205 protein-coding genes and 3 pseudogenes (1 of these 208 only partly in view) are annotated in these 220355 nt (G+C 72.7%); 109 read left to right on the forward strand and 99 right to left on the reverse strand.

The genetic code is table 11. From position 1 onward, the window contains the following. A protein-coding gene (locus ACZ4D5_RS23135; protein WP_467774277.1) for a fatty acyl-AMP ligase crosses the window boundary here: on the reverse strand, positions 1-1825 show its 5' portion. Its footprint begins 89 nt before the window's first position; only the first 1825 of its 1914 coding nucleotides appear in the window; the start codon lies at positions 1823-1825; its stop codon lies beyond the left edge, outside the window. A 446-nt stretch (positions 1826-2271) separates the two neighbouring features. Between ACZ4D5_RS23135 and ACZ4D5_RS23140 the strand changes: the two genes are divergently transcribed. The 4 genes and pseudogenes from ACZ4D5_RS23140 to ACZ4D5_RS23155 all read left to right on the forward strand — a co-directional run. Beyond that, positions 2272-3567, forward strand: coding sequence for a lipase family protein (locus ACZ4D5_RS23140; RefSeq protein WP_467774476.1), 1296 nt, complete (start codon positions 2272-2274; stop codon positions 3565-3567). Positions 3568-3658: 91 nt separating this feature from the next. Continuing rightward, positions 3659-3832, forward strand: coding sequence for a hypothetical protein (locus ACZ4D5_RS23145; RefSeq protein ID WP_467774278.1), 174 nt, complete (start codon positions 3659-3661; stop codon positions 3830-3832). A gap of 149 nt (positions 3833-3981) precedes the next feature. Then, entirely contained in the window at positions 3982-5229 is a 1248-nt protein-coding gene (locus tag ACZ4D5_RS23150; RefSeq protein WP_467774279.1) for a PucR-like N-terminal domain-containing protein, read from the forward strand. 265 nt (positions 5230-5494) lie between these two features. After that, a pseudogene (locus ACZ4D5_RS23155) lies at positions 5495-5665 on the forward strand (DUF5999 family protein); the annotation flags it as partial. Between the two features lie 2 nt (positions 5666-5667). On the opposite strand, the gene ACZ4D5_RS23160 reads toward ACZ4D5_RS23155, so the two are convergent. After that, positions 5668-6867, reverse strand: a complete 1200-nt coding sequence (locus ACZ4D5_RS23160; protein WP_467774280.1) for an MFS transporter — start codon at positions 6865-6867, stop codon at positions 5668-5670. Positions 6868-6940: 73 nt separating this feature from the next. On the opposite strand from ACZ4D5_RS23160, the gene ACZ4D5_RS23165 reads away from it, so the two are divergent. Both ACZ4D5_RS23165 and ACZ4D5_RS23170 read left to right on the forward strand, forming a co-directional pair. Further along, the gene (locus tag ACZ4D5_RS23165) at positions 6941-7696 is read left to right on the forward strand and encodes a DeoR/GlpR family DNA-binding transcription regulator (RefSeq protein ID WP_467774281.1); all 756 of its coding nucleotides are present in this window, start codon (positions 6941-6943) and stop codon (positions 7694-7696) included. Positions 7697-7701: 5 nt separating this feature from the next. Beyond that, positions 7702-8352: an HAD family hydrolase gene (locus ACZ4D5_RS23170; RefSeq protein ID WP_467774282.1), complete on the forward strand. Its 651-nt coding sequence runs from the start codon at positions 7702-7704 to the stop codon at positions 8350-8352. Here ACZ4D5_RS23170 and ACZ4D5_RS23175 read toward each other — a convergent pair. Next, a complete protein-coding gene (locus tag ACZ4D5_RS23175; protein WP_467774283.1) occupies positions 8342-8950 on the reverse strand; it encodes a TetR/AcrR family transcriptional regulator in 609 nt (202 codons plus the stop codon). The two genes, ACZ4D5_RS23170 and ACZ4D5_RS23175, sit on opposite strands and share 11 nt — an antisense overlap. 108 nt (positions 8951-9058) lie before the next feature. Between ACZ4D5_RS23175 and ACZ4D5_RS23180 the strand changes: the two genes are divergently transcribed. Genes ACZ4D5_RS23180 through ACZ4D5_RS23190 form a run of 3 tightly spaced genes read left to right on the forward strand, consistent with a single transcriptional unit; the run spans position 9059 to position 12009 of the window. Further along, positions 9059-10576, forward strand: coding sequence for a cytochrome P450 (locus ACZ4D5_RS23180; protein ID WP_467774284.1), 1518 nt, complete (start codon positions 9059-9061; stop codon positions 10574-10576). 57 nt (positions 10577-10633) lie between these two features. Next, complete coding sequence (locus tag ACZ4D5_RS23185) at positions 10634-10966, forward strand: hypothetical protein (protein ID WP_467774285.1); 333 nt, start codon at positions 10634-10636, stop codon at positions 10964-10966. Beyond that, the gene (locus ACZ4D5_RS23190; protein ID WP_467774286.1) at positions 10963-12009 is read left to right on the forward strand and encodes a glutathione S-transferase family protein; all 1047 of its coding nucleotides are present in this window, start codon (positions 10963-10965) and stop codon (positions 12007-12009) included. Before ACZ4D5_RS23185 ends, ACZ4D5_RS23190 begins: the two co-directional genes overlap by 4 nt. A 15-nt stretch (positions 12010-12024) precedes the next feature. On the opposite strand, the gene ACZ4D5_RS23195 is transcribed toward ACZ4D5_RS23190, so the two are convergent. Continuing rightward, positions 12025-12288, reverse strand: coding sequence for a hypothetical protein (locus ACZ4D5_RS23195; protein WP_467774287.1), 264 nt, complete (start codon positions 12286-12288; stop codon positions 12025-12027). 425 nt (positions 12289-12713) lie between these two features. On the opposite strand from ACZ4D5_RS23195, the pseudogene ACZ4D5_RS23200 reads away from it, so the two are divergent. After that, a pseudogene (locus ACZ4D5_RS23200) lies at positions 12714-13962 on the forward strand (MFS transporter). Between the two features lie 94 nt (positions 13963-14056). On the opposite strand, the gene ACZ4D5_RS23205 reads toward ACZ4D5_RS23200, so the two are convergent. The 3 genes from ACZ4D5_RS23205 to ACZ4D5_RS23215 all read right to left on the reverse strand — a co-directional run bounded on the left by ACZ4D5_RS23205 (position 14057) and on the right by ACZ4D5_RS23215 (position 17002). Continuing rightward, positions 14057-15268 (reverse strand): glycosyltransferase, encoded by a 1212-nt coding sequence (locus ACZ4D5_RS23205; protein ID WP_467774288.1) that lies wholly within the window; start codon positions 15266-15268, stop codon positions 14057-14059. Next, complete coding sequence (locus tag ACZ4D5_RS23210) at positions 15265-16143, reverse strand: MerR family transcriptional regulator (RefSeq protein WP_467774289.1); 879 nt, start codon at positions 16141-16143, stop codon at positions 15265-15267. The genes ACZ4D5_RS23205 and ACZ4D5_RS23210 overlap by 4 nt, the downstream gene beginning before the upstream one ends. A gap of 115 nt (positions 16144-16258) precedes the next feature. After that, complete coding sequence (locus tag ACZ4D5_RS23215; protein ID WP_467774290.1) at positions 16259-17002, reverse strand: helix-turn-helix domain-containing protein; 744 nt, start codon at positions 17000-17002, stop codon at positions 16259-16261. 117 nt (positions 17003-17119) lie between these two features. Here ACZ4D5_RS23215 and ACZ4D5_RS23220 point away from each other — a divergent pair, with 117 nt between their 5' ends. Both ACZ4D5_RS23220 and rpmF read left to right on the forward strand, forming a co-directional pair. Beyond that, a complete protein-coding gene (locus ACZ4D5_RS23220; RefSeq protein WP_467774291.1) occupies positions 17120-17488 on the forward strand; it encodes a hypothetical protein in 369 nt (122 codons plus the stop codon). 85 nt (positions 17489-17573) lie between these two features. After that, entirely contained in the window at positions 17574-17744 is a 171-nt protein-coding gene (gene rpmF / locus ACZ4D5_RS23225) for a 50S ribosomal protein L32 (protein ID WP_467774292.1), read from the forward strand. Positions 17745-17791: 47 nt separating this feature from the next. On the opposite strand, the gene ACZ4D5_RS23230 is transcribed toward rpmF, so the two are convergent. Both ACZ4D5_RS23230 and ACZ4D5_RS23235 read right to left on the reverse strand, forming a co-directional pair. Next, complete coding sequence (locus ACZ4D5_RS23230) at positions 17792-18466, reverse strand: TNT domain-containing protein (RefSeq protein ID WP_467774477.1); 675 nt, start codon at positions 18464-18466, stop codon at positions 17792-17794. A gap of 179 nt (positions 18467-18645) precedes the next feature. Continuing rightward, positions 18646-18933, reverse strand: a complete 288-nt coding sequence (locus ACZ4D5_RS23235; protein WP_467774293.1) for a hypothetical protein — start codon at positions 18931-18933, stop codon at positions 18646-18648. Positions 18934-18992: 59 nt separating this feature from the next. Here ACZ4D5_RS23235 and ACZ4D5_RS23240 point away from each other — a divergent pair, with 59 nt between their 5' ends. Next, complete coding sequence (locus ACZ4D5_RS23240) at positions 18993-20234, forward strand: lactonase family protein (RefSeq protein WP_467774294.1); 1242 nt, start codon at positions 18993-18995, stop codon at positions 20232-20234. Between the two features lie 51 nt (positions 20235-20285). On the opposite strand, the gene ACZ4D5_RS23245 is transcribed toward ACZ4D5_RS23240, so the two are convergent. Beyond that, positions 20286-21533, reverse strand: coding sequence for a serine hydrolase domain-containing protein (locus tag ACZ4D5_RS23245; RefSeq protein ID WP_467774295.1), 1248 nt, complete (start codon positions 21531-21533; stop codon positions 20286-20288). Between the two features lie 203 nt (positions 21534-21736). Beyond that, a complete protein-coding gene (locus ACZ4D5_RS23250; RefSeq protein ID WP_467774478.1) occupies positions 21737-22303 on the reverse strand; it encodes a cysteine hydrolase family protein in 567 nt (188 codons plus the stop codon). Between the two features lie 102 nt (positions 22304-22405). Between ACZ4D5_RS23250 and ACZ4D5_RS23255 the strand changes: the two genes are divergently transcribed. After that, positions 22406-22693 (forward strand): YkvA family protein, encoded by a 288-nt coding sequence (locus tag ACZ4D5_RS23255; RefSeq protein WP_467774296.1) that lies wholly within the window; start codon positions 22406-22408, stop codon positions 22691-22693. Here the strand turns inward: ACZ4D5_RS23255 and ACZ4D5_RS23260 are convergent. The 4 genes from ACZ4D5_RS23260 to ACZ4D5_RS23275 form a co-directional block, all read right to left on the reverse strand. Then, positions 22658-23371: a DUF2470 domain-containing protein gene (locus ACZ4D5_RS23260; RefSeq protein WP_467774297.1), complete on the reverse strand. Its 714-nt coding sequence runs from the start codon at positions 23369-23371 to the stop codon at positions 22658-22660. The genes ACZ4D5_RS23255 and ACZ4D5_RS23260 overlap by 36 nt on opposite strands. Before the next feature lie 162 nt (positions 23372-23533). Beyond that, entirely contained in the window at positions 23534-24181 is a 648-nt protein-coding gene (locus ACZ4D5_RS23265) for an MBL fold metallo-hydrolase (protein WP_467774298.1), read from the reverse strand. Next, the gene (locus ACZ4D5_RS23270; protein ID WP_467774299.1) at positions 24181-25266 is read right to left on the reverse strand and encodes an S-(hydroxymethyl)mycothiol dehydrogenase; all 1086 of its coding nucleotides are present in this window, start codon (positions 25264-25266) and stop codon (positions 24181-24183) included. The genes ACZ4D5_RS23265 and ACZ4D5_RS23270 overlap by 1 nt, the downstream gene beginning before the upstream one ends. 43 nt (positions 25267-25309) lie before the next feature. Continuing rightward, the gene (locus ACZ4D5_RS23275; protein WP_467774300.1) at positions 25310-27373 is read right to left on the reverse strand and encodes a PE-PGRS family protein; all 2064 of its coding nucleotides are present in this window, start codon (positions 27371-27373) and stop codon (positions 25310-25312) included. A 208-nt stretch (positions 27374-27581) separates the two neighbouring features. Here ACZ4D5_RS23275 and ACZ4D5_RS23280 point away from each other — a divergent pair, with 208 nt between their 5' ends. The 6 genes from ACZ4D5_RS23280 to ACZ4D5_RS23305 all read left to right on the forward strand — a co-directional run bounded on the left by ACZ4D5_RS23280 (position 27582) and on the right by ACZ4D5_RS23305 (position 32850). Further along, the gene (locus tag ACZ4D5_RS23280; RefSeq protein WP_467774479.1) at positions 27582-28058 is read left to right on the forward strand and encodes a MarR family winged helix-turn-helix transcriptional regulator; all 477 of its coding nucleotides are present in this window, start codon (positions 27582-27584) and stop codon (positions 28056-28058) included. 9 nt (positions 28059-28067) lie between these two features. Further along, complete coding sequence (locus ACZ4D5_RS23285) at positions 28068-28904, forward strand: ABC transporter permease (protein ID WP_467774301.1); 837 nt, start codon at positions 28068-28070, stop codon at positions 28902-28904. Between the two features lie 43 nt (positions 28905-28947). Beyond that, on the forward strand, positions 28948-29436 hold the full coding sequence (locus tag ACZ4D5_RS23290) for a glutathione peroxidase (protein ID WP_467774302.1): 489 nt from the start codon (positions 28948-28950) through the stop codon (positions 29434-29436). Between the two features lie 79 nt (positions 29437-29515). After that, the gene (locus ACZ4D5_RS23295; protein ID WP_467774303.1) at positions 29516-30577 is read left to right on the forward strand and encodes a DUF998 domain-containing protein; all 1062 of its coding nucleotides are present in this window, start codon (positions 29516-29518) and stop codon (positions 30575-30577) included. Continuing rightward, positions 30578-31789: a D-alanyl-D-alanine carboxypeptidase family protein gene (locus tag ACZ4D5_RS23300; protein ID WP_467774304.1), complete on the forward strand. Its 1212-nt coding sequence runs from the start codon at positions 30578-30580 to the stop codon at positions 31787-31789. A gap of 47 nt (positions 31790-31836) precedes the next feature. Further along, complete coding sequence (locus tag ACZ4D5_RS23305; protein ID WP_467774305.1) at positions 31837-32850, forward strand: Gfo/Idh/MocA family protein; 1014 nt, start codon at positions 31837-31839, stop codon at positions 32848-32850. Between the two features lie 49 nt (positions 32851-32899). Here the strand turns inward: ACZ4D5_RS23305 and ACZ4D5_RS23310 are convergent, their stop codons facing one another. Together ACZ4D5_RS23310 and ACZ4D5_RS23315 are read right to left on the reverse strand one after the other, a co-directional pair. Further along, on the reverse strand, positions 32900-33625 hold the full coding sequence (locus tag ACZ4D5_RS23310; protein ID WP_467774306.1) for a siderophore-interacting protein: 726 nt from the start codon (positions 33623-33625) through the stop codon (positions 32900-32902). Between the two features lie 63 nt (positions 33626-33688). Continuing rightward, positions 33689-34102 carry an SsgA family sporulation/cell division regulator gene (locus ACZ4D5_RS23315; protein ID WP_467774307.1) on the reverse strand — a complete coding sequence of 138 codons (414 nt, stop codon included), beginning with the start codon at positions 34100-34102 and terminating at the stop codon, positions 33689-33691. A gap of 294 nt (positions 34103-34396) precedes the next feature. Here ACZ4D5_RS23315 and ACZ4D5_RS23320 point away from each other — a divergent pair, with 294 nt between their 5' ends. The 11 genes from ACZ4D5_RS23320 (at position 34397) to ACZ4D5_RS23370 (ending at position 46226) form a co-directional block, all read left to right on the forward strand. Beyond that, on the forward strand, positions 34397-36070 hold the full coding sequence (locus ACZ4D5_RS23320; protein WP_467774308.1) for a sigma factor: 1674 nt from the start codon (positions 34397-34399) through the stop codon (positions 36068-36070). A 35-nt stretch (positions 36071-36105) separates the two neighbouring features. Beyond that, the gene (locus ACZ4D5_RS23325) at positions 36106-36642 is read left to right on the forward strand and encodes a MepB family protein (RefSeq protein WP_467774309.1); all 537 of its coding nucleotides are present in this window, start codon (positions 36106-36108) and stop codon (positions 36640-36642) included. A 218-nt stretch (positions 36643-36860) separates the two neighbouring features. Beyond that, a complete protein-coding gene (locus ACZ4D5_RS23330) occupies positions 36861-37199 on the forward strand; it encodes a hypothetical protein (RefSeq protein WP_467774310.1) in 339 nt (112 codons plus the stop codon). 175 nt (positions 37200-37374) lie between these two features. Next, positions 37375-38913, forward strand: a complete 1539-nt coding sequence (locus tag ACZ4D5_RS23335) for an ATP-dependent DNA ligase (RefSeq protein ID WP_467774311.1) — start codon at positions 37375-37377, stop codon at positions 38911-38913. Between the two features lie 89 nt (positions 38914-39002). Continuing rightward, positions 39003-39389, forward strand: coding sequence for a hypothetical protein (locus ACZ4D5_RS23340; protein WP_467774312.1), 387 nt, complete (start codon positions 39003-39005; stop codon positions 39387-39389). Between the two features lie 149 nt (positions 39390-39538). Then, complete coding sequence (locus ACZ4D5_RS23345; protein ID WP_362324138.1) at positions 39539-40024, forward strand: cation:proton antiporter regulatory subunit; 486 nt, start codon at positions 39539-39541, stop codon at positions 40022-40024. A 4-nt stretch (positions 40025-40028) separates the two neighbouring features. Continuing rightward, the gene (locus ACZ4D5_RS23350; RefSeq protein WP_467774313.1) at positions 40029-41321 is read left to right on the forward strand and encodes a cation:proton antiporter; all 1293 of its coding nucleotides are present in this window, start codon (positions 40029-40031) and stop codon (positions 41319-41321) included. Positions 41322-41553: 232 nt separating this feature from the next. Next, positions 41554-42306, forward strand: a complete 753-nt coding sequence (locus tag ACZ4D5_RS23355) for a hypothetical protein (protein WP_467774314.1) — start codon at positions 41554-41556, stop codon at positions 42304-42306. A gap of 87 nt (positions 42307-42393) precedes the next feature. Continuing rightward, positions 42394-42987, forward strand: coding sequence for a sigma-70 family RNA polymerase sigma factor (locus tag ACZ4D5_RS23360; protein WP_467774315.1), 594 nt, complete (start codon positions 42394-42396; stop codon positions 42985-42987). A 115-nt stretch (positions 42988-43102) separates the two neighbouring features. After that, the gene (locus tag ACZ4D5_RS23365; protein ID WP_467774316.1) at positions 43103-44641 is read left to right on the forward strand and encodes an MFS transporter; all 1539 of its coding nucleotides are present in this window, start codon (positions 43103-43105) and stop codon (positions 44639-44641) included. 58 nt (positions 44642-44699) lie between these two features. Then, entirely contained in the window at positions 44700-46226 is a 1527-nt protein-coding gene (locus ACZ4D5_RS23370; RefSeq protein WP_467774317.1) for an MFS transporter, read from the forward strand. Positions 46227-46311: 85 nt separating this feature from the next. Here ACZ4D5_RS23370 and ACZ4D5_RS23375 read toward each other — a convergent pair whose 3' ends face one another. Further along, positions 46312-46752, reverse strand: a complete 441-nt coding sequence (locus ACZ4D5_RS23375) for a peptidoglycan-binding domain-containing protein (RefSeq protein ID WP_467774318.1) — start codon at positions 46750-46752, stop codon at positions 46312-46314. A 569-nt stretch (positions 46753-47321) separates the two neighbouring features. On the opposite strand from ACZ4D5_RS23375, the gene hemC reads away from it, so the two are divergent. Further along, positions 47322-48257 carry a hydroxymethylbilane synthase gene (gene hemC / locus ACZ4D5_RS23380; RefSeq protein ID WP_467774319.1) on the forward strand — a complete coding sequence of 312 codons (936 nt, stop codon included), beginning with the start codon at positions 47322-47324 and terminating at the stop codon, positions 48255-48257. Positions 48258-48338: 81 nt separating this feature from the next. Here hemC and ACZ4D5_RS23385 read toward each other — a convergent pair whose 3' ends face one another. The 3 genes from ACZ4D5_RS23385 to lysA all read right to left on the reverse strand — a co-directional run bounded on the left by ACZ4D5_RS23385 (position 48339) and on the right by lysA (position 51215). Next, on the reverse strand, positions 48339-48833 hold the full coding sequence (locus tag ACZ4D5_RS23385) for a hypothetical protein (RefSeq protein ID WP_467774320.1): 495 nt from the start codon (positions 48831-48833) through the stop codon (positions 48339-48341). A gap of 160 nt (positions 48834-48993) precedes the next feature. Beyond that, positions 48994-49644: a DUF1707 SHOCT-like domain-containing protein gene (locus tag ACZ4D5_RS23390; RefSeq protein ID WP_467774321.1), complete on the reverse strand. Its 651-nt coding sequence runs from the start codon at positions 49642-49644 to the stop codon at positions 48994-48996. Positions 49645-49814: 170 nt separating this feature from the next. Beyond that, positions 49815-51215: a diaminopimelate decarboxylase gene (gene lysA, locus ACZ4D5_RS23395; protein WP_467774322.1), complete on the reverse strand. Its 1401-nt coding sequence runs from the start codon at positions 51213-51215 to the stop codon at positions 49815-49817. Positions 51216-51591: 376 nt separating this feature from the next. Here lysA and ACZ4D5_RS23400 point away from each other — a divergent pair, with 376 nt between their 5' ends. The 6 genes from ACZ4D5_RS23400 (at position 51592) to ACZ4D5_RS23425 (ending at position 57199) form a co-directional block, all read left to right on the forward strand. Continuing rightward, positions 51592-52158 (forward strand): universal stress protein, encoded by a 567-nt coding sequence (locus tag ACZ4D5_RS23400; protein WP_467774323.1) that lies wholly within the window; start codon positions 51592-51594, stop codon positions 52156-52158. A 618-nt stretch (positions 52159-52776) separates the two neighbouring features. After that, a complete protein-coding gene (locus tag ACZ4D5_RS23405; RefSeq protein WP_467774324.1) occupies positions 52777-54144 on the forward strand; it encodes a DEAD/DEAH box helicase in 1368 nt (455 codons plus the stop codon). Between the two features lie 131 nt (positions 54145-54275). Then, the gene (locus ACZ4D5_RS23410; protein ID WP_467774480.1) at positions 54276-54974 is read left to right on the forward strand and encodes a response regulator; all 699 of its coding nucleotides are present in this window, start codon (positions 54276-54278) and stop codon (positions 54972-54974) included. Continuing rightward, positions 54971-56071: a sensor histidine kinase gene (locus tag ACZ4D5_RS23415; RefSeq protein ID WP_467774325.1), complete on the forward strand. Its 1101-nt coding sequence runs from the start codon at positions 54971-54973 to the stop codon at positions 56069-56071. The genes ACZ4D5_RS23410 and ACZ4D5_RS23415 overlap by 4 nt, the downstream gene beginning before the upstream one ends. A 198-nt stretch (positions 56072-56269) precedes the next feature. Further along, positions 56270-56794: a hypothetical protein gene (locus tag ACZ4D5_RS23420; protein WP_467774326.1), complete on the forward strand. Its 525-nt coding sequence runs from the start codon at positions 56270-56272 to the stop codon at positions 56792-56794. A 51-nt stretch (positions 56795-56845) separates the two neighbouring features. Next, a complete protein-coding gene (locus ACZ4D5_RS23425) occupies positions 56846-57199 on the forward strand; it encodes a hypothetical protein (protein WP_467774327.1) in 354 nt (117 codons plus the stop codon). A gap of 111 nt (positions 57200-57310) precedes the next feature. On the opposite strand, the gene ACZ4D5_RS23430 is transcribed toward ACZ4D5_RS23425, so the two are convergent. Then, the gene (locus ACZ4D5_RS23430) at positions 57311-58732 is read right to left on the reverse strand and encodes an aminopeptidase P family protein (RefSeq protein WP_467774328.1); all 1422 of its coding nucleotides are present in this window, start codon (positions 58730-58732) and stop codon (positions 57311-57313) included. 160 nt (positions 58733-58892) lie between these two features. Between ACZ4D5_RS23430 and ACZ4D5_RS23435 the strand changes: the two genes are divergently transcribed. Continuing rightward, a complete protein-coding gene (locus ACZ4D5_RS23435; protein WP_467774329.1) occupies positions 58893-59876 on the forward strand; it encodes a LuxR family transcriptional regulator in 984 nt (327 codons plus the stop codon). Positions 59877-60700: 824 nt separating this feature from the next. Here ACZ4D5_RS23435 and cobF read toward each other — a convergent pair. Together cobF and ACZ4D5_RS23445 are read right to left on the reverse strand one after the other, a co-directional pair. Continuing rightward, positions 60701-61555: a precorrin-6A synthase (deacetylating) gene (gene cobF / locus ACZ4D5_RS23440; protein ID WP_467774481.1), complete on the reverse strand. Its 855-nt coding sequence runs from the start codon at positions 61553-61555 to the stop codon at positions 60701-60703. 48 nt (positions 61556-61603) lie between these two features. Further along, on the reverse strand, positions 61604-62188 hold the full coding sequence (locus tag ACZ4D5_RS23445; protein ID WP_467774330.1) for a TetR/AcrR family transcriptional regulator: 585 nt from the start codon (positions 62186-62188) through the stop codon (positions 61604-61606). A gap of 571 nt (positions 62189-62759) precedes the next feature. Here ACZ4D5_RS23445 and ACZ4D5_RS23450 point away from each other — a divergent pair. Next, entirely contained in the window at positions 62760-63551 is a 792-nt protein-coding gene (locus ACZ4D5_RS23450) for a GntR family transcriptional regulator (RefSeq protein WP_467774331.1), read from the forward strand. 109 nt (positions 63552-63660) lie between these two features. Then, entirely contained in the window at positions 63661-64431 is a 771-nt protein-coding gene (locus tag ACZ4D5_RS23455; protein WP_467774332.1) for a sulfite exporter TauE/SafE family protein, read from the forward strand. Positions 64432-64582: 151 nt separating this feature from the next. Here ACZ4D5_RS23455 and ACZ4D5_RS23460 read toward each other — a convergent pair whose 3' ends face one another. From ACZ4D5_RS23460 to ACZ4D5_RS23470, 3 genes are read right to left on the reverse strand one after another with little or no spacing between them, the layout of a single operon-like run. Then, complete coding sequence (locus ACZ4D5_RS23460; protein ID WP_467774333.1) at positions 64583-64945, reverse strand: Asp23/Gls24 family envelope stress response protein; 363 nt, start codon at positions 64943-64945, stop codon at positions 64583-64585. Further along, positions 64942-65595: an Asp23/Gls24 family envelope stress response protein gene (locus ACZ4D5_RS23465; protein WP_467774334.1), complete on the reverse strand. Its 654-nt coding sequence runs from the start codon at positions 65593-65595 to the stop codon at positions 64942-64944. The genes ACZ4D5_RS23460 and ACZ4D5_RS23465 overlap by 4 nt, the downstream gene beginning before the upstream one ends. After that, positions 65586-66173: an RNA polymerase sigma factor gene (locus ACZ4D5_RS23470; RefSeq protein ID WP_467774335.1), complete on the reverse strand. Its 588-nt coding sequence runs from the start codon at positions 66171-66173 to the stop codon at positions 65586-65588. Before ACZ4D5_RS23470 ends, ACZ4D5_RS23465 begins: the two co-directional genes overlap by 10 nt. Positions 66174-66393: 220 nt before the next feature. Between ACZ4D5_RS23470 and ACZ4D5_RS23475 the strand changes: the two genes are divergently transcribed. Genes ACZ4D5_RS23475 through ACZ4D5_RS23490 form a run of 4 tightly spaced genes read left to right on the forward strand, consistent with a single transcriptional unit; the run spans position 66394 to position 68722 of the window. Then, the gene (locus tag ACZ4D5_RS23475; protein WP_467774336.1) at positions 66394-66900 is read left to right on the forward strand and encodes an Asp23/Gls24 family envelope stress response protein; all 507 of its coding nucleotides are present in this window, start codon (positions 66394-66396) and stop codon (positions 66898-66900) included. A 57-nt stretch (positions 66901-66957) separates the two neighbouring features. After that, a complete protein-coding gene (locus ACZ4D5_RS23480; protein WP_467774337.1) occupies positions 66958-67143 on the forward strand; it encodes a hypothetical protein in 186 nt (61 codons plus the stop codon). Further along, positions 67140-68138 carry a DUF6286 domain-containing protein gene (locus tag ACZ4D5_RS23485; protein ID WP_467774338.1) on the forward strand — a complete coding sequence of 333 codons (999 nt, stop codon included), beginning with the start codon at positions 67140-67142 and terminating at the stop codon, positions 68136-68138. Before ACZ4D5_RS23480 ends, ACZ4D5_RS23485 begins: the two co-directional genes overlap by 4 nt. Then, positions 68138-68722, forward strand: a complete 585-nt coding sequence (locus ACZ4D5_RS23490) for a hypothetical protein (RefSeq protein ID WP_467774339.1) — start codon at positions 68138-68140, stop codon at positions 68720-68722. Before ACZ4D5_RS23485 ends, ACZ4D5_RS23490 begins: the two co-directional genes overlap by 1 nt. Positions 68723-68754: 32 nt before the next feature. On the opposite strand, the gene ACZ4D5_RS23495 is transcribed toward ACZ4D5_RS23490, so the two are convergent. Further along, on the reverse strand, positions 68755-69273 hold the full coding sequence (locus ACZ4D5_RS23495) for a hypothetical protein (RefSeq protein WP_467774340.1): 519 nt from the start codon (positions 69271-69273) through the stop codon (positions 68755-68757). Positions 69274-69446: 173 nt separating this feature from the next. On the opposite strand from ACZ4D5_RS23495, the gene ACZ4D5_RS23500 reads away from it, so the two are divergent. The 5 genes from ACZ4D5_RS23500 (at position 69447) to ACZ4D5_RS23520 (ending at position 74585) form a co-directional block, all read left to right on the forward strand. Then, positions 69447-70541, forward strand: coding sequence for a baeRF3 domain-containing protein (locus ACZ4D5_RS23500; RefSeq protein WP_467774341.1), 1095 nt, complete (start codon positions 69447-69449; stop codon positions 70539-70541). Positions 70542-70659: 118 nt separating this feature from the next. Further along, positions 70660-71280 (forward strand): carbonic anhydrase, encoded by a 621-nt coding sequence (locus tag ACZ4D5_RS23505; RefSeq protein ID WP_467774342.1) that lies wholly within the window; start codon positions 70660-70662, stop codon positions 71278-71280. An 8-nt stretch (positions 71281-71288) separates the two neighbouring features. Continuing rightward, the gene (locus tag ACZ4D5_RS23510) at positions 71289-71933 is read left to right on the forward strand and encodes an L-threonylcarbamoyladenylate synthase (protein ID WP_467774343.1); all 645 of its coding nucleotides are present in this window, start codon (positions 71289-71291) and stop codon (positions 71931-71933) included. Between the two features lie 108 nt (positions 71934-72041). Further along, complete coding sequence (locus tag ACZ4D5_RS23515) at positions 72042-72884, forward strand: mycofactocin-coupled SDR family oxidoreductase (RefSeq protein WP_467774344.1); 843 nt, start codon at positions 72042-72044, stop codon at positions 72882-72884. Positions 72885-72917: 33 nt separating this feature from the next. After that, positions 72918-74585, forward strand: coding sequence for an amidohydrolase (locus ACZ4D5_RS23520; RefSeq protein WP_467774345.1), 1668 nt, complete (start codon positions 72918-72920; stop codon positions 74583-74585). 13 nt (positions 74586-74598) lie between these two features. On the opposite strand, the gene ACZ4D5_RS23525 is transcribed toward ACZ4D5_RS23520, so the two are convergent. The 4 genes from ACZ4D5_RS23525 to ACZ4D5_RS23540 all read right to left on the reverse strand — a co-directional run bounded on the left by ACZ4D5_RS23525 (position 74599) and on the right by ACZ4D5_RS23540 (position 78832). Continuing rightward, positions 74599-75927 carry a serine hydrolase domain-containing protein gene (locus ACZ4D5_RS23525; RefSeq protein WP_467774346.1) on the reverse strand — a complete coding sequence of 443 codons (1329 nt, stop codon included), beginning with the start codon at positions 75925-75927 and terminating at the stop codon, positions 74599-74601. Positions 75928-76061: 134 nt separating this feature from the next. Further along, positions 76062-76772: a C39 family peptidase gene (locus tag ACZ4D5_RS23530; RefSeq protein ID WP_467774347.1), complete on the reverse strand. Its 711-nt coding sequence runs from the start codon at positions 76770-76772 to the stop codon at positions 76062-76064. 64 nt (positions 76773-76836) lie between these two features. Continuing rightward, the gene (locus tag ACZ4D5_RS23535; protein ID WP_467774482.1) at positions 76837-77481 is read right to left on the reverse strand and encodes a peptidoglycan-binding protein; all 645 of its coding nucleotides are present in this window, start codon (positions 77479-77481) and stop codon (positions 76837-76839) included. Between the two features lie 358 nt (positions 77482-77839). After that, positions 77840-78832 (reverse strand): ArsR/SmtB family transcription factor, encoded by a 993-nt coding sequence (locus ACZ4D5_RS23540; RefSeq protein WP_467774348.1) that lies wholly within the window; start codon positions 78830-78832, stop codon positions 77840-77842. A gap of 251 nt (positions 78833-79083) precedes the next feature. Between ACZ4D5_RS23540 and ACZ4D5_RS23545 the strand changes: the two genes are divergently transcribed. Next, complete coding sequence (locus ACZ4D5_RS23545) at positions 79084-80385, forward strand: MFS transporter (RefSeq protein WP_467774349.1); 1302 nt, start codon at positions 79084-79086, stop codon at positions 80383-80385. A 12-nt stretch (positions 80386-80397) separates the two neighbouring features. Here the strand turns inward: ACZ4D5_RS23545 and ACZ4D5_RS23550 are convergent, their stop codons facing one another. Next, entirely contained in the window at positions 80398-82182 is a 1785-nt protein-coding gene (locus ACZ4D5_RS23550) for an AfsR/SARP family transcriptional regulator (protein WP_467774350.1), read from the reverse strand. Positions 82183-82417: 235 nt separating this feature from the next. Between ACZ4D5_RS23550 and ACZ4D5_RS23555 the strand changes: the two genes are divergently transcribed. Then, positions 82418-83002: a hypothetical protein gene (locus ACZ4D5_RS23555; protein ID WP_467774351.1), complete on the forward strand. Its 585-nt coding sequence runs from the start codon at positions 82418-82420 to the stop codon at positions 83000-83002. A 168-nt stretch (positions 83003-83170) separates the two neighbouring features. Here ACZ4D5_RS23555 and ACZ4D5_RS23560 read toward each other — a convergent pair whose 3' ends face one another. From ACZ4D5_RS23560 to ACZ4D5_RS23570, 3 genes are read right to left on the reverse strand one after another with little or no spacing between them, the layout of a single operon-like run. Then, on the reverse strand, positions 83171-84475 hold the full coding sequence (locus tag ACZ4D5_RS23560; protein WP_467774352.1) for an MFS transporter: 1305 nt from the start codon (positions 84473-84475) through the stop codon (positions 83171-83173). After that, positions 84472-85164 (reverse strand): response regulator, encoded by a 693-nt coding sequence (locus tag ACZ4D5_RS23565; protein WP_467774353.1) that lies wholly within the window; start codon positions 85162-85164, stop codon positions 84472-84474. The genes ACZ4D5_RS23560 and ACZ4D5_RS23565 overlap by 4 nt, the downstream gene beginning before the upstream one ends. After that, positions 85161-86474: a sensor histidine kinase gene (locus ACZ4D5_RS23570; protein ID WP_467774354.1), complete on the reverse strand. Its 1314-nt coding sequence runs from the start codon at positions 86472-86474 to the stop codon at positions 85161-85163. The genes ACZ4D5_RS23565 and ACZ4D5_RS23570 overlap by 4 nt, the downstream gene beginning before the upstream one ends. A 244-nt stretch (positions 86475-86718) precedes the next feature. Here ACZ4D5_RS23570 and ACZ4D5_RS23575 point away from each other — a divergent pair, with 244 nt between their 5' ends. Both ACZ4D5_RS23575 and ACZ4D5_RS23580 read left to right on the forward strand, forming a co-directional pair. Continuing rightward, positions 86719-87411 (forward strand): ABC transporter ATP-binding protein, encoded by a 693-nt coding sequence (locus tag ACZ4D5_RS23575; protein ID WP_467774355.1) that lies wholly within the window; start codon positions 86719-86721, stop codon positions 87409-87411. Beyond that, positions 87408-89846: an ABC transporter permease gene (locus ACZ4D5_RS23580; protein ID WP_467774356.1), complete on the forward strand. Its 2439-nt coding sequence runs from the start codon at positions 87408-87410 to the stop codon at positions 89844-89846. Before ACZ4D5_RS23575 ends, ACZ4D5_RS23580 begins: the two co-directional genes overlap by 4 nt. A 120-nt stretch (positions 89847-89966) precedes the next feature. Here ACZ4D5_RS23580 and ACZ4D5_RS23585 read toward each other — a convergent pair whose 3' ends face one another. The 18 genes from ACZ4D5_RS23585 to ACZ4D5_RS23670 all read right to left on the reverse strand — a co-directional run bounded on the left by ACZ4D5_RS23585 (position 89967) and on the right by ACZ4D5_RS23670 (position 107132). Beyond that, on the reverse strand, positions 89967-90734 hold the full coding sequence (locus ACZ4D5_RS23585) for a hypothetical protein (protein WP_467774357.1): 768 nt from the start codon (positions 90732-90734) through the stop codon (positions 89967-89969). Continuing rightward, complete coding sequence (locus ACZ4D5_RS23590) at positions 90731-91321, reverse strand: RNA polymerase sigma factor (protein WP_467774358.1); 591 nt, start codon at positions 91319-91321, stop codon at positions 90731-90733. Before ACZ4D5_RS23590 ends, ACZ4D5_RS23585 begins: the two co-directional genes overlap by 4 nt. Next, on the reverse strand, positions 91318-91596 hold the full coding sequence (locus tag ACZ4D5_RS23595; RefSeq protein WP_467774359.1) for a hypothetical protein: 279 nt from the start codon (positions 91594-91596) through the stop codon (positions 91318-91320). The genes ACZ4D5_RS23590 and ACZ4D5_RS23595 overlap by 4 nt, the downstream gene beginning before the upstream one ends. A gap of 378 nt (positions 91597-91974) precedes the next feature. Then, a complete protein-coding gene (gene hypE / locus ACZ4D5_RS23600) occupies positions 91975-93009 on the reverse strand; it encodes a hydrogenase expression/formation protein HypE (RefSeq protein ID WP_467774360.1) in 1035 nt (344 codons plus the stop codon). Continuing rightward, on the reverse strand, positions 93006-94106 hold the full coding sequence (gene hypD / locus ACZ4D5_RS23605) for a hydrogenase formation protein HypD (RefSeq protein ID WP_467774361.1): 1101 nt from the start codon (positions 94104-94106) through the stop codon (positions 93006-93008). The genes hypE and hypD overlap by 4 nt, the downstream gene beginning before the upstream one ends. Continuing rightward, the gene (locus ACZ4D5_RS23610) at positions 94103-94759 is read right to left on the reverse strand and encodes a CBS domain-containing protein (RefSeq protein WP_467774362.1); all 657 of its coding nucleotides are present in this window, start codon (positions 94757-94759) and stop codon (positions 94103-94105) included. Before ACZ4D5_RS23610 ends, hypD begins: the two co-directional genes overlap by 4 nt. A gap of 16 nt (positions 94760-94775) precedes the next feature. After that, complete coding sequence (locus tag ACZ4D5_RS23615) at positions 94776-96107, reverse strand: Ni/Fe hydrogenase subunit alpha (RefSeq protein ID WP_467774363.1); 1332 nt, start codon at positions 96105-96107, stop codon at positions 94776-94778. Beyond that, positions 96104-96859, reverse strand: a complete 756-nt coding sequence (locus ACZ4D5_RS23620; RefSeq protein WP_467774364.1) for an NADH-quinone oxidoreductase subunit B family protein — start codon at positions 96857-96859, stop codon at positions 96104-96106. Before ACZ4D5_RS23620 ends, ACZ4D5_RS23615 begins: the two co-directional genes overlap by 4 nt. 1 nt (position 96860) lies before the next feature. Further along, positions 96861-97667: an FAD/NAD(P)-binding protein gene (locus tag ACZ4D5_RS23625; protein WP_467774365.1), complete on the reverse strand. Its 807-nt coding sequence runs from the start codon at positions 97665-97667 to the stop codon at positions 96861-96863. Then, positions 97664-98128 carry a Crp/Fnr family transcriptional regulator gene (locus ACZ4D5_RS23630; protein WP_467774366.1) on the reverse strand — a complete coding sequence of 155 codons (465 nt, stop codon included), beginning with the start codon at positions 98126-98128 and terminating at the stop codon, positions 97664-97666. The genes ACZ4D5_RS23625 and ACZ4D5_RS23630 overlap by 4 nt, the downstream gene beginning before the upstream one ends. Continuing rightward, positions 98125-99288, reverse strand: coding sequence for a 4Fe-4S dicluster domain-containing protein (locus ACZ4D5_RS23635; RefSeq protein ID WP_467774367.1), 1164 nt, complete (start codon positions 99286-99288; stop codon positions 98125-98127). Before ACZ4D5_RS23635 ends, ACZ4D5_RS23630 begins: the two co-directional genes overlap by 4 nt. Before the next feature lie 106 nt (positions 99289-99394). Next, the gene (locus ACZ4D5_RS23640) at positions 99395-99988 is read right to left on the reverse strand and encodes an Rv1733c family protein (RefSeq protein WP_467774368.1); all 594 of its coding nucleotides are present in this window, start codon (positions 99986-99988) and stop codon (positions 99395-99397) included. 4 nt (positions 99989-99992) lie between these two features. Continuing rightward, on the reverse strand, positions 99993-100511 hold the full coding sequence (locus tag ACZ4D5_RS23645; protein ID WP_467774369.1) for a flavodoxin domain-containing protein: 519 nt from the start codon (positions 100509-100511) through the stop codon (positions 99993-99995). Between the two features lie 15 nt (positions 100512-100526). Further along, entirely contained in the window at positions 100527-101258 is a 732-nt protein-coding gene (locus tag ACZ4D5_RS23650; protein WP_467774370.1) for a CBS domain-containing protein, read from the reverse strand. Between the two features lie 13 nt (positions 101259-101271). Further along, positions 101272-103965: a bifunctional acetate--CoA ligase family protein/GNAT family N-acetyltransferase gene (locus ACZ4D5_RS23655; protein ID WP_467774371.1), complete on the reverse strand. Its 2694-nt coding sequence runs from the start codon at positions 103963-103965 to the stop codon at positions 101272-101274. A gap of 97 nt (positions 103966-104062) precedes the next feature. Next, the gene (locus tag ACZ4D5_RS23660; protein ID WP_467774372.1) at positions 104063-104332 is read right to left on the reverse strand and encodes a HypC/HybG/HupF family hydrogenase formation chaperone; all 270 of its coding nucleotides are present in this window, start codon (positions 104330-104332) and stop codon (positions 104063-104065) included. A 5-nt stretch (positions 104333-104337) separates the two neighbouring features. Next, positions 104338-106632, reverse strand: coding sequence for a carbamoyltransferase HypF (gene hypF, locus ACZ4D5_RS23665; protein WP_467774373.1), 2295 nt, complete (start codon positions 106630-106632; stop codon positions 104338-104340). An 11-nt stretch (positions 106633-106643) separates the two neighbouring features. After that, entirely contained in the window at positions 106644-107132 is a 489-nt protein-coding gene (locus ACZ4D5_RS23670) for a hydrogenase maturation protease (protein ID WP_467774374.1), read from the reverse strand. A gap of 169 nt (positions 107133-107301) precedes the next feature. On the opposite strand from ACZ4D5_RS23670, the gene ACZ4D5_RS23675 reads away from it, so the two are divergent. Then, a complete protein-coding gene (locus tag ACZ4D5_RS23675) occupies positions 107302-108165 on the forward strand; it encodes a universal stress protein (protein ID WP_467774375.1) in 864 nt (287 codons plus the stop codon). A 104-nt stretch (positions 108166-108269) separates the two neighbouring features. After that, complete coding sequence (locus ACZ4D5_RS23680) at positions 108270-109124, forward strand: universal stress protein (RefSeq protein WP_467774376.1); 855 nt, start codon at positions 108270-108272, stop codon at positions 109122-109124. 145 nt (positions 109125-109269) lie between these two features. On the opposite strand, the gene ACZ4D5_RS23685 is transcribed toward ACZ4D5_RS23680, so the two are convergent. Continuing rightward, on the reverse strand, positions 109270-109695 hold the full coding sequence (locus ACZ4D5_RS23685) for an Hsp20/alpha crystallin family protein (RefSeq protein WP_467774377.1): 426 nt from the start codon (positions 109693-109695) through the stop codon (positions 109270-109272). 180 nt (positions 109696-109875) lie between these two features. On the opposite strand from ACZ4D5_RS23685, the gene ACZ4D5_RS23690 reads away from it, so the two are divergent. Together ACZ4D5_RS23690 and ppk2 are read left to right on the forward strand one after the other, a co-directional pair. Continuing rightward, positions 109876-110712 carry a universal stress protein gene (locus tag ACZ4D5_RS23690; protein ID WP_467774378.1) on the forward strand — a complete coding sequence of 279 codons (837 nt, stop codon included), beginning with the start codon at positions 109876-109878 and terminating at the stop codon, positions 110710-110712. Between the two features lie 153 nt (positions 110713-110865). Further along, positions 110866-111651: a polyphosphate kinase 2 gene (ppk2, locus tag ACZ4D5_RS23695; protein ID WP_467774379.1), complete on the forward strand. Its 786-nt coding sequence runs from the start codon at positions 110866-110868 to the stop codon at positions 111649-111651. 43 nt (positions 111652-111694) lie between these two features. Here ppk2 and ACZ4D5_RS23700 read toward each other — a convergent pair whose 3' ends face one another. Both ACZ4D5_RS23700 and ACZ4D5_RS23705 read right to left on the reverse strand, forming a co-directional pair. After that, entirely contained in the window at positions 111695-112207 is a 513-nt protein-coding gene (locus ACZ4D5_RS23700) for a flavodoxin domain-containing protein (protein ID WP_467774380.1), read from the reverse strand. 194 nt (positions 112208-112401) lie between these two features. After that, complete coding sequence (locus ACZ4D5_RS23705) at positions 112402-113373, reverse strand: GlxA family transcriptional regulator (protein WP_467774381.1); 972 nt, start codon at positions 113371-113373, stop codon at positions 112402-112404. Between the two features lie 125 nt (positions 113374-113498). Here ACZ4D5_RS23705 and ACZ4D5_RS23710 point away from each other — a divergent pair, with 125 nt between their 5' ends. Further along, positions 113499-114485: an NADP-dependent oxidoreductase gene (locus ACZ4D5_RS23710; RefSeq protein ID WP_467774382.1), complete on the forward strand. Its 987-nt coding sequence runs from the start codon at positions 113499-113501 to the stop codon at positions 114483-114485. A gap of 69 nt (positions 114486-114554) precedes the next feature. Here ACZ4D5_RS23710 and ACZ4D5_RS23715 read toward each other — a convergent pair whose 3' ends face one another. The 3 genes from ACZ4D5_RS23715 to ACZ4D5_RS23725 form a co-directional block, all read right to left on the reverse strand. Further along, entirely contained in the window at positions 114555-114752 is a 198-nt protein-coding gene (locus ACZ4D5_RS23715; protein ID WP_467774383.1) for an antitoxin, read from the reverse strand. 191 nt (positions 114753-114943) lie between these two features. Next, entirely contained in the window at positions 114944-116443 is a 1500-nt protein-coding gene (locus ACZ4D5_RS23720; RefSeq protein ID WP_467774384.1) for a long-chain-fatty-acid--CoA ligase, read from the reverse strand. A gap of 251 nt (positions 116444-116694) precedes the next feature. Next, positions 116695-117375 carry a class I SAM-dependent methyltransferase gene (locus tag ACZ4D5_RS23725; RefSeq protein ID WP_467774385.1) on the reverse strand — a complete coding sequence of 227 codons (681 nt, stop codon included), beginning with the start codon at positions 117373-117375 and terminating at the stop codon, positions 116695-116697. Between the two features lie 131 nt (positions 117376-117506). Between ACZ4D5_RS23725 and ACZ4D5_RS23730 the strand changes: the two genes are divergently transcribed. From ACZ4D5_RS23730 to ACZ4D5_RS23765, 8 genes are all read left to right on the forward strand, one after another. Further along, positions 117507-118403, forward strand: a complete 897-nt coding sequence (locus tag ACZ4D5_RS23730) for an NAD-dependent protein deacetylase (RefSeq protein WP_467774386.1) — start codon at positions 117507-117509, stop codon at positions 118401-118403. Positions 118404-118943: 540 nt separating this feature from the next. Beyond that, positions 118944-119738, forward strand: coding sequence for a class I SAM-dependent methyltransferase (locus tag ACZ4D5_RS23735; RefSeq protein ID WP_467774387.1), 795 nt, complete (start codon positions 118944-118946; stop codon positions 119736-119738). 144 nt (positions 119739-119882) lie between these two features. After that, entirely contained in the window at positions 119883-125210 is a 5328-nt protein-coding gene (locus ACZ4D5_RS23740; RefSeq protein WP_467774388.1) for a type I polyketide synthase, read from the forward strand. A gap of 114 nt (positions 125211-125324) precedes the next feature. After that, positions 125325-126089: an ABC transporter ATP-binding protein gene (locus ACZ4D5_RS23745; RefSeq protein ID WP_467774389.1), complete on the forward strand. Its 765-nt coding sequence runs from the start codon at positions 125325-125327 to the stop codon at positions 126087-126089. Beyond that, positions 126086-126895 carry an ABC transporter permease gene (locus tag ACZ4D5_RS23750; protein ID WP_467774390.1) on the forward strand — a complete coding sequence of 270 codons (810 nt, stop codon included), beginning with the start codon at positions 126086-126088 and terminating at the stop codon, positions 126893-126895. Before ACZ4D5_RS23745 ends, ACZ4D5_RS23750 begins: the two co-directional genes overlap by 4 nt. Before the next feature lie 42 nt (positions 126896-126937). Continuing rightward, complete coding sequence (locus tag ACZ4D5_RS23755; RefSeq protein ID WP_467774391.1) at positions 126938-128320, forward strand: sensor histidine kinase; 1383 nt, start codon at positions 126938-126940, stop codon at positions 128318-128320. A gap of 95 nt (positions 128321-128415) precedes the next feature. Further along, positions 128416-129060: a LuxR C-terminal-related transcriptional regulator gene (locus tag ACZ4D5_RS23760; protein WP_467774392.1), complete on the forward strand. Its 645-nt coding sequence runs from the start codon at positions 128416-128418 to the stop codon at positions 129058-129060. A gap of 548 nt (positions 129061-129608) precedes the next feature. Further along, positions 129609-131021, forward strand: a complete 1413-nt coding sequence (locus tag ACZ4D5_RS23765) for a PP2C family protein-serine/threonine phosphatase (protein WP_467774393.1) — start codon at positions 129609-129611, stop codon at positions 131019-131021. Positions 131022-131082: 61 nt separating this feature from the next. Here ACZ4D5_RS23765 and ACZ4D5_RS23770 read toward each other — a convergent pair whose 3' ends face one another. Then, positions 131083-132576, reverse strand: coding sequence for a DNA-binding protein NsdB (locus ACZ4D5_RS23770; RefSeq protein ID WP_467774394.1), 1494 nt, complete (start codon positions 132574-132576; stop codon positions 131083-131085). A gap of 234 nt (positions 132577-132810) precedes the next feature. Here ACZ4D5_RS23770 and ACZ4D5_RS23775 point away from each other — a divergent pair, with 234 nt between their 5' ends. The 4 genes from ACZ4D5_RS23775 to ACZ4D5_RS23790 all read left to right on the forward strand — a co-directional run bounded on the left by ACZ4D5_RS23775 (position 132811) and on the right by ACZ4D5_RS23790 (position 136599). Then, entirely contained in the window at positions 132811-133998 is a 1188-nt protein-coding gene (locus ACZ4D5_RS23775) for an aminoglycoside phosphotransferase family protein (protein ID WP_467774395.1), read from the forward strand. 468 nt (positions 133999-134466) lie between these two features. Beyond that, the gene (locus tag ACZ4D5_RS23780) at positions 134467-135300 is read left to right on the forward strand and encodes an alpha/beta hydrolase (protein ID WP_467774396.1); all 834 of its coding nucleotides are present in this window, start codon (positions 134467-134469) and stop codon (positions 135298-135300) included. A 312-nt stretch (positions 135301-135612) separates the two neighbouring features. Further along, the gene (locus tag ACZ4D5_RS23785) at positions 135613-136146 is read left to right on the forward strand and encodes a peptidase inhibitor family I36 protein (protein ID WP_467774397.1); all 534 of its coding nucleotides are present in this window, start codon (positions 135613-135615) and stop codon (positions 136144-136146) included. Between the two features lie 90 nt (positions 136147-136236). Beyond that, the gene (locus tag ACZ4D5_RS23790) at positions 136237-136599 is read left to right on the forward strand and encodes a peptidase inhibitor family I36 protein (RefSeq protein ID WP_467774398.1); all 363 of its coding nucleotides are present in this window, start codon (positions 136237-136239) and stop codon (positions 136597-136599) included. A gap of 25 nt (positions 136600-136624) precedes the next feature. Here the strand turns inward: ACZ4D5_RS23790 and ACZ4D5_RS23795 are convergent, their stop codons facing one another. Together ACZ4D5_RS23795 and ACZ4D5_RS23800 are read right to left on the reverse strand one after the other, a co-directional pair. Further along, a complete protein-coding gene (locus tag ACZ4D5_RS23795; protein ID WP_467774483.1) occupies positions 136625-137587 on the reverse strand; it encodes a DUF5937 family protein in 963 nt (320 codons plus the stop codon). A gap of 116 nt (positions 137588-137703) precedes the next feature. Next, complete coding sequence (locus ACZ4D5_RS23800; RefSeq protein WP_467774399.1) at positions 137704-139341, reverse strand: helix-turn-helix domain-containing protein; 1638 nt, start codon at positions 139339-139341, stop codon at positions 137704-137706. 231 nt (positions 139342-139572) lie between these two features. On the opposite strand from ACZ4D5_RS23800, the gene ACZ4D5_RS23805 reads away from it, so the two are divergent. Then, positions 139573-139980, forward strand: a complete 408-nt coding sequence (locus ACZ4D5_RS23805) for a RidA family protein (RefSeq protein WP_467774400.1) — start codon at positions 139573-139575, stop codon at positions 139978-139980. Here ACZ4D5_RS23805 and ACZ4D5_RS23810 read toward each other — a convergent pair. Continuing rightward, positions 139970-140515: a hypothetical protein gene (locus tag ACZ4D5_RS23810; protein WP_467774401.1), complete on the reverse strand. Its 546-nt coding sequence runs from the start codon at positions 140513-140515 to the stop codon at positions 139970-139972. The two genes, ACZ4D5_RS23805 and ACZ4D5_RS23810, sit on opposite strands and share 11 nt — an antisense overlap. Positions 140516-141125: 610 nt before the next feature. On the opposite strand from ACZ4D5_RS23810, the gene ACZ4D5_RS23815 reads away from it, so the two are divergent. The 3 genes from ACZ4D5_RS23815 to ACZ4D5_RS23825 all read left to right on the forward strand — a co-directional run bounded on the left by ACZ4D5_RS23815 (position 141126) and on the right by ACZ4D5_RS23825 (position 144500). Next, on the forward strand, positions 141126-141713 hold the full coding sequence (locus ACZ4D5_RS23815; RefSeq protein WP_467774402.1) for a TetR family transcriptional regulator: 588 nt from the start codon (positions 141126-141128) through the stop codon (positions 141711-141713). Between the two features lie 278 nt (positions 141714-141991). Continuing rightward, positions 141992-143983 (forward strand): N-acetylmuramoyl-L-alanine amidase, encoded by a 1992-nt coding sequence (locus ACZ4D5_RS23820; protein ID WP_467774403.1) that lies wholly within the window; start codon positions 141992-141994, stop codon positions 143981-143983. An 85-nt stretch (positions 143984-144068) separates the two neighbouring features. Continuing rightward, positions 144069-144500 (forward strand): NUDIX hydrolase, encoded by a 432-nt coding sequence (locus tag ACZ4D5_RS23825; RefSeq protein WP_467774404.1) that lies wholly within the window; start codon positions 144069-144071, stop codon positions 144498-144500. Here ACZ4D5_RS23825 and ACZ4D5_RS23830 read toward each other — a convergent pair. From ACZ4D5_RS23830 to ACZ4D5_RS23845, 4 genes are all read right to left on the reverse strand, one after another. Further along, the gene (locus ACZ4D5_RS23830; protein ID WP_467774405.1) at positions 144405-145838 is read right to left on the reverse strand and encodes an FtsW/RodA/SpoVE family cell cycle protein; all 1434 of its coding nucleotides are present in this window, start codon (positions 145836-145838) and stop codon (positions 144405-144407) included. The genes ACZ4D5_RS23825 and ACZ4D5_RS23830 overlap by 96 nt on opposite strands. Next, positions 145826-146974, reverse strand: a complete 1149-nt coding sequence (locus tag ACZ4D5_RS23835; protein ID WP_467774406.1) for an LCP family protein — start codon at positions 146972-146974, stop codon at positions 145826-145828. The genes ACZ4D5_RS23830 and ACZ4D5_RS23835 overlap by 13 nt, the downstream gene beginning before the upstream one ends. Before the next feature lie 219 nt (positions 146975-147193). Next, on the reverse strand, positions 147194-148579 hold the full coding sequence (locus ACZ4D5_RS23840) for a sensor histidine kinase (RefSeq protein WP_467774407.1): 1386 nt from the start codon (positions 148577-148579) through the stop codon (positions 147194-147196). A gap of 49 nt (positions 148580-148628) precedes the next feature. Then, positions 148629-149306, reverse strand: a complete 678-nt coding sequence (locus ACZ4D5_RS23845; protein WP_467774408.1) for a response regulator transcription factor — start codon at positions 149304-149306, stop codon at positions 148629-148631. Between the two features lie 432 nt (positions 149307-149738). Here ACZ4D5_RS23845 and ACZ4D5_RS23850 point away from each other — a divergent pair, with 432 nt between their 5' ends. The 8 genes and pseudogenes from ACZ4D5_RS23850 (at position 149739) to ACZ4D5_RS23885 (ending at position 157532) form a co-directional block, all read left to right on the forward strand. Continuing rightward, positions 149739-151472, forward strand: a complete 1734-nt coding sequence (locus ACZ4D5_RS23850) for an ABC transporter permease (protein ID WP_467774409.1) — start codon at positions 149739-149741, stop codon at positions 151470-151472. Positions 151473-151525: 53 nt separating this feature from the next. After that, positions 151526-152932 carry an ABC transporter ATP-binding protein gene (locus ACZ4D5_RS23855; RefSeq protein ID WP_467774410.1) on the forward strand — a complete coding sequence of 469 codons (1407 nt, stop codon included), beginning with the start codon at positions 151526-151528 and terminating at the stop codon, positions 152930-152932. Further along, positions 152929-153054 (forward strand): hypothetical protein, encoded by a 126-nt coding sequence (locus ACZ4D5_RS23860; protein WP_467774411.1) that lies wholly within the window; start codon positions 152929-152931, stop codon positions 153052-153054. The genes ACZ4D5_RS23855 and ACZ4D5_RS23860 overlap by 4 nt, the downstream gene beginning before the upstream one ends. Positions 153055-153056: 2 nt before the next feature. Next, positions 153057-153968: an endonuclease/exonuclease/phosphatase family protein gene (locus ACZ4D5_RS23865; RefSeq protein ID WP_467774412.1), complete on the forward strand. Its 912-nt coding sequence runs from the start codon at positions 153057-153059 to the stop codon at positions 153966-153968. A gap of 318 nt (positions 153969-154286) precedes the next feature. Beyond that, a pseudogene (locus ACZ4D5_RS23870) lies at positions 154287-154923 on the forward strand (C40 family peptidase). A gap of 51 nt (positions 154924-154974) precedes the next feature. Further along, on the forward strand, positions 154975-156039 hold the full coding sequence (locus ACZ4D5_RS23875; RefSeq protein ID WP_467774413.1) for a hypothetical protein: 1065 nt from the start codon (positions 154975-154977) through the stop codon (positions 156037-156039). Between the two features lie 189 nt (positions 156040-156228). Continuing rightward, entirely contained in the window at positions 156229-157071 is an 843-nt protein-coding gene (sigJ, locus tag ACZ4D5_RS23880; protein WP_467774484.1) for an RNA polymerase sigma factor SigJ, read from the forward strand. Further along, positions 157059-157532 carry an SRPBCC family protein gene (locus tag ACZ4D5_RS23885; RefSeq protein ID WP_467774414.1) on the forward strand — a complete coding sequence of 158 codons (474 nt, stop codon included), beginning with the start codon at positions 157059-157061 and terminating at the stop codon, positions 157530-157532. Before sigJ ends, ACZ4D5_RS23885 begins: the two co-directional genes overlap by 13 nt. Positions 157533-157613: 81 nt before the next feature. Here ACZ4D5_RS23885 and ACZ4D5_RS23890 read toward each other — a convergent pair whose 3' ends face one another. Then, positions 157614-159194 carry an MFS transporter gene (locus ACZ4D5_RS23890; RefSeq protein ID WP_467774415.1) on the reverse strand — a complete coding sequence of 527 codons (1581 nt, stop codon included), beginning with the start codon at positions 159192-159194 and terminating at the stop codon, positions 157614-157616. A 92-nt stretch (positions 159195-159286) separates the two neighbouring features. Here ACZ4D5_RS23890 and ACZ4D5_RS23895 point away from each other — a divergent pair, with 92 nt between their 5' ends. Together ACZ4D5_RS23895 and ACZ4D5_RS23900 are read left to right on the forward strand one after the other, a co-directional pair. Further along, positions 159287-159718 carry a MarR family winged helix-turn-helix transcriptional regulator gene (locus tag ACZ4D5_RS23895; protein WP_467774416.1) on the forward strand — a complete coding sequence of 144 codons (432 nt, stop codon included), beginning with the start codon at positions 159287-159289 and terminating at the stop codon, positions 159716-159718. A 178-nt stretch (positions 159719-159896) separates the two neighbouring features. Beyond that, positions 159897-161195: a phytase gene (locus tag ACZ4D5_RS23900; protein ID WP_467774417.1), complete on the forward strand. Its 1299-nt coding sequence runs from the start codon at positions 159897-159899 to the stop codon at positions 161193-161195. Here the strand turns inward: ACZ4D5_RS23900 and ACZ4D5_RS23905 are convergent. The 3 genes from ACZ4D5_RS23905 to ACZ4D5_RS23915 form a co-directional block, all read right to left on the reverse strand. Further along, on the reverse strand, positions 161149-162441 hold the full coding sequence (locus ACZ4D5_RS23905; RefSeq protein WP_467774418.1) for an NAD(P)/FAD-dependent oxidoreductase: 1293 nt from the start codon (positions 162439-162441) through the stop codon (positions 161149-161151). The genes ACZ4D5_RS23900 and ACZ4D5_RS23905 overlap by 47 nt on opposite strands. Beyond that, complete coding sequence (locus ACZ4D5_RS23910; RefSeq protein ID WP_467774419.1) at positions 162441-162764, reverse strand: 2Fe-2S iron-sulfur cluster-binding protein; 324 nt, start codon at positions 162762-162764, stop codon at positions 162441-162443. The genes ACZ4D5_RS23905 and ACZ4D5_RS23910 overlap by 1 nt, the downstream gene beginning before the upstream one ends. A gap of 221 nt (positions 162765-162985) precedes the next feature. Further along, positions 162986-163915: a LysR family transcriptional regulator gene (locus ACZ4D5_RS23915; protein ID WP_467774420.1), complete on the reverse strand. Its 930-nt coding sequence runs from the start codon at positions 163913-163915 to the stop codon at positions 162986-162988. Positions 163916-164117: 202 nt separating this feature from the next. On the opposite strand from ACZ4D5_RS23915, the gene ACZ4D5_RS23920 reads away from it, so the two are divergent. The 4 genes from ACZ4D5_RS23920 (at position 164118) to cydC (ending at position 170094) form a co-directional block, all read left to right on the forward strand. Continuing rightward, positions 164118-165419, forward strand: coding sequence for a cytochrome ubiquinol oxidase subunit I (locus tag ACZ4D5_RS23920; protein WP_467774421.1), 1302 nt, complete (start codon positions 164118-164120; stop codon positions 165417-165419). Positions 165420-165424: 5 nt separating this feature from the next. Next, on the forward strand, positions 165425-166444 hold the full coding sequence (gene cydB, locus ACZ4D5_RS23925; RefSeq protein ID WP_467774422.1) for a cytochrome d ubiquinol oxidase subunit II: 1020 nt from the start codon (positions 165425-165427) through the stop codon (positions 166442-166444). A gap of 81 nt (positions 166445-166525) precedes the next feature. After that, positions 166526-168328 (forward strand): thiol reductant ABC exporter subunit CydD, encoded by a 1803-nt coding sequence (gene cydD / locus ACZ4D5_RS23930; protein WP_467774423.1) that lies wholly within the window; start codon positions 166526-166528, stop codon positions 168326-168328. Beyond that, positions 168325-170094, forward strand: coding sequence for a thiol reductant ABC exporter subunit CydC (cydC, locus tag ACZ4D5_RS23935; protein ID WP_467774424.1), 1770 nt, complete (start codon positions 168325-168327; stop codon positions 170092-170094). Before cydD ends, cydC begins: the two co-directional genes overlap by 4 nt. On the opposite strand, the gene ACZ4D5_RS23940 is transcribed toward cydC, so the two are convergent. Both ACZ4D5_RS23940 and ACZ4D5_RS23945 read right to left on the reverse strand, forming a co-directional pair. Beyond that, positions 170057-172414, reverse strand: a complete 2358-nt coding sequence (locus ACZ4D5_RS23940) for a glycoside hydrolase family 95 protein (RefSeq protein WP_467774425.1) — start codon at positions 172412-172414, stop codon at positions 170057-170059. The genes cydC and ACZ4D5_RS23940 overlap by 38 nt on opposite strands. Before the next feature lie 161 nt (positions 172415-172575). Beyond that, entirely contained in the window at positions 172576-173076 is a 501-nt protein-coding gene (locus ACZ4D5_RS23945; protein WP_359640453.1) for a hypothetical protein, read from the reverse strand. Between the two features lie 145 nt (positions 173077-173221). On the opposite strand from ACZ4D5_RS23945, the gene ACZ4D5_RS23950 reads away from it, so the two are divergent. Further along, positions 173222-173974, forward strand: a complete 753-nt coding sequence (locus ACZ4D5_RS23950; protein WP_467774426.1) for a leucine-rich repeat domain-containing protein — start codon at positions 173222-173224, stop codon at positions 173972-173974. Positions 173975-173984: 10 nt separating this feature from the next. Here ACZ4D5_RS23950 and ACZ4D5_RS23955 read toward each other — a convergent pair whose 3' ends face one another. Beyond that, on the reverse strand, positions 173985-174410 hold the full coding sequence (locus ACZ4D5_RS23955) for a MerR family transcriptional regulator (protein WP_467774427.1): 426 nt from the start codon (positions 174408-174410) through the stop codon (positions 173985-173987). A gap of 49 nt (positions 174411-174459) precedes the next feature. Between ACZ4D5_RS23955 and ACZ4D5_RS23960 the strand changes: the two genes are divergently transcribed. Further along, positions 174460-175344, forward strand: a complete 885-nt coding sequence (locus tag ACZ4D5_RS23960) for an NAD(P)-dependent oxidoreductase (RefSeq protein WP_467774428.1) — start codon at positions 174460-174462, stop codon at positions 175342-175344. 24 nt (positions 175345-175368) lie between these two features. Here the strand turns inward: ACZ4D5_RS23960 and ACZ4D5_RS23965 are convergent, their stop codons facing one another. The 6 genes from ACZ4D5_RS23965 to ACZ4D5_RS23990 all read right to left on the reverse strand — a co-directional run bounded on the left by ACZ4D5_RS23965 (position 175369) and on the right by ACZ4D5_RS23990 (position 180910). Beyond that, a complete protein-coding gene (locus ACZ4D5_RS23965; RefSeq protein WP_467774429.1) occupies positions 175369-176319 on the reverse strand; it encodes a universal stress protein in 951 nt (316 codons plus the stop codon). A gap of 97 nt (positions 176320-176416) precedes the next feature. Beyond that, positions 176417-176659: a DUF397 domain-containing protein gene (locus tag ACZ4D5_RS23970; RefSeq protein WP_467774430.1), complete on the reverse strand. Its 243-nt coding sequence runs from the start codon at positions 176657-176659 to the stop codon at positions 176417-176419. Between the two features lie 95 nt (positions 176660-176754). Beyond that, a complete protein-coding gene (locus ACZ4D5_RS23975; protein ID WP_467774485.1) occupies positions 176755-177921 on the reverse strand; it encodes a thiolase domain-containing protein in 1167 nt (388 codons plus the stop codon). A gap of 32 nt (positions 177922-177953) precedes the next feature. Further along, entirely contained in the window at positions 177954-179033 is a 1080-nt protein-coding gene (locus tag ACZ4D5_RS23980) for a thiolase domain-containing protein (protein WP_467774431.1), read from the reverse strand. Beyond that, positions 179034-180005: a Zn-ribbon domain-containing OB-fold protein gene (locus tag ACZ4D5_RS23985; RefSeq protein ID WP_467774432.1), complete on the reverse strand. Its 972-nt coding sequence runs from the start codon at positions 180003-180005 to the stop codon at positions 179034-179036. A gap of 104 nt (positions 180006-180109) precedes the next feature. After that, positions 180110-180910 (reverse strand): crotonase/enoyl-CoA hydratase family protein, encoded by an 801-nt coding sequence (locus tag ACZ4D5_RS23990; RefSeq protein ID WP_467774433.1) that lies wholly within the window; start codon positions 180908-180910, stop codon positions 180110-180112. 209 nt (positions 180911-181119) lie between these two features. Between ACZ4D5_RS23990 and ACZ4D5_RS23995 the strand changes: the two genes are divergently transcribed. Beyond that, complete coding sequence (locus ACZ4D5_RS23995) at positions 181120-182733, forward strand: acyl-CoA synthetase (RefSeq protein ID WP_467774434.1); 1614 nt, start codon at positions 181120-181122, stop codon at positions 182731-182733. A 35-nt stretch (positions 182734-182768) separates the two neighbouring features. Here the strand turns inward: ACZ4D5_RS23995 and yczR are convergent, their stop codons facing one another. Beyond that, complete coding sequence (gene yczR, locus ACZ4D5_RS24000; RefSeq protein ID WP_467774435.1) at positions 182769-184241, reverse strand: MocR-like transcription factor YczR; 1473 nt, start codon at positions 184239-184241, stop codon at positions 182769-182771. A 147-nt stretch (positions 184242-184388) separates the two neighbouring features. Between yczR and yczE the strand changes: the two genes are divergently transcribed. Next, on the forward strand, positions 184389-185039 hold the full coding sequence (gene yczE / locus ACZ4D5_RS24005; RefSeq protein WP_467774436.1) for a membrane protein YczE: 651 nt from the start codon (positions 184389-184391) through the stop codon (positions 185037-185039). Here yczE and ACZ4D5_RS24010 read toward each other — a convergent pair. Further along, positions 185022-185639, reverse strand: coding sequence for a chorismate mutase (locus ACZ4D5_RS24010; RefSeq protein ID WP_467774437.1), 618 nt, complete (start codon positions 185637-185639; stop codon positions 185022-185024). The two genes, yczE and ACZ4D5_RS24010, sit on opposite strands and share 18 nt — an antisense overlap. An 88-nt stretch (positions 185640-185727) precedes the next feature. Continuing rightward, positions 185728-186573 carry an alpha/beta fold hydrolase gene (locus ACZ4D5_RS24015; protein ID WP_467774438.1) on the reverse strand — a complete coding sequence of 282 codons (846 nt, stop codon included), beginning with the start codon at positions 186571-186573 and terminating at the stop codon, positions 185728-185730. 200 nt (positions 186574-186773) lie between these two features. Here ACZ4D5_RS24015 and paaK point away from each other — a divergent pair, with 200 nt between their 5' ends. Further along, positions 186774-188066 (forward strand): phenylacetate--CoA ligase PaaK, encoded by a 1293-nt coding sequence (paaK, locus tag ACZ4D5_RS24020; RefSeq protein ID WP_467774439.1) that lies wholly within the window; start codon positions 186774-186776, stop codon positions 188064-188066. Between the two features lie 27 nt (positions 188067-188093). Here the strand turns inward: paaK and ACZ4D5_RS24025 are convergent, their stop codons facing one another. Then, a complete protein-coding gene (locus ACZ4D5_RS24025; protein ID WP_467774440.1) occupies positions 188094-188444 on the reverse strand; it encodes a helix-turn-helix transcriptional regulator in 351 nt (116 codons plus the stop codon). A gap of 269 nt (positions 188445-188713) precedes the next feature. Here ACZ4D5_RS24025 and ACZ4D5_RS24030 point away from each other — a divergent pair, with 269 nt between their 5' ends. Both ACZ4D5_RS24030 and ACZ4D5_RS24035 read left to right on the forward strand, forming a co-directional pair. Then, positions 188714-189364 carry an ANTAR domain-containing protein gene (locus ACZ4D5_RS24030; protein WP_467774441.1) on the forward strand — a complete coding sequence of 217 codons (651 nt, stop codon included), beginning with the start codon at positions 188714-188716 and terminating at the stop codon, positions 189362-189364. A gap of 12 nt (positions 189365-189376) precedes the next feature. After that, positions 189377-190417: a protein kinase family protein gene (locus tag ACZ4D5_RS24035; RefSeq protein ID WP_467774442.1), complete on the forward strand. Its 1041-nt coding sequence runs from the start codon at positions 189377-189379 to the stop codon at positions 190415-190417. Between the two features lie 7 nt (positions 190418-190424). On the opposite strand, the gene ACZ4D5_RS24040 is transcribed toward ACZ4D5_RS24035, so the two are convergent. Beyond that, positions 190425-190943, reverse strand: a complete 519-nt coding sequence (locus tag ACZ4D5_RS24040; RefSeq protein WP_467774443.1) for a GNAT family N-acetyltransferase — start codon at positions 190941-190943, stop codon at positions 190425-190427. 23 nt (positions 190944-190966) lie between these two features. Further along, positions 190967-192469: an acyl-CoA synthetase gene (locus ACZ4D5_RS24045; RefSeq protein WP_467774444.1), complete on the reverse strand. Its 1503-nt coding sequence runs from the start codon at positions 192467-192469 to the stop codon at positions 190967-190969. Positions 192470-192588: 119 nt separating this feature from the next. Here ACZ4D5_RS24045 and ACZ4D5_RS24050 point away from each other — a divergent pair, with 119 nt between their 5' ends. Next, on the forward strand, positions 192589-195009 hold the full coding sequence (locus tag ACZ4D5_RS24050) for a penicillin acylase family protein (RefSeq protein WP_467774445.1): 2421 nt from the start codon (positions 192589-192591) through the stop codon (positions 195007-195009). A gap of 68 nt (positions 195010-195077) precedes the next feature. On the opposite strand, the gene ACZ4D5_RS24055 is transcribed toward ACZ4D5_RS24050, so the two are convergent. Both ACZ4D5_RS24055 and ACZ4D5_RS24060 read right to left on the reverse strand, forming a co-directional pair. Beyond that, on the reverse strand, positions 195078-196664 hold the full coding sequence (locus ACZ4D5_RS24055) for an acyl-CoA synthetase (protein WP_467774446.1): 1587 nt from the start codon (positions 196662-196664) through the stop codon (positions 195078-195080). Continuing rightward, on the reverse strand, positions 196661-197773 hold the full coding sequence (locus tag ACZ4D5_RS24060) for an NAD(P)H-dependent flavin oxidoreductase (protein ID WP_467774447.1): 1113 nt from the start codon (positions 197771-197773) through the stop codon (positions 196661-196663). Before ACZ4D5_RS24060 ends, ACZ4D5_RS24055 begins: the two co-directional genes overlap by 4 nt. Positions 197774-197937: 164 nt before the next feature. Here ACZ4D5_RS24060 and ACZ4D5_RS24065 point away from each other — a divergent pair, with 164 nt between their 5' ends. Beyond that, complete coding sequence (locus ACZ4D5_RS24065) at positions 197938-199164, forward strand: FAD-dependent oxidoreductase (protein ID WP_467774448.1); 1227 nt, start codon at positions 197938-197940, stop codon at positions 199162-199164. Here the strand turns inward: ACZ4D5_RS24065 and ACZ4D5_RS24070 are convergent. After that, complete coding sequence (locus tag ACZ4D5_RS24070) at positions 199107-200369, reverse strand: MFS transporter (RefSeq protein WP_467774449.1); 1263 nt, start codon at positions 200367-200369, stop codon at positions 199107-199109. The two genes, ACZ4D5_RS24065 and ACZ4D5_RS24070, sit on opposite strands and share 58 nt — an antisense overlap. Further along, positions 200366-201352: a MerR family transcriptional regulator gene (locus tag ACZ4D5_RS24075; protein ID WP_467774450.1), complete on the reverse strand. Its 987-nt coding sequence runs from the start codon at positions 201350-201352 to the stop codon at positions 200366-200368. Before ACZ4D5_RS24075 ends, ACZ4D5_RS24070 begins: the two co-directional genes overlap by 4 nt. Positions 201353-201811: 459 nt before the next feature. Here ACZ4D5_RS24075 and ACZ4D5_RS24080 point away from each other — a divergent pair, with 459 nt between their 5' ends. The 4 genes from ACZ4D5_RS24080 to ACZ4D5_RS24095 all read left to right on the forward strand — a co-directional run bounded on the left by ACZ4D5_RS24080 (position 201812) and on the right by ACZ4D5_RS24095 (position 204760). Continuing rightward, positions 201812-202273, forward strand: coding sequence for a hypothetical protein (locus ACZ4D5_RS24080; protein ID WP_467774451.1), 462 nt, complete (start codon positions 201812-201814; stop codon positions 202271-202273). A gap of 126 nt (positions 202274-202399) precedes the next feature. Beyond that, on the forward strand, positions 202400-202609 hold the full coding sequence (locus tag ACZ4D5_RS24085) for an acyl carrier protein (RefSeq protein WP_467774486.1): 210 nt from the start codon (positions 202400-202402) through the stop codon (positions 202607-202609). Continuing rightward, complete coding sequence (locus ACZ4D5_RS24090) at positions 202609-203844, forward strand: beta-ketoacyl-[acyl-carrier-protein] synthase family protein (protein ID WP_467774452.1); 1236 nt, start codon at positions 202609-202611, stop codon at positions 203842-203844. The genes ACZ4D5_RS24085 and ACZ4D5_RS24090 overlap by 1 nt, the downstream gene beginning before the upstream one ends. A gap of 19 nt (positions 203845-203863) precedes the next feature. Next, entirely contained in the window at positions 203864-204760 is an 897-nt protein-coding gene (locus ACZ4D5_RS24095; RefSeq protein ID WP_467774453.1) for an alpha/beta fold hydrolase, read from the forward strand. A 353-nt stretch (positions 204761-205113) separates the two neighbouring features. On the opposite strand, the gene ACZ4D5_RS24100 is transcribed toward ACZ4D5_RS24095, so the two are convergent. Genes ACZ4D5_RS24100 through ACZ4D5_RS24110 form a run of 3 tightly spaced genes read right to left on the reverse strand, consistent with a single transcriptional unit; the run spans position 205114 to position 208001 of the window. After that, positions 205114-205758, reverse strand: a complete 645-nt coding sequence (locus ACZ4D5_RS24100; protein WP_467774454.1) for a TetR/AcrR family transcriptional regulator — start codon at positions 205756-205758, stop codon at positions 205114-205116. A 60-nt stretch (positions 205759-205818) separates the two neighbouring features. Then, a complete protein-coding gene (locus ACZ4D5_RS24105; RefSeq protein WP_467774455.1) occupies positions 205819-207369 on the reverse strand; it encodes a phytoene desaturase family protein in 1551 nt (516 codons plus the stop codon). Positions 207370-207377: 8 nt separating this feature from the next. Further along, positions 207378-208001: a helix-turn-helix domain-containing protein gene (locus tag ACZ4D5_RS24110; protein ID WP_467774456.1), complete on the reverse strand. Its 624-nt coding sequence runs from the start codon at positions 207999-208001 to the stop codon at positions 207378-207380. A gap of 99 nt (positions 208002-208100) precedes the next feature. Here ACZ4D5_RS24110 and ACZ4D5_RS24115 point away from each other — a divergent pair, with 99 nt between their 5' ends. Together ACZ4D5_RS24115 and ACZ4D5_RS24120 are read left to right on the forward strand one after the other, a co-directional pair. Next, a complete protein-coding gene (locus tag ACZ4D5_RS24115) occupies positions 208101-208736 on the forward strand; it encodes a class I SAM-dependent methyltransferase (RefSeq protein ID WP_467774457.1) in 636 nt (211 codons plus the stop codon). Positions 208737-208814: 78 nt separating this feature from the next. After that, complete coding sequence (locus ACZ4D5_RS24120) at positions 208815-209315, forward strand: DinB family protein (RefSeq protein WP_467774458.1); 501 nt, start codon at positions 208815-208817, stop codon at positions 209313-209315. 39 nt (positions 209316-209354) lie between these two features. On the opposite strand, the gene ACZ4D5_RS24125 is transcribed toward ACZ4D5_RS24120, so the two are convergent. Both ACZ4D5_RS24125 and ACZ4D5_RS24130 read right to left on the reverse strand, forming a co-directional pair. Then, positions 209355-211601 carry a serine/threonine-protein kinase gene (locus ACZ4D5_RS24125; RefSeq protein ID WP_467774459.1) on the reverse strand — a complete coding sequence of 749 codons (2247 nt, stop codon included), beginning with the start codon at positions 211599-211601 and terminating at the stop codon, positions 209355-209357. Continuing rightward, the gene (locus ACZ4D5_RS24130; RefSeq protein ID WP_467774460.1) at positions 211583-212539 is read right to left on the reverse strand and encodes an oxygenase MpaB family protein; all 957 of its coding nucleotides are present in this window, start codon (positions 212537-212539) and stop codon (positions 211583-211585) included. The genes ACZ4D5_RS24125 and ACZ4D5_RS24130 overlap by 19 nt, the downstream gene beginning before the upstream one ends. Positions 212540-212753: 214 nt before the next feature. Here ACZ4D5_RS24130 and ACZ4D5_RS24135 point away from each other — a divergent pair, with 214 nt between their 5' ends. Further along, entirely contained in the window at positions 212754-215159 is a 2406-nt protein-coding gene (locus ACZ4D5_RS24135; protein WP_467774461.1) for an ATP-binding cassette domain-containing protein, read from the forward strand. Here ACZ4D5_RS24135 and ACZ4D5_RS24140 read toward each other — a convergent pair. Next, complete coding sequence (locus ACZ4D5_RS24140) at positions 215122-215982, reverse strand: EamA family transporter (RefSeq protein ID WP_467774487.1); 861 nt, start codon at positions 215980-215982, stop codon at positions 215122-215124. The genes ACZ4D5_RS24135 and ACZ4D5_RS24140 overlap by 38 nt on opposite strands. Positions 215983-216110: 128 nt before the next feature. Here ACZ4D5_RS24140 and ACZ4D5_RS24145 point away from each other — a divergent pair, with 128 nt between their 5' ends. Continuing rightward, complete coding sequence (locus ACZ4D5_RS24145) at positions 216111-216968, forward strand: LysR family transcriptional regulator (RefSeq protein WP_467774462.1); 858 nt, start codon at positions 216111-216113, stop codon at positions 216966-216968. A gap of 16 nt (positions 216969-216984) precedes the next feature. Here ACZ4D5_RS24145 and ACZ4D5_RS24150 read toward each other — a convergent pair whose 3' ends face one another. Next, positions 216985-217833 carry an alpha/beta fold hydrolase gene (locus ACZ4D5_RS24150; RefSeq protein ID WP_467774463.1) on the reverse strand — a complete coding sequence of 283 codons (849 nt, stop codon included), beginning with the start codon at positions 217831-217833 and terminating at the stop codon, positions 216985-216987. A gap of 85 nt (positions 217834-217918) precedes the next feature. On the opposite strand from ACZ4D5_RS24150, the gene ACZ4D5_RS24155 reads away from it, so the two are divergent. Both ACZ4D5_RS24155 and ACZ4D5_RS24160 read left to right on the forward strand, forming a co-directional pair. Further along, on the forward strand, positions 217919-218776 hold the full coding sequence (locus ACZ4D5_RS24155; protein ID WP_467774464.1) for an AraC family transcriptional regulator: 858 nt from the start codon (positions 217919-217921) through the stop codon (positions 218774-218776). Positions 218777-218866: 90 nt separating this feature from the next. After that, a complete protein-coding gene (locus ACZ4D5_RS24160) occupies positions 218867-219607 on the forward strand; it encodes a flavodoxin family protein (protein ID WP_467774465.1) in 741 nt (246 codons plus the stop codon). A gap of 49 nt (positions 219608-219656) precedes the next feature. Here ACZ4D5_RS24160 and ACZ4D5_RS24165 read toward each other — a convergent pair whose 3' ends face one another. Further along, positions 219657-220118 carry a MarR family winged helix-turn-helix transcriptional regulator gene (locus ACZ4D5_RS24165; RefSeq protein ID WP_467774466.1) on the reverse strand — a complete coding sequence of 154 codons (462 nt, stop codon included), beginning with the start codon at positions 220116-220118 and terminating at the stop codon, positions 219657-219659. 142 nt (positions 220119-220260) lie between these two features. On the opposite strand from ACZ4D5_RS24165, the gene ACZ4D5_RS24170 reads away from it, so the two are divergent. Then, positions 220261-220355, forward strand: a 95-nt coding sequence (locus tag ACZ4D5_RS24170) for a glyceraldehyde 3-phosphate dehydrogenase NAD-binding domain-containing protein (RefSeq protein ID WP_467774488.1), incomplete at its 3' end; no start/stop codon positions are given.

The following is a 220355-nucleotide window of genomic DNA, read 5'->3' on the forward strand; positions in this document are numbered from 1 at the left end:
CCCCCGGGGTGATCAGCACGAGCGCGGCCAGCCGCAGGCCGTGCCGGGCCGACACGGCCGCGCTCGCCGTGCGGACCGCGGCAGCCACCTCGTCGGGCGTCGGTTCCGCGCCGCGCCGGTGCTCGGCCACCACGACCAACTCCTCGGCGACGACGGCCTCTTCGCCCTGACCGACGGACCCGGACGGCACGCCGAACGCGGCGAGCCGGTCGCGGCGTACGAGATCGACCGCCGACTGCACGGTCTCCTCGATGTCCTGGGGGTAGTGGTTGCGGCCGTCGACGATGATCAGATCCTTCAGGCGTCCGGTGACGAAGAGCCTGCCGCCGTGCAGCGCCCCGAGGTCTCCGGTGCGCAGCCAGCCGCCCTCACCGGCCGCTTCACCCGGCGCGGACACCCCGAAGACCTCGTCCGAGAGCCCCGCGCGCTTCCAGTAGCACAGCCCGATGTTGGGACCGCGCAGCCAGATCTCACCGATCGCCCCGTCCGTGAGCGAGGCGCCCGTGGCCGGATCCGAGATCCGTACGTCCTGACCGGCAGGAACTCCGCACGAAACGAGCCGAGTCGTGGAATCCCCCACCGGATCCACCGCCGGATCCGGATCCGCCGCCGAATCCACCGCCGGATCCGGATCCGCCGCCGGATCCACCGGCCTGATCCGCCCCTCGCCGAGGGCGGCCGTATCGCATTCCAGGGCGGTCGGCGTGTCCTCGTACGCGTCCGCGGCGACGAAGACGGTGGCCTCGGCGAGTCCGTAGGCGGGGCACTGCGCCTCGGGCCGCAACCCCGCCGCGGCGAAGGCGTCCCGGAAGCGTTCGACGGTGCCGGGACGGACCGGTTCGCTGCCGTTGACGAGCACCTTCACCCGGTCGAGCCGCAGCTCGGCCGCGTCGTCCTCCTCGATGCGCGAAACGCAGTAGTCGTACGCGAAGTTGGGCGCCGCACTGATCGTGCCCGGGTAGGAGCCGAGCAGGCGCAGCCAGCGCTCCGGGCGCTCCAGGAACGCCACCGGGTCCATCAGGACGGACGGGTAGCCCGCCACGACGGGCGTGGCGATGCTGAGGACGAGCCCCATGTCGTGGAAGAGCGGCAGCCAGCCGACGCTGGTGTTCCGTGCCGCGTCGATGGCGAAGGCGGCCACGGCCTGCCGGGCGTTGGCGACGACGTTGGCGTGGCTGATGACGACGCCGGCCGGGCTGCGGGTGGAGCCGGAGGTGTACTGGAGATAGGCGATGTCGTCGGGTTCGAGCCGCTCGGGCACACCGCCGCCGCCTTCCGGCCCCTCCAATCCCCCTGAACTCCCTGAACCCCCCGAGCCCGCCAGAGCCCCCGGGCCCCCAGAGCTCTCCGAACCCCCCGCACCCTCCGGACGGTCCACAAGGACGACAGGCATCCGCGACGGCCCGCGCCCCGCCACGAACTCCTCCACCGCCCCCGACGTCGCCACGTCGGTGAGCACGCACACCGGCTCGCAGTCGTCGAGTATCGCGGCCAACCTGCCCCCGTGGCCGGGGAGTTCGGGGCTGAAGAGCGGCACGGCGATCACCCCCGCGTACAGGCAGCCGAGGAACGCCACCGGATAGTCGAGCCCCTGCGGCAGCAGCAGGGCCGCGCGGTCGCCCGGCCCCGCGACCCGGGCGAGCCGCGCGGCGACGTCCCTGGCGCGCCCGTCCAGGCCGCGCCAGCCGAGCGTGCGGTGCAGCCCGGCGGACGACGGGTCGGGGAAGTCGACGTGGCTGAAGGCGCGTTGGTGCGGACGGTGTGTGGCCCAGTGCCGCAGATGGTCGGTGAGCAGGGGGCCTGAGGGCGGCGGCGGTGCGGACATGGCGGCTCCAACGGAACGGGCGTGGGGACCGGGACGGGAGGTGCACCAGGTTCCGCCGTGCCCGGGCGCCTGGGTAAGAGGCGTTGCTGACAGTTCGTCCAAGAGCTTCTGTCACTCGGCTGACAAGGAAGCGCCGCGGTTTCGGTACCGGGGACAGACGCCCCCACCGGACGGCGCGTCGGGCCGATGCGGCACCCCGCTGCCCCCACTTCCCCCCCCACTTGCCCCCCGCTTGTCCCCCACGCGCAGTTCTCGCGCCCGGAGCTGTGCCCCCGCTGACTATCGCACCGCGTTACCCGTACGTAGCTTCACGGCTGCCCAGCACCACCTCCACCGCTCGACGAAGGGAACGCGCCGTGCTCACCAGGACCCGAACGAAACGAACCGAGCGAGCGCACCGCAAGAAGAAGCTGCTCGCCCCCGTGGTCGCGGCGACCGTCGCGGGGCTGGGCCTCGGCCTGTCCGGACTCACCGCCGGAGCCGCCGAGACCTCCGACGCCGGCACGCGCGGCGCGGCGGTCGGCACCGGCACCAGCACCGGCTCCCGCGCGGCAGCGGTCTGCGACGCCTCCGACGCGGCCGTCTACAAGCCGCCCGCGTCGGTCCCCGCCCGGCCGGGCGACGTCATCGCCTGTCGCGAGACGAAGCTTCCGCATGTGCCCGGCGACATCCCGATGCGCGCCTGGAAGGTCCAGTACAGCTCGAAGAACAACGCGGACCGGCCCGTCGCGGTCTCCGGCACCGTCGCCGTGCCCAGGGCCGAGTGGAAGGGGGAGGGCAGCCGACCCGTCGTCGCCTTCAACCCCGGGACGCTGGGCCTCGGTTCGCAGTGCGCGTTCTCCAAGCAGCTCGCGGGCGCCTACCAGGACGAGTACGAGGGCGAGAACATCGCGGCGCTCCTCAAGGCGGGCTTCGCGGTCGCCGCGACGGACGGCGTCGGCTATCTCGACGGCCAGGTCCACCCGTACGTATCCGGGGCGGACGCCGGACACGCCCTGCTCGACATCGCCCGCGCCGCGCCCGCGATCCCCGGCAGCGGCCTCGACAAGAAGACGCGGGTCGGGCTCTGGGGTTACTCGGAGGGCGGCGCGGCCAGCCTGTGGGCCGCGCAGCTCGCCGGGTCCTACGCCCCCGACCTGAACGTCGTCGGCGATGCCTCCGGCGGTGTGCCGGGGGATCTGAAGGTGGTCGCCAAGGGCCTCAACGGCGGTCCCTTCGCGGGCTTCATGGTGGACGCCGTGCTCGGCCTGTCCTCCGCGTACCCGTCGATGCCGTTCGGTGACCTCCTCAACGACCGGGGCAAGGAGACCGTCAAGAAGGCGACGTCGCACTGTCTGGTCGGGACGATCTCGACGCTCGCGTTCCAGAAGATCGAGGACAACACCAAGGGCGGGCTCACGCTCGACCAGCTCTACGCCCTCAAGGGGACGGACGGCAGGACGTGGGGCGAGGTCGTCGACGCGCAGAAGCTCGGCGTGGGCGTCGGCCCCGAGGGCTCGGGCGCGCAGCACGAGATCGGCTTCCCCGTCATGCAGTACCGCGGCCTCGTCGAGGAGGTCATCCCGACCGAGACGCAGGACGCGACGCACAAGGCGTACTGCGACGCCGGGGTTCCGACGCGGTGGAAGACCTACCCGGGCGACCACCTGCTGACCGACCAGCTCGCGAAGGACGACACGGTGCGGTGGCTGGGCGACCGCTTCGCGGGCAGGCCCGAGTCCGGCGACTGCGGATCGGCCTGACCGGCCGCGGCGGGCGGCCGGAGCGCCTCCGCCCCGGCCGCGGGCGGGGCCGCCGGCGCGGCGTCGCGTCGTCGCCCTCGAACGGGCCGCCGTGGCCGGGCACGATCAGGTCGGCCACGGCGAGCACCCGCCGCAGGCCCTCCCGGCGCAGGAGATCGCCCGCCGGTCGGCTACGGCGGCGCGGCCGTGCCGCGCGCGCAGTTCGTACGGCTCCGCGGCGCGCCTCCCCCGCTCCTACCGCAAGGCGTTCACCAACACGGTGTGACGGAAGGGGCGTTGGCCGCGGTCGGTGCCCCGATTTGTCAGCCGAGTGACAACACAAGTCCCCGGGCTTGTCGGCCGCTGATGAGCCTGCGCGCGAGGACGGCGATATCTTCACCGAACCTTTGTCCCCGCGCACAGAGGGAGCACTCGATGGTGAACGGTGCACCGCGCCCCAGAGGCGTGACGGCTCCAGTGCCCCTGGGGTCGGCCGCCGAGCCGCAGTCCGCTTTCCGCGCGTTCCCCTCCGGCCTCCACGACCATGTGCGGCCCTATCTCGCCGACATCACCGACGAGGTCGTCCGGGCGATCCGGACCCAGATCCCCGAGTACGCGCGGCCGATGGACGACACGTACATGCACGTCGTGAACCGGGGCGTCGAGCAGGCCCTGGAGGGCTTCGTGGCCCGCATGGCCCACCCGGACGCCGACTGGGACTCGGTGAAGGCCACGTACCAGGCCATCGGCAGGGGCGAGGCCGACGAGGGCCGCAGCCTCGACTCCTTCCAGTCGGCGCTGCGCCTGGGCGCCCGGGTGACCTGGCGGCGCGTCAACGCCCTTGTGGACGCGGACCTGTTGCCGCGCAGTGTGCTCGCCGCCTTCGGCGAGGCGCTCTTCCTGCACCTCGACGAGATGGCCGCGGCGACGACCGCGGGCTACACCGAGGCACGGCTGCACGCCGCGGGCGAACTGCAGCAGCGCCGCGCCCGCCTCATCGATCTGATCACCGCGGACCCGCCGGTGTCGGCGGAGGCGATCGCGGGGCTCGCGCACGCCGCCCAGTGGCCGGTGCCGAGGGAGGTCGCGGTCGTCGTCACCGACCACGCGCCCGCGCCGGAGGACGTCCGCCCCATCGTGCCGCCCGAGTTCCTCGCCCGCTTCGACGAACGGCCGGGGCGCGTCGTCGTGCCCGACCCCGAGGGCCCCGGGCGGGCCCGCGCCGTCGCGGGGGCGCTGCACGGGCTGCGGGCCGTGGTCGGTCCCACCGTCGCCGTGCACGAGGGCGCGCGGTCGCTGCGCTGGGCACTGGACGCGCTGGAGCTCTCCCGGCGCGGCGTCCTGCCCGCGCCGGACGTGCTGCACTGCGCGGACCATCTGGCGACGCTGCTGCTCTTGCGGGACGAGTCGCTCATCGATGCGCTGGTGCGACGGCGCCTGCTGCCGCTGGACGCCGTGCGCTCCCCGCAGCGCGAACGGCTCGCCGAGACGCTGCTCTGCTGGCTGCGCTGCGGCCACAACGCGAGCGAGGTGGCGCACCGGCTCGCCGTCCACCCACAGACGGTCCGCTACCGCCTGCGCCAGCTGGACGAGGTCTTCGGCGACCAACTGCACGATCCCGCGGCACAGTTCGAGATGCAGCTCGCGCTGCACGCGGTCAGCCTGCGGCCGGCGGCGGACTGAACGCCGGGTGGCGTCGCGCTCGCGGGCGACGCCGCCCACACGACGCCGTTCCTGTCCGGCCAAGGCTCCAGTGCCCCCCTCGTAGGCACGTACATCCTCGCCAGTGAACTGGCCACCCACCATGGGCAGTGCCGCCGACACCGGCCAGCCCCCGCCCGACTGGCGGCCGAGGCCGGGGCCGGTGGGGCGATGAGTTCTCCGCCGCCGAGGAGTCATTACTCGTACAAAGCCCGTGCAGGGAGCCCGCGTTGGAAGCAGGTGCGTCATGTGTTCCCACCAGCCGCCGTGCCCGACAGCCGACAGCACCGACCGCCACGCCGCCGCCGTGCTGACCGCCCACCCCGAACAGGGCTGGAGCCTGCTGTGCAACGGCACGATCGTCTTCGACGACACCGGCGAACTCCTCCCGGACGGCCGGGTCGTGCCGCCGCGGCGCGGTCACGAGCGCATGACGGACACCTCGGTGCGTGCCGTCGGCTTCGGGCGCAGGACGCCCGCCGCGCAGGCGGCGACGGCACAGAGGGCCACCGGCAGGAAGAACGTGAGGTTGAGCGGCATGAAGTGGGTCAGCGGTCCGATGACCGCGGGCCCGGCGAGCATCCCGACGTAGCCGAGCCCTGCGACGCGGGAGACGTTGGCCCCGGCAGCGTCCTGGTCGGCGTGTCCCGCGGCGCTGAAGAGCTGCGGGACACAGCCGGAGAGACCCGCGCCGAACACGGTCCAGCCGATCAGGGCCACCGGCACCCAGGGGGACAGCGCCGCCACCGTCAGACCGAGCCCGGCCACGGTCGCGCCGTGGCGCAGGACGGCCACCGGGCCGAAGCGCGCGGCCACCCGGTTGGCGAGCAGCCGTCCGACGGTCATGGCCGTGGCAAAGGCGCCGTAGGCGAGGGCGGCGGTGGCGGCGGGCGCGTCCAGGACGTCGCGCAGCTGCAGCACACTCCAGTCGTTGGCGACGCCCTCGCAGAGCATGAGCATCAGCGCGAGTGCGGCAAGTGTCCATATCCGCCGCGGAGTTCGGCGGCGTGACGTGGAGGCCTCGGGCGCCTGCGCGGTCACGGCCTCCGTACGCGACGCGGGCTCGGGACGCAGCAGCGCGGGGGCGGACAGCGCGGCGACCGCGAGCCCGAGCAGCGCCACCGCGCCGAGGGTCGTCGCGGGGCTCCAGCCCCAGCCGAGAGTGCGGGCGCCGACCAGCGCGGCCAGGACGCCGCCGATGGAGAACGTGGCATGGAAGGCGGACATGACGGGCCGCCGGTAGCCGCGCTCCACCTGGACGGCGTGGGCGTTCATGCTGACGTCCAGGCAGCCGTTCCCGAGGCCGAGCGCCAGGAGTGCCGCGCCCAGCGTCCAGACGTTCGCGGCGAGACCCGGCAGGACCAGGGCGGCGCTGCACAGAGCCGCACCGGCGGGCACGACGGTGCGGGCGCCGAGACGGTCGGTGAGCGGGCCGACGACCTGCATGCCGACGAAGGCACCCGCGCCGAGCAGCAGCAGGAGCCAGCCGAGCACGGCGTGGCCGATGCCGGCCTGGCGCTCGACGGCGGGGATGTGGACGATCCACATCCCCATGAGGAAGCCGTTCAGGGCGAAGTAGGCGAAGGTGGCCAGTCGCCCGGCCCGCAGTGTTCTCTCCATGACTTCGAACATAACGAACAGACTCCGTGTTTGGTAACTTGATTTACGAACATCAATAATGTTTGATGTGGGCGTGGCCAGTACCGATCGACTGAGGCAGATCACCGACGCCGTGCGCGACGCGGGGCGGATCGGTGTGGCGGAGCTCGCCGAACTCACCGGCGCCTCCGAGATGACCATTCGCCGCGACCTGGAGGCCCTGGCCGAACAGGGCGTCCTGGAGCGCTACCGCGGGGGCGCGCGAAGCCTGCTGCTGCGCGGCGAGGAACCGCCGTTCGCCCTGCGGGAGCGCGAGGGGATCGAGGCCAAGCGCCGCATCGCCGCCGAGGTGGCGGAGCTGATCGCCGACGGGGAGTCCGTGGTGGTCGACAGCGGCACCACCTGCCTGGAGGTCGCCCGCGCGCTGGAGCACCGGCGCCTGACCGTGATGCCGCTGTCCCTGCACGCGGTGAACGCGTTGACGGGTGCGCCCCAGGTCACCCTCCTCGTGCCCGGCGGCAGGCCACGCCCGGGCGAGCTGGCCCTGACCGGCCCGCTCACCGCCGCCTCCCTCGCCGCCCTGCGCTTCGACACCGCGGTGGTCGGGTGCTGCGGGCTGACCGCGGCGGACGGCCTGACGGCCTACGACCTGGACGACGCCGCGGTCAAGCGCGCGGCGATCGCGTCGGCCCGCCGCGTCATCGCCGTCGCGGACGCCGCGAAGCTCTCCCGTACCGCCCTGGCCTTCGTCGCCCCCGCCTCCGCGCTGCACGCCGTCGTCACCGACGAGGCGGCGGGCGAGGAGACCGACGCGCTGGCCGCGGCGGGCGTGACCGTACGAAAGGTGTGACCCCCTTGAACAACTCGGCTCAGCGGTACGGCAGTTCCCCGACCCCCGGCACCGCCCACGATGTCGTGCTCTTCGACATGTTCGGCGTCATCGCGTGCCATCAGTCCCAGGACGGCAAAGACCGTCTGGCCGCCGTCGCCGGGGTGCCCGAACCGGCCTTCTGGGAGGCCTATTGGGGGCTGCGGCAGCCCTACGACCGCGGGGACGTGACAGGCCCCGCGTACTGGCGGAGTGTGGCCGACGCCCTCGGCGTCGACTTCGACCGGGACCGGGTCGCACGGCTCGTCGAGGCCGACCTCGCCAGTTGGAGCACCGTCGACGACACCATGGTCGCGCTGATCGAGGAACTGGCGGGTGCGGGGCGGCCGATCGCCCTGCTGTCCAACATCCCCGAAGAGCTGGCAGTCCACTACGAAGAGCGGTACTCCTGGCTCAAGCACTTCCAGGTGTGCGCCTTCTCCTGCCGCATCGGGCACGCCAAGCCCGAACCGGGCGCCTACCACTGGTGCCTGGACGCGCTGGGCGCCGAGCCGGACCGCGTCCTGTTCGTCGACGACCGCGAGGAGAACATCCGGGCCGCCCAGGCGAGCGGCATGCGCGGACACCCCTTCACGAGCCCCGCCCACCTCAGGGACGCCCTCGGCCTCAGCGCGTGATCGCGCCCAGCAGCGCCTTCGCGCAGAGGTCCCGCACCTGACCCCGCGTCAGGTCCGGCTCCTCCAGCCACTCCAGGCAGACGGCCACCATGAACGCGAGCCACCCGCGCACGGCCAGGCGCAACGCGGGCAGGTCCTGGGTGATCCGGGCCGCGTCCGGATCCGCCGCGAGCGCCGCGAGGATCTGGCGCTCCTGGGCCGCGAGACCGTTCCGGTAGACCTCGCGGACCAGCGGGTCGCCCGCCGCCTCCGCCCGGTGGAAGGCGCGGAAGCCCTGCGCGTGACTCTCCACATAGCCGAGGAACGCGTCGAGTCCCGCGCCGATCTGCTCCCGCACCGGCAGGCCGGGGACGGCCGCCGTCAGCCGCAGCATACGCTCGCTCTCGCGGTGCACGACGGCGGCGAAGAAGTCCCGCTTGGTCGGGAAGTAGTGGTACAGCAGGCCGCGCGAGACACCGGCGATCTCCGCCACCCTCTCGATCCACACGTCGTCATAGGGCTTCTGCGCGAACAGCCGCGCCCCGACGGAAAGCAGCTGCTCACGCCGCTCCTCGGTGCTCAGTCTGCGGCGCGTGCGCTCCTGCGGGTTCGCGGCCATGCAGGCACCTTACTTGACGTGAATTCAATAGCGGCACCAGACTGGAAGCTCCTATTGAATCCACGTACAACAGGCCCAAGGGGCCCGTCGGACAAGGGAGATGGGCACATGGCGCAGACGACGCGGTCCGCGGCGGCGAAGGGCCCCAACGGGCGGGGCGGGCCCGTCCCGTCGTCCGGTGGCGCATCCGCCGTCCCTCCCAAGGGGTTCCGCAGCGCCGAGCTCGGCTGGCCCGAGCTGCACCGCATCCCCCACCCGCCGTGCCGGCTCCCGCTGCTCGGCGACGTACTCGGCGCCAACGTCCGTACGCCGCTGCAGGATTCGATGCGCCTCGCCGAGGAGCTCGGACCCGTCTTCCGCCGCAAGGCGTTCGGCAAGGAGATCGTCTTCGTGTGGGGCGCCGAGCTCTGTGCGGACCTCGCCGACGAGTCGCGCTTCGCCAAGCACGTGGGCCTCGGAGTCGCCAACCTCCGTCCGGTCGCGGGCGACGGGCTCTTCACGGCGTACAACCACGAGCCCAACTGGCAGCTGGCGCACGACATCCTCGCCCCGGGGTTCAGCCGCGACGCGATGGCGGGCTACCACCCTCTGATGCTGGACGTCGCACGGCAGTTGACCGCGCGCTGGGACGAGCGGGAGACCGCGGGCCGGCCGGTGGACGTGCCGGGCGACATGACGAAACTGACGCTGGAGACGATCGCCCGCACCGGCTTCGGGCACGACTTCGGCTCCTTCGAGCGGTCCGCGCCGCACCCGTTCGTGACGGCGATGGTCGGCACCCTCTCCTTCGCCCAGCGCCGCAACGTGGTGCCGCCGTTCCTCGCCCCGCTGATGCTGCGCGGCGCCGGGCGGCGCAACGACGCCGACATGGCGTACCTCAACCGCACCGTGGACGCGGTGGTCGCGGCCCGCCGCGCCTCGTCGGGCCCCGGCGGCCACGGGGACCTGCTCGACCGGATGCTGGAGGTGGCGCACCCCGAGACCGGGGAGCGGCTCACTCCGGAGAACATCCGCCGACAGGTCATCACGTTCCTGGTGGCCGGGCACGAGACGACCTCGGGCGCCCTGTCGTTCGCGCTGCACTACTTGTCGCGCTTCCCCGACGTGCTCGCCCGCGCGCGGGCCGAGGTCGACGAGGTCTGGGGGTCCGAAGGAGAGCCCGCGTACGAACAGGTGGCCAAGCTGCGTTACGTGCGCCGGGTGCTCGACGAGTCGCTGCGGCTGTGGCCGACGGCTCCGGGGTTCGCGCGTGAGGCGCGCGAGGACACCGTGCTCGGAGGTGTCCACCCGCTGCGCCGGGGCGCGTGGGCGCTGGTTCTCGCGGCCATGCTGCACCGCGATCCGGCGGCGTGGGGCGAGCGCCCCGGGGAGTTCGACCCCGACCGGTTCGCCCCTTCGGCGGTACGGGCCAGGCCCGCGCACGTCTTCAAGCCGTTCGGCACCGGAGCGCGGGCCTGCATCGGACGTCAGTTCGCGCTGCACGAGGCGACGTTGGTGCTCGGCCTGCTCCTGCGCCGCTACGACCTGCACGCGGAGCCCGGCTACCGGCTGCGTGTCGCCGAGCGCCTGACCCTCATGCCGGACGGCCTCACGCTGCGCCTCACCCGCCGCGCCCCGGCCGCGTAGGGCGCCATTGTCAGACCCGTGCGCGAGAGTGGAGATGGCATCGCCGCGATGCCGCCCATGCCACCCAGCGCAGAGGAGTCGCTCGACATGACCGGCACGACGTCCGAGGAACTGCTCGCCGCCCAGGCCTGCTTGCGTCTGCTGCACACCGCGCGGGCCGCCCTGTCCGACTCCGCGTCGGTCTCGCCCGCCGCCGCGGCGTCGCTGCTCGCCGGGCCGATCGCGGAAGCCGACGACGCCCTGCGCCGCGCGGGCCTCGCGGGCAACGAGGCAGTGCTCATCAACCGCATCTACGACCTCGCGTCTCCCCCACGACCCGAGGACGACGCCCGTCGTACGGTGCCTTCACCCGTGGCCCGTTCCTGCGCGCGCGAGGGCAGCCAGTCATGAGCGGGGCGGGCGGGAGCGGCGGCGCCGCCGACTCCCCGAAGGGCAACGCCTCGTACGGCCACAAGGAGTTCAAGCGCTCCAAGAGCCACTTCGCGGACCGCGTCACCGCCGACGGCAGGGACGGCTGGCCCGTCGAGGCGGGGCGCTACCGCCTGGTGGTGAGCAGGGCCTGCCCCTGGGCGGGCCGGGCGCTGATCGCGCGGCGGCTGCTCGGCCTGGAGGGCGCCGTGTCCCTGGCCGTCACCGACCCGATCCAGGACGACCGGAGCTGGCGCTTCACCCTGGATCCGGACGGCCGCGACCCCGTCCTCGGCATCCGCTTCCTGAGCGAGGCGTACGAGGCGCGGGAGACCGGTTTCCCGGGCGGTGTCAGCGTCCCCGCGATCGTGGACGTGCCCAGCGGCAAGCTGGTCACGAACGACTTCCAGCAGATCACCCTGGACTTCGCCACGGAGTGGACCGCGCTGCACCGGAAAGGCGCCCCCGACCTGTACCCCGAGCCGCTGCGCGACGAGATCGACACGGTCGTCGAGGGCATCTACCGCGACGTCAACAACGGCGTGTACCGCGCGGGCTTCGCCCCCGACCAGGGTGCGTACGACGAGGCGTGCCGCGCCGTGTTCCGCCGCCTGGAGCTCACCTCGGAGCGCCTGGCGGCACGGCGCTACCTGGTCGGGGACACCCTCACGGAGGCGGACATCCGCCTGTTCTGCACGCTCGTGCGGTTCGACGCGGTGTATCACGGCCACTTCAAGTGCAACCGCCGCAAGCTGGCCGAGGACCCGGTGCTGTGGGCGTACGCCCGGGATCTGTTCCAGACCCCGGGCTTCGGCGACACCATCGACTTCGACCACATCAAGCGGCACTACTACCAAGTGCACACGGGCATCAACCCGACCGGCATCGTGCCCCTGGGCCCCGACCTCGCCGGGTGGCTGACGCCGCATCACCGGGAGGATCTCGGCGGCCGGCCGTTCGGCGACGGCACGGCGCCCGGGCCGGTGCCCGCCGGGGAGGAGGTGCCTGCCTCGGGGCGGCCGTGAGAGCGCCGGGCGCGGCTACCGCCCCAGCTTCTCCAGCGGGTCCTTGCCCGGCTGCCAGGTGTACTTGTCGCCGCCCACCCAGCGCACGGCGTCCGGGTCGTCGAGGTCGTGCACGGTGATGCCCGCCATCGCTGCGGCGTCCAGCACGTCCGTGAGGGTCTTCGCCTTGCCGACCACCTCGCCGTCGATCTCCACGATGCGGAACGGCGGGTTGCCGGGCTGGACACCGAGGACGGTGATCCGGGGGTTCGCCATGTACAGGTACGCGCTTTCGCTCATGCCTGGAACTCTTCCACGATGCGCCGCGGAAGCGCCTCGCCAGTCGGCCGCTCGGGCTACGCTGTGCCCGCGCCCTCGCGGCCCCCTGCCGGCCGCCGCCCGGCGGCTCCCCGTGCACCACGTGCCGCGCGTACGCCATGAACCGCCTGTTCCGGACGAGGAGTTCGCCTCACCCGCTCGGCACCACCCGCGCCCAGGCAGGCGTCCACGTCGCTCCGTCGCGGTCGTCCGTGCCTGCGGTCCCGAGGTGGTCGCGGAGCCTGGACCCGCCGCCGACGCGCTCGCACAGCCCATGGTCGCGGGCCAGGGGCGGGCCGGTTGTTTGATCAGGTGGCCTGCCCCCGGCTTGGATGTCGGGGGCAACGCGAAGTTGTCCGAGGGCAGCACCAGGTTGTCCGGCGGGAAGGACGAGGAGCACGCAAGGCATGGCGGGGAGGCGGTCGCTGGGGCGGCGGTTCGGGTGGCTCTGGACGGCGTACACGATCAGTACGTTCGGCACGCGGCTCGCCTTCGACGCGTTCCCCCTGATCGCGATCCTGGTGCTGCACGCCGACGCGACGCGGGTCGCGGTCCTCGCGGCCGCTGGTCTCGCGGTCGGCGCGGTGGCCGCGATCCCGCTCGGCCCGTGGGTGGAGTTCCGCCGCAAGCGCCCGGTGATGGTGGGGATGGACCTGGTCCGGTGCGCGGCCCTGCTGACCGTCCCCGCCGCGTACGCGCTCGACCTGCTGAGCTTTGGACAGCTCCTCGTCGTGTCGGTGGTCGTCGCGGCGGCCGACATCACCTTCGGCGCGGCGAGCGGCGCGTACCTCAAAGCGCTCGTGCCCCCCCGAGGACCTCCTCGTCGCGAACGGCCGGTTCGAGTCCACGGCCTGGACCGCCACCATGCTCGGGCCGCCGCTCGGCGGGGCCGCGGTCGGCGTGTTCGGCCCCGTGGTCACCGTAGTCGCCGACGCGGTCAGCTATCTGCTCTCGGCACTGGGCATCCGCGCGATCGGCGGCAAGGAGCCGCGCCCCGTGCGCTCCGGCGCGGCGGCGCCCCGGCTCCGCGGGCGCGATCTGCTCGAAGGCTGGCGGTTCATCCTGGGCCATCCGGAGCTGCGCCCGCTGTTCTTCAACAACCTCCTGGTCAACGGCCTGATCATGGCGGCCACTCCGCTGCTCGCCGTCCTCATGCTCGGCCCGCTCGGCTTCGCGCCCTGGCAGTACGCCCTCGCCTTCGCGGTGCCGTGCGTGGGCGGTCTGATCGGCTCGCGCCTGGCCCGGCGCCTGGTCGCGCGGTTCGGGCAGCGCAGGGTCCTGCTCGCCTCGGGCGCGCTGCGCGTGTGCTGGCCCCTCGGTCTGGCCTTCGTCCACCCCGGCGTCAGCGGTCTCGCCCTCGTGATGGTCGTGGAGTTCGGGCTCATCACCTGCTCGGGCGTGTTCGCCCCGGTCGTCGCCACCTACCGGCTGGAGCGGACGCCGGCGGACCGGGTCGCCCGCACCCTGTCCGCGTGGTCGATCACGGGCAAGACGACCACCGCCGCCATCACCGCGCTGTGGGGGCTGCTGGCCGGTGTCACCAGCCCCCGCACCGCGCTGGCGGCCGCCGGCCTCCTCATGCTGGCCACGCCACTGCTGATGCCTCGGCGGGTGCGTACGAAACCGGAGCCGGCGGAGGTGCCCACGGCAGGCTAGAGCAGCCGCCCGGTGTGCCTGCCGGCCAGGGCAGCGGCCCGGTCGGCGCGGCCGCCCGGGGGCTGCGCGGCCACTCGCTCAGCGCGGCACTCGCTCAGCGCAGCCGCTCGATCGCCTTGAGCACATGCCCCGCGCCGTCCTCGGCGGCCATCGTCCGGGCGAGGCGGGTCGCGGCTCGTGCGTACGGCTCCTCGTGGACCGCGCGGCCGAGCGCCTCCGCGAGACGGGGCGCGGTGAGGTCCTTGAACGGGACGGGTGCGGTGGCCGCGCCCAGGGCCGCGAGCCGGGCGGCCCAGAAGGGCTGGTCGGCGGTGACCGGCACGGGCACGGCGGGCACTCCCGCGCGCAGCCCTGCCGCCGTGGTGCCCGCGCCCGCGTGGTGGACCACGGCCGCCACGCGCGGGAAGAGCAGTGCGTGCGGCACCTCGCCGACGGCGAGGACGTCGTCGCCGGACGCCACGAGCCCGGCACGGCCCGCCTGCAGCACGCCCCGAAGCCCGGCGGCCCGCAGCGCCTCCACCGCGATCCCGCCCAGCCGATCGCCGTCGCCGCCCGCCATGCTGCCGAACCCGATGAACACCGGCGGCGGCCCGGCCCGCAGGAAGTCGTCGAGCTCCGCCGGGAGCGCGCCCGCCGGGTCGTGGTGCGGCCACCAGTTGCCGACGACGTCGAGCCCGGGGCGCCAGTCCGCGGGGCGCGGCACCACGGCCGGACTGAACCCGTGGAGCACCGGCCAGCCCGACCGCTCCTGGCGCGCGCGGACGGCGCCCGGCGCCGCGGCGGGCAGCCCGAGGCGTACGCGCAGATCGCGCACCGCGTCGGCGTAGACGCGGTCGACCATGCGCAGGGAGAAGCGGCCGAGGGCGCGGTTGCCGAAGCCGCCGAGCGAGCGGGTGCCGCCGACGGCGGGCGGGAACTCGCGGGTGGGGTGCGCCGGTTGCAGATACGCCCCGACGGCAGGCACGCCCATCGCCTCGGCCAGCTGCCAGCCGAGGGGGGCCGTGGTCGTGGAGAGGATCAGCAGGTCGGCGCCGCGTACGGCGGCGTCGACGAGGCCGCCGCCGAGGCCGCGCACGAAGGTCGCGGCGGTCCGCATGAGTTCTTTGCGCCCGCCCGCGCGCTGCTCGGCGTCCGGTCCCGCGGGGACCTCGCGGAACCGCAGGCCCGCGGCCTCGACGAGGGGTTCGAAGGAGGCGTGCGTGGCGATGGCCACGTCGTACCCGGCCTCGCGGAGCCGGGCGCCGAGGCCGGTGTAGGGGGCGACGTCGCCGTACGATCCGGCGGCGGTGACGAGGATGCGGGTCATCGGTTTCCTTCGGCTTCTGGGGCGGTCCCGGAGCCCTCCGGCGCGCGAGTCTCAACCTCAGGTCCAGGGTGAGAGTTCGCCTCGGACTCATGCCGCCCCTGAGGGCTCGTCAGGGTCTTGGCATTGGCCTGGACAGCCGTACGCAGATACGCGGCGAGGCCCGGTCGCTGCTGGGAGGGCGGTACGACGAGGGCGAAGGCTCGCGGGTCCTCGGCGAAGTCGTCCGCGATGCGCAGATGCATCTCGGGCGGGCACGGGGTGAACCAGCGGGCGATGTGCCGCCGGTGCGCCTCGGCCAGCTCCCGCGCCCGCTCGCCCTCCGCGGGCTCCCCCGCGTCATGGGCGGCGATGAGCTCGTCGCGCCATCGCGCGGCCTCGCCCATCAGCCGCGCCCAGTCCTCCTTGGAGTGCGCGGCGGCGCTCCTCATCGCGGCCCGGTGCCCCGCGCTGTCCTGCCACTTGAGCTCGGCCTCGGTGGCGTAGCTGAGGTCGAAGGTGATCTCGCCGAACACCTCGAACCGCTCACGGGGGCTGAGGGCCACGCCGGTCTGCTGCACCTCCATGGCGCGTTCGGCCACCTCGACCAGGCGCTCCAGCTTGCCGATCTGCTCCCGCAGCGTCCGGCGTCTGGCCTTCAGCTGGTCGAGGGCGTTGGCCTGCGGGTCGGCCAGGATCTCGGCGATCTCGTCGAGGGTGAAGCCGAGTTCGCGGTAGAAGAGGATCTGCTGCAGCCGGGCCAGGTCGGCGTCGTTGTAGAGGCGGTATCCGCCCGCGCTCCGTTCGCCGGGCGTGAGCAGCCCGGCGCGGTCGTAGTGGTGCAGGGTACGGACGGTGACCCCCGCGAAACCGGAGACCTGCCCGACGGTGTAACTCATGGACCTCGCCTTTCGTCGACGTACAGCCTGAAGCCTGACGCGACGTGAGGGTCAACCCGGGCCGGCCGAGGCGACCGCGAGGGACCGGGCGGGGCTGCCGCGGAGCTGCCGGAGTTCAGGCTCGCCGCAGCGATCCCGGAGTGCGGCCCGCGAACTTCCGGACCGTGCGGGTCAGGTGGGCCTGGTCCGCGAAGCCCGCGTCGGCGGCGGCTCCGGCGATGACGCCCGCGCCTCCCGCGCCCTCCCCGTCCAGGAGCGCGGCGACCGCGGCCCGCAGCCGCTGCCACTGGCGGAGCGTGCTCAGCGGGATCCCCAGGTCCGCCGCGACCAGGGCGCGCAGCCGGGCCGGGGACAGACCGAGCTCCGCGGCGACGGCGTCGATGCGGCCGACCCGAGCGGATGCCCGTACGGCATGGAGAACGCGAGGGTCGACGCGGGCCCGCGCTCCGAGGAGCGCGGTCACCTCGCCCCGCAACGCCTCCACGTCCGGCCCCGCCCCGTCCCGCACCGCGGAGAGGAGGCGCCGCACGGCCCGGCGACCGAGCCACGCGGGCCCGGCCAGGCCGCCGGGCAGACACCAGGCTTCGAGAAAGACGGCGACGAAGGGCGAGGAGGTGCCGCAGGTGTGCGCGTACTGCGGCGGCACCAGCACTCCGGCCCCCGCCGCCTCCCCGACCATGGCCTTGCCGCCGTCGGGCAGGACGAGCTTCCAGGCGGGGTGCCGGTGCCGGGAGACGGCGTACGCACGGGGTTCCGCGAAGACGGCGGTGTCGGGGGCGAGAGCGAGAGAGGCCGGGCCGGGACCATGCCCGTCCACACCAAGAACGCCCCGCTCCGCACCGTCGACATCCTGCCCCACACCGCGAGCACCCCACCCCGCACCGTGGGCATCCTGCCCCGCACCGCGAGCACCCCACCCCGCACCACAAGCGTTCCGTTCAATACGGCACTCGCGGCTCGTCCCGATCATCGCCGCATGCCCACCTTCACAGCCCCCGCACTCGCCGTCTTCCTGTCCTGTACGGCCCTCGGCCACGTCGTCTTCCCCACATACTTCCGCACCTTGGTCCCCGCCTGGCTCCCCGCCCCCTCCGCCGTCGTCGCCGTGAGCGCGGTCGCCGAACTGGCGGTGGCCGGGCTGCTGTTCACCCCCGCCACGCGCACGCCCGGCGGCTGGGCGGCGGCCGCACTGATCGCCTGCTTCCAGGCCTCCCATCTGGACGCCGCGCGGCACACCCGCACCGCCACCCGGTTCCTCGACACGGCGTGGGGCGTGGCGGCTCGACTCGTCGTGAACGCCGCCTACATCGCCTGGGCCGTGGCGGTCGCGGTCGCCGACCGTTGAGCCGCCAGTTGTTAATGGGATCCATTTTCATATAGCGTGCGGACCATCAGGCCCGCCACCCCACCGCACACCCCCGGAGGACCCCATGGCCGTACCCAAGCGGAAGATGTCCCGCAGCAACACCCGCCACCGCCGCGCACAGTGGAAGGCGAGCACCCCGCAGTTGGTGCCGGTCACCCTCGACGGCGTACGCCACATGGTGCCGCAGCGCCTGGTCACGGCGTACGAGCGCGGCCTGATCCACCCGGAGGGCTGAGCGCGAGGGCCCGCGCCCAGCCCCCTCGGGGCCGGCTCCGCGACTCCCTAGCCGTCGACAGGTTCGAGGTAGCCGTGATCGAGCAGCCACTTCACGTTGAGGCGCTGCCCCTCGCCCGGGTCGAGGAAGACCGGGTCCAGCTTGATCTGCTGACCTCGTCCCGGCTGCTCGAACCAGGGCGCGATGCTGCCCTGCCAGACGTAGAACGGCTTGCTCACCTCGTAGACGCGGTAGTCGCAAGCAAAGGCGGCGTCACGGGTGTTGAGGTTCTGCGGGGGCAGCGCACGCTTCGCGTAGGCGTCCCCGGCGGGCGCGAGGTAGGAACCGAACTCCGAGCCGAAGCGATCCAGCTCCTCGCCCTTCTCCAGAAGTTCGGGGTGTTTGTCGATCTCGCCGTTGACGGTGTCGAAGCCGTCGTTCGGCGGGTACTTCCAGCTGCCGGTGTCCGCGGGGCCCTCCCAGTACTTCTTCAGGAAGGCCTTCGGCGACAGCTTGCCGGTCCGCTTCCAGTCCTTCAGGAGCGGGCCGACGGGGCGTTCCCACTTCTTGGGTAGCCACTTCGGGCCGAGGCGGGTGTCACCGAGGAACTCCCCCGTGCACGGTTCGTGCGCCGCCGCCCCGGACACCGGGGGCGCCGGCGCGGCCGTGGCGCTCGCGGCGGGCGCGGCCGCCATGGTGGTGGCGACACCGAGCGCGGCCAGAACGGTACGTATTCGGATCACATGACCGTGGTCCACTCAGCAACTCCTCGTGCGTGTAGTCGCGTTCGGCACGGCGCATGCCGAACGCTCTTTGACTGCGGTCCATTTGACTGCGGCCTACATCGATCGCTCGCACACCGTATAGGAGCAGTGGCTCTCTGTGGTCGCATTCCCTTGCGCCGCATGCCCGTTGGCCGATTTCAGCCGTCGGCCGCGGACGCGCACACCGGGCGGCTGCGGGTCGCGTACGAACGGGCCGCCACCAGCAGGGCGCCGCCGAGGCCGCCGAAGGAGCGCCCGCCGAGCACCACCATCCACGTCATCCCCGCGCCGGTGGTGAAGACTCCGGACGGCTCGATCCGCTCCATGGCGCCGAGCGCGGCGAGCGGGGCGCAGACGAGCAGCACGGCGCCGTACGCCGCGAGGGCGGCGGTGTGGTGCAGTCCTGGCTCCCACCGGGCGTGCCTCTTGTCCGCGTCATCGTGCACAAGGCACTGTGTCTGCCACGTCCGTCACACCCGTCACCACCGACGCATGAGGTGCAGCCATGAACAGCGGAGCAGGGCCGGCCGGGGACACCGGGGCAGGAAGCGGCCCCGGGCGGCGGCGGTTCCTCGGCGTGCTCGCGGGGGCGACCGCGGCGGGCGCGACGTCCTCGGTCGCGGCCTGCGCGTCGCCGGCCCCGCGGGACGAGGAACGGCCGGATCGCGCGCGCCGGGGCGCCGCCTCGTCGGCGGCCCACCGTCCGCGCCGCGAGCGGCAGTTGTTCCTGGGGACGTACACCTCGCAGGAGGGCGGCGGCTCGGGCATCGGCCTCGCGACGTACGACGAGGTGACGGGCCGCGTGACCGGCACGGGCACGCTCACCGGCGTCCCCGACCCCTCCTATCTGGCACTGCACCCCTCGGGGCACACCCTGTACGCCGTCAACGAGCGGGACAAGGGCGGTGTGACGGCAGTCGCACTCTCCCCCTCCGGCGAGCACGAGGTGCTCGGTACGCGGGACACGGGCGGGGCGGGGCCCTGCCACCTCTCCGTGCACCCCGGTGGCCGGTGGCTGCTCAGCGCGAACTATCTCTCGGGCAGCGTGGCCGTCCACCCCGTGGCGACGTCGGGCGCGCTGGGCGAGCGGACCGACGTGGTCACGCACTCCGCGCCGCCGCCGGGCCCCGGCCAGGAGGGCCCGCACGCCCACCAGATCATCACGTCCCCGGACGGTCGCCACGTCCTCGCCGTCGACCTCGGCAACGACACCGTCTACACGTACCGCCTCGACGAGAAGGCGGGCACCCTCAAGCGCGTCTCGTACGCGACCCTGCGCCCGGGCGCGGGACCGCGCCACCTCACCTTCCACCCTTCGGGCCGCTTCGCGTACCTGGCCAACGAGGTGGACGACACGGTCGTGGTCTGCGCGTACGACCCTTCGTCCGGCCGTCTCGAGCCGGGCGAGCCGCAGTCGACCGGCACCGGCGAGGGCACCAGCTACCCGGCGCAGATCGTGGTGACGCGCGAGGGGCGCTTCGCCTTCCTGGCCAACCGGGGGCACAACAGCATCGCGCGGTACGCGATCGAGCGCGGCGGCGCCCGGTTGCGGCTCCTGGACACGGTCGAGGTGGGCGGTGACTTCCCCCGGCAGCTCGCGTTCTCCCCGTCCCAGCGGCTGCTGTTCACCGCGAACCAGAAGTCGAGCTCGGTGAGTGTCTTCCGGGTGGACGGGCGCAGCGGCGAACTCACCCTGACGGGAAAGCCGTTCGCGGCGCCGACGGCGGTGTGCGCGCTCCCTCTGTGAGTCCTGCCTGTACCGCCCTTGAGCTTTTCTCTACCGCCTTTGAGCTCGTCTCTACCGCCCGTGAGTACGAGGAGCAGGGGACGGCGCGGTGGCGGCGCCGGTGTCACGGTCGGCGCAGAAGGCCGTGTTCACGGCCGCGCGGAAGTCCCGCTCTCCCTCTTCGCTTCCGGGGAGTTGATTGAGGGCGAGGGCGACGGTGCGCCCGCCCGGCCCGACCGCGCCGAGAGCACGGTGGCCGCCGGGTACCGTGCCGCCGTGCCCGTACCAGCGGCCGCCGCAGTCCAGCGGAGTGGAGATCAGGCCGAGGCCGTAACGGGCGCCGGGCCAGAGCCGGTCGGGATCGGCGGGGACGGTGCGCTTCATCTCGGCGACCCATCGCGCGGGCAGCAGCCCGCCGTCCATGAGCGCGCGGAAGAACCGCTCGACGTCGGAGGGCGTGGAGACGAGCGCACCGCCCGCACCACCGAAGGTCATGTTCCACTCGGTCCCGTCGACCCGGGCGGAGTCGGCGCCGCCCGCCACGTCGGCATCCGTCCCGCCCTCCGTGTCGCCGTCCATGAAGTCCGTGTCGCCGTCCATGAAGTAGCTGCGCGAATGCGCACCCCGAATACGCGTCTCGTCACCGGGCCAGTACGTGTCGCGCAGACCGAGGGGTTCGATGATCCGCCGGGTCACCTCGGCCTCGATGTCACGCCCGGTGACCTTCTGGACGATGAGCCCGGCGAGGACGTAATTGGTCGTCGAGTAGGCCCACTTCTTCTTCGGCGGAGGCAACTCCAGTGCCGTCTCGACCAGTTCACGGGCCCCGAAGTGCCGGAACCGCCACTGGTCCAGGGGCCGGGCGGCGATCGCGTCGGCATGGTCGGGCAGCCCACTGGTGTGCTGAAGCAGTTCCCGCACGCTGATGTCGCGCCCGTCGTACCCGTTCCCGCGGATCAGGCCGGGCAGGTACCGCTCGACGGGTGCGTCGAGCCGGATCCGCCCCTCCGCGGCGAGCTGCACGACGACCGTGGCGGTGAAGGTCTTGCTGGCGCTCCCGATCCGCAACCGGTCCCGCACACTGGCGGCGCGCCCGGTGCCCAGATCGGCCACGCCACGGGCCACGCTCCACTCCCCGCAACGCCGATCCACGACTTCGACGACCGCGCCGGGGACACCGTGGCGGTGCGTGAGCCGGTCCAGGGAGCGACTGACGGCGTCACGTGCCGTGTCACAGCCGGAGGGGGAGCCGGGACGGGCCGCCGCGCCGGCCGAGGGAACGGCGCACGCCAGAACGCCCGCCACCGCGGCAGCCACCATCGCCGCACGCCCACGTCGGCACACAGGCAAGGCAGTTGATCCCGCTCCCTCCCTCACCCCTCCGCCCGTACCCGCACCCGCACCCGCGCCCGTGTCCTCACTCGATCCAGCGCCCTCACTGCATTCACGATGCCGTAGATGAGTCATGCGCCAAGACGCTAGCGCCCCACGCACCGCGGATCACCACAGCGGGCCCATGAGCCCTACGGCTTCCTGAAGCCCACCTGGCTCGCCCTCGCCACGATCTCGACCTCGTCGCCCAGCGCCCACTCGGCGACGCGCGATGCCGTGGCCGCCGGGACGACGTCACTGATGCCCTCCGCGGCCGGGATGTCGTACGTCCCGTGTGCGTCGTGGGGCAGGACGACGCGGAAGTCGAGCTCCAGCGCCGTGCGGGCCGTCGCGCTGACACACATCTCCGACATCACGCCGCAGATGGCCAGTTCCTTCACGCCGGCGTCGCGCAGCAGCTTCTCCAGGTCGGTTTCCTCGAAGCCGTCGTCGGCGGTCTTGCGCAGGAGGATCTCGCCGCGGTCGGTGTCGACGGGCAGATGGATCTCCCAGCCCGGGGTACCGGGTTCGTCGGGAGTGCCAGGCTGTCCGTCGTTCTGCAACTGGACGACCAGCGCGCCGCTTTCGCGCGCCCTGGCCAGCAGGTCGCCGACCCGGTCGAGGAGGCGTTCCGCGTCCGGCACCGCCTCGTCGCCGGTGACGAAGGCGGACTGCATGTCGACGACGATGAGGGCCTGTACGGGCGCGACGGGCTCCATGGGCTGTGTGGGGCCCGAGTTCGTGTTCGGGTTCGTCTTCTCTGTCACCCCGCCATCATGCCTGCGCGACGCGGGGCGCCGCTCTCGATAACGTACGTGAGTATGAGCACGGAACTGACCGTTCTCCTCGTCTGCGCAGCCGTTCTGGTCGCCGTGACGCTGGCCGTCGCGATCACACTCCTCGTACGTCTCGTCCGGACCCGTCGCGCCCTGCGCAGAGCCGGAGTTCCCGTCGAACGGGAGTGGGTCTTCTGGGCGGCGATCGCCTATCTCGTGCTCCCCGCCGACCTGTTGCCCGACCCCGTCTTCCTCGACGACATCGGGGTGCTCGCGCTGGCCCTGCGGTCGCTGCGGTCAGCCTCCGACGGGCCGTCCGCGCCGGGTCGTTGAGAGGCGGGCCTTCATGAGGAGCGCGTGCATGCAGTCGGTGACCTGCGTGACGTCCTCGACGGTCTGGTGGAACGGCAGGCGCACGTCCGCCTGGCTGCGGGCCCGCTCCAGTCGCAGCGAGATCCCGTGCCGGTCGATGGCGAGCGGGCGGACCCGCACCACGCCCTGCAGACTGTCCGGGCTGATGAGCCGGGTGAGCTGCTCGACCGCGTCCGGGTGGGCGTCGGCGAGGTGGGTGAGCAGCCGCGACTCCGCCTCGGCGAGCGGATCGGGCACGGTCAGCGCCAGTTCGTCGAGCTCGACGCCCACGCGCTCGCCGGTGGACTCGTGCAGCACGGCACAGGTCGGCTCGAAGACGAGGTGCTCCCCGTCGTACGCCAGCGACCCGGAGAGCCAGAGCCGTGCGCGGATCCGGTCCCTGAGCGGCACCGGCGCGACGTCGGCGAACTCGAGCAGCGTGGACGGCTCGCCGCGCGGCGCGCAGATGAGGGCGGCGGCGAGCGCGCTGTCCTCGGGCGGCGACAGCCTGATCCTGCCGTCCTCGGTGACGCTGTGCGCGCCCACGAGTTCGTCCTTGCCGATCTCCGTGGTCACCGCGCAGGACCATGCGGTGGCGAGCACTGAACGAGCACGTGCTGCCGCTGTGGGCACGGCCGTGCTGCTGTGACGGACACCCATCCTCAACCTCCATTAGGTAAGCCTTGCCTAACTTATCGGAGATCGCGGGACAGGGCCAGTACGCGTCATGGCCCCGCGCGGCGAACCACGCGGGGCCATGAGGCATACGTCAGTTGAAGGTGCGGGGTTCCCTGCCCCGAAGGCGTCCGAGTCCCGAAGGCGTCAGTGCCCCCTGGCGATCCACTCCGCCAGGTGCGGCGCCTCGGCGCCGACCGAGGTGCTGTCGCCGTGCCCGGTGCGCACCACCGTCTCGGGGGGCAGCGTCAGGAGCCGCTCCTCGATGGACTCCACGATCGTCGGGAAGTCGCTGAAGGAGCGGCCCGTCGCGCCCGGGCCGCCGGCGAAGAGCGTGTCGCCGGTGAAGACCGTGCCGAGCGCGGGGGCGTACAGGCTGACCGCGCCGTGGCAGTGGCCCGGCGTGTGCAGCACCCTCAGGGCCGTGCCCGCGACGGTCAGCTCCTGGCCGTCGGCGAGCTCGCCGTCCGGGGCGCGGTCGGGGTGGGTCGTCTTCCACAGCTCCGCGTCCGCGGGGTGCAGCAGGATCGGCGCGCCCGTGCGGGCGGCGAGGGCCGGGGCCGCGTCGATGTGGTCGTCGTGGGCGTGCGTGCAGACGATCGCGACGAGGCGGCGCTCCCCCACCGCGCCCGCGATGGCGTCCGCGTCGTGCGCGGCGTCGATGACGACGCACTCGCTGTCGTCGCCCACGATCCATACGTTGTTGTCGACCTCCCAGGTGCCGCCGTCCAGGGAGAAGGTCCCGGACGTCACGAGGTGGTCGATCCGCGCGCCTCCGCCGTCGTTGACCGCCATCAGAACATCACCACCGAACGCAGGACGTCGCCGTGGTGCATGCGCTCGAAGGCCTTCTCCACGTCCTCAAGGGCGATGGTCTCCGTGACGAAGGCGTCCAGGTCGAGGCGCCCCTGCCGGTAGAGGTCGATGAGCATCGGGAAGTCGCGGGACGGCAGGCAGTCCCCGTACCAGCTCGACTTGAGCGCGCCGCCGCGCCCGAAGACGTCGAGCAGCGGCAGCTCGATCTTCATCTCCGGGGTCGGCACCCCGACGAGGACGACCGTGCCCGCCAAGTCACGGGCGTAGAAGGCCTGTTCGTACGTCTCCGGGCGGCCGACCGCCTCGATGACGACGTCGGCTCCGTTGCCGCCGGTCAGCTCGCGGATGGCCTCGACGGGGTCGGCGGAGCGGGAGTTGACGGTGTGCGTGGCGCCGAGGCCCTTCGCCGTCCGAAGCTTCTTGTCGTCGATGTCCACGGCGATGATCCGCGCGGCCCCTGCGAGGCGGGCGCCGACGACCGCGGCGTTGCCGACGCCGCCGCAGCCGATGACCGCGACCGAGTCCCCGCGGCCGACGTCGCCGGTGTTGATGGCGGCGCCGATGCCCGCCATCACACCGCAGCCGAGGAGTCCGGCGGCGGCGGGCGAGGCGTCCGGGTCGACCTTGGTGCACTGCCCCGCGGCGACCAGCGTCTTCTCCGCGAAGGCGCCGATGCCGAGCGCGGGCGAGAGCTCGGTGCCGTCGGCCAGGGTCATCCTCTGCTCTGCGTTGTGCGTGGCGAAGCAGTACTGCGGGCGGCCGCGCAGACAGGCGCGGCACTGGCCGCACACCGCACGCCAGTTGAGGATCACGAAGTCGCCGGGCGCGACCTCGGTGACGCCCTCGCCGACCGACTCGACGACGCCCGCCGCCTCGTGCCCGAGCAGGAACGGGAAGTCGTCGTTGATCCCGCCCTCCCGGTAGTGCAGGTCGGTGTGACAGACCCCGCACGCCTGGACCTTCACCACGGCTTCTCCCGGGCCCGGATCCGGGACGGTGATCGTCTCGATCCGTACCGGCTCGCCCTTCGCGCGTGCGATCACGCCCTGCACTTGCTGCGCCATGACTTCAGCCCTTCTTTCTCTTCACGTCTTACCTGTCTCATCGTTACAGGTCGGGCACCGGCTGTCCCAGGGGGGCGCCCCACCGAAGCAGCTGCTCCATGACCGGGACGGGCAGCGACGGGTGCCGGGCCGCGGCCTCGGCGATGCCGGTGTCGGTGTCGGTGTTCCGCAACATCCGCACCAGCACGCGCGCGGGCAGTCGAGGATGGCTCGAAGCGGCGTACCGCACGCCGTCGTTCGGGTCGTCGAGCAGCCGCACGGCCGACGCCAGGGTCAGCCGGGGGTCGGTCGCGGCCCGGTACCGCACTTCGTGGTCATCATCTCGACTGAGTCGCTCGACAAGGTCGGCTGTCGATTCCGGATCGTCCAGTGCCAGACGGCGCATCCTCGGGTTCGTGTCGTCGGCATAGCGGAGCAGGCCGTGGCGGGGGAAGTTCGGATGGCTCCGGGGGCGATCGGGCGTGCTGAGGCTGCCGGTCCACCACTGCCACACGCGCAGCAGCATGTCGGCGGGCGCGTCGTCGCAGGATTCGGCGAGGAAGAGCTGGACGACGCGGTCCTCGTCGCGGGCCAGCCGCTCCACGACATCCGGCGGCAGACGCCTGGCACGAGCGACGCTTCTGCGTACGAGGGGATGGGAGGAGGCGGCGAGACGACGCATCGCGTCCGGCTCGTCGTGCAGCGCCACGACCCAGTCGAGCGCGTGGCGATGAACGCCCGGATCGAAGTCGACGGCGACGCCCGCCCGCTGCTCCTCGGTGAGATCGGGGCGCGTGGAGACCTCGAAGCGGACGTCTTCCTCGGGATCCCGGGCGAGGCAGGCGACCAGGTCCGGGTCGAGGCGCGGGTTGCCCGCGAGGGAGCGGCGCTGGGTGGAGGTGCCGTGCCGGGCCAGGTGCGCGGCGAGTTCGCGCTCCAGGTGACAGGTCCGCACCGCGCGCTCGGCCAGCCCCCACTCCCCTCCGAAGTCCGCGGAGGCGAAGACCGGCCGCGGCATCGGATGCTCCTGGTGGTGCTCAACCAGCGCTCTGGTGCGTACGTTGTTGTCGGGGTCGCCGAGCAGCGCGGTGCGGGCCGGGCCGTCCAGGTGGGGCCAGGCTCTGCGGCAGGCCGAGGCGCGTACGAACGGATCGGCGTCGCCGACCAGGGCGGTGAGTACGCGTACGGGCAGTCCGCGAAGACCGACGGCCTCCGCGCGGATCCGTGCGGACCGGTCGGCGGCGAGCTGTTCGCAGGCGGTGTCGGTGAGTTCGGCGCCCCGGTCCACCGCGATGGTGGCAAGGACCCAGCGCCGCCGGTCGTCCGGCTCGCCCAGGATCAGGCGGGCCCGCTGGTCGGCCGTGATGTCCGGCTGGCACTCGGCCAGGAACGTCCGCATCGTCCAGTCCGGGTGGACCATGAGCTCCTCGACCACGGCCGTCGGCAGGGGCCGCAGCATGAGGGAAGGGGACCGGCTCCGCTTCAGGAGGCCGACGCGCAGGTCATCGGGGAGGTTCGGGTTCCCTGCCAGTCCCTTCGCCCAGATCTCGCCGAGCCGCTCCGGGGGCGGCGGCCCGTCGAGCAGCGCCGCCCAAGCGGCTTCCCGCTCCGCGGAGGTCTCTTGGGCGGCGGCCAGGGAGGCGGCTTCCTGCCGCTCCGGGATGCGGTCGAGCACGACGAACCGGGCTTCGTCCTTCTCGATGACCGCTCGTATCAGGGCGCTCCCGTCCGCGGAGATCGTGACGAACTCCGGGCGGCCTGGCCCCTCGCCGAGCACTCCGGCGAGGTCCCACCGGTCGGAGAGCCTCACCCGTGTCCACCTCCGGGGCGCGCAGCGCGTCCGGTCACCGGCGACATCGATGTGGATGTCGAAGTCGATGTGGATGTCGATGTCGATGAGGAACTCGCCGTCGCCGCCGATGATGCCGTGGCTCACCGCCAGTTGGTGCCACCGCGTGTTCGCGCCCGCGGCTTCTCCCCTTGCCACCACGGCTGGTTCGGCCTCGCCCGAACCGGCCATGCGCCAGGCGGCACCGGTCGGCAGCACCTTCTCGAACCGCCCGTCCCCCACGACTTCCAGCCCGGCACGCCGCAACAACTCCGCAAGGTCATCTCTCCCACCCGTCATGGGAGCCCATCCTGCCCGCGCCGCTCGGCGACCGGAAACGGTTGCCACAGACAATTGTTGTCTTTCGCACACCCCATGGCGCATCCTGGTGCGACCGTCCACACCGCCGCGGTCCCGCACCGCCGCGGCCCCGCGCGGGACCCGCCCCTGGGAGGCAGCCATCGCCGCCACACGCTCCGACGCCGCGACCGCGGGGTCCGGTGCCGCCATGGACTCCGACGAGCCGTGGATGCGCTCGCTGCACGCCGACACCGGCTACCTCCTCTACCGCATCGGGCTGCGCTCCGGGCAGCTGTTCAACGCCACGCTCCAGGAGTCGGGCCTGCGCCTGCGGCACTACGCGATCCTGCGCTACCTCGCGACCGTCGAAGGCGCCCTGCAGCGGGAGTTGAGCGACCGGCTCGGATACGACCCCAGCGCCATCGTCGGCCTCGTCGACGACCTGGAGCGGCAGCGGCTGGTGGAACGCCGCCCCTCCCCCACCGACCGCCGTCGGCGCATCGTCGTCCTGACGGAGGCGGGCGGCGACTTCCTGCGCGACACGGACGCCGCGGCCGCACGCGTACGGGACATCCTCCTCGCCCCGCTGGAAGAGGCCGACCGGCAGACACTGCACCGACTGTTGCAGCGAGTCGCGCAGGCGCCGGGAACGGAGCCGCCGCCGAGCCGGCCCATGGCGATCTAGGGTGAGCGGGTGGACGCTCCCCCCACCCTTCTCGCCGCCCGGACGCTCCTGCCGGTCGACACGGCACTCGCCGTCACCCTGCTCGTCCTGCTGCTGGCCGCGGCGACGACGGCGGCCCTCTTCCGCCTGTCCCCCGACGGCTCGCGGGGCAGGGCCCGCGACATCCTGGTCGCGGGAGTGCGCGCGACGGCCCAACTCGCCGCCGTCTCCCTGGCGATCGGCTGGGTCGTGCACCACACGGCGGCGCTGTACGCGTTCCTGCTGCTGATGTTCGCCGTGGCCGCCCGCACCGCCGGGCGGCGCATCACGCCGAACGGCACCTGGTGGTGGGCGGCGGTGCCGATCGCGGGCCCGGTCGCCCCGGTGGTGACGGGCCTGACGCTGGCCGGGCTGCTGCCCGTGCGCGGCATCGCCATGATTCCCGTGACGGGCATCCTCATCGGCGGCGCGCTCACCGCGACGGTCCTCGCGGGCCGCCGGTCCCTGGACGAACTCCGCACCCGGTACGGCGAGTTCGAGGCGGGCCTGGCCCTGGGCCTCCTCGACAGGGACGCCCGCCTGGAGCTGATCCGCCCGACCGCGTCGGACGCCCTCCTGCCCGGCCTCGACCAGACCCGAACGGTGGGCCTGGTCACCCTCCCCGGCGCTTTCGTGGGAATGCTCCTGGGCGGCGCGTCCCCACTGCTCGCCGGAGCGGTCCAGCTCTTCGTCCTGATCGCCCTGATGGCCATCCAGGCGATGGCCGTGGCGCTGACGGTCGAACTGGTCGCGAGAGGGCGGCTGCACCGGGAGGAGCCGGACCGCCCTGCCGGGGCGGCGCCCCCCGCGTCCAGCGGCGCGCCCTAGACCGCGTTCGGGCACCCTGAACCGCAGGCGTAGGCTCGGGCGCATGTCTGTCTACGAAGAAGAGATCGGCGCCCTGCAGGGCGGTTCCGCGGAGCTCGGGCAGTACACGGGCAAGGCCGTGCTCGTCGTCAACGTCGCCTCCAAGTGCGGCCTCACCCCTCAGTACGCGGGTCTGGAACGGCTGCACGAGCAGTACGCGGGGCGTGGGTTCAGCGTGCTCGGCGTGCCCTGCAACCAGTTCATGGGGCAGGAGCCCGGTACGTCCGAGGAGATCGCCGAGTTCTGCTCGGCCACGTACGGCGTGACCTTCCCCATGACCGAGAAGGTCGACGTCAACGGGGCAGGCCGGCATCCGCTGTACGCCAGGCTCGTCGAGGCCGCGGACGACGAGGGTCACACCGGGGACATCCGTTGGAACTTCGAGAAGTTCCTGGTCAACGCTGACGGCGAGGTCGTCGCCCGGTTCGGGCCGCGTACCGAGCCCGACGCCCCGGAGGTCGTCGCCGCCATCGAGAAGCACCTTCCCGCCTGAGATCGGGAACGACTTTCGTCCAGGGGGCGTCGACCTTCGGCCGACCCCCTCGCGGGGCCCCGCCGCCTAGCGTCGAGGCATGGCTTCCACCTGGCGGCTCGGCCCCGCTCTCGCGCTCTTTGTGCTGGCTCCCTTCGTCGGCGAGTTCCTGCTGGGCAATCTCACGGTGGCCGAGTTCGGGCTGGGGATCGTCCTTGCGCCGCTGTACGGCTGCGGTGCGCTTCTGGTGCGGGAGTCGGCCCGGCGGCACGGGGGCGGCTGGCCGACCATGGCTCTGCTCGCCGCCGCCTACGCGCTGATCGAGGAAGGCCCGGTCGACCAGCTCCTGTGGAACGACTCCTACGCCGGACAGGACCTGCTGCACGGACCGTCCTTCCTGCCCGGGATCGGCATGAGCGTCGAGCTGACGCAGGGCATCCTCGCGCTGCACACCGTGTGGAGCGTCCTCGTACCCATCGCGCTCGTGGAGACATGTGCCGTGGGGCGGCGGACCACTCCCTGGCTGGGGCGTACCGGCTTTGTCGTGACCGGTCTCGCCTTCGCGCTCGGTGCCGGGCTCGTCTTCTGGGGGAATTACGCCGAGGAACACTTCCTCGCCTCGCCCGCTCAACTCGCCGCCGTGGGTGCCGTCGTCGTCGCCCTCGTTCTGTTCGCCTTCCGTGTGCGGTCCTGGCGGCCCCGTCCCCTGCCCGGGGGCGCGCCCGCCCCCTGGGTCGTCGGCGCCGCCGCCCTGGTCGGGACCAGCCTCTACTGGGGCCCCTCCGTCCTCGTCACCGCGGACGCCTATGAATGGGTCGGTGTCGGGGTGTGGTGCGGCGTCGCCGCGGGTGGAGCCGTCGCCGTACGTCGCTGGTCGCGGCGGCACGGGTGGGGGCAGCGGCACGTCTTCGCGCTCGCCGCGGGGGCGCTGATGACCTATGTGTGGACGGCCTTTCCCGTCCGGCCCGAGGGCGGGGGGCCGTTGTCGGTGGACCTGATCAGCAACGCGGTGTGCGCCGCCGTCGCGACCGCCGTTCTCCTCAGGGCCGCCGCCGCGCTCCGCGGGTCAAGTGACGGTGCGCCACCTCCCACCGGCCGGCCGATACCTCCAGCCGGGCCAAGCCGATCTGCGGACTTCGGAGCGCGCTCCTACGGTGACTGAATGGTCATCAGGTACCTTTCGCGCTCCTCCTCCGTACGCACCGCGGCCCTCGCGCTCGGGGCTCTGGTCCTCCTGTCCTCACCGGTCGCGGCCACCGAGGTCCCGGCCGAACCCGCGCCGCCCCGGCCGCTTCCCGCGTACTCGTCCACCCTCCTCGACCGGCCGGGCACCCAGGTCAGGCCCAACCATGGCGCTCCCGCGCTGCCCGGGGACGTGTCCGCCCTCTCGTGGCTGGTGGCGGACGCCCGTACGGGCGAGGTGCTCGCCGCCAGGAACGCGCACCGGCGGCTGCCGCCCGCCTCGACCCTCAAGTCCCTGTTCGCCCTGACGGCCCTCCCCCGTCTCGACGCCGACAGGCGCCACATCGTCGCCCGGCACGAACTGGCAGGTGTGGGCGAGGGCAGCAGCCTGGTGGGCGTGGCGGAGGGCCGCGCCTACCGCGTCGCCGACCTGTGGCGCGGCGTCTTCCTGAGCTCGGGCAACGACGCCGTGCACGTCCTCGCGGGGCTCAACGGCGGGGTGGACAAGACCGTTCGGCAGATGCGGGCCAAGGCCCGCGAGCTCGGCGCGCGCGACACCCACGTGGTGTCGCCCGACGGCTACGACGCCGCCGGACAGGTCTCGTCCGCGTACGATCTGGCGATCTTCGGCAGGGCCGGGATCGCCGACGCCGAGTTCGCCCGCTACTGCGCCACCCGCGTCGCGAAGTTCCCCGCGGGCGGCTGGTCGTACCCCATCCAGAACACCAACCGCCTGCTGACCGGCGCCGACGGCGTGGCGCCCTACCCGGGGCTGCTCGGCGTGAAGAACGGCTACACCAGCCACGCCGGCTCCACGCTGATCAGCGCGGCCGAGCGCGGCGGGCGCACGCTCGTCGTGACGGTGATGAACCCTCAGGCGGGCGGCGGGCGCGCCGTGTACGAGGAGACGCGGTCGCTGCTCGACTGGGGCTTCGCCGCCGCCGGGAAGGTGCGCCCCGTGGGCTCGCTGCTGCCGCCCGCGAAGTCGGCCCGCACGGCGCAGGGTCCTGGGCACCCCGCCGCACGGACGGCCGCCGCCCTGACCGTGGAGTCCGACGGCTCCGACTGGCCGGCGGTCCTGATGGTCGTCACGGGCTCGGTCGCGCTCCTCGCGGGCCTGGTCGTGGCGGTCCGGCGGCGTACGGCTACGGTGGCCCGACGCACGGACGCCGCACGGGAGTTCGTGGAGTGAGCCGACGCGGGGAGGCCGCCCGGTGAGCGAGCGAGGGGAGGCTTCGGATGAGTGACCTGCTGGGGGTGGCCGTGCTCGGGGCGGGCCACATGGGCGCCGACCACGTGCGCCGCATCGGCGAGACGGTGGGCGGGGCCCGCGTGGTGGCGGTCGCGGACCCCGACACGGCGCGGGCCGAGGCGGCCGTGGCGGGGCGTGCCGGGGTGTCCGTGCACCGTGAGGCACTGGCCGCGCTGAACGCCCCCGGCGTGGACGCGGTCCTGGTGGCCTCGCCGGAAGCCGCGCACGAGGAGGCCCTGCTCGGCGCCTGCGCCCGCGGCCTGCCGGTGCTCTGCGAGAAGCCCCTCACCCCCGATCCCGCCTCGTCGCTCGGGGTCGTGGAGGCGGAGGCCCGGCTGGGGCGCAGACTGATCCAGGTGGGGTTCATGCGCCGGTACGACGCCGAGTACGCGGCGCTGAAGTCCCTGCTCGACTCCGGGCAGTTGGGTCGCCCCCTGCTGCTGCACTGCCGTCACCGCAATGTCGCCTCTCCTGCGCACTTCACCTCCTCGATGCTGATCAGCAGCTCCGTCTCCCACGAGATCGACGCGGCGCGCTGGCTGCTCGGCCAGGAGATCACCGCGGTGACGGTGGTGCGGCCGACGCCGTCGGCACACGCCCCGCGGGACCTGCTCGACCCTCAGCTGGTGCTGTTCGAGACGTCCGGGGGCGCCGTCGTCGACGTGGAGGTCTTCGTCAACTCCGGCTTCGGGTACGAGGTGCGGTGCGAGGCGGTCTGCGAGCGCGGCAGTGCGCAGCTCGGGGACGCGCACGCGATGGTCGTCCGGACGGCGGGCCAGGCGCGGGAGGACATCGCGCAGGACTACGTCACGCGGTTCGCCGACGCGTACGACCGCGAGGTACGGGCCTGGGTGGCCGCCGCCCGGCAGGGCCGGGTCACGGGACCGAGCGCGTGGGACGGGTACGCGGCGGCGGCCGTGGCCGAGGCGGGTGTCGCGGCGCTGCGGGAGGGACGGCGCACCACCGTGGAGATGGCCGGGCGACCGGCACTGTACGAGTGATCATCGCCGTACGGCAGATCGCCGCCGTACGGCAAGATCGCGAGGCCCGTCACGGCCGCCAGTAGCCCAGCGCGTGGACGCGGTGCTTGGGGACGGACAGCTCCTTGCGTACGAACGAGGCGAGGGCCCGGGTCGTCGTCGTGTCGCAGGTGATCCACACATACGCGTACGCGGGGTCGCCGAGCAGGGCGGGCAGCGCGGACTTCACCTCCTGGACGAGGTGGCCCCCGGACGTGCGGCGCTCGACGGTGCGCAGGTCGTGGCGGTCCGGGTCGACGCGCAGGCCCGCCAGGTCGGCGTCGGAGCCGTGCTGGGTCTCGAACCAGATCGTCGCGGGGGTGTCCGGCAGCGCGGACAGCAGGGAGTGGACGGCCGGCAGCGCCGCGGTGTCGCCGATGACGAAGAGCCGCGCGGGCGCGGGTTCCGGCGCCTCGAAGCCCGTGCCCTGGAGCGTCGCCGCGATGGTGTCGCCCGGTGCGGCCTTGCGGGCCCACTCGCTGGCGGCGCCGTCGTGCAGCGCGAACTCCAGGCTGAACGTGCCGTTCTCCGGGTCGGGGTCCACCAAGGTGTACGCACGCTGGTGCGGCTTGCCGTCACGGTCGAACCAGAGCCTGACCCACATCGTGGGATGCACGCCGGTCTGCGCGAGCATCCCGCCGTCCGTGACGTGGATGCGCCGGTAGTGCTCGGTGACCTCCTCGGCGCCCGTCACGGTGAACTCGAAGTCCTTGCCGCGCATCAGCTTGAGGACGACGCCCTCCCAGCCATGCCCCACCGCGGATCCCTCCCCCTGAAAAAGACCATTTCCTTAGGGGAGCCTAACCTAATCGCGAGTGGCTCAGACACCACCGAGCAGACGGGAAAGCCCCTGGTCGAGGTCGAGGCCCTCACCCTCGCCGCCGTCGGGCACCACCGCGTACGACCGCATCAGGAAGCGGCGCAGCGCGACCTTGTCGAACTGGACCAGGGCCAGCCCCTGGTGCGAGTGGAACTCCATGACGGTCCGCGCCCGGCCGCACGGCCAGATGTGCACGTCGCCACTGCCCGCCGGGGCCGCGAGGCCGTCCTCCAGGAGCTGGCGGCCGAAGATCCAGGTGACCTCCACGCCGTCGAGCGACGCCTGCGAGGGGAAGGTGACCTGGACGGCCAGGGGGTCCGCGGCCGAGTAGCGCAGGACCACGGGGAGGGCACGCTCACGGCCCTCGGGGGTGATGAGGCGGGCGCGGGCGGGCTGTTCGAGGGTGACGGCCATGATCGAGCTCCACTTCTGCTGTTCCGGTTCTCGGGATTCCGGTCCGGTTCGCGAGGTTCCGGTTCGAGCCGGTGCACGGAATTCCGCCCCGGTCCGGCTCGACCCGGTTCGGTTCACGGGATTCCGGTTCGGGACTCCCATCCGTACGACCCCGCAGAGTGGGACGTCATTACGGCAACACACCGGGCAATCCATGTGACCTGCGCCACTCGCCTCTCATAAGTCCGACATTTGTCGCCTAGAGTTTCGAACTCGTCCGAACCCCCCGCAGTGGGAACGGGAGAGTGTCCTGCCATGACCGACGTCCCTGCCGACGTCCCCTCCGGCATATCCGCCGCACGGGCCGCCGACGCGACGGCCGACGCGATGGAGCCGACCGTCGCGCCCGTCCGTGTGCCCGTCACAGCGGACTACACACGTGTATTCGAGGAACAGCAGCCCCGCCTTGTCGCGTACGCACGTTCGCTCACCGGCAACGCCTGGGTCGCCGACGACCTCGTCGCCGAGGCCCACTTCCGGGTGTGGCGCAGGTTGTCCGCCGGGCACGAGATCAAGAACGTACCCGCGTATCTGATGACGACCGTGCGCCATCTCGCGGCGACGGTCGGCCGCGGGGCGGCGGGCCGGGAGACGCCCCGCGATCCACAGGCCCCCGAGGCCGTCTGGGTCACCGGGGCGACGGACTCCCCCTTCGGCGCGAGCGGCGAGAGCCAGGATCCGGCGGCGCGGGTGTCCTCCGTCGACCTCCTGACGCGGGTGCTCGGGCAGTTGCCCGAGCGGTGGGTGAAGGCGCTGTGGCTGGCCGAGGCCGAGGGGCAGCCCCTGGAGGCGATCGGGCGGCGGATCGGCGCCGGGCGCGGGGCCACGGCCGTGCTGCTGCACCGGGCACGCGAGGGGATGCGGCAGGCCTTCCTGCGGGCGCACCCCGGGACGCCCGAGAACCCGGCGTGCGAGACGCACTGGGACCGCATGCCGGGGCACATCCGCGGCGAGGCGTCGACGCGGCAGTCCGAGCGGCTCCTGGACCACGTCGGCGGCTGCGCGGACTGCCGGGCGCGGCTCGCCCTGCTGATCCGCGCCAACGACCGGCTCCCCGCCTTCGTCGGACCGGCCCTGCTGATCTTCGTCCTGGGCGGCGCGGGCAAGTTCCTGGTGCCGCTGGCCGCGGGGTCCGCGGCGGGCGCGGGGGCCGCGGCAGCCGGGTCCGGGGGCCACGGGGGCGGGCTGCTGCACGGGGTGAAGCACGTGCTGACCGGCGGCGGCAAGATGTCCGTCGCCGTGGCGGGGGCCGTCGGCGCGACCGTGGCGGGGGCCGCTGTCGCGGCGGGCCTCGTCCTGAGCGGGAACGGGGGGTCCGCCGCGCCGGAGCGGCGGGCCGCGGTGGTGGAGAGCGGGGTTGCGCAGCCGCCCGCGCCGCCGTGGCGCGCGGCGCCCGATGCGGGGGACACCGGGGGCGGGGAAGGTTCCCGGGGCGGGGAAGGCTCCGGGGACTCAGGCGGTTCCTCGTCACGGGAGGCGCCGGACGAGGCGGCCGGGCCGACGCCGGAGCAGGAGCGTCCGGCTCCGCGGCCGCCGGTGCCCGAGCGGCCTTCGCAGCCGGCGCAGCCCGCCGGGCCGGAGAACGCGCCGAGTCCCGCCTCGGAGGCGCCGGTCGCTCCCCCGGCGAGCCCGGAGCCGACGGATCCGGCGACGCCGACGCCGGTTCCCACGCCGACGCCGGTTCCCACGCCGACACCGACCCCTACTCCTACGCCCACTCCAACGCCGACACCCACGCCGACACCGACCCCGACCCCGACCCCGGTCGACCCGACCCCCGTGGAACCGACGCCGGTTACGCCCACGCCGGTGGATCCCACTCCGGTGGACCCCACCCCGACGGAGCCTCCGACCGAGCCCTCGACCGACCCCCGGCCACCGGTCTGCGAACCCTGGATCGGGCCGATCCACATCTGCCACTGGCCCTGAGGAACCGCCCCTCCGCCCGATGACAGGATGTGAACATGACGACGAACCAACCGTGGGCAGGACTGCACGGCGACCTGATCGCGGCGAGGACGCTGGTGTACGACACGAGTGGCTTCGCCTGCTCACGGCCGGTTCCCGAACCGGAGAGCGCCGAGTACGCGGCGTACGGATTCACGCTCGACGGACGGTCGGTCGCGTTCCGCGCGGCCAAGACCACCCCGACGAAGGCCGGCCAGTTCGTCACGGTGTGGCGGCGGTCCGCCGAAGGCCCGATCCGCCCCTTCGACGCCGCGGACGGGATCGATCTCGTCGTCATCAGCAGCCGTGACGACGACGGCTTCGGGCAGTTCGTGTTCCCGCGCGAGGTGCTGTGCGAGCGCGGCGTCGTGTCCCGGAACGGCTCCGGGGGAAAGCGGGGGTTCCGCGTCTATCCGCCGTGGGTGAGCACGACCAGCCGCCAGGCGGCCCGCACCCAGGCGTGGCAGGTGGACCACTTCCTGTTCCTCGGCAAGGGCGAGCCGCACGACGCACCCGTCGACCTGGCACGCGCCCGAGCGCTCTACCGGGCCTAGTTGGTCAGGAGTCAAAGGCCAAGTCAAAGGCCCTGGGTCCCCGGCCCTCGTCCCCGCACCCACCGACGGCCACCGCGCCGCCCTCGCCGCCGAGTTGCTCGCCACCGCGCACGCGGAGTACGCACGGCAGGGCCTGGCCGCGCCTCCGGAGTGCCACGTCTTCCTGCCTCCGGACTGGCGCGGGCGTCCCGACGTCGTCGCGTCGCCGGGCCGGCGCCGTGGGGCGCCTTCGGTACGCGTGGACGCCGCAAGCCGGTCTCCCTGAACCCGAGGCGTCGCGCCAGGTCGTCTTCCGCGCCGAGCCCGACGACGACGTGTACGTCGACCTCTTCCGCCCGGTCCTGACCGGCACGCTCGACGCCGCAGCGCGCAAGGAAGCCGAGCGGATCGGCGCCGGGGCCCAGGCACGTGGGGACGTCGCCTTCCACCCCGACGGCATGCCCGCGAGCGCTCCTGGCGGCGGATCGCCCGCACACCCGGCGGCGAGCCGGTCGGTTTCGTGCCCCGTCGCGCAAGCGGACCAGCCCGGTGATCGGCTGCCTCGGACGCGCGCGTGATCCGCGCCGACACCGATCTCACGAACACCCCCTGACCGCGGCCTCGACCGCGCGGGGTACCGCAACAGCGGCTGCCGTCTGGTGCTGTCGGCGCGCTGACCGTCCGGCCCGGCGGCACGCGGCCGTGCCGCTCCTCCCCCATGCGGCCCGCCCGCCCCCGATGCAGGATGGCTCCATGCTGCTTGCCCGGGTTGCGCACGTGTCCAAGGAAGTGGCCGCCACCTCGGCGCGGTCCCGGAAGATCGCCCTGCTCGCCGAGTTGTTCCGGGCCGCGGAGGCTGAGGACGTGCCGATCGCCATCCCGTATCTGTCGGGTCGGCTGCCCCAGGGGCGGCTCGGGATCGGGTGGAGCACGCTCAAGGACGCGGGGCCGCCCGCCGCCGAGCCGACGCTGACGGTGCGCGGCACGGATGCCGCGCTCACCGCCATCGGCGCGGTGAGCGGCAGCGGGTCGCAGGCCGAACGCAGGCGGCTCGTCGCGGAGTTGATGAGCGCCGCGACCGCCGACGAGCAGCGGTTCCTGTTCGGGCTGCTCACCGGCGAGGTCCGTCAGGGCGCGCTGGACGCGGTCGCCGTCGAGGGGCTCGCGGTGGCGACGGAGACGCCGGCGGCCGCCGTGCGGCGCTCGGTGATGCTCGCGGGGTCCGTCAGCCCCGTGGCCCAGGCGCTGCTGGCGCACGGAGCCGAGGCCCTGGACGACTTCCGGCTGACGGTGGGCCGTCCCGTCCTGCCGATGCTCGCGCACAGCGCCGCGTCCGTCGCCGAGGGCATCGAGAAGCTGGGGGCGTGCGCGGTCGAGGAGAAGCTGGACGGCATCCGCGTGCAGGTCCACCGGGACGGATCCGACGTACGCGTCCACACCCGCACCCTGGACGACATCACCGACCGGCTGCCCGAACTGACCGCAGCCGCGCTCGACTTGGCGGGCACGCACTTCATCCTGGACGGCGAGGTCATCGCGCTCGACGGCGCGGGGCGGCCCCGGCCGTTCCAGGAGGTCGCGGGGCGCGTCGGGTCGCGTGTCGACGTGGCAGCGGCGGCGGCCGAACTGCCCCTGTCCCCCGTCTTCTTCGACGCCCTGTCCGTGGAGGGGCGCGACCTGCTCGACCTGCCGTTCGCCGAGCGCCACGCGGAGCTCGCGGCACTGGTGCCCGAGCCGATGCGGGTGCGGCGCGTCCTGGTGGCGGATCCGCAGGACGAGCGGCAGCGCGGCGAGGCCCAGGAGTTCTTCGAGGCGACGCTGGGGCGCGGCCACGAGGGCGTCGTCCTGAAGTCGCTCGACGGCCCCTACAGCGCGGGCCGCCGCGGCGCGTCCTGGCTGAAGGTGAAGCCCGTCCACACCCTGGACCTGGTGGTTCTCGCCGCGGAGTGGGGCCACGGGCGCCGCACCGGCAAGCTCTCCAACCTGCACCTGGGCGCGCGGCGGGGCGACGGCACGTACGCCATGCTGGGCAAGACCTTCAAGGGTATGACGGACGCGATGCTGGCCTGGCAGACGGAGCGCCTCCAGGAACTGGCGGTCGAGGACGACGGCCATGTCGTCACGGTAAGGCCCGAGCTCGTCGTGGAGATCGCCTACGACGGCCTGCAGAAGTCCACCCGCTATCCGGCGGGCGTCACGCTCCGCTTCGCCCGCGTCGTGCGCTACCGCGAGGACAAGTCCCCTGAACAGGCGGACTCCGTCGAGACGGTCCTCGGTCGGCGTAACCCATGATCTTGTGCCGCGTTGGTTCCGACGTCATGAACCGACAGGACCCGGCGCCTCGTCGCGGGTCCGCGTAGAAGGCTTGAGGGTCGCTCGCCATGCACGACATCACCAAGAAGCTCGCCGCGTTCGTCGGGGCGGTCGCCGCCGCGCTCGGCTGTCTCATCGCCACGGGCCCCTCGGCGGTCGCCGACGGCAAGTGGTGCAACCACTCGGTCTGCATCGAGACGTACGACTCGGGCACCTACCTCGGCCGGGTCGAGGTGTCGGTCACCAACACCAACCAGCCGCACCGCATCAGCGCGCGTGTGTGGACCACCAACGGCTGGAGCGCCAACACCAAGACGGAGGACGTCGCCGCGTTCCGGACCTACCGGGACCAGGCGTACCCGCAGCGGCACTTCCCCGCGGGCACCCGGCTCTGCGCGGAGGGCTTCCGCGGCGGGTCGAGCGTGGGGCTCCCCTGCGTCACCATCACGGACTGACCCACCTGCCCGAAGCAGCGTTCCGCGGCCCCGCCATCGCGCGGGGCCGCGGCGCTTTCCCGCGCGATTTTTACCAAGCCTTGGCCCCGATAGGGTGACAACAGGGGAAGAAGATCATCCATCATCATCCATCGCGCAAGGGGAGAGCTGTGCCCGCTTCACGCCTCAGCCGTACGCCGCTTCCAGGCATCGGCATCCGGTACGACCTGACCACCCGAGAACAGCGGCGTCTGTCGGTGGTCGCGCACCGGGACGGAGCCCGGACGCTCAGCGCGTACCGCTCCGACGATCCGGACGCCTGCGCGCTGTCGATGCGGCTGAGTTCGGGCGAGGCCGACGCGCTGATCGATGCCCTGATGCCCTCCCACCACAGCCCGACGCTGCTGCACACCACCGACCTGGGGCTGGTCGCCGAGCGCGTCCTGCTGTCGGCCACGTCACACTGGAACGGACGCCTCCTCGGCGAGACGCGGATGCGGACCGAGACCGGCGTCTCGATCGTCGCGGTGCTGCGGCGTGCCGACGCCATTCCGTCGCCCGCCCCCGACTTCCGTCTGGCCGGCGGTGACACCCTCATCGTCATCGGCACGCGCGAGGGCGTCGAGACCGCCGCGACGATACTCGGGCGGGAGTGATCGCGTGCATTCCGCTGTCTTCCTGATCGAGTTCGGCGCGATCATCCTGGCCCTCGGCCTGCTCGGCCGGTTCGCCGGGCGCTTCCAGTTCTCACCGATCCCGCTGTATCTGCTCGCGGGCCTCGCGTTCGGCGAGGGCGGGCTGCTGCCGCTCGGCGCGAGCGAGGAGTTCGTCGCCATCGGCGCCGAGATCGGCGTCATACTCCTGCTGCTGATGCTGGGGCTCGAGTACACGGCCAACGACCTCGTCAGCAATCTCAAGACGCAGTACCCGGCCGGTCTGGTCGACTGCGCGTTCAACGCCCTGCCCGGCGCCGTCGCCGCGCTGCTCATGGGCTGGGGCCCGGTCGCCGCCGTCGTGCTCGCCGGTGTCACCTGGATCTCGTCGTCCGGCGTCATCGCCAAGGTCCTGAACGACCTGGGCCGGGTCGGCAACCGCGAGACCCCGGTCATCCTCAGCGTCCTGGTCCTCGAAGACCTGGCGATGGCGATCTATCTGCCCATCATCACCGCCTTGCTGGCGGGCGTCGGGCTCGCCGCGGGCAGCCTCACCCTCGCCATCGCGCTCGGCGCCGCGGGCATCGTCCTCTTCATCGCGGTCCGCTACGGACGGCTCATCTCGCGGTTCGTCTCCAGCGACGACCCGGAGAAGCTGCTTCTCGTGGTGCTTGGTCTGACCATCCTCGTTGCGGGCATCGCCCAGCAGCTGCAGGTGTCCGCCGCGGTCGGCGCCTTCCTCGTCGGCATCGCGCTCTCCGGCGAGGTCGCCGAGGGCGCGCACACGCTGCTCCTGCCGCTGCGGGACCTCTTCGCCGCCGTGTTCTTCGTCTTCTTCGGACTGCACACCGACCCCGCGAGCATTCCGCCGGTGCTCCTGCCCGCTCTCGCGCTCGCCGTCGTCACCGCGCTCACGAAGATCGCCACGGGGTATTGGGCTTCCCGCCGCGCGGGCATCTCCGTGAAGGGCCGCTGGCGGGCGGGCGGCGCGCTGGTGGCGCGCGGCGAGTTCTCCATCGTCATCGCCGGCCTCGCGGTCACCGCGGGCATCGAGCCGTCGCTGGGCCCGCTGGCCACGGCGTACGTCCTGATCCTCGTCATCGTCGGACCGCTGACCGCCCGTTACACCCAGCCCATCGCCGAGTACGTGGGCGGTGTGCTGGCCAAGCGGCGGGGTGCCGCCGCCACCGGGACCACGAAGGTGCCGGGGCCGCGGGAAGCGGTCGAGACGCTGGACGGCGTCGAGTCCGTGAGCGGCGTCGAGTCCGTGGGCGGACAGGACGCGGGCGACCGGTCGTAAGCGCCGTCCGGTCCTGCAGGGCAAAACCCTCGGGAAACAGCCGATCCACGGGCGGCGTGCGGGAGATCCTCCCCGTACGCCGCCCGGGCCGTTTCCGCGATCCCCGGCCCCATCGGACGCGGCGCCCACGAACGTGCCGCTGAGCGGTCTCCGATGCGCGCCATCCGGGCACTTCAGGCAACTTGGGGACTCGCCGTCGTCCACCGCACCGCCACCTGGCACGATGCTCCCCATGACCTCAGGGCCCGCCTTCCGCCTCGCGCGCGCCGCCGTGTTCGCGGCCGTGTGCGTGGTGGCGACCGCCCTGGGTCACTCGCTCATGTCCGCCGCACCACTGCCCTGGTGGGCGGTGGGGTACGCGTTCGCCGCCACGACGGCCGCCGCGTGGTGGCTGACCGGGCGCGAGCGCGGGGCGCCGACGGTCGTCGGCGCGACGGTCGCCGCGCAGCTCGCCCTGCACGAACTCTTCGGTCTGGCGCAGCGGATGAGCGGGGCGCCGGGCGGGCACGGGGCTCGCGGCGCGGGTGCCGGTGCGAGTGCTGACGCCGGCGCCGGCGCCATGCCGTCGCACGGCGGCGACGGCATGGACCACATGAACCACGCGATGCCGATGCCCGACCCCGCGATGCCCGCGGGCTCGACCGGCGGCATGTCGTCCGGTGCCATGCCGGACGAAGGCGTGTCCCACTGGATCATGTCCGTCTTCGGGCACAGCGACGTCGGCATGTTCCTCGCCCACGTCGTCGCCGCCCTGATCTGCGCCCTGTGGCTGTGGCGCGGCGAGGCGGCCGCGTTCCGTACCGGTCGCGCGCTCGCCGCGGCGTTCTTCGTGCCGCTGCGGTTCGTCCTCGCGATCCTGGTCGCGGCCCTTCCCCCGGCGCCACCGCACGTCGGCGCCCTCGTCCCCGTGCCGCGGCTGCGCGGGGTCCTTCTCCAGTACGTCGTCTCCCGCAGAGGTCCGCCGGTCCTTCCGGCCAGTTCCTGACACCGCCTCGCGCCCTTGTGGTGCCGGGCGGATTTTCGGCGTCCGCGCCGTCTTCCGAACTTCCTTTTCACCGAAGGACCTTTTGCGATGACTGCTGCCCTTTTGCGCTCACGACCCGGCGGGGACCTGACCCGCGACGAGCTGATCACCCAGTGGGCGCTGGCCGCCCGTGACGGCGACCCTGCGGCGTTCGAGCGGTTCGTGCAGGCCACCCGGCGTGACGTGTGGCGCTTCGTGGCCCACCTCAGCGGTGATCTGCACGCCGCCGACGACCTGACGCAGGAGACGTATCTGCGGGCCCTGACCGCGCTGCACGGATACGCCGCCCGCTCCTGCGCACGCACCTGGCTGCTCGCCATCGCGCGCCGCACGGTCGCCGACCGCTTCCGCTCGGCCGCGGCCCGGCCCCGCATCGCCGACACCGACGACTGGCAGGCCGCGGCGGAGCGTGCGCAGCCGCGCGGTGTGCCCGGGTTCGAGGAGGGCGTGGCCCTGCTCGACCTTCTGGAGACGCTGGACGCGCCGCGCCGCGAGGCGTTCGTCCTGACCCAGCTCGCCGGGCTGCCGTACGCGGACGCGGCGGCCGCCGTCGGCTGCCCCGTCGGCACCGTGCGGTCGCGGGTGGCGCGGGCCAGGGAACGGGTGAGCGAGTTGCTGCTCGCGGCCGATCACGTGGCATAGCGCTCACACCGGTGCCGGGGCCCTCGCGAGGAGGCCCCGGCACCGGCGGCGAAGGCCCCGGTCGCGGCCCCCGACCAGTGCGTTTAGCGTGGTGCGGGGGTGTCTGGAGGTCACCATGGACCGCGAAGCCGTACCGGCGCCGGAACCCGTGCCCGCGCCCGATCCCGTACGCGAGGCGGGTCCGCCGCCCGCCGTGCCGCACAGGGGTGGCGGTCGGCACGAGCATCGCTGGCTGATCCTCGCGGTGATCGGCATCGCCCAGCTCATGGTGGTGCTCGACGCGACGATCGTGAACATCGCGCTGCCCTCGGCCCAGCGGGACCTCGGCTTCAGTGACGGCAACCGCCAGTGGATCGTCACCGCGTACGCACTCGCCTTCGGCTCGCTGCTGCTGCTCGGCGGACGCGTCGCCGACCTGGTGGGACGCAAGGTCGTCTTCCTCGCCGGCCTCGGCGGCTTCGCGCTGGCGTCCGCGCTCGGCGGCGCGGCGACCAGCTTCTCCATGCTGGTGGCGGCCCGCGCGCTGCAGGGCGTGTTCGGCGCGCTGCTCGCGCCCGCCGCCCTCTCCCTGCTCACGACCACGTTCACCGATCCCCGGGAGCGCGCCAAGGCGTTCGGCATCTACGGCGCGATCGCGGGCGCGGGCGGCGCGGTGGGCCTGCTGCTCGGCGGCGTACTCACCGAGTACCTGGACTGGCGCTGGTGCCTGTACGTGAACCTGGCCTTCGCCGTGGTCGCCATGGTGGGCGGCGCGCGGCTGCTGCACGCGGGCGCCCCGCCGGACCGGCCCAAGCTGGACGTGCCCGGCACGCTGCTGGTGTCGGCCGGTCTGTTCTGCATCGTCTACGGCTTCTCCAACGCCGAGACCCACGCCTGGAGCGACGCGCAGACCTGGGGGTTCCTGGTGGTCGGCGCGGTGCTCCTGGTGGTGTTCGCGTGGTGGCAGACGCGCGCCGAGCATCCGCTGCTGCCGCTGCGGGTCGTCCTGGACCGGGACCGCGGGGCGTCGTTCCTCGCGATGTTCATCTCCGGCGCCGGCATGTTCGGGGTGTTCCTGTTCCTCACGTACTACCTCCAGCAGATCCTGGAGTACACGCCGGTCAAGACCGGTCTCGCCTTCCTGCCGATGGTCGCCGTGATGGTGGTGGCCTCGGTGGTGACCACCAACAACCTGGTGCCGCGGATGGGCGCGAAGCCGATCGTGCCGCTCGGCATGGCGCTGTCGGCCGTCGGCATGGTCTGGCTCACCGCCCTCGACGTGACCAGCGGATACGCCGCGCACGTGCTGCCGCCCCTGCTGGTCGCGGGCCTCGGCCTCGGCCTCATCTTCGCCCCGGCGATGAGCATGGCGACCGCGGGTGTCGCGGCGCACGACGCGGGGGTGGCCTCCGCGATGGTCAACACCAGCCAGCAGGTGGGCGGTTCGATCGGCACGGCCCTGCTGAACACGCTCGCCACCACGGCGGCGTCCAACTACCTCGCGGGCAAGCAGCCGACGCCCGAGGTACAGGCGCAGGCCGCCATGAACTCGTACTCCACGGCGTATTGGTGGTCGGCTCTCTTCTTCGCGATCGGGCTGGTCGTTACGGTCGTCCTGTACCGCAGAGGGGCGCCCGTCCCGACGGAGACGGGCGGCGGAGCGGTCCATATGTAGGCCCTGACACCGGCGGGGGTGCGGGCAGGCGGGACGGCACGGCAGGCGGGACGGTGCGATGGCTTCGAGTCAGGCCCCGGAGGCGGCTCCGGCTCCCGGCGCGGGAGGCGGTGTCGCGCTGTCGTCCGCGCGCGGGCGCTGGATCCTCGCCTGCGCGGTCCTGGCGTCCGGCATGGCCATGCTGGACGGCACCGTCGTCAACGTCGCCCTGCCGACGCTGGGCAAGGACCTCGACGCGTCCATCGGTGCCCTGCAGTGGGTCGTCAACGCGTACATGCTCACGCTCTCCGCGCTGCTGCTGCTCGGCGGCGCGCTCGGTGACCGCGTCGGGCGGCGGCGCACCCTGGTCATCGGGGTGGTGTGGTTCGCGGCGGCGTCCGCGCTGTGCGGCCTCGCGCAGGACGCCGGGACGCTGATCGCCGCCCGCACCCTGCAGGGCATCGGCGGCGCGCTCCTGACGCCCGGTTCGCTGGCGCTCGTCCGCTCCTCGTACCGTCCCGACGACCAGGCCCGCGCGGTCGGCGCGTGGTCGGGGCTCGGCGGTGTGGCGGGGGCGATCGGCCCCTTCCTCGGCGGGTGGCTCATCGACGGGCCGGGCTGGCGGTGGATCTTCCTGATCAATGTGCCGCTGGCCGCGCTGGTGCTGTTCGCGGTCCGGCACGTACCGGAGAGCCGCGACGAGGCGGCGGCCCAGCGGCCGTTCGACGTGACGGGCGCGTGCCTCGCGGCGCTGTTCCTGGCGGGCATCAGCTTCGCGCTGATCGGCGCTTCCGGTGACACGTCGACGGCCTCAGTGGTCCTGCCGGGCGTCCTGGGCCTCGCGGCGGGCGCCGTCTTCGTCGTGGTCGAGCACCGCAGACGCGACCCGATGCTGCCCCTCGAACTGTTCCGCTCCCGGCTGTTCACCGCGGCCAACGTGATGACGCTGTGCCTGTACGCGGCCATCGGCGGCATCCTGTTCCTGCTGCCGGTGCAGTTGCAGACGACGCTCGGCTACGACGCCCTGCAGGCGGGTACGGCGACGCTGCCGATCACCGTCCTGATGCTGCTGCTCTCGGCGTCCGCCGGTGATCTGGCACGGCGCCTGGGCCCCCGACTGCCGCTCGTCGCGGGGCCGTTGGTGGCGGCCGCGGGGGTGCTCCTGATGCTGCGGGTGCGGCCCGGCGCCGCGTACGTCACCGAGGTGCTGCCCGCGGTGGTCGTCCTCGGCCTCGGCATGAGCCTGTTCGTCGCGCCCCTGACGGCGACCGTGCTCGCCTCGGTGGACGCGGGGCGCGCGGGGCTGGCCAGCGGCGTCAACAACACGGCCGCGCGCATCGCGCAGTTGCTCGTGGTGGCCGGGCTTCCGCTCGCGGTCGGTCTGTCCGGCACGGCGTACGCGGATCCGTCCGCGCTCGACACCGCCTTCGGCAAGGCTGCCGTGGGCTGCGCGGCGCTCTTCGTCCTCGCGGCCGTCGCCGCGGCGGTGTTCGTCCGGCCGAGCCCCGCCTCCTGGCACCACGAGCGCGGGAACGCGCCGCAGTGCACGACGTGTCTGGGTGTGGACGCCCCGCCGTTGGAGCCCGGGGAGCGTGGTGGGAAGTGACTTTCGGCGGCGAGAAACATCGTCGCCGGTCCGGCCGAGCGGTTCAACACCCGCCCGACCAGACCGCGAGACGCTCCGGTCCGACTCAGTACTCGTTGAATTCCCAGAACGCCTTCTTGGTCGCCGGCCCGAACTGCCCGTCGACGGCAAGGCCGTAGGCGCCCCAGTAGTTCAGGTGCTTCTGCAGCCCCTTGATGGTCTTGGGTCCGACAATCCCGTCGACGTCGCCGCCCCTCAGCCCGAACTCCCTCTGGGCGGCCTTCCAACTGGCGGTGCCCAGCTTCCCGTCGATCGCGCCGGGGTTCTGGCCCCTGGTCTTCAGCCAGCGCTGCCAGTTCTTGGCCCGCTCTGTGTTCAGGCCGAGTTGGTTCACCGCGCTCGGCGCGACGTCCTTGGTGCTGACCGTCGTCTTCGCGGCCGGCGCGTCCGCCGCGAAGGCGGCGCCTGCACCCGCGATACCACCGGCGGCGATCCCGACGGCGGCCATGACGCTCACCAGCGTCCTCGCCGCAATATTCGGTCGCATTTTGTTCCCCCTACAGGTCGTTGGTCGTAGCACGCGGAAGTGACCTGATCCCTGATGAATCCGGCCGCAGAAGCGCACGACCAGAAAGCTACATGCCCGGAGAATCCGAGTTCATCAACCCTTGAGTTGACATTCACTCAACCTGGAGTTGGGGCCCGCCTCCATCCACTGCGGTAGTGGTGAAGGACGTACAACCCCCGCGGTATCCCAGAATACGGAATGAAAGACACCGGAATGGAAGAGACCGGAATGCAACAAACCGGAATTCAAGGTCCGCTCCCCTGTTGGGGCGTCTCACGCGCGCGGCGGGGGTGGGCATGGGGCCTCCCAGGGGGAGGGCGCGGTGCTCGGTCGCGGCCGCGTGCACCTCACGCTATGAGGCGGCCGCGTCGCGCGCATGCGCAGGCGGCGCGGGAGGGTGACACGGCGTACGCGGCCGTGTCCAGGGGGGACACCGCGGGCGCCGCCCCTCCACCGCCCACCGCGCGTCAACTCACCGTGTCGATCGTGCTTTTGATCAGTTGGACGCCTGTCCGGGGCACCCCTGCGCAGCCCTTATCGTGTACCGCATGTCCGTTCCTGAGCTCATCCGCATCGTCTCCCGCTCCTCCCCCATGGCTCTGGCCCAGGTGGAACGCGTACGCACGGAACTCGCCGCGCTGCATCCCGGCATCCGCACCGAGGTCGTGCCGGTCACCACCTCCGGGGACCGCTGGATGGGCGATCTGGCGGCGCTCGGCGGCAAGGGGGCCTTCACCAAGGAGGTCGACGCCGCGCTGCTCGCCGGCGAGGCGGACCTCGCGGTGCACTGCGTCAAGGACGTCCCCGCGGACCGGCCGCTGCCCGCGGGCACCACGTTCGCCGCGTTCCTCAAGCGGGACGACATCCGTGACGCGCTCATCCACCCGGGCGGGCTCACCCTGGACGAGCTGCCCGCGGGCACCCGCATCGGCACGTCCTCGGTCCGCCGCGTGGCCCAACTCGCCGCCTCCCACCCGGAGTTGCAGTGCGTCCCGATGCGCGGCAACGCGGGCCGCCGGCTCCAGAAGCTCGCCGCGGGCGACGCCGACGCGCTGCTGCTCGCCCAGTCGGGCCTGGAGCGCATCGGCCGTCCCGACCTGGCCAGCGAGGTCCTGTCGGTGGAGACGATGTGCCCGCCGATCGGCGCGGGGATCCTCGCGCTGCAGTGCCGCGAGGACGACACCACGACCATCGACGCGGTGACGGGGCTCGGCGACAAGGACGCTTGGCGGGAGGCGACGGCCGAGCGCATGTTCCTGCACGTACTCCAGGGACACTGCAACTCGCCGATCGCCGGGTACGCGCGTTCGGAGCGCAGTGGTGACCTGTCGCTGCGCGCCTGCGTGTTCACGCCCGACGGCAAGACGGTGCTCAACGCGCACGAGTGGGCGGGCCCGCTCGACCCGGCGACGCTCGGCACGTCGGTGGCCGTCGCCCTGCTGCGCCAGGGGGCACGCGAGTTGATCGACGGTATCGCGCACTGACCGTCGTTCCCGAGAGAGTCGGAAAGGAGTGGGAGAGGGGCACCCCTATCCGACGGCCCTCGCGGCACGGGGCAGCTGTGTCTACGGACCGATGCTTCCGTCGGATTCCCGCCGCCCCAGGGCCAGGTCCGTGAATTCCTGGCGGCTCCGCCGCATGTCCCGGGTCGCCTTCGCCATTCGCTCCTTGCTCCCGTCCGAGCGGCGCTCGTAGTTGGCCAGCACGTAGGCGTGCACGGCGTCCGCGTACGCCTCGGCGCCCTTGCACACCTGCTCGGGAGTGCGCGCGCCGTCGGTCGCGGCGAAGCGCAGGGCGGTTCCGGTCCGCCAGAGCTCGGATTTCAGCACGGTGGCGAGCCGCTGCGGCGTCCCGACCGTGGCCGCCAACCGCTCCAACTCGCGCATCGCCCCGTGGAACTCGGTGATGGCGTCCCGCACCGAGTCCCTGCCGCCCTGGTCCCCCGAGGCCGCCGTGGGAGCCGACATCCGCCGCTGCACCGCGAGCGTCACGGCGACGCCCACGAACACACCGAGCAGAGTTCCCCCAACGATCAGCCGCACCGCGGTCGTTGCATCCATGCTTCGGACTCTAGGACGACAGGTCCCGGGACACAGCCGGCTCGTCGTAGCGGCGAGACCGTCACTGGTGAGGGCGACTGCTTGGTGGGCGCGGAGGTTCGCGGGGCGACCAGGTGGAAGGCCCGCGCGATGTCACCCTCGGCCGGACCACCGCGCCCCCTCAACCGGCAGGCAGAGACCTGGACTTGCGCAGAAACCGTTGGCCCAGCGACGGGCGTGGGGGCCGCACCACGACGCGGCCGAAGCTCTTCGTGCCGACCAGTTCCACGCGCAGGACGACCGGCTCGCCGGAGTCCGGGGTCTGCCGCATTCTCACCTTGCTGTGCTCCATGACCAGGGCGTCGATGTCGACCGCGATGCCCGGTCCGGTGATCAGGGTCAGGTTCTTGCCCTGCATGTCCAGGTCGATCCGCAGCGTGTCCTGCGCGATCACCGCCTGGGTGAAGTCGAGCGTCACCTCGCACCACTGCAGCGCGAGCTCCAGCCTGCGCGGCACCACCCAGCGCCCCGTGCGTTCGACCGCGCCGAACTTCCGCTCGATCCGGACCACGTCCTTGACCGCCGCGAGGTCCACGCCGGCAGGGGCGGAGGCGGGCGGCAGGTCGGCGGTGAGCGGGGCCAGTTCGCCGAGGGTCCGCGCCGACAGGGCGACCTCCAGGCGTTCGTCCAACTCGTCCGGGGTCAGCAGGCCGTCCCCCGCCGCGACACGCAGTATCTCCACCACCCCGTCCCGGTCGGCGTGGGAGGCCCGCAGGCCGGGCGACGAGCCGGGGCCGGAGTGCTTCCCGGTGGGCGAGATCTCTCCTGACATGCTTCCGTCCTCGTCCCGTTGGAACACCTTCGCGCGATACGGCTGACGCAGCCGACCGCGCGACTGGAGGACTAACGCTATATCGCGACATGATTGCGGGCCAAGTCGGCTTCGAGCAGCAGGGGTTCGAGCGGGGGCGGGAGGGATTCGGGGGAAGGGCGCGTGCGGCCCTACAGGCCCACGTCCCGGCTGCGGATGTCCTCCATGGATTCGCGGCGGACGAGGAGACGGGCGCGCCCGTCGCGCACGGCGGCCACCGGCGGGCGGCCCACCAGGTTGTACCCGGAGGCCATCGACAGGTGGTAGGCACCGGCCACGGGCACGGCGATCAGGTCGCCCGGGCGTACGTCGTCGGGGAGTCGGACGTCCGCGGCCACCACGTCACCGGCCTCGCAGTGCCGTCCCACGACCGTCACCGGAGCCGGGGTCCCGCTGCCGCGCCGGCCGACGAGACGGGGCGCGTAGCGCACCCCGTACAACGCGGGCCTGGGGTTGTCGCTCATGCCGCCGTCGACGGCGACGAAGGTGCGGCCGCCCGTGTGCTTGACGGACACGACCCGGTAGAGCGCGACCCCGGCGGGTCCGGCGATCGCCCGGCCCGGTTCGATGATCAGGCGCGGCACGGTGAGCCCGGCCTCCGCGCACGCCTCGGTCAGTTCGGCGCGGACCGTGCGGGCGAGGCGGGTGAGGTCCATGGTCCGCTCGCCGGGGAGATAGGCGATGCCGTGGCCGCCCCCTAGGTCCAACTCCTCCAGAACCACACCGTGTTGCTCGCGCAGGCGGGCCATCAGGTCCACCATGCGGTACACGGCCGCGAGATACGGCTCCACGTCGGTGATCTGCGAGCCCAAGTGGCAGTGCAGGCCGGTCAGTTCGAGCTGCGGCTGGTCGAGGATGCGGGCGATGGCGTGCTGGGCGTAGCCGTCGGAGACGGACAGGCCGAACTTCTGGTCCTCGGTGCCGGTGCGGATCTTCTCGTGGCCGCCCGCGCTGATCCCGGGCACCACACGGACCATCACCTTCTGGCGCCCTTCGGGGCCGACCGCTGCGGCGATCCTCGCGATCTCGGAGGGGCTGTCGATGACGATGCGGCCGACGCCGTACGCCAGTGCCTGCCTCAGGTCGTGCGGTGTCTTGACGTTGCCGTGCAGGACGATCTTCTCGGGCGGGAACCCGGCGGCGACCGCGAGTTCCAGCTCCCCGGCGGAGCAGACGTCGAGGCCGAGGCCCTCCTCCTCCACCCAGTGGGCCATGGCCCGGCACAGGAACGCCTTGGCGGCGTAGTGGATCTCGGCCTCCGGGAAGGCGTCCCGGTACGTGCGGCAGCGGCGGCGGACCTCGCCCTCGTCGAGGACGTACACCGGAGTGCCGTAGAGGCCCGCGACCTCGGAGAGCGCCACTCCGCCGACGGTCAGGTCGCCGGGGCGTGGCTCGCCGGTGGAGGCGGGCCACACCGAGAGGTCCTCTGCGGTGGCCGTGGCGGCGCCGGACGCCGACCGCGCGCCGGACGGGGCGCGGAGCAACTGGTCGGCGTGCGCGAACGGGGCCTGCCGGGCGGGAAGTTCTGCCATGGGACACCTCGGTGGTCAACTGATGCGGTGGTGCTCGACGGTGAGCCGGGGCGCCGGTCACGGGACCGGCGACCGGGGGCCTGCCGAGGACGCTATGCCCGCAGGCCCCGGCCCCCCGTACCGTCCTGACGGGACGCTGACGCGGATCACGGCGACGCTGACGCGATGGTGACGGGGCCTCGGTGAAGGCGGGGTGGCCGGTGTCAGGGGTGCGCCAAGAAGTGGCGTGGGGGCTGGCCGCATCCGGGCCCGCGGGAGTGGGATGGGGCGATCTCACAGCCGCACGGCGCTTGGGCTGTTCGGCCTGCGGTCTTTTCCATGTGACGAGAACCGCCGAAGGGGCATCCGGAGGCGGCAGTTGACGGACGGGGAGGCGATGTCCGGTTCCGACGCGGCGCCAGCGGCGCGTGTCGTCCGTGTCGTGGTCGGGGTGAGCGGGTCACCGGGAAGCCGCGCGGCCCTGTGCCGGGCCGCCGCCGAAGCCCGCCACCGGCGGGCCGAACTCTGGGCGGTACTGGCCTGGCAGCCGCCCGGCGGCGAACTCGCCGCGCGCCGGGCCCCGGCCGCGCCCCACGCCGCCACGGACTGGGAGAACCTCGCCCGCACCACACTGCTCACCACGCTCCGCGAGGTGTTCCCCGACGGCCCGGGCATCCCTCTGAACGCCCTGCTGGCACGGGGCACGCCGGGCCGAGCCCTGGTGGAGACCGCCGACCGGGAGGACGACCTCCTGGTCGTCGGCGCCGGGCACCGCGGCCACCTGCACCGCGCGCTGCACCCGTCGGTGAGCCGCTACTGCCTCGCCCACTCCGACTGTCCGGTCCTCGCCGTCCCGCCGTCCCCGCTGGAGGCCGACCTCGCGGCCGCGCACCGCCGGAACATGTGGCGGCTGCGCCTGGACACCCGGCGCTTCGCCGAGGAGACGGCTCCGCCCGCCGCCTGAGAGCACCCTGCCAGCGCCCGGTGCAGCGGGAGCGCCGCGCACAGGACGAAGAGGCCGAAGAGCGTGATCGGCAAGAGCCCCACGGGACGGAGGAACGTGGTGGGTCGCGCCACGACCGCGTCCCAGGCGACGATCCAGTTGCCGGTCATGTCCGCGAGCATGACCGCCGCGGCGAGCAGCGGCCCGCCGGGGCGGCCTCGGACGATCAGGAGTGCGACGAGCGGATCGAGTACCAGGAGCGCGTGGAAGAGCAGTTGGACCGGCAGCGGTGCGTAGCCGTAGGCGTCCCAGCCTCCCTGCACGAGGAAGAACCCGTGCGCTCCCGCGCCTTCCAGGAATCCGGTCACGAACACCACGGCGGCGCACCGGACGAACACCGGTTGATCCCCCCATCGCATGACGATCACCCTAGCCCGCCGAGGCCGGCCGCGCGGTGGCGGCGATGGGAGTGAACAGGAGTGCCGCTGACCAGGAGCGAGGCTGTCACTCCGTGTTAGCCTCAGTCGTTTGCACGGTCGACGGCCCGTGATGACGCCCCCGGCTCCTCCGCGTCCGTCGCCCGACCGCCACGTCATCCTGCCGGGCCTTCCTCGGTACGTCCCCTACGGAAGGCTCGCCATGGCCCACCCGGACCCCACCAGCACCCCCCGAGACGGCTTCGCCGCACTGGATCTGCCGCCCGCGCTGCTGCGCACCCTGACCGAGCGGGGCGTGCGGGAGCCCTTCCCGATCCAGGCCGCCACGCTGCCGAGCGCCCTCGCGGGCCGGGACGTCCTGGGGCGCGGGCGCACCGGATCCGGCAAGACGCTCGCCTTCGGCCTGCCGCTGCTCGCGCGGACGGCGGGGCGGCGCGCGGAGCCGAAGCAGCCGCTCGCCCTGATCCTCGCGCCCACCCGGGAGCTGGCCCAGCAGGTCACCGACACCCTCACCCCGTACGCGGAAGCGCTGCGGCTGCGCGTCGCCACCGTCGTCGGCGGCATGTCGATCGGCCGGCAGGTCGCCGCGCTGCGCGACGGCGCCGAGGTCGTCGTGGCCACGCCGGGACGGCTGCACGACCTCGTCGACCGCAAGGCCTGCCGTCTGGGGCGGGTGCGGATCACCGTCCTGGACGAGGCCGACCAGATGTGCGACCTGGGCTTCCTGCCGCAGGTCACCGAGGTGCTCGACCAGGTGCGTCCCGAGGGTCAGCGCCTGCTGTTCTCGGCCACCCTGGACCGCGACGTCGACGGTATCGTCCGGCGCTACCTCCAGGACCCCGCCGTGCACGAGGTCGACCCGTCCGCGGGCGCGGTCACGACGATGGACCACCACGTGCTGGTCGTCCACGGCCCCGACCGGTACGCCGTCACGACGGAGATCGCCGCGCGCGACGGCCGCGTCCTGCTGTTCCTGGACACCAAGCACGCCGTCGACCAGCTCACCCGGCACCTGCGGGCCCACGGGGTGCACGCCGCCGCCCTGCACAGCGGCAAGGCCCAGCCGCAGCGGACCCGGACCCTGGCGCAGTTCAGGAGCGGCGCGATCACGGCGCTGGTGGCCACCGAGGTGGCGGCCCGCGGCCTGCACGTGGACGACCTCGACCTCGTGGTGAACGTCGACCCGCCCACCGACCCCAAGAACTATCTGCACCGCGCGGGCCGCACCGCCCGAGCCGGTGCGTCCGGCCGCGTCGTCACGTTGGTGCTGTCGGGCCAGCGCCGCGCGACGGCCGAGCTGATGGCCGAGGCGGGCGTCGAGCCGACCGTCACCAAGGTGCGCTCGGGCGAGGCGGAGCTGAGCCGGATCACCGGGGCCAAGGCGCCGTCCGGCACCCCGCTCGACGGCGCGCCCGCCACGGCCAAGGCCAAGAACCACAACGCCCCCTTCCGCGGCATCGGCACCAGCAAGGACGCCTCCCGCGGCGCCGGCGGCAAGTCCCGCAAGTCCGCCGAGGCGCGCAAGCTCGCCGAGGCCCGCAAGGCGGCCCGGACCCGCCGCGGCGGCTGACGGTCCGCCCACCGCCTCCTCGCCCCCCCGACCCAGCCTAAAGAGCACGTAAAAACGTGCGGTTATGCTGGGGCGTCTTGTCCGGGTTCGATGGGGGGCCGACCGAAGTGAGCGGATCTGCCGTACGCGTGATGGTGGTGGACGACGAGATTCTGGTGAGGGAGGGACTGCGGCGCATTCTGGAGACCTTCGACGGTCTCGACGTGGTCGCGGTGTGCTCCGGTCCCGAGGCCGCCGAGCAGGCCGTGCGGCACCGGCCGGACGTGGTGCTGCTCGACCTGCGGATGCCCGACCGGGACGGCCTGACGGTCCTCGCCGATCTGCGGTCGCTCGCCACACCGCCCGCCGTCGCCCTGCTCACCACGTTCGACGCCGAGGAGCACCTGGACGCCGCACTGCGCGGCGGCGCCACGGGCTTTCTGCTCAAGGACACCCCACCGGCCCAACTGGAGTACGCGGTCAAGGAGTTGGCCCGCGGCGGCAGCGTGCTGGCGCCCCGGCTCGCGCGGACGGTCGTGCGTCACTACGCGGATTCCGCGGCGCGGGACGCGGGATCCCCTCCCCCTCGTACGCCGCTGTCCGGGCCCGAGCCGACGGGACCCGAGCTCACCGACCGTGAACGCGACGTGCTCGCGCTGGTCGCCGAAGGGCTCTCCAACACCGAGATCGGGCAGCGGCTCTTCATCGGCACCACCACGGTCAAGGACCACGTCAGCGCCCTCCTGGTGAAGTTCGGGGTCGCCAACCGCGTCCAGGCCGCCGTGCACGCGCACCGGCTCGGCCTGGTGCCCGCGGACCCGGTCGTCGTCGGCGGCGCCGCGAGACGATGAGGGTCGACCGCCGCACCGCCGAGCGCGGGGTCGCGCTGCTGGCCTGCGCCGAACTGCTCACCGTCGCCGGGACCTTCGACGCCCTGGGCCTCACCGTCTGCTCGACGGCGCTGCTCGCGCTGCCGATGCGCCACCGGTTCCCGCTGAGCACCCTGGCCGTGACGCTGCCCGCCACCGTCACCGAGTACCTGTGGCTGCCCGCCGTCCTCGCCATGTTCGTGGTGGCCTGCCGAGCCTCGCCCCGGGTGCTCTGGGGCTGCGGCGTGCCGCTGTTCGTCGCCGCGCTGGTGCCCTGGCCGCCGGGCGCGCTCCTGGACCACTCCCGGCCCGAGGTCCTCACGATGGTCGAGGGGGCCGGGCTGCTCACCCTCGGCCCGATCGTGCTCGGGCTGCTCGTGAGGACCCGCGACGAGCTCCGACACCGCCTCGCGGACCTGGCGGCCACCCAGCACCGCGAGCAGTGGCTGGAGTCCCAGCGCGCGGTGACCCGCGAACGCGCCCGCCTCGCCCGCGACATGCACGACACCGTCTCGCACCACGTCGGCATCATCGCCGTCCAGTCCGGCGCTCTCAGCGCCACCGAACGCGACAGCGAGCGGCGGGCGGACATCGACGTCGTGCGCGAGCACAGCGTGCGGGCGCTGGAGGAGCTGCGGAACATGGTCGGCGTGCTGCGCGGCGCCGACCCCGCGGCGGCGGCCGCGGTCAGCAGGACCCGTCTGACGGATCTGCACGGGCTCACCGCCGAGAGCCTCCTCGACGTCGGCGTGCACATCGCCGTGGCGCCGGGCGCCAGTTGGGACCCCGCGCTGGAGGCGGCCGCCTTCCGCATCGTGCAGGAGGCGCTCAACAACGTACGCAAGCACGCCCCCGGGGCGCCGGTCCAGGTGTCCGTCCTGGCGCCGGAGGGGCAGGACCTGCTCGTGGTGGAGATCAACAACGGACCGCCCGGGACCGACCTGCCCGCGCCCGTCCTGCCGGCCGGCGGCCACGGGCTCACCGGACTGCGCGAGCGCGCCGCCCTCGTCGGCGGTCGCGTCGCCGCGCACCCCACCGCGGACGGCGGCTTCACCGTCCGCGCCGAGCTGCCGCTGTGAACTCCCGCCCCTTCCCCTCCACCTGGAGGGGGCCGGTGGACGGTACCGGCCGACCGGGTGCCGAGGACAGCATGGTCCCCGGCCGGAACGCCCGCGACCTGCGGCGTCGGCCACCCGGCGGCGGTCCGCCACAGGACCGCCGCGAGAACCGAGACGACGCCGCCCGTACCACGGAGCGGCAGGGGGAGAACCCACGTGATGTCGACACAGCAGCGCCCCATGATCCGCCGTGCCTCGCTGGTGGGCGTGGCCGCGCTCACCGCGGGCGCCCTGTTCGCGGGCGCCGCCCCGGCCCTGGCCGCCCACGCCGCCGAGACCCGCGCCGCCTCGGCCTCGGCCTCGGAGGAGATCCCCGAGATCACCGCCGAGCAGCTGCGGTTCATCGAGGACGGCATGGGTCCCGAGGCCATGGCGGAGCTCAACAACGCCATGAGCGGGGGCGGCGAAGACGGCGAGATCCGTCCGCGGGCGTTCCCCATCGCCGCCGTGGCCATCGGTGCCGCCGCCTGGTGTGCCAAGGGCGCCGTCGCCAGCATCCCCACGTCGGTGCTGAGCGACGTCGCCGACGGCAAGTTCTCCGGCAAGGGCACCTACGTCAAGAACGCCATCGTCGGCTGCCTCGGCGGCGAGATCGGCGGCGTCGTCTGGAAGTTCCTGCCCGGCTGGGTCAAGAACAAGGCCGTCTCCATGGTGGCCGCCTTCATCATCAAGTACATCCGCTAGACACTGAGTACGACCAAGTACATCCGCTAGGCATTCGGGGCCCGCTCACTCATGGCGTACGTCTTCATCCTCTGCTGCTTCGTCCTGCTGTCCGTGGTCACCCTGCTGGCCGCCCGCGTCGGCCACCGCGGGGAGGTCTGCGACCGCGGCGTCGGCTACGAAGTGCCGGATGAGGTCAAGCGCGACCCCGTGCTGCGCGAGAAGGCCAACCGCCTGGTCGCGCACTGGTGCACGGGGGCGGCGATCCTCAGCCTCGCCCCGCTGATCCCGGTCGGCAACGTCCTGTTCGCCGGCGACGGGCGGACCATCGGCACCGGCGGGCTGATCGCCGTCGCGGTCTACGGACTGATCGTGGTGGTCGTCGCGGGTTATCCGTTCGAGAAGATCAAGCACCTGGGCCGCTGAGCTCCCGTGTCTCACCCGGGGTGCTGAGCCCCGTACCCGGTGCCCCTGTGTCCCGGCCCCTCACTTGGGCCGGGACACAGGCATGAGCCGCCGCCACTCGGGCAGTCGTGCTCAGCCCGCGAACCGGGCCATCCACGCCTCGACCTCGTCCGCGGACCGCGGCAGCCCCGCCGACAGGTTCTCGTGGCCGTCGGCGGTGACGAGCAGGTCGTCCTCGATGCGGACGCCGATGCCGCGCCACTCCTCGGGCACCGTGAGGTCGTCGGGCTGGAAGTACAGGCCGGGCTCGACGGTCAGGCACATGCCCGGCTCAAGGACGCCGTCCACGTATCCCTCGTTCCTGGCCCGCGCGCAGTCGTGGACGTCCAGGCCCAGCATGTGGCCGGTGCCCGCCATGGTGAAGCGGCGCTGCAGACCGAGTTCGTAGGCACGCTCGGCCGGTCCCTCGATGAAGCCCCACTCGACGAGGCGGGCCGCCAGGTGGCGCTGGGCCGCCTCGTGGAAGTCGCTGTACGCGGCGCCCGGCTTGACGGCGGCGAAGCCCGCCTGCTGTGCCTCGTACACCGCGTCGTACACCGTGCGCTGCAGGGGCGTGAAGGTGCCGCTGATCGGCAGGGTGCGGGTGACGTCGGCGGTGTAGAGGCTGCGCGTCTCCACGCCGGCGTCGAGCAGGAGCAGGTCCCCGGGGCGCACGGGACCGTCGTTGTCCGTCCAGTGCATGATCGTGGCGTGCTCGCCCGCAGCGCAGATCGAGCCGTAGCCGACGGCGTTGCCCTCCAGGCGCGCACGGCGGAAGAACGTGCCCTCGATCCACCGCTCGGACGAGGCGACGGCCCCGGAGAGCTCGCTGATCACATCGGTGAATCCGCGCACCGTGGAGTCCACGGCCTTGCGCAACTCCCCGATCTCCCAGTCGTCCTTGACCAGGCGGAGGTCGCTGAGGGCCTCCTCCAGTTCGGCGTCGCGCTCCTCGTCGGTGGCGACGGCGGCCTCCAGGGCCGGGTCGACGCCGCGGACGATCCGGGTGGGCGCACCGGACGCGGAGACCGAGGCGGCCAGGTCGGCGGCGGCCGTGCGGACGTCGCGGCAGGCGAGCCCGAGCACGCGCTCCGACTCGGCGAGCGAGCGGCGCCGGCCCATCCAGAGCTCCGCGTGGGGGCCGGTCCAGAACTCGTCGTCGTCCCTGCTGTCGCGCGGCAGCTGGTAGCAGTACGCCTCGTGGCCGCCGTCGGCCAGCGGTTCGAGCACGAGCGCGCCGTCACGGGCCTGGTCCCCGGTCATGTGCACATAGCCCGAGTACGGCCGGAACGGGTAGGTGTCGTCGTTCGAGCGGACCTTGAGGTTTCCCGAGGGGATCACGAGGCGCTCGCCCGGGAAGCGCGCGGAGAGCGCGGCGCGGCGCCGGGCCGCGTGCGGTGCCTGCTCGTCGAGGGTCAGGTCGTGCCGCTCGGTGTCGGCCCACCCGGTCCGCATGAGCGCGGACAGTTCATCGGAGATCCCTGCGTAGAGACCGTTCTTCCGGCCTTTCGCCACGGCGTACACCTTCCTCTGGGTACCTGCGCGGGTGCTTTCGCCGCCGTCGGTCGTGGGCGGCTTCCGGAAACTATCCCCGGCAGCACCCGCATGGGGCCAGGAAGTGTCAGTGGCACTGATCGGCCAAAGGCCCCGCCCCGCGCCGTCGATAATGCCGACCATGACGAACGCGAAACTCGGCGAGGCCCTGCGGTTCCTGGGGCTCGCCCCCGCGGCGGCCCGGGTCTATCTGGCCCTGCTCGACCTGGCGCCCGCCCCCCTGAGCGCGATGGGCCCGGCGGCGGGCCTCGACGGCGCGGAGCTCGCCACCGCGTACGGCGCGCTGGTCGACGCCGGTCTGGCCGGCGCCGCCGAGGACGGCGGGGACGTGGTGGCTCCGGTGCCGCCCACCGCGGGCCTGGAGATCCTCGCGCGGCACCGGGCGGCCGAAGTGGAGGAGGCACGCATCGCCGTCGGGGGCGCGTTCGAGTCGTTCCGGCGTCAGCGGCTCGCCGCGTACAACGACGATCTCGTCGAGGTCGTGACCGGCGAGGCCGTCGGCCCCAGGATCCGTCAGGCGTGGGCGAGCGCCCGCGAGCAGATCCGGCAGCTGGAGTCACCGCCGTACGTCATCCTGCCCGGCGCCACGGACGACGCGCTGGCCACGCTCGCCCGCGGGGTGACGCAGCGCGTCGTGTACTCACGGGAGTCGCTGGAGCACCCGGGCCGTCTCCGCGACGCCATCGAGCCGGTCGTCAACGCCGGTGAACAGGCCAGGGTGCTGCCGTCCGTGCCGGTCAAGCTCGTGATCATCGACGAGGCGTACGCGCTGGTGTCCCTGTCCATCAAGGAGGCCGACGTGCACAACACGATGCTGGTCGTGCAGCCGTGCGGCCTGCTCTCCGCGCTCATCGCGCTGTTCGAGCAGTCGTGGCACAACGCCCTGCCGCTCCACGGCGGCACCACCCGCCCCGGCGGTCTGCCGCCCGGGGACCGACGCCTGCTGTGGCTCCTCGCGGGCGGCGCGAACGACGACGTCATCGCCCGCGAACTGGGCATCAGCCGCCGCACGCTCTTCCGCCGCCTCCAGGTCCTGATGGCCCGCCTGGGCGCGGCGAACCGCTTCCAGATGGCTCTGCAGGCGCAGCGCAATGGCTGGCTTTGATCGGGTGGGGCCTGGCGTGCCTGCCTCCGTGGTACTCAGACTCGTTTGAGGGATCCCGCGCGAGCCGGCGCACTCCTACGCTGACCGGCAGAACACCCGTTGTCGCACCGGCCCTTGTCCCGGCCCTTGTCGGCCGAGGATGTACGCGTCGTTCGTTCGGCCCCGTGCCCCCGGGCCCGGGCACATCCCAGGGCCATGCGTATTCCAGGGCCGTCCGGACGGGCCGGAGCCGCACCACAGGCAGCACGGCTCCGGCCCTTCGTCCTCCCGGCCTGTTCCACGACCGGGGCGAACTCCCGCGTGCTCCGGAGCTGGTGAGGACGAGTGACACGGGGTCCCCCGCGCAGGGGAGCCGCGGCAGCCCCGTGCGCCGATGCGGTCGCCACTGGCCAGGGCCCGCCCTTCAGCGGCGACCGCGTTGAGCATCCGCCCTGTTCCCGGACCACAGAGCGGTCGCCGTCGGGGGCTCTGCCCGCGCCGACGGCGACCGCGTCCGGGCGCGAGGGTGCCCGGCTCCCCTCCCTGGCACCAGCGCGCAACCGCCCCCGGCGGCGGCCGGTCCGCGGGAACCATCCCGGCCGCCGGCCACGAGGGCGGAAGCCGGGGCCGCGTGTCGGCGTGTCGCACGGCCCCGGCCGCCTGAACTCCCGCAGCCCGCACGACAGATGCGGTGGTACGGGTCGAGCGACCGCTGCGCGGGGGCCAGGCGCATCGGCAAGTGATCCAACTCCCCCTGCGGGGAGCATATGCAGCGTGGGCCGCCGAGTTGAAGAGCGCACCCCGCGCCGGGACGGGTTTGCGCCACTTGGGCAGGTGGCGCGAGGTCAGCCTCCTTTCACCTGGGCCCCGCCGACCCCCTGATCCATGATCCGCAGCAGATACGTGTCCATGATCCAGCCGTGCCGCGTCCGCGCCTCCGCCCTCAACTGACGGATACGGTCGGAGACTTCCCGCAGGGGACCCGCGACCAGCAGCTCGTCGGGGGTCCCCAGGTAGGCGCCCCAGTAGATCCAGACGTCGTCCCCCTCGAACTGCGTGAACGACTCGTGCGCGTCCAGCATGACGACGATGTCCCCGTCGTCGTTCTGACCCACCTCGGGCAGACGGCGGGCCGGAGTGATGTGCACCGGACGGCCGACCTGGTTCAGCGGAATGCGGTGCCGTGCGGCCAGCGTCGAGACGCTGGTGATCCCGGGGACGACCTCGACGGTCGCGGTGACGGAGCCGCGCGCCTCGATGTCGGAGAGGATCCCGAGGGTGCTGTCGTACAGCGACGGGTCGCCCCACACGAGGAACGCCCCCGTCTCGCCTGCCGTCATCTCGTCGCGCATCAGCCCCTCGAAGAGGTCCGCGCGGCGGGCCCGCCAGTCCTGGACGGTGGAGGTGTAGTCGGCGCGGTCCATGGGCCCGCGGGCCCGGCTCGGGTCCTCGACCTCCACGACGCGGTACGGCGCCCGCGCGTGCTCGTCCAGCATGCGGTGGCGCAGGTCCGTCAGGGCGGACTTGTCGGCCCCCTTGCCGACGACGAAGAAGACATCGGCACGGCGCATGGCCTTCACGGCGCCGAGGGTCAGATGGTCCGGATCCCCCGCTCCGATGCCGATGACGAGAATCGTGCGGTGTTCAGGGCCTATGGAGTGCGTGGCCGTGCACTTCGTGGTCGTGGCCTGCGTACTCATGGAGGACTGCGTGCTCATGGACTGCGTGCTCATGGAGTGCAGTCTCGGTCAGCGGTACTCGGCGATCAACGTCCGGGCCATCGCCTGCGCTCGGCGGGCCGCGTCGATGTCCCCTTCGGCCGCCGAGATGATCGATCCCTTCATCAGGATGTGCCAGGAGCGGGCGAACGAGTCGGCGTCGCGCAGGCCCGCCTCCTCGGCCATGGCGCGTACGCAGGAGCGGATGTTCTCCAGATACGCGATGCTCGCCCGCCCCAGTGGATGATCCGAACGCATCTCCAGCAGGACGTTGACGAACGTGCAGGCGTCGAAGTCCTCGCCGTGGAACCACTCGTCGAACACGTCGAAGATGGCGAGCAGTTGCTCCTCCGGCGTCCGTCCCCGCTGCCGCGCCCCCGCCATGACCATTCCCAGCGTCCACGTCTGCTCGCGGCGCGCGAGGAACGCGAGGGCCAGCTCGTCCTTGGACCGAAAGTGCCGGTAGAGGGTCGCCTTCGCCACCCCTGAACGCACGATGACCTCCTCGATTCCGACGTCACGGATACCGCGTCGTGCGAAGAGCTCATAAGCAGCGGTCAGTATGCGTTCGCGTGCAGGAAGCTGACGTGCCGTCCGCCGGTGGTTCTTGTCCATAACCGTCCAGAATATTCCTGGACAGGGTTGTCGTCCGCTGCCATCGTGAGGATGCACCGCCAGAGACAGACCGGTCTTTCTTGTACGGGCAACACCCCTTGTCCACCCGGAGAACGGCGGCACCCCCAGTCCCACACACGCACCATCACAGGCTCCCGGTGTAGAGCAGTGTCCGGCGGGGCGGCGGCTGCGGGAGAGCCCGACCGCCCAGGCCACCACCGGGAAGCGCCCGACGAGTGAGGCAGCACGCTCCCTGGAGCTCCCCCCTCCCGGCGAGCCGTCTCACCTCACCCGTCGGGCACACCCGGCCACTCCCCCTCCAGACGGCACGGCGGGCTTCCATGGCGGCGTACGCGAAGGTCGGGCCCCGGCGTGACCGGGGCCCTGCCCGCCCGCGCCCGGCGCAACCCGGTGCACGCCGCGTGAAACCCCTGATCAGAAGAGTCCACAGGTCACGACAGGTGGCGTAACTCCGGCGAAACACCGTCCGGCGCGGCTCTGGAGTAGCTTCCGAGGGGCGTGAGGATCCGTGCGGCCCCGTGGAGGGAGGAGTGAGGGAGGAGTGTCGGCCATGAGCGAGGAGAGCGGAGCGGGCCCGGCGGACCGCCCTGCCCGAGCCGCCCGCCCCCGGCCTCGCCCGCGCGCCGAGCGGGCCCGGCAGGTCGCCGACGTCCTGCGCCAACGGATCACCGCGGGCGCCTTCGCCGACGGCGTGCTGCCCGACGAGCGCGTCCTCGTCCGGTCCTTCGGCGCCACGCGCAACGTGGTCCGCGAAGCCCTCGGGCTGCTGCGGGACGAGGGCCTGATCATCCGCCGTCGGGGCATCGGCACCCTCGTCACGACACCCAAGTTCGGGCACGGTCTGCACCGGCTCACCGGACTCGCCGAGACCCTGACCGGATACGGCACCCTCACCAACGAGGTGCGCGCCGCGCGCGTCGTGGCACACGCGCCCCAGGTGATCACGGAGCGGCTCGCCCTGCCCGACGGCAGCCCCGCCGTGTACGTGGAGCGGCTGCGCCGCCTGGACGGCAGGCCGCTGTCCCTGGACACGACGTGGCTGGCGCCGGACATCGGACGGCCGCTGCTCGCCTGCGACTTGGCGGGCCGCGACGTGTTCGACCTGATCGAGGAGACCACCGGCAGCCGGCTGGGCGCGGCAGATGTGACCGTCCACGCCGTCACGGCCGAACCGGACACCGCCCACCTCCTGGGCATCGCCGAAGGGGCCCCGCTCTTCGCCATCGACCGCCTGACCACGCTGGCCGACGGCAGGCCCGTGGACGCCGAGACGCTCCGCGTGCGCGCGGACCGCCTCGCGCTACGGGCCCGGCTGCACCGCGACGGGGCAGGCAACGCCTGACACACCTGCCGGGGCAGGGCGCCCCTGCCCCGATCCACGTGTACCGCCCACCCCAACCCCCCTGTTCGGCACACCTGTTGACCCACCATCACCTCTCGGAGGCTGCGCCATGCCCGCGGGACTCGACGTCCTCACCCTCGCTCTGCTCGCCCTCTTCGGGCTCGCCGGAGGCATCGGCATCACCGCGGTCGGCCCTGGCGGGGTGCTGCCCACCATCGGGATGTTCCTGCTGACCGGCCTCGCGCCGCCGGTCGTCGGCGGCACCGCGATCGCCACCCACGTCGCGACCGGCGCCCTCGGCACCGCCGCCTACACGCGCTCCGGGCAGCTCAAGGACCCGGCCACCCGACGCGTGGCCGCCCTCCTTGCCGCGGCCGCGCTCGTCGCGACTCCGCTGGGCGTACTGCTCAACACCCGTGTCTCAGGGCGGGCGTTCGGGGTGCTGCTGGCCTGCGCCGTCGCCGTGACGGGTGTCCTGGTGCTGCTGCGGGAGCGCCGCGAAGGCCCCACGAAGGCACCGGCCCCGCTCCCGACGGCGCGGGCCGTGGCCGTGGGCGCCTCCGTGGCGGTGGCGGCGGGACTGTTCGGGCTCGGCGGGCCTCTGCTCGGCGTCCCGCTGCTCGTGGCGTGCGGAATGCCGCTCCTCCCAGCCCTCGGCGCGGCGCAGGCGCAGTCCGTGGTGATCGCGGGAGTGGGCACGGTCGCGTACGCGTTCAACGGCTCGGTCGACTGGACACTCGCGGCAGTCGTCGGCGTCCCGGAACTGATCGGAGTGCTCATCGGCTGGCACATCGCCCACGCGGTCCCGGCCGAACGACTCAGGTACGCGCTCGTCGGCGCGCTGCTCCTCATCGCGCCGTACCTGGCACTCCACGGCTGAGGCGGCGGGGCGAGGCGGGGCGCGTACGCAGGCCACGGCCGACGCCCCGCGGCGGCCACCGCCCGACCGAGGGGCGGCACACGGCTCAGCGGCCGTCGGCCCGGCAGATCGGTAGATCAGCCGTCGAGCGTCACAGACGTCTCGGGGCGCCTCACACCCGCCCGGTCACCGTCACCGAGACCCTGGGCGGCGTCGGATCGCCCGTGAGTTTCCGCAAGGTCGTGGCGACCGTCGCGCGGATCTCACGGGTGACCGCAGCGGCCTGGCAGTCGCGGTGCAGGACGACTTGGACGTCGACCTGCCACCCCTCGGCACCGCTGCCCCGCGTGATCCGCACTCCTGAGGAGCGTGCGGCGCCGCCGGTGTCGGCGGGCCGCCCCCACGCCTTCGTCAGCGGGTTCGCGGCACGCAGGAGCTCGGCGATGCCCGGGCGGAGCAGGGCCACGCCGGGTGTGGCGAGCACCGCGTCGCCGATGGCGTCGATCAGGTCACCGGAGGCGATGTGGTCCGTCACGGCTGCCTCACCTCCATGCTGTCGTCGTCGATGATGTCGGCGATCGTCACGTCGACGGTCGCGACCCGCATGCCCAGCTCGGCGTCCACGGCCGCGAGGACCCGCTGCCGGACCTTCTCCGCGACCTCCTGGAGATTCCAGGTGAGGCCGACTTCCACGGCCACGCGGATGCGCACCGGGTCCCGCGGCCGGTGTCCCGCGCCGGAAGGCGCGGAACCGTCACGGGGACGGCTCTCGATGCGGCAGCTGCCCGCCCGTACGCCCGTCAAGGACTCGGCGGCGGCGCGGACGGTTCTCGCCGCCGCGGCCTCCACGACCCAGGCGTCCTCGTCCTCCTCGCCCAGCGGAAGCGTCCGGCCAGGCCTCAGTTCGAGGCGCACTATGTCCATGACGCGGCCGACGAGCCCGGAAGCGTCCGGCTCCGGTTCCCGTGGTTCCGCCTCGCGGACGGCGGAGACCGCGTCCTCCAGGCTCCGCAGCCTGCTCAGGGCCTCGGCGCAGTGCGGGCACGTGTCGGCGTGCGCATCGGCCTCGCCTGCTTCCCAGTGCTCCCACACACTCCACAACTCGCGTCCGCAGGGCAGCAGTTCGTCCTGCGCCTGCTCCTCCTGGGGCAGGCCATCCGCTCCGTTCCCCTCGTTCACCGCCATGCGGACATCGCCTCCGTGAGATAACGCCGTGCCCGGAAGACCCGGCCCCGTACCGCCTCCGGGCTGATGCCGACGGTCTCCGCGATGGATTCGTAGGGCAGGCCGTTCAACTCCCGCAGCACCCAGCACACGCGCTGCTCCGGGGACAGTCCCTCCATCGCCTTGGTCAGGTCCGCCACCGCGGCGTGCGCCTCGGCCACCCTGGCGGGAGACACCGCGTGCTCGGGGGCCTGCGGCTCGGGCACCCCCTCCAGGTCGACGGCGGGCCGACGTGAGCGCAGCACGTTCAGGCACCGGTTCGTGACGATCCGGTGCATCCACGTGCCGAACTGCGCGTCCCCGCGGAACTCCGGCATCTTGCGCCAGGCGCTCACGAAGGATTCCTGCACCGCGTCCTCAGCCTCCGTCCGACTCCCCAGCAGCCTCGTCGCGAGCCGCAGCAGTCCCGGCGCATGGCGGCGCACGAGCGTCTCGAAGGCCTCTTCGTCGCCTTCCGCGGCTCGCACCGCCAGCAATCCGTCGTCGCGCCGCACGGACTCGTCCGCTTCTCCCGGCGCTCTGTCCCGGTCCCCGGGCACACGCGGCTCCTCTCGCTCAGGTCCTTCTCGTACGACACCTGGAAGGCCGCCCGCGTTACGCGGCGCGGGCACGGTACCCGTCGGCCGAGGAAATTCCTCCGAAGCGCGTAACGAAGGCCGGATGCCGGTGTCGGACAAGTGCGGGGCCGGGGCACCCGCACGGAGCGCTCGCGACGGCGAGCGGACGACGACAGACCTCTGACGACGAGGAGATGCCGGTATGGCGACGCAGGAGATCACTTCGAAGGCGACCACGTCCGGTGACACCGGCGCGACGCACGGCGGTGTGCCGGGCAGCACCACCCTGGCCGGCGGCACCGGGGTCACCGAGCCCGCCGCCACCCGCGGAAAGACGTCCATCGCCGACGTGGTGGTCGTGAAGATCGCCGGGATGGCGGCGCGGGAGATCCCGGGTGTGTACGACATGGGCGGCGGTCTCTCGCGCACCATCGGGGCGGTCCGCGACCGCGTCCCCGGCGGGCGGCCCAACGTCGGGCGGGGCGTGAAGGTCGAGGTCGGCGAGCGGCAGACGGCGATCGACCTCGACATCGTCGTCGAGTACGGCGTGCCCATCACCGACGTGGCCCACGACGTGCGCGAGAACGTCGTCTCGGCGGTGGAGCGCATCACCGGCCTCGAGGTCGTCGAGGTCAACGTCGCGGTCAACGACGTACGCCTCCCCGACGACGACACCGCGGAGTCCGGCGGCGAGACGCGCGTGGAGTAGCACCCGCCCGGTCGCGGGTCCGGCACTGATGTCTCCTTCTGTGGTGTGAGGTGAGTGGTGAGCACAGCTCTGGTAGGCCTGATCGCCGGAATGGCCCTGGGGTTCGCCGGCTGGTTCGGCGGCTTCGGCGCCTTCCTGCTGGTCGCCGCGCTCGGCGCGGTCGGCTTCGTCGTGGGACGCCTCGTCGACGACGGCACGGACATACGGGGGTTCCTCGCCGGCCGTGACCGGGAGCGCCGATGAGCACGCCCGCGGCGGAGCGCGGCTCGACCAGGATCGCCGACCGCGCGGTCCGGCGCATCGCCGAACGCGCCGCCACGGAGGCGCTGCCGCCCGGCGAGGTCCGGACCACGGGGAGCGCGGCGGCCGTGCGCGGCCGCCGCGCGCGGGTGGACGTCACCGTGTCGCTCCCCTACCCCGCGGTCCTCGACGACGCAGGCGAGAAGGTGCGCGCGCACGTCGCCGACCGGACGGCCCGCCTGACCGGACTCGCCGTGCCGTCCGCGCGCGTGCGCGTGCGGGAGCTGTCGCGGCGGGACGAGGAGGAGCCGCTCGGCACGGAACGGGCCTCGGCGGGGACGGCGCCCGCGCAAGGGCGGGCCGGTGCGCGCCGCCGGTGGTCCCAACGCCGCCTGCCCGTCGCGGTGTTGCTTCTCGGCGCCGCCGCGGTCTGCGGCCTGTTCCTGTACGACGTCCTTGCCGTGCACGCGGCCGGGCGGCCGTCCGCCCGCTGGCGCACCCGGCTCATGGAATGGCTTTCCACGCACGGTCCCGACACCGGGGTGTGGCCCGGCGTGGCGCTGGCGGCGGCCGTGTTCGCTCTCGGTGTGTGGCTTCTCGTGCTCGCCGTCACACCGGGCGTCCGGCGCAGGCTGCCCATGTCGCCGCCGCTGCCCGGAGTGCGCGCGACCCTGGATCGCCGGGCCGCCGCGGACGCGATGCGCGACGCCGTGGTCGAGGTGGTCGGCGTCGGCCGGGTCCAGGTCCGTGTCGGGCGGCGCACGGCGCGGGTGCGTGCCGGACTGGAGTTCGGCGATGTGGATGCCGCGCGCAGGGCGGTGACGAAGGCAGCGGAGGCGGCGGCCGACGGGCTCGGCCTGGCCCGGCCGCCGCGGCTGCGCCTCCGTCTGCGCACGGAACCGGCGTGGCGCGCCCCCGCGCACCCTCCGCCGGGCACCGGTCCGGCCGCAGGTCCGGCCCCGCGGGCCGGTGAATCGGCACAGAGGAGCACTCCCTGATGAGCCGACTCCGCGGCACCGTGAATCGCGCGACTCTTCTCTGCGCGGCGGCGGTCCTACTGCTTTCGGCGGCCGTTCTGGCCTCGGCGACCGCCCTTGTCCGTGACCGCCTGCCGTCGGGCTGGCCCCGGATCGGCGCCGACCGCGTGTGGCTCGACCAGCAGACGGTCAGCGGCTGGCGCGCCCACGCGTGGTGGCCGCCCGTCGTGAGCACCGGGCTGGCCCTGCTCGTCGTCCTGCTGGCGTCCTGGGCGCTGCTCCAGCTCAGGTCGGGGCGGCTGCGCGAGCTCCCCCTGGGGCAGCCCGGCGTCACCCTGACCGGCGCCGCCCTGGCCTCCGCCATGGCCGACCGCGCCCGCACGATCGACGGCGTCGCCCGCGCCCACGTACGCCTGCTCGGGCGCCCCCGGCGGCTCCGTGCCCGCATCACGCTGGTCCTGGATCCCGGCAGCTCGCCGGAGGCGGTGCTGCGCCGTCTCGCCCAGGGCACCATCGCCGAGGCGCGAGCGGCGACGGCACCGCGCACGCTGGCCGCGGACGTCCGCATCACCACCCGGACCCACCGGGCTCGACGCCTCCGCTGAGGCCCAACCGCCCACGTTCCGGGCGCGTTTCGCTACGGGGTGTGCCGCTCCGAACCGCTGGTGATCCACTCGGCCACGGCCGCGGCGGCCTCGGCAGGACCGCGGCCCGTGGTGGTGAACTCCCGGTCCACCGAGGCCCGGAGCTCCGCCGCGTCCCGGATCGACTCCTCGATCTCGTCGGGCGCCCGGCCACGGGCGGCGAGGCGGGCACGGCGGTCCGCGTCGGCGCAGTCGAGGCGCGCCCAGGCGGCCCGCGCCGGGTCCACGGTGTCCGCGGCCGCGCTCGCCCATTCGCCGGGCGTCAGGGGGCACAGGACCAGCACCGGCCTGCCCGCCCTGAGCATCATGTGCGCGATCTTCACCCAGAGCCTGTTGTAGGCGGGCCACACGGGGGCGGCCGAGGGCGAGGTGATGTCGACGCCCATCAGGCTGCCGTCGGGCTCCGGCAGCTCGTCGAAGTCGACGGTGCCGAACGGATACGCCCCCAAGTGCCGCAGGAGCGTGGACTTTCCGGCGCCCGGAGCGCCCGTGACGACGTACAGCTTCGACACAACCCGCCCCGCTCCGGTTCTCGGTGGTGTTCCGGCAGACCCACGGCACTCTACGGGCGTGAACCGGGAGCGCTGGTCGCGGGAAGCACGGGGAGCCGGCCGGCGCCGACTCGCAGACAGGTGCGTCAGGCACCAGCATGGGCTCATCGGGAACTCTGCGGAAAGGCCCTTCCATGCACCCCGCGCTCAGCACCGACGTACTCGCCATGCTGCGGCAGCCCCGCACCTTTCCTGCCGTCTCGCTCCTCATGCCGACGCACCGTCGCGAGCCGGACAACGCCCAGGATCCGGTGCGCCTGCGCAATCTCCTGGCCAGGGCGGAGAAGGCCCTCCAGAACGACCCGGCCGTGCCCGGTGAGCGGCGTACGGACGTGCTGCGCCGGCTGGAGCAGGCGGCCGCCGAGATCGACCTCGCCCATGCGGAAGAGGGGCTGGTGATCTACGCCGCCCCGGGCGAGCACCACGTGTGGACCGTGGGGCGGACGGTCCCGGAGCGCGTGGTCGTCGCCGACACCTTCCTCACCCGCAACCTCGTCGCCGCCCAGGCCGCCGAGCAGCCCTACTGGGCGCTGGCCGTGGCGGCCGACCGGGTGTCGCTGTGGAGCGGCGGGCCGGAGCGGGCCGTCGAACACGTGGAGGACGGCTTCCCGCTGACGCGGAGCCTGGAGGACCCGGACGCGGAGCGCAAGGAACGCATCGGGGACCTGCCGAGCACCTTCCAGGACGAGGACACCCGCGCCTTCTTCCGCCAGGCCCACCAGGCACTGCGCGCCGTCCTCGCCGCCACGCCCCGGCCGCTGTACGTGATCGGCGACGCGCCCGCGCTCGCCCTGCTCGCGGAGACCGGCCTGCTGGAGCAGGGCGCGCCGGCCGTCGAGCGCGGCGGGCTCGCGCAGGGACCGGCCGAAGCGGTGCGCCAGGCCGTCGAGCCCGTGCGTCGCGCCCGGGACGAGGAGCTGGCGACCGCCGTGGCCGCGGAGTTGGACGCGGCACAGGGGCGGCATGCGTTCGCGGGCGGTCTGGACGAGGTGTGGCGCGCGGCGAAGGAGGGCCGGATCCGTCTCCTGGCGGTCGAGGACCACTACCGCGCCGTCGTCCGGGACTACGGCGACCACCTGGAACCCGCGGACCCATCCGACCCGGACGCCCGCGACGACATCGTGGACGAGATCGTCGAACAGGCCCTGGAGACCGGTGCCGAGGTCCGGTTCGTCGGCGACGACACCCTGGCGGGGTCGGGCCGCATCGCCGCCGTGCTGCGCTTCTGACCCGCCCTCACCAGGCAGGGCACCGGCTCACCCGGCAGGGCACCGGCCGCGCCCGCCGCCGTGTCGGGGGGGGGCACCGGCCGAGCGCGCGTGACAGGCGACTCGTACAGTTGAGCGCATGCCTCGTACTTCTCCCTCGACCGCTCTCGACACTCTGCTCGCCGGCAACCGGCGTTTCGTCAAGGGCACGCAGGACCACCCCAACCAGGACGCCGCCCGCCGCGCGCAGCTCGCACCCGGGCAGGAGCCGTTCGCCGTCGTCCTCGGCTGCTCCGACTCGCGGCTCGCCGCCGAGATCATCTTCGACCAGGGACTCGGCGACCTGTTCGTCGTGCGGACCGCGGGGCACGTCCTCGGCGCCGAGGTGCTGGGCAGCGTCGAGTACGCCACGAGCGTGCTCGGCTGCCGGCTGGTCGTCGTGCTCGGCCACGACTCGTGCGGCGCGGTCGCGGCCGCCCGCACCGCCGTGGAGGACGGCCTGCCCGCGGCCGGATTCGTACGGGACGTCGTCGAGCGCGTCACGCCGAGCATCCTGGCCGCCCGCGCCGCGGGTCTGACGGAGGACAGCGACATCATCGACGAGCACATCCGGCACACCACGAAGCTGCTCATGGACCGCTCCCGCGTCCTGGCGGACCAGGTGGCGTCGGGCGAGGTGGCCGTCGTGGGCCTCGGCTACCGCCTGGCCGAGGGCAACGCGCGGCTCGTCGCGTCGCACGGCGTCGAACAGACCTCGTGAACGACCCCATGGCACAGCACCACGACTGCTCGGATCCGTCGGCCCGTTCGGCGGGGATCGACGCGGCGGTGACCGCGGTCGGCCAGGGCGACCTCGTCGTCCTGCCGACCGACACCGTCTACGGCGTCGGCGCCGACGCGTTCGACCCGCGCGCCGTCGCCCGCCTGCTCGCGGCGAAGGGGCGGGGCCGTCACAAGCCCTCCCCTGTCCTCGTCGGCTCGACGGACGCGCTCGGCGACCTCGTCGGGGACCTTCCGGCCACGGCCGAGGACCTGGTCAAGGCGTTCTGGCCGGGTGCCCTGACGCTGGTGCTCCGGCACCGGGCCTCGCTCTCCTGGGACCTCGGCGAGACCGGTGGCACGGTCGCCGTGCGGATGCCGGACCATCCGCTCGCGCTCGAACTCCTGGCCGCGACGGGCCCGATGGCGGTCTCCAGCGCGAACCTCACCGACCGGCCGTCGCCGGAGACCTGCGAGGCGGCCTTCCGCATGCTCGGGGACTCCGTGTCGGTGTACCTCGACGGCGGCCGGACCGCGGGCCCCGTGTCGTCGTCGATCGTCGACCTCAGCGGCGACACCCCGGTACTCGTCCGGGACGGAGTCCTGCCCGCCGCGGCGCTCGCCGAGGTCGTGCCCGGCCTGATCGTGCCCTGACCACCGGTTTCCGCCACCTGCTGATCCCACGTCAGCTCCCCGCCACTCCCGGCCGCGCCCCCGGTGGAAACGCTGGCCAGGCCGACTGCCGCGCGGTACATCACAGAGATGACCCATGAGGAGACCCGGACCACGAAGGGACGTCTTGACGGCAAGGTGGCCTTCGTCACCGGCGCGGCCGGAGGGCTCGGCCGCGCCCACGTCCGTCGGATGGCGGAGGAGGGTGCCGATCTGGTCGTCGTGGACATCTGCCGGCCGGTCGACACCGTGCCCTACCCGCAGTCCACTCCGGAAGAGCTGTCCGAGGCGGTCGAGGAGGTGCGCTCCCTGGGCCGCCGCGTCGTGGCGCGGCGGACGGACGTGCGCGACCGGGCCGCCCTCCAAGAGGCGTACGACGCCGGGCTCGCCGAGTTCGAGCGGATCGACGTCGTGGTCGCCAACGCCGGTATCGCACCGCTGCTGGTCGAGGACAGGGTGCAGGCGTGGCACGACGCCATCGACGTCAACCTCACCGGCACCTTCCACACCGTCGAGGTGGCCGTCCCCTCGATGATCGAGGCCGAGCGGGGCGGCTCGATCGTGATCGTCAGCTCCACCGCGGGCCTTGTCGGCATCGGCGGGGCCAGCAACGGCGGCCTCGGATACGCCGCCTCCAAGCACGGTGTGGTCGGGCTGATGCGTACGTACGCCAACAACCTCGCGCGGCACAGCATCAGGGTGAACTCCGTGCACCCCACCGGTGTGGCCACGCGCATGGTCGCCGACCCGGCCATGGCCGAGTTCGTCGCCCAGGACCCGATGCTGTCCGAGGGGTCGCCCAACGCCCTTCCGGTGGACACGATCGAGCCGGTCGACGTGGCCAACGCGGTCCTGTGGCTGGCCTCGGACGAGGCCCGCTACGTCACCGGCGTCACGCTGCCCGTCGACGCCGGATTCATCAACCGCCGCTGAGCCGCCGGGCAGGACGAGTGGAGGTGGAGCGCCATGACCGATCAGTACGCGGACACGATCCTGGTGGGTGGGCAGGTCAGGACGCCGACGGGCTGGGCCGAGGGGCTCGCCGTGCGCGCCGGTGTCATCGAGACGGTCGGCGGCGGCGAGGACGTGCTGCGGCGGCGCGGACCGGACACGCGGGTCCTCGACCTGGCGGGCGACACCGTTCTTCCCGGTCTCCACGACCTGCACGTGCACCCGATCTACGCCGGAGTCCGCGAACGCCGCTGCAAGATCCCGCAGGGCTCCGACCTGACCGAGACGCTCCGCATCGTGGCCGAGCACGTGTCCCGGGCCGCCCCCGGCGCGTGGGTCCTCGGCGGTCAGTGGGACGCGTCCGCCCTCGGCGGCACCCCGCACCGCACCCTCCTCGACGCGGTCGCCCCCGACCGGCCCGTCCTCCTGGAGGACACCAGCGGGCACAGCTCATGGGCGAACAGCGCGGCGCTCCGGCTCGCCGGCATCGGCCCCGGCACACCCGACCCGTTGGGCGGCATCTTCGAGAGGGACGCCGCGGGCCTGCCGAGCGGCATACAGCGCGAGACCGCCGCCGATCTGCTCGCCGCCTCCGCCCCCAAACCGTCCGACGACGAGGTCGAGGCGGCCCTGGAGTGGGCCCTGGGGGAAATGCTCTCCTACGGGATCACGTCGTTCACCGAGGCCGCGGTCGGGTTCACCGCCGGGCCGCGGGCCGAGTTGCGTGCCTACACCCGGCTCGCCGCGCGCGGGGCCGTCAAACAGCGCGTACGGCTCTGTCTCGCGTGGTCGCCCCACGATCCGGTGTGCGAGGAAGTGATCGCGCACCGGAACCTCTGCGCGAGCGGCCGCGTCGCGCCCGACTGCGTGAAGATCTTTCTCGACGGGGTGCCGACCGACAGCCACACGGCGGCGATGATCGAGCCCTACAAAGACACGGTGGAGGGACGGGACACCGAGGCGGGGCGGCACGGAATGCTCGCGATCGCGCCGGCGGTCCTCGACCGTGCGGTGACCCGTTTCGACCGGATGGGCATCACGGTCAAGTTCCACGCGGCGGGCGACGCGGCGGTCAGAGCGGCCCTCGACGCCATCGAGGCCGCCCGCGCGGCCAACGGCCACGGCCCGTACATGCACAACGTGGGACACTGCACGTTCGTCGCGAAGACCGACATCGAGCGCGCGACGCGGATCGGCGCCACGTTCGAGGTCTCTCCCTACCTGTGGCGCCCCTCCCCCATCTGCTCCGACATCGCGGCCGCCGTCGGCGCGGAAGCGGTCGAACGGGCGTGGCCGGTGCGCGAGATGCTCGAAGCCGGCGCGCTGGTCGTGCCGGGCTCGGACTGGTGCGTCGTGCCGTCGGTGAACCCGTGGTCCGCCATCGAAACGCTCGTCACCCGGCGGGAGCCGGGAGGCGGCTCCGACTCCTTCGGCGCGTCCGAGGCCATCACGCTGGAGCAGGCCTTCGACCTCTTCACCGTCAACTCCGCACGCCAGGAGGGCATGACGCACCGCGTAGGGCGCATCGAAGAGGGCATGCTCGCCGACCTCGTCGTGGTGGACCGGAACCCCTTCGAGGTGCCGATCACCCAAGTGCACGGCACCGAGGTCAGGATGACGTTCATCGAAGGCGAACCGGTCCACGAGGCGGGGGCGCGACGGTCCGGGGCGCCCCCGCGGTGACGCCCGCCCCTTGCTAGCGCCGCAGTTGCTCGGGGGCGACGAGGCGAGGCGGCACCGGCGACGTGCCGGGGGCCTGCTCGGCCGGGGCGCTGCCCAGCGCTTCGCCCATGTAGCGCAGCAGCGCGTCGCCGATCGGGTTCGGCAACGGCGTGCCGTCGTCGTCGAACCGCTCGTACTTCATCAGGTTGTAGCCGATCGCGACCTGGCGACGCCCGTCCTCGGTGGACAGCGCCCAGGTCCCCGCCCCGAACACCCCGCCGTCGTGGCCCCAGTACCAGCCGCCGCCGGGCCACTTGAGGGTGTACAGGCCGAGGCCGTACCGCATCGCCACCTCCTGCCCCGGCTCGGGCTCGTACGCGGGAACCGTGGTCTTCATCTCCCGCAGCTCCGCCGCGCCGAGCAGCTTCCCGCCCAGGAGCTTGCGGTAGAAGTCGTTGAGGTCGCTCGTCGTGGAGACCATCGCACCGGCCGTCCCCGCCCAGGACATGTCGTAGACGCTGTAGTCACGTGCCGGTTCGATGGCGCCGTAGAACGACTCGTACATCTTGGCGTGCGGCCCCTGGATGCGGGCGGAGCGCGGGAAGTACGTGTGCCGCAGTCCGGCCTTGCGGATGACGTTCTTGGTGATGTACGCCTCCGGGTCCTGGCCCGTGACCTTCTTCAACAGCAGCCCGGCGATGATGTAGTTGGTGTTCGCGTACGCGTGCTTGCCACGCGGAGCCCGCGGCTGGGCCGCGAGGCCCAGGCGGACCAGTTCCTCGGGATCCATCGTGCGGAACCGGCCCTCGTCCAGGGCCTGTGCCGGGTCCGTCACCAGCTTGGGGAAGGCGGGCAGTACGTAGTCCGCGATGCCGCTCGTGTGGTTGAGCAGCATCCGCACCGTCACCTTCCTCCCCCGCTCGCCCGGCACGAGCTGCGGAAGGTAGTCGCCGATCGGGGCGTCCAGGTCGATCCGGCCCTTGGCCACCTGCTGGAGGACGGCCACCGCGGTGAAGGTCTTGGTGACACTGCCGATCCGGTGCTCGAAGTCGGGGCGCGTCGGCCGCCCGCTGTCGATGTCGGCGACGCCTGCCGCGCCGCTCCACCGCTCGGCACCGTCCCTCACCGACGAATAGGCCCCGTACATCCCCGCCTCGTGGAACGCGTCGAGGGCGGCGCGCAGCGCCTTCCGGTCGAGCTGGGACGTGGTGGAGGCGGCGGACGCGGGGGCGGGGGCCGATAACGGGGTGGCGGCCCCCGCCGGAAGCGCGCCGACCGCGAGCGACAGGAGGGCCGCCGATGCCACGGCGGCCAGACGCGCCCTCCTGCGGTGGGGGCGAGGGCTGGGGTGGGTGTGAGGCATGGGATCCCGTCTCGAATCAGGTGTGCGCAGTGGACGTCCCCATCCTCATGCGCGCCATGCCCCTCGCGCCTCCACCCTCTGAATGATCTTGTGTACAGGAAGAGATGACGTTTGTCAGGCGTCAGGGGCGCCGGTCAGGCCGCGTACCCCTTCGGCGGGATCAGGCCGGCCAGTTGCTCGAAGGAGAGCCAGTAGATCTGGTTCCCGCCGAAGGAGGCGGGGTCGGCGATGAGCACCGTGCGGTTCGCCTCGTCGTACCCGATGGCCGTGAAGTAGTGGTAAATCGTCTGGTCCGAGGGGTAGCCGGGCGGCTGGTTGCCGGGCGGGGCGACGATGTTGGTCACCAGCGGGTAGTTGTTGTCGATGTCCAGCACGATGTCGTTCCACAGCAGGTCCTTCTGGGCCTGGGTGGGCGGGTCGTCCGGCATCTCCTTGGTCTCGTACCAGCCGGTGCCGAGACGGGCGTTGAGCACGCCGGTCACCTGGCTGATGTGGTCGGTGCCCGCCTCGGTGGTGCCGAGCTGGGCGGCGAGGTCGGCCTGGCTGGGCGGGGCGATGCGGGCGGACAGCGCGATGCGGGTGGCGGCGGGGCCGCACCAGTAACCGGTCTCCTGCACCTGGTAGTCGACGGGGAGGGTGTGGGCGCTCGCGGTCCGCGCGCCCTCGACGCTCAGGCGGGTGCCCGCCTCGTTCCGGCCGCTGACGACCGCGGTTCCGTCCTCGGATCCGTGGCCGAGCACGGAGACGGCGCGGGGGCGCGCGGGATCCGCCTGGGCGGCGGCCGGTGCGACGAGGGCGCCGGCCGCGGCCGCGGCGACCGCCATGGAGACAACTCTCCTACGCATGGGGGCTCCTGGGGTGGGGGCTGAGTGGGGACGTCTGCGTGGGGGCGCCTGCGTGGGGCGTGTCTCAGGGGATCGGCGGGACCGACGGCCCTTCCTGCGCGAGCAGGTCACGGGCGAACTGCTCCCACTGGGCGTACCGGTCGGGGTAGGCCGAGACCTGCACGGCCTGGCAGACGTCGCCCGGCGGCATCGTCTGCCAGCCGTCGATCTGGATCAGGCCCGGGTTGCTGCCGAACGGGGCCACTCCGTAGAAGGACTTGGACGACGTGGCGACGTCGGTGATCTGCTCGGGCGTGCCCCAGCCCGTGCTGGGTCGCTGCTGGAAGATGCCCAGGGAGTCGTGGTCCACCGGCGTCAGGTAGTTGACGAACTTCGACTCCTGCATGGCCGTCATCAACGCGATGACCTGGCCCTGTTCCGGGATCTGGGCACCCTTGCCGACGCCTATCACCGTGCGGGCGTTGCCGAGTTCCTCGGGGCCGAGGTCGGCCGCGGTGCGGAAGGTCCGGTGCAGCTCGGCATCGGAGGCGTGCCGCAGCGCTCTCGCGGTCGTGCCGTCGACCGTGCCGGTCCGCGGCAGCCCATGGCGCTCCTGGAACCACGTGAGACCGTGTCCTGGCGCGGCTGCCGCGGTGCCGGAGGCCGGGCCTGCCTGCGCCACGCCGGGCGCCGCGAACAGGGCCCCGACGGCGGCGAGTGCGGCAGCCATGACCGCGGTGCGGCGTGGAACGCCTCGGCGGGCGCGACGGTGGGTGCGGTCGTGGCCGAGGGCACGGTCGTGGGTGTGGGTGTGGGTGTGGGTGTGGGTGTGGGTGTGGGCACGGTCCTGCGTGATGGTGCGGGCGTCGGTGGTGCGCAAGTCCACTCCTTCGTCGGGTCGTCGGGTCGTCGGGGTGTCCCCCGGCCGAGCGCGACGAGAAGTCAACGGCGCGCGTACAGCACGCTGTTGGGACGCAGCACGGTGGGGGACGCGCCTGCGACAGCCCGGTCAGCGTCCTAGCATGCCCATGCCATCCACAACCGACGAAAGCCCAGGCTTACGGCGCGGATGGCGCACCCGCCCCCGGCTACCCCCTGTCGCCGCGCTGACAACTGCGCAGCAGCGCCCGCCCCTCCGCCGTCGCCACGTGCAGCGACCTCCCGCGCCCGCGGACCGTCGTCACCAGACCGGCCCCGCGCAGCACCTTCATGTGCTGGCTTATCGCGGGGTGGGTGACCCCCAGGAGACGGGCGAGTTCGACGATGGTGGAGCCGGAGCGGACCGCATCGAGGACGGCGGCGCGGGTGTGTCCGACGAGCGCCCCCAACGCGCTGTCGTCCGGGCGGACTTCGGGCGCGGGGCGCGTCCAGTCCCCCGCGTGCTCGATGGGGTACACCAGCACGGGCGGCAGCGCTCCGTCGGCGAGCGTGATGGGCGTGGGCCAGCAGAAGAACGACGGCTGCAGGACGAGTCCGCGCCCGTCGAGTCGCAGCTCGTGCGCCACGGGGTAGTCGGCTTCGAGGACCGGTGGCCGCCAGCGGAACTGCGGGCCGAGACCGGCGAGGAGTCCGTCGGTGCCGCCGTCCAGGAGACTGCGCATCCGCAGCATGCGGTCGGCGTCGACGTGGACACGGACGTGCCGCCAGAACGGTGCGAGCACTTCCAGGTGGTACGTGTGGAGCGCCCGCCCCAGCTGTCGCAGGATGTCACCGTCTCCGCCCGCCAGCGCGTGCGTCCATCCCGGCAGGCGGCGCGACGCGGCCACCCGCTGGAGATCGGCGTGCAGGCGCGGCCGCGGCGTGCGTACGAGCGTGTCGACCGCGGCCTCCAGCGTCTCGCCGCCGCCGTGCGTGGGGGTGAGGAAGTCCGGTGAGTTCCCGTGCGGCGGCAGGAGCGGTGCGAGGAGTCGACAGCTTTCCGGGAGCCGTGGCCGCGCCCACCGGCGCCACTCGCCGAACACCCGTGCCCCGTCCCGCCGTTGCAGGGTCTGCACGCTGTTGCTGATCTCCCACAGGTGGTCGGGCCCCGGGGCGACCCGCACCCGTGCCAGGTCCTCGGACGTGAAGTACACGCGCAGCATGGCCGGTTGCTCCCCCGTGCATCGTGCTCGGCTCGATGGACGCCGCGGCTCCGCGCGGCAGGGTCCAGGCGACCGCCGCGGGGCCGCCGCTGTCAAGAACGCGGCGGAGACCGCGCTTGCCGAAGTACCTGACGCCCATCGTCACTTCCGTACGCCCGTGCTCTCCGTACGCCCGTGGTCAGGGAATTCGGTGACGCCTGCGGCCGAGGACGGCATGGACGCACTGTGGAGCGGATGACACCATCTGCCGGATGGTCGACGCCGGCAGAAGACATTCCTCGATCTGGCACAACCGTGAGTTCCTGCTCTTGTGGAGCGGGCAGACGGTCAGCGAGACGGGAACGCAGATCACCGTCCTGGCCCTGCCGTTGGTCGCCGTCGTGCTGCTGGACGCCACTCCGTTCCAGGTCGGCCTGTTGGCGGCCGCCGAGACCAGCGCGTACCTCCTCGTCGCGCTGCCGGCCGGGGCCGTCGTGGACCGCGTCGCCAAACGACGCCTGATGATCGGGTGCGACGGCGCGCTGTTCCTGGTGATCGGCTCGGTGCCGCTCGCCCACGCCCTCGACGCCCTGACGCTCGTCCACCTCTACGCCGTCGCGCTGGTCTCCAGCGTGCTCTCCGTGTTCTTCGCGGTCGCCTACCAGGCCTACCTGCCCGTGGTCATCGAGAACCGCCAACTCCTCGACGCCAACGGCAAGCTCGCCGCCTCCCGGTCGGTCGCGCAGGTCGCCGGCCCCAGTACGGGCGCGGGCCTGGTGACCCTGGTGGGCGCCGCGGGGGCGATGGTCGCCGACGCGGTCTCCTTCGCGCTGTCCGCGAGCGCGCTGACCGCGATCCGCACCCCCGAGCCACGCCGGAAGGGCTTCCCCGGCCCGCGTCCGACGATGCGGTCCCAGATCCGCGAAGGGCTCGACCACGTCTTCCGTGACCGCATCCTGCGGAACTCGGTGGCGTTCAACGGCACGGCCAACTTCTTCGTCATCATCGTGGAGACACTGGGCCCGGTGTTCCTGATCCGCACCCTCCACCTGCGCCCCGGCCTGGTCGGACTGCTCCTCGCGCTGGGGGCCGTCGGCGGCGTGGCGGGCGGCGTGGCGGCGCGGCGCCTCGCCCGGAGGTTCGGCTCCGCGCGGATCAGCTGGATCTCGATGACCGTCCTCTCGCTGCCCGGCCTGCTGATCCCGATGGCCGGATCCGGCTGGCGGGTGCTGCTGTTCGGCTTCGGCTGGATCTCGTGGACCTTCTCCTCCACCGTCGCGGGCATCTCGCTGACCAGTTACCGCCAGGCCGCCTGCCCGCCGGAGCTGCTCGGCCGCGTCAGCGCCGCCGCGCGCTGGATCACGTGGGGCACCCTGCCGGTCGGCGGACTGGTCGGCGGCGGGCTCGCCACCGCCTTCGGCGTCCGGACGACGTTGTGGATCGCCGTCATCGGCGGCTGCTGCGCGGGCCTTTGGCTGTTCTTCTCGCCCTTGCGGGGCATGCGCGACATTCCACTCAGCGCACCCGAGCCCCGCCCTGAAGCCGCAACGGCAACGGCAACCGAAAAGCCGTAGGAGCACTGCGGTTCATCCACGACCGGCGAGATGAAGGGCCAACTCCCCTCTCGCCAGATGGACTTCGCCCCGTGCCTGATGGTGCCCGCTGTCGACGGCGCAGCGTTCGGCACGGTCGAGGAGAGCGCCGGCCTCCTCAGGGTCGCGGGCCAGTCGGACGCGGGCGAGGGCCACGCAGGCGAAGCTCAGCGCCGCCTCACCAAAGGGTTCGGCCAGTTCCACCGCGGCGCGGGCGAGCTGTTCGGCCTCGGCGAGCTCGCCTCGGAGCAGGTGCAGTTCGGCGAGGTTGGCGCGCTCGAAGGCGGTTGCCGTCGGACGAGCGGCACGCTCGGCCAGCGCCAGGGCCCGGCGGCCGTGCGTGAGGGCTTCGTCGAGGCGGCCCGCTCGACGGGCGTTCTCCCGCAGGACGGACAGGACCCCGGCGAGAAGCGCGGGATCGCCGCAGGCCTCCGCCGGGGCCAGGGCCTCTTCGGCGGGGGCGATGGCCTGCTCGAAGCGGCCCGCAAGGCCGAGGCAGGTGGACTGCTGGGCCAACGCGCGGGCCCGCAGGGCCAAACCGTCCGCACCTTCGACGGAGACGCTCGCGTCCTCTGCCGCGCGCGCGGACGCCAGCGCCTCCTCGTACTCGCCCGCGTAGAAGCCGACCATGGCCCATGCGAGGTGGTGCGCCCCGATCAGGGCGGCACAGGCGTGCGGCCCCGGCACGTACCTCCGCAGCGTGGCACGCGCCTCTTCCGGTGTCGCGCTGCGGCACAGCACCTCGGCGAGACGGGCCGCCGTCAACACGCGGTCGCCGTGGACGCCGTACCGCTCGAAGATCGCCAGCGCCTGCCGCAGCGCGCGGGCGGCCTCCTCGTAACGCCCCGACCGCTCAAGGGACTTGGCCCAGTCGAGTCGCACCCGTGCCGCGTCGGTCTCGGCGCCGCGGGACCCGACGTCACGGGGCACGAGGTCGTGGCGCTCCTCGGTCGACGCGGGATGTCGCGGGCCGGGCGTCCTAGGGGTGCGCAGCGCGGCGTCGTACAGGCGCACGGTCTCCTCGGCCGGGCGGGCACCGAGCTCGCTGTCCAGCGCCGCCGCACAAGCCTCGTACTGCGCGATGGCCGCCCGCCGCGCCCCCTTGCGCAGATACGCCTCGATCAGCACCTGATGGGCACGCTCCTCGGCAGGGCTGTCCTCCAGGGCCCTGCGGGCGACGCGCTCCGCGCCGTCCAGATCCCCATCGGCGAGCCGGGCCTCGGCCAGTGCGAGTCGGACGCGGCGGCCGAGCCCCGCGACGCTCTCGCGGCACGGTTCGGCCCACGGGGCGTAGCGGTCCTCGGGCAGCGGTTCACCGGTGAACGCGCGCAGGGCGGCGGCGAGTTCGGTTGCGGAGCCTGCGGCGAGGGCCCGCCGCGCGAGCGTCCGGGCGTGGTCGACGTCGACCCACACCCGATCAGGGGCGAGCCGCAGCAACGCACCGTCACCGATCAGATAGGCGGAGGCGGCACGGGGCGCCAGTTCCGGCTCCAGCGCACGCCGGGCGGCGTGCAGGGCGACGCGCAGACTGCGCAGGGCGGCCGCCAGTTCGGCCTCCGGCCAGCACACCGCCATGATCTGCTCTCGGTGCAGCTGGTGGCCCGGGGTGACCGCGAGCAGCTTCACCAGCGTGCGCGCGCCGGGCCGTGGCCAGCGCGCGACGGTGTGCGCGCCGCCCTCCCGTGACGTACGGAATCCGCCCAGAAGGCGCACGCGGAGCAGCGGCGCGGCTGCCGGGGTGCGCGCCGCGGTGTCGCCCGTCTGTGCTGTCGCGCTCATCGGTCACGCACCCTACAGCCCTCCGGCCGGATCGCCAGGGGCAGTTACGGAGATGTCACTGGCCGGAAAGCGAGGGTCGTTCCGGCACGTCAGAGCCTTGTCGACGGGAGATCAGGACAGTCCCGGAGGGCGGAACGCCAGCCATGGAACCGGTGTTGACCTCGGGAAAGCCGGTGCTCAGGATATGAGCGTTCACATCACGCCCACCCCCCACGTCCCTCCCTGAGGAGGCAGTATGAAGCGCTCCCGAGCCGCCGCCGTCGGTGCCCTGATCCTGCTGGGCACGACCGCCGCCGTCGCCCACGCGGCACAGGGCGGGGCCCCCGATCATGGGCCGAAGGCCCGCTCGTCCGCCGCCACTTGGTGCGAGCGGCAGGGCGGCACGGCGCAGAAGCAGTACCCCTACCGCGTGGACCCGGCCACGCAGAAACCGGTCCGGCTCGGCGGCGAGCGCGAGATGTGCACCTTCACCGCCGACGACGGCTCCAAGATCATGATCGCCGCCGATACGCTCGGGGCCGACAAGGAGACGCTGGCCCAGCGCGCCTACCTCGGCAAGCCCGCCGACCCGGGCGGCGGCGTCGGCAACCCCTCCATCGCCTACTGCCACGCCATCAACGGCACCGCCATGTACGGGCCCGGCAAGCTCGACAGCGGCGGCTGGGGGCCCAAGGGAGCGACCAAGACGGACCAGGTGATCTCCGCCTGCATGTTCGGCGACGGTTCGGTCATCGACGCGTGGGGCCTCAAGTACCACACCGGCGGCGTCATCCGCGGCGCCGACCTCGCGGACAAGTTCCGGGCCACGAAGAGCTCCTGAACCGGGGCGCTGCGGCATGCTCGTGAGGCCCGTCCCGCAGGGCGGTGCCGCGTCGCCCATGGACGGCAACGCGGGTGGCGCGGGCGCCCCTGCCGCGCTCCTCGCGCGCGTGGACCACACCGGTCAGTGGACCTCCGGCGCCGTCCCCGGCCGGAGCCGGCCCCGGGCTCATCGGGCTTTCCGGCCGGCGGACTCCCCGACCGCGGCCGGGGCGGCGTCAGGCGTGCCCCGGCCCTCCACCCTGCGCAGACTGCGGATCGCCGGGACGGACAGCAGCGCCACCGCCACGCCCACGGCCATCACCGCGTTGAACCCCAGCACCTCGCGCGCCCCGAAGAGCTCCGACGCGGGACCGGCGAGGGCCTGCCCCACGGGCAGCATCGCCACCGATCCGGCGACGTCGTAGGCGTGCACCCGGCTGCGTACCTCGGTCGGCACCTGGGTCAGGATGCTGGTCGTCCACATCACGCCCCAGAAGGCGTTGGCCGCACCGGCGGCCGCGAGCCCCGCGGCGATCAGCGGCACCGGAAGGCCGAGCGCCACCGACGCCGGCTGCAGCCAGTACAGCAGCAGCGCCACGGACCCGGCCCGCAGGGGCCGCACCGGCCGCACCCGCATGGCGACGAGCGCACCGGCCACCATGCCCGCGCCCATGGCCGAGTTGACGAGGCCGAGCGTGCGGGGGCCGTGCTCGGCGACGACTTCGGTCGCGATCAGCGGGATCATCGGCCCCCAGGACGAGAGCATGAGGACCATCCAGATCACGATGACGCCCCAGAGCCAGGTGCGGGACCGGAACTCGTGCCACCCCTGCACCAGATCGGACCGGAAGGACTTCTCCTTCGCGGCCACGGACCGGTCCGCGGCCGGCAGCCGCAGCAGCGCCAGGCACACGGCGCTCGCCAGATACGTGAAGGCGTACACGAGGAAGACCCCGCCCGGCTCGGTCAGCCCCACCAGCGCACCGGCCACCGCGGGTCCCGCCATGGTCATCAGGGACTCGATGGTGCGGATGGCCCCGTTCGCGCCCTGCACGTCCGCGGCGATCCGCGGGATGAGGGTGGGCAGGCCGGGCTGGAAGAGGGCGGCGCAGATGCCGTTGACGGCGGAGAGCAGACAGATCTGCCAGACGACGATGTGGCCGGTGAAGAAGAACCCGGCCATGACGGCTTGCACGACGACGCGTACGAGATCCGCCTCGATCATCAGCACCCGGTTGTTCACCCGGTCGGCGATCACCCCGCCGAAGACGACGAACCCGGCGAAGCAGGCCGTCATGCTGGCGAGGACGGCCCCCACCACCCCGGCCCCGTACCCGCTCAACACCAGGCCGGCGGCCAGCGCCACCGGGGCCATCATGTCGCCGAGCCGGGCGACACCGCGGGCGACGAAGAAGAGCGAGAAGTTACGGGACCACAGGCCACCTGGCCCGGCGGATATGTCCTCCGGGGAACCGGTCGATCCTCGGGTCACTCCTGGGCACCCCCGCCCGGTGCGATCAGTCCCGTCTCGTAGGCGAAGACGACGGCCTGGACACGGTCGCGCAGGTCCAGCTTCGACAGGATGCGGCCGACGTGGCTCTTGACCGTGGTCGGGCTGAGGAACAGCCGGGAGGCCAGCTCGGCGTTGCTCAGGCCCCTCGCGAGCAGGCGGAGCACCTCGAGCTCGCGCGGGGTCAGACCGGCCAGGTCGCGGTGCGGGGCGGCGGTCCGCGGCGCGTCCTGAGGGGCGAAGCGCTCGATGAGCCGACGAGTGATCGTGGGCGCGAGCAGGGCGTCACCCGTCCGCACCAGGCGCAGGGCGGAGACCAGGTGCTCGGGGGCGACGTCCTTGAGCAGGAAGCCGCTGGCGCCGGCCGTGAGCGCGGCGTACACGTAGTGGTCGAGGTCGTACGTGGTGAGGATGATGACCCGCGCTCCGTCCGGCCCCGCCTCGCCGACGATGCGCCTGGTCGCCTCGATGCCGTCCATCTCCGGCATCCGGATGTCCATGAGGACGACGTCGGGCCGCGTGCGGCGGACCGCCGCGACAGCCTCGGCCCCGTCGGCCGCCTCGGCCGTCACGTCGATGCCGTCCGCGGCCAGGATCATCTTGAACCCGGTGCGTACGAGGGCCTGGTCGTCGGCGACGACCACGCGCAACGGCGCCTGTGTCACGGTCATACGGCGCTCCGCGGGATGCGGGCCACGACGCGGTAGCCGCCGGCGTCCGTCGGCCCGGCCGTCAACTCGCCCCGGTAGACGGCCAACCGCTCGCGCAGCCCCATGAGGCCACGTCCGTTGCTCTCCACCGGCGGGGCGTCCGCGGCGCCGCCGGTGTCCGTGACGTCGATCTCCAGTCGGTCGTCGGTCCACCCGATGGCTATGGACGCCCGCGCGCCGCGCGCGTGTTTCACCGTGTTGGTCAGCGCCTCCTGCACGACGCGATACGCCGCGAGGTCCACCCCTGGTGGCAGCGGATCCGGCGGGAGCGACACCGTGACGCCCACGGGCGTCCCGGCCGCGCGGACCCTTGCGACCAACGCGTCGAGCCGGGCGAGCCCGGGCTGGGGCTCCAGGCCGTCGGGTCTCTCGTGGTCCGGGGCGGCCAACAGGCCCATCACATGCCGGAGTTCGGCCATGGCGGCCCGGCCACCCGCCTCGACGGCCAGCAAGGCCTCCTTCGACTGCTCGGGCACCACGTCCATCACCTTGCGGGCTGCGCCCGCCTGGATCACCATCACGCTCACATTGTGGGTCACGACGTCGTGCAGTTCGGCGGCGATACGGGAACGCTCCTCCGCGACGGCCCGGCGCGTGGCCTCCTCCTGGGCCTTCTGGAGGGTCGCGACCCGCTCCCTGCTGGACTCCAGACGCAGTTGGAGGAAGCGGACGAGGCTGGCCAGCATCCCGGCCACCAGCAGCACGAATCCCGGGCTCGACCATCCCGGCAGCACGGGGTCCGCGTCGCGGAAGGCGACGCCGGACAGCGCCGCCGCGATCACCAGGACGGCGATCGCCGCTGTCCGGTGACGGCTGTGCACGACGGCGCTGTAGGCGCCGATCACACAGGCCAGGACGGTGATCCAGGAGGCCGAGCCACCGATGGCCAGTGCCGCGGCGAGGACCACCACGAACTGGGTCAGCGGATAACGGCGCCGGACCGCCAGCGGCAGCGTCGACAGGACGACCAGGGCCCAGGGCACGGAGGCGCCCTCGTCCGCCGCGGGCGCCTGTCCCGGATCGGGTGCCCGACCGGGGGCGGGCGGCGGGGGCGGGCCCGGAATCCCGGTCCCGGTATCGGCCCGCGGGCCGATACCGACCGGCCCTTCGCCGGGATGACGCACCGCCACGAACAGGGCGATGACGGTCAGTACGACCGCCAGCACCACATCGGCGCGCACCGCTCGCCGGGACAGCGGGGCCGCTTTCGCCTCCGGGCGCAGCGCGTCGACAAGCTGCTGGTGCCGGCCGCGCCGGTCCTCCGTCTCCATGCGTTCATTGTGCTGCCCTCTCCGCACGGCCCGCGTCCGCCTGTCCGGCAAGGGAGTTGTCCCCGAGGCCTCCTCCGCGGGGAGGAGGCGGCGGCCAACTCCGCCGCGGGAAGGGCCTGATGTCGATTCCGCGGCCGAGGCGCCCCCTGCCCGGCCGCCTCTAGGTTCGCCGGGCCGGCAACGGCACGCGTCTCCCGCAACCGCAGGACATGCGCCATCCCAACCGTCAGGACGGACACCTCCCATGCATCAAGTGATCGAACTGGAGGGTGTGGTGAAGCGCTACGACAGCGCCGACGCACCCGCCCTCGGACCGCTCACGCTCGGCGTCGCCGAGGGTGAGGCCCTTGCGGTGACGGGCCCTTCCGGCAGCGGCAAGTCCACGCTCCTGAACCTCGTCGCCGGTCTGGACAGGCCGACCGACGGCGCCGTGACCGTGGCCGGGCGACGGATCGACCGGTTGAGCGAGCACGCCCTCGCCAGGTTCCGTCGCGCACACATCGGCATGGCCTTCCAGTTCTTCAACCTTCTCGACGACCTCACCGTCACCGACAACATCCAGCTCCCGGCCCAGCTGACCGGGACCGGGCGGCGCAAGGCCGCGGCCCGCGCGGGTGAGCTCATGGAGATGCTGGGCATCCAGAAGCATGCCCGCGCCTACCCGGGGCGGCTGTCCGGAGGCGAACGCCAACGGGTCGCGGTCGCCCGGGCGTTGGTCAACTGGCCCGCGCTGCTGCTCGCCGACGAACCCACCGGCGCGCTCGACAGCGCCTCGGGCCACGACGTGCGTGATCTGCTGACGGATCTGCACCGGGCCGGACAGACCATCGTGCTGGTGACGCACGACCTGGCGCTGGCGCAGGCGTGCGCGAGCCGCACGCTTCACCTGGTCGACGGCCGCGTGGCCCTCGACTCGTCCGTGCGGACCGCCCGATGAGCCTGTTCCCGACCGGCGCGCTCGGCCGGGTCGTGCGCTCGGGCGTCGGCCGGCGGCGGGTGCGGACCGTGGTGATCGCCATGGCCACGATGATGGCCGTGGCCTCGGCCGTGGTCGCCGGGGCGCTGCTGGTCGCCGCGGCCGCGCCCTTCGACCGCGCCTTCGAGAAGCAGCAAGGGGCGCACCTCACCGCGCAGTTCGACGCCGCCGAGGCGAGCTCGGCACAGCTCGCCGGGACCAGGAAGCTGCCCGGCGTCACCGCGAGCGCGGGACCGTACCCGGCGACGGCGCTCCGCCCGGTGGACCGGGCGGGCTTCCGACTGCCCGCACTGACCCTGGTCGGGCGGTCCGGTCCGGAAGGCGACGTGGACCGCGTGGATCTCACGTCCGGCCGCTGGGCGCGGAATCCGGGCGAGATCGTGCTCGCCGCGTCGTTCGAGGGGCCCTCCCTCGGTATCGGCACCCCCCTGAAGGCGTCGGACACGGCGAACGCCGCGCCCCTCTCGGTCGTCGGCTTCGCGGTGTCGGCCGGCAGGAGCGCCGACGCCTGGACGACCCCCGCGCAGGTCGACGGGCTGGTGTCGCAGGGCAGCACGCTCACGCGTCAGATGCTCTACCGCTTCGACTCCGCGGGCACGAAGGAGCAGATCCTCGCCGACCGGAAGAAGCTCGCCGCGTCCGTGGGATCCGGGGCGCTCCTCGGCACCCAGTCCTGGCTGGACACCAAGCGCGCCGCCGACCGAGGCGCGGCGGCGACCGTCCCGTTCGTGACGGCTTTCGGCGTGCTCGGCATCGTGATGTCGGTGATCATCGTCAGCGGCGTGATCAGTGGTGCGGTCGGCACCGGCCTGCGCAGGATCGGCGTTCTCAAGGCCATCGGCTTCACGCCGCGCGAGGTCGTACGCGCCTACGTGGCCCAGGCGTTGATCCCGGGGTCCATGGGCATCGCCGTGGGGATCGTCCTGGGGAACCTCCTCGCGGTGCCCCTCCTGTCGGACACCGAGGAGGCGTACGGCACCGTCTCGCTCTCGGTGGCCTGGTGGGTGGACGTCACGGTCGCTGCCGCCGCCCTGGCCGTCGTGGGTCTCGCGGCGCTGATCCCCGCGCTGCGCGCCGGACGACTGCGTACGGTCGAGGCCATCGCGGTGGGCCGGGCACCGCGTACGGGACGCGGGCAGCGGGCGCACCGGGCGATGGGTCCGCTGCCGCTGCCCCGGCCGGTGACCTACGGTCTCGCCGCCCCCTTCGCTCATCCGGTGCGCAGCCTCGCGATGCTGCTCGCGGTGGCGTTCGGTACGGTCGCGGCGACCTTCGCGGTGGGGCTCACGTCGTCCCTGACCGCGATCGGCGCCTCGCAGGACCCCGAGAGCCGTGCCGCGGTCACGGTGACGACGACCGAGCCGATCGGCACCGCTCCCCCTCCGCCTCCTCCGGTGGTGGCGAAGGCGGGGACAGGGACGGGGACGGCAAGCCCATCTCCCGCGGACGACGGCACGGCAGGCACATCCGGACGCCCCAGGGCTGCCGACCCGGCGAAGGTGCGGTCCGCCATCGAGTCGCAGACGGGCACGGAGTCGTACTACGGCAAGGCCGAGACCGAGGTGGCCGTCGCCGGGATCTCCGGCTCGGTGCGGGCAAGTCTCTACGAGGGCGACGCGCGCTCCGGCGGCCACGAGATGATCTCCGGGCACTGGATCACCGGTGCGGGGCAGGTCGTCGTGCCCACCCGCTTCCTGGACAGGACCAGCACCAGGATCGGTGACACCGTGCGGGTGACCTACGAGAAGGAGACCGCGCGCCTGCGGATCGTGGGCGAGTCCTTCGACACCTCGGGCAACGAGCTGGAGATCCACGCGGACATGAGCGACTTCGCGTCGGCCGAGCCCGGTACCTACCTCGTCGAGGTGAAGCCCGGCGTCTCCGCCGACACGTACGCCCAGAGGGTGGCCTCGGTCGTGCGGCCGCTGGGCGGCGACGCCACGGCCAACGCCCCCTCGGGGCAGGAGGGCGTCCTGCTCATCATGTCCGCGATGGCCGTGCTGCTCACCCTCATGCTGGTCTGCGTGGCCGGCCTCGGCGTACTCGACTCCGTGCTCCTCGACACCCGGGAACGCCTCCACGACCTGGGCGTCTGCAAGGCGATCGGCATGTCACCGCGGCAGACCATGAGCCTCGTGCTCTCCTCGGTGACCGCGATCGGCGTGCTCGGCGCCCTGGTCGGCGTGCCGGCGGGGTACGCGCTGCACGGCCTCGTCATGCCGGTGATGGGCCGCGCCGTGGGCACGGCTCTGCCACCGCCGGTCCTCGAGGTGTACGAGCCGGTCCACCTTCTCCTGCTGGGCCTTGGCGGGGTGGGTACCGCGGTCCTCGGCGCGCTGGTCCCTGCGGGGTGGGCGGCGAGGGCCCGGACGGCCAGGGTGCTGCGCTGCGAGTAGCGCTCGACGGCAGGCGCACCCGTCGTGACGCCTCTCTGTTCGGAGCGGGGCTGACGGCCGGATACGGGATCGGCCGTCAGCCCCGTCCTTTCCTTGCCTGGCTGACTGTTCAGGTCAGCTCTAGCTGCTGCCGCTGGCCAGTAATGCGTCTCCTTCCGGCATCCAGGTCATGTCGCGGTCTACCTGACGTGCGGCAACGGTGGACTGGGCCATGCGTTGGGCGGTGCCGAGGAGCCCCCGTAGTGCCCGGGCCCGTCCAAGCCGCAGAGCCAGTTCAGAGGGATCGTCAGGATCCGATCTCACTGAAGCGGCCATGACGATCGGCTCCTCCGCCCACGTGGGTGCCACGTGATCCGGTTGCCGTGGTTCCGCTCCCGTTGTCACCGCTACGGGTACGTCGGGATTCCTGTCCGCACCGGCGATCGGGATTTCCGGCGGCGTCGCCTCCCCAGTGGGCAACGCCTCCTCCTGCCTCAGCAGCTCGACGTAGTCGATGGCGTCGGCGTCCCCGAGAGCCGCCGCCAAGTTCCACCAGCCTCGCGCTGCTTCTTCCTCGTCCAGGAGCTCCAGCAGTTCGGCTCCGCGTCTTGCCTGAGCCCCTGTGATCTGTTCCAAGCGCAGGAACTGCCGCAGTTCCTGGTCCGGCGTCATCTCTGGCGTCCGGTCAGGAGTGCTGTCCCCCCCCGGTCGGTCCCCGTGTGCACGGGGGAGGCCGGGGCGGTCGGCCGCCTGATGGCGGCCGACCGTCTCGCTCAGATCGTCTTCTGCGGGTGTCCGGCCTCGGGCGGGCTGCGCCAGCCAGCGGTCGATGAGCGACTGCAACAGGCCAGCCGCCACCCGGTCGAGGCGGTGCAGTTCGTCGACGATGAGCAAATCCCCGTACTTCACGCGACCACCTCCTTGTGGATCTGCTGCGCTCCGGCCTTGAGGTTCTTCTTGGCCAGGCGCAGGTATCGGACGACTGACTCGGGCTTGATGCCCAGGTGTTGAGCGACTTCCTCCTTGTCCATCTGTTGCCAGAACATGAGCTTCACGACCTCGCGCTGCCGCTCGGGCAGCGTGTCTATGAGCCCGTTCACCCCGGCGGCCACCTTGCGGTAGGCGAAGGCGAGCACCGCCTCCTCCGGACTCGCCTCGTCGGACTCGTCCCGCGGCGGCGGGATGTTGAGCCCCTGGGGGACCACGCGCTTGCCGTACGTGCGGTGGTGGTCCTTGGTCATGTTGTCGATCGCCCGGCGCATGTACTGGACGAGCTTGGAGGGATCACCGGGGATCTCCAGATCCCGGGCGACCCTCCGGAGCACCTTCACGTAGACCTCCTGGAGGACGTCGGCCGCCAGGTGCGGGTCTCCGTCCGCGCGCCATATGGCGCACTTGAGGAGTTCCGGGTGGTGCTGATCGACGGTGGCCTCGAACACGGTGCGCGGCGGGGACGCTGGGCCGAGCGTCCCCGCCACCGGGTTGGGCGTCGTCACCGCACCGACCCACGCGAGTAGGCCAGGAAGCGGGGCGGGATCACCCACGCACGCCAGGCCCGTCCGCCGTCGTGGACGGTGACCGCCGTGCCGTAGGGCAGGGCGGTGGTGACAGTGGTGATCGTGGCCCGACGCTCGCGCTCCTGAAGGATCTGGAGCCATCCGACCACGCACAAGGACGCTGCAGGGGCCAGCGTTCTCGTGCAGACGGTGAGGAACGTGAGGGCGGCCAGGGCCACCACCTCGCCGCCGCTCAGGAAGTCTTGCCAAGCCATAGGGACTCGGCTCCTTTCGGGGAACTCAGGAGAGGGCGGGGACCCTCTCGCTAAGTACACGACGCGGCGGCCGGAAAGCGGATGCCCGTGAGGGCCGAGGGGAGCAAGGGGCTTCGATGGCCCGCCCCCTTCCGGTGTCCTCAGCGGGCAGCGGCGCAGAGGTCCGTGCTCCATCCGCCCATCGACCTGATGCTCCCCCAAAGAGAAGCTGGGCGAGCCCCGTTCACGAAGAACTCCGGTCCCCCGAGCTGCCCGTGAGCCTCTCCAGGAACCTGCTCACGATCTCCACCTCGTCCGGTCCCCTTCCGGTCGTGTCGCGGCCAAGGGCAGGCACGACAGGGCCGCCCACAGGCCACAGCGGCGCCCTCCCGCCATCTCTCAGCAGATGCGCGGCAGTTGTTCCCCGAGCGGCATGTCGACCACCCGTCGCGCGCCGATGAGGGTGCGCAGCTCGACCCGGGCGGCGGCAGCCTCCCCGCAGTGCCCGATGCGTACGGCCCGCTCCCCTTCCGGGTGCGTGCGCAGCGCGGCGAGGATCTCGTCCGTCGCGTCCGCGGCCACGAACGCCACCAGGCAGCCCTCGTTGGCGACGATCAGTGGATCGAGCCCGAGCAGGTCGCAGGCCGCGGCCACGGGCGGTGGCACGGGTACGGCCTCTTCCTCGATCTCCACCGTGAGGCCCGAGGCGTACGCGATCTCGTTCAAAGACGCGGCCAGGCCGCCCCTCGTGGGGTCGCGCAGGCTGTGCACGGCATCGCCGAAGGACGCGAGGGCCCGTACCAGGCGGTGCAGGGGGCGCGTGTCCGAGGCGATGTCCGTCTCGAAGCCGAGGCCCTCACGGGTGGAGAGCACGGCGGTGCCGTGCAGGCCGATGGGGCCCGAGAGCAGGACCGCGTCGCCGGGGCGGGCTCCGGCGGCGGAGGGGGTCAGGCCGGGGATCCGGCGCCCGATGCCGGTCGTGTTGAGGAAGAGACGGTCGGCGGCCCCGCGTCCGACGACCTTGGTGTCCCCGGTGACCACCGGGACGCCTGCCTCGCGGGCGGCCTTTCCCGCGGAGTCGAGCACGGAGCGGAGTTCGGCGAGCGGGAGCCCTTCTTCGGCGATCACGGCGAGGGTCAGGGCGAGGGGCAGGGCGCCGCGCATGGCCAGGTCGTTGACCGTTCCGTGGACGGCGAGGGAGCCGATGTCCCCGCCGGGGAAGGACAGCGGGCTGACCACGAACGAGTCCGTGGAGACCACGAGTTCGCCCGTCCCCGGGAGGAGGGCCGCGTCTTCCGGTGGACCGTCCGGAGGTACGCCGAGCGCGGGCAGGACCAGTGTGTCCAACAGCTCGGCGGTGAGCCTGCCGCCCGCGCCGTGGCCGAGTTGGATCAGTTCGTGCTCGCTGTGGGGAAGAGGGCAGTCGAGGCTCATGCGCGGGCGCTCCTGGTTCGTCCGGCGGCGTGGAAGGCGGCGCAGGTGCCCTCGCTCGACACCATGGGCGCGCCGAGCGGGGTACGGGGTGTGCAACGGGTGCCGTAGGCGTGGCAGTCGGTGGGCAGCCGGGCTCCGGTGAGGATGTCCCCCGCGATGCACTCGGGGTCCTCGACGGAGCGCAGGCCGCTCACGTCGAATCGGCGGGCGGCGTCGAACGCCTCGTACTCCGGGGCGAGTTCGAGGCCGCTGGCGGGGAGCGTCCCGATGCCGCGCCAGGCCCGGTCGGTGATCCGGAAGACGCGGGCGAGGACGTCCTGGGCGGCGGTGTTGCCCGTGCGGCGTACGGCGCGGGCGTACTGGTTCTCCACGTCGTGCCGGCCCTCTTCGAGCTGGGTGACCGCCATGAGGATGCCTTCCAGCAGGTCGAGCGGCTCGAACCCGGTGACGACGACGGGCACGTGGTGGAGCGCGGCGATCGGCTCGTACTGCGTCCAGCCCATGACCGCGCACACGTGCCCGGCGGCCAGGAACGCCTCGACCTCGCAGCCCGGGTCGTCCAGGAGAGCGGTCATGGCGGGCGGCACGAGGACGTGGCTGACCAGGAGCGAGAAGTTCGCCAGCCCCAGCCGCTCGGCGTGCAGCACGGTCATCGCGTTGGCGGGCGCCGTGGTCTCGAACCCCACGGCGAGGAAGACCACTTCACGGTCGGGGTTCTCCTCCGCGGTGCGCACCGCGTCCATCGGCGAGTACACCACCCGCACGTCCGCGCCGCGGGCCCGCAGGGAAAGGAGGTCGGTGGTGCTGCCGGGCACGCGCAGCATGTCGCCGAAGCTGGTGAGGATCACGCCGGGGCGGGCGGCGACGGCCATGGCCCGGTCCAGGACCGCCAGCGGTGTGACGCAGACCGGGCAGCCAGGGCCGTGGATCATGCGGATGCCGGCGGGGAGCAGTTCGTCGATGCCCTGGCGGACCAGGGTGTGCGTCTGGCCGCCGCACACCTCCATGATCCGCCAGGGGCGCGTCGCGGTGCGGCGCAGCTCCGCCAGCAACTGCCGGGCCAGCGCGGGGTCGCGGTACTCGTCGAGGTACTTCATCGCGGCGGAGTCCGGTCCTGTCCGGTGAGATCCATACGGACGTCGACGACACCTTCGACGGCCCGGGTGAGGCGGGCGGCGACCGGCACGAGCGTCCTGTCGCGGATCCCGCCGCCGAGGGTGACCACGCCTCCCTCGACCGTCACCGTGACGGCATGGTCCGGGAAGAGGAAGGCGGTCACGGTGCGCCGCACCTCGTCGGCCAGGTCCTCGTCGGTGCGCAGGAACACCTTGAGCAGGTCGCTGCGGCTGACCACCCCTTGCAGCAGCCCGTGGGCGTCGACCACCGGGAGCCGCTTGACGTGCCGCAGGGCCATGATGCGGGCGGCCTGCGGGAGCGTCGTGTCCGGGTGGACGGTGACGGCGGGGGTGCTCATGACCTCGCCCGCGCTCACGCCGCCGGCCTTGGCCAGGTCGGAGAGGCGGCGCAGCTGGTCGAAGTGGGAGGGGTCGCTGTCGCGGAACTCCTCCTTGGGCAGCAGGTCCGCTTCGGAGACCACGCCGATCACCCGGCCCTCGCCCGCCAGGACGGGCAGCGCGCTGACCTTCCACTGTTCCATCAGTCCGACGATCTCCTTGAAGGGGGCCTCTCGGCCCACGGCGACGACGGTGTGCGTCATCACGTCGCTCACGGTGCGCGGGGTGTGGAGCACGGCATCCTCCCGGAGGTCAGGTGCGGTCGACGGTCAGGTCGAGGAAGTGCGTGGAGCACGAGATGCACGGGTCGTGGTTGCGGATGGCCCGCTCGCACAGGCGCGTCAACTCCTCGTCGCCGATGTCGCGTCGAGTGATGGCCGCCTGGGCGGAGCGGCGCAGGTCGTCCTCGATGGCTCCCTGGTTCTGCGCGGTGGGCGGCACGAGCCGGGCATCGGTGACCGTGCCCTCGGCATCCAGCACGTAGCGGTGGTAGAGCAGCCCTCGGGGGGCCTCCGTCGCGCCGTGGCCGGTGCCCGCGGCCGCCGGGACTTCGGTGTACGGGCGCCGCGGTGGCTCGTACCCCGCGATGATCCGCAGGGCCTCCTCGACCGCGTACACGGTCTCGACCGCCCGGACCAGGATCGACCTGTACGGGTTGCGGCAGACGGCGCCTGCGTGCGGATCGCCGAGCCCGGCCGCGCGGGCGGCTTCCGCGGCGGTGTGCGACAGCCACCGTCCGCTGATCCCGAACCGGGCCAGTGAGCCGGTGAGATGACGGCGCCCGTCGAGGGTGGAGTGCAGCGCGGTGGAGTGCGGGAGGTGCTCCTCGTGCACGTGGTCCAGGAAGGCCGGGAGGGGGAAGGTGCCCGGTGTGCCGTCGGTGCGCAGGACGGTGGGGGTGCCGCTTTCGACGGCGTACGTTCCCGGGGCGGCCAGCGCGAACAGGTCGGCGTCCGTCTCCGCGTCGGGGAAGTCGAACCCGCAGACCCATTCGACGGTCTTCCAGGCGTCGTCCATGGCCCGCCTCAACTGCCGTGCCAGCGGCTTCAGTTCCGCGACCGTCGGGGTGCGGTGGAAGCCGCCGACGCGGACGTTGACCGGGTGGATGGCACGCCCCCCGAGGAGTTCGAGGATCGCGTTGCCGGCCTGCTTCAGGCGCAGGCCCCGCTCGACATGCGCCCGGGCGGTGCGGGCCAGCTCGATGGCGCCGTCGCAGCCCAGGAAGTCGGGGGCGTGCAGGAGGTAGATGTGCAGGGTCTGGCTCTCGATCCATTCGCCGCAGTACAGCAGCCGCCGCAGTGCGCGCAGAGCCGGGTCGACGGTGACTCCGCAGGCGTCCTCGATCGCGGCGCAGGCGCTCAACTGGTAGGCCACCGGGCAGATTCCGCACACCCGGGCGGTGATGTCGGGCGGCTCGGTGTGCGCCCTGCCCCGAAGGAACGCCTCGAAGAACCGCGGCGGCTCGTAGATCCGCAGTCGCGCCTCGGTGACGATGCCGTCGCGCACGCTCAGGTACAGGGCGCCTTCGCCCTCGACCCGGGAGAGGGAGCCGACGTGGAGTACGCGGGAGCCCCGGTGCGTCATCGGCGTAACTCCTCTTCGAACGCGGCGCTGTTGAAGGTGTGCAGGAAGCGCTCGGTGTCGCGGTCGTCCATGCCGTCGCGGTGCAGGACGGGGATCAGCGCGGGCAGGTTCACCGACCCCGACGGGCCGAAGCAGCCGTAACAGCCGCGTCCGTAGGCCGGGCAGATCGCTCCGCAGCCGGCGTGCGTGACCGGTCCGAGGCAGGGGGTGCCGTGGGCGACGGTGACGCAGACGGTGCCGCGCCGCTTGCACTCGAAGCACACGCTGTTGTTCGGGATGTCCGGCTTGCGGCCCGCCAGGTGGGCGGTGACGACCTCCAGGAGCTGCCCGCGGTCGATGGGGCAGCCGCGCAGTTCGAAGTCGACGTCCACGTGGGCGGACACGGGGGTGGAGGTGGCGAGCGTGCCGATGTAGTCCGGGCGCGCGTAGACGGTCCTGGTGAACTCCTCGACATCGGCGAAGTTCCGCAGTGCCTGGATGCCGCCGGCGGTCGCGCAGGCGCCGATCGTCACCAGGTGGCGGGAGGCGGCCCGGATCTCGTGGACCCGATCGAGGTCTTCGGGTGTGGTGACGGAGCCCTCGACCAGCGCCAGGTCGTAGGGGCCGGGCGCGGTGGCGCTCGATGCCTCCAAGAAGTGCGCGATCTCCACCCGCCCTGCGAGGCCGAGGAGTTCGTCCTCGCAGTCGAGCAGGGTGAGCTGGCATCCGTCGCACGAGGCGAGCTTGAACACGGCCAGGGTCGGCGTACCCATGTCACAACTCCCTCACGTAGAGCAGCGGTTGCGCCTGGTTCCAGGTGACGACCGGCCCGTCCCTGCACAGCAGCACCGGACCGAGCTGGCAGTGGCCGCAGTGTCCGGTGGCGCAGCGCATGTTGCGCTCCAGGGAGACGCGGATGCGGTCGCCGGGCATACCCCGGTGGAGCAGGTCGCGCGCGGTCGCCCGGATCATCGGCTCCGGGCCGCAGACGAACGCCGTCGAGTCGTCCGGAGCGAAGTGCGCCTGGTCGAGAAGCCTGGTGACCACGCCGATCCGGCCCGTCCAGGCGCGGTCGGGCCGGTCGACGGTCACTCCCGTGTACGCGGTCGCCCACTGCCGGGTCTCCACCTTCGCCATGAGGTCGGCGGGGGTGCGCGCCCCCACCAGGAGGTTCAGGCGCCCGTACGGTTTCGGGTCGGCCACCGCGTCCCGGATGAGAGGGCGCAACGGGGCGAGGCCGATGCCGCCCGCGACGACCACGAGGTCCTGCCCGATGGCCTTCTCCAGCTCCCAGCCGGTCCCGAACGGCCCGCGCAGCCCGATCACGTCACCGACTCCGGCGGCGTACAGCCCCTCGGAGACCGCGCCCACGCCGCGGACCGTGTGCGCCAGGCCCCCGGTGGTGGGGATCGCACTCACCGAGAGCGGGATCTCGCCCCGGCCGAACGCCCACACCATCGCGAACTGGCCCGGCACGAAGGCGGGCAGCGGCTCTCCGACCGGCTCCAGGCGGAGCGTGGCCGTGTCCGGGGTCTCCGCCCAGCGGGCGACGACCCGGTACGGCACCGGCACGGAGCTCATCCCCGCACACCGCTTCCGCTGCCGTAGGGGGCGTACAGGTCGAGCAGTCGCGTCCGGGCGGACTGCAGGCGGTGGGCGAGGACGCGGCCGACCCACTGGCCGACGACGGCGCCCATGGCCGGGTCGTCCTCGCACATGAGGCGGACCGCCATCGCGTCGAACTCGTAGGCCCGCACCGGGCTCTGCGCCACGGCGCCGAGCTGCCAGACGTACGGCGGGAACAGCCAGGACCAGCCCACCAGTTCGCCGTGGCCGAGCGTCTCGATCACGGGCGAGCGGCGGCCGGGGACATGCATGTCCAGGGCGATCGATCCGGTGCGCACGATCCAGAACCGGTCGGCGTGCCGGCCCTCTTCGAAGATGCGGGCTCCGGCGGGGAACGACACCTCACGCGCGATCCGCATCAGCCGTGTGCGGTGCTCGGTGGGAAGGGCACCCGTCATGGTCGTCGTGTTGCTCATCGCTCCGTCTCCTTCTCTTTCCTGTCCGCCTCTTCCGTGTCCGCTTCGTCCCTGAGCGCCGCGACCTCTTCGGTGATGTCGATGCCGACGGGACACCAGACGACGCAGCGGCCGCAGCCCACGCAGCCGGAGCCGTCGAACTGGTCGTGCCAGGTGCCGAGTTTGTGGGTGAGCCACTGCCGGTAGCGGCTGCGGCCCGAGGAGCGCACCGGTCCGCCGTGGACGTAGGAGAAGTCCAGGTCGAAGCAGGAGTCCCAGCGCTGCCAGCGCTCCGCGTGGTCGCCGGTGAGGTCGGTGACCTCCTCGGTCGTGGTGCAGAAGCAGGTCGGGCAGACCATCGTGCAGTTGCCGCACGTCAGGCAGCGTGAGGCGACGTCGTCCCAGCGTTCGGCCTCCAGGCTCGCCCCCATCAGCCGCCGCAGGCTCACCGGCGGCATCGCCCGGCCCATCCTGCCGACGGCCTCGCGGACCGCGGTGGCCGCCGCGTCCCGCGTGAGGTCGTCCGCCTGCTGGTGCGGAACCCTGGCGAGCAGTTCCGCGCCCGCCTCGCTGCCGACGCGTACGAAGAAGCGGTGCCCCGCGTCGTCGACGACCTCGGTCAGGGCGAGGTCGAATCCGGTGTCCGCGCCGGGGCCGCTGTCCATGGACACGCAGAAGCAGGTGGCCCCCGGCTCGGTGCACTCGGCGGCTATCAGAAGTGCCCCCCTCCGGCGCTCCTGATAGCCGCCGTCCCCGTACCGGCCGCCCGTCAGCACCCGGTCCTGGATCGCGATGGCCCTCAGGTCGCAGGGCCGGACTCCCAGGAAGGCGTACGAGGGTCGGCCGGTGGGCTCGGGAGTGACGGACACCGTTCCGTCGGACGCGCGGTCGGCGCTCCACAACCGCTCGCGCTGCGGGTGCAGGAAGTTCTTCCAGGACTGCGGTCCCGCGGAGTGCGCGAAGGCCGCGCCGTCCTCCCTGCGCCGCAGGCGGTAGCGGCCGGCCTCCAGCTCCACGCCCCATCCGTAGGGGAGTTGGTCGGCCGAGTCGAGTTCGGCGAGGACGATCGCGCCGTCACGGACGGTGGGGCCGACGACGGTGCGCCCTTCGGCCGCCAGGGCCGTGACGAGGGCGCCCAATCCGTCGCGGTCGAGGACTGCCGTGGATCCGGTGGTCGTCATGTCCGTCCTTCCACGTCACGGGTGCTTCCCTGCTCACCAGGCTCGGCGAGGCGCCGCACGCGCGGCAGGGGCCGAGCGGCCCCATTCGGGTCCGTCCGGGCCCGAGTCAGGGCCGGCTGCCGGTCCACCGGGGTCCCGTCCGCGCCCACGCCCGCCCCCACTCGGCCATCCGCCGGCGGCGCGTCACGCCACGCAGGGCCAACCAGACGCCGCCGGTCAGCGCCCAGCCCGCGAAGGTCACGGCGCCGCCCACGGCGATCGCGGTGCCCCACTGGACGTCCGGGGCCGTCGGGGCGGCGATGACCCTGTCGCGGGCGTCCAGCCAGATGTCGGTCCGGCTGCCGGCTTTCGAGCCTGCCGCGGCCTCGGCCGTGGCGGTGTGCTCGGTGCCGCCGGGACCGGTCCAGCGCACCTCGACCGGATGGGCCGCCCTGGACCCGACGGACGTGGCCCCCGGAGCGTCCTCGGTGAGCGTGGCCCGCACGACATGGCCGATGGCCTGCTGCCTTTCGGCCTTCGCGTGCGCGCTGTCGTACGTGAAGGCCCCGGCGAGCCCGCCGGCCAGGGGCGCGACGAACAGCATCACGGCCCCCAGCAGCAGCACGGTCCATGCCTCCACGACGTCGCTGCGCCGGCGCAGCGGGTTCCTGCGCCACCGCCACGCCATGGGCCACTCACGCACCCGCGTCCCGGCGCGCATGGCCTCAGCTCCCCTGTCGTCGAGGTGGCTCGCCCCTCAGCGCGGCGGCAACGCTCTGCGCCCACCCGCAGATGTGCGTGAAGTCGCGGAAGTCACCGCCCTTGCCCGACGTGACGATCATCCGGGCCACCCAGCCCCTCACGTCACCTTCGAGACAGCCGCCGAAGGTGACGTGCTCCTCGGCGCCGACACGGGTGAGGATGCGGCGCACGGACGGCACGGGCGGAATGTTCCGCTCGCCCGCCGAGGAGTCCAGCGGTCCGCTGCTGAACAGCCACACCGGCCGCCGCACCAGCGCCTCCCGCCGGCGCCGGGCGAACCGGCGGGCGTCCTTGTGCCAGCGCCCCGCGTAGAGAGGGCTGCCGAGAATCACGGCGTCGTAGGCATGGAGATCTCCGGCATCGGCGGCCGGCCGCATCTCGGCCTCAAGGCCCTCCTTGTGCAGGACCTCCGTGATGGTGCGGGCGATCTCGGCCGTGGACCCGTTCTTCGTCGCGTAGGCGACGAGCACATGGGTGGTCATGTCGGCTCCGCCTCCTCAGAGTGTGCGCAGCCAGTCGTCGGCCACGCCCCGCAGGGCCTGGTCGCTGGGCCGGAGGTGGGCGTCGTCCACGCGGTAGGTGAGCCTGTCGACGACCGCGACGACTCCGTCGACCTCGCGCGCCATGTGCAGCGCGATGGGGATCTCGCTGCGGCGCTCCAACTGGCCGTCCAGGGACACGACACCCTCCTGCACGTCGACCTTGATCGTCTGGGGTGCCAGCCACAGGGTGCGCACCAGCACCTGTTCGATCACCTCGTGCCGGATCGCGTCGTCGGGGCGCAGGAACACCTGGAGCAGGTCGCGCCGGGTGACGATGCCGACCAGGCGGTCCTCGTCGTCGACGACGGGCAGCCGCTCCACCTTGTGCTGGGCCATGCGACGGGCGCCTTCGGCGATGGTGTCGTCGGCGTGGGCGCACACGGGCGGGGTGGACATCAGCTGTCCTGCCGTCCGTGCCGTGGCCTTGCCCCGGTCCTTCCGCGCGGCACCGCCCGGCCGGGGCAGCCTGACGCGCCGCTGCCGCCGGTACGGGTCGGGGGCCTGGGCCTCGCGCACCAGGAGGTCCGTCTCGGAGATCACGCCGATCACCTTGTCGTCGGCGTCGATCACGGGCAGCCCGCTGATGCGGTGCTCGGCGAGGCTCCTGGCCACCTCCTTGAACGGGGTGCCGTACCGGGCGCTGACGACCTCGTCGGTCATCACGGAACCGATCTTGCTGTGCTTCATCTCTGTCTCCTCCTCAGCGCAGGCGGCGCAGATACGGATCGTGGGCGGCCCGGGGCAGCAGCCGGACGCGTACGTCGAGTGCCGTGATGCCGCCCGGCCGTGCCAGGACGGGGTTGAGGTCGGCCTCGGCGAGCTGCGGCAGATCGCAGGCCATGCGAGACAGCCGGTGCAGGAGCTGTTCCAGGCCTTCGAGGTCGACGGGGCCGCTGCCGCCGTGACCGAAGAGCAACGGGGCGCAGCGCGGCGCGGTGATCAGGTCGTGTACGTCGAGGTCGGTGAGCGGGGCGAGGCGGGCGGCGTGGTCGGCGAGGATCTCGGTGGCCGTACCGCCGAGCCCGAACAGAACCAGGGGGCCGAAGACCTCGTCCTGGACGACGCCCGCGAACAGTTCGGTGCCGCGCTCGGCCAGCGGCTGGACCACCACTGCGGTCAGGAGTCCGGCGAAGCGGGTCTCGAAGTCCCGGAAGGCGGCCCGTACTTGGCTGTCACCCTGCAGGTCGAGGTGGATGGCGCGCTGCTCGCTCTTGTGCAGCAGGCCCGGCCAGTGGGCCTTCAGCACCACCCGGCCGTCCGGGCCGCGCAGCCGCTCGGCGGCGGCGACCGCCTCGTCCTCGGTCCTGGCGCAGGCCCAGGGGAGCTGGGCAATGCCGTAGCAGCCGAGGAGTTCGGCACAGGTGCCCGGGTCAGGCCAGCCGCCTTCGGGGTGCTCGGCGAGCCACTTCTCGACCACGGCACGGGCCTGCCGCGTCTCCACACCGGCGAGGTCGGGGACGGTGCCGGGCGGCCGGGCCAGCCACTCCGCGCGGCGCACGGCATGGGCCAGGGCGCGTGCGGCTGCCGCCGGGTCGGCGTAGGAGGGGACGGAGCCGCCTCCCTCGGCCGGCAGCAACCACACGGGCAGCGCCTGGTCGAGGCGGACCGCGGCGACCGTTCGGGAGCGACGGCCGGGGGCGCGGGTGAGGGCCCGGACGAGATCGTCGCCGGTCGCCGCGGCGACCGCGGTGGGGACGAGCACCACCAGCACGGCGTCGATGCCGCCGTGCCGGACGAGCCGGTCCACACAGTTCTTGAGCTGCTCCTCGGTGACGGCGGCGGTGGCGTCGACCGGGTTGCCGGTCGAGGCGCCGTCAGGCAGGACGACGCGCAGGTCGTCGACGAGGTCGGCCGGGAGCGGCGGCAGGGTGAGTCCGGCCTCGGCACACGCGTCCGCCGCGAGGACTCCCACGCCACCCGCGTTGGTGACGACGGCGATCCGGCGCCCGGCGGGCGCGGGCTGGGAGTGCAGCAAAGCGGCGGTTTCGAGGAGTTCGCCGATGGTACGGGTGGCGGTGATGCCCGCCTGGGTGAACAGGGCCTGGCGGGTCATGGTCCGGCTGGCGGACGCCGCGGTGTGCGAGGCGGCGGCCCTTCGCCCGGCCTCGGTGCGGCCCGCGTCGACGGTGAGGACGGGCATGCGCCGGGTCACGCGTCGCGCGGTGCGCGAGAACGCCCGTGGGTTCCCGAAGGACTCCAGGTGCAGCAGGGCCAGGTCCGTGACGCCGTCGCGCTCCCACCACTGGAGCAGGTCGTTGCCACTGACGTCGTACTTGTCGCCGAGCGAGACGAAGCTGGAGACGCCGAGTCCGAGGCGGGAGAGGCCGTCGAGCAGCGCGATCCCCACTCCCCCGGACTGCACGGCGACTCCTGCGGTGCCGCGGCGCGGGTGCCGGGCGGCGAAGGTCGAGTCCAGCGACCACGCCTTGTCCGTGTTGGAGATGCCGAGGCAGTTGGGGCCCACCAGACGCATCCCGTAGGTCCGGCAGGTGCCCAGCAGGGCGGCCGCCTGTCCGGCGTCGAGTCCGGCCGTGACGACCACCAGGGCGCGCACGCCCGCCTTGCCGCACTCCTCGGCCGTGGCGGGCAGGGCCGGCGCGGGCACCGCGAGCACCGCCAGGTCGGGGACCAGGGGCAGCGCGGCGACCGACGGGTAGGCGGGCACGCTCATCAGCGACGACACGCTCGGGTTGACGGCGAACAGCCGCCGGGCGAAGCCGCCGGTGCGCAGGTTGCGCAGCACGGCACGGCCGACGGAACCGGCCCTGCGGCCCGCCCCGACCACGGCGATCGAGCCGGGCCGCAGCAGCGGCTCCAGGCTGGCCGCATCGGCCGCGCTGCCGCGTGTCTCGACCGCCGTCAGGTAGGTCTCGTCCTCCTGCAGCTGGATGGTGCAGCGCACTTCGGGGCCGTCGAAGCGGCGGGCGGTGCGCAGTCCGAGGTCGGCGAAGACCTTCAGGACCTCGTGGTTCTCGGCGAGCGCGTCGGCCGTGAAGGCGGTGATGCCGTCGGCTCGGGCAGCCGAGACCAGGTGTTCCAGGAGCAGGGTGCCGACGCCCCGGTGGTGCAGGCCCTCGGCGACGGCGAGCGAGATCTCGGCGGTGCCGGGCTCCTCCGTCCGCGCGTACTCGGCCAGGCCGATGATCCGGCCCTTGGCCTCGGCCAGCAGCGCGCGGTGTCCGGGGCGGGGAGCGGCGCAGGCCCGGTCCGCGGCCTGAGCGGCGGACCGGCGGCTCGCGGCGAAGAACCGCAGCCGGAGGTTCTCGGGCGACATCTCCTCGTACAGGCCCTGGAGTTGGGCGTGATCGTCCGGACCGACCGTGCGGATGCAGGTGGTCGAGCCGTCGGCGAGCAGGGCGTGGACCGGGGGTCGGCTGTGCTCGTCGTGCGTCATCTCGGGCCTCCTGTCGGCGGGTTGACCCTTCGAGAATCAGCCGGCGCGGGCCGGGCACCCAGGGGCTGGACGGGTGCGGCCGGAGGGCCGACCGGCCCTATGTGGACGGGCCGGGCAGCGGCTCGCCGAGTTCGGCCTCCACCGCGCCCGCCATCGCCCGCAGCACGTCCAGGGTCCGCTCGGCCTCGGCTTCGTCGACCTCGGTGATGGCGAAGCCCACGTGCACGATGACGTACGCGCCGACCGTCGCCGTCGGTGTGTAGGCGAGGCACGCCTCACGGCGGACGCCGCCGAAGTCGACGGTGGCCATGCGCAGACCGGCGTCGTCCCTGGTCTCCAGGATCCGGCCGGGAATGCCCAGGCACATGGTGCTCACCCCTTCGTGAGCCGGGCGGCGGCGACCGCTGCCTGGCCGTAGCTGATGCCGCCGTCACCGACCGGCACGGCGCCGGGCACCAGGACCCGCAGTCCTCGTGCGCGCAGCCGCAGGCCGACCTCGGTGAGCAGCCGGCGGTTGAGGAAGCAGCCGCCGGCGAGGCAGACGGTGCGCGGTGCGCCGTCCTCGACGGCGTGGCCGACCAGTTCGGCGGTCACGAGGGCCAGGGTCAGATGGAACGCCGCGGCGAGCGCGGGGACGCCCTCGCCGTTGTGCCGCCGCTCCAGGAGGTCGATGAGGGTCGGGCCGGGGTCGTACACCCACAGCCCGTCCACCCGCACCAGCCGATGGTCGAGGGGCAGCGCGCTCGCCGTGCCCGCCGCGTCCTCCAGCGCCGCGGCCGCCTCGCCTTCGTAGCTCGCCGAGTGGGCGAGGCCCAGCAGGCTCGCCACGGCGTCGAAGAGCCGTCCGGCGCTCGACGCGCGCGGGGAGTTGACGCCCCGGGCCACCATGGCTCGTACGACTGCGGCTTCGCCCGGATCGAGGCGGTCGGTGAAGGGCTTGGTCAGCCAGGGGTAAGGGCGGGGGCCGCCCAGCGGTTCGAGGCCGTGCAGGTAGCCGAGGGCCATCCGGTAGGGGTGGCGGATCGCGGCCTCACCGCCCGGCAGCGGCGCCGTCGCGAAGCGTCCCGCCCGTCGGCAGCCGCTCAGGTCGGCGACGAGGATCTCTCCTCCCCAGAGCGTCCCGTCGTCGCCGAGTCCCAGGCCGTCATAGGCGACCCCGACGAACGAGGTGCGCAGTCCGTGTTCGGCCGCGCACGCCGCCACGTGGGCGTGGTGGTGCTGGACGGGGATGCGGGGCAACGGCTGAGCCCGGGCCCATTGGGTGGAGAGGTAGCCGGGATGCAGGTCGTGCGCGACGACGCGCGGTGTGACACCGGTGAGCGCGACGAGATCGTCGTACGCCCGGGTGAATGCCTCCATCGTCGTCACGTCCGCCAAGTCCCCGCCGTGCGGGGACAGGTGTGCGCTCTGCCCGTCCGCGAGGGTGAACGTGTGCTTGAGGTGGGCGCCGACGGCCGCCAGGGGTACGGGGGCCGCGACGTCGAGCGGAAGCGGCGCCGGTGCCAGGCCTCGCGCCCTGCGCACCGTGAGGACGGTGGCGCCGACCGCCTGTACGACCGAATCGTCGTAGCGTGCCCGGATCGGCCGGTCGTGGGTGAGGAAGCCGTCGGCGACCGTGGCCAGCGTGCGGTGGGCCTCCGCGTCGCCGGTGGCGATCGGCTCGTCGGCGAGGTTGCCGCTGGTGACCACGAGCGGGCGCGCCAGCTCGTGGAGCAGGAGGTGGTGCAGCCCGGTGGTGGGCAGGAACAGACCGACCCGGTGGATGCCGGGATGCACCGCGGGCGCGAGGCCGTGCCCCTGTGCGGCGAGCAGCACCACCGGACGCGCCGCCGACTCCAGGGCGGCGCGCTCGGCCCGCGACGTGCGTGCCAGCTCCCCCGCGGCGCACAGGTCCTGGACCATGACGGCGAAGGGCTTCGCCGGGCGGCGCTTGCGCTCCCGCAGCGCCCGGACCGCAGCCTGGTCGGTGGCGTCGCACACCAGCTGGTAGCCGCCGATTCCCTTCACCGCGACGATGCCCCCGCCCTCCACGGCCTCGACCGCGGCGCGCAGCGCGGCTTCCCCGCGGAGTTCGCCCCAGGAGAGCTGTGGTCCGCAGGCGGGGCAGGCCAGGGGTTCGGCGTGGAATCGCCGGTCGGCGGGATCGGCGTACTCCGCGGCGCAGGCCTCGCAGAGCGGGAAGTGACGCATCGTGGTGCGGATCCGGTCGTACGGGAGGCCTTCGATGACCGTGGCGCGCGGGCCGCAGTCGGTGCAGTTGATGAAGGGGTAGCGGAACCGGCGGTCGTTCGGGTCCAGGAGCTCGCTCAGGCACGCGGCGCAGATCGCCGCGTCGGGGGGAACCTCTCGCGATCCGCCTCGTGCGGTCCGGGCGGCTTCGCTGTGCCGGATCGTGAAGCCGGAGTCCGGCACCGGGAGTTGTCCGCGCAGGGCGGTCACCCGCACCTGCCGCACCCTGGCCAGCGCGGGAGCACCGGTACGCAGCCGAGCGGTGAACTCCGCGACGGCGTACGGCGGTCCGGCCACCTCGCCCCGCACGTGCCCCTCGGTGTTGGCGGCCCAGCCGTCCAGGCCGAGGCCGGTCGCGAGCCGGTGCACGAAGGGGCGGAAACCCACCCCCTGCACGGTGCCGAACACCTCGAAGCGCAGTGCGCCGCGCTCCTGCATGGTCCCCCCTCTCAACCGCGCGCGGCGGCGTCGCGGTGCCGCACGATCTCGTCCTCGATGTCCTTGGCGAGCGGTTCCACCACGGCGGCGACACGCGGCGAGAGGCCGGTGCCCAGCGCGGTGTCGGCGCCCTCCACCGCGTACACGACCAGCCGGTCCGGCAGTCTGCCGAGGACCCGGGCGAGCTCGACGGCCTCGCCGAGCCCGAGCCCGTGCGAACTGGTCGTCCGCGGCCGGTCGAGCTCCTGCGCGTCGAGCGACAGCCGGTGTACGTGCCCGGGGTGGGCGGGGTGCGCGTGCGCGGCGTCCACGACCACCGCGAGATCCGCCCCCTCCCACAGGCCGATCAAACGGGCGGGGTCGCCGTCGCAGGTGGCGAACACCGCCCCCGAAGGCGGGGGCCGCTCGCGGAGCCGGGCGATCACCGCCCACCCCACGCCGTCGTCACGCCGGAACTCGTTGCCGACGCCGATCACCGCGATTCGCGTCCGGGTGGGCATCGCGACTCCTTCCGCCGGGCCGTGCTGCCACTGTGGGAATGCGGCGACGGCCTCGCCAGGGGCCGAAAGGCCCCTACTGGGGCCGGTTCGCCCCTCCACGGCCGGCCCTCCCGGTGGAACCGTCCGAAGCAGAGCCCCTGCCAGGGGCGCGCCGGAAGGTGGTGGCACCGTGGACAGGCCCCTGATCGTCGGAGTGGACGGCTCTGATCCGAGCCTGCGCGCGCTGGACTGGGCCGCGGACGACGCAGCGGCACGCGGAGTGCCGCTGCGTGTCGTCCACGCGCCGAGGTGGGAGCGGTACGAGGGGCACGAACCGTCCTTCGGCACCAACCGGCCGTCGGCACAGGTGCTTTCGGACCACATCGTGGCCTCGGCGGTCGAGCGCGCGCTGCGCCGCACCGTCTCGGTGAAGGTGACGAGCGAGGTGGTCCCCGAGGAGCCGGCCCGTGCGCTCGTGCGGCTCAGTCCGGAGGCCGGTGCGGTCGTGGTCGGCAGTCGGGGCCGCGGCGAGCTCGCCGAGCTGCTGCTCGGTTCCGTCGGCCTGTCCGTGGCCGCGCACGCCGCGTCTCCGGTGGTCGTCGTGCGTGGTCGCGAGAAGAACGTGTACGGCGACCTCCGCGCCGTCGTGGTCGGCGTCGACGACCCTCAAGAGGCCGCCGCGGCAGTGGACTTCGCCTTCCGTGAGGCGGACGCGCGGCACGCCTGCGTGACCGTCGTCCATGCCTGGCGCTGCCCGGCCCGCGAGCTCCCCGACGTCCCCACGATGGTCCACGACGACCATCAGCGACGCGCCGGGGCCCAGGTCGACGAGGCGGTACGGAAGGCGGCAGCCGACCATCCGGACGTCACGGTCCGCCGCGAGGCCGTCGAGGGACACGCGCGCACGGTGCTCCTCGACGCCTCGCGCACGGCCGACCTCCTGGTGGTCGGCGCCCGCCGCAGGAAAGGCCACATCGGCATGCAGCTCGGGCCGGTCGACCACGCGGTGCTGCACCACGCGGCGTGCCCGGTGGCGGTCGTCCCGCACGCCTGACCGCCCCCCCTGTACGCGGGCCGTCCGGCCGTCCGCCGGATCCGTCCGAGGGGCAGTGGACCTGCCCCAGCCGATCCTCCGACCGCACCGTGGAGGTGCGCACCATGACCTCACAACAGACCGTCACCGCCGGGATCGACGGCTCCCCCGAGAGCCTGGCCGCCGCCGACTGGGCGGCCCGCGAGGCCCTGCTCCGCGATCTGCCGCTCCATCTCGTGCACGCCTTCGACCAGCCCTCGGAGCGAAGCCGTCTGCCGGAGATCGACGTCCCGTTCCACCGGGAGAGCGGTGCGCTGGACCGTGCCGTGCTTCAGCTCTCCGGCGCGCACCCCTCCCTGGGGATCCTGGACGAGCAGGTCTCCGGACCGCCGGTGCAGGCGCTGTTGGCGGCGGCCCGGTCATCGGCCCTGCTGGTGCTCGGCTCGCAGGGCTTCGGCGCTCTCGCGGGCCTTCTGGTCGGCTCGGTGGCTCTGGCCGTCGCGGCCAGGTCCTCCTGCCCGGTCGTCCTGGTGCGGGCGGCCGAGCATGTCGAGGACGAGCGTGCGGGCTCGGCGGCAGAGCCGATCCGTCCGGTCGTGCTCGGGCTCGACCTTGACCGTCCCTGCGACGAGCTGTTGGAGTTCGCCTTCTTCACGGCGGCCGCGCGCGGCGCGCCGCTCCAGGTCGTGCACGCCTGGACCGTGCCCCTGGTCCCCAGCGCCGACGCCGCCGACCACGCGATGACGAAGCCCCGGCTCCTCACGGCCGTCCTGGCTCCTTGGCGGCACAAGTTCCCGGGGGCCCAGGTCACCGAGCGGCACGTGCACGGCCTTGCCGGGCACCAGCTGGTCAAGGCGGCGGCCGGGGCCGGCCTGCTCGTCGTCGGCCGCCGCGTCCCCGCCGGGGAGCGCCTGGGAGCGACTGCCCACTCCGTGATCCACCACGCCAAGTGCCCGGTCGCCGTCGTCGCGCACAACTGACGGCGCCCCGCTGACGGCGCCCGGCGCACATCGGGGGACCGGAACATCGGGTCGGGGGACCGGGGGCGCGGCATGCGCGCGCGAGGCGCCCGCGCGGCCGGGCCGACTCGGCCGCGCGGGCGTGTGCGACCTCCGCGGGTCCCGCTCAGGAGTGCCGCACCGGGATGGTCCTGGTCGCCGACTTCCCCTGCGGCACCGGGACCGTGATGGTCAGAACGCCGTCCTTGTACTCCGCGGCCGCCTGATCGCCGAGCGCTCCGGCGGGCAGCCGGACGGCTCGGGCGAAGGTGCCGTAACGGAACTCCGTGTGCCGCTCCCCCACGTCGTCGCCACCGCGCTCGGCACACAGCGTCAGAACGCCTTCCGCCACCGTGATGTCGACGTCCTCGGCCGGGTCGATGCCGGGGAGTTCGGCGCGCAGCGTGTACGTCCCGTCGGTCAGGGACTCCTCGATCCGGATGCCGTGGACGCCCGGGGCCGGGTGCAGCCCCGGAATCCCGCCCTCGATCCAGCCGAACAGGTCCGGCAGCACCTGCGGCCAGTGCGGGAACCTCTCGATCATTCCGCTCATCTCGCTCTCCCTCAGGGCTCGTTCCCGTCCTCCTCACCTCCAGCGTCGCGCCGGCGGGTGGCACCGGCGAGGGCCGACCGGGCCACCCTCCGGACCCGGTCGGCCCTGGCCGTCGACCTCGACGGCCGTCAGCGTGGAGAGGGAGGACAAGCCCGCCCGACCACGGACAGGGGAATCACGATGCAACGGTCAGTGATCGTGGGCGTCGACCGATCCGCCCGCAGCCGCGCGGCCGCCTCGTGGGCGGCCCGTGAAGCCCTGCGGCGTGGACTGCCGCTGAAGGTGGTCCACGTGTCCGCGCTCGCCCCGGACGAGCTCGCGGACCTGTGGCCCTACCGCGCCGTGCCGCTGCCCCGTCCGGTGGCGGCCGAACTCTCGCGCAGACACCGGGAGTTGAAGGTCGAAGGCGTTAGGCTGACCGGCCCGACCGTCTCCTCGCTGCTCGACATGTCCCCCTCCGCGGAGCTGCTCGTGCTGGGCACCCGCGGGTCCGGCGGTTTCGCCGGGCTCACGCTCGGATCGACGGCCCTCGGCCTCGCCGAGAACTGCGGCACTCCGGTGGTCCTGGTACCCGGCGGGCTCGCCTGGGGGCGCACCGGCGCCCGGCCCGACAAGGTCACCCTCGGCATCGACGCACACGAACCGGCCGATGCCGTCGTCGACTTCGCGTTCGACGCCGCCCAACGGGCGAACGTACGGCTGCACGCCCTGTACGCGTGGGCGCTTCCCGCACCGGCGGCCGACTGGATGCCGTTCCCCGTACCGGAGAAGGACCGCGCCCGCTGGGAGGACCAGGAGGTGCAGGCCCTCGCCGACGCCCTGCGGCCCTGGCAGGAGAAGTACCCGCGGGTCCAGGTGCTGCGCGACGTCGTGCTGCACACCCCGTCCCACGCCCTCGTACGGGCCTCGACGTGGGCCGAACTGGTCGTGGTGGGCCGAAGCCGCAGGAGGCTCGGCGCGGTGGCGAGTGCGCTCGTCCACCACACCCGCTGCCCCGTGGCCGTGGTTCCCCGGTGACTCCGGGACACGGGCACGCTGCGGCGCAGCCCGCCCGGCCACACGCGCAGCCGTACGCCCCGGTGTGCGCTGCCAGGTGTCCGCGTCCGGTGCGTATCCCAACCGGCCGAATAGGGGGCCCAGTTCGGCCGGAGAGGAGAGGTAGCCGAGCACATGAAGAAGGAACTGTACGACCGCGAGCTGTACCGGCTGCAGACGGAACTGGTGACGCTGCAGGAATGGGTGCGGGCCGAGGGGGCGCGCCTCGTCGTGGTCTTCGAGGGACGCGACGCGGCGGGCAAGGGCAGCACCATCAAACGCGTGGCGGAACACCTCAACCCCCGTGTCGCCCGCATCGTCGCACTGCCCGCGCCCACCGAGCGGGAACGCACCCAGTGGTACTTCCAGCGGTACGCCGAGCACCTCCCCGCCGCCGGGGAGATCGTCCTCTTCGACCGGAGCTGGTACAACCGCGCGGGTGTCGAGCACGTCATGGGCTTCTGCACCAAGGCCGAGCACCAGCGCTTCCTCCACCAGTGCCCCCTCTTCGAGCGCCTGCTGGTGGAGGACGGCCTGCTGTTGCGCAAGTACTGGTTCTCGGTGAGCGACGCGGTCCAGGAGCAACGCTTCCGGCGCCGCCTCCAGGACCCCACGCGGCGCTGGAAGTTGTCCCCCATGGACCTGCGGTCGATCACGCATTGGGAGGCGTACTCACGGGCCAAGGACGAGATGTTCGTGCACACGGACATTCCGGAGGCGCCCTGGTACGTCGTCGAGAGCGACGACAAGCGCAGCGCGCGGCTGAACATGATCGCCCACCTGCTCTCGACGATCCCGTACCACGACGTGCCGCCTCCCGAGCTCGAACTCCCGCCCCGCCCACCGACCACGGGGTACGAACGTCCGCCGCGGGATCTCCAGTCCTACGTTCCCGACCACGCCGCCGGGCTCGGCAACTGATCGCAAACGCGTCCGCGGCCGGGGGCGGGGCCGCGCCGGTCGCTCACCCGCGATCCAGTTCTCCGGCGATCTCGTCGGCCCAGTCGTCGATGGCCGGCCAGTCGCGGTGGTCCCCGTACCTGCAGCCCATCAGACGGAAGGCCAACCGGCCGGTGAGGGGCAGCTGACGAGGGCGGATCACCCCGGACAGCAGGCGGTGGCCGCGGTACGGGATGTGCGCGGGAAGGTCCTCCGTGATGACATCCGCTTCCTTGCGGGCCGCCTTCTTCCGCCATGGGCCGCGCAGCGCGGCGGGCATGCCCACGCTGAAGACCCAGACAGGGCGGCAGTGGAGCAGGTCGCTGTTGCGGCGCAGGAAGTCCTTGGCCTCACCCAGCCAGGCCTGCCCGTGTACGGCGCTTCCGAGGACGTACGCCTCGTAGGCGTCGGCGTCGTCCACGCCGTTCATGGGCCGGGCCTCGGCCGACAGCCCGGCCTTGCCGAGCCGCTCCGCCAGATGTTCCGCGATCTCACGGGTCGATCCGTGCGCGGTGGCGTACCCCACGAGAACGTTCATGTCCCACCTCGTTGCCGTGTGCCGGAGCCGGCGAAGAGGCCACCGGGCACCGGCTTGCGAGGCCACCGGCACCAGGTTCCCGCCTCGGTCACCAGCCTCGGGCGGCGACGGGCGGGCGGACAAGGGCCGACACGTCCCCATCCGGGGCCGGTCGGTACACGGTTGTACCCACTTGACCCCCTGCGTGCGGACCGTCAGACGGCTGCCTGGTGAGGGCGGAAGGTGCGGCGGTACGTCTGGGGGCTGACACCGATGGCGGCGTTGAGGTGTTGGCGCAGGGAGGCGCCCGTGCCGAATCCGGACCGGTGGGCCACCAGGTCGACCGGCCAGTCGGTGGTCTCCAGGAAGTGGCGCGCGAGGTCGACGCGTTGCCGGGTGAGCCACTGTCCGGGCGTGATGCCGACTTCGTCGCGGAAGCGGCGGCTGAAGGTGCGGACGCTCATGTTGGTGCGGGCGGCGAGGTCGGCCAGGGTGAGCGGTTCGGCCAGGTGCCGCATGGCCCAGGCCCGGGTGGTGGCCGTGCTGCCGACGGCCGGGTCGGGGACGGGGCGCCGGATGTACTGGGCCTGGCCGCCGTCGCGCCACGGCGGTACGACGCAGGAGCGGGCGACCTCGTTGGCGACGTGGCTGCCGTGGTCGCGGCGGACGAGGTGCAGACACAGGTCGATGCCCGCGGCGACTCCGGCGGAGGTGAGGACGTCGCCGTCGTCGACGTAGAGGACGTCGGGGTCGATGCGGGTGCCGGGGAACATCCGCCGCAGCCGGTCGGCTTCGCGCCAGTGGGTGGTGGCGGGACGGCCGTCGAGCAGCCCGGCGGCGGCCAGGACATAGGTGCCGGTGCAGATCGCGACGATCCTCGTTCCGGGGCGGACGGCGGCCAGGGCGTCGCGCAGCGGGCCGGGCAGACGCCCCTCTTCCCTGATCGGTCCCAGTCGGTGGGAGGGCGGGACGACGACGGTGTCGACGGTGGCCAGCAGAGAGGCGTCGTGGGCGACGGCGAGGTCGTAGTCGCCCTCGGCGTGCACGGGCCCGCCGTCCAGGCTGCAGGTGGCCACGGTGTACAGCGGGTTGCCGTCCCTGTCACGGGCGGCGCCGAAGATACGGGCGGGGATGCCCAGCTCGAAGGGGACGACGCCCTCCAGGGCCAGAACGCCAACACGGTGCATGGCCGGATCTTTTCAGTACATGGCCATCACGCCGACACCGGGGGCGCCGCCGACCGTCCAGTCTGGGGCCGTGCCGGTCCACCGGCGCGAGAACCCGAGTACGCCCCCGGAGAAGGAACACCTCCATGCACCAGCCCACCACCGCCCCTTCGACCATGCGCGCCGTGTCCCAGGACAGGGCCGGAGCCCCCGACGTCCTTCAGGTCGTCGAGACCGGGCGGCCGGAGCCCGGCCGGGGCGAGATCCTGGTCCGTGTGCGCGCGGCGGGCGTGAACCCCGCCGACTGGAAGACCCGCGAGCGCGGTGTGTTCGCCACCGGTGCGACGCCTCCCTTCACCCTCGGCTTCGACGTGGCCGGAACCGTCGAGGCCGTCGGTGCCGGCGTGACGATCTTCCGGCCCGGCGACGAGGTGTTCGGGATGCCTCGCTTCCCGCACCCGGCGGGGGCGTACGCCGAGTACGTCACGGCGCCGGCCCGCCACTTCGCCCCGCGCCCCCGCGGTCTCGACCCCATCCGGGCCGGTGCCATGCCGCTGGCCGCGCTCACCGCCTGGCAGGCCCTGGTCGACACCGCGCACGTCCGGCCGGGGCAGCGCGTGCTGATCCACGCCGCGGCCGGTGGCGTCGGCCATCTGGCCGTGCAGATCGCCAAGGCCCGCGGCGCGTACGTCATCGCCACCGCCAGCGCCGCCAAGCACGAGCTGCTGCGCGGCCTCGGCGCCGACGAACTCGTCGACTACCGCACCCAGGACGTCGCCGACGCCGTCCGGGACGTCGATGTCGCCCTCGACGGAATCGGCGGACCCAACTGGACACGCTCCCTGCGCACCCTGCGCCGGGGCGGCATCCTCGTCTCCCTGCTGCCGCCGGACGACACCTTCCCCCTCCGGCAGGCCGAGCAGGCCGGCGTACGGGCGGTGTTCATGCTCGTCGAACCCGACCAGCAGGGGCTGCGCGAGATCAGCGCCCTGGTCGAGGACGGCCGCCTGCGGGTGATCGTCGACGCGACGTTCCCCTTCGAACAGGCGGCGCGGGCCCACGCGTTGGGGGAAACCGGCCGCACGACCGGGAAGATCGTCCTGACCGTCGCCTCCGACCCCGAGCGGCCCTGACACGGGAGCGGGTCGCCGGATCCGGACCTCATCCCGGCGACCCGCTCCGATCAGCGCCGAAGGGCTCGGTCAGTTCCCCTTCTCGCCCAGCTTGCCCACGTAGTCCCGGGCCTTGTCCACAGCCGCGTCGATCTTGTCGCTGTGCTTGCCGTCGGTCTTGCCGTCGATGAAGTCGCCGACCTTCTCCAGCCCGCCGGAGATCTTGTCACCGTGGGCCTCCGCAAGGTCCTCCGCCTTGTCCTTGAGGTTCTTCAGGGCGTCAAACATGGGAGGGTCCCGTCTCCTTCACTCGAACTGATCGACGTAAGCAGGGAATGCGCGACCGCGGCGCAACACACCCCTCGGCATGGCGAATTGACGGCATGCCGACCGACTGGACCTCTACATTACTGTAGATTTTCCTCGCGGCGCATCCGGCGACCGCAGGCCGAAGACGTCATCGGCGCCGGGCCTTTCGCTCAGTTCTCGACCGTGATCTCCCGCTTGAGGATCTTGCCCGTCGGGCCCTTCGGCAGGCCCGGCACCAGCTGGACGATCCTCGGGTACTTGTACGGGGCCACGCGGGACTTCACGAACGCACGCAGTTCGTCCGCCGTGACCTCCGCGCCCGGCTTCAGCGTGACGACGGCCGCGATCTCCTCGCCGTGCAGCTCGTGCGGGACGCCGAGGACGGCGGCCTCGGCGACGGCCGGGTGCTCGTAGAGGACTTCCTCGATCTCGCGCGGGTAGACGTTGTAGCCGCCGCGGATGACGAGGTCCTTCTTCCTGTCCACGATGAAGTAGAAGCCGTCCTCGTCGCGCCGCGCGAGGTCCCCGGTGCGGAACCAGCCGTCCGTGAACGCGGCCTCGTCGGCATCGGGCCGGTTCCAGTAACCGGGCGTCACATTGGGTCCCTTGACGGCCAGTTCGCCGACCTCGCCCTCGGCGACGTCCTTGCCCTCGTCGTCGATCAGCCGCACCCGCACGCCGTCGATGGGGGTGCCGATGGAGCCGGGCCTGCGGGGTCCCTCGATCCCACCGAAGGTGACCACCGGGGACGTCTCGGACAGGCCGTACCCCTCGGCGACCGGGCAGCCGAAGACCGCCTCGACGCGGTGCAGGACCTCGACGGGCATCGCCGAGCCGCCGGTGACGCAGAACCGGATTCCGCCGCCGTCCGCGAGCCCGGTCGAGCCCGCCGCGTCCGCCGCGGCGAGCAGGCCCAGGAACATGGTGGGCACGCCCTCCATGACCGTGACCCGGTCGCGGGCGAGGATCTGCAGCGCCTTCGCGGCGTCGAAGCGCGGCAGGAGCGTCACACGGGCGCCGGTGAGGACCGCGGCGTTCAGCCCGCAGGTCTGGCCGAAGACGTGGAAGAAGGGCAGGCCCCCGAAGAGGGTGTCCGACGCCGTGAGGCCCAACTCGCGTACCACGGCCTCGGTGTTGCTGCCGAGGTTGCCGTGGGTGAGGCGGGCGCCCTTGGGGCGGCCCGTGGTGCCCGAGGTGTAGAGCAGGACGGCGAGGTCGTCGGCGTCGCGGTCCGTGATGTCGGTACGCGGCTCGACCGCGCCCAGCGCGGCGGCGAAGTCGTCCGCGGTGACGTCGGTGCAGCCGATGCCGAGCTCGCCGGCGGCGGCACCGGCCTCGGCGAACGCCGGGCCGCAGGCCAGGATCGTCCGGGCGCCGCAGTCGCCTGCGCTGTAGCGGATCTCGGGGGCCTTCAGGAGCGGGTTCATCGGCACGGCGACCGCGCCGAGGCGCAGCACGCCGTAGTAGACGACCGCGAAGTGCGGAATGTTCGGCAGCAGGATCGCCACCCGGTCACCTGGTACGACGCCCTGAGCGGCCAGCCAGCCTGCGACGCGGGCGCTGCGCTCGTCCAGCGAGCGGTAGTCGAGCGCCTGTCCGTCCAGCTGTATCGCGGTGGCCTCGGGGCGTGCCGTCGCGGTACGGGCCAGGTTGAGGGCGAGGTTGGTCACCGTTGACCTCTTTCCAATCCTTGTGGGGGCTCCAGCGGACCTTGATCCTCCGGACGGGTTTCGAGCGTCCCGCGACGCGGCACGGCGCACAAGGTGGGAAAGATCACCGAACTCGTTCTTGTGTCAGGAGTACGAGGGTGTGCGCACTCCGCGGCTCCGGCGCCGGGGCCTGACGCGACGACGAGAGCGGCCGGGCGGATCAGCGGCCGCCGACCGGGCGAGCCGTGCGGTGATCCTGCCCGGAACGAGCCTCACCTCAGTCGGCGTGCGCGCAGCACCAGGTCGTGGCTGTGGTGCGCGCCCGCACCGCCCTCGGGGGTCACGCGTGGCCGCTCCTCGTCCACCTCCACCTCCCAGTCGTCGTCGAGGAGGGCGGCGACCATCGAGGGCCAGACGTAGTCGGCCGGGTCGAAGTCGCCGTCGCGCGCCTCCCGGGTGTCCATTCCGGCGTGGTGCACGAGCAGCAGCACGCCGCCCACCGCGACAGCCCCGAGCAGCGCCCGCTCGGCCGCGGCGTCGGGGGTGCGCAGCAGGGCCGGGTACTGGGCGGAGACCAGGTCGAAGGAGGCCGAGGGGAGCGCCGCCTCCGTCAGCTCGGCGTGCACCCAGCGCACGGTCACCCCGGCGTCGCGCGCGTGCCCGGCCGCCCGCTCCAGCGCCACGTGCGAGACCTCGAGCGCCGTCACGTCCCAGCCCTCACGCGCGAGCCAGACGGCGTCCGCGCCTTCACCGCAGCCGACGTCGAGCACCCGCCCGGGAGCGAGCCCGGCGGTCTCGGCCACGAGCGCGCCGTTGGGCCGGCCGCTCCACAGCTGGTCCCGGTCGGCGTACATGCTGTCCCACTGCGCCCGCACGGCAGGGTCTCCGACGTAGCCGTCGGCGGGCGGGGCGAGGTGGGAAGCGGGCGAAGCTGCTGCGGTGTCCTCAGTCATGGACCCACCGTCGCCGCACGCCTGCCGTGGCCGCCATTCCTGTTGCCGATCCCGCAAAACGCATGCTGTGGGCTGGGGGGGGACGGCACGGTAAGCCGGCCCGGCCGCGTACGGCTTCTAAGCTGGCGGTCATGAGGACGCGTCCGACGTTGACCTGGGAGCCCCAGGGCCACCTGCCTCCTGCCACCACCGACCTCTCGCCAGTGGTCGCGGCCGTCCGCGCGGGAGGTGTCGTCGTCCTCAGCGGAGCGGGCCTGTCGACGGAGTCAGGTATCCCCGACTACCGCGGGGAACACGGCTCCCTGCGGCGCAACCACGTCCCCATGACCTTCCAGGAGTTCATCGGCGACGACCATGCGCGCCGACGGTACTGGGCCCGCAGTCAGCTGGGCCGGCGCGCCATGGTCCGAGCCCGTCCGAACACCGGCCACCGGGCGGTCGCCGCTCTGGCCGACGCGGGCCTCGTCACCGGTGTGATCACCCAGAACGTCGACGGCCTGCAGCAGGCCGCGGGGGCACGTGACGTGATCGAACTCCACGGCAGCCTGGGCCGGGTGATCTGCCTCGACTGCGGCCGCCTCAGCGACCGTTCGGAGCTCGCCGACCGGCTGCGGGAGGCCAACCCGTGGTTCGAGGCCGTCGCCGAGCGGCACCGCGCGGCGCGGGTCAATCCTGACGGCGACGTCGACCTGCCCGATGACGCGGTCCGTGAGTTCCGGGTCGTGGCGTGCGCCGCCTGCGGTACCGGGGTGCTCAAGCCGGACGTCGTCTTCTTCGGCGAGAACGTGCCGCCCCAGCGGGTGGAGGCGTGCCGGAGCCTCGTCGGCGGCGCGGCCGCCCTGCTCGTCCTGGGATCCTCCCTGACGGTCATGTCCGGACTGCGGTTCGTCCGCCAGGCGGCGCGGGCTCGTACGCCGGTCCTGATCGTGAACCAGGGCGCGACCCGCGGGGACCGCTGGGCCACCCACCGTGTCGACCTGCCACTGGGGCGTGCGCTGACCGAGGTCGTGGCTCAGGTCGGCCTCTGATCTTCCATGGGATTCGTGGTGCCGAACGGGAGCACCGAGGACTTTCGGCCTGCGGGCGCTTGAAGGCTGTTCCTGACGGGTCCGTCGCGCTGGGGGAATCCCAGGGCTCCCCCAGCGCGAGTGGCCGGCAACCCAGGGGACATCGGACTCCCGTACCGCTCCTCGAACGAGGCCGGGGGCGTTCTCCCCGTCCGCTTCCCGGACGAGACAAAGGCCTCCCTGCGCGAGGGGGTAGTGCGCGAGTGTCCGCCCCGAGCACGGAAGGAGCGATTCCGCAGGAGTCACGCTCCGTTCGCGTGGCCCCTGTCTCAATGCTCTGAAGTGCGACGATGCGCCTGGCCTGCGGGGTTGATCGCCTGCGGTGGCGTGGAGTTGAGTCAGTTCTGCGAGATGCCGGTGGGTTTCACAATCGTGCAATTCTGCATCATGCGCACTGCTTTGCTGCCGTGCAGCGGCTTGTGCGGTGTACCGCCCTGCGGCGCGATGACAACAGCTCACTGGTGCACGCCCTTTGAGGGCTGGACGAGAAAGAGACCGGTGATGGCGCGGTACGTGTTCGACAACAGTGCGGTGGAAGCCGGTAGTCGTTTCAGTTCTCTGGAGGCCACCTATGACACGGCATCCCGCGCAACCCTGGCCGGCGTGGGTGTCGGTGCCGGCTGGAACTGCCTTGAAGTCGGCGGCGGGGGAGGCTCAATTGGTGACTGGCTGGCCGAGATGGTGGGCCCTGCCGGGCAGGTGACCGTCACCGACATCGAGCCACGGTGGATGAGCTCCCGCGAGCAGCGCGGGAACATGCGGCTGTGGCGGCATGACATTGCCCGTGACGCCTTGCCGGAAGGCGAGTTCGACCTCATTCATGCCCGTCTCGTGTTGGTGCATGTGCCCGAGCGCCACCAGGTGCTGCCTCGTCTGGTGCGGGCCTTGCGGCCGGGGGGCCGGCTCGTCCTGGAGGAGTTCGACTGCGGGTGGGTGCCGGTCCTCGCCGCTCCCAGCCCTGCTACGGCGGACCTGTTCACGCGGGTGCATGCCGAGGTCCTGAACCTGTTGCAGGCGGCGGGCGGTGACCCGCTGTGGGGCCGCAGAGTGCTCCAGGCCATGGCGGACAGCGGGTTGGAGCAGCTGGGCGCGACGGTCTTCGCACAGGCGTGGCCTGGACAGAGCGTGGGGATCGATCTGCACCGGGCCAACACGGAGCAGCTCAAGGACGAACTGCTCGCCTCCGGCCTGAGCGTGCAGCAGCTCGAGGCCTTCTGGTTGCTGCTGCAGGATCCCGCTTTCGTCGTCAACTCCTACCCGTTGCTGAGCGCGGTGGGACGGCGTCCCACGTCCTGACCCGCGAGGCCCGCGCCGCACGCACGTCGCTGCTGTGTTCTTCGTGCCGTCCCTCGTGTTGGGGGCCCTGTCCGCTTCTTGCCTGCCCATGTGTCAGTGCCGTGGGGCGTCGCGCCCGCACATGGGTACCCACGGAGGAATCTCATGAATGACTCAGTCAACGAGCGGCAACTTGTCGCGATCATCGGGATGGGATGCCGTTTCGCCGCCGGTATCTCCTCGCCCGCGCAGTTGTGGGAGTTCCTGCGGGCCGGGCAGAACGCGGTCGGCGACGTCCCCGGCGAGCGGTGGGCCGGTTACGGGGCTGGTGACCCGGCTGCTGCGGAGGCTCTCGCGCGTACCCCGGCGCGGGGGTGCTTCCTGGATGACATCAGCGGATTCGATGCCGCGTTCTTCGGGATCTCGCCGCGCGAGGCCCGGTTGATGGACCCGCAGCAGCGTCTGGCGCTGGAGGTGAGCTGGGAGGCGCTCGAGCACGCGGGCATTGCGCCGCGCAGCCTGGCCGGGGCGGATGCCGGCGTGTATGTCGGCGTGGGTTCGGACGACTACGGACGCAGGTTGCTGGAGGATCTGTCCCGGATCGAAGCATGGACCGGGATCGGGGCCTCGCCGTGCGCGGTGGCCAACCGGATCTCCCACGCGCTGGACTTGCGCGGGGCGAGCCTGACGGTGGACACCGCCTGCTCGTCCGCGCTCGTCGCCGTGCACCTGGCGGCGCAGGCCCTGCGCGCGGGCGAGGTGGAACTGGCCCTGGCCGGCGGCGTCATGCTGATGGCGGGGCCGGGGCTGTCCGTAGTCCTGCACGAGGCCGGCGCCGTGTCCGCTGACGGCCGTTCCAAGGCGTTCGACGAGAGCGCCGACGGCTACGGCCGGGGAGAGGGCTGTGGCATCGTCGTCCTCAAGCGCCTTGACGCCGCCCTGCGTGACGGCGATCGCGTCCTGGCCGTGCTGCGCGGCTCGGCCGTCCACCAGGACGGGCACACCGACGGCATCATGAGCCCGAGCCGACAGGCGCAGGAGCATCTGCTGCACCGCGCGTACGCGGATGCCGGACTCAGCCCGAGCCGGGTCGACTACGTCGAGGCCCACGGCACCGGCACCCGAGCGGGCGACGGAGTGGAGGCGGCCGCGCTCGGCGCGGTGCTCGGCACCGGCAGGCCCGCCGACCGTCCCTGCCTGATCGGTTCGCTGAAACCCAACATCGGGCACCTGGAGGCCGGCGCGGGCGCCGCCGGACTCATCAAGACGGTGCTGGCCCTGTGGCATGAGGAGCTTCCGGCGTCGCTGGTGGCCACCGAACCCAGCACCCGTATTCCCTGGGGCAGCAACGGGCTGTCCCTGGTGACACGCCACATCCCCTGGCCACGCAAGGAGGGACAGCCGCGGCGGGCCGGTGTGGCCAGCTACGGCTACGGGGGAACTCTCGCCCATGCGGTCCTGGAAGAAGCAGGCGTCCGGCCCCGGCGCTCCCGATCCGCCGCAGGAGAAGCGGCGAGGCACGTCGCCGGCCCGCTCCTGCTTCCCGTCAGTGCCATGACCCCCGCCGGCCTGCGCGCGCACGCAAGGTCTCTGGCGGCCTACACCGAAGACACCACCGCGCGGGAGCTGCCCGCCATCGGTGCGACCCTGGCGCACCGGCGCAGTCACCTCGTCGCACGCGCCGTCGTCGTGGCTGACACCCCACGTGATGCCACCGCCGCTCTGCACGCCCTGGCCGACGGCATGGACCACCCCCGCCTGGTCACGGGCCCCCCGCAGCTGCGCCAGAACGCTGCCGCGCCACCGGTGTGGGTGTTCTCCGGGCACGGATCGCACTGGGCGGGCATGGGCCGGGAACTGCTGACCGGCGAACCGCACTTCGCGGAAACGATCCGGCTTCTGGAACCGGTCTATCGGCAAGAGGCCGGCTACTCCCTGCACGCGCTGCTCACGCACGGCCCCCTGGACCGCACCGACCGCATTCAGGCGGCCGTCTACGCCGTACAAGTGGGCCTGCAGGCCGTCTGGCGCAGCCGCGGCATCGAGCCCGCGGCCGTGATCGGGCACTCGGTCGGGGAAATCGCGGCCGCCGTGGCTGCCGAAGTGTTCTCGCCCGAAGACGGCGCCCGCCTCGCCTGCCGCCGCTCGGCCCTGCTGCCGCAAGTGGCGGGCCACGGGGCAATGATCATGGTGCAACTGCCGTTCGCCGACGTCGTCAAGCGCCTGGCCGCCAAGGCGGACCTTGAGGCCTCCGTGGCCGCGTCGCCTACCACCGCCGTGGTCTCCGGCAGCGTGCAGGCCATCGACCGGGCGAGGCGTGCGTGGGAGGCGGAAGGCGTGCGGGTGCGGCGCGTGGATTCCGACGTGGCCTTCCACAGTCGCAGCATGGAGCCCCTGTGCGCGGAACTCAGTAACGCGCTGGAGGACTTGGAACCCCTCGCGCCCAGCCTGCCGCTGTACTCCACCGCCCTGGATGCCCCGCGTACCTGTCACCCGCGCGACGGTGCGTACTGGGCCGCCAACCTGCGTAACCCCGTGCGCTTCGCGCAAGCGATCCAGGCAGCGATCCAGGACGGGCACCGCATGTTCCTGGAGATCTCCGGACACCCCGTGGTCGCGCATTCGATCGAGGAATGCCTGGAAGCCAGCGGAGCCGCCGACGGCCACGTGGCCTATTCGCTCCGCCGCCACCAGCCCTCACAGGACACGCTCGCCCACAACCTCGCCGCACTGCACTGCCACGGCGCCGCCGTGGACTGGTCGGCGCTCCATCCACAGCAGCACCTGCTCGTGGACCTGCCGACGATGACCTGGCAGCACACCAGCCACTGGGTCCCCCACCCCGCACGGGACACACAGCGCGCCCCCGCACGGCACCTCCCGTCCTCGTACACCCTGCTCGGCCCCCCAACCCTGGTACGCGGCACGCTGCGCACCCACCTGTGGCAGACCCGACTCGACACTGCCACCCGCCCCTTCCCGGGACGCCACCCTGTCCAAGGCACCGAGATCGTGCCGGCGGCCGTGCTGTTGAACACCCTCTTCACCGCTGCCGCCCATGCCTGCGGCCGGACCTCCTGGCCCGCGCTGCGCGACATCACCCTGCGCACCCCGGTCCCGGTGGGCGACGACCCCCGCGAGGTACAGCTGACGTGTCAGGACCGGACCCTGACACTCAGCTCCCGGCTGCGCAGCGCGCCCGCGCCCGAGGGCGCTGAACACGACGGCTGGACCACCCACACCACCGGCCTCATCGCACACGACGACGATCTCGCGACACCCGAGCCGCCGGACACAAGCGGCCTGGAGGAACTCGACCCCACGCACGTCACCACCTGTCTCACCGCCCTCCAGGTCACGGCCATGGGGTTCCCCTGGCGTATCGACAAGCTCCTGCGCGGACCCGACACCCTGATCGCCTGGATCACCACCGACCCCGATCAGGAACTGACCGGACCGGGGTGGGCCTCGGTTCTGGATGCCGCCCTGTCCACTGCCTCTGTGATCTTCCCCGGTGAGCGGGTGCTGCGCATGCCCGCCCACATCGACCACGCCGCTATCGCCGGAGAAGCCCCGGCACACGCCGTGGCGCAGGTCCGCCTCACCCCCGACGCCGACACCCCGCCGTCCGCGGGCACGGTCGATGTGACCGTCCGCGCGCTCCAGGGCACGGCGTCAGCCCGCCTGAACGGTCTGACGTTCCGGAAGCTGGAAGCCGACGCCCCACACGAGCTGCCCGCCACCCCGCTGCTGCACGACGTGCGGTGGAAGCCACTGGCCCGTGCCGAATCCAGCACGCCCGCGTACGCGCCGTCCATCGCAGTGATCGGCGACGACCCGCTGCTGATCGACGAGCTGCGCCGGGTCTGCGCGCGCGAAAACCGGCCTTTCACGGTCACCCACACGACCGCCCGACCCGTCCCGGCGGACACGCTCCTCCTCCTGCCCGCCCATGCACCCGACGCCGACACGGACGCCCTGGCCGCCCACGCCGACCAGCTGGCCGACAACCTCATCAAGCACGTCCGCGCCCTCGCCGACACCGGCACCGCCGACGGGCCGTCGCCGCGCCTGTGGTGCCTGACCCACGGGGTCCGAGAAGCGCACAGCCACAGCGCGCTGGCCCAGGCGCCGTTGTGGGGCATCGGCCGCATCTGCGCCACCGAACACCCCGACATCTGGGGAGGCGTCCTCGACCTGCCCGCACAACCCACCGAAGCCGACATCGAAGAAGCGCTGCGCCTGCTGCGGGACCCCGCTGCCGACCCGGTCATCAGCATCCGCGACGGCCGGGCCAACGTGCTGCGCCTGCTCCCGCTCCGCACCACCGGGACCGCCACCCGCCCAGCTTCGACCGCTCAGGACTGGACCACCACGTGCACGGCCGATGCCAGCTATCTGATCACCGGCGGACTCGGGGCTCTCGGACTGCGCACCGCACTCCGGCTCGCCGACCGCGGAGCCCGACGCCTCGTCCTCCTCTCCCGCCGGGGCCTGCCCCCACGCTCGATGTGGAACACCACGCCCCGCACACCGGCCACGGCACAGGCCCTGGACACGATCCGCACCCTGGAGGCCGCCGGCGTGACCGTCCGCGTCGTGGCCGCCGACGTCTGCAACCGTGAACAGCTGCGTACGGCACTGGCACCGGACACGCTCGCCATGCCCGCCATCCGCGGCATCGTGCACGCCGCCGGCCTCACCGACAACCGCTGGCTACGCGACTGCGACACATCCGCTCTCCGCGACGTCACCCGCCCGAAAATCACGGGCACGCTGCTGCTGCACGAACTGTTCCCGCCGGGCTCCCTGGACTTCTTCGTGCTCTTCTCCTCGATCGGCCAACTCCTTGGCCTGCCCGGCCAGACCCTCTACGCCGCCGCCAACGCCTTCCTCGACGCCTTCGCCCACCACCGCCGAGGCCACGGAGCCAACGACACAGTGAGCCTGGCCTGGACAAGCTGGCGCGGCCTGGGCATGTCCACCTCCTCCGACGCCATCGACGCCGAACTCGCGGCCCGCGGCACCGCGGACATCACCGCCGAGCAAGCCTTCGCCACCTGGGAACAGGCGGCCGCCCACCCCGCCGCGCATCTGGCGATCCTGCGCCTGCTGCCCGGCGTTCCCCCCGAACACCGCCCCACCGCCCTGCACGACGTACCGCTGCCGCACCACGCGACCCGGCAGGCCGCCGAACCGAAACGGCCCGTCTGGAAGGAGCTGACCGACGACCAGCTCCGCGCGACGCTGAGCGAGCAGGTCACCCGTACCCTCGCCGCCATCCTCGGCATCGAGCCGGACTCACTCGATCCCCACTGCCCCCTCACCGACATGGGCGTGGACTCCATCATGACCGTGACCCTGCGCCGACGACTCCAACAGCACACTGGACACCCCCTGCCCGCCAATCTCCTCTGGGACCGCCCCACCCTGACAGCCATCACCGACTACCTCACCGAACGGCTCCGCGATTCCGCGCCCCGGCCCCGGTGACCGCACGTCGCGCCGCCGCCAAGGCCAACGCCCCGCCCCTGGGGGAAAACCCCCAGAACAGACGGAGGAAAGCAGCGTTCCGCGAGGGGCCGTCGGATTCCTAGCGTGGAGTCAATGACCACGTCAGGTATGCGGCAGGGAGTTGTGATGATCGAGGTGCAGGGGCTCAGCAAGCGGTACGGGCCCGACGTCGCCGTCGACTCGTTGAGTTTCGATGTGCTGCCGGGGGCCGTGACCGGGTTTCTCGGGCCGAACGGGTCCGGCAAGTCGACCACCATGCGCATGATCATGGGCTTGGACCGGCCCGACGCCGGGCACGCCCACGTCTACGGGCGGCCCTATGGAGAGCTGCGCTGGCCTGCCCGTGAGGTCGGGGCGCTGCTGGAGGCCCGTACCTTCCATCCGGGGCGTACCGCCGCCCAGCATCTGACGGCGCTCGCCGCCGCCGGCGGCATCGCTCGGGGGCGCGTCGACGAGGTCCTCGGCATCGTCGGGCTCGGCCATGTCGCGGGGCGGCGCGCGGGGACCTACTCGCTCGGGATGGCGCAGCGGCTCGGGATCGCCGCGGCCCTGCTCGGCGATCCGGGGGTGCTGCTCCTCGACGAGCCCGTCAACGGGCTCGACCCCGAGGGCGTGCGCTGGATCAGGGAGCTCATCAGGTCCCTTGCCGCCGAAGGGCGCGCCGTCCTGCTCTCCAGCCATCTGATCAGCGAAATGGCCCTCACCGCCGACCACTTGGTGGTGATCGGGCAGGGCAGGCTCCTCGCCGACTCGTCCGTGCGCGACCTCACCTCCCAGGGGCGCTCCCTTGAGGAGGCCTTCTTCTCGCTCACCGCCGCGTCCACGAAAGCCGCCTCCACGGAAGGGGTTTCCCGATGAGCGCCGACGCATCCGTCTGGCAGCGTGACGTCCGGGTTCCCGCCGGGCACTACGGCTTCGCGAACGCCGCCCACATGGAGTGGATCAAGCTGCGGAGTCTGCGGTCGACCTGGTGGACGCTGCTGCTCGTCGTGGTCGGCATGGTGGCCATCGGCATCGTGACCATGGCCAACACCAAGGCCCCCGGCCCCGACAAGGCCGCCGCCTTCGACGCCACGAACAACGTCCTGGCCGGAGTGGCCGTCGGGCAGCTCCTCGTCGGTGTCGTGGGAGTCCTCGTCGTCACCGGTGAGTACGCGTCGGGCACCATCCGCTCCACCCTCGCCGCCGTGCCCGACCGCCGCCTGGTCCTCACCGCGAAGGCGGCCGTGTACGGCGGGGTCTCCCTCGCGGTGGGCGAGGCCGTCTCCTTCGTGACCTTCTTCGCGGGGCGGGCCGCGCTCGGGGACGGCGTGCCGCGGCCCGGCATCGGGGACGCCGGGGTACTGCGGGCGGTCCTGATGGCCGGTGCGTACCTCGCGATGATCGGGCTCATCGGCATCGGGATCGGCGCCGTCACGCGGCACACCGCGAGCGCCGTCGCCGTACTCGTCGGCGTCACCTTCGTGCTGCCCGCGGTGCTCGGCGGGGTCTCGGGGACGGCGGTCGCGAAGTTCTTCCCGACCATCATCGCGGCCAACTCCCTCGCGGTCTCCAAGCCGGTCCCGGGCGTGCTCTCGCCGTGGGCCGGATTCGCGCTGCTGTGCCTGTACACCGCAGCGGTGCTCGTGGCGGGCGGGCGTCTGCTCGCCCGCAGGGACGCGTGACAGGAACTCGCCCGCAGCGACGCGTGACAGGAAACTGACGGCATGCATGTGCAAGAGATCGACCGCCCGGCGGGCGCGGAGCCTCGGGATCGCCGGCCGCGGCTGCGCGGGAGGGCGCTCCGCTCGGGAGTGCTCCGCGCCCCCTTCACCCGCCGGGCCTGGGCCGAAGCGGCGTACTGCCTGATCGGCTTTCCGCTGGGCCTCGCGGGCGGCACCGTCCTCGCGGTGGTGCTCGCCCTCGGCGGCGCCTTCACCGTCTCGCTGGTGCTCGCCGTGGTGGGGGCGCTGCTCCTCATCGCCGGACTGCGGCTCGCCCGCGCGCTCGGCTCCGTCCACCGCGCGCTGGCCGCGGCGTTCCTCGGCGAGCGCGCGTGCACGCCCGCGCCGCCGCCCTTCCGGCCCGGCGAAGGCTTCGTGGGGCGCGTCGACGCGCGGCTGCGGGACGGGACCGGCTGGCGTGCGGCGGCCTACGTCCTCGCGAAGCTGCCGGTCGGCGCGCTGGGCGCGTACGCCGTCCTGTGGTGGCTCACCGGCCTGGTCAACCTCACCGCCCCGCTGCGGTGGGGCGTCTTCGGGCAGCACCCCGAGGCGGGCGACCCGGAGGGCATGCCGGTGCTCACGCCCATCCCGTTCGGCGGTCCGCACGTCGACACGTTCGCCGGCACCTGGTTCGCGGTGCTGCTCGGCGCGCTCACCCTGCTGTGCGCGCCGTGGGTCACCCGGCTCGTCGTCGAAGGCGACCGCCGGCTCGTCCACGCGCTGCTCGGTCCGGGGCGGCTCGCCGATCGCGTACGCGACCTGGAGGAGACGCGCGCGCTGGCCGTCGACGACTCGGTGGCGCTCCTGCGCCGGGTCGAACGGGACCTGCACGACGGCGCGCAGGTCCGTCTCGTCGCGGTGGCGATGGGCCTCGACATGGTCAAGGAGCGCCTCGACGGAGGACAGCCGCTGGACGTGGCCCGCATCCGGCAGCTCGTCGACGGCGCGCACCGCAACGCCACCGAAGCGCTCACCGAACTCCGCGACCTGGCCCGCGGCATCCATCCCCCCGCCCTCGACGACGGGCTCCCCGACGCCCTCGCGACGCTCGCCGCACGCAGCACGGTGCCGGTCGAGCTGACCGCCGACGTGCCCCTGCGGCCCACCCCGGCGATCGAGACCATCGCGTACTTCTGCGCCGCCGAGCTCCTGACCAACGTCATCAAGCACAGCGGGGCTCGCCGGGCCACGATCGGCGTGACGCAGCGGGACGGGCTGCTGCGTCTCCAGGTCACCGACGACGGCCGTGGCGGCGCCGCGCTCGGCGAGGGCAGCGGCCTGACCGGACTCGCCCAGCGCGTGCGCACGGTGGACGGGCGCATCGACATCCGCAGCCCCGAGGGCGGCCCCACGACCGTCACCGTCGAGCTGCCGCCGCATGCCTGAGAGCGGCCGCGGGAACGCGGGCGAGGACAGAGGCGAGAACAGAGGCAAGAGCGCAGGTGAGAACGCGTGCAGGACAACGTGAGAGCATTCCGACCATGCGTGTCGTGATCGCCGAGGACGCCGCCGTGCTGCGGGAGTTGCTGGCCCAGATGCTCGCCGAGCGCGGGCACGAGATCTGTGCCGCCGTGGGCGACGCCGACGCCCTGCGCGAGGCGGTCGCCGCGCACCGGCCCGACGTCACGGTGGTCGACATCCGGATGCCGCCGACCCACACCGACGAAGGGCTGCGCGCCGCCATCGACATCCGCGCCGAGCACCCGGGCACCGGGGTACTGCTCTTCTCGCAGTACGTCGAGACGAAGTACGCCACGCGGCTCCTCGCGGCGGGTTCCGCGGGCGTCGGCTATCTGCTCAAGGACCGGGTGGCCAACATCGCCGAGTTCACGGACGCGTTGGAACGGGTCGCGGCGGGCGGCACCGCGCTCGACCCCGAGGTCGTGACCCAGCTGGCGGGCGCGGGCCACCGCTCGGCCGAGCTCGCGCCGCTCACCGAACGGGAGCGCGAGGTGCTCTCGCTGATGGCCGAGGGCCGCTCCAACGCGGCGATCGCGCACGCCCTCTTCGTCTCGCCGGGCACGGTGGAGAAACACGTGGCGGCGGTCTTCGACAAGCTCGGCCTGCCGGCCTCGCACGACCACAACCGGCGGGTCCTCGCGGTCATCCGCTATCTGCGGCCCTGAGGTGGAGAACCCGAGACGGAGAAGTCGACGAAGAAGTGAACGACTTCGACGGACGCGCTTTTCATGGTCGAACACCGGCCCGATCTCATCGTGTTGTGGCCGCACGGCGACTGCTGCCGCCTCGGCGAGCGGAGGAGAACGCGATCAACGCGTACGACGACCACCGCCCCGCCCGCCTGAAGCAGTGACACCGTGCAATTCCCGCCGTTCTCACCACCCCCTCACCACCCGCTCTCCACACCCTTTCCCCCGCCGATTCCCGCCGTCTTCCGACGTCATTCGCTCTCCCTCGCGATGCGTTCGCTCACTCGTCTTATTTCCTCCTCCGGAACACCACATTCCAACGCGATGGCCTACGCATCCTTTACCGTTTGCCCATAGACTCCCACCTCGGGCCTCCGGATATCCGCACGCCAAGGGCATATGCCAGAAGCACCACTGCATCGTGTGTTGCCAAATCCCTTACAGGCCACCTTCTGCTGTGCGAAAGTCATTAGCGGTCCACCACCCGTCAAGTTGGTCGCACCGCATCTTCAACGGAGCACCTCATGCCGCCCCATGTCTTCGCGGACCACGCCGCCCAGCCGCCCGAGCGCGGCACGGTCGACGCGTTGATCTCGCAGACGCGCCGGCTCCGGGGCGAGGTCGACGCCGTACGGCGCGACGCCGTGACCGACCACACAGACCCCGCGGGCCGCTGGCAGCGCGCCCTGTGCGATCTGGCGGTGCATCAACTCAACGACCTGGACAGCCACTTGGCCCAGCTGCGGGACGGTCCGCCGCGGGCGGGCGGGGAGCCCGCGGCGCCGACCGCGACCGCGGTGGAGGCGAGCCCCGGCTCACTCCTGAGCCGGGTGGGCAGCGCCGAGTGGAACCTCCTCACCGACGAGGCCAGCTGGTCCTGCGAGCTCTACCAGATCCTCGGCCGCGACCCGGCCGCTCCCCCGCTCTCCCTGGACGAACTCCCCTCGCTGGTGCACGCCGACGACCAGCCCCGGCTGACCGCGATGGTCACGGACTGCCTCGTCGACGGCAAACCCATCGACGGCGAGTTCCGCATCGTGCGGTCCGACGGGCGCGTACGCCACGTGCACATGATGGGCGAGCCCGTGCTCGCCGCCGACGGCTCCACCGCCTCCATGTGGGCGGTCCTGCGGGACGTCAGCGAACTGCGCCGCAGTCAGCGCGCGGTGCGCGAGAGCCGTGACACGCTGCAGCGCCACCGCGACATCGCACAGACGGAGCACCGCCTCGCCGTCGAACTGCAGGAGGCGGTCCTGCCGCCGTGGCGCGGCTCCCTGCGCCTGCCGCACGGCGGCCCCGGTCAGCTCGACCTCGCCGCCCACTACCTCCCTTCCTCCTCCAGCGCCCTCATCGGCGGCGACTGGTACGACGCGATGCAACTGCCCGACGGCAACGCCCTGTTGAGCGTCGGCGACCTCACCGGACACGGCGTCACCGTCACCTCCGGCATGGCCATGCTCCTCGGCGCGCTCCGCGGCATGGCCGTCGCCGGATCGCAGCCGGGCCAACTCATGGGCTGGCTCAACCATTTACTGGACGCCACGGTCCAGCCCGCTCTCGGCAGCGCCATCTGCTGCCGCTACGACCCCGCCACGCACCTGCTCACCTGGGCGCAGGCCGGGCACCCCGCCCCGCTGCTGTTCCGCGACGGGACGGGGCGCGCGCTGACGCCACCGGACGGCGTGCTCCTCGGCGCCACCTCCGGCGCGACCTACGAACAGGCCGGCGAGCAACTACGGCCGGGAGACCTGCTGTTGCTGCACACCGACGGCCTGGTGCCACGGCGCGACAGGGACGCGTCGACGGGCCTGCTGCTCTCCCTCGCGTCCCGCTTCACCGGGGCGCGTACGGCACAGGAATGCGCACGGACCGTCGTCGAGGAGTTCGGCGGGGCACCGCGTGAGGACGACGCCTGCCTGTTGATCGCACGGATCTGACATCGCACGGATCCGTACCTGTTGACCGCGCGGACCTGGCCTTGCTCCACGCGCGCTCGCGCTATGCCCTTGCTGTCCTCCCCGCCCCCTTGGCCCCCCTCGGCAGCGCGAGCTTGATCTCCTCGCGCAGGTCCTGGATCTTCGGGTATCCGGCGTACTGCGCCGTGAGCCGGTACATCTCGCGCAGCCGGTCCCAGGTGCGGTGCGAGGAGTTGGCCCGCATCGACACCAGCGCCAACCTGGCGTACCGATCGGCCTGTTCCGGGTCGTCGGCGATGAAGCAGGCCGACGCGAGCGAGATGTAGTCGAAGATCTGCGACCGGTCGCGGTTCTTGGCCCGCAGCTCGATCGCCTCCTTGGCGTGCCGCTGCGCGATGTTCGCCGCGGACGGTTCGTGGTCGGCGAGGGTGCGGTAGGCCAGGGCCTGCATGCCGTGCAGGTCCGCCTCGTCGAACATCTGCATCCAGCTCGGCGGCGGCACGTCCCCCTTGTCGGACACGAAGAGGTCCTCGGCGAGGCCGAGGGTGCGCCGCATCGCCTGTCCGCGGCCCATCGAGGCCTGTGCCCAGGCCTCGATGGTGTACAGCATCGCCTGGGTGCGGGGCAGGGCCTCCTCGCCCGCGCCCGACTTGGCGAGCTTCATCAGGTCAAGGGCGTCGTCCGGCTTGCCCAGGTGCACCATCTGGCGTGCCGCCCGCGACAGCGCCTCGCCCGCACGCGGCCTGTCCCCTCCTTCTCGGGCCGCGTGCGCCGCGATGACGAAGTACTTCTGCGCCGTGGGTTCCAGGCCGACGTCGTGCGACATCCAGCCGGCGAGGACGGCGAGGTTGGCAGCGACGCCCCACAGGCGCCGCTGGAGGTGTTCGGGGTGCCGGTAGGCGAGCATGCCGCCCACTTCGTTCAGCTGGCCCACCACGGCCTTGCGCTGCAGCCCGCCTCCGCGGGCCGCGTCCCAGGCGCGGAACACCTCGACCGAGCGCTCCAGTTCCTCGATCTCCTGGGACCCGATGGGGGCGGCCTCATAGCGGTCGAACCCGGCGGGGTCGGCGTGCAGGGGGTCGTCGAGTCGGGGGGCGTCGGCCGCGAGAGCCGGATCGGCGTGCAGCCAGTCGTGCATGGCGCTGCTGAGTGCGGAGCCTGCGGCAAGCGCAGCGCCCGCGCCCACCAAGCCGCGTCGGTTGAGCATGAGGTCCATTCCCGTGAATTCGGTGAGGACCGCGGCCGTCCGCTCGGGCGCCCACGGCACGCCGTCGGGGTGCTCCACACTCCCGTCGCCACGCCGCTTCCCTACGCGCCCGTGCCGGACCAGACCCAAGTCCTCAGTGGTCACGACACGGCCGAGACGCTCGGTGAACAGAACAGCCAGCACCCGCGGCACCGGATCGCGCGGGATCTCTCCCATGTCGATCCACCGCCGCACCCGCGAGGTGTCGGTGGCCAGTTGGGGGTGGCCCATGGCCGCCGCCTGCCTGTTCACCAGTCTCGCGAGCTCCCCCTTGGACCAGCCGGCCAGGCCGAACAGGTCCGAAAGGCGGGTGTTGGGTTGTCCGTTCACGTCAAGCCCCCAGGTTCTCGGCTGAGTTGACAGTAACCCTCTGTCAGTTGCTGAGCGACTATTCGCCAGGGTTCGCCAGGGTGCGCCACATGGTGTGCCAGGGGACGACGGGTGTCAGGTAGGAGTGCGCCACCCCGACCCGGTCGCCGCAAGGCACTCCCCAGGGTGCACCCGAAGCGATCGGGCCGGGAGGCGCACGCAACTCGCAGGCACACGAAGGGATCTGTATCGCCCATGTACGCAGCATCGTCCTCCGTGTCCGCCCCGCCCCGGCCGCTCCACCCGCGCCCCCCGGTCCCCCGGACCCGCGAGGTGCCCCCCTCATCGGGGAACGGCCCCTATCTGGAGCCGTTGCGCCCCACGTCCGCGCAGCTCGGCGGCGGCCGCACGCGCCGAGTGCCGGGCGCCGGGAACCAACCGCTCAGCGGGAGACTCGACTTGTCCGGCCCCCAGGGGGCGCAGCTGCGCACCGCGATTGCCTCGGTGCACCGCATCTGCCCGGAGTTCAACCCGGTGCAGGTGCTCCGCAGAAGCGGCCGCACCGTGCTGCTCGTCGGTACGGCAGGGCGCAGCACCGCCGTCGCCAAGTGTTTACTCGATCACTCCCCTCTGTGGGCCGAGCGGATCAGGCACGAGATAGCGGCATACCGCGCGTTCGTCCGGCACCGTCCGCCGGTCCGGGCGCCGCGGCTCATCGCCGCCGACCCCGACGACTGCACGCTGGTGATCGAGCGGATGCCGGGACGCGTGGCGGCACTGCACCGGCACCCCGCGGAGGCCCCGCCGCGGGCGGACATCCGGGCGGCGCTCGGCTCCATCTGCCGCCTCAACCAGTGGCGGCCGCCGACGGAGATGTTCGGCAGGCCCTTGGACTACGGCAAGCGGATCTCCCGCTTCCACGAGCTGGGACTGCTGACCGACCGCGACATGGGCGACCTGCAGAAGCTGCTGCACGGCATCGCGCACTCGGTCGCCCATCAGGGCAACGGCCACCAGTCCATGTGGCAGTTCTGCCACGGCGACGCCCTGCTGTCGAACATCATGCTCTCGCCCGCCGGGCCCGTCCTGGTCGACTGGGAGCACGCGGGGTGGTACCTGCCGGGGTACGACCTGGCGACGCTGTGGGCGGTCCTCGGTGACGCCCCGGTGGCGCGGCGCGAGATCAGTCAGCTGGCACAGGCGGCGGGCCCGGCGGCGCGCGACGCGTTCCTGGTCAACCTGATGCTGGTGCTGACCCGAGAGATCCGTACGTACGAAACGGCCGTGCAGCGTTCGATGCACGAATCGGCCCCGGCGGCACCGGGCCCGGCCCATCCCGGTGCTGCGCCGTCCGGCGAGGAACAGCGGCTGCTCCTGAGGCGGCTGCACGACGACTGCCAGCTGGCCCGCCGGGCCGTGCGAGCGGCAGTCGGTACTCGCTGACGGGGACGGCGGTCCGCGGTGCGCCTTTGAGCAGTGGCGCACCGCGGACCTTCGTATGCCCCTGGCTACTACCTCATGACTATGACGAACCGCCTATGACGGACTGTCTATGACGGTCTGCCTATGACCGACTGCCTATGACGCGGCGAACTGCACCGCGTCCACGTCGAACGAGTTGTCCTGCGGAGCCTTGAACACCAGATACAGCTTGTGCGTTCCCGTCAGGGATCGAGCGGCACGGCGGGCGTGGACCGGTAGCTGTCCCAGCGGGATGCCCTGATGCGGGACGCCTTGAAGCCGGGCGCCTTGAAGCGGTGGCGGTGCCCTGCCGCGTGGGCCCCGGGCGCCGGTGAGCCCCGCGAGCCCGACGCGCCCCGCGACCGCACGATCCGGAAGGGCACACGGCAGTATCGGCCAGACCGCCAACTCTCCCTTACGGCACGGCACTTGCAACCGTAGCGTCAGGGTATGTCCGCTACCGACGCAGAGCAGATCGACCGGGCCAACGCCTCCGGTCGCACGCCCGCCGTGTTCGTGCACGGCCTGTGGATGCTGGCAAGCAGCTGGGACCACTGGCTCCCGCACTTCGAGGCCGCGGGGTTCGCCCCGGTCGCGCTGACCTGGCCCGGCGAACCGGCCACGGTGACCGAGGCCAGGGAGCGCCCCGAGGCGATCGCGGGCAGGACCGTGGGGCAGGTCGCCGATCATCTGGCGGGCCTCATCGGCACGTTGGAGCGCAAGCCCGTGGTGATCGGACACTCCGTGGGCGGAATGCTCACCCAGATCCTCGCGGGGCGCGGCCTGTCCACCGCATCGGTGGCCATCGACCCGGCGCCGTTCCGCGGTGTTCTCGCGTTCCCCGTGTCCACGGTGCGCTCGCTGCTCCCGATGATCGCCAACCCCGCCAACCGGAAGCGCGCCAAGCCCCTGACGTACCGCCAGTTCCGCTACGCCTACGCCAACGCCGTCAGCGAGGAGGAGGCCAAGGCGATCTACGAGCGGTACGCCGTCCCCGCGCCGTGCGCCCCGCCCATGCAGGCGGCCATGGCCAACTTCAACCCCCGCACCGAGGCCAAGGCCGACTACCGCAACCCGGGGCGCGGCCCGCTCCTGATCATCTCCGGCGGCCAGGACAACGCGGTGCCCTGGGCGCTCGCGAGCGGCGCGTACAAACGTCAGAAGCCCAACCCGTGCGTCACGGAAATCATCGAACTCCACGGCCGGGACCACGCGCTGACCCTGGACAGCAGGTGGAAGGAGGTCGCGGACGCCTCACTGACGTTCGTGCGCCGCTTCGTCTGACGGATCGCACGCATTCGCCTGACGGGCCGCACGTATTCGCCTGACGGGCCGCACGTATTCGCCTGGCGGGCCGCACGCGGAAGGCGCACCCGGCCTCCGGCAGAAATGGGGCGCGGGTCACCCCCGTTCCCCGCGGCCCGATCCGAAATCATGCCCCGGCAATTCCGGGAACGCGCACGGGAGTTCGATGTTTCGCGCTCCCCCGAAACCCATGTCTTTCCCTCCTCTCCCCTCTCTACCTTCGACATGTCCGAAGCCGCCCGCCGGCCCCACGGAAAGCGCAGGGCCGACGCGGCGGGAAAGAGAGGGAACATGCGTATCACTGCGAAGATCGCAACGAGCACCGCTGCCGCCGCCATGGTGGCGGGCACCTTCGCCGGCGTGAGCAGCGCCCAGGAGGCCGGGTCGACCGGTCATCCGCAGGGCGCCCGGGCGACGCTCGACGGAGACTCCATCGACCTGCGCACGTCCTGGGAGGGCGCGGACGTCTGCGAGGTCGGGGCGACCGGGAAGGCGCGCTGCTGGGACCGCGAAACCGCCGACACGCGCGCGGAGAAGGCCGAGTTCGCCAAGCAGTACAAGTGCGATCCGGGCTGGGTCTGCCTCTACGACAAGACCAAGCTCAGGGGCCGCATGCTCCGGTTCAACGACGGAGGGTGGAACAACCTCGGCACGTACGGCTTCAACAACAAGACGTCCTCGGTCTGGAACCGGCAGAGCGGAATCGGCAGCAGGGCCTGGTTCTCCACCAAGAACAGCGGCAAGGGCACTCAGTGGTCCTACGACCCCGGCAAGGTCAAGAAGATGGGCAAGTTCGACAACAAGGCGAACGCCGTCTATCCCTGATCGGGGCCTCTGCCCTTCACTGCGGCTCGCCGGTTCGGCCGGCGAGCCGCTTCGGCCCACGCATTCCTTGAACGGGAAAGGACGGAGAACATGCGTATCACCGCAACGATCGTGACGGGCACTGTTCTTGCCGCGATGACGGTGGGAAATTTTTCCGGTGCGGCCCATGCGCAGGAGGCCGGGTCGGCCGAGAAGAAGTGCAACAAAGGCTGGATCTGCCTCTACGCCGGCAAGAACTTCACGGGCCGCATGCTGAGGTTCAGCGGCGAGTACGCGGTCGACCTGACCGACTACGGCTTCGGCAAGAAGGCTTCTTCCTGGAGGAACAAGCAGTCCGGGCCGGGCGGCAACGCCTATCTCGACGGATTCGGTCCCAAGCTCAAGCTCAGGGCGGGTTCTTCGGACGGCGACATGGGGCGGTTCGACAACTGGGCCACTGCCCTGTACCCCTGATCGGCGCGGCATGCTTCCCGGCCCCTCAGGGCAGGGAAGCATGCGCACCGCCGTCGAGCAGATCAGCGCCCAGCTTCGTCACGATGTGCCGCACCCGTTGGCGTTCCCGCACGCTGGCGATCAGACCGGCCCGGCGCAGCACCGCCGCGTGTTCGCTGGCCGACGACAAGGAAACCCCCGCCCTCTTCGCCAACTCCGTGGTGGTGCAGGGCACTTGCAGGGTCTGTAGCACAGCGGCGCGCGTGGGGCCCAACAGGGGTGCGAGGCGGGAGTCCGGCGTGGTCGTCCGGTCCTGGACCGGCGGATGGGCCGGATAGACCAGGACGGGCGGCAACTCCTCGTCCAGGAGAGCGACCGGCCTGCGGCGGCAGAAGTACGAGGGAACGAGGAGCAGGCCGCGGCCGCCGAGGTGCACGTCCCTGTCGACCGGATAGTCGGCGCACAGCACCGAGGGCCGCCAGCGCAGCATGGGCCGGAAGGTGTGCAGCATCGCCTCGGTCCCCGCGCGGCACTGGACCCCGGTGCGGTGCCGCCGGTCGGCCTCGACGCGGACGGCGACGTCCTGCCACACGGGCCCGAGGACGCACTCGTGGTAGCGGTGGAGGGCCCGGCCCAGCCGGCGCAGTGTGCCGGCATCGCCGTCGGCGAGGGACCGCGTCCAGGAGGGCAGCGCGTTGTCCCGCGCCAGCAGGGTGAGTTCGCGGCGCAGCCGCCGTCTGGGAGTGGACAGCACGGCGTCGATCCCGCTCCCGAGACCGCCCGACGCCGCCGCGGGAGTGAGGAAGTCCGGGAAGTATCCGCGGGACGGCATCAGCGGAGTCAGCGCACGCAGCACCTGCTGCCGACGGGGAGCCCCCCACTGAGCGGTGGCGGGCGCTCCTTGCCTTGCGCGTTCCTGGAGTTGGTGCATGCTCAGGACGATCTCCCACAGTGGGTCCGGTTGGTCGGCGACCCTGGTGCGGGACAGGTCTCCCCCGGTGAAGTGCATGCGCAGCACGGCTACCCCCGACAGTCCGCTACGGCTCTGTCCCTACGCTAGAAGTCGCCGTGTTCGTCGGCCAATGTGCACGGTGCTCAACTACGGGCGCCGGTTGTGCACGCTGCTCAGGCGGTGCGCGCCGCCGTGATGTCCAGGGCGTGGACGACGTCGTAGGCACCCGCGCCGGTGGTCAGCAGATCGCGGCCGAGGACGGCCTCGGTGGCGCGCAGATGGGCACGGACCGTGTTGCGGCTGATGTCGAGGCGGCGAGCGGCGCGCTGGGCGTCGGTGTTGGCGTCGATCCACGCCTGAAGGGTGCGGCGCTGCCGGGGCTGAATGGGGCGGAGGACCGTCTGGGCCCAGGCGGCCGCGGCCTCGATGCTCAGCAAGTCGTCGAGCGTGGGCGGCAGTTGGTGGTCGTCGGCTTCGGGAGCCGCACAGGTGCTGCTCAGCGCGAGCGCCAGCTGGAAGGCGGCACGGCAGCGGACGTCGGCGAGGTCCTGCCCCAGGGCCTCTTCCGCACGTCGGAGATGGGCGGCGACGGTGTTGCGGCTGAGGCCGAGCAGCCGGGCCACACCGGACCGGGGGATGTTCACGGCCAGGCGGGTGATGTCGACGCTGGCCTTCGAGATCGAGTCGAGCGGCCGCAGGAACGCTCGGGCCCAGGCGAGGGCGGGCTGCTGGGGGAGCACGCCCGCAAGGGGCGTGCGGCCGTGGTAGAAGGCGACGCGGCCCGGGGTGGCGGGAGCGCCGGCGAGCGCGTGGACGGCCTGGCTGTAGGCCTCGGCCGTGGCCGTCAGGGGCTGCGCGCCGCTGACGCCCAGCGCATAGCGCGGATTCTCGCGTACGAGACGGAGCAGGGTCTCGCCCAGGCCGTGCGCCCGGTCGGCGGGTGCGCTGCTTCCGTCCCCGGCCTCTGCCTTCGCCGCGGCCTCCGTCTCCGTCGCCGCCGCTGTCTCCGCCGCCTCCGCCTCCGCCTCCGCGATGAGGCAGATCAAGTGCTCCTTGAACACGGGGCAGTGCACCATCAGGGCCGTGCCGTGGTAGCCGGAGGCGTCCTGGTGGGCCTGCGCGATCCGGTCGCGGTCGGCGCTCGGGCAGCGCAACAGGTGGATGCGCAGCCGGTCCGCGTCCAGCAGCGGCGGCACGGCACCGGTCGTCATCCGGCGGGCCAGCAGCGGTCCCCCCGCCAGCAGCCCGTGCAGCACGGCGAACCGCAACTGGCGTGCCTTGTCGTGGTAGACGCGCCCCATCCGGTCGCCGCCCTCCGCTCGGCGCAGGAGTGCGAGCACGTTGGCGGTGTACGAGGTCAGGGCGAGCGCCTGCGGAGTCGGCACCGCGCGGCCGACCACCACGAGCACCGGGCGCGGCCCGAACGGCCCGAGGGCTTCACAGCGCACGTGCAGCGATCCGTACTCCGTGGCGGCCGAGGCCAACTGCCCGTCGGACAGGCGCACCAGGAGGGGAGCGAGCGGGTGCAGCACCTCCCGGGGGAAGCCTGCCGTGGCCGACTCCACCGCGCCCGCGGCGTCCGCGACCACCGCGGCCTGGACGCCGGTCTGCCGGTGCAGCAAGTCGAGAATCCTGCGCAGGTCCGGCCCGTCCTCGCGGGACGCCTGGCGCCGCACCTCGCGCAGCAGCCCGCCGAGCCCTGCTTCCTGCCCCGGCTCCGGCTCTCGCTCCGGCTCCGGCTCCGGCTCCGGCTCCGGCTCCGGCTCCGGCTCAGACTGCTGCTCTCGCCCCGGCTCCCGTGCGTCCGCCACGCTTCCATGTCCCCTCTGCCGACGTCCCAGCTTGTCATCGCAACGGTGGACCGGGGAGTCCGGATATCGGCCCGGCTCCCTTGGCCATGGATCGGCGGCCGTTCGTGCCCGTGAACTGCTGGGTCACCTGGAGGTTCCCCAGTCACCGAAAAGTGCGTTCTTCCATGTCAGCGCGGGGTTTCCTACGGTTCCCCGGTAACCGCTGGAGAGCACGACGAGGAGGAGCTCAGCATGACCCTCACCCTGATGAACCCCGATGGACTGCCGGAGGTCGACGTCTATCGGCAGGTGTCGATCGCGTCCGGATCACGGCTGGTCTTCGTCGCCGGACAGGTCGCCGTGGACGCCGAGGGGGCCACGGTCGGCACGGGCGACCTCGCCGCGCAGGCCGAGCGGTGCTATCTGAACATCGCCACCGCTCTGGCCGCGGCCGGCGCCTCCTTCGACGACGTCGCGAAGCTGACCGTGTACGTCGTCGACTGGACCCCCGACAAGATGCCGCTGTTCCTGGACGGGATCGCTCGGGCGGCGGCGCACCTCGGCGGCACACCGGTGCCGCCCGGCACGCTCGTCGGCGTCGCGGCGCTGGCCGCGCCCGAGTATCTGGTCGAGGTCGAGGCGACCGCGGTCATCGACTGACCGGGGCCGCGGTGCGGCGTCGGTAGGAGCGTGCCGCCACGAACAGGCCGCCGCCCCACACCAGGAACTGGGGGATGCCGTAGACGACGGTCCAGGGGCTGAAGATCCCGTCGTCGCCGAAGTCGTCGACCAGCCGCACGGCGGCCCAGACGGTGTACAGGAGCAGGAGGGCCGAGACGCCGAAGGCGGTGCCCGCGAGGGTCCGGCGCGGCACGGGCCGCCCCGCGAGAAGCGGCGTCCACTTCGGGAAGACCAGGCCCCACGGTCTGACCAGACTCAGCGCCAGGACCCCCGCCAGCGCGGCGAGGCCGTTGAGCACGAAGAGGTACGGGCCGCCGCCGAGCTCGTACCAGTCGTGGAACTTGTCCTCGTCCGCCCACAGCGGGATGCCCAGCGCCCAGACGGCGTGCAGCGGGATGAACCCGACGGTCGCGGAGAGCGCCGAGGCGTACGCGGCGCGGACGGCCCGGAGCGACGGCGGGGCAACCTCGGCGGCCGTGCCGGGGCGGGGGACGGTGACGGCGTACTCGGACATGGTCCGTGCCTCCTGAAGGACGGTGCGAGGCGACCCGGTGGGGGCCGGACGTCACCTGGCGGGGATGGGAGTTCGGGTGCGAGAGCCACGTTTCCATCGGGCGCCCCGCCAGGGCGTCGAGCCGAGGAACGAAGATCACTCGTCCTGCGCGACGGCCGGGGCGCGGGGTCCCTCCCCCGCGCGGGGGAGCCGCTCCCATCCCGCCCCGCAGGGCAGTCGGGGGACGACGGCCTTCAAGGACAAGGCCCTCGTCCAGGGGCCTGTCCCTCCCCCGCCAGCCGTTCACACAGGGACCACACCGCCGTGCCCGTCGCCTCGTCCGTGGCGAACACCGGCCACGGCACACGGCGGCACTTGGCGTCGAAGGACGCGCCGGTGACACCCGCCAGTTCGGGGGGCGGACGCCAGATGGACGCTGGACCGGGCCGGCTCGGCGAGGTCGGCGCGGAGGACCGGGCCGAGCAGGCGTACCAGCGGGGCCGCCGGGCGGTATGCCCACGGGAACGCCCCCATCGGGGTGGCCCGGTTGCCGGGCGTGCAGGCGTGCCCCGGACAGGCGACGTCGACGGCGATCCCGTCGGGCTCGGCCCGGCGGGCGCACCGGTGGCTCATGGCCATCAGCGCGGCCTTGGTGGCCCGCGCCCGGCGGGCGATGAAGGCCGAACTGGCCCTGCTGGCCCTGGAGTTGTTCGCCGAGCGCGGCTACGAGGAGACGACGGTCGAGGACATCGCGCGCGCCGCGGGGCTGTCCGAGCGCAGTTTCTTCCGGTACTTCCCGGCCAAGGAGGACGTGGTCTTCGGCAGCGTCGGGTCCATGGCGGACGAGGTCACCGACGAAGTCCTCGCCCGCCCGGCCGACGAGGCCCCGTGGGGCTGCCCGCACCGGATGCTCGGGGCCCGGCAGGGCCGGATCCACTCCTGCGAGCGGCAGTTGGCGGAGCTCACGCTCATCGAGTCGACGCCGTCGCTGCGGGCCCGGCGGCACGGCAAGCGGGACGAGAGGCGCGCCCGGGTCGCCGAGGCACTGGCCGCCCGTCCGGGCACGGAGCTCGACGCGTTCGCCGCCGACGCGCTCACCTCGGCCGCGGCGGCCGCCCTCGACTCGGCGAACCGCGCCTGGCTCGCCTCCGGCGGAACCGAGGACCGGCAGACGCTGGTCGACCGCGCGTTCACGTTGCTGCGGCCCGTCGGCCCCTGACCTCGGGCGAAGCCTTCCCGCCCCGGGAGCCCCCTCCTCGCTCCCCCGAACAGGTGGATCTCCGTACCGCTCATTGGTCCACTCCACTGACGCACCGCAGGCGGTGGGGCCGCCCCTGGCGAAAACCCGCCCGTAACCCGCCGGGACCGGCGCTGACATGGGAAATCCCGTCTCCTGGGCATGATTGACGGATCGTCGGAGAGCCGGTACCACTGACGCACGCCCGGCCCCGCACGCCCCGTCACGCTTCATCGGCCCAGGAGTCCCAGGAGGCTGCATTGCGAGGATCCGCCACCGCCCGTACCCCGTCCGCGCGCAGACGCACCGTCAGGACGGCGGGCGCCCTCGCGTCGGCCGGTCTGCTGGTCCCGCTGCTCGGCGCGGCACCGTCGTCGGGCGCACCCCAACAGGCTTCCGCCACGCGGCTGCAGGGCGCCTTCGCGGCCGCCGCCGCCGAGTACCGCGTCCCGCAGAGCGTGCTGCTCGGCGTCTCGTACCTGCAGTCCCGCTGGGACGCGCACGGCGGCGCGGCCAGCGTCACCGGCGGCTACGGCCCCATGCACCTCACCGACGCCCGCGCCGCCCTGGCGAGCGCCCCGCACCACAGCGAGGGCAAGGAGGACCCGCGCGGCGACACCTCACGCCCCGCCCCGCCGCCCACCGCGAAGGTCCCGGAGGAGTCCCAACTCCCCGCCCGCCTCAAGACGTTGCCCCGCGCGGCCGAGCTGACCGGTCGCTCCGCGCAGGAGCTGCGCACCGACACGGCCGCGAACGTCGAGGGCGGCGCGGCCCTGCTCGCCGCCGCCCAGAAGAAGCTCGGCAAGCCGCTGAGCTCCGACCCCGCCGACTGGTACGGCGCCGTCGCCCGCTTCTCCGGCGCGGACGACGAGGCCACCGCGGCGACGTACGCCAACGACGTGTTCGCCGTCATCCGCGACGGCCAACGGCGCACCACGGACGCGGGCCAGCGCGTGGCGCTCGCGGCCGAGCCCGGTCTGCGGCCGGATGCCGCGCAGGTGCAGCGCATGGGGCTGCGCAAGGCGGCCGCGGGCGGGACCGAGTGCCCGAAGACCGTGTCGTGCGAGTGGATCCCCGCGCCGTACGAGGAGTTCAAGGACCCCAACGGCAATCCGGACTACGGCAACCACGACCTGTCGGACCGGCCCAAGAGCCAGAGCATCGACTCGATCATCGTCCATGACACCGAGGGCCGTTGGGAGGGAGTCCTCAAGATGGTCCAGGACCCCACCTACGTGTCCTGGCAGTACACGCTGCGCTCCACCGACGGCCACATCGCCCAGCACGTGAAGGCGAAGGACGTCGCCTGGCACGCCGGCAACTGGTACGTGAACTCCAAGTCGATCGGCCTGGAGCACGAGGGTTTCCTCACCGCGCCCGACACCTGGTACACGGAGGCGATGTACCGCACGTCGGCGCGTCTGGTGAAGTACCTCGCCAAGAAGTACGACATCCCGCTGGACCGCCAGCACATCCTCGGCCACGACAACGTCCAGGGCACCGTGCCGTCGTCGATCCCCGGCATGCACACGGACCCGGGCCCCTACTGGGACTGGCAGCACTACTTCACGCTGCTCGGCAAGCCGTTCCGCCGCACGGCGGGCCCGAACGGCGGCGTGGTCACGGTGGCGCCCCAGTACTCCAAGAACCAGCCGGAGTACACGGGTTGCGTCAAGCCCGGCGAGAAGTGCGTGCCGCACGGCTCGGCCGCGGTGCGCGTGCACACCGAGCCGCGTGACGACGCGCCGCTGATCAAGGACATCGGCAAGCGCCCCGGCGGCCAGGACTCCACGATCGACGTGAACGACGTCGGCGCGCGGCTCTCCACCGGCCAGCAGTACGCGGTCGCCGACCGCGAGGGCGACTGGACCGCCGTCTGGTACCTCGGCCAGAAGGCCTGGTTCAAGAACCCGAGGAAGCAGCCGACCGCGGTCGACGCGAAGGCCCTCGTGCTCACGCCGAAGGACGGCGCGAGCGAGATCCCGGTGTACGGGCGCGCGTACCCGGAGAAGGAGGCCTACCCGGCGGGCGTGCCCGTGCAGGCGGTCACCCCGCTCCCGTACAAGATCCTCGCCGGTCAGAAGTACGTGATCGGTGACAAGGTCCCGGGCGAGTACTTCTACGCCCCGACGTTCGACACCGCGCCGCACAAGGTGGTGCGCGGCAAGGACATGTACTACGTCGTCCAGTACGGGCACCGGATCGGCTATGTGCGGGCGGCGGACGTGAAGGTGGTGCCTTCCGCCTCGTAACCCCGCCCAGGGACAGTCGGGTCCGGGTCCGCGTGGGGGCGGGCCCGGACCCGACGTACGATCTCCGGGGAACCGGAGGTGCACCATGGGGGAACACGTGCGTTCGCGCGTCTCGGCGTACGCCGTCGCCACCGCGCAGGACGAGATGCTGCTGACTCGGCTCTCGGACGCCTCACCGGTGTTCGAGCCCGGACGGTGGCATCTGCCCGGCGGCGGGATCGATCCGGGCGAGCAGCCGCGCGAGGCGCTGGCCCGCGAGCTGCGCGAGGAGACCGGCCTCGAACTCCTGGGCGCGCGCCTGGTGGACGCGCGGACGTACACGGCCCGTCGGCTCGGGGTGAGCTGGCATCTGGTGGGGCTGTTCTACGTGGTCGAGCTCGCGCCTGGCCCCGTCCGGGTCGCCACCTCGGACGACTCCACGTCAGCCGTCGCCTGGCAGCCCCTGTCCGGCCTGGACGAGTCGACGCTCTCGCCGGCCGCCGTCGACGGGCTCGGGATGATCGGTCTGCGCGTCTGACACGGGTTCGTGCCCGAGGTCGCGGCGCGCCTGGTGGCTGACGGCCAGCAGAAGGGCGATCAGCAGCCAGTTGGCGACCATGGAGGATCCGCCCTGGGCGAGGAACGGCAGGGCCTTTCCGGTGAAGGGCATCAGGCCGGTGACGCCCGCGGTGATGATGAACACCTGGAACGCGAGCACCACGGACAGGCCCGCCGCGAGCAGCTTCCCGAAGGGGTTGCCGCAGGTGAGGGCGGTACGGAAGCCGCGCGCCACCAGCAGCGTGTAGAGCAGCAGGACCGCCATGACCCCGGCCAGGCCGAGCTCCTCGCCGACGGTGGTGAGGATGAAGTCGCTGCGCCCGGCGAAGCCGATGAGCTCGGGGTGGCCCTGGCCGAGGCCGGTGCCGGTGACGCCGCCGCTGCCGAAGCCGAACAGGGCCTGGGCGGCCTGGTCCGAGACGAGTCCCGCGGGGCGCTGGTCGGGCGGCAGGTAGATGTCGAAGGGGTGCAGCCAGGCCACGACGCGGCCCCGGACGTGGGGTTCGGTCGCGCCGACGGCGGCGGCTCCCACCAGCGTCATGGCGATGCCGCACGCCACCCAGTTGGTGCGTTCGGTGGCGATGTAGAGCATGACGACGAAGACGCCGAAGAAGAGCAGCGACGTGCCCAGGTCGCGCTCGAAGACCAGGACCAGCAGGCTCAGCAGCCACACGGCGGCGATCGGGCCGATCTGCCGTCCGTGCGGCAGCGTCATGCCGAGCACGCGGCGTCCCGTGCAGGCGAGGGCGTCGCGGTTGAGCACCAGGAAGCCCGCGAAGAACACCACGATGCCGACCTTCGCGAACTCGCCCGGCTGGAAGGAGAGCGGGCCGAGGTACACCCACCGCTTGGCGCCGTAGGTGTCCCCGGGGAAGAAGGCGGGCGCCATGAGCAGGGCCAGGGAGGCGGCCATGGTGACGTAGAGGTAGCGCTGCAGCTGCCGGTAGTCGCGCAGGGCCCAGAGCACGACCACGGCGGCGGCCACCGCGAGGACGGTCCACACGAGCTGCCCGCCGCTCGCGGGGGCGGAGTCGAAGCGGGTGGCGTAGGCGTGGTCGAGACGCTGGATCAGGACGAGACCGAGGCCGGTGAGGAGGAAGGCGAGCGGGAGGATCAGCGGGTCGGCGTACGGGGCGAACCTGCGCACCGCGAGATGGGCGGCGGTGGCGAGGCAGAGCTGGGAGACGCCGAAGCCGAGGAGCTGGGCGGGGAGTTCACCGGTCAGCGCGAGGCCCGCGGCGGCGTGGCCGTAGACGACGACGGTCAGGGCGAGGGCGAGCAGCAGGGCCTCGGCGCGCCGGGCGTTCAGTCGACGCACGGCACACCGCCTCCGTCGACTTTCTGCTGCGGGGTACCGGAGTCGGAATCGGAATCGGAGTCGGACGGCGTGTCGCCCGAAGCGGGCTTGTGGGCGTGCCCCTTCTCGTCCGGCTTCTTCTCGTCCGCCCCTCCTATCTGCTCCTGCACGCGTCGCCGTATCAGGTCGCGGTCGACGATGTTGACGTCCTCGCCGTTGTGCTTGGCGAAGCTCTCCACCGGCAGGGTGGTGAACTCCACCTTGCCGCCCGTGAGGTTCTTGGCCTGCTGGACGAAGGAGAAGACGCCCCAGCCCTTGTCGAGGACCACGTTGTCCTTGACGACGTCCTTGAGGTCGAGCAGGCGGGCGGGGTTGGTCAGCGTGCCGAGGCTGTTGACCTGGTGCAGGGCCGAGGCGAGGAACGCCTGTTGGCGGCGGGTGCGGTCGAGGTCGCCGCGCTCCAGACCATGCCGTTGGCGTACGAAGGCGAGGGCCTCCTGTCCGTTCAGCCTCTGCCGGCCTGCGGGGAAGTCGGCGCCGGAGTAGCGGTCCTTGACGGGCTTGTTGAGGCAGACCTCGACGCCGTCGAGGGCGTCGGCGAGACGGTAGAAGCCGGAGAGGCTGACCTCGGCGAAGTGGTCGACGGGGACGCCGAGGAACTGCCGCACGGTCCTGATCTGCGACTGGCGGCCGGCTTCGCGCCCCGCGCGCTCCAACTCCCGCTGGTCGGTGACGCCTTGGGCCCGGAGCCTGCTCTCCTCGTCCGCCTTCGCGAGACCGTACGCCTTCTTGATCTTGTCCTTGCCGTGGCCGGGGATGTCGACGAGGTCGTCGCGCGGGATGGAGAAGCCCTTGGCCTTGCCGCCGTCGGCGGGGACGTGCAGCAGGATCAGCGTGTTGGCGTTGTACCCGCCGATGTCGGAGCTTCCCGCGTGCAGCTTCTTCAGGACGTCGGCCGGGAGGTCGTCGCCGTTCTGGTCCTTCCGCGTGTCCAGGCCCATGAGCAGGATGTTCGTCGAGCCGTCCTGGGACTTGGGGGCGTCGGAGCCGAGGGCGGAGGAGGATCCGATGCTGTCGATCTCGCGGTACAGGTACCAGGCGGCCGCACCGCCGCACAGCACGAGCACCACGGTGAGAACCAGCAGCGTACGCAGCACCCGGCCCCGGCGGGAGGGGCCGCGTCGACGCGCCGGCCTGGCGCGCGCACGGTGTCGTCGGGGGTGAGGGCTGACGGCGCGGTGCTGAGGCATGGGGACGATCCTGAACGCCCTTTCCTGAGCGCTTCCTGAGGAGCCGGAAGGGATCTTCAGGAAAGGGGGCGGGGGAAGCGGCCGCCGGTCGTCAGGAGTTCGCTCCGGGACGGGCAGCGCCGGCCGTCACGCGTTCGCCCCCGGCAGGCGCAGGACGAAGCGCGCGCCACGCGTGCTCGGTGCCACCCGCAGGGTTCCCCCGTGGGCCTGGGCGATCTCCCGCGCGATGGCCAGACCAAGGCCCGTGCCGCCGCTGGTGCGGTTGCGGTCGGCTTCGAGGCGGGTGAAGCGGTCGAAGATCTTCTCCCGTGCCTCCGGGGGGATGCCGGGGCCGTCGTCCGACACCTCCAGCGACGCCGTGCCGGTCGCCGGGTCGGTCGTGGCCGTGACGCGCACCTCGGAGTCCGCGAAGCGCTGGGCGTTGTCCAGGAGGTTGGCGAGCAGGCGCTCCAGCTGGCTCGGGTCCGCCCGTACCAGTACGGGGTCCTCCGCTTCCAGGAGCAGCGGTACGCGCGCGGAGCGGCGGCGGGCGAGCTTCTCGGCCGCCAGCAGGGACAGGTCGACGAGCTGCACGGTCGGGGGCTGTCGCGCGTCGAGGCGGGCGAGGAGCAGCAGGTCGGCGGCGATCCGCTCCAGCCGTACCGTGCTGTCGAGCGCCTGCTCCAGGGAGGCCGCCGTTTCGGGGGCGGGTTGCTTCAGGAGCGCCAGTTCCAGCTCGGCGCGCGTCGCCGCGATGGGGTTGCGCAGTTCGTGCGAGGCGTCGGCGACGAACTCCCGCTGCCGGGACACCGAGCGCTCCAGGCGCTCCAAGGTGTCGTTGACGGTGCGGGCGAGGCTGGTGATCTCGTCCTGGCCGCCCGGCGCGGGCACTCTGCGGCTGAGCCGGTCGGCGGTGACGGCGGCCAGCTCCTTGCGGATGGCCTCCACCGGGCGCAGCGCGGCGCCCGTCACGGACCAGGCGATGAGGCCCGTGAGCAGGACGACCAGCGGGCCGCCGACCAGGACGGTGACGCCGAGCGCCCGTTCGGCGTCGGACACGGCGTCGAGGACGGTCAGCGCGTAGACGTAGCGCTCGCCCTGCGGCGACGGCGTGCGGACGACGGCGACGACGCTGGTGTGGCTGGCCAGGGCGGGGGCGGCGGCGAAGTCCCGTACCGCCGAGTCGTCGCCGGGCCCGGGCCGGAAGCCCGCGAGGGCCTTGGCGCGCGCGGCGGGGTCGGGCGCGGTACTGGCCAGCGCCCGGCCCTGCCCGTCCAGGACGAGCAGGGCGTCGACGCCGCCGTCGGGCTCCGGGAGGTCGCGCGGCAGACGGCCGGGGTCGGCGGCGATGTCCGCGACGGCCTGGCGGGCGGCGAGTTCGGTGCGGGCCGCGGCGTTCTCCATCAGGTTGCCGCGCAACGTGACGTAGAGCCAGCCGCCTCCGATGGAGAGGGCGGCGACCATGATCAGCACAGCCGCGGCGGTGGCCCTGGCCCGCAGGGTGCGGGGCAGCCGGGGCCGGAGCCGGCGCACGAGCCGGGCACGGCGACTGCCGGGGGCCTCCCCGGAAGCGGGGGGTTCGTCAGGGCGCATCGGGGGCCAGCCGGTAGCCGATGCCTCGCATGGTGCGGATGGTGTTGCGGCCGAAGGGGGCGTCGACCTTCTTGCGCAGGGAGCTGATGTAGACCTCGACGATGTTGGGGTCGAGGTCGGCCGGTGAGTCCCAGACCTCGTCGAGGATGTCCTGCTTGGAGACCGTGCCGCCGTCCGCCGCCAGCAGGCAGCCGAGCACCTCGACCTCCCGCGCGGTCAGCTCCACGGTCTGCTCGCCGCGCTTGCACAGCCGGGCCACGACGTCGAGCGTCAGGTCGCCGACCTGCAGGGTCGAGGGCCGCTCACGCCCGGCCCTGCGGCCCAGGGCGCGCAGCCGGGCGAGCAGGACGACGAGCGAGAAGGGCTTGGTCAGATAGTCGTCCGCGCCCGCGTCGAGCCCGTCGGCCTCGTCGTACTCGCTGTCCTTGGCCGTCAGGATGAGGACGAGGGCGTGCTTGTCCAGGGTCCGCAGGCGTCGGCAGACCTCAAGGCCGCTGAGCCCCGGCAGCATCAGGTCCAGCACGATCACGTCGTATCCGCCGGTCAGCGCCATTTCGAGGCCCGTGTGCCCGTCGTGGGCGACATCCACCCAGTGGCCGTCCGACGAGATGGCCCTGCGGAGGGTGTCGGCGAGTGCGTGCTCGTCTTCGATGACCAGGATCTTCACGGCTCAAATATCACATATCTCGTAAATGCGACGCGGACTGCCCACCCTACGGTGCTCTTCCTGAGCGCTCCCTGAGGAAGCTGAACCCCGAGGTGACCGCGCCCGCAGGCCGAAGCTGAAGGCGGGCTCAGATCGCTCAGGTTGCCTTCAGAGGCCCGGCCGCATGGTGGTGGGGCGGCGCGAGAACGCGCTGCCCGAGGATGTGAGGAGGTGGTCGTTGTGCTCTACGGCGACCCTCCCAGTCGCGCGTCCCGCTGTCCCCTGTGTGCCGTTCCCGCAGGACAGCCGCGGCGGTCCGCCGCCTGACGTGCGCCGTGGCCCGGCCCCTGCCGCGCCCCGACGTGTCGTGCCCTCACCACCCGTCCCCCGGGCCCTTCCCGCGCGGCCTCGCCGCGCCGTGCCGTCGTGCCCGCAGACCTTCCGGGTTCCCCCATGTCGAAACTCCGTCAGTTTCCCTCCCGCGGCGCCGTGCGCGTCGCCCGCATGCGCCCCGTCGACGTACTCGTCCTGCTCGGCGTCGTCGCGGTCTTCTACCTCGCCGCCCGGGTCGGCGCCTCGGCCGACCAGCCCTTCGACGCCGATCGGCCGCCGGTCGTCTCCACCGACCCCGCCGAGCTGCCCTACTACGCGGCGCGCTCCCTGTTCCGGATGTTCGCGGGCCTCGTGCCCGCCGTGATCTTCACCTTCGTCTTCGGCACCTGGGCCGCCCGCTCGCGGCGCGCGGCCAAGGTGATCGTGCCGGCCATCGACATCCTGCAGTCGGTGCCGGTCCTGACCTTCCTGAGCATCACCGTCACCGGCTTCATCGCGATGTTCCCCGGCTCCACGCTCGGCCTCGAACTCGCCTCGGTCTTCGCCGTGTTCACCGCGCTGGTGTGGAACATGACGATGGCCTTCTACCAGTCGCTCATCACCCAGTCCAAGGACCTCGACGAGGCGGCCCGGCTGATGCGCCTCACCCGCTGGCAGCGGTTCTGGAAGGTGGACGTGCCCAGCGGCATGATCGCCCAGGTCTGGAACGGCATGATCAGCTTCGGCGCGGCGTGGTTCGCGCTCTCCGCCTCCGAGACGATCAGCGTGCACGGCCGGGACAACGGCCTGCCGGGCGTGGGCTCGTACGTGGCGCGGGCCCTCGACAACGGCGAGGGCCCGCGGGTCGCGCTGGCCGTCGTCGTCATGATCGCGATGGTCGTCTCCGTCAACTTCTTCTTCTGGCGGCCGATCACGGCCTGGGCCGAGCGGTTCCGCACCGAGGACTGCGAGATCGCCGAGCAGCCCCGCAGCTGGTTCCTGGACCTGCTTCGCCGCTCCACGGTGCCCGCGCTGCTCGGCCGGATGCTGCGCCCGGCCGGTGAGCGCCTGGACCGCGCCATGCGCGTGCTCGGCACGAGCCCGGGGCGGCTGCGCCACGACCCGGTCCGGCGCAGGCGCGCCGACCTCGTCTTCCACGCCCTGTACACGGCGGCGGTCGCGGCGATCCTCTGGCAGGCCTGCTCGTACATCCTGGCCCACGTGCCCGTGGGCGAGATCGGCCACGCGGCCTGGCTCGCGCTCGTCACGTACGGCCGCGTCATGGTCCTCGTGGTGTTCTCCACCCTGGTGTGGGTGCCGATCGGCGCATGGATCGGCATGAACCCCAAGGTGAACCGGATCGCCCAGCCGATCGTGCAGGTCCTTGCCTCCTTTCCGTCCAACTTCCTCTTCCCCCTCGCCGTCGTGGTGCTCGGCGCCTCCGGCATCTCGCTGAACTGGGGCGCGATCGCCCTGATGGCGCTCGGCGCCCAGTGGTACGTCCTCTTCAACGTCATCGCCGGCGCCAGCTCCATCCCCGGCGATCTGCGCGAGGCCGCCGACGACCTGGGCCTGCGGGGCTGGCTGCGCTGGAAGAAGCTGATCCTGCCGGCCGTCTTCCCCTCGTACACGACCGGCGCCCTCGCGGCGTCCGGCGGAGCCTGGAACGCCTCCATCCCCGGCGAGCTCGTCAGCTACGGCACGACGACGCTGACCGCCGTCGGCATCGGCGCGTACATCACGCAGGCCACCGACTCGGGTGACTTCGCGCGCAACTTCCTCGGCGCGGTCCTGATGAGCGTCTACGTCGTGATCATCAACCGGCTGCTCTGGCGCCGTCTGTACCGCTTCGCCCAGCGGCGCTGCGCGCTGTGAACCGCCGCGCCCCGATCCCCTTCCCCCTCCTCCCGTCGCACAGGAGCGATCCCATGAAGAACGACATCGCCAAGAACAACGGAGCCCGTGCCAGGAACAACAGGGCCCGCGCCAGGAACAACATCCCCGTCCACCACGTCCCCGTGCGCACAGAGACCTCCGTCATCGCCGTGAGCGGTCTGCACAAGCACTTCACCGCGCCCGGCGGCGACAGGCTGCCCGTCCTCGACGACATCAACTTCACCCTGCGCGAGGGCGAGATCGTCGCGCTCCTCGGCCGCTCGGGCTCCGGCAAGTCGACGCTGCTGCGGCACATCGCCGGGCTCCTCGCCCCGTCCAGCGGCACCGTGCACTACCGCGGCCGCCCGGTGGAGGGACCCAACCCGGGCACGGCCATGCTCTTCCAGTCCTTCGCCCTGATGCCGTGGCTCACGGTGCAGCAGAACGTCGAACTCGGCCTGCAGGCACGGGGCGTGGAGCCGGTCGCACGCCGGGAGCGGGCCGTTGCGGCCATCGACATGGTGGGCCTCGACGGCTTCGAGAACGCGTACCCGAAGGAGCTCTCCGGCGGCATGCGCCAGCGCGTCGGTTTCGCCCGCGCCCTGGTCGTGGAGCCGGACGTGCTCCTGATGGACGAGCCGTTCTCCGCGCTGGACGTGCTGACCGCGCAGACCCTGCGCAACGAACTCCTCGAACTGCTCACCCACCCCGAGAGCCCCACCCGTACCGCCCTCCTGGTCACCCACTCCATCGAGGAGGCCGTCCAGCTCGCCGACCGCATCCTCGTCCTCGGCACCGACCCCGGCACCATCCAGGTCGAGCTGCGCGTCGATCTGCCGCGGCCCCGCAACCGCCACACGCGCGGCTTCGAGGCCCTGATCGAGGACGCCTACGAGTCGTTGACCGGCGAGCGCGCCGAACTGCCGCCCACCGTCGGCACGCACGACCCGCTGCGGGCGGCGGCGCCCCTGCCGCAGGCTGACGTGGAGCAGCTCACCGGGCTCCTGGAAGAGCTCGACGAGCGCGGCGGCACCGTCGAACTGGCCGTCATCTCCGACGCGTTGTCCTACGAGGTCGACGACCTGATGCCGCTCGTGGAGGCGGCCGAGATGCTCGGCTACGCCCGGGTGGAGACCGGCAGGCTCCGCCTGACGAGCGCCGGGCGCGGCTTCGCGCTGGCCGACATCCTGACCCGCAAGCACCTCTTCGCCGGCGCCGTGCTCGCCAACGTCCCCCTCATCGCCACGATCCGCACGCTCCTCATGGCGTCCGACGGCGGACGGCTGCGGGAGCAGTACGTGACGGACCGGCTGCGCGCGAGCTGCTCGGAGCACGGCTCACGGCAGCAGCTGGGCACCGCGATCACCTGGGGCCGTTACGCCGAGCTGTTCGAGTACGACGCCCGCGACGGTGTCCTGCTGCTGCCGCGCGAGGACCGCGGCGCGGGGAGCGAACGATGAGCGTCCCCTTCCTCTGCGCCGCGCTGTTCGCGGCCTCGGTGGCGGCCGTCGGGTTCGCCTGCGCCGGCTGGGGGTCCTCCTGGCGGCGCCCCGGCGGCGATCTGTGGAACGGACCGGTCTGACGATGCGCATCGCCGTCCTGGCGCTCCTCCTCGCCGCGCTGCTCGTCTTCCCCGGCCTGCTGCCGAACACGCCGGGCCACCTGGGCAGCCTGGCCGAGACCGCGCTGCCGTGGTGCGGCCTCGGCATCCCGCTGCTGCTGGTGTGGGCGACCGTCCGCCGCTCCCTCAGGGGGGCGGCGGCCGTGCTGGTCCCCGCCGTCGCGTGGGCCGCCGTGTTCGGCCCCGGCATCGTCGCCGAACGCGCCCCCGGCCGCTCCGACCTCCAGGTCCTGACCCTCAACGTCGGCGGCGACCGCACCACTCCGCAGGACGTCGCCCGCGAGGTACGGGCCACCGGCGCCGACGTCGTGGCCCTGGAGAAGGTGCCACGGCCCGCCATGCGTACGTACGAACAGGAGCTGCGCGCCGCCTACCCGCACCGGGCGACGGGCGACACGCTCGGCCTGTGGTCCCGCTATCCGCTGCGCGGGGTCGAACGCCTCGACCTGGGCGGCGCCTGGCCGCACGCGATCAGAGCCGTGGCCCGCACGCCCGTCGGCGACACGGCGGTGTACGCGGTGCGCCTGCCGTCCGTGCGCGTCGGCGTCACCAAGGGCTTCGCCGTCCGGCAGCGGGACGCGAGCGCGGCGCGCCTCGCCGAGCGCGTCGCGAGGGACCGGACCCCGCACGTGGTGCTGCTCGGGGACCTCAACGGCAGCCTGCGCGACCGGGCCCTGGCGCCGCTGACGCGGGGGCTGCGGTCCGCGGACGACCGGGCGGGGCGGGGCCTCGGCTTCACCTGGCCCGCCGCGTTCCCCCTCGTCCGCATCGACCACGTCCTGGTCCGCGGGCTCGCACCGACCGGTGCCGCCGTGCTCCCCGACCTCGGCAGCGACCACCGTCCGGTCCTCGCGGGGCTGCGGGCCGACCGGTGAACCGGGCCGCGGCCAGAGGGCGAAAGTCCCCGCCTTTATGGACTTTCGCCTACGAGGCCGGACGCATCGGCCTGTGACGATCGAGACGTACGGAAGATCATCTGCCGCGCCGTCAACACCGGTTTTCGCGCCGGTAGTTGCCGGTTCCCGGCAGTCGCCCATCTCGCGGAAGAGCTCGCAGGAAAGGCAGGAGACACAGTGCGGACACCGGAGTTCACCACCGAACGACGCGGAGCGGCGCGGCACGGCGCGACACGGCCCGGCGCGGGGCGGCGCTGCGCCGGGCGGCACGCGGCCCCCCGGCCCCCGCGGCGCGCCGTGCGCGGCACGGTCGTCACGGCCATCGGCGCGGCCGCGCTGCTCGGCGTCGGGGCGGGTACCGCGAGCGCGGAACCGGCGCCGAGCCGCGCGGGCTGGGACGGCTCCAAGTACTGGTACAAGGACGCCACGGGATGGTGGCGCTGGACCAGCCACAAGGACCGCTACGAAGCCCTCACCGGGACATCGGGCGCAGACGGCCCGAGGGCGAGCGCTACCACCCGCAGCACCTCAGGCACCAGCACGGGCACGGGTACAGGCACGGGCACGGGCACGGCCCAGGACTCTCCTTCTCCGGGCAATGCCCCGAGCGCCGTCCAGTGGGCCAAGGGCCAGCTCGGCAAGCCCTACATCTGGGGCGGCACCGGCCCTCACGGGTTCGACTGCTCGGGCCTCGTCCAGCAGGCCTACCGGCACATGGGCATCGATCTGCCGCGCGTCGAAACAGATCTCGCGCGCCGAACTGCGCCCCGGCGACCTGGTGTTCTGGTCGTCCAACGGCTCGGCGTCCGGCGTCCACCACGTGGCGATCTACCTCGGGGACGGGCGGTACCTGGAGGCCCCGCGCCCGGGCACGTCGGTGCGCGTCTCGTCCTTCGCCGCCTACCACCCCAATCTGTACGGCCGCGTGAGCTGACCCCGCTCCCCCGGCCCGCACTCGCAGAAGGCTCGCAGAAAGGCTGCCCTCATGGCCCCGTCCCACGACCCGCGTACGCACGGTTTCCTGCCGCGACGTCTGCCCGCGCCCCATCTCTCCGGGGCCTGGACGGATCTGGACGCGCTGGCCGCGGCCGCCGCTGCCGCACCGTCCAGGGAGGAGGCTCGCTTCCTGGTCGAGAAGGCGGCCCGCTGCGGCGAGTTGACGGTGCTGCGGCGGCGCGTCGCGCGGCTGCCGCAGCACCGGGCCAGGGCGGCGGCGATGCGGGTGGCGGTCGTCGTGGCGGCGTGCGGCTGGACCGATCTGGACCCGCTGGCGCCCGTGTCGCGCCGGGGGGCGCACGAGGAGTTCCTGGCGCTCTGGGCGGCGCTCGCACACCGCGGCGACCACCAGCAGTTCGTGGCGCTGCCCACGCTGTCGCTGCTGAACTGGGCGCCGTCGCGCAAGCCGGGCAGGACCGTGCCGGTGGACCAACTGGCCCGCACCGAGCGCCTCGTACCCATCGTGCGCTGGGCACCGGAGGACCAGCCGCTGTCCCGGCTCGACCGGCTCATGCTGGCCGGGGTGCGGCTGGAGGCCCACGGCATCTGGATGTTCCGGCTCGCGCACACCCTCGCGGGCCGCTCCCCCGGTGACGGCGCCGTGGCCGTCGCGCTCGCCAGGCTGACCCGCGTCCAGCACGCCCTGCGCGGACAACTCCAGCTGGAGGAGCGGAATATGGGACCGGCTCCGGCGAACGGGCAGCAGTGCGCGGTGCTCACGGCGCTCGCCGGGCAGGGGGCGCTCGAACCGCCGGTGCTGCTGACCGCCGACGCGGTACTCGGCATGGGCGGCCGCATGGGCGGGGGCAGCCGCCACCAGCTGCGCCGCCACCTGCCCGACCAGCACCGCGCCTGGCTCTCCGCCCTGGACCGCCACAGCGCGGGCGTCCGCACCCTCACCCATCGCCGCGGCCCCGACGCGGACGCCTACCGCGAGGCCCAGGAATCCCTGGTCGCGCTGCGCCGCACGTATGCGCAACTGGTGCGGACCGCCACGCTGACGAGCACGGGCACGGCACCCCGCAGGCCCCGCGCCCTGCACGCTGTGAACTGAATCACAAGGGCGAAGTGTCACGCTCGGCCCGTGCGACGTGTCTCGATGGGTGGCCGCGGGGCCGACGAGAGGAGCCGGGTGTGATGCCGAAGTGCCGACGCGTGCGTGTGGTGGGGGTGTGCCGTGGCCGCTGACGCCGAGGACGCCTTCACCGAGCACCGTCCGCTGCTGTTCACCATCGCGTACGAGATGCTGGGCAGCGCCGCCGACGCCGAGGACGTGCTGCAGGAGAGCTATCTGCGGTGGAGCGCGGTCGACCGCGCCACGGTCGAGCATCCGCGCGCCTATCTGGTCCGACTGGTGACGCGCCAGTCGCTCAACCATCTGCGGGCGGTCAGGGCGCGGCGCGAGGAGTACGTCGGCACGTGGCTGCCCGAGCCCATCCGCACCGCCCCCGAGGTGAGCGAGGACGCGATCCTCGCCGAGTCGGTGTCGATGGCGATGATGCTGGTCCTGGAGACGCTGAACCCGACCGAGCGCGCGGTGTTCGTGCTGCACGACGTGTTCGGCTACACCCACGGCGAGATCGCCGCCTCGGTCGGCAAGGCCGAGGCCACCGTCCGGCAGATCGCGCACCGCGCGCGCCGGCACGTGCACGCGCGGCGCCGCCGCTTCGAGCCCGACTCCGGGGCCGCCCGTGAGGTCGTCGAGCGGTTCCTGCGGGCGACGACGACCGGTGAGGTCCAGGCGCTGATGGACCTCATGGCGCCCGACGTGGTGCAGATCTCCGACGGCGGGGGGAAGCGGTCCGCGGCCCGCCGCCCGATCACCGGCCGCGACGACGTCGTCAAGTTCCTGCTCGGCGTGGCCCGCACCAGCCTCACCGCGAGGACCAGCGTCGAGCACGCCACCTACAACGGCATGCCCGCGGCGCGCTGCCTCACCGACGGAGAGCTCGACTGGCTGCTCGCCTTCGAGATCGACGACGGACGGATCACCCGCCTCTACGTCATGCGCAACCCGGACAAGCTGCACCGCGCCGACGCGGTGCGTCCACTCGACCGAGGAGATCACCAGCCATGGAAACCATGACCGTCGAGCGCACCGTCGACGCCCCGATCGACGCGGTGTTCGCCTGGCTCACCACGACCACGAACTACACGAGCTCGCCGCTGGTGGTCCGCTGCCGGCTGGCCCGTCGCGGCGAGGGCGCGCCCTACGGCGTCGGGGCGGTGCGCAACCACCTGTGGCTGATCGGCTGGTTCCGGGAGCGCATCACCGTCTACGACCCGCCGTTCGCCACCGAGTACGTCGTCGACCGCAGCCTGCCGCCGTCGCGGCACGAGGTGGGCCGCATGACGTTCACGGAGGTCGAGGGCGGCACCCGGGTGCGTTGGACCACCCGCGCGGAGATCCCCGTCCCGCTGGTCGGTCCCTTCCTCACCCGGCGCGTCGCGCGGCCGATCATCACCCGCACCTTCGGCAACATCCTGGAGGCCGCGGACAAGGCCCTGGCCCCGCGGCGCGCGCGTGCGGGGTCACAGGGCGACTGACGCACGGAGCGGTCGGCTCACGGAGCTGCTGGCTCACGGAGCGGTCGGCTCACAGAGCGGCTGACTCACCGCGTGACCGGCTCACAGCGCGACCGGCTCCTGGGCGTCCGCGCGTTCGGGAGCCGGACCCGAACGCTTGCCCTGCGGGCGCAGGGCGAGCACCAGGAGGGCCGCGCCGCAGAGCGCGATCAGCATGGTCCAGACGGCGCCGACGTGCATGGCGTGGATGAAGGCGTCGTCGGCCGCGCGCGCGAGGGCGGGCCGGTCGGTGGTCGTGGCGACGTGCCGCGCCTGTTCCGCGGAGACCCGTGCCCGCTCCCGCACCGGGGCGGGCAGATCGCGCAGCGAGCCCTCGATCGCGCGCCGGTACACGATCGACATGACCGTGCCGCCCACCGCGATCCCGAGCAGACTGCCGGTCTGCCGCACGGTGTTGGTGACGGCGGATCCGGCGCCGGCCCGCTCCAGCGGCAGGGTGTCCATGAGCGCCGCCGTCACCGGGCCGATCACCATGCCGATCGACAGGCCCTGGACGGCGAACACGATCTCGTTCCAGACGAGCGGGGTGCGCAGTCCGAAGAGCGCGGAGCACCCCATCGCGAGCGCCGCCGCGGTCAGCGCCGTCGCGGTGACGGGACGCAGCGACCAGCGGCGCACCAGACGGACACCGAGCGGTGCCCCGACGATGGTGCCGACCGCCGTCGGGGCGACGGCGAGCCCCGCCTCCAGCGGTGAGAAGCCGCGTGCGCCCTGCAGATAAAAGGCGCCGTAGAAACCGGCGGCGGTCATGGCGAACAGCAGCATGCCGAGCGCCGCGTTGGCGCCGCCGAACATGCGCCGGGCGAGCAGCCGGGGGTCGAAGCTGGGCTGCCGGACGCGCAGTTCGACGCGGACGAAGGCGGTGAGGAGCACGGCTCCCGCGACGATCGGCGCCCACACGTCCACCGGGCGCCAGGAGGCCACCTGGCCCGCGCGGATCAGCCCGTACGCCAGGGAGGCGAGGCCGCTGATCGAGAGGAGCAGTCCGGCCGGGTCGGCGCGGCGCCGTGTGGGGCTGCGGAAGTTCGGGACGAGCATGAGGATGCCGGTCAACGCCACGGCCACGACAGGGATGTTGACGAGGAAGACCGAGCCCCACCAGAAGTGCTCGAGGAGCAGGCCGGACAGCAGCGGGCCCGCCGCGATCCCGACGCCGGCGGACGCCGAGGAGACGCCGACCGCGGTCGCCCGCGCGGGGCCGCTGAAGGTCCACATGAGGACGGCCGTCGCGGCGGGCATGATCAGCGCGCTGCCGAGGCCCATCACGGCCCGCGCGGCGATGAGCTGGCCCGCGTCACCCGCGTACGCGGCCCAGACCGAGGAGACGCCGAAGACCGCCATGCCGCTCGCGAGTACGGTCCGGTGACCGAGCCGGTCGCCCAGCGCGCCCGCGGTGAACATCAGGGTGGCGAAGACCAGGGTGTAGGAGCCGGTGGCCCACTGCAGCTGGGCGGGGTCGGCGCCCAGGCCGCGGACGGGGTCGGCGAGGGTCTCGAAGGCGGTGGTGAGGACGGTGTTGTCCAGCCAGATCAGCAGCGTGGACAACAGGAGGACGGCGAGGACCAGTTGCTGCCGGGACTTCGGCAGGGGCCGCGGCGTCGGTAACGGCTGAGGCGTCGTCATGGGGACCTTCGGTAGGATCGTCAAGAACCTGACGGTCGGATTCTGCGAGATCGTCAAGAACCTGTCAATCTCCCTTCGAGGAAGGCCGGACGTTGGACTGCCACCGAGAGGAACTCGGCTCCCTGACCTTCATGGTCCGCAGGGTCTGGCTGAACATGCGGTCGGCGATCGCCGCGGAGCTCAAGGAGTTCGGCCTGTCGACCTCGCAGTACGCGACGCTGATGATGGCCGCGGCACAGCCGGGGATGTCCGCGGCGGAGGTCGCCCGCGAGGTGGCGAGCTCACGGCAGGCCGCGGCTGAAATGCTCGGCGGCCTGGAGTCGCAGGGCCTCATAGAGCGGCGCCCCAACCCGAAGGACCGGCGCAGTCACCGGATCCACGTGACGGAGACGGGTCTTGCGCGCCTGGCCGACGCCCGCGTCGCCGTCGACCGCCGCGAGGCGGAGCTGGAGGCCGCGTTCTCCCCGGAGCAGCGCGCCGTCGTGCGCGACTGGCTCGCGGGCGTCTCCGAGGCCTGCCGCTGAGCCTCGGCCCACTCACCGCCCGACTCACCGCCCAACTCACCGGCTCACACCGGCCGTTCACCTTCCGCTCACGGCCAGGACGCGTTACCTCTCGGTAAGTCGTCACACGTGGATCGCACACTCCCGATGCCTCACCGCGTTCCCACACTCACGACCTCCCCACCGAAGGAGTCCTCACGTGCTCACGTCCCGCACCGTCCGCCCGGCGGTGCTCGCGCCCGCCCTGGCCCTGGCCGCGCTCGCCGTCGCCGTGCCGTTCCCCGCCGACGCCGCGGCGCCGCCCGCCGTGCCCCCGCGGGCGGAGACCCCCGCCCTGCACGACGACGAGGCGGGCGGCGACGCCGACGCGGACGACCCGGCGATCTGGCGCAACGCCGCGGACCCGGACCGGAGTCTGGTGATCGCCACGGCCAAGCAGGGCGGCCTGCGCGTGTACGACCTGGGCGCCCGCGAGGTGCAGTCGGTGCCGGCCCCCGCCGCGCCGGGCCCGGACCACGCGCCCGGCCGCTTCAACAACGTCGACCTCGTCCACGGGCTCCGGACGCCGTCCGGCCGGGCCGACCTCGCGGTGACCAGCGACCGGGGCGGCGACCGGCTGCGCTTCTACCGCATCGCGCCGGACGGCCGCGGCGGCCCGCTCACCGACGTCACGGACCCGGCCGCGCCGCCCGTCTTCTCCTCCTCCCAGGAGGAGATCGACGAGCAGCGCACCGCATACGGCCTCGCCACCTGGACCGACAAGGCGACCGGCCGTTCGTACGCGCTGGTCAGCCGCCGCGAGCGCACCAGCATCGCCCTGCTGGAGCTCCTGCCCAAGAGTGACGGGACGGTCGGCTACCGCAAGGTCCGCACCCTGGACCTGCCCGCCGACTTCCGCCTGCCGAACGGCACTTCGTGGTCCCCGTGCGGCGAGCCGGGTGAACTCCCGCAGGTCGAGGGCATGGTGGTCGACCCGGCGAACGGCACGCTGTACGCGGGCCAGGAGGACGTCGGCATCTGGCGGCTGCGCGCCGACCTGACCGGGACGCCGCGGCTCGTCGACAAGGTCCGTGAGTACGGCGTCCCCGGCACCTACGACGAGGAGACCGAGGAGTGCGCCGCGGGCGCCGACCCGGGCTACGGCGGCACCCGCCTCTCGGCGGACGTCGAGGGCCTCACGCTCGTCACCGAGCCGGACGGCGACGGGCTGCTGCTCGCCTCAAGCCAGGGCGACAACACCTTCGCCGCCTACGACCGCGAGGTGTCCGACACCAACGAGTACGAGGGCGGCTTCCGCGTCACACCTGCCTCCGCCGCCCTCGACGGCTCGGAGGAGTGCGACGGAGCCGCCGCGCTCGCCGCCCCGCTGGGCTCCGCGTACCCGAACGGGCTGCTCGTCGTGCAGGACGGCCACGACGCCCCCGGGGACGGCGAACGCCCCTCCACCAACTTCAAGTTCGTGGATCTGGGGAAGGTGCTCGACGCGGTCGACGACTGAGCCCTTCCGCGCGGGCGGCCAGGTGCCCCTTGAGCGTGAACCCCGGCGACGCGACATCGCCGGGGCTCACCTCGGCACCCATGGCGAGGAGTTGACGGGCCGCCAGGTGATCGCCGGGACGGTTGACCGACTCGACCGCCCGCAGCTCGCCGCCCCGGAAGAGGAGCACCGAGAACGCGCCGGGGTCCTCGCCGAGTACCAGCTCGGTGTCGTGGCCCTCGTCGATCCCCGCGATCTGCAGGGTCGTCGAGAACTGGTCGCTCCAGAACCACGGCAGTTCACCGTAGGCGTGACGCGCCCCGGTCAGCCGCTCGGCGACAAGGCGGGCGTGGCCGACGGCGTTCTGCACCGACTCCAGGCGCAGCCGGCGGCCGGAGCGCACCTGCGGGAACGCCGCGCAGTCCCCGATGGCCGAGATGTGCGGATCGGCGGTGAGCAGCCGGGAGTCGACGGTGACGCCGCCGTCGACCGGGAGCCCGGCCGCGGCGGCCAGTTCCGTGCGCGGCGCCACACCGACGCCGACCAGGACCAGGTCGGCCGGGAGCCGTCGGCCGTCGGTGAGCTCCACCGCCGTCACGGCTCCGCGCCGGTCGCCGTGCAGGGCGGCGACGCCCTGGCCGAACAGCAGTTGAGTGCCCTCCTTGCGGTGCAGCCACGCGAAGTGCGCGGCGGTCCGCGCCGAGACGGCGCGGGCCAGCGGTCGCTCGCACGCTTCGACGACCGTCACCTCGCGGCCCGACTCCCGTGCCACGGCGGCGAATTCGAGACCGATGAACCCGGCCCCGACCACCACCGCGCGCCGGGCCGCGGCGAGCGAAGCCCGCAGTGCGGCCGCGTCCCGCGCGGTGCGCAGGGTGTGCACGCCGCGCAGCCCCGCGCCCGGCACCGCGAGCGTGCGCGGCCTGGCCCCGGTGGCCAGGACGAGATGGCCGTAGTCGCGGAGGGCTCCGTCGGCGAGGCGGATCGTGCGCGCGGCCGGGTGGATCGCCGTCACGGTGCCCTCGACCAGTTCGATCGACTGGCGTACGTAGTACGTCGCGGGCCGCAGCCACAGCAGCGCCTCGTCCGCGTCGCCCCTGAGGTATGCCTTGGACAGCGGAGGGCGCTCGTAAGGGAGCGTGTCCTCGCCGCTGATGAGGGTGATGCGTCCCGTGTGGCCGCGTTCGCGCAGGGAGGCCGCCGTCTGGTAACCGGCCTGTCCCGCGCCCACGACGACGACGGATGCGGGGTGTGCGCCGTTGGTCATCAGTTCTGCCGTTCGGGGAGGTGGACGGTCAGGCCGTCCACGGCGTCGGTCACCACGAGTTGGCAGCTGAGCCGGCTGGTGGGCCTGCGCGGGCTCGCGGTGAAGTCGAGCAGGTCGTCCTCGTCGGGCCGCGCGGGCTCAAGGCGGTCGACTGCCGCCTCGTCGACGTAGACGTGGCAGGTGGCGCACTGGGCGTTGCCGCCGCACTGGGCGACGATGCCGTCGATGTCGTTGAAGACTGCGCCGCGCATGACGCTCGTGCCGCGGGCGACGTCGACCGTCGTCGCGGTGCCGTCGGCGGCGACATAGGTGATCTTGGGCATGCCGGAACTCCTCGATGGCATCCGGCGGGGGCGCGAGGGCGCGCCGCGGCACGGATGCGGGTGAAGGGAAGAAAAGGGAGGAAGGGATCGGCGGGGGACGCGACACCCCTTGCCGACTCGCCGTCGCCCGGGGGCCGTTCGGACACGCGACGTCCTCGGCCCGAGGTGCGGCGGCGCATGGGAACGTACCAGAGGAGTTCCCGGCACGCCAGGGCTGATCGCTAGGGCTGTTCCTGTCCGCGCTCGCGGCGGGGGTCGGGCAGGTGGTGCGTCATGAAGGGCCTGCTGGTGACGAACTCCCGGAATCTCAGGGCCGCTTCGGACAGGTGTGTGTCGCGGTTCCACACCAGGGTGAGCACCCGATGGCAGTCGGGCGCGTCCAGGTGCACCCAGGCCACCGGGACGCTCGTGTGCGTGCCCACCATGCGGGAGATCGCCGGGATGAGGCCGATGCCGAGGTCCGCGCTGATCATGTGCTGGCTGGCGCCCGGCTCGTCGCCCTCGCAGGCCACCAGCGGCGTGAGCCCTTCGGCCGCGAACAGCCGGTCCAGAAGGGCGCGTTGCCAGTGGCCCAGGCGCGTGGTGACGAAGGGTTCGTCGGCGATCTCGGGGATCGTCACGCTCTCCCGGCCGTCCAGCCAGTGCCCGTAGGGAACCGCGAGCAGCACCTCCTCGCGGGCCAGCTCGATCTGCTCCAGGTGGGCGCCGCTCAGGGGCTGCGATGCGACACAGAAGTCGACGTCCCTGGCGCGCAGTTGGCGCTCCATCTCGTCCGCGGTCGACTGGTAGAGCCGTACGTCGGCGCGGGGGTGCGCGGCGCGGAAGCTGCCGAGCAGCGGGGCGATCGTCAGGAGCGTCTCCGAGGCGACGCTGACCCGGCCGAGTCCGAGGTCACGGGCCTCACGGATGGCCCTGCGGCCGTCGTCCAGCTCGCTCAGCGCGCGGTCGACGTGGCGCAGGAAGATCGCGCCGTACTGATTGAGCCGGATGCGGCGGCCCTGCCGGTCGAAGAGCGGGGAGCCGAGCTCGGCCTCCAGGCGCGCGATGGTGCGGCTGAGCGAGGGCTGGGCCACGCACAGCTCCTCCGCGGCGCGGCTCATGTGCTCGTAACGGGCGACTGCCTGGAAGTAGCGCAACTGCAGAAGATCCACGGTCCACCTTCACTTATGTCATCCGAGTCATCTTCACATAGCGAAACCGGTCTTGGAATGCATAAGCGATTCTCCCTACGGTCGTCATCGAGGTCACCGCACGGGTGACGGGCAACGGCGCCCGGCATCCGTACACGCGACGCGGGGGCCTCCCCACTTCTTTCCGGCTTCCACCCTCCACCCGCCCCAGGAAGGTCACATCATGAGCGCTGCGGAGCTGGCCCGACTCCAGTTCGCGGCCACGACCGGCATCCACTGGCTGTTCGTGATCCTCACCATGGGGCTCGTCCCCCTGGTGGCCGTCATGCACACCCGGGCCGCCTTCACCCGCGATCCGGCCAGGAGAGCCGTCCGGGAGCGCATGACCCGCTTCTGGGGACAGCTCTACGTCATCAACTACGCGGTCGGCATCGTCACCGGCCTCGTCATGGAGTTCCAGTTCGGGCTCAGCTGGAGCGGCCTGAGCAAGTTCGCGGGCAACGTCTTCGGCGCACCCCTGGCCCTGGAGACCCTCATCGCCTTCTTCGCCGAGTCCACCTTCCTCGGCATGTGGATCTTCGGCTGGGGCCGGCTGCGCAAGGGCGTGCACGTCACGCTCATCTGGCTGGTCGCCCTGACCGCGTACGCCTCCGGGTACTGGATCATGATCGCCAACGGCTTCATGCAGCACCCCGTCGGCCACGAAGTCCGCGGCGGCGTCGCCTACTTGACCGACTTCGGGGCGCTGCTCACCAACTCCAGCGCCCTGGTCGCGCTCGCCCACGTCTCGCTCGGCGCGCTCACCACGGGCGGCGTCTTCGTCGCCGGCGTCAGCGCGTACCACTTCCTGCGGGGCACCAAGGAGACCGAACTGTTCCGCGGCTCCATGCGCTGGGGGATCTGGGTCTCCATGGCCGCCTCCTTCTTCGTGGTCGTCGTCGGCGAGATGCAGCGGCCCGTGATCGAGCGGACCCAGCCCATGAAGGAGGCGGTCCTGCGGGGCAGCGGCGTGGCCGAGGCACAGGCACGACTCGTCAAGGAGTACGGCCCCGGCGACTACGTGCCCTGGCAGGACACGATGCGGATCTCGATGGACGCCATGACGATCATCGGCAACACCGTGTCCACCCTCACGCTCATCGCCGTCGTCCTGCTCTGGAGGAACCGCCTGATGCGCTGGCGCCCCGCCCTGTGGGTGCTGGTGGCGACGGTGCCGTTCCCCTTCGTCGCCTCCGTGGGCGGCTGGATCGTCCGCGAGGTGGGGCGCCAACCCTGGCTCGTGTACGGCGAGTTGACGGTCGAGGACGCGCTGTCCCACGTCAGTACGGCCGCGCTCGCCGTGTCCTGCGCCGTGTTCATCGCCGTCTTCCTCGCGCTGGCCGTGACCAACTGGACCCTGATCACGCGCTTCGCCCTCCGGGGCCCCGAGGCCACCCAGCTCGGCGCGACCGATCCGCTCCCCGACGAACCGCCGAAGACGCCTCCGGCCCTTTGGACCAACACCCCCACCCCGATGGAAAGGTGAGCGACATGAGCCTGGAGACTCTCTGGCTGGCCCTCCTCGGCCTGCTCCTCGCCGGATACTTCGTGCTCGGCGGCTACGACTACGGCGCACAGATGCTGCACCCCCGCCTCGGCGGCAAGAACGGCCAGGAAGACACCGGGCGGAACGCCGCCCTCGACGCCATCGCACCCTTCTTCCTGGGCAACGAGGTCTGGCTGGTGGCCTTCACCGGGGTCCTGTTCGGCGCCTTCCCGCACCTGGAAGGCAGCCTCCTGTCCGGCCTCTACCCACTGATCGTCGCGATCCTCGTCGGCCTCGTCGTCGGCAACGCCGCGATCCAGCTGCGCGGGCGGGCGCGCACCGCGGGCGGGCGCCGGACATGGGACGCCCTGATCGTGTTCGGCGGCGCGCTGCCCGCCGTGTGCTGGGGGTTGGTCCTGGGACTGCTCCTCCACGGCGTGCCCCGGCGGGCCGACGGCAGCTTCCACATCGGGTTCGGCGAAGTGTTCTCGCCGTTCGTGCTGGCCTGCGGCGTGACCACCGCGCTGCTCTTCGCGGCACACGGGGCGGCCTTCGTCGCGCTGCGCTCCGGGCCGGGCCTTACCCTGCGGGCACGGGGGTTGGGCGGCCAGGCGCTGCGCGGAGCAGCCGCCGTGGGCAGCCTCGCGCTGCTCCTCACGCTCTTCGGGGCGGGCGCCTCGATGACGAACCGCGCGGCCTCGGCGGTCGTCGCCGCGCTGTTCGCCGCGGCGCTCGCCGGGGCCTGGTGGTCCTTCGACCGCGGGCACGGCGTGCGGGCGTTCGTGGCCACCTGTTGCGCGACCGCGCTGCCGGTGCCGCTCGTGGGCGCGGGCCACTACCCGTACGTCCTGATCAGTTCGGCAGGGACGGGCCTGACGGTCGACCACGCCGTCACGGACGGCGCCACGTTGAAGATCCTGAGCGCGTTCGGGGTCCTGGTCGTCCCGACGATCCTCGCCTACCAGGCGTGGAGCTGGTGGGCCTTCCGGGGGCGGACGGGCCGCCGTCACCCCAGCTACTTCTGATCCCCCGTTCCTCCTGCCCCACTCCCCCCAACCTCCGCTCCCACCTCCGCCCCCGCTTCCCGCACACGAGAGGGCCCCAGGATGAAACCGGTCGAACGCCGACTGCGGCGTGAACTCCCGGTGCTGCGCCGCCACATGACGTACTCGACCGGCCTTGCGCTCCTCGGCGCCGGGCTCGTCGTCGCCCAGGCGAGCCTGCTGGCGGCGGTCCTCGCGGACGGCTTCGCCGGGCACGCGCTCCGGACCGGCCCACTGCTCGCGCTCGGCGCCGTCATGGCGCTGCGCGCGCTCCTCGCCTGGGCCCGCGGGGCGCTCGCGCAGCGCGCCGCGGCCGACGTCAAGCGCACGCTGCGCGACCGGATCACCGGCCGCCTGCGGGGCACCGGCCCCCTGCGCCTCGCGGCGGGACGGCACGGCGAGACGGCGACGCTGCTCACCCGCGGCCTCGACGCACTCGACCCGTACGTCGTCGGCCACCTGCCCGCGACGGCGGCCGCCGCGGTGGTGCCCCTCACGGTGGTCGCCTGGCTGTGGTGGACCGACTGGGCCTCGGCGCTGATCGTCCTCGTGACGCTGCCGCTGATCCCCGTGTTCGGTGCGCTGGTCGGTCTGCACACCGCGCGGCGCACCGCACGGCAGTGGCGGCTGCTCGCCCGGCTCGGCGGCCACTTCCTGGACGTGGTGGCCGGGCTGCCGACGCTGCGGGCGTTCGGCCGCGAGGGGCAGCAGGCGCGGGTGGTGGGCGAGATGGCGGACGCCCACCGCCGGGCCACCCTGCGGACGCTGCGCGTGGCGTTCCTCTCCTCCCTGGTCCTGGAGACCGTCGCCACCCTGTCGGTCGCACTGGTGGCGGTGCCCGTCGGGCTGCGGCTGCTCGGCGGCGAGGTGGACCTGCGCACGGCCCTGACCGTCCTCTTCCTTGCCCCCGAGGCGTATCTGCCGCTGCGTGCCATGGGCGCCGCCTTCCACGACAGCGCCGAGGGCATCGCCGTGGCCGAGCGGGTCTTCACGGTCCTGGACAAGGACCAGTACGAGGACGGGTACGAGGACGAGGGAGCCGACCGAGCCCCGATGCCGGACGCCCGTACCGCGCACCTGCGACTCGACGGCGTCACGGTCCGGTACCCGGACCGCGCGACACCCGCGCTCCGCGACGCGTCCCTGACCATCCGCCCCGGTGAACACCTCGCCCTGGTCGGCCCCAGCGGCGCGGGCAAGTCCACGCTCCTCGCGCTGCTGCTCGGCTTCGCGGCACCCGCGTCGGGCCGGGTCACGGTCGGCGGCACCGACCTCGCGGACCTCGACCCCGACGCGTGGCGGGCGCAGGTGGCGTGGGTGCCGCAGCGCCCGCATCTCTTCGCGGCCTCCGTGGCGGACAACATCCGCCTCGGCCGCCCCGGCGCGAGCGACGCCGAGGTGCGCGAGGCGGCACGCGCCGCCCGGGCCGACGGCTTCATCGAGGAGCTGCCGTGTTCGTACGACACGATGCTCGGCGAGCACGGCGCCGGCCTCTCGGCGGGCCAGCGCCAACGCGTCGCCCTGGCGCGCGCGTTCCTCAAGGACGCCCCGGTGCTGCTCCTGGACGAACCGACCGCCCACCTGGACCCCGAGAGCGAGGCGGCCGTCGTGCACGCCACGGTGCGCCTGATGCGGGGCCGCACGGCCGTCGTGGTGGCCCACCGCACGAGCCTGCTTCCCCACGCGGACCGGATCGTCACGGTGCGCGAGGCGGGCATCGCCCGGCCCCGGCCGAGGCGTGAGGAAGCGCTCCCGGCGCGGAACGGCCCGGTGGCGCCCCAACCGATTCCGCTGTCCCGCCCCGGACGCCCACCCCTCGCCCGCCGCCGTCCGCACACGCCCGTCACGGAAAGGCCGTTGCCTTGACCGCCGCCGCCGAGCGCACCCTCCCCCTCCTCACCCGAACCACCCGAACCACCCGAACACCCCGCCCCACCCTTCGCCTGCTGCGCCACCTCCTCCCGTACTGGCGCAGGCTGCTGCCCGCCGCGCTCGCCGCGGCCGGGAGCGAACTCGCCGGTGCCGCGTTGATGGCCACCGCCGCCTGGCTCATCACCCGGGCGGCCGAGCAGCCGCCTCTCGCCTCCGTCGGCGTGGCGATCGTGTCCGTGCGGGCCCTGGCGCTCGGGCGCGGAACGCTGCGCTACGCCGATCGGCTCCTCGGGCACGACGGTGCGCTGCGGGCCGTGGCGGGTTTCCGTACCCGGGTGTACGAGGCGTTGGTGCCGCTCGCCCCCGCCGGCACCCCCGCCTTCCGCGGCGGCGATCTGCTGACCCGTCTCGTCGACGACGTCGACGCCGCCCAGAACCTGCTCCTGCGCGTCCTGGTCCCGGCCGCCGCTGCCGCTGCCGTCGCCGCCACCGCCACCGCGACGGCAGCGGCGCTGCTGCCGCAGGCGGGCCTGTTGCTCGGGCTGCTCCTGGCCGTGGCGGGGCTTCTCGTACCCGCTCTGGTGTTTCGACTGTCCCGCCGCGCCGGGCCCGCGGAGAAGGCCGTACGGGCCGAACTGGCCGCGCTCACCCTGGACTTGACGCGGGGCGCGGCCGACCTCGCCGCGTTCGGCGCGCGCGGCCGTGCCGCCGAGCGGGCCAGCCGTGCCTCCGCCCGGATCGCCGCGCTGGAGCGGCGCGGCGCCCTGACCACGCAGCTCGCCACGGCCGTGGTCCTGCTGCTGCAGGGCGCGGCGGCGGTCGGCGTCACCTGGCTCGCGCTGCGCGCGCACGCGGCCGGCGCCCTGCCCGCCGTGCACCTGACCGTGCTCGCGGTCCTCGCGCTGGTCGCCTTCGAGGCCCTCGCCCCGCTGCCCGCCGCCGCCCGCCGGCTCACCGACGTGCGGGCGTCGGCAGACCGGTTGGCGGATCTCCTCGACACGCCGCCGCCCGTCGCCGACCCGCCCGACCCGGCGCCGCTCCCGCTCGACGAGCCGCTCGGCGTCACCGTCACCGAGCTGCGGGTGCGTCACCGCCCGGACGGTCCGGCCGCCTTGGACGGGGTGAGCCTGTACCTGCCGCCGGGCCGCCGGGTCGTGCTCGTCGGCGCCAGCGGCTCCGGGAAGTCGACGCTGATCGCGGCGCTCATGCGGTTCGTGCCGTACGAGTCCGGGAGCATCCGCATCGGCGGGCGCGAGGCGCGCGAACTGCGCGACTGCGCGGGCGCCGACGTGCGCCGCGCGATCACCGGCGTCACGCAGGACGCGCACGTGTTCCACACCACGATCCGCGCCAACCTGCTCCTGGCCCGCCCCGACGCGTCGGAAGTCGACCTGCGCGAAGCCGCGGGCCGCGCCCGGCTCCTGGACTGGGTCGGCTCCCTGCCCGACGGCTGGGACACCGTCCTCGGCGCGGACGGCGCCGCGATGTCGGGCGGCCAGCGCCAACGCCTGCTCCTGGCCCGCGCGTTGCTCGCCGACCCACCCGTCCTCGTCCTGGACGAACCCACCGAGGGCCTCGACCCGCGGACCGCGGCCGCGGTGCTGGCCGACATCCTGGACGCCACCCGCGGCCGCACCACGCTTCTCGTCACGCACGAGCGGTCGGGCATCGCCGCGGCCGACGAGATCGTCACGCTCGGCTCCGGCCCGGGACCGCTCTCGCTCAGTGGAACTCGTACCGCTGTCCCGCCCGCGCCCTGAACGTCTTCGCCCCGCCGCTGAACAGGTCGCTGCGCACGGTGAGTTCACGTGTGCGCGACGCCCTGAGGGCGACGCGGGTGGCGCGGCCCGACGCCCAGGCGATGTCGACGGTCGCCCCGCCGCGCGCCCGCAGCCCGCGCACCGATCCGTCGGGCCAGCTCGCGGGCAGGGCGGGCAGGATCTCGATGGCGTCGTGCCGGCTCTGCAGGAGCATTTCGACGACACCGGAGGTCGCGCCGAAGTTGCCGTCGATCTGGAAGGGCGGGTGCGTGTCCCAGAGGTTCGGCAGGGTCGATGACTTGAGCTGTTCGCCGAGCATCCTGTGGGCGTGGTCGCCGTCGCGCAGCCGCGCCCAGAAGTTGATCTTCCATGCCTTGGACCACCCCGTGCCGCCGTCTCCGCGCGCCCGCAGGGACACCTTCGCCGCCTCGGCCCACTTGCTGCCCGGCTCGATCTGCCGGCCGGGGTGCAGGGCGTAGAGGTGGGAGACGTGCCGATGGTCGTCGGCCTGATCGTCCACGTCGGCCTTCCACTCCTGGAGTTGACCCCACGAGCCGATGCGCAGGCCGGGGTCCAGTCCGTCCAGGGTCTTCTCCAGCTCGGCGCGGAAGGCCGGCGAGTCGCCGAGGACGCGCGCCGCCTCCAAGGTGTTGGTGAGCAGTTCGTGGACGATCTGCTGGGCCATGGCGTCGCCCGCGGTGAAGTCGCCGTGCTCGGGCGAGTAGCTGGGGGTGACGACGAGCGTGCCGTCGCGCGGGTCGGAGCGCAGGTTGTCGAGCCAGAACTCGGCGGCCCCCTTCATCGCCGGGTAGGCGGTGCGGCGCAGGTAGTCCGTGGAGCCGCCGAAGCGGTAGTGCTCGTAGAGCTGCGCGGTGAGCCAGGCCGCGGCCTCGGGGAACCAGAACGCGGTCGACCAGTCGTGCACCCCGGTGAAGCCGTAGGGGTTGGTCTCGTTGTGCACGACCCAGCCGCGGCTGCCGAACATCTCCTTGGCCGTACGCCGCCCGGGCGCGATCAGCGCCTGAACGAAACGGTCGTACGGGGCCGTCGTCTCGGGAAGGTTCGCGGCCTCGGCGAGCCAGTAGTTCATCTGGAGGTTGATGTTGGTGTGGTAGTCGGCCGACCAGGGCGGCGTCGTGCTGTTGTTCCACACGCCCTGGAGGTTGGCGGGCAGCGATCCCGCGCGCGAGGAGGCGATGAGCAGGTAGCGGCCGTACTGGAAGAACAGCGCCTCCAGGGCCCGGTCGGCCGCGGCCCCCGCCGGTCCCCCGTACTCCTTGAGGAGCCGGTCCGTGGGGACGTCGGCGGGCAGGGCCTGGCCGATGTCCAGGGCGACGCGGCCGAACAGCGCGCGGTGGTCGCGCAGATGGCGGGCGCGGAGCCGCTCGTGGCCCGCGGCGTGCGCCCGGTCGACGGCGCGGGTGACGGCGGCGTGCGGGTCCTCGCCGCGGTAGCCGGGGTAGGTGTCGGCGTAGTCGGTGCCCGCGGCGAGGACGAACCAGACGTGGTCGGCGCCGGTCACCGTGACGCTGCCGTCGCCGTGCGCGACGCGCGTGCCGCCCTGGTGGGACAGCCGCAGCTGGGCCTCGAACTTCAGGGCGTTGTCGGCGAGTTCGCCCCGCACGGTCACGCGGTCCCCGTCCGCGCTCGCGGTGAAGTCGGCGCGGGGCGAGGTGTAGCGGAAGGTACAGGCGACCTGCCCCGTGCGGTCGGCGGAGAGCCGGCCGACGATCACTCCGTCGGGGTACGAGGCGAAGAACTCCCGGTGGTGGCGCACCTGTTCATGGCCGTACGAGACGGTCGCGAGCCCCTGCCCGATGTCGAGGGCGCGGCGGTAGGAGGCGTCGGGCGAGGCCGGGGCGCCGGGCACGTCGATGTGGAGGTCGCCGAAGGTCTGGTGGGCGCCGTAGCCGCGCCGGGGCTGGCCGAGCCGCGCCGCGACCGCGTCGGGATCGAGCCTGCCCTTCTCGTCGAGCTCCTTGCGCACGGCGTCGAGGGCACCGGGCCGGGGCGCGCGCCAGTTCCCGAAGTCGTATCCCTCGCGGGAGCCGGGGCCGCCGGTCCACAGGGTCTTCTCGTTGAACTGGAGCCGCTCGGAGGCGAGGGTGCCGAAGACCATGGCGCCGAGGGCGCCGTTGCCGATGGGCAGGGCCTCACGCTCCCAGTCCGCGGCGGGGGCTCCGTACCAGAGCACGGACCCCGCCGATTCATCGGATGTATCGCGCCCAGGCTCCTCCGGGGCCGCCACCGCCGACCCGGCGTCGGCGACCGCCCCACCTCCCGCCGCCAGAACGGCCGCGGTGCCGAGTGCGGTCTTCATGGTGGTTCTTCGCGTGATCCCCTGAGTCATGACCGGTCACGTTAAAAGTCCGATGACTGCCGTGGCAAGACACAAAACCGCCCCGCTCCTTGGACGGAACGGGGCAGTGCTTGGACGGAAGTGCGTGAGGCGCCGGGCCCGGGAACGGCGCGACGGAGCGGTCAGCCCTGCTGGAAGAGCTCCGCGGGGAGCGGCTTCAGGAGCGCGTACAGGTCGTCGGTGATCGGACGGTCCCAGGCGGCGATGGTCACGAGGACGTTGTCGCTGCGGTCGAACTGCACGCAGGAGATCCGGCTCTCGGAGAGCTTGAGACGGCGCACGATGAGGAGGTTGTCGCCCTGCATCACCGGCACGTCCTCGGTGGAGACGACCGTGATGTCCTCGTCGTTCTCCAGGGCCAGGAGCAGCTGGGCCACCTCGAAGGGGACCTCGCCCTCGGCGGTCTCGCGCGCGGGGGAACCCTCGGGGAGGTTGCCGATGATCATCGCGGGGCCGCGGCCGCCGAACAGGTCGTACCGCAGGAACACACCCTGGCAGCTGCCGTCGGGGGCGGGCAGCAGGCCCGCGCCGAGATTGCCGGGCCAGTCACCGGGGTCCATGGCCAGGACGTCGAAGTCCGGGCCCGCGGGAGTGGCGGAGCTGCGGCGGCGGAGGAAGGACATGCGCCCATGGTACGTGGCCCTCCGGGCACATCGGCGCGGGGGCAGGACGCGTCCCGTAGGGGCGCGGGGAACTGCGCGACCAGCCAGAACGGACCCGCACCCGCATCCGGACAGACCAGCCCCCGAGGCGAAGCCCCCCTGCACAATGGCACCCCCGAACCCCGGAGTCCCAGTGGCCGACACCCCCGTTCTCGACTACTGGCGCGCCGCCCTCACCGCCGTACCCGAGGAGGCCTGGCACCACCCGCACCTGGAAGTCCTGATCCTGGCCGACACCGGACTCACGCACCTGCCCGCCCGCATCGGCATGCTCACGGCCCTGCACACCCTGGACCTCGGGCACAACAAACTGCGCGCGATCCCCGCCGAGCTCGGCGACCTGCCGGCGCTCAGCCGCTTCCTCTACCTCCACGACAACGACCTCACCGAGCTGCCGGAGTCGATCGGCCGCCTCACCCGGCTCGCTTACCTGAACGTCGGCGAGAACCGTCTGGCCTCGCTCCCCGACACGCTCGGCGCCATGACCGGACTCGTGGAACTACGCGCCCAGGACAACGAGTTGGCTCGCCTCCCCACGACGATCGGCTCCCTCACCGCGCTGCGCGAGCTGTGGCTGCGCGGCAACCGTCTCGAAGAACTGCCCGACTCCGTCGGCGACTTGGGCGAGCTGCGCGAACTGGAACTGCGCGAGAACGCCTTCACGGCCGTCCCGGAGGCCTTGCGCGGCCTCCCGCTCCTGCGCCGCGTCGACCTGCGCTCCAACGAGGTACGCGCACTGCCGGACTGGATCGCCGAGCTGCCCGCGCTGGAGAAGCTGGACCTCCGCTGGAACGACGTCCGCGTCAGCGAGCGACTGCTGCGGGCTCTCCACGCCAAGGGCTGCGTGGTGCTGCATTGAGGTCACGCCCTTACAGAGGGACAGGCTCCGGATCGGCGCCCGCCGCACCCTCGGCACCGTCGAGAGGCGGGTAACTCGTGCCGCCGAAGCGCTCGGCCGCGTCCACGTAGTCGGCAAGGGCCTCGCGCGAGCGGGCCAGGCTCTCCATCTGGTCGTCCAGGCGCCGCAGCCTCGACCGCATCGCGTCGAGCAGCTCGGGACACCCGGGCAGCTGCGGGGCCTCTCCGACCGCGCACGGCAACACATACGCGATGTCCTCGGACGACAGCCCCGCACCCAGCAGGTGCCTGATCTGCTTCACCCTCAGCAGGGCGCTCTCGTCGAACTCGCGGTATCCGTTCGCGCCGCGGTCCGCCTGCAGCAGCCCCTGGGCCTCGTAGTAGCGCAACTGGTGGGCGTTGACGCCCGCCCGGCGAGCCAGTTCCCCGATCCGCATCGCAACCTCGCTTGACCTTCACACCGGTATGAACGTCGACGATGCTGCCATGACCAACACGAACGAAGCACCCGTTTCAGTGATCGGCCTCGGGCTGATGGGCCAGGCGCTCGCCGGCGCGTTCCTCAAGGCCGGGCACCCCACGACCGTGTGGAACCGCACGGCGGCCAAGGCCGACCGACTCGTCGCCCAGGGAGCACGACTTGCGCCCACAGTCGGCGACGCGGTCCAGCCGGGATCCCTGACCGTCCTCTGCGTCACCGACTACGACGCCGTGTACGGCCTGCTCGACACGGACGGCGTCGAGCTGGCCGGCACGACACTGATCAACCTCACCTCGGGCGACTCGGCGCAGGCCAGGGCGGCCGCCCGCTGGGCCGAGCGGCGCGGCGCCCGCTACCTGGACGGCGCCGTCATGGCCGTCCCTCCGGCGATCGGGACCGCCGAGGCGGTGATCCTGCACAGCGGCCCGCAGTCCGACTTCGACGCGCACAGGGCGACGCTCGACGCGCTCGGCACCGCCACCCACCTCGGCGAGGACCACGGCCTCGCGTCGCTGTACGACGCGGCCGGTCTCACCATGATGTGGAGCATCCTCAACGCCTGGCTCCAGGGCACCGCCCTGCTCCGGACGGCCGGCGTCGACGCCGTGACGTACGCGCCGTTCGCCCGGCAGATGGCCGCCGGGGTGGCCGAGTGGCTGCCGGGGCATGCCGAGCAGATCGACAGCGGCTCCTTCGCGGCCGACGTGGCGTCCCTGGAGACCCATGTCCGCTCGATGGAGCATCTGATCGAGGAGAGCCGGGCGGTGGGTGTCAACGCCGAACTGCCGGAGCTGATCAAGGCGATGGCCGACCGCGCGATCGCCGCCGGACACGGCGGGGAGGAGTACGCCGTCCTGATCGAGGAGTTCGGCAGGCCCCACGAGGGCTGACGGGCCCGCGGCGGCCGGATCCCCTCAGGCCGCCCCCTGCGGCACCACCGCCACCGGGCAGGCGGAGTGCAGCAGCACCGCGTTGGTGACCGAGCCCAGCATGCGGCCCGGGGCGGGCCTGCGGCGGTGCCGCCCGACCACCACCAGGTCCGCGGAGCGCGAGGCCTCGACGAGGTGGCCCGCCGCGTCACCGGACGCGAGGGTCACGTCCACCGGCACGTCGGGGTGACGGCGCCGGTGGGGCGCGAGCACCCCGCCCGCGAGTTCCCCGTACTCCTTCTCCGTCTCGGCGTCCTCGACGGCCTTCACCACGAAGTCACCGGCGGCCGTGGCACTGAGGACGGGCCACGGGTAGGCGGCGACGACCTGGAGGTGTGCCCCGCGCCGCGCGGCCTCGGCGAAGGCGAAGGCGAGCGCGCCCTCGTCCGGCGCGGGCGCCGAGAGCCCGAGGACCACCCTGGGGACCTGGTCCTGGCCCTGCCCCTGGTCCTGGTCCGTGCCGGTCCTGTCGCCCTCGTTCGCGTCCCGCCGGGGGCGCGGCACGACCACCACCGGGCAGGCCGCCTCCCGCGCGCACGCCAGGCCGTTCGAGCCGAGCAGCAGGCTGGCGAAGCCGCCCCTGCCGCGCGAGCCGAGGACGAGGAGCGCGGCATCGGCGCCGAGCCGCGGCAGTTCGCGCCCCGGGCTGCCGTCCACCGTGACGAACTCCGGGTCGGGCACGTCCGCGCGCCCTTCGAGGGACCCGCGGACATGCTCGATCACCGGGTCCGCGTCGGGCCGCTCCAGGACGGCCGTGAACGGGCCGTCGACGAGCGGCACGTCGTACGCCCGTACGTGCGCGATCCGCAGGGGCACGCCGCGCAGCCGTGCGGCGGTAAGCGCCCACTCCAGGGCGCGGCCGCTGCCGGCCGAACCGTCCACCGCCGCGACGACGGGCCCACTGCTGTTCACGTTGCCGACCGGTTCGCTGCTCATGGCTCCAGCCTTGTGCAGCGCCCTCGGCGAGGGGAGGGCCGAAGGTCACGCGATCAGCAGGGCCGAAAGGCCGTCGGGGCGCGCTTCGGCAGGTCCGCTAGGTGAGGTCGAACTCGCCCTCGCGGGCACCGTGGACGAAGGCTCCCCACTCCGCCGGGGTGAAGATCAGCGAGGGGGCCTCCGGCCGGCCACCGTTGCGCATCGCGACGAAGCCTTCGACGAAGGCGATCTCCACGTCCCCGCGCCCCGCGCTGCTCGATCGCCAGTCGGCCCTGCTGAGGTCGAGCTCCGGCTTGTCCCAACCCGCGAGCGGATGCTGCTGAGTGGTGCTGTCGGCCACGTCCGTGCTCCTCCCGAATGCGTCGTCCGGCGCCAGCCTAGCTTTCGCTTCCGGCGCCGGACAGGCCGCGACGGCAGGACCCTCGCGGGCGCGCTTCAGGTGGTGGGCGGCTCGGCCCCGACGAGCCACATGGAGAAGAACTGCGAACCGCCGCCATAGGCGTGCCCAAGTGCCCTGCGCGCCCCGTCCACTTGGTGCTCCCCGGCCTGGCCACGCACCTGAAGTGCCGCCTCGGCGAAGCGGATCATGCCGGAGGCCCCGATGGGGTTGGTGGACAGGACACCGCCGGACATGTTGACCGGGAGGTCGCCGTCGAGCTCGGTCACGCCGGACTCGGTGAGCTTCCAGCCCTCGCCCTCGGCGGCGAAGCCGAGGTTCTCCAGCCACATCGGCTCGTACCAGGAGAACGGCACGTACATCTCGACGGCGTCGATCTCGCGGCGCGGGTCGGCGATCCCCGCCTGCCGGTAGACGTCGGCCGCGCAGTCCTTCCCGGCCTGCGGGGAGACGAAGTCCTTGCCGGCGAAGAGCGTCGGCTCGCTGCGCATCGCGCCGCCGTGCATCCAGGCGGGCGGCCGCGGCGAACGGGCCGCGCCCGCACGGTCGGTGAGGATCATCGCGCAGGCCCCGTCGGAGGACGGGCAGGTCTCCGAGTAGCGGATCGGGTCCCACAGCATCGGCGACGCCTGGACCTTCTCCAGGGTGATGTCCTGCTCGTGGAGGTGCGCGTAGGGGTTCTTCAGGGCGTTGCGGCGGTCCTTGTACGCGACGAGCGAGCCGACCGTGTCGGGGGCGCCGGTGCGCCGCATGTACGCGCGCACGTGCGGGGCGAAGAAGCCGCCCGCTCCCGCGAGCAGGGGCTGCTGGAACGGGATGGGCAGCGAGAGGCCCCACATCGCGTTGGATTCCGACTGCTTTTCGAAGGCGAGCGTCAGGACCGTGCCGTGGACGCGGCCCGCGACGAGGTTGGCGGCGACCAGGGCCGTGGACCCGCCGACGGAACCCGCCGTGTGCACGCGCAGCATGGGTTTGCCGACGGCGCCGAGCGCGTCGGCGAGGTAGAGCTCCGGCATCATGACGCCCTCGAAGAAGTCGGGCGCCTTGCCGATGACGACGGCGTCGATGTCGGCCCACGTCAACTCGGCGTCCACAAGGGCGCGTTGGGCTGCCTCACGGACGAGGCCCGCGATCGACACGTCGCGCCGGGCGGCCACGTGCTTGGTCTGCCCGACCCCGACGACGGCCACGGGTTCCTTGCCCACCGAAGTGCTCACCGAACTGCCCACCGGACCGCTCATCGGGCGTCTCCTTCCAGGACGGCGACCAGGTTCTGCTGGAGGCAGGGACCGGACGTGGCGTGGGCGACGGCCCGGTCCGACGCGCCGCGGTGGATGCGGGCGGCGGCCTCGCCGATGCGGATGAGGCCCGCGGCCATCACGGGGTTGGCGGCGAGGGCGCCGCCGGACGGATTCACGGCCACGTCGTCGCCGAGCCGCAGCGCCTTGCGCAGGACGACCTCCTGCGAGGTGAAGGGCGCGTGCAACTCGGCGGTGTCCACGGGCCGTTCGAAGAGCCCGGCCCGCTCGGCGGCACGGCGTGCGGAGGGCGAGTCGGTGAGGTCGCGCACCCCGAGGCCGTGCGCCTCGATGCGGTGGTCGATGCCCCGGATCCACGCGGGCCGTTCGCACAGCTCCCCGGCCCGCTCCCCCGCCGCGAGGATCACGGCGGCGGCCCCGTCGCCGATCGGCGGGCAGTCGCCGGTGCGCAGGGGACGTACGAGATAGTCGCCGTGCGGCACCGAACCACGAAGCTGCGCACGGGAGTTGGCCGCCGCGTCCGTCCGGCTGCGCCGGGCGACCCCGGCGAGCGCGGGCTCGTCGGTCTCCCCCGCGTCGATGAGCGCCTGGGCCTGGAGGGCGGCGAGCGCCACGGAGTCGGGCCACAGCGGCGCCACGTAGTACGGGTCGAGCTGCCGGGTCAGCACGTCGCGCACCGAGCCGGGCGAGGACTTCCCGTAGGAGTAGACGAGCGCGGTGTCGGCCTCGCCTGTCTGCAGCTTCACCCAGGCCTCGTACAGCGCCCAGGCGCCGTCCATCTCCACGTGCGACTCGGAGATCGGCGGCCAGGCGCCCACCCCGTCGAGCGCCATGGTGAAGGAGAAGGCACGCCCCGCGAGGTAGTCCGAGGACCCCGAGCAGGTGAACCCGATGTCGCTGGTCTTCAGGCCGGTGGCGGCGAGGACCTCGTGCAGTACCGGCATGAGCATCTCGACCTCGGAGAGCTCGTCCGTGGAGCGCAGGTGGTCGCTCTGCCCGAAGGCGACGACGGCGACGTCCCGTGCGGGCCGCCGCGCGGCGGACGATGACGACGTCATCTACACCAGCTCCTTGTACGTGTCGTAGTCGGCGTCGGGCTCGCCCGTCGGCCGGTAGTGGTCGGGGTAGCGGGCACCTGACGAGGGATCGGCCCACACCGGTTCGACGCGCAGCCCCATGCGGACCTGGTCGTAGGGGATCCCCGCGATGCGCGCGTGCAGGGCGAGGTCCGCGCCGTCGAGGGCGATGTGCGCGTAGACGTAGGGGACTTCGATGTCGAGATTCTTCGCCTTGATGTTGACGATGCAGTACGTGGTGACGGTGCCGCGCGGCCCGACTTCCACCCGCTCCGCCGTGGCGACACCACAGGTGGGGCAGGCGCCCCGGGGCGGGACGTACACCTTGCGGCAGGACGGGCAGCGCTCGCCGACGGTCTTCCGCTCGGAGAGGGCGTGGATGTAGGCGGACTGGGCACGGCCCGGCGAGTAGGTGTAGTCGAGCCGCGCGGTGGCGACGATGCCGCCCACGGGCTCGTCGAACTCACCGCTGTGCGGGGCGGGTTGTCCCCCTTCGGCCTCCCCCTCGTACGGCTCGAAGCAGGCGATGTCCGTGATGGCGCCGACGCGCTCGGCGGCCCAGCGGACACGGACGCGCAGGCCGGTGCGGACGGCGTCGGGGCCCGGCGCGTCGAGGGCGTGGAGCAGGGCGGTGTCGGCCCCGTCGAGCTTGACGAGGACCCAGGCGAAAGGGGTGTCCAGGGGCTGGCCGCGGCGGGGTTCGTGGTTCCAGGCCCAGGTGGTGACGGTGCCGGTGGTGGCGACCTCGACCAGGTCGCGTATCTCCTCGGCGGTCACGGGGTCGTACTCGACGGGCGGCACGAGGGTGCGCCCGTCACCGGTCCTGACCCCGAGCACGGTGCGCTCGCGCAGCCCGGTGAGGAAGGCGCTCTGCACGGGCCCGAGGGACCGGGTGAACGGGAACTCGACGACGAGCGGAGCGCGAAGCACCTCCGGTGGGGGAGCGGATGTCATGGCTGGGACTCCGTTTCCGAGTAACTCCGAGTGACTGGTGGTCTGTTGTCTGCGGGCCCGACGTGGCCGGTCGCGCAGTTCCCCGCGCCCCTTTCGGGGGCGCCCTACGCACGCCGGAAAACAGGCGCCCTCTTCTCCGCGAAGGCCCGCGCCCCCTCCTTCGCGTCGGCCGTGTCGAAGACCGGCCACCCCCGCTTCAGCTCGGCCGCGAGCCCGTCGGCCTCCGTCATCCCGGCCGTCTCGTACACGGACGCCTTGACCGCCTCGACCGCCAACGGCCCGCACGCGTTGATCTGCTCGGCGACGGCAAGCGCGCTCTGCAGCGCCGTGCCGTCCGGCACGACCCGCCCGATGAGACCGATCGCCGCGGCCTCGGCCGCCGTGTAGGGCCGCCCGGTGAGCAGCATCTCCAGGGCATGCGTACGAGGGATCTGGCGGGGCAGCCGCACGGTCGAGCCGCCGATCGGGAAGAGGCCACGCTTCACCTCGAAGAGACCGAACGTCGCCGACTCGCCCGCGACGCGGATGTCCGTGCCCTGCAGGATCTCCGTACCGCCCGCCACACAGGGGCCCTCGACGGCGGCGATGACGGGCTTGCGGGGCCGGTGGTGGCGCAGCATGGCCTTCCAGTGCAGATCGGGGTCGGCCTTGAGCCGGTCCCGGTACCGCTCGCCCTCCATGCCCTTGCCGGCGAGGGCCTTGAGGTCCATGCCCGCGCAGAACGCGCCGCCCGCGCCGGTGAGCACGATGGAGCGGACCGCGTCGTCCTCGTCGGCCTCGACCCACCCGTCGTACAGGCCCACGAGCATCGGCAGCGAGAGGGCGTTCTTCGCCTCGGGCCTGTTCAGCGTGAGTATGAGTGTGGCGCCTTCGCGCCGCACGGAGAGGTGTTCCGTCCCACCCATGTGCCGTGCTCCCTCCATCGACGGCCACCGGGCGACTGGCCTGTCGCCTGCGGACCTGGAACAGGTTGCAGTAGGCGGAGTGGCAGTTCAAGAGTTTTCTGACAGTCAGTCAGTTTTGTTGTGCGAGGGCCCTTCCCACTTGTAGGTGCCTCTGCTCTGATGACCGCCAAGCGAGACGTCACCTGGACGCCGGGGTCAGGAGGAGCGTGGTGGAGTACAACCTTGCCGACCTGTTCGAGTCGGTCGTCGACGTGGTCCCCGACCGCGAGGCGCTCGTCTACATCGACCACCCCGGCACGGGCGCGGAGCGCAGGCTGACCTACGCCGAACTCGACGCGGCCGCCAACCGCGTGGCGCACCACCTGATCGACAGCGGCCTGAAGCCCGGCGAGCACCTGGGCCTGCATCTGTACAACGGCGTCGAGTATCTGCAGACGGTCCTCGCCTGCCTCAAGGCGCGTCTCGTTCCGGTCAACGTCAACTACCGCTACGTGGAAGAGGAGTTGGTCTACCTCTACCGCGACGCGGACCTCGCCGCGCTCGTCTTCGACGCCGAGTTCACCGAGCGGGTCGCGGCGGCGCTCCCGCGCACGGAGAGGCTGCGCCACCTGATACGGGTGGGCGCGCCGCCCGCCGAGGCGCCCGCTCTCGACGTGGTCGCGTTCACGGACGCGGAGGCGGCGGGTTCGCCGGACCGCGGCTTCGGGCCGCGCTCGGCGGACGACCTGTTCATCATCTACACCGGCGGCACGACCGGCATGCCCAAGGGCGTCATGTGGCGCCAGGAGGACCTGTTCTTCGCGGGGCTCTTCGGCGGCGAACCCGCGGGTGAGCCGGTGAAGCGGCCCGAGGAGCTGGCCGAACGCGTCGCGGCGGGCGGCCCCGGCATCACCTTCTTCCCCACTCCCCCGCTGATGCACGGCACGTCCACGCTCACGTCCTTCATCGCCTTCAACTACGGCCAGCGGGTGGCCATTCACCGCAAGTACGTCCCCGAGGAGGTCCTTCGCACCATCGAGCGGGAGAAGGTCTCCAGCGTGTCCCTCGTCGGCGACGCGATGCTCAGGCCGCTCATCGACGCCCTGCACGGGCCGCTCAGGGGCACCGACCTGTCGTCGCTGTTCAGCGTCTCCTCGTCCGGGGCGATCATGTCGGAGACGGTGCGCGCCCAGTTCCAGGAGCTCGCCCCGAACGTCCTGCTCCTGAACAACTTCGGCTCGTCCGAGTCGGGCTCCAACGGCAAGGCGACGGACGACTCGGGCCCGGAGAAGGGCTTCCGCCTGGAGGTCAACGAACGGACGCAGGTGGTGGACGTCGTGACGCACGAGCCGGTCGCGGTCGGCGAGGTGGGCCGTCTCGCCCAGCGCGGCCACGTGCCGCTCGGCTACTACAACGACCCGGCGAAGACCGCCGAGACCTTCTTCCAGAAGGGCGACGAGCGCTGGGTGCTGCTGGGCGACATGGCGACGGTCGACGAGGACGGCATCGTCACGGTGCTCGGCCGCGGCTCGCAGTGCATCAACACGGGTGGCGAGAAGGTGTATCCGGAGGAGGTCGAGCAGGCACTCAAGTCCCATCCGGACGTGTACGACGCGCTGGTCGCCGGAGTACCCGACGAGCGCTGGGGCAACCGCGTGGCCGCGGTCGTCCAACTGCGCCCCGAAGCCCCCGCGTTGGACCTCGAAGCGATCCAGACGCACTGCAGGGCCCTGCTCGCCGGCTACAAGATCCCCCGCGCCCTGGTCCTCACCGACCACATCCAGCGCTCACCGAGCGGCAAGGCGGACTACCGCTGGGCGAAGACGGTGGCGGCCCGGGGCTAGGAGGCCGACCGCCCCGTCCCCCGCCGCGGCCTGCCTCACGCCACCCAGTGCGGGCGGCTCGTGCCGGACGGCGGCGTGAGGCCCGCGGCGAGTGCGGCGGCCATGCGGCGGACCGCCTCGCGCAGGACGTCGGGCGGCGCGGTGTACGGGATGCGGAGGCGCTGCTCGAAGACGCCCGGGTCGGTGGCGAAACGGGATCCGCTCTCGATCCGTACGCCGTCGTCCCGTACCCGGTCGGCAAGGGCGGAGGCGACGGGCTCGCCCAGGTCCACCCAGAACGACAGGCCGCCGGGCGGCAGTTGCCAGCTCCACCGCGGGACGTGCTCGGTCAGGGCGGCGGCCAGCGCGGCACGCTGCTCGCGCAGCCGCTCCCGGCGCGGCGGAAGGAGTTCGTCGGCGCTCCCCAGGAGGTCGAGGGCGAGCAGCTGGTCGAGGACCGAGCCGCCCATGTCGGTGGCGACGCGCTGGCCCGCGAGTTCGGTGACGAGCCGGGCCGGGGCGCGCAGCCAGCCGATGCGCAGGCCCGCCCAGTGGGTCTTGCTCATCGAGCCGACGGTGACGACCTGGCCGCCCGATCCCGGCTCCGCGTGGGCGGCGAAGGGCGGCGGCGCGGGCACGTCGAGGGCGAGCTCGGCGAGGGTCTCGTCGACGACGAGCCAGCCGCCGGAGTGCTGGGCCGCGCGCAGCACCCGGCCCCGCGCGGACTCGGGCATGAGGTGGCCGGTCGGGTTGTGGAAGTCCGGGATCAGGAAGGCGAGTCGGGGCACGGCTTGGCGGAAGGCCGACTCGACGATGCCGACGTCCCAGCCGGTGTCGGTCACCGGCACGGACACCGTGCGCAGCCCGGCGCGGCGCACGGCCTCCAGGGCGTTCGGGTAGGACGGGTTCTCGGCCATGACGCGGTCGCCGGGGCGGCACAGCAGCCCCAGGAGCAGGGTCAGCGCGTGCTGCGCGCCGGAGGTCACGAGGATCTGCTCGGGCACGGTGGTCAGGCCCCGCCGGGTGAACCGCTCGGCGACGGCGGCGCGGAGTTCCGGCAGTCCGTAGGGGTGGTAGCCCGGCGTGTGCGCGTGCTCGGACAGGCGCGGCGCGATCCGTGCGAGGGCGTCGGTGAGCGTCCGCTCCGGTAGCCCGGGAGCCGCTCGGGCCAGGTCGATCTCGGTGTCCTCCGCGGCGAGGAGCCGACGGACGCCGCTGGGGGCGCGGCCCTCGGGCAGGGCCGTCCAGGTGCCGGCGCCCTGGCGGCTGTGCGCGTAACCGCTCGCGCGCAGCAGGTCGTAGACGGCGGTGACGGTGGTCCTGCTGGTGCCGAGCGCGGCGGCCAGCTCGCGTTCTGCCGGGAGGCGGACGTGCAGGGCGACGCGTCCGTCGAGGATCAGCTCGCCGATGGCCCGGGCGAGGCGGCGGTAGGCGGGCCGTGCGCCGGCCGGGTCGGGCAGCATCGCGGCGAGCTGCCGACTGCCCAGTGTCCGGCCCGCGTCCACATGCGCCGCACCCCCCTCGACCACACCATTCTCCTCACATTGGCCGTTCTTTCCGGGCCAATGACTCTACAGAGTGGCCTCACTGGCCTTGAAGGCACGCCAGTGGCCTTCAAGGCGTCACACCGCGCTTCCCACCCGGAACCGCACCACACTTCTCGGAGGCCATCAGGCATGCGGCAGGACATCTCGTACGTCCCCTTCCACGAGCGCCCCTTGAGACGCCTGCCCCAACTCCTCCTGGGCCTCGCCCTGTTCGGGTTCAGCGTCTCGCTCATGGTCCGTGCCGCGCTGGGCGTGAACCCGTGGGCCGTCCTGTACGAGGGCCTGGAGCTGCGGACGCCCCTCAGCTTCGGCACGATCAGCGCCGTGCTCGGGGCGCTCGTCCTGCTGCTGTGGATACCGCTCAGGCAGCGGCCGACGCTCGGCACCGTCGCCAACATCGTCGTCCTCGCCGTCTCCTCCGACCTCGGCCTGCTCGTCGTCCCCGAGGGCCTCGCCCTGCCGGTCCGGATCGGGCTGCTGGTCGGCGGGGTGCTCCTCAACGCGCTGTCCGTGGCCGTCTATGTGGGCGCCCGCTTCGGTCCCGGGCCCCGCGACGGGCTGATGACCGGCGCGGCCGCGCTGACCGGCCGTTCGATCCGGCAGGTCCGCACCCTCATCGAGATCACCGTGCTCGCCCTGGGCTGGCTGCTCGGCGGGACCGTGGGCGTCGGGACCGTCCTGTACGCGCTCGCGGTCGGCCCCGCCACCCAGTTCTTCCTGCCCTGGTTCGCCTACCGCGGCCCGCGCGACGAGCCCCGGGAGTCAGCCCGCGCAGACTGACCGCAGCGTACGGCCCAGCGCGACGGAGTGCAGGGCGTCGAGCCGCTCCTCGTGCCGGACGCGCACGGCCGCCGCGGTGAGCACACCCCCGCAGTACGGGGCGGTCCGCGCCTGCGGGGACGCGGCGATGCCCCGCACCAGCTCCGTGTTGATCCGGTTGATCTCCTTGCGGACCTCGGCGAGGTCGGGCCGTCGCGTCGGGGCCTGGGACGGGTCGGCGTCCCAGCGGCGGAACAGCCCCCGCTGGACGACCTTGTTGGCCTCGATCTGATCGCGGAAGATCCGCACGGTCGCCGCCGGGTCGGCGCCCAGCTCCCGCGCCTGCAGGGCCACGGCGTCCAGGACCTGCTTCTCGCGCGCCGGGTCGTCGATGGGGCTGTCCGTGCCGTACTTGGCGGCGGCGACGAGATCGGCGGTGGCCAGGCGCTGCGCGGACAGGCCGGCGAGGGGGTGCAGCAGGGCGTACGGCCCCGCGGTCGCGGAGGCACCGGCCGCGGCCGGCCGCGCGGGCGCCGCCACCGCCGCGCCGCCCCCGGCGAACAGGGCGGCGGTCACGACGCCGACGGTCAGGGTGCGGGCCGCGGTCGGGAAGAGCTGCACGGAGTGTCCCCCTGCTGGTTGCCGGTGAGGCGCCCATCGTACGAGCGCCGCCGCCCCTCGGGCCCCGCGCCGCTCAGTCCTGCGCGCGTCAGTCCTGCGCGAGGAACCCCGCCACCCGCCGCACGAACCACTCCGGGTCGTCCAGCCAGGGGAAGTGACCGCCGCGCGGCTGCACTTGGCGCACCCCGCGCGGGAAGAGGCCCGCGAACTCCTCGGCGTGCGCCGGGTTCGGGCCGCCGTCCCACTCCCCCGCGAGGACGAGGACCGGCGCGTTCAGAGCGGTCAGGGCGGCGCGCGTGGCGGACGGGTCGAAGGCGCCGTCCCCGTAGAAGACGGCGGCGGCTTCCGCGTTCTTCTCCGTGGCGCTCGCCGCCCGGTGCGCCTGGGCCTCGGCGTCCCAGCGGCCGTAGGCGAGCGGTGCGAGAGCGTCCCACACCTCGGCGGTCGCACGCCCCGCGGCGATCTCCTTCAACGCGGCATCGGCGGCCGGGTACCAGGGTTCGTCCGCCCGCAGGGCCGCCGCCGCGCGGTGGTCCTCGTCGGTGACCGTGAGGCCCACGGAGTGCGTGGCCGGGGCGACCAGGACGAGCGTGCGGACCCGCTTGGGGTGGCGGGCCGCGTACAGCGTGGCGATGTTGCCGGACGCCGAATGGCCGAGCAGGTCGACCTCGTCGAGCCCCAGGTGCTCGCGCAGCGCCTCCACGTCGTCCACGAGCCGGTCGCAGCGGTAGGTCGCCGCGTCTTCGGGGACCGCGGATTCACCCGTCCCGCGCAGATCGAGGAGGATCAGGCGCCGGTGCGCGGTGAGCCCGCCCAGGTCGCCGAGGTAGGCGGAGGCGCGCATGGGACCGCCCGGCACACACAGCAGCGGCTCGCCCTCCCCCTTCTCGTGGTAGGCGAGCACCGTTCCGTCGTACGCGCTGAATGTCGGCATGGGGGTGATCATCACATCCCGCAACAGGCGTGGGCAACGGCCGCCCGCCGCGCCCATGACGGTGGCCCATGCCGCCGCGTCCCAGCTCAAAGCCGCTGCGCCCGATCCCTTGACGCCCATCGTCGGGACTGGATTACTGAGGTCGACGGAAGATCGACGACCGAATGATCGGTCGCCCGTTCACGACGGGAGCATGCCTTATGACGCGTGAGCCGCTATTCCTCGACGCCGCGGAACGGCTCGGCCCCAGGGAGCTCGGGGCCCTGCAGCTGGAGCGCCTTCAGGACACCCTGCTGCACGCGTACGAGAACGTCCCGTTCTACCGGGCGGCGTTCGACAAGGCGGGCCTGCGCCCCGACGACTGCCGCTCGCTCGCCGACCTGGCACGGTTCCCGTTCACCACCAAGGACGACCTGCGCGCCAACTACCCGTTCGGGATGTTCGCGGTGGAGCAGTCCGAGGTGCGCCGCCTGCACGCCTCCAGCGGCACGACGGGCCTGCCGACGGTCGTCGGGTACACCGAGCAGGACCTGTCCATATGGGCGGACGTGGTCGCGCGCTCGATCCGCGCCGCGGGCGGCAGGGCCGGCGACAAGGTCCATGTGGCGTACGGGTACGGCCTGTTCACCGGCGGCCTCGGCGCGCACTACGGCGCAGAGCGGCTCGGCTGCACGGTGATCCCCGCGTCCGGCGGCATGACCGCGCGTCAGGTGCGGCTCATCCAGGACTTCCGCCCCGAGATCATCATGGTCACCCCGTCGTACATGCTCACGCTCCTGGAGGAGTTCGAGCGGCAGCGCGTCGATCCCCGCACGACGTCCCTGCGGGTCGGCATCTTCGGCGCGGAGCCGTGGACGGAGGAGATGCGGCGGGAGATCGAGGAGCGCTTCGCGATCGACGCCGTCGACATATACGGCCTCTCCGAGGTGATCGGCCCCGGTGTCGCGCAGGAGTGCGTGGAGACCAAGGACGGGCTGCACATCTGGGAGGACCACTTCTTCCCCGAGGTCGTGGACCCGATCACGGGCGAGGTGCTGCCGGACGGCGAGCGCGGCGAGCTGGTGTTCACCTCGCTCACCAAGGAGGCCATGCCCGTGATCCGTTACCGGACACGGGACTTGACGCGCCTGATGCCCGGCACCGCGCGGATCTTCCGGCGGATGGAGAAGGTGACGGGGCGCAGTGACGACATGGTGATCCTGCGGGGCGTCAACCTCTTCCCCACCCAGGTCGAGGAGATCGTGCTGCGCACGGCGGGCGTCGCCCCGCACTTCCAGCTGCGCCTGACGCGCGAGGGGCGGATGGACGCCCTGACGGTGCGGGCCGAGGCACGCGCGGACACCACGCCCGAGCGGCGCGAGGCGGCGGCCCGGGAGATCGCGGCGGCGGTGAAGGACGGCATCGGGGTCTCGGTCGGCGTCGAGATCGTCGACCCGGAGACGCTGGAGCGGTCGGTGGGGAAGTTCAAGCGGATCGTGGACCTGCGGGGCTGACGGGCCGGGACCGCGGAGCGGGGGCCGTCAGGTGTTGGCGTGCTCCCGGCCGCCGGAGCCGGAGGACGTGCTCCGGTCGGCCTCGTCCCTGGCGAGCAGGGAGAGCAGCGAGGCCACGGCGAGGCCGGACTCGGCCGGGTGGCGGAGCACCTTGCTGGGGTCGATCTCGTACGTGTTGGTGCGCCCCTCCCGTGTGTGGGAGAGATAACCGTCCTGCTCGAGGTCGGCGATGATCTTCTGGACAGCACGCTCGGTGAGCCGGCAGTGCGCGGCGATCTCGCGGATACGGGCGTTGTGGTTGTCGGCGATGGCCGCCAACACCCGCGCGTGATTGGTCAGAAACGTCCATCCGGTGTGTGGCTCGGGCACTCCATCCATGGGACAACCCTAGGGGCGGGCATACACGTTTTCAAAAACACGTACTACATTTCATGTATTGATTGACGTGCCTGAGGGCAGAAAGGCAGCCTAGGAACGGCGGTTGGCAGAGACGAGAGGGAGAGGCCATGCCGGAGCCCGCGCACTCTCAGCAGCACCTCGCGGGAGAGCGAGCCGAGCACAGCGAGAACAGGCGCCCGTCGGTGCCCCTTCCGCGACCGCCGGCGTCCGCCGACGCGCTGCCGGGCGGCGGCAGGAGGCGTGTTGCGGTGCGAGGCGAGCTGGACCTCGACACCGGCCAGCGGATCCGGTCCGACCTGCGCCTGGCACTCGGCCGCTCGGCCGCGGGCATCGAACTCGACCTGAGCCAGGTGGGGTTCTGCGACTGCTCCGGCCTCAACCTCCTGCTGTGTCTGCGCCAGGACGCGAAGAAACAGGGCAAGACCGTCACGATCCACGCCACCAGTCCCGCGGTCGACCGGATGCTCGAACTGACCGGCACCCTCGGCCTGTTCGTGCCGCCGGGCCAGGGGGGCGAGGACCTGGCCTGCCCGATCACCCACGAGGCGGCGCCGGACGAGGATCCCACCGAGGATCTGACCGTCGTCGTGGCCCAGTTGAGGCGGGCCATGCAGACCCGGCCGACCATCGACCTGGCGCGCGGCATCCTGATGTCGTCCTTCAGCCTGAGCCCCGAAGCGGCGTGGGACGTCCTGGTGACGGCCTCGCAGAACACCAACACCAAGCTGCACCGGCTGGCCGGGGACGTGGTGGGCACGGTGCAGGGCAGCGCGCTGCCCTGCGCCGTGCGCAAGCAGCTGGAAGCGGCGATCGCCAAGAGCACGGCGCGCTCGGCGCCGGAGCCCGCCGAAGCCGAAGCCGAAGCCGAAGCCTTCCTAACCCGGGAGAACGTGCCCTAGTACGGTTCACCGATGTCACACAGCGCACGCCTGACGGCCCACGCCTCGGTCTCCACGTCCCTGTCCCTGCGCAGCGATCACTCCCTGCGCGAACTCGTGGACAAGGCCGTGCCGTCGGGCGTCGGCATCGGCGGGAAGTCGGCGCTGCTCGATGTCGAGGGAACGCCGGTCTTCGTGAAGCGGGTGCCCCTCACCGATCCCGAGCGGCAGCCGAAGGGCATGCGCTCGACGGCGAACCTGTTCGAGCTGCCGCTCTTTTGCCAATACGGCATCGGCGGGCCGGGGTTCGGGGCCTGGCGCGAGCTCGCCGCACACACCATGACGACGAACTGGGTCCTCACGGGGGAAGGCGAGAACTTCCCCCTGATGTACCACTGGCGAGTGCTGCCGGACTCGACTCCCCTGCCCGATGAACTGGCCGACGTCGAAAGGGCCGTCGCCTACTGGGGCGGCGGCCCGCAGGTACGGCACCGCATCGAGGCCCTGCAGCGGTCCTCGGCGAGCGTCGCGCTGTTCCTGGAGTACATCCCGCGGAACCTGCACCAGTGGCTGGGTGAACAGACGGCCATCGGCGGCGAGGCCGTCGACCGCGCCTGCGCCATGGTGGAGCGGGAGTTGGAGGCCGGCACCGCGTTCATGAGGAGCCGCGGTCTGCTGCACTTCGACGCCCACTTCGAGAACATCCTGACGGACGGCCACCGCCTCTACTTCACGGACTTCGGCCTGGCGCTCTCCACCCGGTTCGACCTGTCGCCGGAGGAGACGGCGTTCTTCGGGGCCCACGGCGCGTACGACCGCTGCTACACACTCAACTACCTGGTCAACTGGCTGACCGCCGACCTGTACGGCTACGAGAGAGACGCCCGCGAGGCTCACGTCCGCGCCTGCGCCCGGGGCGCCCGGCCCACCGGCATCCCCGAGTCGGCCGCCTCGGTCCTGACCCGCCACGCCCCCCTGGCGGCGGTGATGACGGACTTCATCCGCGAACTCCGGCACGGGAGCAGGCAGACCCCGTATCCCCTGGACCGCCTCCGCGGCCTCGGCCACGCGTGAGTGGCCGTCAGGGTCCGTGGCGGCGCGAGGTGTCCTCCACGGTGATGGCCCAGCGCTCGTGGTCGCGCCACGCGCCGTTGATGAACTGGAAGGCCGGGGAGTAGCCCTCGCGCCGGAAGCCGAGGCGTTTCACGAGGTTCAGCGAGGCGGTGTTGTCCGGCTGGATGTTCGCCTCCAGACGGTGCAGTTCCAGCGGCCCGAAGGCGAACTCGACCGCGAGCCCCAGGCCTTCGGTCAGGTAACCGCGTCCGGCCGTCGAGGCGTAGGCGGCATAGCCCAGGGTTCCGCTGCGCAAGCCGCGCCGGACGATGTCGTTGATGTTGACGCCGCCGACGATCGCCCCGGTGTCGCGCAAGCAGATCACGAAGCCGTCGTGCGCGGGCCCCTCAAGACGCTTCAGGCGCGCCTCGAAGGCGGCCACCGTGTTGTCGCGGACTCCCAGCCAGCGGCCGTGCAGCTCGGCGCTCTCCTCGGCCAGCGCCGCGATCTCGTCGTAGTCCGCGCGGCAGATGCGTCGTAGAGCCACGCGCGGCCCGTGCGCGAGGCCCCTCACGCCGTGCCCAGGCGGTCGCGCAGCTCGCGTTTGAGGATCTTGCCGCTGGCGTTGCGCGGGAGTTCGTCCACGAAGACGACGCGCTTCGGCGCCTTGAAGTGGGCCAGTTTCTCGCGGGCGTGGGTGATGAGGTCGGCCTCGGTGAGGTCCTTGTCGCTGCGGACGACGACGGCGGTCACCGCCTCGATCCAGCGCTCGTCCGGCAGGCCGATCACCGCGGCCTCGGCGACGCCCGCGTGTGCGTACAGCGCGTCCTCGACCTGGCGCGAGGCCACCAGGACACCGCCGGAGTTGATGACGTCCTTGACCCGGTCGACGACGGTGAAATAGCCCTCGGCGTCCCGCACGGCGAGGTCGCCGGAGTGGAACCAGCCGTCGCGGAACGCCTCCGCCGTCTCCTGGGGCTTGTCCCAGTAGCCCTCGCACAACTGCGGTGAGCGGTAGACGACTTCGCCCCGGGTGCCGTCGGGCACCTCCCGGCCGTGCTCGTCGACGACGCGTGCCTCGACGAACAGGACGGGCCGCCCGCAGGAGTCCATCCGCCCCTCGTGCTCGTCGGGCCCGAGGACCGTGGCGAGGGGGCCGATCTCGCTCTGCCCAAAGCAGTTGTAGAAGCCGAGCTCCGGCAGCCGGGACCGCAGCCGCTCCAGGACCGGCACCGGCATGATCGACGCCCCGTAGTACGCCTTGCGCAGCGCCCCGAGGTCACGGGTCGCGAAGCCCGGGTGGCGCGAGAGGCCGATCCACACCGTGGGCGGCGCGAAGAGGCTGTCGGCGCGGCCGGCCTCGACCAGGTCGAGGATCCGCCCCGCGTCGGGCCCGTCCAGGATCGTGTTCTCGGCCCCGACCGCCAGGTACGGCATGAGGAAGACGTGCATCTGCGCCGAGTGGTAGAGCGGCAGCGCATGGACGGGCTTGTCCGTCTCCTCTAGGTCCAGCGCGGTGATCGCGCTGACGTACTCGTGGACGAGCGCCCGGTGCGTGAGCATCGCGCCTTTGGGCAGGGCCGTGGTCCCCGAGGTGTAGAGGAGTTGCGCCAGGTCCTCGCTGCCGGGGCCTTCGCCCTCGTACGCGGATGTGGCGGCGAGCCGCTCCAGCAGCGAGCCTTCCGCGTCACGCAGCGCGAGGACCGGCACCTCCTCGGGCAGCCGCCCCGCGATGTCCGGGTCCGCGAGGACGAGGGAGCTGCCCGACTGGCGGACGATGTACGCGAGGTCGTCGCCGGTCAGGTTCTGGTTGACCGGCACATGGACCAGGCCCGCCCGCGCGCAGGCGAGGAAGCCGATCAGATACGCGTCGGAGTTGTGGGCGTAGGCACCGACGCGCTCGCCGCGGGCGAGGCCGTGCCCGCGCAGTACGGCGGCCGCGCGCGAGACGGCGTCGTCGAGCTCCTCGTACGTCCAGGACCGCTCGCCGAAGCGCAGCGCCGTGCGCCGGGGCGTGCGGCGCGCACTGCGCCCAAGGACTCCGTCGACCGTGTTGTCACGTACACCCGTCATGGCGTGATCCTCGGCCCGCGTACCGGCGAGGTCAAGAGAGCCGCTCCCGGACCGGGAGAAAGTGACCGACCGCTTGGTACGCTCAACCGCTCCTTCCCGAACTCCAGTTGGGAGGCACGATGCGCATCGGCACAAGACGCACGGCGGCCGTGGGAATCGCCCTGTTGACGGCGGTGGCCCTGCTCCCGTCGTCCGGCGCGGGCGCCGCGCCCGAGGACGCCCGCGGGGACGCCCGCCCCTCGGGCGGCGGCCTGCACGCCACCATCCGCTACACCGAGTACGGCATTCCGCACATCCTCGCCAAGGACTACAAGAACCTCGGCTTCGGCACCGGCTGGGCGCAGGCCGCCGACCAGGTGTGCACCCTGGCCGACGGCTATCTGACCGTACGCGGCGAGCGCTCCCGCCACTTCGGGCCCACCGCCCCTCCCGGCTCCGCGCTCTCCTCGGCGTCCACGAACCTCAGCAGCGACCTGTACTTCCGCGGCGTGCGCGAGGCCCGCACCGTGGAGAAGCTCCTCGACCTGCCCGCCCCGGCGGGCCCGTCCCGCCACTCCAAGGAGCTCATGCGGGGCTTCGCCGCGGGCTACAACGCCTGGCTGAGGCAGAACCGCATCACCGACCCGGCCTGCGCCAAGGCCGACTGGGTGCGCCCGATCACCGCCCTCGACGTGGCCCGGCAGGGCTTCGCCGTGCAGGTGCTCGGCGGACAGGGGCGCGGCATCGACGGCATCACGGCGGCCGCGCCTCCCGGCTCGAAGAGAGCCGACCGCGCGGCCGACCCGAAGCGCACCGCGAAGGCCGCCCGCGAGATGTTCTCCCCGCAGGACGCGGACATGGGCTCCAACGCCGTCGCCTTCAACGGAAGCACCACCGCCAACGGCAAGGGCCTCCTCCTCGGCAACCCCCACTACCCCTGGCAGGGCGGCCGCCGCTTCTGGCAGTCGCAGCAGACCATCCCCGGTGAACTGAACGTCTCCGGCGGCTCGTTGCTCGGCACGAGCGTGGTCAACATCGGCTTCAACGGCGACGTGGCGTGGAGCCACACCGTCGCGACCGGCGTCCCCCTGAACCTGCACCAGCTCACCCTGGACCCGGCCGACCCGACCGCCTATCTGGTCGACGGCAAGAGACACAGGATGACGAAGCGCACGGTCACGGTGCCGGTCAAGGACGGCCCACCGGTGACCCGCACCCAGTGGTGGACCCGCTACGGCCCCGTCGTCACCGGCCTCGGCCCCCAGCTGCCGCTCCCCTGGTCGGCCACCACCGCGTACGCGCTGAACGACCCCAACGCCGTGAACCTGCGCGGCGCCGACACCGGCCTCGGCTTCGGCAGGGCCCGCTCCACCGCGGGCGTCCTCAGGTCGCTGCGCGACACGCAGGGGCTGCCCTGGGTCAACACCGTCGCCGCAGACCGGCACGGCCACTCGCTGCTCAGCCAGTCGCAGGTGCTCCCGCGGATCACCGACGACCTCGCGGAGCGCTGCAGCACGGCGCTCGGCAAGGTCACCTATCCGGCCTCGGGCGTCGCGGTCCTCGACGGCTCGCGCGGCGCGTGCGCGCTCGGCTCCGACAAGGACGCGGTGCAGCCCGGCATCTTCGGCCCGTCACGGATGCCGACCCTCAAGGACGCCCCGTACGCGGAGAACTCCAACGACAGCGCCTGGCTGACCAACGCCGACCGGCCGATCACCGGGTACGAGCGGATCTTCGGCACGATCGGCACGCAGCGCTCGATGCGTACGCGCGGCGGCATCGAGGACGTGGCGGCGATGGCGGAGCGGGGCGAGCTGACGGTCAAGGACCTCCAGCGGCAGCAGTTCGCCAACCGGGTGCCCGCGGCGGACCTCGCCGCCGACGACACGGCGAAGGCCTGCGCGGCACTGCCGGGCGGGACGGCAACGGGCAGCGACGGAAAGGCCGTTGACATCGGCAAGGCGTGCACGGTCCTGGCCCGCTGGGACCACGCGATGGACACCGGCAGCCGCGGCGCCCTGCTCTTCGACCGCTTCTGGCGCAAGCTGACGGCAGCCGTGCCGAACGCGCAGCTGTGGAAGGTCCCCTTCTCGGCCGCCGACCCGGTGCGCACCCCGAACACCCTCGACACCGCACTGCCCGGCTTCGGTACGGCGCTGGCCGACGCGGTCACCGAGCTCACCTCGGCGGGCATCGCCCTGGACGCGCCGCTGGGCGAGAACCAGTACGTCGTACGGGGCGGCAAGCGCATCCCGGTCTCCGGCGGCACGGAGTCCCTCGGCGTCTGGAACAAGGTCGAGGCCACCTGGGACGCGAAGGCCGGCTACACCGAGGTCGCGCACGGCACGAGCCACCTCCAAGCGGTCGGCTGGACCGAAGGACGCTGCCCCGAGGCCCGTACGCTCCTCACGTACTCCCAGTCGTCCAACCCCAACTCACCGCACTACAGCGACCAGACGAAGCTCTACGCGAAGGAGCGCTGGGTGACGTCGCGCTTCTGCGAGAAGGACATCCTCGGTGATCCCGCGCTGAAGGTGGTGCGGGCGCGCGAGCGCCGCTGACACCGGACCGCACGAGGACGAGGCCGGACCCCGCGGCAGGGGTCCGGCCTCGGCTCTCCCGCGCGGCATCACAGCGCGCGTTCGCGCCCCTCCCAATAGGGTTCACGCAGACGCCGCTTGTACAGCTTGCCGTTGGGGTCGCGCGGCATCGCCTCGATGAAGTCGACGCTCTTGGGCCGCTTGTAGGCCGCGAGCCTGCTCTCGCAGTGGGCGAGGATCTCGGCGGCGAGCGCGTCGTCGGCGGCCCGTCCTTCGGCGACCTCGACGACGGCCTTGACCTCCTCGCCCCAGTCGTCGTGCGGGATCCCGAAGGCGGCGGCGTCGGCGACCGCGGGGTGGGTGAGCAGCGCCGACTCGATCTCGGCGGGGTAGATGTTGACCCCGCCCGAGATGATCATGTCGATCTTGCGGTCGCGCAGGAAGAGATAGCCGTCCTCGTCGAGCAGCCCGAGGTCGCCGACGGTGAAGAAGTCGCCGATGCGGTTCTTCTTCGTCTTCGACTCGTCCTTGTGGTACGAGAATCCGCCGGTGGACATCTTCATGTAGACGGTGCCGAGTTCGCCCGGCGGCAGGCGGTTGCCGTCGTCGTCGAAGACCGCCAACTCGCTGATGGGCCAGGCCTTTCCGACCGTTCCCGGCTTCTTCAGCCAGTCCTGCGCGGTGGCGAACGCGCCGCCGCCCTCGCTGGCCGCGTAGTACTCCTCGACGCACTCGCCCCACCAGTCGATCATGGCGCGCTTCACGTGGTCGGGGCAGGGCGCGGCGCCGTGGATGGCGTGCCGCATCGAGGACACGTCGTACGCGGCCCGCGTCTGCTCGGGCAGCGCGAGCAGGCGGTGGAACTGCGTCGGCACCATGTGCGTGTGGGTGCACTGGTGCGCGTCGATGAGGCGGAGCATCTCCTCGGGCGTCCACTTGTCCATCAGGACCAGCGGATGGCCGATGTGCAGGGCGGCACCCGCGAACTGGAGGACGGCCGTGTGGTAGAGCGGCGAGCAGACCAGGTGGACGTTGCCTTCGAAGGGCCTGATCCCGAAGATGCCGAGGAAGCCACCGAGGTAGGACTCCTCGGGGAGCTTGCCGGACAGGGGGCGGCGGATGCCGCGCGGGCGGCCCGTGGTGCCCGAGGTGTAGTTCATGACCCAGCCGAGGGTGCGGTCGGCGGGGGCGGACTCGGGCTGTCCGTCGAGGAGTTGAGCGTAGGGCCGGAAGCCTCGGACGTCCCCGACGGCGTACCGGTGGCTGACCGGCAGGTCCGCCTCGTCGGCCGCCGCGACGGCCGCGTCCGCGAACCGCTCGTGCGCGATCAGGACCTTGGCGCCGGAGTCGGCGACGATCCAGGCGATCTCGGGTCCGACGAGGTGGTGGTTGACGGGGACGAGGTAGAACCCGGCCTGGGACGCGGCGAGATACGCGGTGAAGAACTCCACGCCGTTGGGCAGCACGACGGCGAAGGCGTCGCCGCGCTCCAGGCCCGCGGCCCGCAGCCCGTGCACCAACTGGTTGACGGCGCCGTGCAGTCGGCCCGCCGTCCACGCCTCGCCGTCGGGCGCGACGAGGACGCCACGGCCCGGGTCGGCCGCGGCCTGGGCCCAGAACCCGTTGGGAGGCGTGCTCGCGGTTGTGCTCGCAGATGTGCCCGCGGATGCGCTCACGACTGACTTCCCCTTCCCGCGATGCGGTTGACCCGGTCGACGGCCCGCTCGAAGCCGCGGGTCAGATCGTCGAAGACGGCCTGGACGCCGCGTTCGCTGTTCATCCGGCCGACGATCTGCCCGACGGGGGTGCCGAGCAGGTCCTCCACCTCGTACTTCTGGATGCGTGAGACGGCCTCGGCGACCAGGAGCCCCTGCAGCGGCATCGGCAGCGCTCCCGGCCCCTGCGGGTCGTCCCACGCGTCGGTCCACTGCGTACGCAACTGGCGTGCGGGCTTGCCGGTCAGGGCGCGGGAGCGGACCGTGTCGCCGGACCCCGCGGCAAGGAGTTTCCGTGTGAGGGCGGGCGAGTGCAGATCGGCCTCCGTGGTGGTGAGCCACAGGGAGCCGAGCCAGACGCCCTGCGCGCCGAGCGCGAGCGCGGCCGCGATCTGCTCGCCGCTGCCGATGCCTCCGGCGGCGAGGACCGGCAGCGGCGCGACCGCCTCGACGGCTTCCGGGGTGAGCACCATGGAGGCGATCTCGCCGGTGTGGCCGCCCGCCTCGTAGCCCTGCGCGACGACGATGTCGATGCCCGCGTCCGCGTGCTTGCGGGCGTGCCGTGCGCTGCCCGCGAGGGCGGCGACGAGGACGTCGTTGTCGTGGGCCCGCCGGATCACGTCGGCCGGGGGTGAACCGAGCGCGTTGGCAAGGAGTTTGATCGGGTAGTCGAAGGCGACGTCGAGCTGGTTGCGGGCGACCTGCTCCATCCAGCCGGTGATGCGCCAGCCGGACGCCTCGCCCTCGGCGAGTTCGGGCACGCCGTGCTTGGCGAGGGTGTCTCTGACGAACTGCCGGTGCCCCTCGGGGATCATCGCCTCGACGTCGGCCTCGCTGACGCCCTCGACCTTCTTGGCGGGCATGACGACATCGAGCCCGTAGGGCTTCCCTCCGACGTGCTCCTGCATCCAGTCGAGGTCCCTGGCCAGTTCGTCGGGCACCGTGTAGCGGACCGCGCCGAGCACCCCGAACCCGCCCGCCCTGCTGATGGCCGCGGCCACCGCGGGGAAGGGCGTGAAGCCGAAGATGGCGTGCTCGACTCCCAGTCTCTTGCTCAACTCCGTCTGCATGGGCGCAGGATGCCGCAGCACCCTGTCCGAGGGAAGAGATTTTCTGATGCAGCGTCAGTTATTTGCGTCCTGACCGCATGGTCAGATGACTGACCGCTCGGTTAGTGTGCCGCGAGTGAGCCCGCACGTGGTGCGGTTCGGCTCGACCGACGGAGGAAACCGACATGGAACACACGACGTGCTGCGTGGTGGGCGGCGGACCGGCCGGCATGATGCTCGGCCTGCTCCTCGCGAGAGCGGGCGTCGAGGTGACCGTCCTGGAGAAGCACGGCGACTTCCTGCGCGACTTCCGCGGCGACACCGTGCATCCGTCGACCCTGCGCCTGCTCGACGAACTCGGCCTCGGCGAACGCTTCGCGCGCCTGCCCGCCCGCAAGCTGCGGGACATGCGCATGCACATCGAGGGCACCACCGTGGTCGCGGGCGACCTGCGGCACGTCCCGGGTCGGCACAAGTACATCGCGATGGTCCCGCAGTGGGACTTCCTCGACCTCCTCGCGGGCGCGGCGGCCGAAGAGCCGTCGTTCACGCTGCGGATGCGGACGGCGGCGACCGACGTACGCAGGGACGACACGGGCCGCATCACCGGCGTCCACTACGTCGACGAGAGGGGCAGGCCCGGCCAACTCTCCGCGGACCTGACGGTGGCCTGCGACGGCAGGAACTCGGCGGTCCGCGCGGCGGCGGGCCTCACCCCCACCTCCTTCGACGTCCCGATCGACGTCTGGCAGGTCCGCGTGCCCGCGCCCCGCGACGGGCTCAAGGACGGCCGTGTCTTCCTGAGCATCCGTGACGGCCAGATCGCCGCCACCATGGACCGCGGCGACTACTACCAGACCTCCTACCTCATCAAGAAGGGCACGGACGCTGAGCTCCGGTCCCACGGCGTCGACTGGTTCCGCGACCGGCTCGGCGCCCTGCTCGACTGGGACCGCGCGGCGATGCGGGAGATCCGCTCCTGGGACGACGTGAAACTCCTGGAGGTCACCATGGACCGCCTCCCCCGCTGGCACACCGAGGGCCTCCTCTGCATCGGCGACGCCGCGCACACCATGTCGCCGGTCGGCGGCGTCGGCGTCAACCTCGCGGTCCAGGACGCGGTCGCGGCGGCCCGGATCCTCGCGGCACCGCTGCGGCGAGGACGTGTGGACGTACGCGACCTGGCCCGCGTCCAGAAGCGCCGCCACCTCCCTACGGCCCTGACCCAGCGCCAGCAGCGGGGCGAACACGAGATGCTGCTGCGCCCGGCCCTGGAAGGAACCCTCAGAGCCGACCGCCTCCCACTCCCCCTCCGCATGCTCCGCACGGTCCCCGCGCTGCGGACGGTGACGGGCTACTTGGGCGGCGTGGGAATCCGCCCGGAACATGCGCCGGGGTTTGCGCGGCGCTGAGACACGACACGGCTCGGCGGCCGCGAGCTCCAGCCGATGACCGACGCCAGGACAGCGACCACCGGCACCAGCAGGAGCGCCGCCCTGCTGCCCTCCGCGGCGCCGATCTGCGTGAACACCGCGGCGCCCAGGGCCGCGCCGGCCGTGTCGAGGCCCGACAGCCACGACATCGTCTCGGTGACCCCGCCCGAGGGTGCCAGGTCTCCGGCGAGCGTACGCACGGCGCCGAACGTGCCGCCGATCGCGAGACCGGCCACCGGACAGACCAGGAGAACCACCGTCGGCGAGAACAGGGTGGCCGTCGCCAGCGCGCCCGCCCCCGCCGCGAAGACGCAGAGCAGCACGGACACCTTGCGGCCGCGGGCCAGCAGGGCCGGGGCCGCTCCCAGGGCAAGGCTCCCCAGGACGCTGCCGATGGACAGCGCAGCCAGGTACAGGCCGGTGTACGCGGTCGCGCCGTACTCCTTGGCATAGATCGGCAGGACGATGTCGACAGCGGCCACAGCCGTGACGAAGAGGAGGTCGGTGGCCAGCAGTCGGCGCAGGGGTGCGGAGGCCAGAGGGCCGAGCCGATGAGCTGAGGGGGCCTGCCCCGAACCGGCCCGCACCGAAGGCGACCGGACCAGCAGCGCGACCACACCCGTGTTCAGCACGGAAATCACGACGAACGGCGCTGCGGCCGACAAGGACAGACTGAGCCAACTGGCAAGCACCGGGCCCGTGATGAGAGCGGCACCGGTCATGGCCGAGTCCAGGGCCATCGCGGTGGCCAGCGTCCGGCCGTCCGTCAAGGGGTGCCAGACCGTGCGCATCATGACAGCGACAGGAGGGGTGGTGGCCCCCAAGGCAGCGGCGAGGGCCAGGACCGCCGGTGTGGGACCGTCCTCGTACACCGCCGTGATCAGGAGCCCGGTGGCTGTGAGGTGCCCCGCGAGACAGCAGAGCAGGACGGTGCGCGGGGCGTGGCGGTCGATGAGCCGCCCGCGCAGCGGTGCGGTCACGCCCTGGCCAATCGCCAGGGCGCTCACGGCCAGGCCCGCGGTGCCGTAGGCGTGGTCGCGGCCGACCAGGAGCAGCAGGCTCAGGGACAGCATGCCGAACGGAAGCTTCGATGCCATGCCGAGCGCCGCGATGCGCCGGAAGCCGGGGAGCTCCATCAAGTCCCGGTAGCCGACGAGCAGTCGCTGTCGTGGTCCGCCGCTCATGCCGCGCAAGGGGCACGCAGCGCCCGTACCGCCCAGTCCAGTGCCGGGGTCAGGCTCTTCGGGGCGGGCCAGGCGTTGGCGGTTGCCAAGAGGTGTAGATAGCGGTCCCTGCGGGGGTCGTTCATCGTGGTCAGGTGGGCTGCCAGGTCGTGGCGGAGCCGGGCGTCGTCGGGGCGGTCGACGATGCGGGCGTAGTGCGCGGCCAGGGCCGCGGCGATCGGGGCCGCCAAGGGGGAGGTGGGCTCCATGCCCTCGCTCAGGGCCGGTTCGGCCAGGGAGCGGACGGCATCGGCCAGGACGCGGGGCAGGCCCGTGGTGTCGTCGGGGGCGCGGTCTGCGGCCAGTTGCTGGGCCATGCAGTGCAGGCTTGTACGGAAGTCGGGGTCCGCGAGCAGTCCTGCCAGCTCCACCCAGGCCTCGATCTGCTCCACGGCGGGACGGTCGGGCAGCTCCGGTGTCATCGAGCGGATCACCGCGGGGAAGGCCGGGTGGGCGTCCAGGCCCGCGAAGACCGTGGCGAGGAAGTCGTCCGTCAGACGGCGGCGTTCCTCCTCGGAGAGCGTGGCCAGCCGGTGCAGGAGGTCCAGCTCCTCGGGCGTGGAGCCTCGCTCGGCCACCACGGTCAGGACCGCGCGGCGCACGCGCAGGGCGTGGATCTGGACGTCCAGCGCCTCGGCGTGCGCCGCGGCCACGTCGGGCAGCGCGACCTCCCGGTCCACGACCCTGCGGATCGTGGGCAGGTCGAGGCCCAGTTCCCGCAGGGTCCGCACGAGGTCGAGCCGGGCGGCGGCCTCGGGGCCGTAGCGCCGGTAGCCGGCCGGGCTGCGCTCCGTCGGCGCCACGATCCCCGAGTCCGAGTAGAAGCGGATGGTCTTGACCGTCAGACCGGTCCGGCGGGCCAGCTCGCCGATCGAGTAGAGGGGGCCGCTGTGGAGGGTGTCGGCGCAGAGGGTGTCGGTGCGGAGAGTGCCGCTTTCGTTCATGCCGCCCACTCTCGTCTCTCCCCTTAGGGGAGACTCAAGGCGGCATGACCCAGATACGCCAGAATCCCGCTACGGGATGATCTTGCTGGCCCCTCCGGCCTCGGGGTCGGACGCGAGTTCGGCGCGGACGAGGGATGTCATCGACGTCCCGGAGGGCGGCGAAGTCGGCGTGGGCTGCCTCGACGGCTTCGGGGTACGTCTGAACATCGGTGCAGCCATCAACGCCAAGCGCTTGATCTTGAACCCCGATTCGCGGTTCCGAGGGGGTCGCGCGGGCGGAGGGCGGTCTGTCGCAGGGCTGGTTGGGATCTTCAAGGATCTGCCCATGTCGAAGCAGAAGCGGGACAGGCAGCACCGGACGCCGCAGAAACGGGTTCCCGGCCGCTCCTCGGTACCGGGTCCGCGTGCGGCGGTTGCGGTACTGCGGGCGGCGGGTTGCCGCTGCGGGGAAATATGGACATGGCGGCGCGGATGCTGGAGCACGCGAAGCCGGACCAGCTGGTGGAGCTGGTGCTGCCGTATCTGTGGGTGGGCCTCGCCGAAAGGCGTGTCCCGGCGAACGTGTGCGTGGACGCGTGCATGACGCTGCGGAACGCCTACGGCGAGCTGGGCGTGCGGACTGAGCTGCTGCCGGTCGAACTGGCGATCCCGAACAACAAGACCATCGGCGGCGCGGGCGTCACCGACGAGTCCATGCTGTCCATGGCCCTCCACCTACGCGACCAGGAGATGAGCCTGCCCGACATCGCCAAGCGGCTCGTCATCACCACGGGCACGAAGAAGGGCTGGCATCCCTCCCCCTCCACCGTCACGCGGAAGCTGTGGGAACACGACGAACAGGACACCACCGCGGCGGGCGCCTGGTCACCCAACTGGTTTGCGGCCGCGGATGAAGCCACACCCGCGTGCGCGGTTCGGTAATCCGAAAGGATTATCAATGCCCGTTCGACGCCACCTGGCGAGGGGGCCGACGTTATCTGACGAAAGCCTTCGTCACCGCCGAGCAAGGGGCAACAGTTGCTGAATACCGCGGACCACGTCACCGACCTGCTGATCAGGATGTACAAGCTGTCACCCGACTCCGTGCTTCCTGATGTGCCGCTGCACCGACTGCGCATCGACTCCCTCGCGCTGGAGGAGTTGCGGCTGGTACTCGAGGACGAACTGCACATCGACCTGGAGGACGTCAACCTGACGTCCCGCAGCACCGTGGGGCAGCTGGTGGACGTCGTGCGCCAAAAGTCAGCGGTGTCGTGATGCCCGGGACGGAGCACGGCGCGGCCGCAGTGACAGGGCTCGGCCTGGTGACCGCCGCGGGCAGCGATGCCAAGAAGACCTGGAACGAGATCACTTCCGCCGGCGCTCCCCGGGGGGTACGCACGCTGGAGGGGCTGCAGGGCCTGCCCTGTGACTTCATGTACACCGTCGAGGGACTCGACCTGGAGGCGGAGCTGGGCCGGGACACGTTGCTCATGGATCGGTTCGCCCAGCTGGCGGTGGTCGCGGCCCGGCAGGCCGTGGCCGACGCGGGACTCGACCCGACCACCTGGGACGGTTCCCGCGTCGCGGTGGTGGTCGGCACGGCCCACGGCGGCCTGCACTACTACGACCAGCAGCAGGCCGTCCTCGACCGGCGGGGACCTCGCAAGGTCTCGCCGAAAGTCGCGCCGCTGAGCGTCAACAACAACGCCGCCGGCAGTGTCTGCCAGGACCTCGGCGCCCGCGGGCCGAGCCTGGCGGTCAGCACGGCCTGCGCCTCGGGCACCGACGCGATCGGTACCGCGTTGGGCTGGTTGCGCGCCGGTCGCTGCGACATCGCTGTCGCCGGCGGGGCGGAAGCCCTGCGCTCGCGGCTGCTGTTCGCCAGCACCTGCCGGTTGCGGGCACTGTCCACCCGGGTGGACGACCCCGCGGCCGCCTGTCGGCCGTTCGATGTCGCCCGGGACGGCTTCGTCGTCGGAGAGGGTGCCGGGATGCTGGTGCTGGAGCGCCCGGAACACGCCCGGGCCCACGGCGCCACCGTCCGGGCCCACCTGGCCGGGTACGGGTCGTCCAACGACGCCTTTTCCCCCGTGGCCAGCGACGAGGAGGGGGCAGGCATCGAGCGGGCGCTGCGGGTCGCGCTGGCCGATGCCGGCGCCACCGCCACGGACATCGGGCACGTCAACGCCCACGGCACCTCGACCGTCATGAACGACCTGGTCGAAAGCGCCGCTCTGTATCGCGTCTTCGGCGACCGCCCGCTCGTCACCTCCACCAAGGCCATGACCGGCCACGCCCTGGGCGCCGCCGGCGGCATCGAGGCCGCCCTGACCGCCCTCGCCCTGGAGGAGCAACTGGTCCCACCGACAGTGAACCTGGACGTACAGGACCCGAGAGTGCCCGTCGAGGTGGTGGCCGAAACCGCCCGCCCCGCACGGCTGGAATCCGCGGCCTCGTCCTCGCTCGGCTTCGGCGGCCACAACGCCGTACTCGTTTTCACCCGGCACTGACCGAGAGGGACCCCTGTTCATGGAGTCTGTTCGCACCCTGTCCGTGGACGGACTGGCCTACACCTATCGGTCGCTGCGGCCGGCCACGTCACAAGCCGAGCCCCTGATCGCGCTGGGCGGCGCCTTCCAGGGCATGTACGACTGGCCGCAGTTGGAGGACGCCCTCACCGGCGTGGCCGGCCTGGTGACCGCCGATCTGCCCGGCTCCGGCGACTCCGACCTGCCGAGACCCGAGCACACCGTGGAGATCCTCGACGCGGCGCTCGACGCCATCGTCGACGACCTGCGCCTGCCGCGCATCAACCTCTACGGCTACTCCTACGGCGCGGTCCTCGCCTACCGGTACGCGCAACGTCACCCGGAGCGCTGCGCCCGCCTGCTGCTCGGAGGCGTCCCCGCCTACCTCTCCGAGGCCCCCTTCACGCGGTACAGGCAAGCCGGAGCGCTGCTGCGCGCCGGCGACGCGGAGGGCTTCGTCACCCGGGTCACCGCGGAGATGTTCTGCCTGGACGAGAGCCGGCACGTCCATCGCCGGGAACTCGCCCTGCGCTACTTCCGGCGCTCACTGCTCAAGACCGCCCACCAACCGCACGCTCCCTACCTGCTGGAGCGCGCCCTCGGCACCCGCACCGCCCTCACGGGCGGCCTGACCGGCGTACCCACCCTGGTCTTCGCCGGCGAACACGACACCCTCACCACCCCCGACCTGCAACGCGCCTTCGCCTCGACCATCGACGGCAGCGACTTTGTGACGATCGCCGACTGCGACCACATGATGCTCCTCGAACGACCCGACGCCGTCACCCGTCTCATCACGTCCTTCATCACCGACAGCCGGTCACTTTCATGCCACATCGACGGCCACTTCACGGAAACGCTCTCTGCCGATGAGCGGAAGAAGACGTCCCACACGTGAGCAGTAGTCGAGTTCGGGGTCTTCCAGGTCCGTACGGACTATGCCCGGTGATCCCCGGGCCCCTGAACTCGTTCTTCCGGGCCGGGCGATCTGTCGTCGAGCCGCACTCCTGCGACACGCCGCGTAGCGACGGCACCACCAACGACACCGGTCCGTACGAGTGACGGGCGAGGGACTCAGCCAACCAAGATCATCCCGTGGCGGGTTTCTGGCGTATCCGGGTCATGCCCCTCAAGGGGATGTGCACGGCCGGGCGTTCGACCACGTGCGCGACCAGAACGCCCGCCCCCGTGGCCACCACCGGAGTCGCACGAAGTCCGGATCGGCACTCCGCCGTGCCGTGCGGATGCGCCTCAGCCGCGCTTCTCGATCGCGTACAGCGTGAACCTCTCCAGCTCGTCCGCCGCCGCGTCCAGGTCCAGCTCCGGGTGGGCGAGCCACTGGCCGATCACCCCGTCGATCGCGCCGCCGACCGCGAGGGCGATCGTCGGCGGGTCGAACTCACGGAACTGGCCCGCCCGTTGACCCGCGGCGAGGAGATCGGCGAGGGCGCTCCAGCGCCCCGCCGTGTCATGGCCGCCGGGGTTCTTCAGGCGCGTGCCCTCCGCGTCGTCGAGGAGCATCTCGGTGATCACGCGCACGTGACGGCGGTTGTCCCGCTGGTAGCCGACCATCGCGTGGACGTAGGCGACGACGGCCGCGCGCGGGTCGGCCTCGGCGGCCACCTTCTCGTTCACGTACGCGGTGAACTGCTCCAGGACGTGCGACAGCGTGGCCCGGGTCAGGTTGTCCTTGGACGAGAAGTGGTAGAGGACCGCGGCCTTGGACAGGCCCGCCTGCTCGGCGATGGCCGCGAGGGACGTCGCCGGGTAGCCCTTGGTGGCGATCATGTCGATCGTGCACTCGACGAGCTGACTGCGGCGGGCCTGCTCGGTGAAGGTCGGCGTGCCGCTCCCCCGGCGCGAGGCACGGGGAGTTCCAGGAGTGCGGGAGGCCATCGTGGCACCCCTCCTCTCGTGACGCGCGCCGGTGATCGGCATCCGACCGTACACCAGCGGCTAAACCCCCAGCGCGGCCATGGCCGCGTTGTGCCCCGGGATGCCGCTGACCCCGCCGCCGCGCACGGCTCCCGCCCCGCACAGCAGGACGTTCGCGTGCCGGGTCTCCACGCCCCAACGCCCGGTGTCCTCCTGCGCGTAGGGGAAGGCGAGGTCGCGGTGGAAGATGTTGCCGCCGGGCAGCCGCAGGTCCCGCTCCAGGTCGAGCGGGGTCCTCGCCTCGACGCAGGGGCGGCCCTCGGCGTCGAGGGCCAGGCAGTCGGCGATCGGCTCGGCGAGGTGCGCGTCGAGCTGGGCGAGGGTGGACTTCAGGAGTTCGGCGCGGGCGGCGTCGTTGTCGCGGACGAACAGCCGTGCGGGGGTGTGCAGTCCGAAGAGCGTGAGGGTCTGGTAGCCGCGCTCCACCAGGTCGGGGGCGAGGATCGTCGGGTCGGTGAGCGAGTGGCAGTAGATCTCCGATGGCGGCGCGGAGGGCAGCGACCCGGCGGCCGCCTGGGCGTACGCGGTCGCCAACTCCTCGTACCCCTCGGCGATGTGGAAGGTCCCGGCGAAGGCCTCGCGCGGGTCGACGGAGGTGTCGCGCAGCCTCGGCAACCGCTTGAGCAGCATGTTGACCTTCAGCTGTGCGCCTTCGGCGGGCGGGGGCGGCGCGTCGCCGAGCAGCGCGGCGAGGGCCTGCGGCGAGGCGTTGACCAGGACGTGGTCCGCGGCGACGGTGCGCTCGCCGTCCCGCGACGCGTACGTCACCTCGGCGCGCCGCCCGTCGGTGGCGATCCGCGTGGCCTCGCACCCGGTGCGCAGGGTGGCGCCCGCCGCCCGCGCGGCGTCGGCGATGGCCGAGGTGAGGGCGCCCATGCCGCCGACGGGCACGTTCCAGTCGCCGGTGCCGCCGCCGATGACGTGGTAGAGGAAGCAGCGGTTCTGGCGCAGGGACGGGTCGTTGGCGTCGGCGAACGTGCCGATGAGCGCGTCGGTCAGGACGACGCCGCGCACCAGGTCGTCGTCGAAGCGCTCCTCGACGGCGGCGCCGATCGGCTCCTCGAAGAGGGTGCGCCAGGCGGTGTCGTCGTCGACGCGGGCGCGCAGTTCGGTGCGGGTGGGCAGGGGTTCGGTCAGGGTGGGGAAGACGCGGCGCGCGACCTGTCCCGTCATGGCGTAGAAGGCACGCCACGCCTCGTAGGCGCGGTGGTCGCCGGTGAGCTTGGCGAAGGCCTGCCGGGTGCGGGCCTCGCCGCCGCCGACGAGCAGGCCGGTGGGTCGTCCTTCGCGTTCGGTGGGCGTGTAGGAGGAGACGGTGCGGGTGCGCACCCTGAAGTCCAGGTCGAGATCCCGGACGATCTTCTTGGGGAGGAGGCTGACCAGGTACGAGTAGCGGGAGAGCCGCGCGTCGACCCCGGCGAAGGGCCGGGAGGAGACGGCGGCGCCGCCGGTGCCGGGGAGCCGCTCGAGGAGCAGCACGGACCGTCCGGCGCGGGCGAGATAGGCGGCGGCGACAAGACCGTTGTGACCACCGCCGACGATGACGGCGTCGTACGCATCACGATCAGGCATGCCTCTTCCTAGCACGGTGGCCCGGAGCCGGGAGGCTTTGAACTCGACGGCCGCCCGGGGTCGGTGCGCACGTGTGCGCGCAGCCCCTGCGGGCCGAACAGGATGAGCAGCTCGACCGCGCCGCCGTCGGCGCTGCCCAGCCAGTGCGGCAGGGACGTGTCGAACTCGGCCGCCTGACCGGGTGGCAGCACCAGTTCTCGGTCGCCGGTCACGAGCCGCAGGCGGCCTGCGAGGACGTAGAGCCACTCGAAGCCCTCGTGGGTCTGCGGGGTCGGTTCGAGGGGCTTGGGCCGGGCGGGGATGAGCATCTTGAAGGCGTGCACCCCGCCGGGCCGCCGGGACAGGGGTACGAAGGTCATGCCGTGCCGTCGGATCGGCTTGAGGTGGATCCGGGGGTCGCCGGTGCGCGGGGCGCCGACGAGGTCGTCCAGCGGTACGTCGTAGATGCGGGCCAGCGGCAGCAGCAGTTCCAGGCTCGGGCGGCGCAGTCCGCTCTCCAGGCGGGACAGCGTGCTCTCCGACACGCCTGTCGTCGCCGCGAGGTCGGCGAGGGTGATGCCGCGGTCACGGCGCAGGGCGCGCAGCCGCGGGCCCACCGCGTCGAGTACGTCGTCGTCCGTCGTGGGGTCCATGGGGCCCATCTTGCGGTTACCGCAAGATTCCGTGCCAGGTCGTGGTGGCCCCGGCAAGACTCGCACCCCATCGACGCACCATCGACACGAGGAGACTTGATGAGCACCACTGATGCGGTCGCGTTCTGGGACGACGTGTACGCGGGGCGCCCCGCGGCCGACAGCCCCCGGCCGAACGCCCGCCTGACCGAGACGGTCGAGACGGTGACGGGCCTGGCGCCCGGCGACGCGCTGGACCTCGGCTGCGGCGAAGGCGGTGACGCCCTGTGGCTCGCCGGACAGGGGTGGCGGGTCACCGCCACCGACATCTCGGGCGTGGCGGTCGAGCGGCTCACCGCTCTCGCCCGCGCGCACGGTCTGGGCGAGCGGATCACCGTCGTACGGCACGACCTGCACGCGTCCTTCCCGTCCGGCGGCTTCGACCTGATCAACGCCCATTACCTGCACACCCCTTGGGACCTGGACCGGTCGGCCGTCCTGCGCTCGGCCGCGCACGCGCTGCGGCCGGGCGGGCGGCTGCTGGTCGTCGACCACGGCTCGGCCGCGCCGTGGTCGTGGGACCAGGATCCCGGGACCCGCTACCCGGGCCCGCGGGAGGTCGCCGCGGGCATCGGCCTCGACCCGGCGTCCTGGACGGTCGAGCGGGCCGGGACACCTCGCCGCACGGCGACGGGACCGGACGGGAGCACCGCCGAGGTCACCGACCACGTCCTCCTCGTCCGCCGCACCGCCTGACGGCCCCGCTGACGCGCCCTCCCACTGACACGACATCCCACTGAAGTGACAGCTCCCGCCGAAGGAAGGCGACCACCCATGACCGGCACCACGCGCCCCCGCCGGCGCCCCGACACCCCGCCGCCCCGCACCGGAAGCAGCGAGACCGAGGTCCTGCGCGGCTTCCTCGACTACCTCCGTGCCTCGGTCGCCGCGAAGGTGGACGGCGTCCCCGAGCCGCGGGTCCGCACGGCCGCGGTGCCCTCGGGCACGAACCTGCTCGGCCTGCTCAACCACCTGACCCACGTCGAGCGTTCGCTGTTCCTCGGGGACACCGTCACCGACTGGCAGGCGACGTTCCAGGCGGCGCCGGCGGACGGCGTGGCCGCTGTCGTGGCCCGCTACCGCGCGGCGGTCGAGCGCGCGAACGACGTCCTCGACGGCTGCGCCGACCTCGGCGCACCGGTCCCCCGACCGCGCCCGGGGCGCCCGGCACCCAGCGTCCGCTGGGCCCTGACCCACATGATCGAGGAGACCGGACGCCACGCGGGCCACGCGGACATCCTCCGCGAGCTGATCGACGGCTCGACCGGCCGCTGAGTCACCGGCTCCGCCCGGGGGTTCGGCCCGGTGGGTGCTTCAGTGGCCCCCGGCGGCCCGCCGCTGCCGCAGCGCCGCGACCCTGCGGTACAGCTCGACCGCCTCCGTGCCGCGGCCCAGCTGTTCCAGGCAGTGCGCCTCGTCGTTGCGGCTGGCCAGGGCGTCGGGGTGGTCGGCGCCGAGGACCTGTTCGCGGGCCGCGGCGACCCTGCGGTACTCGGTGAGGGCGTCGGCCCAGCGGCCGAGCCAGCCGAGGCCGACGGCGACCTCGCGGCGGCTCACCAGCGTGTCGGGGTGGTCGGGGCCGAGCACGCGCTCGCGGATGGCGCACACGTCCCGCGCCTCCGCGAGGGCCTCCTCCCAGCGGCCCTGCCGCCCGAGGTTCACGCCGAGGCCGTGCCGGGCCCGCAGCGTCTCGGGGTCGGCGGGGCCGTTCACGCGCGTGCGGTCCTCGATCAGGTCGCGGTACAGCTCCAGGGCCTCCCCGCTGCGGCCGAGCCTGCCGAGGCTGATGCCGACCTCGTAGCGGGCCGCGAGGGTGTCGGGGTGGTCCGCGCCGAGCGCCCGTGCCCGCGCGTCGGCGACTTCGCGGTAGGTCTGCAGAGCCTCGGGCCAGCGCCCCAACTGCCCGAGCGCGTAGGCGACTTCGTACCGCGTGACGAGCGTGTCGGGGTGCGTCGCGCCGAGGACCCGCGCGCGGGCCGCCGCCACCTCCTCCGCGAGCCGGTAGGAGTCCTCCAGGCGGCCGAGGCGGCTCAGGTTGTAGGCGAGGTTGTGGCGGCAGCGCAGCGTGTCCGGGTGGTCGGGGCCCGCGGTGCGCTCACGGACGGCGAGCACCGAGGTGTACGTCTGGTGGGCCTCGAAGTGCCGACCGAGCTGGCCGAGCACGTACGCCATCTCCTGGCGGGCGGCGAGCGTCTCCGGGTGCTCGGGGCCGAGCGTGCGCTCGCGGCCCTGGGCGACGCGGCCGTACTCGCGCAGGGCGTCGGCGGCGCGGCCCGTGCGGCTGAGCGTGAAGCCGACCTCGTAGCGGCTGGCGAGCGTGTCGGGGTGGTCGGGGCCGAGGGCGTGCTCGCGCTCGGCGGCGACCGCGCGGTGCACCTCGCCCGCCTCGGCCCACCGCCCGAGCCGCCCCAGGCTCAGCCCCGCGTTGTGCCTGCTGGTGAGGGTGGCGACCACTTCCGGTGGCGGGGTGGGCCGTTCGGCCCCGCGGGGCGCGGCGGCGCGGCGCGCGTCGGTGCGGGGGATCCACTCGCCGGTCAGGCCCGCCGCCGCGTCGGGCGGGGTGGCGCGCAGCACGGACGCGCCGCTGGCCTTGTGCCCGGTGGTCATGCCGCGGGTCCAGGCGGGCAGGCGCGGCTCGTGGGACGGCAGCGGTTCGGGACCGCGCACCGGGCGCACGGGAGGCGTGGCGACGGTGGGCACGTACGTGGACGAGGTGCGGCCGGTGGCGATGCGGCGGCCCAACTCCCGTGCGTCGTGCGGCCGGTCGCCCGGCTCCTTGGCGAGCAGGTCGAGGACGATCCGGTCGAAGTAGGCGGGCAGTTCGCCGCGGCGCCTGCGCGGCGGCTCGGGCGCGGTGTCGCGGTGCCCGACGAGGACCGCCCAGGCGTCCTCCAGGTCGAACGGCGGGGCGCCGGTGGCGATTTCGTAGAGCACGCACCCGAAGGAGTACAGGTCGCTGCGCTGGTCGACGGGGTCGCCGCTGATCTGCTCGGGCGACATGTAGTGCGGGGTGCCCATCGCGATGCCCGTACCGGTCAGGCGGGAGGTGAAGCCGATGTCGGCGCCGAGCCTGGCTATGCCGAAGTCGCAGATCTTCACTGTGCCGTCGGCGAGCCGCATGATGTTCGCGGGCTTCAGGTCCCGGTGCACGATGCCCTGTTCATGGGTGTAGGCGAGGGCGGCGGCGACCTGGTCGGCGATCTCGACGACGTCGGCGACGGGCAGGGGATGCTGTTTGTTGTCCTCCAGGAGCTGGCTGAGATTGCGTCCTTCGAGGAGCTCCATCACCAGGTACAGGACGCCCTCGTACTCGCCGAAGTCGTGGACGACGGTGACGCCGCGGTGCTGGAGCGCCGCGGCCACGCGCGCCTCGCGCCGGAAGCGCTCGCGCAGCACGCGCGTGAAGGACTGGTCGTGCTGGGGCCCCATCGGCTTGAGGCACTTGACGGCGACCTGGCGGCCGAGCGACTCGTCACGCGCCCGCCACACCTCGCCCATACCGCCGCGCCCGATCAGATCCAGGAGTCGGTAGCGGCTCTGGATCAGCCTGGTGTCCGCCATCTCGTGCTGTCGCCCCCGTTGTTTCGCTGCGCCCTCCCCGGCCCGTCCAGTATGGCGTTCCGTCTGTCGAGTTTGTACGGTGCCGGGCGGCTGCCGGGGCCGAGGCGGGCCATGGCGCGCAGGACGTGCTTGGGCGGAAGTTGCCAGCGCACACGGTCGGGGATGCGGCGCAGGACGGTGCCGGTGAGGACCAGGCGGCGCGTGACGGTGGCGGGCGGTGGGGCGGGCCTGCCGTACAACTCGTGGGCGTACGGCGGCAACGAGGCGTACGCGAGATCGGCCACGCGCCGCCACAGCAGGGCGCGCGCCGGGACGAGCAGGGGGTGCGTCGGGGGGCGTTGCAGGAAGTCGTCGACGGCGCGGGCGTCGGCGCCCACGGCGAGTGCGGGCCGCACCTTCTCGAAGTACGCGGCGAGTTCGGCGGTGGAGGCGGGGACGCCGGCGGGGTCGAGGCCGACCAGGCGGGCGCTCTGGCGGTGCTCGGCGACGTACCGGTCGGCCAGGGCGTCGGTGAAGGGAAGCCCCGAGCGGCGTGCGACGTGCAGGTACGAATCGATCTCCGCGCAGTGCACCCACAGGAGCAGCTCGGGCTCGTCCACGCCGTAGCGCTCGCCGGTCTCCGGGTCGGTGGCCTTGAGCATCGTGTGGATCCTGCGTACGCGGGCCCCTGCCTTCTCGGCGGCCTCGGTGGTGCCGTACGTGGTGGTGCCGACGAAGTTGGCCGTGCGCATCAGACGGCCCCAGGCGTCCTTGCGGAAGTCGGAGTTCTCCATGACGCCGCGGACCGCGCGGGGGTGCAGGGCCTGGAAGTAGAGGGCGCGGATCCCGGCCACCCACATGATGGGGTCGGAGTGGGCCTGCCAGGTCACCGATGCCGGTCCGAAGAGACCGGGGTCGGCCTCGGGCGCGGGCGTGTGCTCGGGCGTGTGCTCGGGCATGGCGCGACCACCTCCTGACGTCCTGAGGGCCCAGTGTGGCCAGGTTTCCCCGCGGGCACCAGGCACGGTCGCGCCCCGTCGGCGGCCGCATCGAGCAGGATGGGATCCGGATTCGATCAGGATTCGAGAAGCGCCCGCACCCGGGTCGCCTCTAGCGTGACTGCACGGTCGTTTTCCGGCCGTGGATCCGGCCGTGGATACAGATGGAGACGTGATGAGCATGGCCAAGAGAACGAGTACGCAGTCGCCTGCGCCGCACGCCGCCGACAGCCACGACATGATCCGCGTGCACGGCGCGCGCGAGAACAACCTCAAGGACGTCAGCATCGAGATCCCGAAGCGCCGTCTGACGGTGTTCACGGGCGTCTCCGGCTCCGGCAAGAGCTCCCTGGTGTTCGACACGATCGCCGCGGAGTCCAAGCGGCTGATCAACGAGACGTACAGCACCTTCGTGCAGGGCTTCATGCCGAACATGGCGCGTCCCGAGGTCGATGTCCTGGACGGCCTGACGACCGCGATCACCGTCGACCAGCAGCGGATGGGCGGCGACCCCCGCTCCACGGTCGGCACCGCCACCGACGCCGACGCGATGCTGCGCATCCTGTTCAGCCGGATCGGCAAGCCCTACGTCGGCCCGCCCAGCGCGTTCTCCTTCAACACCGCGACGGTCCGGGCGAGCGGCGGCATCACCGTCGACCGCGGCGCCGCCAAGACGAAGACCGTCAAGGCGACCTTCAACCGGGTCGGCGGCATGTGCACGCACTGCGAGGGCCGCGGCACGGTCTCCGACATCGACCTCACCGAGCTCTACGACGACTCCAAGTCGATCGCCGAGGGCGCCTTCACGATCCCCGGCTGGAAGTCGGACAACGTGTGGACCGTGGGGATCTACGCCGAGTCGGGCTTCCTCGACCCGAACAAGCCGATCCGCAGGTTCACGAAGAAGGAGATGCAGGACTTCCTCTACCGCGAGCCGACCAAGGTGAAGGTCAACGGCGTCAACCTCACCTACGAAGGCCTGATCCCCAAGATCCAGAAGTCGTTCCTGTCCAAGGACAAGGAGGCGATGCAGCCGCACATCCGGGCCTTCGTGGAGCGGGCGGTCACCTTCACCACCTGTCCCGAGTGCGAGGGCACCCGGCTCAGCGAGGGCGCCCGGTCCTCGAAGATCAAGCGGAAGAGCATCGCCGACGCCTGCTCGATGGAGATCAGGGATCTCGCGGAGTGGGTCCGCGGCGTCAAGGACCCTTCGGTGGCCCCGCTGCTCACCGCGCTGCAGCAGACCCTCGACTCGTTCGTGGAGATCGGGCTCGGCTATCTCTCGCTGAACCGAGCGTCGGGCACGCTGTCCGGCGGCGAGGCGCAGCGCGTCAAGATGATCCGCCACCTCGGCTCCTCGCTCACCGATGTCACGTACGTCTTCGACGAGCCCACTGCGGGCCTGCACCCGCACGACATCCAGCGCATGAACGACCTGCTGCTGCAGCTGCGAGACAAGGGCAACACGGTGCTCGTCGTGGAGCACAAGCCCGAGGTCATCGCCATCGCCGACCACGTCGTCGACCTCGGTCCCGGCGCCGGTGCAGCGGGCGGCACCGTCTGTTTCGAAGGCACCGTCGAGGGGCTCCAGGCGAGCGACTCGGTCACCGGGCGCCACCTGGACGACCGGGCCGCCGTCAAGGACGCGGTGCGCGAGCCCACCGGCGCCCTGGAGATCCGCGGCGCGACGGCGAACAACCTGCGCGACGTCGACGTCGACATCCCGCTCGGCGTGCTCACCGTCATCACCGGTGTCGCGGGCTCCGGCAAGAGCTCGCTCGTGCACGGCTCGATGCCCGAGCAGGCCGGGGCCGAGGGGGTGGTCTCCATCGACCAGAGCCCGATCCGCGGCTCGCGGCGCAGCAACCCCGCGACGTACACCGGGCTGCTCGACCCGATCCGCAAGGCGTTCGCGAAGGCCAACGGCGTCAAGCCGGCGCTGTTCAGCGCCAACTCCGAGGGCGCCTGCCCCACCTGCAACGGCGCGGGCGTCATCTACAGCGACCTGGTGATCATGGCGGGCGAGGCCACCACCTGCGAGGACTGCGAGGGCAAGCGGTTCGACGCGTCGGTCCTGGAGTACCGCCTCGGCGGCCGCGACATCAGCGAGGTGCTCGCGATGTCGGTGGCCGAGGCCGAGGAGTTCTTCGGCGGCGGCGAGGCGCGGACGCCGGCCGCGCACAAGATCCTCCAGCGGCTCGTCGACGTCGGGCTCGGCTACCTCACCATCGGCCAGCCGCTGACCACCCTCTCCGGCGGCGAGCGCCAGCGCCTCAAGCTGGCCACCCACATGGCAGAGAACGGCGGCGTCTACATCCTCGACGAGCCGACCACCGGCCTCCACCTCGCCGACGTCGAGCAGCTCCTCGGCCTGCTCGACCGGCTCGTCGACTCCGGCAAGTCCGTCATCGTCGTCGAGCACCACCAGGCGGTCATGGCGCACGCGGACTGGATCATCGACCTCGGCCCCGGCGCGGGGCACGACGGCGGCCGGATCGTCTTCGAGGGCACCCCCGCCGACCTGGTCGCCGCCCGCTCCACCCTCACGGGCGAGCATCTCGCCGCGTACGTCGGGTCCTGATCCCCGCGCCGACGGCGGGCCGGCCCGTGGCCGTGCCCGCCGCGACGGCGTTGGCGGTGACGATGACCGTGACGGCGAGCCACGAGGCCGCGTCGAGCCGCTGGCCGAGGACCACCAGGCCGACCAGCGCGGCGAACACCGGATTGACGCTCATGAAGATCCCGAAGTGCGCGGCGGGGATCCGGCGCAGCGCCAGCAGGTCGGCGAGGAACGGCACGGCGGAGGAGAGCACTCCGGCGGCGAACGCGCACCACAGGGCCGCTGCGGTGGGTCGCCCCGCGTACAGCACGGCGATGCCCACGGGAACGTAGAGGAGCCCGGAGACGGCCGCCGCCGCTGCCGAGCCCTGCACGCCGGGCAGCCGCTCGCCCACAGTGCGGTTCAGCAGGATGTAGCAGGCCCAGCAGAGGGCGGCGAGCAGTGCGAGGCCGATGCCGAGGTAGTCGGTGCTCGGTCCCGGGCGGGTCAGGACGACCACCGCCCCGGCGGCGGCGAGCGCGCAGAGCAGGTCGGCGCGGCGGCGCGAGGCGGCCAGGGCCACGGTGAGCGGGCCGAGGAACTCCAGCGTGACGGCGAGGCCGAGCCCGATCCGGTCGATCGCGGTGTACAGGGAGAGGTTCATCGTCGCGAACACCACGGCGAGGGCGAGGACCGGCCGCCACTGCGCCGCGGTGAACGTCCGAAGGCGCGGCCTGCCCGCGCCCGTCAGGACGAGCGCGGCCACCCACTGGCGCACCGCCACCACGCCCACGGGGCCAAGGACGGGGAAGGCGAGCGCGGCCACGGACGCCCCCACCTGATTGGACAGGCCGCTGCCCAGCATCAGTGCCGTCCCCGACCGGCGGCCCGAACTCACCTGCTCCACACGCGTGTCGACTGCCATGGCACGAGACTCCGCGCCCCGGCCGCATGCGCAAAATGCATCCGACGCCCCACCTATACGCTCGGCGCATGGACGGACGAGCGGAGCTGGAACTCCGGCACCTGCGCTGCCTGATCGCGATCGTCGAGTACGGCAGCTTCACCGACGCCGCGATCGAACTGGGTGTCTCCCAGGCATCGGTCTCCCGTACGCTGCTCGCCCTCGAACAGGCCCTCGGCGTACGGCTCCTGCACCGCACCAGCCGCACGGTCACGCCGACCACGGCCGGTGTGCAGGTGCTCGCCCGCGCCCGGCGCGTCCTCGCGGAGGCGGAGGCGCTGGTGAGAGAGGCCGCCGTCGGCCACACCCGGCTGCGCCTCGGCCACGCGTGGTCCGCGCTCGGCCGCCACACCGCGGAGTTCCAGCGCCGCTGGCACGCCCTGCACCCCGACGTCGAGCTCCATCTGATCCGCCACAACACCCCTACCGGCGGGCTCGCCGAGGGACGGTGCGACCTGGCCGTGGTGCGCGGCGCGATCGACACGCGCCGCTACGCCCACGCCCTCGTCGGCCACGAGCGGCGCTGCATAGCGCTGGCCGCGGACGACCCGTGGGCGCGGCGCCGCAGTGTCCCGCTGGCGGAGGTCCGCGAGCGGACCGTCGTCGTGGACCGCCGCACCGGTACCACCTCCGTGGAGCTGTGGCCCGAGGGGGCGCGCCCCGTGGTGGAGCACACCCACGACGTCGACGACTGGCTCGCCTCCATCGCCACGGGCCGCTGCGTCGGCGTCACCCCGCAGGCCACCGCGACCCAGTACCGCCGCGTCGGCATCGTCTACCGCCCGCTGCGCGACGCGCCGCCGGTCCCCGTCCGTCTCGTCTGGCACCGCGAGGACCCCCATCCGGCGACGGACGCGGCGGTGGCGCTCGCGCGCGGCCTGTGGTGAGCGAACTCCCGGAGCGTCAGGCGGCGTTCAGGGCCCGGGTGAAGGCCAGCAGGAGGGCCGCGGTGCGCTCCGGTTCCTCCAGGATGGGCGTGTGTCCGGCACCGGACAGCCACTCGACCCGCGCGCCGGGGACCACGCGGTAGTCCGCGGCGGACGAGGGCCGCCACCTGCCGTCCAGTTCGCCGAAGACCACCTGGAGCGGCTTGCCGAGTGTCCTCAGGCGGTCCGGGAGCGCGAGTTCGCGCAGATAGGCGGTGGCCGCCCGCATGGCCGCGGTGAACGCGTGGTGCGGCATGGCGCGCAGGTCGTCGACGAGGTCCTGCGGCAGGGGGTGGCCCGGCCGGAATCCGGTGCTCGCGAGCGTGCGGATCTGCTCGTCGGTGGGCGGCCACTGCGCGGGGCCGGTCGCCGCGGACTCGGGGGCGATGAAGGCGTCCAGGGAGGGGCCGGTGCCGATGAGCGCGAGCGCGGTCACCAGGTCCGGGCGTTGCTCGGCGAGGGCGGTGGCAGCATAGCCTCCGCTGGAGTGGCCGACGGCGATGACGTGCCGGACACCGAGCCGGTCCAGGACCGTGCCGACCGTGCGTCCCTGCTCGGGGGTCTCGTAGCCGCGGCCGGCCGGTGCGGACGAGCGGCCGTGCCCGAGCAGGTCGACGCGGATGACGTGATGGGCCGCGGTCAGCAGCGGGACCAGCGCGTCCCACGAGCGGGCGGAGGACGCGGAGCCGTGGACGAGCAGGAGCGCGGGTGCGTCGCGGGGGCCGTCCTGGCATACGTGGATGTCGCCGACGTCGAGAGGAAGGAGCGCGTGCTCGGTTGCTTCGGCGCCGTGGTTCACGTGGAGTTGTCCGTCGGAAGGAGTCATGGGCCCACTGTCGTGGCCGTCGTACGCCGCCGTCTTGGACGAATGTTCCCTCCTGGCGAGGAGTGCTCCCGCCTAGCCTGGAGCGATGAGGGCCATTGTCGGCGAGCGGGTCGATCCGGCCGCGTGGGACGTCGTGCGTCCGCCGCGGTCCGCTCTCGCGCCCGGTGTGGACATGGCCGGGTTCTCCGTCCCCGGCCCGCTGGCGGGCAGCCTCCGGGTGGTCCCCCACCCGGCCGTGACGCTGTACCTGGAGTTCGGGGCGAGCCTGTCCGGCGTGGACGACGGCGCCGGTCGCCGGTATCGGGGCAGTCTCGTCGCCGGGCCGGGTTTCGGGTCCGGAGGCGCTGTCCGGGCGTGGGGCGAGCGCGTCGAGTGCGTGCAGGTGCGGCTGTCGCCGCTGGTCGCGCGCGCGGTCCTCGGCATCTGGCCGGCCGACCTGGCCGGTGGCGGGGTGACCCTCGACGACCTGTGGGGCCGGGAGGTGTCACGGATCCGCGAGCAACTGAGCGGCATCTCCTCGTGGGAGGGCCGCTTCGCGCTGACGGACGCGCTGCTCGCGCGCCGCCGCGCCGCGCGGTCGTCGGTGGACCCGGAGGTCGCCCGTGCCTGGCGCCGGATCGTCGCCGGCCGTGGTCTCGTCCGGATCGACCGGCTCGCGGCCGAGGTCGGCTGGAGCCGCAAGCGCCTGTGGTCCCGGTTCCACGCGCAGATCGGCATGCCGCCCAAGCAGGCCGCGAAGCTGGTCCGCTTCGACCACGCCGCCCACCGTCTCGTCGCGGGCGAGGCCGTGGCCGAAGTCGCGGCGGACAGCGGCTACTTCGACCAGTCCCATCTGCATCGGGACGTTCTGGCGTTCACCGGACTGACCCCGGTGGCCGTGGCCGACGAGCCGTTCCTGACGGTCGACGACATCGCGTGGCCGACCGCGGTGCGGCTCGGCTGACGTCTCCTTCGCCGACTCGGCGGTATCCGGCGGTGCCCCGCGCGCGCAGGCTGGTGGTGACGTACTCCCACCCCCGTGAGGCGGCTGCCCATGTCCGAGACCACGAACGCGACGCAGGCCACGACCGCGTACCGCTACGACGAGCTCAGCGCGCTCTACGTCAACTGCACGCTCAAGCGCTCCCCGGAGACGAGCAACACCGAGGGCCTGATCGACAAGAGCCGTCTCCTCATGGAGAGGAACGGCGTGACGACCGAGCTGATCCGCGCCGTCGACCACGACATCGCGACGGGCGTCTGGCCCGACATGACCGAGCACGGCTGGCCGTCCGACGCCTGGCCCGCGCTGTACGAGAAGGTCATGGCCGCCGACGTCCTCGTGCTGTGCGGGCCGATCTGGCTCGGCGACAACAGCTCGGTCATGAAGCGGGTCGTCGAGCGGCTCTACGCCTGTTCCAGCATCCTCAACAGCCAGGGGCAGTACGCCTATTACGGCCGCGTGGGCGGCTGCCTGATCACCGGCAACGAGGACGGCGTCAAGCACTGCGCGATGAATGTCCTCTACAGCCTCCAGCACCTCGGCTACACCATCCCGCCGCAGGCGGACGCCGGCTGGATCGGCGAGGCGGGCCCCGGCCCCTCCTATCTGGACCCCGGCTCCGGCGGCCCCGAGAACGACTTCACCAACCGCAACACCGCCTTCATGACCTGGAACCTGATGCACCTGGCGGCGCTCCTGAAACAAGCGGGCGGCATCCCGGCCCACGGCAACCAGCGCTCCGCGTGGGATGCCGGATGCCGCGACGACTTCCCCAATCCTGAGCACCGCTGAGAATCCGCCGTGGTGGCGGCACTTGGCGACGCCGGCCGGGTTCCCGCGCCTACGGCCGGGCCAGATCGCCGAGTTCCGCGAGGCGTGAGAGCGCGGGAAGCGCCTCGGTGATCGCCCGCTGCTCCTCGGGCGTCAGCCGGGCGACGAGCGGAAGCAGACGGCGGGTCCGGTCCTCGAGACGGGACCTGCCGACCTGTCGGCCCGCCTCGGTGATGTGCACGAGCGTGGCGCGTCCGTCCGTCGGATCGGGGCGGCGTTCCACGAACCCGTCGCGTTCAAGTCGCGCGACCAGCTGGGTGAGTCCCGGCTGGCTGATCTGTTCGGTCCTGGCGAGTTTGGTGAGTCGCGTCGGGCCGCGGGAGGTCAAAGTGTCCAGCACGGACAGCGTCGTGAACGACAGCGCCTGCAACGCGGGCAGGCGAATGTAGAAGCGGTTGAAGTTCTCGATTGCCGTGGTCAGGGCACTCACGTCCAAGTGGTCCCGCGGGCCGTTGGTCTGCGAAGTGGTCACCCTAGAAAAATAGCGCGCACTTATATAAGCTCCTTGACGCATTGGTGGTCAGCGCCTCGCTGCGGTACGCGGGCCGCACCGGACCTCCATGGCGCAACGGCGCGTCGACCCACGTCAGTAGCGCAAGGCGAGGAATGCATCTATGACCACGCGTATCGGCATCAACGGCTTCGGGCGTATCGGACGCAACGTCTTCCGCGCGGCGGCCGCGCGGGACTCGGGACTGGAGATCGTCGC

The sequence above is a fragment of the Streptomyces sp. NPDC025651 genome (assembly GCF_055558735.1).

Excerpts from the sequence above, each read along its gene's own strand:
- ACZ4D5_RS23150 (WP_467774279.1), top strand. The coding sequence starts at position 3,982 with ATGGTGAACGGTGCACCGCGCCCCAGAGGCGTGACGGCTCCAGTGCCC.
- ACZ4D5_RS23160 (WP_467774280.1), bottom strand. The coding sequence starts at position 6,867 with ATGGAGAGAACACTGCGGGCCGGGCGACTGGCCACCTTCGCCTACTTC.
- ACZ4D5_RS23175 (WP_467774283.1), bottom strand. The coding sequence starts at position 8,950 with ATGGCCGCGAACCCGCAGGAGCGCACGCGCCGCAGACTGAGCACCGAG.
- ACZ4D5_RS23180 (WP_467774284.1), top strand. The coding sequence starts at position 9,059 with ATGGCGCAGACGACGCGGTCCGCGGCGGCGAAGGGCCCCAACGGGCGG.
- ACZ4D5_RS23185 (WP_467774285.1), top strand. The coding sequence starts at position 10,634 with ATGCCACCCAGCGCAGAGGAGTCGCTCGACATGACCGGCACGACGTCC.
- ACZ4D5_RS23190 (WP_467774286.1), top strand. The coding sequence starts at position 10,963 with ATGAGCGGGGCGGGCGGGAGCGGCGGCGCCGCCGACTCCCCGAAGGGC.
- ACZ4D5_RS23195 (WP_467774287.1), bottom strand. The coding sequence starts at position 12,288 with ATGAGCGAAAGCGCGTACCTGTACATGGCGAACCCCCGGATCACCGTC.
- ACZ4D5_RS23205 (WP_467774288.1), bottom strand. The coding sequence starts at position 15,268 with ATGACCCGCATCCTCGTCACCGCCGCCGGATCGTACGGCGACGTCGCC.
- ACZ4D5_RS23210 (WP_467774289.1), bottom strand. The coding sequence starts at position 16,143 with ATGAGTTACACCGTCGGGCAGGTCTCCGGTTTCGCGGGGGTCACCGTC.
- ACZ4D5_RS23220 (WP_467774291.1), top strand. The coding sequence starts at position 17,120 with ATGCCCACCTTCACAGCCCCCGCACTCGCCGTCTTCCTGTCCTGTACG.
- rpmF (WP_467774292.1), top strand. The coding sequence starts at position 17,574 with ATGGCCGTACCCAAGCGGAAGATGTCCCGCAGCAACACCCGCCACCGC.
- ACZ4D5_RS23240 (WP_467774294.1), top strand. The coding sequence starts at position 18,993 with ATGAACAGCGGAGCAGGGCCGGCCGGGGACACCGGGGCAGGAAGCGGC.
- ACZ4D5_RS23245 (WP_467774295.1), bottom strand. The coding sequence starts at position 21,533 with ATGGTGGCTGCCGCGGTGGCGGGCGTTCTGGCGTGCGCCGTTCCCTCG.
- ACZ4D5_RS23250 (WP_467774478.1), bottom strand. The coding sequence starts at position 22,303 with ATGGAGCCCGTCGCGCCCGTACAGGCCCTCATCGTCGTCGACATGCAG.
- ACZ4D5_RS23255 (WP_467774296.1), top strand. The coding sequence starts at position 22,406 with ATGAGCACGGAACTGACCGTTCTCCTCGTCTGCGCAGCCGTTCTGGTC.
- ACZ4D5_RS23260 (WP_467774297.1), bottom strand. The coding sequence starts at position 23,371 with ATGGGTGTCCGTCACAGCAGCACGGCCGTGCCCACAGCGGCAGCACGT.
- ACZ4D5_RS23265 (WP_467774298.1), bottom strand. The coding sequence starts at position 24,181 with ATGGCGGTCAACGACGGCGGAGGCGCGCGGATCGACCACCTCGTGACG.
- ACZ4D5_RS23270 (WP_467774299.1), bottom strand. The coding sequence starts at position 25,266 with ATGGCGCAGCAAGTGCAGGGCGTGATCGCACGCGCGAAGGGCGAGCCG.
- ACZ4D5_RS23275 (WP_467774300.1), bottom strand. The coding sequence starts at position 27,373 with ATGACGGGTGGGAGAGATGACCTTGCGGAGTTGTTGCGGCGTGCCGGG.
- ACZ4D5_RS23280 (WP_467774479.1), top strand. The coding sequence starts at position 27,582 with ATGGACTCCGACGAGCCGTGGATGCGCTCGCTGCACGCCGACACCGGC.
- ACZ4D5_RS23290 (WP_467774302.1), top strand. The coding sequence starts at position 28,948 with ATGTCTGTCTACGAAGAAGAGATCGGCGCCCTGCAGGGCGGTTCCGCG.
- ACZ4D5_RS23295 (WP_467774303.1), top strand. The coding sequence starts at position 29,516 with ATGGCTTCCACCTGGCGGCTCGGCCCCGCTCTCGCGCTCTTTGTGCTG.
- ACZ4D5_RS23300 (WP_467774304.1), top strand. The coding sequence starts at position 30,578 with ATGGTCATCAGGTACCTTTCGCGCTCCTCCTCCGTACGCACCGCGGCC.
- ACZ4D5_RS23305 (WP_467774305.1), top strand. The coding sequence starts at position 31,837 with ATGAGTGACCTGCTGGGGGTGGCCGTGCTCGGGGCGGGCCACATGGGC.
- ACZ4D5_RS23315 (WP_467774307.1), bottom strand. The coding sequence starts at position 34,102 with ATGGCCGTCACCCTCGAACAGCCCGCCCGCGCCCGCCTCATCACCCCC.
- ACZ4D5_RS23320 (WP_467774308.1), top strand. The coding sequence starts at position 34,397 with ATGACCGACGTCCCTGCCGACGTCCCCTCCGGCATATCCGCCGCACGG.
- ACZ4D5_RS23325 (WP_467774309.1), top strand. The coding sequence starts at position 36,106 with ATGACGACGAACCAACCGTGGGCAGGACTGCACGGCGACCTGATCGCG.
- ACZ4D5_RS23335 (WP_467774311.1), top strand. The coding sequence starts at position 37,375 with ATGCTGCTTGCCCGGGTTGCGCACGTGTCCAAGGAAGTGGCCGCCACC.
- ACZ4D5_RS23340 (WP_467774312.1), top strand. The coding sequence starts at position 39,003 with ATGCACGACATCACCAAGAAGCTCGCCGCGTTCGTCGGGGCGGTCGCC.
- ACZ4D5_RS23355 (WP_467774314.1), top strand. The coding sequence starts at position 41,554 with ATGACCTCAGGGCCCGCCTTCCGCCTCGCGCGCGCCGCCGTGTTCGCG.
- ACZ4D5_RS23360 (WP_467774315.1), top strand. The coding sequence starts at position 42,394 with ATGACTGCTGCCCTTTTGCGCTCACGACCCGGCGGGGACCTGACCCGC.
- ACZ4D5_RS23365 (WP_467774316.1), top strand. The coding sequence starts at position 43,103 with ATGGACCGCGAAGCCGTACCGGCGCCGGAACCCGTGCCCGCGCCCGAT.
- ACZ4D5_RS23370 (WP_467774317.1), top strand. The coding sequence starts at position 44,700 with ATGGCTTCGAGTCAGGCCCCGGAGGCGGCTCCGGCTCCCGGCGCGGGA.
- ACZ4D5_RS23375 (WP_467774318.1), bottom strand. The coding sequence starts at position 46,752 with ATGCGACCGAATATTGCGGCGAGGACGCTGGTGAGCGTCATGGCCGCC.
- hemC (WP_467774319.1), top strand. The coding sequence starts at position 47,322 with ATGTCCGTTCCTGAGCTCATCCGCATCGTCTCCCGCTCCTCCCCCATG.
- ACZ4D5_RS23385 (WP_467774320.1), bottom strand. The coding sequence starts at position 48,833 with ATGGATGCAACGACCGCGGTGCGGCTGATCGTTGGGGGAACTCTGCTC.
- ACZ4D5_RS23390 (WP_467774321.1), bottom strand. The coding sequence starts at position 49,644 with ATGTCAGGAGAGATCTCGCCCACCGGGAAGCACTCCGGCCCCGGCTCG.
- lysA (WP_467774322.1), bottom strand. The coding sequence starts at position 51,215 with ATGGCAGAACTTCCCGCCCGGCAGGCCCCGTTCGCGCACGCCGACCAG.
- ACZ4D5_RS23400 (WP_467774323.1), top strand. The coding sequence starts at position 51,592 with ATGTCCGGTTCCGACGCGGCGCCAGCGGCGCGTGTCGTCCGTGTCGTG.
- ACZ4D5_RS23405 (WP_467774324.1), top strand. The coding sequence starts at position 52,777 with ATGGCCCACCCGGACCCCACCAGCACCCCCCGAGACGGCTTCGCCGCA.
- ACZ4D5_RS23410 (WP_467774480.1), top strand. The coding sequence starts at position 54,276 with ATGGTGGTGGACGACGAGATTCTGGTGAGGGAGGGACTGCGGCGCATT.
- ACZ4D5_RS23415 (WP_467774325.1), top strand. The coding sequence starts at position 54,971 with ATGAGGGTCGACCGCCGCACCGCCGAGCGCGGGGTCGCGCTGCTGGCC.
- ACZ4D5_RS23420 (WP_467774326.1), top strand. The coding sequence starts at position 56,270 with ATGTCGACACAGCAGCGCCCCATGATCCGCCGTGCCTCGCTGGTGGGC.
- ACZ4D5_RS23425 (WP_467774327.1), top strand. The coding sequence starts at position 56,846 with ATGGCGTACGTCTTCATCCTCTGCTGCTTCGTCCTGCTGTCCGTGGTC.
- ACZ4D5_RS23435 (WP_467774329.1), top strand. The coding sequence starts at position 58,893 with ATGACGAACGCGAAACTCGGCGAGGCCCTGCGGTTCCTGGGGCTCGCC.
- cobF (WP_467774481.1), bottom strand. The coding sequence starts at position 61,555 with ATGAGTACGCAGGCCACGACCACGAAGTGCACGGCCACGCACTCCATA.
- ACZ4D5_RS23445 (WP_467774330.1), bottom strand. The coding sequence starts at position 62,188 with ATGGACAAGAACCACCGGCGGACGGCACGTCAGCTTCCTGCACGCGAA.
- ACZ4D5_RS23450 (WP_467774331.1), top strand. The coding sequence starts at position 62,760 with ATGAGCGAGGAGAGCGGAGCGGGCCCGGCGGACCGCCCTGCCCGAGCC.
- ACZ4D5_RS23455 (WP_467774332.1), top strand. The coding sequence starts at position 63,661 with ATGCCCGCGGGACTCGACGTCCTCACCCTCGCTCTGCTCGCCCTCTTC.
- ACZ4D5_RS23465 (WP_467774334.1), bottom strand. The coding sequence starts at position 65,595 with ATGGCGGTGAACGAGGGGAACGGAGCGGATGGCCTGCCCCAGGAGGAG.
- ACZ4D5_RS23475 (WP_467774336.1), top strand. The coding sequence starts at position 66,394 with ATGGCGACGCAGGAGATCACTTCGAAGGCGACCACGTCCGGTGACACC.
- ACZ4D5_RS23485 (WP_467774338.1), top strand. The coding sequence starts at position 67,140 with ATGAGCACGCCCGCGGCGGAGCGCGGCTCGACCAGGATCGCCGACCGC.
- ACZ4D5_RS23490 (WP_467774339.1), top strand. The coding sequence starts at position 68,138 with ATGAGCCGACTCCGCGGCACCGTGAATCGCGCGACTCTTCTCTGCGCG.
- ACZ4D5_RS23500 (WP_467774341.1), top strand. The coding sequence starts at position 69,447 with ATGCACCCCGCGCTCAGCACCGACGTACTCGCCATGCTGCGGCAGCCC.
- ACZ4D5_RS23505 (WP_467774342.1), top strand. The coding sequence starts at position 70,660 with ATGCCTCGTACTTCTCCCTCGACCGCTCTCGACACTCTGCTCGCCGGC.
- ACZ4D5_RS23510 (WP_467774343.1), top strand. The coding sequence starts at position 71,289 with ATGGCACAGCACCACGACTGCTCGGATCCGTCGGCCCGTTCGGCGGGG.
- ACZ4D5_RS23515 (WP_467774344.1), top strand. The coding sequence starts at position 72,042 with ATGACCCATGAGGAGACCCGGACCACGAAGGGACGTCTTGACGGCAAG.
- ACZ4D5_RS23520 (WP_467774345.1), top strand. The coding sequence starts at position 72,918 with ATGACCGATCAGTACGCGGACACGATCCTGGTGGGTGGGCAGGTCAGG.
- ACZ4D5_RS23525 (WP_467774346.1), bottom strand. The coding sequence starts at position 75,927 with ATGCCTCACACCCACCCCAGCCCTCGCCCCCACCGCAGGAGGGCGCGT.
- ACZ4D5_RS23530 (WP_467774347.1), bottom strand. The coding sequence starts at position 76,772 with ATGCGTAGGAGAGTTGTCTCCATGGCGGTCGCCGCGGCCGCGGCCGGC.
- ACZ4D5_RS23535 (WP_467774482.1), bottom strand. The coding sequence starts at position 77,481 with ATGGCTGCCGCACTCGCCGCCGTCGGGGCCCTGTTCGCGGCGCCCGGC.
- ACZ4D5_RS23540 (WP_467774348.1), bottom strand. The coding sequence starts at position 78,832 with ATGCTGCGCGTGTACTTCACGTCCGAGGACCTGGCACGGGTGCGGGTC.
- ACZ4D5_RS23545 (WP_467774349.1), top strand. The coding sequence starts at position 79,084 with ATGGTCGACGCCGGCAGAAGACATTCCTCGATCTGGCACAACCGTGAG.
- ACZ4D5_RS23550 (WP_467774350.1), bottom strand. The coding sequence starts at position 82,182 with ATGAGCGCGACAGCACAGACGGGCGACACCGCGGCGCGCACCCCGGCA.
- ACZ4D5_RS23555 (WP_467774351.1), top strand. The coding sequence starts at position 82,418 with ATGAAGCGCTCCCGAGCCGCCGCCGTCGGTGCCCTGATCCTGCTGGGC.
- ACZ4D5_RS23565 (WP_467774353.1), bottom strand. The coding sequence starts at position 85,164 with ATGACCGTGACACAGGCGCCGTTGCGCGTGGTCGTCGCCGACGACCAG.
- ACZ4D5_RS23570 (WP_467774354.1), bottom strand. The coding sequence starts at position 86,474 with ATGGAGACGGAGGACCGGCGCGGCCGGCACCAGCAGCTTGTCGACGCG.
- ACZ4D5_RS23575 (WP_467774355.1), top strand. The coding sequence starts at position 86,719 with ATGCATCAAGTGATCGAACTGGAGGGTGTGGTGAAGCGCTACGACAGC.
- ACZ4D5_RS23580 (WP_467774356.1), top strand. The coding sequence starts at position 87,408 with ATGAGCCTGTTCCCGACCGGCGCGCTCGGCCGGGTCGTGCGCTCGGGC.
- ACZ4D5_RS23595 (WP_467774359.1), bottom strand. The coding sequence starts at position 91,596 with ATGGCTTGGCAAGACTTCCTGAGCGGCGGCGAGGTGGTGGCCCTGGCC.
- hypE (WP_467774360.1), bottom strand. The coding sequence starts at position 93,009 with ATGAGCCTCGACTGCCCTCTTCCCCACAGCGAGCACGAACTGATCCAA.
- hypD (WP_467774361.1), bottom strand. The coding sequence starts at position 94,106 with ATGAAGTACCTCGACGAGTACCGCGACCCCGCGCTGGCCCGGCAGTTG.
- ACZ4D5_RS23615 (WP_467774363.1), bottom strand. The coding sequence starts at position 96,107 with ATGACGCACCGGGGCTCCCGCGTACTCCACGTCGGCTCCCTCTCCCGG.
- ACZ4D5_RS23620 (WP_467774364.1), bottom strand. The coding sequence starts at position 96,859 with ATGGGTACGCCGACCCTGGCCGTGTTCAAGCTCGCCTCGTGCGACGGA.
- ACZ4D5_RS23625 (WP_467774365.1), bottom strand. The coding sequence starts at position 97,667 with ATGAGCTCCGTGCCGGTGCCGTACCGGGTCGTCGCCCGCTGGGCGGAG.
- ACZ4D5_RS23630 (WP_467774366.1), bottom strand. The coding sequence starts at position 98,128 with ATGAGCAACACGACGACCATGACGGGTGCCCTTCCCACCGAGCACCGC.
- ACZ4D5_RS23635 (WP_467774367.1), bottom strand. The coding sequence starts at position 99,288 with ATGACGACCACCGGATCCACGGCAGTCCTCGACCGCGACGGATTGGGC.
- ACZ4D5_RS23640 (WP_467774368.1), bottom strand. The coding sequence starts at position 99,988 with ATGCGCGCCGGGACGCGGGTGCGTGAGTGGCCCATGGCGTGGCGGTGG.
- ACZ4D5_RS23645 (WP_467774369.1), bottom strand. The coding sequence starts at position 100,511 with ATGACCACCCATGTGCTCGTCGCCTACGCGACGAAGAACGGGTCCACG.
- ACZ4D5_RS23650 (WP_467774370.1), bottom strand. The coding sequence starts at position 101,258 with ATGAAGCACAGCAAGATCGGTTCCGTGATGACCGACGAGGTCGTCAGC.
- ACZ4D5_RS23655 (WP_467774371.1), bottom strand. The coding sequence starts at position 103,965 with ATGACGCACGACGAGCACAGCCGACCCCCGGTCCACGCCCTGCTCGCC.
- ACZ4D5_RS23660 (WP_467774372.1), bottom strand. The coding sequence starts at position 104,332 with ATGTGCCTGGGCATTCCCGGCCGGATCCTGGAGACCAGGGACGACGCC.
- hypF (WP_467774373.1), bottom strand. The coding sequence starts at position 106,632 with ATGCAGGAGCGCGGCGCACTGCGCTTCGAGGTGTTCGGCACCGTGCAG.
- ACZ4D5_RS23670 (WP_467774374.1), bottom strand. The coding sequence starts at position 107,132 with ATGCCCACCCGGACGCGAATCGCGGTGATCGGCGTCGGCAACGAGTTC.
- ACZ4D5_RS23680 (WP_467774376.1), top strand. The coding sequence starts at position 108,270 with ATGACCTCACAACAGACCGTCACCGCCGGGATCGACGGCTCCCCCGAG.
- ACZ4D5_RS23685 (WP_467774377.1), bottom strand. The coding sequence starts at position 109,695 with ATGAGCGGAATGATCGAGAGGTTCCCGCACTGGCCGCAGGTGCTGCCG.
- ACZ4D5_RS23690 (WP_467774378.1), top strand. The coding sequence starts at position 109,876 with ATGCAACGGTCAGTGATCGTGGGCGTCGACCGATCCGCCCGCAGCCGC.
- ppk2 (WP_467774379.1), top strand. The coding sequence starts at position 110,866 with ATGAAGAAGGAACTGTACGACCGCGAGCTGTACCGGCTGCAGACGGAA.
- ACZ4D5_RS23700 (WP_467774380.1), bottom strand. The coding sequence starts at position 112,207 with ATGAACGTTCTCGTGGGGTACGCCACCGCGCACGGATCGACCCGTGAG.
- ACZ4D5_RS23705 (WP_467774381.1), bottom strand. The coding sequence starts at position 113,373 with ATGCACCGTGTTGGCGTTCTGGCCCTGGAGGGCGTCGTCCCCTTCGAG.
- ACZ4D5_RS23710 (WP_467774382.1), top strand. The coding sequence starts at position 113,499 with ATGCACCAGCCCACCACCGCCCCTTCGACCATGCGCGCCGTGTCCCAG.
- ACZ4D5_RS23715 (WP_467774383.1), bottom strand. The coding sequence starts at position 114,752 with ATGTTTGACGCCCTGAAGAACCTCAAGGACAAGGCGGAGGACCTTGCG.
- ACZ4D5_RS23725 (WP_467774385.1), bottom strand. The coding sequence starts at position 117,375 with ATGACTGAGGACACCGCAGCAGCTTCGCCCGCTTCCCACCTCGCCCCG.
- ACZ4D5_RS23730 (WP_467774386.1), top strand. The coding sequence starts at position 117,507 with ATGAGGACGCGTCCGACGTTGACCTGGGAGCCCCAGGGCCACCTGCCT.
- ACZ4D5_RS23735 (WP_467774387.1), top strand. The coding sequence starts at position 118,944 with ATGGCGCGGTACGTGTTCGACAACAGTGCGGTGGAAGCCGGTAGTCGT.
- ACZ4D5_RS23740 (WP_467774388.1), top strand. The coding sequence starts at position 119,883 with ATGAATGACTCAGTCAACGAGCGGCAACTTGTCGCGATCATCGGGATG.
- ACZ4D5_RS23745 (WP_467774389.1), top strand. The coding sequence starts at position 125,325 with ATGACCACGTCAGGTATGCGGCAGGGAGTTGTGATGATCGAGGTGCAG.
- ACZ4D5_RS23750 (WP_467774390.1), top strand. The coding sequence starts at position 126,086 with ATGAGCGCCGACGCATCCGTCTGGCAGCGTGACGTCCGGGTTCCCGCC.
- ACZ4D5_RS23755 (WP_467774391.1), top strand. The coding sequence starts at position 126,938 with ATGCATGTGCAAGAGATCGACCGCCCGGCGGGCGCGGAGCCTCGGGAT.
- ACZ4D5_RS23760 (WP_467774392.1), top strand. The coding sequence starts at position 128,416 with ATGCGTGTCGTGATCGCCGAGGACGCCGCCGTGCTGCGGGAGTTGCTG.
- ACZ4D5_RS23765 (WP_467774393.1), top strand. The coding sequence starts at position 129,609 with ATGCCGCCCCATGTCTTCGCGGACCACGCCGCCCAGCCGCCCGAGCGC.
- ACZ4D5_RS23775 (WP_467774395.1), top strand. The coding sequence starts at position 132,811 with ATGTACGCAGCATCGTCCTCCGTGTCCGCCCCGCCCCGGCCGCTCCAC.
- ACZ4D5_RS23780 (WP_467774396.1), top strand. The coding sequence starts at position 134,467 with ATGTCCGCTACCGACGCAGAGCAGATCGACCGGGCCAACGCCTCCGGT.
- ACZ4D5_RS23785 (WP_467774397.1), top strand. The coding sequence starts at position 135,613 with ATGCGTATCACTGCGAAGATCGCAACGAGCACCGCTGCCGCCGCCATG.
- ACZ4D5_RS23790 (WP_467774398.1), top strand. The coding sequence starts at position 136,237 with ATGCGTATCACCGCAACGATCGTGACGGGCACTGTTCTTGCCGCGATG.
- ACZ4D5_RS23795 (WP_467774483.1), bottom strand. The coding sequence starts at position 137,587 with ATGCACTTCACCGGGGGAGACCTGTCCCGCACCAGGGTCGCCGACCAA.
- ACZ4D5_RS23805 (WP_467774400.1), top strand. The coding sequence starts at position 139,573 with ATGACCCTCACCCTGATGAACCCCGATGGACTGCCGGAGGTCGACGTC.
- ACZ4D5_RS23810 (WP_467774401.1), bottom strand. The coding sequence starts at position 140,515 with ATGTCCGAGTACGCCGTCACCGTCCCCCGCCCCGGCACGGCCGCCGAG.
- ACZ4D5_RS23815 (WP_467774402.1), top strand. The coding sequence starts at position 141,126 with ATGGCCATCAGCGCGGCCTTGGTGGCCCGCGCCCGGCGGGCGATGAAG.
- ACZ4D5_RS23825 (WP_467774404.1), top strand. The coding sequence starts at position 144,069 with ATGGGGGAACACGTGCGTTCGCGCGTCTCGGCGTACGCCGTCGCCACC.
- ACZ4D5_RS23850 (WP_467774409.1), top strand. The coding sequence starts at position 149,739 with ATGTCGAAACTCCGTCAGTTTCCCTCCCGCGGCGCCGTGCGCGTCGCC.
- ACZ4D5_RS23855 (WP_467774410.1), top strand. The coding sequence starts at position 151,526 with ATGAAGAACGACATCGCCAAGAACAACGGAGCCCGTGCCAGGAACAAC.
- ACZ4D5_RS23860 (WP_467774411.1), top strand. The coding sequence starts at position 152,929 with ATGAGCGTCCCCTTCCTCTGCGCCGCGCTGTTCGCGGCCTCGGTGGCG.
- ACZ4D5_RS23865 (WP_467774412.1), top strand. The coding sequence starts at position 153,057 with ATGCGCATCGCCGTCCTGGCGCTCCTCCTCGCCGCGCTGCTCGTCTTC.
- ACZ4D5_RS23875 (WP_467774413.1), top strand. The coding sequence starts at position 154,975 with ATGGCCCCGTCCCACGACCCGCGTACGCACGGTTTCCTGCCGCGACGT.
- sigJ (WP_467774484.1), top strand. The coding sequence starts at position 156,229 with ATGCTGGGCAGCGCCGCCGACGCCGAGGACGTGCTGCAGGAGAGCTAT.
- ACZ4D5_RS23885 (WP_467774414.1), top strand. The coding sequence starts at position 157,059 with ATGGAAACCATGACCGTCGAGCGCACCGTCGACGCCCCGATCGACGCG.
- ACZ4D5_RS23890 (WP_467774415.1), bottom strand. The coding sequence starts at position 159,194 with ATGACGACGCCTCAGCCGTTACCGACGCCGCGGCCCCTGCCGAAGTCC.
- ACZ4D5_RS23905 (WP_467774418.1), bottom strand. The coding sequence starts at position 162,441 with ATGACCAACGGCGCACACCCCGCATCCGTCGTCGTCGTGGGCGCGGGA.
- ACZ4D5_RS23910 (WP_467774419.1), bottom strand. The coding sequence starts at position 162,764 with ATGCCCAAGATCACCTATGTCGCCGCCGACGGCACCGCGACGACGGTC.
- ACZ4D5_RS23920 (WP_467774421.1), top strand. The coding sequence starts at position 164,118 with ATGAGCGCTGCGGAGCTGGCCCGACTCCAGTTCGCGGCCACGACCGGC.
- cydB (WP_467774422.1), top strand. The coding sequence starts at position 165,425 with ATGAGCCTGGAGACTCTCTGGCTGGCCCTCCTCGGCCTGCTCCTCGCC.
- cydD (WP_467774423.1), top strand. The coding sequence starts at position 166,526 with ATGAAACCGGTCGAACGCCGACTGCGGCGTGAACTCCCGGTGCTGCGC.
- ACZ4D5_RS23940 (WP_467774425.1), bottom strand. The coding sequence starts at position 172,414 with ATGAAGACCGCACTCGGCACCGCGGCCGTTCTGGCGGCGGGAGGTGGG.
- ACZ4D5_RS23945 (WP_359640453.1), bottom strand. The coding sequence starts at position 173,076 with ATGTCCTTCCTCCGCCGCCGCAGCTCCGCCACTCCCGCGGGCCCGGAC.
- ACZ4D5_RS23950 (WP_467774426.1), top strand. The coding sequence starts at position 173,222 with ATGGCACCCCCGAACCCCGGAGTCCCAGTGGCCGACACCCCCGTTCTC.
- ACZ4D5_RS23955 (WP_467774427.1), bottom strand. The coding sequence starts at position 174,410 with ATGCGGATCGGGGAACTGGCTCGCCGGGCGGGCGTCAACGCCCACCAG.
- ACZ4D5_RS23960 (WP_467774428.1), top strand. The coding sequence starts at position 174,460 with ATGACCAACACGAACGAAGCACCCGTTTCAGTGATCGGCCTCGGGCTG.
- ACZ4D5_RS23965 (WP_467774429.1), bottom strand. The coding sequence starts at position 176,319 with ATGAGCAGCGAACCGGTCGGCAACGTGAACAGCAGTGGGCCCGTCGTC.
- ACZ4D5_RS23980 (WP_467774431.1), bottom strand. The coding sequence starts at position 179,033 with ATGACGTCGTCATCGTCCGCCGCGCGGCGGCCCGCACGGGACGTCGCC.
- ACZ4D5_RS23985 (WP_467774432.1), bottom strand. The coding sequence starts at position 180,005 with ATGACATCCGCTCCCCCACCGGAGGTGCTTCGCGCTCCGCTCGTCGTC.
- ACZ4D5_RS23990 (WP_467774433.1), bottom strand. The coding sequence starts at position 180,910 with ATGGGTGGGACGGAACACCTCTCCGTGCGGCGCGAAGGCGCCACACTC.
- yczE (WP_467774436.1), top strand. The coding sequence starts at position 184,389 with ATGCGGCAGGACATCTCGTACGTCCCCTTCCACGAGCGCCCCTTGAGA.
- ACZ4D5_RS24015 (WP_467774438.1), bottom strand. The coding sequence starts at position 186,573 with ATGCCGACATTCAGCGCGTACGACGGAACGGTGCTCGCCTACCACGAG.
- paaK (WP_467774439.1), top strand. The coding sequence starts at position 186,774 with ATGACGCGTGAGCCGCTATTCCTCGACGCCGCGGAACGGCTCGGCCCC.
- ACZ4D5_RS24025 (WP_467774440.1), bottom strand. The coding sequence starts at position 188,444 with ATGGATGGAGTGCCCGAGCCACACACCGGATGGACGTTTCTGACCAAT.
- ACZ4D5_RS24035 (WP_467774442.1), top strand. The coding sequence starts at position 189,377 with ATGTCACACAGCGCACGCCTGACGGCCCACGCCTCGGTCTCCACGTCC.
- ACZ4D5_RS24045 (WP_467774444.1), bottom strand. The coding sequence starts at position 192,469 with ATGACGGGTGTACGTGACAACACGGTCGACGGAGTCCTTGGGCGCAGT.
- ACZ4D5_RS24050 (WP_467774445.1), top strand. The coding sequence starts at position 192,589 with ATGCGCATCGGCACAAGACGCACGGCGGCCGTGGGAATCGCCCTGTTG.
- ACZ4D5_RS24060 (WP_467774447.1), bottom strand. The coding sequence starts at position 197,773 with ATGCAGACGGAGTTGAGCAAGAGACTGGGAGTCGAGCACGCCATCTTC.
- ACZ4D5_RS24065 (WP_467774448.1), top strand. The coding sequence starts at position 197,938 with ATGGAACACACGACGTGCTGCGTGGTGGGCGGCGGACCGGCCGGCATG.
- ACZ4D5_RS24070 (WP_467774449.1), bottom strand. The coding sequence starts at position 200,369 with ATGAGCGGCGGACCACGACAGCGACTGCTCGTCGGCTACCGGGACTTG.
- ACZ4D5_RS24075 (WP_467774450.1), bottom strand. The coding sequence starts at position 201,352 with ATGAACGAAAGCGGCACTCTCCGCACCGACACCCTCTGCGCCGACACC.
- ACZ4D5_RS24080 (WP_467774451.1), top strand. The coding sequence starts at position 201,812 with ATGGCGGCGCGGATGCTGGAGCACGCGAAGCCGGACCAGCTGGTGGAG.
- ACZ4D5_RS24090 (WP_467774452.1), top strand. The coding sequence starts at position 202,609 with ATGCCCGGGACGGAGCACGGCGCGGCCGCAGTGACAGGGCTCGGCCTG.
- ACZ4D5_RS24095 (WP_467774453.1), top strand. The coding sequence starts at position 203,864 with ATGGAGTCTGTTCGCACCCTGTCCGTGGACGGACTGGCCTACACCTAT.
- ACZ4D5_RS24100 (WP_467774454.1), bottom strand. The coding sequence starts at position 205,758 with ATGGCCTCCCGCACTCCTGGAACTCCCCGTGCCTCGCGCCGGGGGAGC.
- ACZ4D5_RS24105 (WP_467774455.1), bottom strand. The coding sequence starts at position 207,369 with ATGCCTGATCGTGATGCGTACGACGCCGTCATCGTCGGCGGTGGTCAC.
- ACZ4D5_RS24110 (WP_467774456.1), bottom strand. The coding sequence starts at position 208,001 with ATGGACCCCACGACGGACGACGACGTACTCGACGCGGTGGGCCCGCGG.
- ACZ4D5_RS24115 (WP_467774457.1), top strand. The coding sequence starts at position 208,101 with ATGAGCACCACTGATGCGGTCGCGTTCTGGGACGACGTGTACGCGGGG.
- ACZ4D5_RS24120 (WP_467774458.1), top strand. The coding sequence starts at position 208,815 with ATGACCGGCACCACGCGCCCCCGCCGGCGCCCCGACACCCCGCCGCCC.
- ACZ4D5_RS24125 (WP_467774459.1), bottom strand. The coding sequence starts at position 211,601 with ATGGCGGACACCAGGCTGATCCAGAGCCGCTACCGACTCCTGGATCTG.
- ACZ4D5_RS24130 (WP_467774460.1), bottom strand. The coding sequence starts at position 212,539 with ATGCCCGAGCACACGCCCGAGCACACGCCCGCGCCCGAGGCCGACCCC.
- ACZ4D5_RS24135 (WP_467774461.1), top strand. The coding sequence starts at position 212,754 with ATGAGCATGGCCAAGAGAACGAGTACGCAGTCGCCTGCGCCGCACGCC.
- ACZ4D5_RS24140 (WP_467774487.1), bottom strand. The coding sequence starts at position 215,982 with ATGCTGGGCAGCGGCCTGTCCAATCAGGTGGGGGCGTCCGTGGCCGCG.
- ACZ4D5_RS24145 (WP_467774462.1), top strand. The coding sequence starts at position 216,111 with ATGGACGGACGAGCGGAGCTGGAACTCCGGCACCTGCGCTGCCTGATC.
- ACZ4D5_RS24150 (WP_467774463.1), bottom strand. The coding sequence starts at position 217,833 with ATGACTCCTTCCGACGGACAACTCCACGTGAACCACGGCGCCGAAGCA.
- ACZ4D5_RS24155 (WP_467774464.1), top strand. The coding sequence starts at position 217,919 with ATGAGGGCCATTGTCGGCGAGCGGGTCGATCCGGCCGCGTGGGACGTC.
- ACZ4D5_RS24160 (WP_467774465.1), top strand. The coding sequence starts at position 218,867 with ATGTCCGAGACCACGAACGCGACGCAGGCCACGACCGCGTACCGCTAC.